Annotated in this window: 208 protein-coding genes and 2 tRNA genes (1 of these 210 running past the window's edge); 119 read left to right on the forward strand and 91 right to left on the reverse strand. The window is 41.6% G+C overall.

Annotated elements, in window-relative coordinates; all coding sequences use genetic code 11:
• Both tatC and rpiB read left to right on the forward strand, forming a co-directional pair.
• Positions 1–819 (forward strand): twin-arginine translocase subunit TatC, encoded by an 819-nt coding sequence (gene tatC / locus OKW21_RS29775; RefSeq protein ID WP_277487837.1) that lies wholly within the window; start codon positions 1–3, stop codon positions 817–819.
• Positions 820–827: 8 nt separating this feature from the next.
• Positions 828–1,295: a ribose 5-phosphate isomerase B gene (rpiB, locus tag OKW21_RS29780; RefSeq protein WP_277486887.1), complete on the forward strand. Its 468-nt coding sequence runs from the start codon at positions 828–830 to the stop codon at positions 1,293–1,295.
• Here rpiB and OKW21_RS29785 read toward each other — a convergent pair.
• On the reverse strand, positions 1,292–2,719 hold the full coding sequence (locus OKW21_RS29785; RefSeq protein WP_277486889.1) for a hypothetical protein: 1,428 nt from the start codon (positions 2,717–2,719) through the stop codon (positions 1,292–1,294). The genes rpiB and OKW21_RS29785 overlap by 4 nt on opposite strands.
• Before the next feature lie 139 nt (positions 2,720–2,858).
• Between OKW21_RS29785 and rbfA the strand changes: the two genes are divergently transcribed.
• The 6 genes from rbfA to OKW21_RS29815 all read left to right on the forward strand — a co-directional run bounded on the left by rbfA (position 2,859) and on the right by OKW21_RS29815 (position 10,128).
• Entirely contained in the window at positions 2,859–3,251 is a 393-nt protein-coding gene (gene rbfA, locus OKW21_RS29790) for a 30S ribosome-binding factor RbfA (RefSeq protein WP_277486891.1), read from the forward strand.
• Positions 3,252–3,276: 25 nt separating this feature from the next.
• Positions 3,277–4,509 carry an ABC transporter permease gene (locus OKW21_RS29795; protein ID WP_277486893.1) on the forward strand — a complete coding sequence of 411 codons (1,233 nt, stop codon included), beginning with the start codon at positions 3,277–3,279 and terminating at the stop codon, positions 4,507–4,509.
• 73 nt (positions 4,510–4,582) lie between these two features.
• On the forward strand, positions 4,583–7,543 hold the full coding sequence (locus OKW21_RS29800) for a DEAD/DEAH box helicase (RefSeq protein WP_277486895.1): 2,961 nt from the start codon (positions 4,583–4,585) through the stop codon (positions 7,541–7,543).
• A gap of 7 nt (positions 7,544–7,550) precedes the next feature.
• A complete protein-coding gene (locus tag OKW21_RS29805) occupies positions 7,551–8,126 on the forward strand; it encodes a ribonuclease HII (RefSeq protein ID WP_277486897.1) in 576 nt (191 codons plus the stop codon).
• 93 nt (positions 8,127–8,219) lie between these two features.
• Positions 8,220–9,296 (forward strand): glycine cleavage system aminomethyltransferase GcvT, encoded by a 1,077-nt coding sequence (gene gcvT / locus OKW21_RS29810; RefSeq protein WP_277486899.1) that lies wholly within the window; start codon positions 8,220–8,222, stop codon positions 9,294–9,296.
• A gap of 121 nt (positions 9,297–9,417) precedes the next feature.
• Positions 9,418–10,128, forward strand: a complete 711-nt coding sequence (locus OKW21_RS29815; protein ID WP_277486901.1) for a 2-phosphosulfolactate phosphatase — start codon at positions 9,418–9,420, stop codon at positions 10,126–10,128.
• Positions 10,129–10,130: 2 nt separating this feature from the next.
• Here the strand turns inward: OKW21_RS29815 and OKW21_RS29820 are convergent, their stop codons facing one another.
• Positions 10,131–10,604: a regulatory protein RecX gene (locus OKW21_RS29820; RefSeq protein WP_277486903.1), complete on the reverse strand. Its 474-nt coding sequence runs from the start codon at positions 10,602–10,604 to the stop codon at positions 10,131–10,133.
• A 58-nt stretch (positions 10,605–10,662) separates the two neighbouring features.
• On the opposite strand from OKW21_RS29820, the gene OKW21_RS29825 reads away from it, so the two are divergent.
• The 3 genes from OKW21_RS29825 to OKW21_RS29835 all read left to right on the forward strand — a co-directional run bounded on the left by OKW21_RS29825 (position 10,663) and on the right by OKW21_RS29835 (position 14,826).
• A complete protein-coding gene (locus OKW21_RS29825) occupies positions 10,663–11,958 on the forward strand; it encodes an MFS transporter (RefSeq protein ID WP_277486905.1) in 1,296 nt (431 codons plus the stop codon).
• A gap of 203 nt (positions 11,959–12,161) precedes the next feature.
• The gene (locus OKW21_RS29830) at positions 12,162–12,395 is read left to right on the forward strand and encodes a hypothetical protein (protein ID WP_277486907.1); all 234 of its coding nucleotides are present in this window, start codon (positions 12,162–12,164) and stop codon (positions 12,393–12,395) included.
• Between the two features lie 187 nt (positions 12,396–12,582).
• Positions 12,583–14,826, forward strand: coding sequence for a protein-disulfide reductase DsbD family protein (locus tag OKW21_RS29835; protein ID WP_277486908.1), 2,244 nt, complete (start codon positions 12,583–12,585; stop codon positions 14,824–14,826).
• 1 nt (position 14,827) lies between these two features.
• Here OKW21_RS29835 and OKW21_RS29840 read toward each other — a convergent pair whose 3' ends face one another.
• On the reverse strand, positions 14,828–15,898 hold the full coding sequence (locus OKW21_RS29840) for a tetratricopeptide repeat protein (protein WP_277486910.1): 1,071 nt from the start codon (positions 15,896–15,898) through the stop codon (positions 14,828–14,830).
• Between the two features lie 145 nt (positions 15,899–16,043).
• On the opposite strand from OKW21_RS29840, the gene OKW21_RS29845 reads away from it, so the two are divergent.
• Positions 16,044–16,982, forward strand: a complete 939-nt coding sequence (locus tag OKW21_RS29845; RefSeq protein WP_277486913.1) for a GNAT family N-acetyltransferase — start codon at positions 16,044–16,046, stop codon at positions 16,980–16,982.
• Positions 16,979–17,935, forward strand: a complete 957-nt coding sequence (locus OKW21_RS29850; protein ID WP_277486915.1) for a glycosyltransferase family 2 protein — start codon at positions 16,979–16,981, stop codon at positions 17,933–17,935. Before OKW21_RS29845 ends, OKW21_RS29850 begins: the two co-directional genes overlap by 4 nt.
• On the opposite strand, the gene OKW21_RS29855 is transcribed toward OKW21_RS29850, so the two are convergent.
• A complete protein-coding gene (locus tag OKW21_RS29855; RefSeq protein ID WP_277486917.1) occupies positions 17,922–18,719 on the reverse strand; it encodes a phytanoyl-CoA dioxygenase family protein in 798 nt (265 codons plus the stop codon). The two genes, OKW21_RS29850 and OKW21_RS29855, sit on opposite strands and share 14 nt — an antisense overlap.
• Before the next feature lie 116 nt (positions 18,720–18,835).
• Here OKW21_RS29855 and OKW21_RS29860 point away from each other — a divergent pair, with 116 nt between their 5' ends.
• The 3 genes from OKW21_RS29860 to OKW21_RS29870 all read left to right on the forward strand — a co-directional run bounded on the left by OKW21_RS29860 (position 18,836) and on the right by OKW21_RS29870 (position 20,078).
• Positions 18,836–19,519, forward strand: coding sequence for a Crp/Fnr family transcriptional regulator (locus OKW21_RS29860; RefSeq protein WP_277486921.1), 684 nt, complete (start codon positions 18,836–18,838; stop codon positions 19,517–19,519).
• Positions 19,520–19,614: 95 nt separating this feature from the next.
• Positions 19,615–19,908 (forward strand): MgtC/SapB family protein, encoded by a 294-nt coding sequence (locus tag OKW21_RS29865; RefSeq protein WP_277486924.1) that lies wholly within the window; start codon positions 19,615–19,617, stop codon positions 19,906–19,908.
• A complete protein-coding gene (locus OKW21_RS29870) occupies positions 19,830–20,078 on the forward strand; it encodes an MgtC/SapB family protein (RefSeq protein WP_277486926.1) in 249 nt (82 codons plus the stop codon). The genes OKW21_RS29865 and OKW21_RS29870 overlap by 79 nt, the downstream gene beginning before the upstream one ends.
• Positions 20,079–20,142: 64 nt before the next feature.
• On the opposite strand, the gene OKW21_RS29875 is transcribed toward OKW21_RS29870, so the two are convergent.
• From OKW21_RS29875 to OKW21_RS29885, 3 genes are all read right to left on the reverse strand, one after another.
• Complete coding sequence (locus OKW21_RS29875) at positions 20,143–21,696, reverse strand: Rne/Rng family ribonuclease (RefSeq protein ID WP_277486928.1); 1,554 nt, start codon at positions 21,694–21,696, stop codon at positions 20,143–20,145.
• Positions 21,697–22,014: 318 nt separating this feature from the next.
• A complete protein-coding gene (locus tag OKW21_RS29880) occupies positions 22,015–22,836 on the reverse strand; it encodes a tetratricopeptide repeat protein (protein WP_277486930.1) in 822 nt (273 codons plus the stop codon).
• Positions 22,837–22,892: 56 nt separating this feature from the next.
• Positions 22,893–23,198: an HU family DNA-binding protein gene (locus tag OKW21_RS29885; protein WP_277486932.1), complete on the reverse strand. Its 306-nt coding sequence runs from the start codon at positions 23,196–23,198 to the stop codon at positions 22,893–22,895.
• Positions 23,199–23,358: 160 nt separating this feature from the next.
• On the opposite strand from OKW21_RS29885, the gene mutY reads away from it, so the two are divergent.
• The 4 genes from mutY (at position 23,359) to OKW21_RS29905 (ending at position 27,177) form a co-directional block, all read left to right on the forward strand.
• Positions 23,359–24,429, forward strand: coding sequence for an A/G-specific adenine glycosylase (gene mutY / locus OKW21_RS29890; protein WP_277486934.1), 1,071 nt, complete (start codon positions 23,359–23,361; stop codon positions 24,427–24,429).
• Positions 24,430–24,469: 40 nt separating this feature from the next.
• Complete coding sequence (locus tag OKW21_RS29895; protein ID WP_277486936.1) at positions 24,470–24,934, forward strand: single-stranded DNA-binding protein; 465 nt, start codon at positions 24,470–24,472, stop codon at positions 24,932–24,934.
• A 22-nt stretch (positions 24,935–24,956) separates the two neighbouring features.
• On the forward strand, positions 24,957–26,339 hold the full coding sequence (gene gldE / locus OKW21_RS29900; RefSeq protein ID WP_277486938.1) for a gliding motility-associated protein GldE: 1,383 nt from the start codon (positions 24,957–24,959) through the stop codon (positions 26,337–26,339).
• Between the two features lie 67 nt (positions 26,340–26,406).
• The gene (locus OKW21_RS29905) at positions 26,407–27,177 is read left to right on the forward strand and encodes an alpha/beta fold hydrolase (RefSeq protein WP_277486941.1); all 771 of its coding nucleotides are present in this window, start codon (positions 26,407–26,409) and stop codon (positions 27,175–27,177) included.
• Here the strand turns inward: OKW21_RS29905 and OKW21_RS29910 are convergent.
• On the reverse strand, positions 27,174–27,383 hold the full coding sequence (locus tag OKW21_RS29910) for a DUF2905 domain-containing protein (RefSeq protein ID WP_277486942.1): 210 nt from the start codon (positions 27,381–27,383) through the stop codon (positions 27,174–27,176). The genes OKW21_RS29905 and OKW21_RS29910 overlap by 4 nt on opposite strands.
• 26 nt (positions 27,384–27,409) lie before the next feature.
• On the opposite strand from OKW21_RS29910, the gene OKW21_RS29915 reads away from it, so the two are divergent.
• Both OKW21_RS29915 and metK read left to right on the forward strand, forming a co-directional pair.
• The gene (locus tag OKW21_RS29915; RefSeq protein WP_277486944.1) at positions 27,410–28,147 is read left to right on the forward strand and encodes an SAM-dependent methyltransferase; all 738 of its coding nucleotides are present in this window, start codon (positions 27,410–27,412) and stop codon (positions 28,145–28,147) included.
• 86 nt (positions 28,148–28,233) lie between these two features.
• Positions 28,234–29,541, forward strand: a complete 1,308-nt coding sequence (metK, locus tag OKW21_RS29920; protein WP_277486946.1) for a methionine adenosyltransferase — start codon at positions 28,234–28,236, stop codon at positions 29,539–29,541.
• A gap of 74 nt (positions 29,542–29,615) precedes the next feature.
• Here the strand turns inward: metK and hpf are convergent, their stop codons facing one another.
• From hpf to rpsU, 3 genes are all read right to left on the reverse strand, one after another.
• Positions 29,616–29,915 (reverse strand): ribosome hibernation-promoting factor, HPF/YfiA family, encoded by a 300-nt coding sequence (gene hpf / locus OKW21_RS29925; protein WP_277486950.1) that lies wholly within the window; start codon positions 29,913–29,915, stop codon positions 29,616–29,618.
• A gap of 27 nt (positions 29,916–29,942) precedes the next feature.
• Positions 29,943–30,830: a tyrosine-type recombinase/integrase gene (locus OKW21_RS29930; protein ID WP_277486952.1), complete on the reverse strand. Its 888-nt coding sequence runs from the start codon at positions 30,828–30,830 to the stop codon at positions 29,943–29,945.
• A gap of 72 nt (positions 30,831–30,902) precedes the next feature.
• Positions 30,903–31,097, reverse strand: coding sequence for a 30S ribosomal protein S21 (rpsU, locus tag OKW21_RS29935; RefSeq protein ID WP_277486954.1), 195 nt, complete (start codon positions 31,095–31,097; stop codon positions 30,903–30,905).
• A gap of 276 nt (positions 31,098–31,373) precedes the next feature.
• On the opposite strand from rpsU, the gene OKW21_RS29940 reads away from it, so the two are divergent.
• Genes OKW21_RS29940 through galE form a run of 3 tightly spaced genes read left to right on the forward strand, consistent with a single transcriptional unit; the run spans position 31,374 to position 34,658 of the window.
• Positions 31,374–32,687, forward strand: a complete 1,314-nt coding sequence (locus OKW21_RS29940; RefSeq protein ID WP_277486955.1) for a UDP-glucose dehydrogenase family protein — start codon at positions 31,374–31,376, stop codon at positions 32,685–32,687.
• Complete coding sequence (locus tag OKW21_RS29945) at positions 32,680–33,624, forward strand: UDP-glucuronic acid decarboxylase family protein (protein WP_277486957.1); 945 nt, start codon at positions 32,680–32,682, stop codon at positions 33,622–33,624. The genes OKW21_RS29940 and OKW21_RS29945 overlap by 8 nt, the downstream gene beginning before the upstream one ends.
• Complete coding sequence (galE, locus tag OKW21_RS29950; RefSeq protein ID WP_277486959.1) at positions 33,624–34,658, forward strand: UDP-glucose 4-epimerase GalE; 1,035 nt, start codon at positions 33,624–33,626, stop codon at positions 34,656–34,658. The genes OKW21_RS29945 and galE overlap by 1 nt, the downstream gene beginning before the upstream one ends.
• Here the strand turns inward: galE and OKW21_RS29955 are convergent.
• The gene (locus OKW21_RS29955; RefSeq protein ID WP_277486961.1) at positions 34,655–35,368 is read right to left on the reverse strand and encodes a pyridoxine 5'-phosphate synthase; all 714 of its coding nucleotides are present in this window, start codon (positions 35,366–35,368) and stop codon (positions 34,655–34,657) included. The two genes, galE and OKW21_RS29955, sit on opposite strands and share 4 nt — an antisense overlap.
• Positions 35,369–35,432: 64 nt before the next feature.
• Here OKW21_RS29955 and OKW21_RS29960 point away from each other — a divergent pair, with 64 nt between their 5' ends.
• The 17 genes from OKW21_RS29960 to OKW21_RS30035 all read left to right on the forward strand — a co-directional run bounded on the left by OKW21_RS29960 (position 35,433) and on the right by OKW21_RS30035 (position 58,366).
• Positions 35,433–35,885, forward strand: coding sequence for a GatB/YqeY domain-containing protein (locus tag OKW21_RS29960; RefSeq protein ID WP_277486963.1), 453 nt, complete (start codon positions 35,433–35,435; stop codon positions 35,883–35,885).
• Positions 35,886–35,889: 4 nt separating this feature from the next.
• Positions 35,890–36,417 carry a CvpA family protein gene (locus OKW21_RS29965; RefSeq protein WP_277486965.1) on the forward strand — a complete coding sequence of 176 codons (528 nt, stop codon included), beginning with the start codon at positions 35,890–35,892 and terminating at the stop codon, positions 36,415–36,417.
• 140 nt (positions 36,418–36,557) lie between these two features.
• Positions 36,558–37,322 (forward strand): alpha/beta fold hydrolase, encoded by a 765-nt coding sequence (locus OKW21_RS29970; RefSeq protein ID WP_277486967.1) that lies wholly within the window; start codon positions 36,558–36,560, stop codon positions 37,320–37,322.
• A complete protein-coding gene (locus OKW21_RS29975) occupies positions 37,319–37,984 on the forward strand; it encodes a CBS domain-containing protein (protein ID WP_277486969.1) in 666 nt (221 codons plus the stop codon). The genes OKW21_RS29970 and OKW21_RS29975 overlap by 4 nt, the downstream gene beginning before the upstream one ends.
• A 44-nt stretch (positions 37,985–38,028) precedes the next feature.
• Positions 38,029–38,907 carry an NAD kinase gene (locus tag OKW21_RS29980; RefSeq protein WP_277486971.1) on the forward strand — a complete coding sequence of 293 codons (879 nt, stop codon included), beginning with the start codon at positions 38,029–38,031 and terminating at the stop codon, positions 38,905–38,907.
• Between the two features lie 78 nt (positions 38,908–38,985).
• Complete coding sequence (locus OKW21_RS29985; RefSeq protein ID WP_277486974.1) at positions 38,986–40,080, forward strand: DUF6089 family protein; 1,095 nt, start codon at positions 38,986–38,988, stop codon at positions 40,078–40,080.
• Between the two features lie 201 nt (positions 40,081–40,281).
• Positions 40,282–40,935 carry a type IX secretion system protein PorG gene (gene porG / locus OKW21_RS29990; RefSeq protein ID WP_277486976.1) on the forward strand — a complete coding sequence of 218 codons (654 nt, stop codon included), beginning with the start codon at positions 40,282–40,284 and terminating at the stop codon, positions 40,933–40,935.
• 66 nt (positions 40,936–41,001) lie between these two features.
• Entirely contained in the window at positions 41,002–41,739 is a 738-nt protein-coding gene (locus tag OKW21_RS29995) for an isoprenyl transferase (protein WP_277486978.1), read from the forward strand.
• 7 nt (positions 41,740–41,746) lie between these two features.
• Entirely contained in the window at positions 41,747–44,437 is a 2,691-nt protein-coding gene (locus tag OKW21_RS30000; protein ID WP_277486980.1) for a BamA/OMP85 family outer membrane protein, read from the forward strand.
• Between the two features lie 95 nt (positions 44,438–44,532).
• On the forward strand, positions 44,533–45,042 hold the full coding sequence (locus OKW21_RS30005) for an OmpH/Skp family outer membrane protein (protein ID WP_277486981.1): 510 nt from the start codon (positions 44,533–44,535) through the stop codon (positions 45,040–45,042).
• A 43-nt stretch (positions 45,043–45,085) separates the two neighbouring features.
• Complete coding sequence (locus OKW21_RS30010) at positions 45,086–45,643, forward strand: OmpH/Skp family outer membrane protein (RefSeq protein ID WP_277486984.1); 558 nt, start codon at positions 45,086–45,088, stop codon at positions 45,641–45,643.
• A gap of 417 nt (positions 45,644–46,060) precedes the next feature.
• Positions 46,061–47,314 (forward strand): MFS transporter, encoded by a 1,254-nt coding sequence (locus OKW21_RS30015; protein WP_277486986.1) that lies wholly within the window; start codon positions 46,061–46,063, stop codon positions 47,312–47,314.
• Positions 47,315–47,801: 487 nt separating this feature from the next.
• Positions 47,802–51,047: a SusC/RagA family TonB-linked outer membrane protein gene (locus OKW21_RS30020; RefSeq protein ID WP_338130100.1), complete on the forward strand. Its 3,246-nt coding sequence runs from the start codon at positions 47,802–47,804 to the stop codon at positions 51,045–51,047.
• Between the two features lie 26 nt (positions 51,048–51,073).
• Positions 51,074–52,660, forward strand: a complete 1,587-nt coding sequence (locus OKW21_RS30025; RefSeq protein ID WP_338130101.1) for a RagB/SusD family nutrient uptake outer membrane protein — start codon at positions 51,074–51,076, stop codon at positions 52,658–52,660.
• A gap of 7 nt (positions 52,661–52,667) precedes the next feature.
• Complete coding sequence (locus OKW21_RS32645; RefSeq protein WP_338130102.1) at positions 52,668–52,844, forward strand: hypothetical protein; 177 nt, start codon at positions 52,668–52,670, stop codon at positions 52,842–52,844.
• A 306-nt stretch (positions 52,845–53,150) separates the two neighbouring features.
• Entirely contained in the window at positions 53,151–56,807 is a 3,657-nt protein-coding gene (locus OKW21_RS30030; RefSeq protein ID WP_277486989.1) for a VCBS repeat-containing protein, read from the forward strand.
• Positions 56,807–58,366: an FG-GAP repeat domain-containing protein gene (locus OKW21_RS30035; RefSeq protein ID WP_277486991.1), complete on the forward strand. Its 1,560-nt coding sequence runs from the start codon at positions 56,807–56,809 to the stop codon at positions 58,364–58,366. Before OKW21_RS30030 ends, OKW21_RS30035 begins: the two co-directional genes overlap by 1 nt.
• Positions 58,367–58,386: 20 nt before the next feature.
• On the opposite strand, the gene OKW21_RS30040 is transcribed toward OKW21_RS30035, so the two are convergent.
• Positions 58,387–59,208, reverse strand: a complete 822-nt coding sequence (locus tag OKW21_RS30040; RefSeq protein WP_277486993.1) for a ThuA domain-containing protein — start codon at positions 59,206–59,208, stop codon at positions 58,387–58,389.
• A gap of 203 nt (positions 59,209–59,411) precedes the next feature.
• On the opposite strand from OKW21_RS30040, the gene OKW21_RS30045 reads away from it, so the two are divergent.
• The 6 genes from OKW21_RS30045 to OKW21_RS30070 all read left to right on the forward strand — a co-directional run bounded on the left by OKW21_RS30045 (position 59,412) and on the right by OKW21_RS30070 (position 71,977).
• Positions 59,412–62,288 (forward strand): hypothetical protein, encoded by a 2,877-nt coding sequence (locus OKW21_RS30045; protein ID WP_277486995.1) that lies wholly within the window; start codon positions 59,412–59,414, stop codon positions 62,286–62,288.
• A gap of 129 nt (positions 62,289–62,417) precedes the next feature.
• Positions 62,418–63,572, forward strand: a complete 1,155-nt coding sequence (locus OKW21_RS30050) for an acyltransferase family protein (RefSeq protein ID WP_277486997.1) — start codon at positions 62,418–62,420, stop codon at positions 63,570–63,572.
• 155 nt (positions 63,573–63,727) lie between these two features.
• On the forward strand, positions 63,728–66,874 hold the full coding sequence (locus OKW21_RS30055) for a S41 family peptidase (RefSeq protein ID WP_277486999.1): 3,147 nt from the start codon (positions 63,728–63,730) through the stop codon (positions 66,872–66,874).
• Positions 66,875–67,048: 174 nt separating this feature from the next.
• Positions 67,049–69,385 (forward strand): TonB-dependent receptor, encoded by a 2,337-nt coding sequence (locus OKW21_RS30060; RefSeq protein WP_277487001.1) that lies wholly within the window; start codon positions 67,049–67,051, stop codon positions 69,383–69,385.
• A 185-nt stretch (positions 69,386–69,570) separates the two neighbouring features.
• Entirely contained in the window at positions 69,571–70,014 is a 444-nt protein-coding gene (locus OKW21_RS30065) for a hypothetical protein (protein ID WP_277487004.1), read from the forward strand.
• Between the two features lie 208 nt (positions 70,015–70,222).
• Positions 70,223–71,977 carry a PQQ-dependent sugar dehydrogenase gene (locus tag OKW21_RS30070; protein WP_277487005.1) on the forward strand — a complete coding sequence of 585 codons (1,755 nt, stop codon included), beginning with the start codon at positions 70,223–70,225 and terminating at the stop codon, positions 71,975–71,977.
• A 46-nt stretch (positions 71,978–72,023) separates the two neighbouring features.
• Here the strand turns inward: OKW21_RS30070 and OKW21_RS30075 are convergent, their stop codons facing one another.
• Both OKW21_RS30075 and kynU read right to left on the reverse strand, forming a co-directional pair.
• Positions 72,024–73,385 (reverse strand): FAD-dependent oxidoreductase, encoded by a 1,362-nt coding sequence (locus OKW21_RS30075; protein WP_277487007.1) that lies wholly within the window; start codon positions 73,383–73,385, stop codon positions 72,024–72,026.
• Positions 73,375–74,646 (reverse strand): kynureninase, encoded by a 1,272-nt coding sequence (kynU, locus tag OKW21_RS30080; RefSeq protein ID WP_277487008.1) that lies wholly within the window; start codon positions 74,644–74,646, stop codon positions 73,375–73,377. The genes OKW21_RS30075 and kynU overlap by 11 nt, the downstream gene beginning before the upstream one ends.
• 171 nt (positions 74,647–74,817) lie before the next feature.
• Here kynU and OKW21_RS30085 point away from each other — a divergent pair, with 171 nt between their 5' ends.
• On the forward strand, positions 74,818–75,606 hold the full coding sequence (locus OKW21_RS30085; RefSeq protein WP_277487010.1) for an SDR family oxidoreductase: 789 nt from the start codon (positions 74,818–74,820) through the stop codon (positions 75,604–75,606).
• Between the two features lie 65 nt (positions 75,607–75,671).
• Here the strand turns inward: OKW21_RS30085 and OKW21_RS30090 are convergent, their stop codons facing one another.
• Together OKW21_RS30090 and OKW21_RS30095 are read right to left on the reverse strand one after the other, a co-directional pair.
• Positions 75,672–76,415: a hypothetical protein gene (locus OKW21_RS30090; RefSeq protein ID WP_277487013.1), complete on the reverse strand. Its 744-nt coding sequence runs from the start codon at positions 76,413–76,415 to the stop codon at positions 75,672–75,674.
• A gap of 201 nt (positions 76,416–76,616) precedes the next feature.
• Positions 76,617–78,812, reverse strand: coding sequence for a S9 family peptidase (locus tag OKW21_RS30095; protein ID WP_338130103.1), 2,196 nt, complete (start codon positions 78,810–78,812; stop codon positions 76,617–76,619).
• 184 nt (positions 78,813–78,996) lie between these two features.
• Between OKW21_RS30095 and trxA the strand changes: the two genes are divergently transcribed.
• The 4 genes from trxA (at position 78,997) to rplS (ending at position 83,069) form a co-directional block, all read left to right on the forward strand.
• Positions 78,997–79,323 carry a thioredoxin gene (gene trxA, locus OKW21_RS30100; protein WP_277487016.1) on the forward strand — a complete coding sequence of 109 codons (327 nt, stop codon included), beginning with the start codon at positions 78,997–78,999 and terminating at the stop codon, positions 79,321–79,323.
• Between the two features lie 372 nt (positions 79,324–79,695).
• Positions 79,696–80,985: a fasciclin domain-containing protein gene (locus tag OKW21_RS30105; protein WP_277487018.1), complete on the forward strand. Its 1,290-nt coding sequence runs from the start codon at positions 79,696–79,698 to the stop codon at positions 80,983–80,985.
• Positions 80,986–81,236: 251 nt separating this feature from the next.
• A complete protein-coding gene (locus OKW21_RS30110; protein ID WP_277487020.1) occupies positions 81,237–82,586 on the forward strand; it encodes a fasciclin domain-containing protein in 1,350 nt (449 codons plus the stop codon).
• A gap of 129 nt (positions 82,587–82,715) precedes the next feature.
• Positions 82,716–83,069 (forward strand): 50S ribosomal protein L19, encoded by a 354-nt coding sequence (gene rplS / locus OKW21_RS30115; RefSeq protein WP_277487022.1) that lies wholly within the window; start codon positions 82,716–82,718, stop codon positions 83,067–83,069.
• Between the two features lie 74 nt (positions 83,070–83,143).
• Here the strand turns inward: rplS and OKW21_RS30120 are convergent, their stop codons facing one another.
• The 6 genes from OKW21_RS30120 to OKW21_RS30145 form a co-directional block, all read right to left on the reverse strand.
• On the reverse strand, positions 83,144–83,668 hold the full coding sequence (locus tag OKW21_RS30120) for a PRC-barrel domain-containing protein (protein ID WP_277487024.1): 525 nt from the start codon (positions 83,666–83,668) through the stop codon (positions 83,144–83,146).
• Between the two features lie 346 nt (positions 83,669–84,014).
• Entirely contained in the window at positions 84,015–85,277 is a 1,263-nt protein-coding gene (locus tag OKW21_RS30125; RefSeq protein WP_420870147.1) for a PhoH family protein, read from the reverse strand.
• A gap of 245 nt (positions 85,278–85,522) precedes the next feature.
• Complete coding sequence (locus OKW21_RS30130) at positions 85,523–86,203, reverse strand: AlbA family DNA-binding domain-containing protein (RefSeq protein ID WP_277487027.1); 681 nt, start codon at positions 86,201–86,203, stop codon at positions 85,523–85,525.
• A gap of 91 nt (positions 86,204–86,294) precedes the next feature.
• A complete protein-coding gene (locus tag OKW21_RS30135) occupies positions 86,295–87,812 on the reverse strand; it encodes a P-loop NTPase family protein (protein ID WP_277487030.1) in 1,518 nt (505 codons plus the stop codon).
• 94 nt (positions 87,813–87,906) lie between these two features.
• Positions 87,907–89,013, reverse strand: a complete 1,107-nt coding sequence (locus tag OKW21_RS30140; RefSeq protein WP_277487031.1) for a vWA domain-containing protein — start codon at positions 89,011–89,013, stop codon at positions 87,907–87,909.
• 199 nt (positions 89,014–89,212) lie between these two features.
• Positions 89,213–90,481 (reverse strand): aspartyl protease family protein, encoded by a 1,269-nt coding sequence (locus OKW21_RS30145; protein WP_277487033.1) that lies wholly within the window; start codon positions 90,479–90,481, stop codon positions 89,213–89,215.
• 213 nt (positions 90,482–90,694) lie between these two features.
• Here OKW21_RS30145 and OKW21_RS30150 point away from each other — a divergent pair, with 213 nt between their 5' ends.
• From OKW21_RS30150 to OKW21_RS30160, 3 genes are all read left to right on the forward strand, one after another.
• The gene (locus OKW21_RS30150) at positions 90,695–91,279 is read left to right on the forward strand and encodes a HupE/UreJ family protein (RefSeq protein ID WP_277487038.1); all 585 of its coding nucleotides are present in this window, start codon (positions 90,695–90,697) and stop codon (positions 91,277–91,279) included.
• Positions 91,280–91,365: 86 nt separating this feature from the next.
• The gene (locus tag OKW21_RS30155; RefSeq protein ID WP_277487040.1) at positions 91,366–93,702 is read left to right on the forward strand and encodes a M1 family metallopeptidase; all 2,337 of its coding nucleotides are present in this window, start codon (positions 91,366–91,368) and stop codon (positions 93,700–93,702) included.
• 204 nt (positions 93,703–93,906) lie between these two features.
• Positions 93,907–94,485 carry a hypothetical protein gene (locus OKW21_RS30160; protein ID WP_277487042.1) on the forward strand — a complete coding sequence of 193 codons (579 nt, stop codon included), beginning with the start codon at positions 93,907–93,909 and terminating at the stop codon, positions 94,483–94,485.
• A gap of 41 nt (positions 94,486–94,526) precedes the next feature.
• Here OKW21_RS30160 and eat read toward each other — a convergent pair whose 3' ends face one another.
• Positions 94,527–95,867: an ethanolamine permease gene (gene eat / locus OKW21_RS30165; protein ID WP_277487044.1), complete on the reverse strand. Its 1,341-nt coding sequence runs from the start codon at positions 95,865–95,867 to the stop codon at positions 94,527–94,529.
• Positions 95,868–96,084: 217 nt separating this feature from the next.
• Here eat and OKW21_RS30170 point away from each other — a divergent pair, with 217 nt between their 5' ends.
• The 3 genes from OKW21_RS30170 to tatA all read left to right on the forward strand — a co-directional run bounded on the left by OKW21_RS30170 (position 96,085) and on the right by tatA (position 97,969).
• On the forward strand, positions 96,085–96,834 hold the full coding sequence (locus tag OKW21_RS30170; protein WP_277487046.1) for a ferritin-like domain-containing protein: 750 nt from the start codon (positions 96,085–96,087) through the stop codon (positions 96,832–96,834).
• A 19-nt stretch (positions 96,835–96,853) separates the two neighbouring features.
• Positions 96,854–97,684, forward strand: coding sequence for a ferritin-like domain-containing protein (locus OKW21_RS30175; RefSeq protein WP_277487048.1), 831 nt, complete (start codon positions 96,854–96,856; stop codon positions 97,682–97,684).
• Between the two features lie 99 nt (positions 97,685–97,783).
• The gene (tatA, locus tag OKW21_RS30180) at positions 97,784–97,969 is read left to right on the forward strand and encodes a twin-arginine translocase TatA/TatE family subunit (protein ID WP_277487050.1); all 186 of its coding nucleotides are present in this window, start codon (positions 97,784–97,786) and stop codon (positions 97,967–97,969) included.
• 114 nt (positions 97,970–98,083) lie between these two features.
• On the opposite strand, the gene OKW21_RS30185 is transcribed toward tatA, so the two are convergent.
• On the reverse strand, positions 98,084–99,367 hold the full coding sequence (locus OKW21_RS30185; protein ID WP_277487052.1) for a hypothetical protein: 1,284 nt from the start codon (positions 99,365–99,367) through the stop codon (positions 98,084–98,086).
• A 497-nt stretch (positions 99,368–99,864) separates the two neighbouring features.
• Here OKW21_RS30185 and OKW21_RS30190 point away from each other — a divergent pair, with 497 nt between their 5' ends.
• From OKW21_RS30190 to OKW21_RS30205, 4 genes are all read left to right on the forward strand, one after another.
• Positions 99,865–100,830 (forward strand): NAD(P)-dependent alcohol dehydrogenase, encoded by a 966-nt coding sequence (locus OKW21_RS30190; RefSeq protein WP_277487055.1) that lies wholly within the window; start codon positions 99,865–99,867, stop codon positions 100,828–100,830.
• 187 nt (positions 100,831–101,017) lie between these two features.
• Positions 101,018–101,914 (forward strand): TraB/GumN family protein, encoded by an 897-nt coding sequence (locus OKW21_RS30195; RefSeq protein ID WP_277487058.1) that lies wholly within the window; start codon positions 101,018–101,020, stop codon positions 101,912–101,914.
• A gap of 191 nt (positions 101,915–102,105) precedes the next feature.
• Positions 102,106–102,597: an RNA polymerase sigma factor gene (locus OKW21_RS30200; RefSeq protein ID WP_277487060.1), complete on the forward strand. Its 492-nt coding sequence runs from the start codon at positions 102,106–102,108 to the stop codon at positions 102,595–102,597.
• Positions 102,581–103,225 (forward strand): hypothetical protein, encoded by a 645-nt coding sequence (locus tag OKW21_RS30205; protein WP_277487063.1) that lies wholly within the window; start codon positions 102,581–102,583, stop codon positions 103,223–103,225. The genes OKW21_RS30200 and OKW21_RS30205 overlap by 17 nt, the downstream gene beginning before the upstream one ends.
• A gap of 20 nt (positions 103,226–103,245) precedes the next feature.
• Here OKW21_RS30205 and OKW21_RS30210 read toward each other — a convergent pair whose 3' ends face one another.
• Positions 103,246–104,181, reverse strand: a complete 936-nt coding sequence (locus OKW21_RS30210; protein WP_277487064.1) for a glycoside hydrolase family protein — start codon at positions 104,179–104,181, stop codon at positions 103,246–103,248.
• Between the two features lie 198 nt (positions 104,182–104,379).
• Here OKW21_RS30210 and OKW21_RS30215 point away from each other — a divergent pair, with 198 nt between their 5' ends.
• A complete protein-coding gene (locus OKW21_RS30215; RefSeq protein ID WP_277487066.1) occupies positions 104,380–105,666 on the forward strand; it encodes a M1 family metallopeptidase in 1,287 nt (428 codons plus the stop codon).
• Positions 105,667–105,722: 56 nt separating this feature from the next.
• Here the strand turns inward: OKW21_RS30215 and OKW21_RS30220 are convergent, their stop codons facing one another.
• A complete protein-coding gene (locus tag OKW21_RS30220; RefSeq protein ID WP_277487068.1) occupies positions 105,723–107,666 on the reverse strand; it encodes a glycoside hydrolase family 2 TIM barrel-domain containing protein in 1,944 nt (647 codons plus the stop codon).
• A 148-nt stretch (positions 107,667–107,814) separates the two neighbouring features.
• The gene (locus OKW21_RS30225; protein WP_277487071.1) at positions 107,815–108,912 is read right to left on the reverse strand and encodes a helix-turn-helix domain-containing protein; all 1,098 of its coding nucleotides are present in this window, start codon (positions 108,910–108,912) and stop codon (positions 107,815–107,817) included.
• A gap of 171 nt (positions 108,913–109,083) precedes the next feature.
• On the opposite strand from OKW21_RS30225, the gene OKW21_RS30230 reads away from it, so the two are divergent.
• The 5 genes from OKW21_RS30230 to OKW21_RS30250 all read left to right on the forward strand — a co-directional run bounded on the left by OKW21_RS30230 (position 109,084) and on the right by OKW21_RS30250 (position 112,521).
• Entirely contained in the window at positions 109,084–110,373 is a 1,290-nt protein-coding gene (locus OKW21_RS30230) for an APC family permease (RefSeq protein ID WP_277487073.1), read from the forward strand.
• An 88-nt stretch (positions 110,374–110,461) separates the two neighbouring features.
• Positions 110,462–110,980 carry a DinB family protein gene (locus tag OKW21_RS30235; RefSeq protein ID WP_277487075.1) on the forward strand — a complete coding sequence of 173 codons (519 nt, stop codon included), beginning with the start codon at positions 110,462–110,464 and terminating at the stop codon, positions 110,978–110,980.
• 193 nt (positions 110,981–111,173) lie between these two features.
• Positions 111,174–111,617 (forward strand): hypothetical protein, encoded by a 444-nt coding sequence (locus OKW21_RS30240; RefSeq protein ID WP_277487077.1) that lies wholly within the window; start codon positions 111,174–111,176, stop codon positions 111,615–111,617.
• Between the two features lie 137 nt (positions 111,618–111,754).
• A complete protein-coding gene (locus OKW21_RS30245) occupies positions 111,755–112,168 on the forward strand; it encodes a sterol desaturase family protein (protein WP_277487079.1) in 414 nt (137 codons plus the stop codon).
• Positions 112,135–112,521, forward strand: coding sequence for a sterol desaturase family protein (locus tag OKW21_RS30250; protein WP_277487083.1), 387 nt, complete (start codon positions 112,135–112,137; stop codon positions 112,519–112,521). The genes OKW21_RS30245 and OKW21_RS30250 overlap by 34 nt, the downstream gene beginning before the upstream one ends.
• A gap of 64 nt (positions 112,522–112,585) precedes the next feature.
• Here OKW21_RS30250 and OKW21_RS30255 read toward each other — a convergent pair whose 3' ends face one another.
• Together OKW21_RS30255 and OKW21_RS30260 are read right to left on the reverse strand one after the other, a co-directional pair.
• On the reverse strand, positions 112,586–113,296 hold the full coding sequence (locus OKW21_RS30255) for a DUF4097 family beta strand repeat-containing protein (protein ID WP_277487084.1): 711 nt from the start codon (positions 113,294–113,296) through the stop codon (positions 112,586–112,588).
• A 2-nt stretch (positions 113,297–113,298) separates the two neighbouring features.
• Positions 113,299–114,078 (reverse strand): DUF4097 family beta strand repeat-containing protein, encoded by a 780-nt coding sequence (locus OKW21_RS30260; protein WP_277487086.1) that lies wholly within the window; start codon positions 114,076–114,078, stop codon positions 113,299–113,301.
• Between the two features lie 213 nt (positions 114,079–114,291).
• Between OKW21_RS30260 and OKW21_RS30265 the strand changes: the two genes are divergently transcribed.
• Both OKW21_RS30265 and OKW21_RS30270 read left to right on the forward strand, forming a co-directional pair.
• Entirely contained in the window at positions 114,292–114,864 is a 573-nt protein-coding gene (locus OKW21_RS30265) for a dihydrofolate reductase family protein (protein ID WP_277487088.1), read from the forward strand.
• A gap of 114 nt (positions 114,865–114,978) precedes the next feature.
• Complete coding sequence (locus OKW21_RS30270) at positions 114,979–115,536, forward strand: cupin domain-containing protein (protein WP_277487090.1); 558 nt, start codon at positions 114,979–114,981, stop codon at positions 115,534–115,536.
• A 61-nt stretch (positions 115,537–115,597) separates the two neighbouring features.
• Here OKW21_RS30270 and OKW21_RS30275 read toward each other — a convergent pair whose 3' ends face one another.
• The 3 genes from OKW21_RS30275 to fdhA all read right to left on the reverse strand — a co-directional run bounded on the left by OKW21_RS30275 (position 115,598) and on the right by fdhA (position 119,493).
• Positions 115,598–116,668 carry a M20/M25/M40 family metallo-hydrolase gene (locus OKW21_RS30275; protein WP_277487092.1) on the reverse strand — a complete coding sequence of 357 codons (1,071 nt, stop codon included), beginning with the start codon at positions 116,666–116,668 and terminating at the stop codon, positions 115,598–115,600.
• Positions 116,669–116,815: 147 nt separating this feature from the next.
• Positions 116,816–118,186, reverse strand: a complete 1,371-nt coding sequence (locus tag OKW21_RS30280; RefSeq protein WP_277487094.1) for a BNR repeat-containing protein — start codon at positions 118,184–118,186, stop codon at positions 116,816–116,818.
• A gap of 119 nt (positions 118,187–118,305) precedes the next feature.
• Positions 118,306–119,493, reverse strand: coding sequence for a formaldehyde dehydrogenase, glutathione-independent (gene fdhA / locus OKW21_RS30285; protein WP_277487095.1), 1,188 nt, complete (start codon positions 119,491–119,493; stop codon positions 118,306–118,308).
• A gap of 142 nt (positions 119,494–119,635) precedes the next feature.
• On the opposite strand from fdhA, the gene fdhD reads away from it, so the two are divergent.
• The gene (gene fdhD / locus OKW21_RS30290) at positions 119,636–120,508 is read left to right on the forward strand and encodes a formate dehydrogenase accessory sulfurtransferase FdhD (protein ID WP_277487098.1); all 873 of its coding nucleotides are present in this window, start codon (positions 119,636–119,638) and stop codon (positions 120,506–120,508) included.
• Positions 120,509–120,517: 9 nt separating this feature from the next.
• Positions 120,518–122,815, forward strand: coding sequence for an FdhF/YdeP family oxidoreductase (locus OKW21_RS30295; protein WP_277487100.1), 2,298 nt, complete (start codon positions 120,518–120,520; stop codon positions 122,813–122,815).
• Positions 122,816–122,957: 142 nt separating this feature from the next.
• Here the strand turns inward: OKW21_RS30295 and OKW21_RS30300 are convergent, their stop codons facing one another.
• From OKW21_RS30300 to OKW21_RS30310, 3 genes are all read right to left on the reverse strand, one after another.
• The gene (locus OKW21_RS30300; RefSeq protein ID WP_277487103.1) at positions 122,958–124,103 is read right to left on the reverse strand and encodes a mannonate dehydratase; all 1,146 of its coding nucleotides are present in this window, start codon (positions 124,101–124,103) and stop codon (positions 122,958–122,960) included.
• Positions 124,104–124,248: 145 nt separating this feature from the next.
• Positions 124,249–124,854 (reverse strand): hypothetical protein, encoded by a 606-nt coding sequence (locus OKW21_RS30305; protein ID WP_277487105.1) that lies wholly within the window; start codon positions 124,852–124,854, stop codon positions 124,249–124,251.
• Between the two features lie 205 nt (positions 124,855–125,059).
• Positions 125,060–125,428, reverse strand: coding sequence for a hypothetical protein (locus tag OKW21_RS30310; RefSeq protein ID WP_277487108.1), 369 nt, complete (start codon positions 125,426–125,428; stop codon positions 125,060–125,062).
• Between the two features lie 284 nt (positions 125,429–125,712).
• Between OKW21_RS30310 and OKW21_RS30315 the strand changes: the two genes are divergently transcribed.
• From OKW21_RS30315 to OKW21_RS30325, 3 genes are all read left to right on the forward strand, one after another.
• A complete protein-coding gene (locus OKW21_RS30315) occupies positions 125,713–126,582 on the forward strand; it encodes a toxin-antitoxin system YwqK family antitoxin (protein WP_277487110.1) in 870 nt (289 codons plus the stop codon).
• A gap of 6 nt (positions 126,583–126,588) precedes the next feature.
• Positions 126,589–127,077, forward strand: a complete 489-nt coding sequence (locus tag OKW21_RS30320) for a cupin domain-containing protein (protein ID WP_277487112.1) — start codon at positions 126,589–126,591, stop codon at positions 127,075–127,077.
• 245 nt (positions 127,078–127,322) lie between these two features.
• Positions 127,323–128,669 (forward strand): hypothetical protein, encoded by a 1,347-nt coding sequence (locus OKW21_RS30325; RefSeq protein ID WP_277487114.1) that lies wholly within the window; start codon positions 127,323–127,325, stop codon positions 128,667–128,669.
• Here OKW21_RS30325 and OKW21_RS30330 read toward each other — a convergent pair.
• Complete coding sequence (locus OKW21_RS30330; protein WP_277487117.1) at positions 128,666–129,019, reverse strand: YraN family protein; 354 nt, start codon at positions 129,017–129,019, stop codon at positions 128,666–128,668. The two genes, OKW21_RS30325 and OKW21_RS30330, sit on opposite strands and share 4 nt — an antisense overlap.
• Positions 129,020–129,123: 104 nt before the next feature.
• Between OKW21_RS30330 and pgi the strand changes: the two genes are divergently transcribed.
• The 4 genes from pgi to OKW21_RS30350 all read left to right on the forward strand — a co-directional run bounded on the left by pgi (position 129,124) and on the right by OKW21_RS30350 (position 133,055).
• On the forward strand, positions 129,124–130,776 hold the full coding sequence (pgi, locus tag OKW21_RS30335) for a glucose-6-phosphate isomerase (RefSeq protein ID WP_277487119.1): 1,653 nt from the start codon (positions 129,124–129,126) through the stop codon (positions 130,774–130,776).
• Between the two features lie 133 nt (positions 130,777–130,909).
• Positions 130,910–131,893, forward strand: a complete 984-nt coding sequence (locus OKW21_RS30340; protein ID WP_277487122.1) for a type I phosphomannose isomerase catalytic subunit — start codon at positions 130,910–130,912, stop codon at positions 131,891–131,893.
• A gap of 5 nt (positions 131,894–131,898) precedes the next feature.
• Positions 131,899–132,657, forward strand: coding sequence for a lipoyl(octanoyl) transferase LipB (gene lipB / locus OKW21_RS30345; protein WP_277487124.1), 759 nt, complete (start codon positions 131,899–131,901; stop codon positions 132,655–132,657).
• Complete coding sequence (locus OKW21_RS30350; RefSeq protein WP_277487127.1) at positions 132,654–133,055, forward strand: hypothetical protein; 402 nt, start codon at positions 132,654–132,656, stop codon at positions 133,053–133,055. The genes lipB and OKW21_RS30350 overlap by 4 nt, the downstream gene beginning before the upstream one ends.
• Positions 133,056–133,088: 33 nt before the next feature.
• On the opposite strand, the gene OKW21_RS30355 is transcribed toward OKW21_RS30350, so the two are convergent.
• From OKW21_RS30355 to OKW21_RS30370, 4 genes are all read right to left on the reverse strand, one after another.
• Positions 133,089–133,472: a hypothetical protein gene (locus OKW21_RS30355; RefSeq protein ID WP_277487128.1), complete on the reverse strand. Its 384-nt coding sequence runs from the start codon at positions 133,470–133,472 to the stop codon at positions 133,089–133,091.
• Positions 133,473–133,715: 243 nt separating this feature from the next.
• Entirely contained in the window at positions 133,716–134,573 is an 858-nt protein-coding gene (locus tag OKW21_RS30360; RefSeq protein ID WP_277487129.1) for a transglutaminase-like domain-containing protein, read from the reverse strand.
• A 45-nt stretch (positions 134,574–134,618) separates the two neighbouring features.
• Positions 134,619–135,542 carry an MlaD family protein gene (locus tag OKW21_RS30365; RefSeq protein ID WP_277487131.1) on the reverse strand — a complete coding sequence of 308 codons (924 nt, stop codon included), beginning with the start codon at positions 135,540–135,542 and terminating at the stop codon, positions 134,619–134,621.
• Between the two features lie 96 nt (positions 135,543–135,638).
• Positions 135,639–136,424: an N-acetylmuramoyl-L-alanine amidase family protein gene (locus OKW21_RS30370; protein ID WP_277487133.1), complete on the reverse strand. Its 786-nt coding sequence runs from the start codon at positions 136,422–136,424 to the stop codon at positions 135,639–135,641.
• A gap of 76 nt (positions 136,425–136,500) precedes the next feature.
• Between OKW21_RS30370 and OKW21_RS30375 the strand changes: the two genes are divergently transcribed.
• Positions 136,501–139,377: a putative LPS assembly protein LptD gene (locus OKW21_RS30375; RefSeq protein WP_277487135.1), complete on the forward strand. Its 2,877-nt coding sequence runs from the start codon at positions 136,501–136,503 to the stop codon at positions 139,375–139,377.
• On the opposite strand, the gene OKW21_RS30380 is transcribed toward OKW21_RS30375, so the two are convergent.
• From OKW21_RS30380 to OKW21_RS30390, 3 genes are all read right to left on the reverse strand, one after another.
• Positions 139,374–139,898 carry an NADH-quinone oxidoreductase subunit J family protein gene (locus tag OKW21_RS30380; protein WP_277487136.1) on the reverse strand — a complete coding sequence of 175 codons (525 nt, stop codon included), beginning with the start codon at positions 139,896–139,898 and terminating at the stop codon, positions 139,374–139,376. The genes OKW21_RS30375 and OKW21_RS30380 overlap by 4 nt on opposite strands.
• Before the next feature lie 3 nt (positions 139,899–139,901).
• Positions 139,902–140,711, reverse strand: coding sequence for a 4Fe-4S dicluster domain-containing protein (locus OKW21_RS30385; RefSeq protein ID WP_277487138.1), 810 nt, complete (start codon positions 140,709–140,711; stop codon positions 139,902–139,904).
• A 94-nt stretch (positions 140,712–140,805) separates the two neighbouring features.
• Complete coding sequence (locus OKW21_RS30390; RefSeq protein ID WP_277487140.1) at positions 140,806–142,608, reverse strand: ABC transporter ATP-binding protein; 1,803 nt, start codon at positions 142,606–142,608, stop codon at positions 140,806–140,808.
• Between the two features lie 156 nt (positions 142,609–142,764).
• Between OKW21_RS30390 and OKW21_RS30395 the strand changes: the two genes are divergently transcribed.
• The 8 genes from OKW21_RS30395 to OKW21_RS30430 all read left to right on the forward strand — a co-directional run bounded on the left by OKW21_RS30395 (position 142,765) and on the right by OKW21_RS30430 (position 148,702).
• Positions 142,765–143,883 carry a Glu/Leu/Phe/Val family dehydrogenase gene (locus OKW21_RS30395; RefSeq protein WP_338130104.1) on the forward strand — a complete coding sequence of 373 codons (1,119 nt, stop codon included), beginning with the start codon at positions 142,765–142,767 and terminating at the stop codon, positions 143,881–143,883.
• Between the two features lie 91 nt (positions 143,884–143,974).
• Positions 143,975–145,141 (forward strand): transcription antitermination factor NusB, encoded by a 1,167-nt coding sequence (gene nusB / locus OKW21_RS30400; RefSeq protein WP_277487142.1) that lies wholly within the window; start codon positions 143,975–143,977, stop codon positions 145,139–145,141.
• 117 nt (positions 145,142–145,258) lie between these two features.
• Positions 145,259–145,555, forward strand: coding sequence for a YtxH domain-containing protein (locus OKW21_RS30405; RefSeq protein WP_277487144.1), 297 nt, complete (start codon positions 145,259–145,261; stop codon positions 145,553–145,555).
• Between the two features lie 40 nt (positions 145,556–145,595).
• Positions 145,596–146,150, forward strand: coding sequence for a DUF1573 domain-containing protein (locus OKW21_RS30410; RefSeq protein WP_277487146.1), 555 nt, complete (start codon positions 145,596–145,598; stop codon positions 146,148–146,150).
• Between the two features lie 22 nt (positions 146,151–146,172).
• A complete protein-coding gene (gene yajC, locus OKW21_RS30415) occupies positions 146,173–146,490 on the forward strand; it encodes a preprotein translocase subunit YajC (protein WP_277487147.1) in 318 nt (105 codons plus the stop codon).
• A gap of 49 nt (positions 146,491–146,539) precedes the next feature.
• Positions 146,540–147,484, forward strand: coding sequence for a YbbR-like domain-containing protein (locus OKW21_RS30420; protein WP_277487148.1), 945 nt, complete (start codon positions 146,540–146,542; stop codon positions 147,482–147,484).
• A complete protein-coding gene (coaE, locus tag OKW21_RS30425) occupies positions 147,474–148,082 on the forward strand; it encodes a dephospho-CoA kinase (protein WP_277487150.1) in 609 nt (202 codons plus the stop codon). Before OKW21_RS30420 ends, coaE begins: the two co-directional genes overlap by 11 nt.
• A gap of 77 nt (positions 148,083–148,159) precedes the next feature.
• Entirely contained in the window at positions 148,160–148,702 is a 543-nt protein-coding gene (locus OKW21_RS30430) for an NUMOD4 domain-containing protein (protein ID WP_277487152.1), read from the forward strand.
• Positions 148,703–148,742: 40 nt separating this feature from the next.
• Here OKW21_RS30430 and OKW21_RS32835 read toward each other — a convergent pair whose 3' ends face one another.
• The 4 genes from OKW21_RS32835 to OKW21_RS30450 form a co-directional block, all read right to left on the reverse strand.
• Positions 148,743–148,997, reverse strand: a complete 255-nt coding sequence (locus OKW21_RS32835) for a hypothetical protein (RefSeq protein WP_277487154.1) — start codon at positions 148,995–148,997, stop codon at positions 148,743–148,745.
• Positions 148,998–149,112: 115 nt separating this feature from the next.
• Positions 149,113–149,188: transfer RNA gene (locus tag OKW21_RS30440), tRNA-His, on the reverse strand.
• 73 nt (positions 149,189–149,261) lie between these two features.
• Entirely contained in the window at positions 149,262–150,272 is a 1,011-nt protein-coding gene (locus OKW21_RS30445) for an endonuclease/exonuclease/phosphatase family protein (RefSeq protein WP_277487156.1), read from the reverse strand.
• Positions 150,273–150,419: 147 nt separating this feature from the next.
• Entirely contained in the window at positions 150,420–151,754 is a 1,335-nt protein-coding gene (locus tag OKW21_RS30450) for a dihydroorotase (protein ID WP_277487158.1), read from the reverse strand.
• A 297-nt stretch (positions 151,755–152,051) separates the two neighbouring features.
• Here OKW21_RS30450 and OKW21_RS30455 point away from each other — a divergent pair, with 297 nt between their 5' ends.
• The gene (locus OKW21_RS30455; RefSeq protein ID WP_277487160.1) at positions 152,052–152,603 is read left to right on the forward strand and encodes a hypothetical protein; all 552 of its coding nucleotides are present in this window, start codon (positions 152,052–152,054) and stop codon (positions 152,601–152,603) included.
• 5 nt (positions 152,604–152,608) lie between these two features.
• On the opposite strand, the gene OKW21_RS30460 is transcribed toward OKW21_RS30455, so the two are convergent.
• The 3 genes from OKW21_RS30460 to OKW21_RS30470 all read right to left on the reverse strand — a co-directional run bounded on the left by OKW21_RS30460 (position 152,609) and on the right by OKW21_RS30470 (position 156,501).
• Complete coding sequence (locus OKW21_RS30460; protein ID WP_277487163.1) at positions 152,609–153,784, reverse strand: AIR synthase related protein; 1,176 nt, start codon at positions 153,782–153,784, stop codon at positions 152,609–152,611.
• A gap of 125 nt (positions 153,785–153,909) precedes the next feature.
• Positions 153,910–155,880 carry a CHU_0125 family OmpA-like outer membrane integrity protein gene (locus OKW21_RS30465; protein ID WP_277487165.1) on the reverse strand — a complete coding sequence of 657 codons (1,971 nt, stop codon included), beginning with the start codon at positions 155,878–155,880 and terminating at the stop codon, positions 153,910–153,912.
• 114 nt (positions 155,881–155,994) lie between these two features.
• A complete protein-coding gene (locus tag OKW21_RS30470) occupies positions 155,995–156,501 on the reverse strand; it encodes a hypothetical protein (protein ID WP_277487167.1) in 507 nt (168 codons plus the stop codon).
• 128 nt (positions 156,502–156,629) lie between these two features.
• Between OKW21_RS30470 and OKW21_RS30475 the strand changes: the two genes are divergently transcribed.
• Both OKW21_RS30475 and OKW21_RS30480 read left to right on the forward strand, forming a co-directional pair.
• Positions 156,630–157,964 (forward strand): serine hydrolase domain-containing protein, encoded by a 1,335-nt coding sequence (locus tag OKW21_RS30475; RefSeq protein WP_277487169.1) that lies wholly within the window; start codon positions 156,630–156,632, stop codon positions 157,962–157,964.
• 114 nt (positions 157,965–158,078) lie between these two features.
• Positions 158,079–158,774, forward strand: coding sequence for an energy transducer TonB (locus OKW21_RS30480; RefSeq protein ID WP_277487171.1), 696 nt, complete (start codon positions 158,079–158,081; stop codon positions 158,772–158,774).
• Between the two features lie 64 nt (positions 158,775–158,838).
• Here OKW21_RS30480 and OKW21_RS30485 read toward each other — a convergent pair whose 3' ends face one another.
• Both OKW21_RS30485 and OKW21_RS30490 read right to left on the reverse strand, forming a co-directional pair.
• The gene (locus OKW21_RS30485; RefSeq protein WP_277487172.1) at positions 158,839–159,606 is read right to left on the reverse strand and encodes a (Fe-S)-binding protein; all 768 of its coding nucleotides are present in this window, start codon (positions 159,604–159,606) and stop codon (positions 158,839–158,841) included.
• Between the two features lie 112 nt (positions 159,607–159,718).
• A complete protein-coding gene (locus OKW21_RS30490) occupies positions 159,719–161,077 on the reverse strand; it encodes a 4Fe-4S dicluster domain-containing protein (protein WP_277487178.1) in 1,359 nt (452 codons plus the stop codon).
• 75 nt (positions 161,078–161,152) lie between these two features.
• Here OKW21_RS30490 and OKW21_RS30495 point away from each other — a divergent pair.
• Positions 161,153–161,228 (forward strand) — tRNA-Phe (locus OKW21_RS30495).
• Between the two features lie 836 nt (positions 161,229–162,064).
• On the opposite strand, the gene OKW21_RS30500 is transcribed toward OKW21_RS30495, so the two are convergent.
• Positions 162,065–162,850 (reverse strand): pseudouridine synthase, encoded by a 786-nt coding sequence (locus OKW21_RS30500; protein ID WP_338130105.1) that lies wholly within the window; start codon positions 162,848–162,850, stop codon positions 162,065–162,067.
• Between the two features lie 260 nt (positions 162,851–163,110).
• Between OKW21_RS30500 and fumC the strand changes: the two genes are divergently transcribed.
• The 4 genes from fumC to recJ all read left to right on the forward strand — a co-directional run bounded on the left by fumC (position 163,111) and on the right by recJ (position 167,629).
• Positions 163,111–164,511 (forward strand): class II fumarate hydratase, encoded by a 1,401-nt coding sequence (gene fumC, locus OKW21_RS30505; protein WP_277487179.1) that lies wholly within the window; start codon positions 163,111–163,113, stop codon positions 164,509–164,511.
• A 49-nt stretch (positions 164,512–164,560) separates the two neighbouring features.
• The gene (locus tag OKW21_RS30510) at positions 164,561–165,217 is read left to right on the forward strand and encodes an Ezrin/radixin/moesin family protein (protein WP_277487181.1); all 657 of its coding nucleotides are present in this window, start codon (positions 164,561–164,563) and stop codon (positions 165,215–165,217) included.
• 160 nt (positions 165,218–165,377) lie between these two features.
• Positions 165,378–165,899, forward strand: a complete 522-nt coding sequence (locus tag OKW21_RS30515; RefSeq protein ID WP_277487184.1) for a hypothetical protein — start codon at positions 165,378–165,380, stop codon at positions 165,897–165,899.
• Between the two features lie 23 nt (positions 165,900–165,922).
• Entirely contained in the window at positions 165,923–167,629 is a 1,707-nt protein-coding gene (gene recJ, locus OKW21_RS30520; protein ID WP_277487186.1) for a single-stranded-DNA-specific exonuclease RecJ, read from the forward strand.
• Between the two features lie 51 nt (positions 167,630–167,680).
• Here the strand turns inward: recJ and murA are convergent, their stop codons facing one another.
• From murA to OKW21_RS30535, 3 genes are read right to left on the reverse strand one after another with little or no spacing between them, the layout of a single operon-like run.
• On the reverse strand, positions 167,681–168,988 hold the full coding sequence (gene murA / locus OKW21_RS30525) for a UDP-N-acetylglucosamine 1-carboxyvinyltransferase (RefSeq protein ID WP_277487188.1): 1,308 nt from the start codon (positions 168,986–168,988) through the stop codon (positions 167,681–167,683).
• A 3-nt stretch (positions 168,989–168,991) separates the two neighbouring features.
• Positions 168,992–169,606 carry a DUF4290 domain-containing protein gene (locus OKW21_RS30530; RefSeq protein ID WP_277487190.1) on the reverse strand — a complete coding sequence of 205 codons (615 nt, stop codon included), beginning with the start codon at positions 169,604–169,606 and terminating at the stop codon, positions 168,992–168,994.
• A gap of 29 nt (positions 169,607–169,635) precedes the next feature.
• Positions 169,636–171,894, reverse strand: coding sequence for an ATP-dependent helicase (locus OKW21_RS30535; RefSeq protein ID WP_277487192.1), 2,259 nt, complete (start codon positions 171,892–171,894; stop codon positions 169,636–169,638).
• A 423-nt stretch (positions 171,895–172,317) separates the two neighbouring features.
• Between OKW21_RS30535 and rpsT the strand changes: the two genes are divergently transcribed.
• From rpsT to OKW21_RS30560, 5 genes are all read left to right on the forward strand, one after another.
• Positions 172,318–172,572 carry a 30S ribosomal protein S20 gene (gene rpsT / locus OKW21_RS30540; protein WP_277487194.1) on the forward strand — a complete coding sequence of 85 codons (255 nt, stop codon included), beginning with the start codon at positions 172,318–172,320 and terminating at the stop codon, positions 172,570–172,572.
• Between the two features lie 89 nt (positions 172,573–172,661).
• A complete protein-coding gene (gene radC / locus OKW21_RS30545; protein WP_277487196.1) occupies positions 172,662–173,366 on the forward strand; it encodes a RadC family protein in 705 nt (234 codons plus the stop codon).
• A gap of 112 nt (positions 173,367–173,478) precedes the next feature.
• Positions 173,479–174,087 (forward strand): DUF1684 domain-containing protein, encoded by a 609-nt coding sequence (locus OKW21_RS30550; protein WP_277487198.1) that lies wholly within the window; start codon positions 173,479–173,481, stop codon positions 174,085–174,087.
• Between the two features lie 23 nt (positions 174,088–174,110).
• Positions 174,111–174,524 (forward strand): HEPN domain-containing protein, encoded by a 414-nt coding sequence (locus OKW21_RS30555; RefSeq protein ID WP_277487200.1) that lies wholly within the window; start codon positions 174,111–174,113, stop codon positions 174,522–174,524.
• Positions 174,525–174,634: 110 nt separating this feature from the next.
• Positions 174,635–174,967 carry a hypothetical protein gene (locus tag OKW21_RS30560; RefSeq protein ID WP_277487202.1) on the forward strand — a complete coding sequence of 111 codons (333 nt, stop codon included), beginning with the start codon at positions 174,635–174,637 and terminating at the stop codon, positions 174,965–174,967.
• Here OKW21_RS30560 and kbl read toward each other — a convergent pair.
• Positions 174,951–176,141 (reverse strand): glycine C-acetyltransferase, encoded by a 1,191-nt coding sequence (gene kbl / locus OKW21_RS30565; RefSeq protein WP_277487204.1) that lies wholly within the window; start codon positions 176,139–176,141, stop codon positions 174,951–174,953. The genes OKW21_RS30560 and kbl overlap by 17 nt on opposite strands.
• A 194-nt stretch (positions 176,142–176,335) precedes the next feature.
• On the opposite strand from kbl, the gene OKW21_RS30570 reads away from it, so the two are divergent.
• Positions 176,336–177,307 (forward strand): NAD-dependent epimerase/dehydratase family protein, encoded by a 972-nt coding sequence (locus tag OKW21_RS30570; protein ID WP_277487206.1) that lies wholly within the window; start codon positions 176,336–176,338, stop codon positions 177,305–177,307.
• Positions 177,308–177,389: 82 nt separating this feature from the next.
• On the opposite strand, the gene htpG is transcribed toward OKW21_RS30570, so the two are convergent.
• From htpG to OKW21_RS30585, 3 genes are all read right to left on the reverse strand, one after another.
• Entirely contained in the window at positions 177,390–179,216 is a 1,827-nt protein-coding gene (gene htpG / locus OKW21_RS30575) for a molecular chaperone HtpG (RefSeq protein ID WP_277487209.1), read from the reverse strand.
• A 185-nt stretch (positions 179,217–179,401) separates the two neighbouring features.
• Positions 179,402–179,953, reverse strand: a complete 552-nt coding sequence (locus tag OKW21_RS30580) for a hypothetical protein (RefSeq protein ID WP_277487211.1) — start codon at positions 179,951–179,953, stop codon at positions 179,402–179,404.
• A gap of 17 nt (positions 179,954–179,970) precedes the next feature.
• Positions 179,971–180,459 (reverse strand): DUF4293 domain-containing protein, encoded by a 489-nt coding sequence (locus tag OKW21_RS30585; RefSeq protein ID WP_277487213.1) that lies wholly within the window; start codon positions 180,457–180,459, stop codon positions 179,971–179,973.
• A 191-nt stretch (positions 180,460–180,650) separates the two neighbouring features.
• Between OKW21_RS30585 and OKW21_RS30590 the strand changes: the two genes are divergently transcribed.
• The 4 genes from OKW21_RS30590 to OKW21_RS30605 all read left to right on the forward strand — a co-directional run bounded on the left by OKW21_RS30590 (position 180,651) and on the right by OKW21_RS30605 (position 183,211).
• Positions 180,651–181,310, forward strand: coding sequence for a sigma-70 family RNA polymerase sigma factor (locus tag OKW21_RS30590; protein ID WP_277487215.1), 660 nt, complete (start codon positions 180,651–180,653; stop codon positions 181,308–181,310).
• 56 nt (positions 181,311–181,366) lie between these two features.
• Entirely contained in the window at positions 181,367–181,618 is a 252-nt protein-coding gene (locus OKW21_RS30595) for a hypothetical protein (RefSeq protein WP_277487216.1), read from the forward strand.
• The gene (gene gmk / locus OKW21_RS30600; protein WP_277487218.1) at positions 181,619–182,209 is read left to right on the forward strand and encodes a guanylate kinase; all 591 of its coding nucleotides are present in this window, start codon (positions 181,619–181,621) and stop codon (positions 182,207–182,209) included.
• A 123-nt stretch (positions 182,210–182,332) separates the two neighbouring features.
• Positions 182,333–183,211 (forward strand): YicC/YloC family endoribonuclease, encoded by an 879-nt coding sequence (locus tag OKW21_RS30605; protein WP_277487219.1) that lies wholly within the window; start codon positions 182,333–182,335, stop codon positions 183,209–183,211.
• Between the two features lie 7 nt (positions 183,212–183,218).
• Here the strand turns inward: OKW21_RS30605 and OKW21_RS30610 are convergent, their stop codons facing one another.
• Positions 183,219–183,998 carry a phospholipase D-like domain-containing protein gene (locus tag OKW21_RS30610; protein WP_277487222.1) on the reverse strand — a complete coding sequence of 260 codons (780 nt, stop codon included), beginning with the start codon at positions 183,996–183,998 and terminating at the stop codon, positions 183,219–183,221.
• Between the two features lie 138 nt (positions 183,999–184,136).
• Here OKW21_RS30610 and OKW21_RS30615 point away from each other — a divergent pair, with 138 nt between their 5' ends.
• From OKW21_RS30615 to rodA, 6 genes are all read left to right on the forward strand, one after another.
• Positions 184,137–184,514 carry a DUF4296 domain-containing protein gene (locus OKW21_RS30615; RefSeq protein ID WP_277487225.1) on the forward strand — a complete coding sequence of 126 codons (378 nt, stop codon included), beginning with the start codon at positions 184,137–184,139 and terminating at the stop codon, positions 184,512–184,514.
• Between the two features lie 369 nt (positions 184,515–184,883).
• Positions 184,884–185,909 carry a rod shape-determining protein gene (locus OKW21_RS30620; RefSeq protein WP_277487228.1) on the forward strand — a complete coding sequence of 342 codons (1,026 nt, stop codon included), beginning with the start codon at positions 184,884–184,886 and terminating at the stop codon, positions 185,907–185,909.
• A gap of 8 nt (positions 185,910–185,917) precedes the next feature.
• The gene (gene mreC / locus OKW21_RS30625) at positions 185,918–186,817 is read left to right on the forward strand and encodes a rod shape-determining protein MreC (protein WP_277487230.1); all 900 of its coding nucleotides are present in this window, start codon (positions 185,918–185,920) and stop codon (positions 186,815–186,817) included.
• Positions 186,810–187,334, forward strand: a complete 525-nt coding sequence (locus OKW21_RS30630; protein WP_277487232.1) for a Rod shape-determining protein MreD — start codon at positions 186,810–186,812, stop codon at positions 187,332–187,334. The genes mreC and OKW21_RS30630 overlap by 8 nt, the downstream gene beginning before the upstream one ends.
• Positions 187,331–189,139 (forward strand): penicillin-binding protein 2, encoded by a 1,809-nt coding sequence (mrdA, locus tag OKW21_RS30635; protein WP_277487234.1) that lies wholly within the window; start codon positions 187,331–187,333, stop codon positions 189,137–189,139. Before OKW21_RS30630 ends, mrdA begins: the two co-directional genes overlap by 4 nt.
• On the forward strand, positions 189,078–190,415 hold the full coding sequence (gene rodA, locus OKW21_RS30640) for a rod shape-determining protein RodA (RefSeq protein ID WP_338130106.1): 1,338 nt from the start codon (positions 189,078–189,080) through the stop codon (positions 190,413–190,415). The genes mrdA and rodA overlap by 62 nt, the downstream gene beginning before the upstream one ends.
• On the opposite strand, the gene OKW21_RS30645 is transcribed toward rodA, so the two are convergent.
• Positions 190,412–191,434: a hypothetical protein gene (locus OKW21_RS30645; protein ID WP_277487235.1), complete on the reverse strand. Its 1,023-nt coding sequence runs from the start codon at positions 191,432–191,434 to the stop codon at positions 190,412–190,414. The genes rodA and OKW21_RS30645 overlap by 4 nt on opposite strands.
• A gap of 118 nt (positions 191,435–191,552) precedes the next feature.
• Between OKW21_RS30645 and OKW21_RS30650 the strand changes: the two genes are divergently transcribed.
• The 3 genes from OKW21_RS30650 to recO are packed head-to-tail and all read left to right on the forward strand — an operon-like array spanning position 191,553 to position 195,142.
• The gene (locus OKW21_RS30650; protein WP_277487237.1) at positions 191,553–192,191 is read left to right on the forward strand and encodes a thymidine kinase; all 639 of its coding nucleotides are present in this window, start codon (positions 191,553–191,555) and stop codon (positions 192,189–192,191) included.
• Positions 192,184–194,445, forward strand: a complete 2,262-nt coding sequence (gene porZ, locus OKW21_RS30655; protein ID WP_277487239.1) for a type IX secretion system anionic LPS delivery protein PorZ — start codon at positions 192,184–192,186, stop codon at positions 194,443–194,445. Before OKW21_RS30650 ends, porZ begins: the two co-directional genes overlap by 8 nt.
• Position 194,446: 1 nt before the next feature.
• Positions 194,447–195,142: a DNA repair protein RecO gene (gene recO, locus OKW21_RS30660; protein ID WP_277487241.1), complete on the forward strand. Its 696-nt coding sequence runs from the start codon at positions 194,447–194,449 to the stop codon at positions 195,140–195,142.
• A gap of 52 nt (positions 195,143–195,194) precedes the next feature.
• Here recO and OKW21_RS30665 read toward each other — a convergent pair whose 3' ends face one another.
• Positions 195,195–196,031, reverse strand: coding sequence for an LptM family lipoprotein (locus OKW21_RS30665; protein ID WP_277487242.1), 837 nt, complete (start codon positions 196,029–196,031; stop codon positions 195,195–195,197).
• A gap of 92 nt (positions 196,032–196,123) precedes the next feature.
• Between OKW21_RS30665 and OKW21_RS30670 the strand changes: the two genes are divergently transcribed.
• Entirely contained in the window at positions 196,124–197,095 is a 972-nt protein-coding gene (locus tag OKW21_RS30670; RefSeq protein ID WP_277487244.1) for an isopenicillin N synthase family dioxygenase, read from the forward strand.
• Positions 197,096–197,141: 46 nt separating this feature from the next.
• Complete coding sequence (chrA, locus tag OKW21_RS30675) at positions 197,142–198,317, forward strand: chromate efflux transporter (protein ID WP_277487246.1); 1,176 nt, start codon at positions 197,142–197,144, stop codon at positions 198,315–198,317.
• Positions 198,318–198,375: 58 nt separating this feature from the next.
• Here chrA and OKW21_RS30680 read toward each other — a convergent pair whose 3' ends face one another.
• From OKW21_RS30680 to OKW21_RS30725, 10 genes are all read right to left on the reverse strand, one after another.
• Complete coding sequence (locus OKW21_RS30680) at positions 198,376–199,749, reverse strand: sugar transferase (protein ID WP_277487248.1); 1,374 nt, start codon at positions 199,747–199,749, stop codon at positions 198,376–198,378.
• A gap of 384 nt (positions 199,750–200,133) precedes the next feature.
• Positions 200,134–201,699 carry a capsule assembly Wzi family protein gene (locus tag OKW21_RS30685; protein WP_277487250.1) on the reverse strand — a complete coding sequence of 522 codons (1,566 nt, stop codon included), beginning with the start codon at positions 201,697–201,699 and terminating at the stop codon, positions 200,134–200,136.
• Entirely contained in the window at positions 201,680–202,825 is a 1,146-nt protein-coding gene (locus tag OKW21_RS30690) for a glycosyltransferase family 4 protein (RefSeq protein ID WP_277487252.1), read from the reverse strand. Before OKW21_RS30690 ends, OKW21_RS30685 begins: the two co-directional genes overlap by 20 nt.
• A gap of 25 nt (positions 202,826–202,850) precedes the next feature.
• Positions 202,851–203,945, reverse strand: a complete 1,095-nt coding sequence (locus OKW21_RS30695) for a glycosyltransferase family 4 protein (protein ID WP_277487257.1) — start codon at positions 203,943–203,945, stop codon at positions 202,851–202,853.
• An 11-nt stretch (positions 203,946–203,956) separates the two neighbouring features.
• A complete protein-coding gene (locus OKW21_RS30700; RefSeq protein WP_277487259.1) occupies positions 203,957–205,189 on the reverse strand; it encodes a hypothetical protein in 1,233 nt (410 codons plus the stop codon).
• A gap of 25 nt (positions 205,190–205,214) precedes the next feature.
• A complete protein-coding gene (locus tag OKW21_RS30705; RefSeq protein ID WP_277487261.1) occupies positions 205,215–206,255 on the reverse strand; it encodes a glycoside hydrolase family 88/105 protein in 1,041 nt (346 codons plus the stop codon).
• Positions 206,256–206,505: 250 nt separating this feature from the next.
• On the reverse strand, positions 206,506–208,155 hold the full coding sequence (locus OKW21_RS30710; RefSeq protein ID WP_277487263.1) for a glycosyl hydrolase family 28-related protein: 1,650 nt from the start codon (positions 208,153–208,155) through the stop codon (positions 206,506–206,508).
• A 2-nt stretch (positions 208,156–208,157) separates the two neighbouring features.
• A complete protein-coding gene (locus tag OKW21_RS30715; protein WP_277487265.1) occupies positions 208,158–209,336 on the reverse strand; it encodes a glycosyltransferase family 4 protein in 1,179 nt (392 codons plus the stop codon).
• An 8-nt stretch (positions 209,337–209,344) separates the two neighbouring features.
• Positions 209,345–210,433 (reverse strand): glycosyltransferase family 4 protein, encoded by a 1,089-nt coding sequence (locus OKW21_RS30720; protein ID WP_277487268.1) that lies wholly within the window; start codon positions 210,431–210,433, stop codon positions 209,345–209,347.
• Positions 210,430–212,106: a T9SS type A sorting domain-containing protein gene (locus tag OKW21_RS30725; protein WP_277487270.1), complete on the reverse strand. Its 1,677-nt coding sequence runs from the start codon at positions 212,104–212,106 to the stop codon at positions 210,430–210,432. The genes OKW21_RS30720 and OKW21_RS30725 overlap by 4 nt, the downstream gene beginning before the upstream one ends.
• A 172-nt stretch (positions 212,107–212,278) precedes the next feature.
• On the opposite strand from OKW21_RS30725, the gene OKW21_RS30730 reads away from it, so the two are divergent.
• Entirely contained in the window at positions 212,279–213,100 is an 822-nt protein-coding gene (locus OKW21_RS30730; RefSeq protein ID WP_277487271.1) for a sulfotransferase family 2 domain-containing protein, read from the forward strand.
• A 54-nt stretch (positions 213,101–213,154) separates the two neighbouring features.
• On the opposite strand, the gene OKW21_RS30735 is transcribed toward OKW21_RS30730, so the two are convergent.
• From OKW21_RS30735 to OKW21_RS30815, 17 genes are all read right to left on the reverse strand, one after another.
• A complete protein-coding gene (locus OKW21_RS30735; protein WP_277487272.1) occupies positions 213,155–214,159 on the reverse strand; it encodes a glycosyltransferase family 2 protein in 1,005 nt (334 codons plus the stop codon).
• Between the two features lie 21 nt (positions 214,160–214,180).
• Positions 214,181–215,089, reverse strand: a complete 909-nt coding sequence (locus OKW21_RS30740) for a glycosyltransferase family 2 protein (RefSeq protein ID WP_277487273.1) — start codon at positions 215,087–215,089, stop codon at positions 214,181–214,183.
• A 17-nt stretch (positions 215,090–215,106) separates the two neighbouring features.
• Entirely contained in the window at positions 215,107–216,030 is a 924-nt protein-coding gene (locus OKW21_RS30745) for a glycosyltransferase family 2 protein (protein WP_277487275.1), read from the reverse strand.
• Positions 216,031–216,064: 34 nt separating this feature from the next.
• Entirely contained in the window at positions 216,065–217,495 is a 1,431-nt protein-coding gene (locus OKW21_RS30750) for a hypothetical protein (RefSeq protein ID WP_277487276.1), read from the reverse strand.
• An 89-nt stretch (positions 217,496–217,584) separates the two neighbouring features.
• Positions 217,585–218,766: a glycosyltransferase gene (locus OKW21_RS30755; RefSeq protein ID WP_277487278.1), complete on the reverse strand. Its 1,182-nt coding sequence runs from the start codon at positions 218,764–218,766 to the stop codon at positions 217,585–217,587.
• The gene (locus OKW21_RS30760; RefSeq protein WP_277487279.1) at positions 218,763–219,890 is read right to left on the reverse strand and encodes a glycosyltransferase; all 1,128 of its coding nucleotides are present in this window, start codon (positions 219,888–219,890) and stop codon (positions 218,763–218,765) included. The genes OKW21_RS30755 and OKW21_RS30760 overlap by 4 nt, the downstream gene beginning before the upstream one ends.
• Before the next feature lie 6 nt (positions 219,891–219,896).
• Positions 219,897–220,604 carry a class I SAM-dependent methyltransferase gene (locus tag OKW21_RS30765; protein WP_277487281.1) on the reverse strand — a complete coding sequence of 236 codons (708 nt, stop codon included), beginning with the start codon at positions 220,602–220,604 and terminating at the stop codon, positions 219,897–219,899.
• Positions 220,605–220,614: 10 nt separating this feature from the next.
• Positions 220,615–221,460 carry a sulfotransferase family protein gene (locus tag OKW21_RS30770; RefSeq protein ID WP_277487283.1) on the reverse strand — a complete coding sequence of 282 codons (846 nt, stop codon included), beginning with the start codon at positions 221,458–221,460 and terminating at the stop codon, positions 220,615–220,617.
• Between the two features lie 171 nt (positions 221,461–221,631).
• Complete coding sequence (locus OKW21_RS30775) at positions 221,632–222,471, reverse strand: glycosyltransferase family 2 protein (RefSeq protein WP_277487285.1); 840 nt, start codon at positions 222,469–222,471, stop codon at positions 221,632–221,634.
• Positions 222,464–223,471 (reverse strand): glycosyltransferase family 2 protein, encoded by a 1,008-nt coding sequence (locus tag OKW21_RS30780; protein ID WP_277487287.1) that lies wholly within the window; start codon positions 223,469–223,471, stop codon positions 222,464–222,466. The genes OKW21_RS30775 and OKW21_RS30780 overlap by 8 nt, the downstream gene beginning before the upstream one ends.
• Positions 223,468–224,670: a prenyltransferase/squalene oxidase repeat-containing protein gene (locus OKW21_RS30785; RefSeq protein WP_277487289.1), complete on the reverse strand. Its 1,203-nt coding sequence runs from the start codon at positions 224,668–224,670 to the stop codon at positions 223,468–223,470. The genes OKW21_RS30780 and OKW21_RS30785 overlap by 4 nt, the downstream gene beginning before the upstream one ends.
• Positions 224,671–224,702: 32 nt before the next feature.
• Positions 224,703–226,574, reverse strand: coding sequence for a glycosyltransferase (locus OKW21_RS30790; protein WP_277487292.1), 1,872 nt, complete (start codon positions 226,572–226,574; stop codon positions 224,703–224,705).
• The gene (locus OKW21_RS30795; protein ID WP_277487294.1) at positions 226,574–227,233 is read right to left on the reverse strand and encodes a NeuD/PglB/VioB family sugar acetyltransferase; all 660 of its coding nucleotides are present in this window, start codon (positions 227,231–227,233) and stop codon (positions 226,574–226,576) included. Before OKW21_RS30795 ends, OKW21_RS30790 begins: the two co-directional genes overlap by 1 nt.
• Before the next feature lie 3 nt (positions 227,234–227,236).
• Positions 227,237–228,121: an HpcH/HpaI aldolase/citrate lyase family protein gene (locus OKW21_RS30800; RefSeq protein WP_277487296.1), complete on the reverse strand. Its 885-nt coding sequence runs from the start codon at positions 228,119–228,121 to the stop codon at positions 227,237–227,239.
• A 3-nt stretch (positions 228,122–228,124) separates the two neighbouring features.
• Positions 228,125–228,586, reverse strand: coding sequence for a MaoC family dehydratase (locus OKW21_RS30805; protein WP_277487298.1), 462 nt, complete (start codon positions 228,584–228,586; stop codon positions 228,125–228,127).
• Positions 228,587–228,591: 5 nt separating this feature from the next.
• Positions 228,592–229,671, reverse strand: a complete 1,080-nt coding sequence (locus OKW21_RS30810) for a DegT/DnrJ/EryC1/StrS family aminotransferase (protein ID WP_277487299.1) — start codon at positions 229,669–229,671, stop codon at positions 228,592–228,594.
• On the reverse strand, positions 229,668–230,686 hold the 3' portion of the coding sequence (locus OKW21_RS30815; protein WP_277487301.1) for an ABC transporter ATP-binding protein. 229 nt of this gene lie beyond the right edge of the window; the window shows 1,019 of its 1,248 coding nt (coding positions 230–1,248); the start codon falls outside the window, past its right edge; its stop codon occupies positions 229,668–229,670. Before OKW21_RS30815 ends, OKW21_RS30810 begins: the two co-directional genes overlap by 4 nt.

A 230,686-nucleotide genomic window follows, 5' to 3' on the forward strand; every position in this document is an offset into this window, starting at 1 on the left:
ATGTCTTTTCTGGATCACCTGGAAGAATTGCGCTGGCACCTTATCCGTTCATTGGGGGCTATCCTGGTTTTTGGGATTTTAGCCTTTATTCTTAAAGAAATTGTGTGGAGCATACTCATACTGGGACCTACAAAACCTGACTTCTGGACCTTCCAGATGTTTTGTAGAGTAAGCTCAGCTATCGGCTCAGACGCTTTTTGCTTTGATGAAATGCCTTTTATCATCCAGAGCCGTAAAATGACCGGGCAGTTTTCTATGCACATTATTTCTTCTGCAGTAATAGGGCTGATCGTAGCTTTCCCCTATGCTTTCTGGGAAATTTGGCGGTTCGTGAGCCCGGGCTTATACGATAATGAGCGCAAGCTCAGCCGGGGCGCTGTCTTTTTTGTGAGCTTATTATTCATGACCGGAGTGTTATTTGGTTATTTTGTCGTCACGCCTATCTCGGTCAACTTTCTGGGAAACTATCAGGTAGATCCATCTATCCTGAATGAGTTTGATATTACTTCTTATGTCTCTATACTCGTAACCCTGGTGCTGGCTTGTGGGCTTTTGTTTCAGCTTCCTATAGTAGTATACTTCCTTTCCAAGGCAGGGATCATCACTCCGGGAGCTTTGGTAAAATATCGCAAGCATGCGATCGTAGTGATTTTGATCATCGCAGCGCTGGTCACCCCTCCTGATCCCATTACCCAGATGTTGGTTACTTTGCCGCTCTTACTCCTGTATCAGGCAAGTATCTACATATCTAAAATGGTAGTAAGAAAAGAGGCCAGAAAAGAAGCGGAAGACGCAGCACAGGAAAATACTAAAGACTAATACATATCATGACTGATTTAAATATAGCGCCGGAGACCGTTGCCAAGGGAATCATCGCCCTGGGAGCCGACCATGCGGGCTTTCATCATAAACAGACAATCAAAGCCCACCTGGAAAAACTGGGCTTCAAAGTAAAAGACTTCGGAACGGACTCCTCAGCCTCAGTAGACTATCCGGACTTTGCACACCCTCTTGCAGAAGCTGTAGGGAATGGAGATTGTAATTTAGGGATTCTAGTGTGTGGAAGCGGCAATGGCGTCGCCATTACTGCCAATAAGCACCCCCAGGTAAGGGCTGCTATTTGCTGGAATGTAGAACTGGCTGCCCTGGCACGTCAGCACAACAATGCCAACGTACTCTGCGTGCCTGAGCGTTTTGTAAGTGATGAGCTAGCGCTGGAAATGACAGATATCTTCCTGAGAACAGATTTTGAAGGAGGTAGGCATGAGCGTAGGGTGTCTAAAATATCCTGCTAATTTTCTTCTCCCTGCTTTAGTTGATAAAGCTGGCCATTACTGCCTGCCTGAACCTGATATGCATTTTCCAGAAGCGGTATCCGGCTTTGTAATTGAGGCATCACACTTTCCAGGTCTACAATCAGTTCAGGCATATCCTGACTGAAATTGTGGTATATTTCGCTAAGGTTTTCAAAATAATCCACTGAAGTTAAAGCCCTTTTAGAGATTTGCCAGTCAAGATAGGGGGTAGCCAGCTTTGCTTCGCGGTAGATACTTAGTTGATCACCAAGCACGAGAACTTTTTTCCCCCTTACCTCATCATCATAAAGTGTCTCCTGAACCATCAGGTCAGCAGTGTTAAAAATGCTGTACAAGGAAAAGAATCCATACAAGAAGGCATATCCATTCAGCACCAATAAGATGGTAAAGAGCGCAGTGGTAAGCTCTGCAAAGATAAACCTGCGAATGGATAGCAGAAAATGGGTAACAAAAAAGGCGACAGGGGGCACAAAAGGTAAGAGGTGATAAGGGGCAAGGTCATTTACAAAAAATAACGTAGCTGCGGTAGCTATAATATTGATAAACATGATTTGCTGCAGCTTGGACTGTTGATTAGTAAAGCGACGTATCTGACTGACTTTGTAGAGTGAGATGATCAAAAATATCAGCGGAACAATGCTAATATATAGCAGTGAGAGAGGTGGTATCAAAAACTGCCTGGCAAGTGTACGGAATGAAAGTAGGTACTGGCTTATGAAGGCATCTAGCCCGTCCACAAGGAAAAAGTAAGTGAGTGCAATAAGAAGGGGCAAAGCCGCGCCATATAGTAATAATAAGTATCGGCGGATAGATACATTAGCGAACAGCATATAAGCCATAATGGTGGATAGCAAAAACAAGATGCTGGGCAAATAACAAAGCGTCGCCAGGCCTATGTACAGTCCTGTGCCCAGGATACGATTATCCTGCGAGCGGCTTTCAATGCGATAAAAGACATTACGAAGTGCCAATAATATCCAGGTGAGTGAAAGCAGTACAGGAGAGAGTATATAGAAGTCAAAAGAAAAGCTGCTTAAAATGACATAAACAAAAGCCGGGACGTAGGTGTTTTCGTTAAACGCTTTCTTGTTGAGTAAAAAACTATTAAAAACCAGGCTCTGGTGAGTAGTGAGCAGGATAGCAAGTAGAATATATGCTGTTTGACTACGGTTGAAAATAAGCTCAATCAGACTGTAGATCAGTGCGGCTAATGGACCTATATCGTCCCAAACACCGATGTACAGGTGGTCCCCTTCGGTAAGTTTTTCGCCTACCAACATCCAGCTGAGCTCGGGTATGCTAAGTGAAGTACCCGAGATAAGAAAAGGTAGCCTGATAAGAATTAACAATACGAAGACCCCCAGCATACGGTAAGGATCATTCACTCTGAAGTAACTTAGCAAAAGGTTTAGAATTTAAGCTTATGAAGGAACTTAAGTGCTTTTCGCAAAAAAAGTAATACGCTTTGGTATTAGCAATGATCTGTACTATTTTATGAAATTAGTGATAATTTGTCATATTTAGACGTAATTTGGCAGCGATATGAAAGAGAGTAAAAGGCAAAAACAGTTTTCAAGTCTTATACAGAAAGATTTGAGCGAAATATTTCAGAGAAATGCAGCTTCTTTGGTAGGATCTCATACCTTCATTACTGTCACAAGGGTAAGTATGAGTGCCGACCTGAGTGTAGCTAAAATATACTTAAGTTTTATGTTGAGTGATCGTCAGCAGGAGTTGTTGGACACTGTAAACATGAAAAAAGGAGAAGTACGCCGACAGTTGGGTAATCGCATTGGTAAACAGGTAAGAGTAGTTCCTGAACTGATCTTCTATCTGGATGATAGTGCAGATCATGCCGCCCGTATTGATAAAATATTGTCTGATCTGGACATCCCGCCGGAAGAAGAGAGCAACTCTGACAATAAAGAGGATTAATGTTTAACCAAGAGTTACAAAAGTATTGAACCTGTCATTACTGATTGCGAGACGGTATTTTCGTTCTAAGAAGAAGAAGAACTTCATACAGGTTATCTCTAATATTTCTATGGTAGGAGTTGCCATTGGCACGATGGCGCTGGTGGTGGTACTCTCAGTATTCAATGGCCTGGAAGATCTCATCCGTGAATCTTATAATACTTTTGACCCCGAGATCAAAATTGTTCCCAAGCGAGGAAAAACTTTTGATGTCAACGACTCACTGCTTAATGTAATACAGCAAGTAGAAGGGGTCTCTATCGTGACAGAAGTGATTGAGGATAAAGCACTGCTAGGTTATCAGGATGCAACAATGACTGCAATACTGAAAGGAGTGAGCGATAACTTCATAGAGCAGAACCGTCTGAATAAGGCCATGGTACATGGTGAACTGGCCCTCAAGAAAGACGGTAAAAGCTTTGCCATACTGGGCAGAGGGGTACAATATACCCTTTCTGTATCTCCTTCCAATGAATTCTACGCATTGCAGGTATTCAGCCCCAAGCGGGAAACTGAGGCAGGTTTTAACCCGGACCCTATGACACGTTATTTTAAAAGACGAAACATAATGCCCGGAGGAGTATTTGCGATAGAAAAACAGTTTGATGCTAATTATGTCCTTGTTCCCCTAGACTTTGCTGCTAACCTTTTTGACTATGCAGGCAAAAGAACTGCGCTGGAAATCAAAACCATGGAAGACATAAAAATCAGCCAGGTACAGGAAAGTTTACAGGAAATACTGGGAAATCATCTGGAAGTACTCAATAGCGACCAGCAACACGAAAGCCTCCTGAAAGCAATCAAAATAGAAAAGCTCTTTGTGTATCTTACATTTTCATTTATCCTGGCAGTAGCTTCTTTCAATATTTTCTTTTCACTGTCTATGCTGGCGATTGACAAGAAAAAAGATGTTGCTATGCTCATTGCAATGGGAGCCAGAAAAAAAGTAGTGCGTTCTGTATTCCTTTATGAGGGAGCCATAATTGCATTTATAGGCACAGTAAGTGGTCTGGCAGTAGGCTTACTGGTCTGTTGGGCACAGCAAACTTTCGGTTTGGTTTCTATGGGCATGCAGACTGCTATTGTAGATGCCTATCCGGTAAAAATGCAGTTTACCGATTTTTTTTATACAGCAGTGAGCATCACAATTATTACTTTTTTAGCATCATATCGCCCGGCTAGTATCGCTGCACGTACAGAAGTCAAAGATTTTTTGTAGATTTATAAATTAAGTAAAAGTGCATGCGTACTTTTACTATTAGTTTGCTATCAACCTTGGCCACTTTTTTTATATGAAAGTTTCCACTGAACGACCCTTTAGAATCATATATTCACTTTTTCTCCACGAGTACCTGGGCTATCTTTTTGAATCCTTTGCGGTGCAACTTGACGATCAGGGAGCGTTTACTTTTGAGCATCAGAATATCTCATCCAAAAACGCACATGAGTTTGCCTCTGAGCTCTCGGAAGAAGACTATGAGCTTATCCGGCTTATGGATGTCATGCAACAGGATGCTGTGATCAACAAGTTTCATAAGAAGAAGATCAAGACGCATGAGTTTTTCTACAAGATTTATGAAGGCAGCACCGAAAAAAGCCAGCAGATCCGTCAGGAAATAGATGAGTACCTGGAGAAAATTCGTACGCAGCTTCTTCCTCTACTCAAAGGCAAGCGCCTTTTTGAAATGAGTAACGACGGTGAACCGGTAGGCAAGGAAGTGGAAGTACTTAAGGAGAAAGCTACTGTACTTTTTCACTTTCGTCGTAATGAGGATAATACTCATTACTTCCCTACCATTAAGCATAATGGAGAAAAGGTAGACTTTCAGTACAAAAATGCCTACATCATATGTAAGCAACCGGCCTGGATGGTATTGGAAAATAAGCTGTATAGCTTTGAGAAAGATGTAGATGGTAATAAGCTTCAGCCTTTCCTCAACAAGAAGTTCATCATGATCCCCCGAAAGGTAGAAGACTCCTACTATCGCAAGTTTGTAGCTCCCCTTGTGGCTTCTTTTGATGTATATGCCAAGGGGTTTGAGATACAGACAGAGCGCTTTCAGCCGGTTCCTCAGCTTAATTTTTATGAGCTTTATCATAGCCAGCCGGAACTGGTAGAAGCTGACAGGAACTCTTCACAGACTGACCTTTCGGACTCGGATAAAATATGCTTTGAACTCTCTTTTTTATACGGTAATAACACCTTCAAAACTTCGCAGGATGATGGCGTAAGTGTGGTAGTAGAGAAGCAAAAGAATGACTATATCTTTCACCGCATCGTGAGAAATTGCAGGCGCGAGCAGGAGGTATTACAGTTTTTCCAAAACAGGGCGATAGAATTTAGTAAGTCAAAAGCAGTGCTGGATAAGAGCAAGGCTTTTGAGTGGATCAATGAATACAAACAGACATTAGAAGAAGAAGGGATTGTCCTCAATCAGCAGAATGGTACCGATAAGACTTACTTCATCGGTGAGTCTACCATTGATATTGAAGTTAGAGAAAACATAGACTGGTTCGATATTTATGCCAAGGTAAAATTTGGCCCTTACGAAATCCCTTTTCAGCAGATACGCGAACTGATTTTGGGTAAGCAGCGGGAGCTAAAGCTGCCCAATGGTGAGATTGCTGTAATTCCTGAAGTGTGGTTTACAGAATATTCGGAGTTGTTCGCCTTCAGTGAAGAAAAGAGTACAGATGAGGGAGATACCCTGCAGCTGAAGAAATACCACCTGGCATTGGTACAGGACTTACACAGTGGAAGCCTAGCCAAGGTAACCATGGACCGTAAGCTGGATCGTCTTCGTGAGTTTAGTAAGATTGAAGACCAAACGCTGCCGGAGGACTTTAGTGGAACCCTTCGCCCTTATCAGAAGGCTGGTTACAACTGGATGAACTTTCTCAATGCTTACAATTTTGGGGGCTGCCTGGCCGATGATATGGGCTTGGGAAAAACTGTACAAACCCTGGCGCTACTGCAAAAACTGAAAGAGCAGCAAGTGCAGAACGATAGTGTTGGGGCGCAAACCTCTTTATTGGTAATGCCCACCTCCCTGATCTACAATTGGGAAATGGAAGCGGCAAAGTTTACGCCTGGACTCAAAGTGTTTATCTATACCGGAACCAATCGGGATAAGAATGTGGAGCAGTTTCAGGATTATGATCTGGTACTTACCTCCTATGGCATTGTGCGTCTGGACGTAGACATCCTGAAACACTACTATTTCAATTATGTGATCCTGGATGAGTCTCAGGCGATCAAAAACCCCGATTCTAATATTGCTCAGGCCGTTCAGGAGCTTAATTCAAAATTTCGCCTTATCCTTACCGGTACGCCGCTGGAAAATAGTACGCTGGACCTCTGGTCGCAGATGTCATTTATCAATCCGGGCTTACTAGGCTCGCAGTCGTTTTTCAAGAATGAATTTGTACAGCCGATTGAGAAAAAAGGAGACCTGGGTAAAACTGCCAAGCTATACTCTATCATCAAACCCTTTATCCTGCGCAGACAGAAATGGCAGGTGGCCAAAGAGCTTCCCGAGAAGGTTGAGAACGTACAATACTGTACCATGACAGAGGAGCAGGAAGCCTGCTATGAGGAAGCCAAGTCATTTTATCGTAATGAGATTTTGAACCTTATAGAAAGCAAAGGAATCAATAAATCTCAGATGCTTTTGTTGCAGGGGCTTACCAAGCTAAGGCAAATCGCTAACCATCCCAGAATGGTAGATGAGCAATACAATGAGAGCTCCGGAAAGCTGGAAGATACCATGCATATGATGCTCAATGCTATAAGCGAAGGGCATAAAATACTGGTTTTCAGTCAGTTCGTGAAGCACCTTGCGTTGCTACGTGAAGAATTAGATAAAAAAAATATCTCTTTTGCCTACCTTGACGGCAGTACCAAAAACCGCAAAGAGCAAGTGGAGCGCTTTCAGAATGATGACTCACTGCGGCTTTTCCTGATCTCTCTCAGAGCAGGAGGAGTTGGCCTTAACCTGACCAAAGCAGATTATGTGTTTATCATGGACCCCTGGTGGAACCCTGCCATAGAGCAGCAGGCCATTGACCGGGCGCACCGCATCGGGCAGGAGAATAAGGTGTTTACGTACAAATTCATTAGCCGGAATACGGTAGAAGAGAAAATTCTGAAGCTGCAGCAGAATAAACTCAGGCTGGCCACCGAACTGATCTCTACGGAAGAAAGCTTTGTCAAAAAACTGACCAAAGAAGACATCAGCGCGATACTGGAGTAACTGTCTTATGTTAAAAGCATCTTTTACAGAAGACTTGATAGAAGCCGGTTGCGATGAAGTGGGGCGTGGATGCCTGGCAGGTCCGGTAGTGGCCGCGGCAGTTGTTCTACCGAAGGACTTTTCACACCCTTTGCTGACAGACTCAAAACTGCTTAGGCTGGAAGATAGAATAGCCATCAAAGAAGAAATTAAGGAGCAGGCTTTAGCCTATGCCATTGCGGAGGTCGACAACCAGACGATAGACGAAGTGAATATCCTGAACGCCTCTTTCCTGGCGATGCACCGGGCAGTAGAGCAGTTGGACACGCAGCCAGAACTATTGCTTATTGATGGCAATCGTTTTAACCCCTACCCTTTCATTCCCCATCAGTGTATTATCAAGGGAGACAGTGAATTTTATTCCATTGCGGCAGCATCTGTTTTGGCTAAAACCTATAGAGATGAGCTGATGCAGCGATTGGCAGATGACTATCCTCAGTACGGCTGGCAAACCAATGTGGGCTATCCTACCCAAAAGCACCGTGCAGCTATAGCGGAGTATGGCGCTACACCCTGGCACCGCAGGTCTTTCCGCCTGTCATAAAACATTCATTGACAAGCCTCAGTCAGGCTTGAGCAAAAGTTTATTTTTCTCGTAACTTGCAGGTCAATTTAGCAACCACAAATTTTTTAAGATATGAAAAGGACTGCCTTATATGAAAAACATGTGGCACTAGGTGCGAAAATGGTGCCTTTCGCCGGATACGAAATGCCCCTGCGCTACACCTCAGATATTGAAGAACACATGACGGTGAGAGAAGGTGTGGGCGTATTTGATGTCTCGCATATGGGTGAGTTCTTTTTGCGTGGCCCGAAGGCTTTTGATCTGGTACAACGCGTGACTAGCAATGACGCTTCCAAGTTATATGATGGTAAGGCCATGTACGGTTATCTGCCCAACGAAACTGGTGGTATTGTAGATGATTTGATCGTCTACCGCATCAGTGATGAAGAATACATGCTGGTGGTCAATGCGGCTAATATTGAAAAAGACTGGAACTGGGTAAGTAAGTACAATACCGAAGGTGTTGCCATGGAAAATGCTTCCGATAATATGTCACTCTTTGCGGTGCAGGGGCCCAAAGCTATGACCGTGATCAAAAAGCTGAGTGATGCAGATGTGGACAACATGAAGTTTTATACTTTCCAGAAAGGTACAGTAGGAAACGTAAAAGATGTAATTATTTCCGCTACAGGCTATACTGGTGCCGGAGGAGTGGAACTGTATGTAGATAACGAAAATGCTGAAGCCCTCTGGGATGCGCTATTTGAAGCAGGTGCCGAAGAAGGTATAAAAGCTATCGGTCTGGCAGCCCGTGACACCCTTCGTCTGGAGATGGGCTACTGTCTTTATGGCAACGACATTGATGATACAACCTGTCCTATCGAAGCCGGCTTGGGTTGGGTTACCAAGTTTAACAAAGTATTTACCAATTCTGAACACTTACAGAAGCAGAAAGAAAGTGGAGGAAAGCAAAAGCTGGTAGGGCTGTTGATGGTAGATAAAGGTATTCCCCGTAAAGATTATGAGGTTTTTAATGCAAATGATGAAGTGATAGGAAGGGTTACCTCCGGAACTCAGTCACCCGTATTAAAACGTGGTATCGGGATGGGCTATGTGAATAAAGAGTTTTCCAAAACTGATACTGAAGTATTCATCGGAGTAAGAAACCGCCGATTGAAAGCCCAGCTTGTCAAGCCACCATTTATTTAGTAGTTCTAGGTGTTATGTTTTGAAGTGTAATAATTGTAAATGTATTATAGTTCTGTTACTATTTTCAAAACCATTGATCACCCTAACACCCAGAACCCTCAAAACCAAGAATTAACTTTCCATGAAGCGTATAGATGTCTGTCTCAGCCCTGATCTGATGCACCTGTATGATGTACAAGAGAAAGCAGTAGTCGTAGTAGATATATTGAGAGCTACATCCTGTATGACCACTGCCATGGCGCATGGCGTAAGTAGTATCATGCCAGTAGCAGAAGTAGCAGCATGTGAAGCACTGCGGGCAAAAGGCTATCTGACCGCAGCGGAGCGGGGCGGTGAAAAAGTAGAAGGCTTTGACTTCGGCAACTCTCCTTTTGAGTACATGAGTGATGAGATCAAAGGTAAGAAGATAGGAGTAACTACCACCAATGGAACCCGGGCTATTAGCCTTTCCAAAGGGGCAAAAACTTTGTTAATAGGTGCTTTTCTTAATCTATCAAGTGTAGCGAAATTTTTAAACCAGCAGGAGCATGACATACTTATCGTCTGTGCCGGCTGGAAAGGTCATGTGAATCTGGAAGATACGCTATTTGCCGGAGCGCTGGCAGAACAGCTTACCGCCAAGTTTAGTCGTGCCTGTGATAGCACTTTGGTTGCAATTACACTCTATCATGCAGCTAAACATGATATGCTGGGGTTCTTACAAAACTCTTCGCATGTGCAAAGGCTGAAGAACCTTAACATTGAAAAAGACATTGCTTTTTCTCTGCAAATAGATCAATATGATGCAGTAGCAGTGCTGGAAGGTGAGGAATTGGTAGGGCTGAAAAGATAAATTTAGTCCTTAAAATAACTCCAGATCAGATCAGGCTCATAGCCTTTACCCATCAGATAGCGGACAGTCTTGTTTTTTCGGGTGTAGTCATCTTCACCATCCAGAGAAGCCCATTTTTTATTTAGTAGTTCTCGAAGTTGCTGTCGGTAATCTTCTTCTGCAATTTCTTTCAGCCCACTTTGTATACAATAATTAGAGAGCCCTTTCTGGCGAAGCATCATCTCAATCTTGACGCGCCCCCACTTGTTCTGACCAAACTTTCCTCTACTGAAAGCCTGTGCATAGCGCTCCTCATTGATGAAGCCATCAGTAATTAATTCAGCCAGTACCTCCTCCACAGCATCACTATACAAACCGTACTGATAAAGCTTGTCTCTCACTTGCTGCTGGGTACGCTCCTGATAAGCACAATACTTGGCTGCCTTTGCTTTTGCCTGTTGTCTTAAATTTGTTATTTCCATAGTTACCTTCCTCATAATTTTTCCGTACAAAGTTTAAACTCCAGCCTCTCCCCTCAGGTTTATACGGTAATTTATGACTCATTCTGTACTTAAAAAAACCATCAACAACAAACGTGCTCTGGCCATATTATTTACCGCCAATGGAGTTTCAGGCTTTGCCCAGGGCATTACATTACTATCCATTCCCTGGTATTTTGCCCAACGGGATATTTCCTCTCAGTTTAACCTGATCTACAGCCTGGTTACCTTTGCCACAGTTTTTTGGGGTTTATGGGCGGGAACAGTAGTTGATCGCTTCAACAGAAAACATGTTTTTCTTCTCAATAATGCGGTAGAGGGTAGTATCGTTTTAATGATTGCATGTTACGGAATTTATCTGGGTGATTTGTCGATACCGCTGATCGTTTCAGTCTTTGCGGTCACTATGTTTGGCTTCTACTTGCATTATCCCAATCTGTATGCTTTTGCTCAGGAGATCACGCCAGTAGAAGACTATACCAAAGTGACTTCTTACATAGAAATTGTCGGCCAGTCTACCAATGTGATGGCCGGGGCAATGGCAGCGCTGCTATTGGAGGGCTTAGATTGGCAGGCCCAATGGATGCTCTTTGAGCAGCCTGTGGAGATTAACCTTCAGATAGAAGCCTGGGCCTTGCAGGAGATATTTTTACTGGATGGGTTAACTTATTTGATTGCTATTGTTCTCATTGCTTTGATCCGCTACGCTCCGCTTGAGCAAAGAGTGATAGAAACCGGCCAGCTGATGAAAAGGCTTAAGACAGGCTTTGCCTACCTTAAGGAACATCCGATGATTATGCTTTTTGGAATATGCTCTCACAGTATTTTTGTAGTGATGCTGGTCAAACTACACGCCCTTATGCCGATGTACATTACCAACCATCTACACGAAGGAGGAGGTGTCTTTGGAGCTATGGAGGTTTTGTATGCCATTGGAGCATTAGGAGCCGGTCTCTTTGTGGGCAACTTGTTTAGGACTTATAGTAAAATTAAAGCGGTAGTTTTTCTGTTAGGGTTAGCTACGCTTTCTTTAGCTTTAAGTGCGGTAACGCATTCAGTACTTATCTTTCTTCTGGTCGGGTTTATGATTGGTTTTGCCAATGCAGGAGCGCGAGTATTGCGTTTAAGCTATTTGTTTAAGTATGTGCCTAATACAGTAATTGGAAGGGTCAACAGTATATTTAGTATCATCAATGTGATGATGAGAGTTTTCTTCTTAGCTATTTTTTCAATTCAATACTTCGGACAGGAAGCCAATATCATATATGCTTATGCTATTATGGCTTTATTTACCGCCGCCTCGGCACTTATACTGATTATCAACTATAAGAGGCTTGCCTACGTATATTAATATGCATAAGATTTGCTAAAAGATCCTTTACAAATTCTGAAAATAATCTTATCTTATAAGATAAGGTTTAATTGTGAGGAGCAATTTTTCAATTGCTTATAAGCTAAATAGGGTGAAAATCACATTTTTTCAAACTAATAAGCATTTTAGGTGTTTTTTTTATACATTTAATTTACAAACTTCACTGAGAAGAGGAGAGTAGTATGATTGACATGGTACTAATGGGAGCAGCTTACGTGATCATGGTTTATTTCATGGTTGTACTCATGAAGAAACGTAACTTCCGTTTCAGAGACGACGATGATGATGACGATGACGGAGGAGTTTCTATTTCCCCTACTCCTGATCTTGACCTTCCTCCCGGCGTTACCTTACCTGATGATAATGGTCCCCGCCATCGCAGAAAAGTAGAAGAGCCAGAAGAAGTATTTGCCTGATCAAGAAGATAAGACATCCATTCTTCTCTACATCACATCTTTGTTATTTTTGTCGCATAGATAAGCTAAAGTGCTTTTATAGCAACTTTATTTAGCATTAGTTCGTTTTTTGAAGGTCAGAGAAGGATAAATTCATTTTGCGATTTGCCATCTCTTACAGACTTGAATAAAGAATTACATTTGACATATGCGACTATTTAAACTTTTTTTCTTCTCCTTTTTTGCATTAGTATCTATAGCTTCAGCCACCCATGCACAGGTGTTGAAGCCAGCTACATGGTCGGTAAAGCTTTCTCAGCCACAGGTAGCGGTAGGTGAAGAAGTAGACGTTATTTTTTCAGTAGATATTCAGGAGGATTGGTATCTCTATTCTAATGATTTTGATCCTGATCTCGGACCTATGGTTACCGAAATTAATTTTGAGCCTAGGGAGGCTTACGAATTGGTAGGTAAAACCAGACCTATTGGTGCCAAGGAAAAATACGATGAAATTTTTGAAGGAGATTATACTTATTTCACTAAGAAAGCAGAGTTTCGTCAAACCATAAAAGTTACCGGCTCAGGTTTAGCGCAAATTAATGGAGACTATGCCTACCAGGTATGTAGCGATGTTACGGGGCAGTGTATTCCTTTTGATGATGAATTTGGTGTAGCAATCCAAGTAAAAAGTGAAGCAGAAGCTTCTAGTACTCCTTCTTCAAAGGGTGCCAAGGCAGAAACTTCCTCTGATGTAAAGGCGGAGCCTTCAGAGAAAATGGATGAAGAGGAAAACTCAGCGGCTGTAACAGAAAGTGAAAAAAAGGATAGTGCAAAAGCAGAAAACTCCGGTCAGCTAAGTCAGGAAGATCAACCTGAGCGCCTAGAAGATGCAGAAGCCGATCAGGAAATAGCACAGCCTGTACCCACTGCAGATTCAAATACAAGAGAGTCAAACACGCCCTATACTTTACTTACTTTTTTCTTTGTTGCTTTTTTAGCTGGCTTAGCGGCTCTGCTAACTCCCTGTGTGTTCCCTATGATTCCAATGACAGTCTCATTTTTTACAGGTGGAGGCAATAAAGGAAAAGCGATCAGCAAAGCGGTCATTTATGGCTTGTCTATCATTATTATTTATACCCTGATAGGTACTATCGTATCTGTTGCCTTTGGACCTACTTTTGCCAACTGGCTGAGCACACATTGGCTCCCTAACCTGTTTTTCTTTGCGGTGTTTGTCATCTTTGCGCTGTCATTTTTCGGCCTGTTTGAGATTACTCTACCCAGTTCGTTTGTCAACAATGTAGACCGCCAGGCAGATAAAGGAGGCTACTATGGTATCTTCTTTATGGCTTTTACTTTAGTGTTGGTCTCTTTCTCCTGTACCGGCCCTATAGTAGGAAGTATACTGGTAGAATCCGCCGGAGGCGAGTTTGTAAAACCGGTATTGGGTATGCTGGGCTTTTCACTGGCCTTTGCTATTCCATTTGCGCTTTTTGCCGCCTTTCCTCAATGGCTCAGCAGCTTACCCAAATCAGGAGGTTGGTTAAACTCTGTTAAAGTGGTGCTTGGATTTTTAGAATTAGCATTAGCGCTTAAATTCCTGAGTATCGCCGATCAGGTATACCATTGGAATATACTGGACCGGGAAATCTATTTGGCACTGTGGATTGTGATCTTTACGCTGATGGGATTTTATCTGCTGGGTAAGCTCAGGCTTCCGCATGACAGCCCGCTGGAATTTATCAGTGTTTCACGCTTGATGTTGGCTATTGCTACTTTTTCTTTTGTTGTGTATCTGATCCCCGGTATGTTTGGTGCACCATTGAAAGCTTTAGCGGGTTATCTGCCTCCTATGCATACGCATGATTTTAACATGCCTTACCTGACTGGTCAGCAGCTTGAAACTTCATCAGGAGCAGTATTGGCGGAGAATACTAATGAGCAATGTGAAGCCCCGAAATATGCAGATATGCTGCATTTTCCTCACGGTATCAAAGGCTATTTTGATTATGAGCAGGCACTGGCTTGTGCTGAAGCTCAAAACAAGCCCTTGTTCATTGATTTTACGGGGCATGGCTGTGTTAATTGCCGGGAAATGGAAGCTCGTGTCTGGTCTGACCCCGAAGTCCTCAGAAGGCTAAAAGAAGATTATGTAGTGGTGGCGCTTTATGTGGACGAAAAAACTGAGCTTCCTGAGTCAGAATGGTATACCTCGGAATATGATGATAAGGTGAAAAAAACAATTGGAAAACAGAATGCTGATTTTCAGATTACCCGTTTTAATAATAATGCTCAACCCTATTATGTACTGCTGAACAATGACGGAGAGCTGCTCAAAGAGCCCAAAGCTTACGATCTGAGCATACAGAACTTTATAGAGTTTTTGGACGAGGGCAAAGAGCGCTTTGCAGCAGGCAAAACGGTAGATGACTCCACTTTGGCAAAAAACTAATTTATTCAAGATAGGCTTTAGCTTCTTTTTCCACAGGGTAATACTGTGCAGAGGCTAAAGCCTTTTTATAAAAGGAGCGGGCAGCTTCGTATTTTTTTTCTTCATGGGCAATGCGTGCAAGTCCGGCATAGGCGTAGCTTCTGTAATTCTCCGCTTCATCGCTATCCAAATCCTGTGCATACTCAAGACTTTGTATGTAACTTTTTTCTGCGGCACCCCATCGCTGGTCACGCTTTTCTAACAGCATAGCGTCAAAGAGCTTGCCGGTCATTTTGTAGAAGTCACGATCACTGGCCAGTAACTGCTGTACGTGGAGGTTAAGATTACTAAATTGCTCGGAAGCAAGGGCTGCATCCAGAAAGTTGGTTACAAAAAACAAATTATCCGGGTACTTCCTGACTAGAATACGAGCATAGCGCAGTGCCTGTTCAGGCTTCTGCTCATATCTTAAGTAAATATGTGTAAGGTACTCAGCCGACTCCGGACTCATGAAAACAGATTCACGATAAGCTTTTTTCAATTGCTCTAAGCCAAGTTCTTTGTCCCCATCCCGAAAGAAAAGCATAAAGGGCTTGTAGATAGGGTGCATTTCTGGGTATTTGATCCGGTAGTAATTATAAAGTCCACTGGAAAAATAAAATTCCGGATACTCTTTCTTAAGCTCAAAGCCATTCTTGAGGTAAGTGTAAGCATCCTGAGCCATGCCTACCGCTTTCAAATGGTTACCCTGATCATTCTCATACATAGCCAATAATCCAATAGATGCCATAGCAAAAAAATTAGCCTCAGGATGCATTTCATCTTCTTCCAGAATTTCTTCAGAAAGCGAAAGAACTTTTTCCAACTGGCCTTTCATTTCCTGAAATTCAGGACTGTTAAGGTTAACAGGAATATTGGCCGCCCTGATGGTCAGTGCCTTAAGCATAAAATAGGCAGGGTGGTTGGGTAGCTCCCGGCCTATCTCTTCATTTAACTGAGTTGCTGCTTCTACTTCAGTATTGTATATGTAATCCAGGCTATTTTTGATAGAAGCCAGGATCTCTTTATTTTCTGTGATGCTTGTCTGAGCCACAGCTTGGCTGCCTACGAACGACAATATCAACAGTATTCTAAAAAAAATATTCATACCTCTGCTATCATTACGAAATGTTCACTATGTAACGAAATAACTTCCGGCAGGTTAAAGTTTAATTTGGTATTTATATTTTTGAGAAGGTATGGAAAATCTTCGGTTCGTTTCCAAAAAAAATTCAGATCAATATCCTTTACAGGCAGAGAACTATCTTTATAATAGTAGCGCTTATCTTCAATTAAAAGCAAGTCGCTTTGCTTTTCTTTTTACGTTCTATGCCCTAAAAAAAAATATAGCAATAGCCAGAATCCATTTTTTTATAAAAGAAAGCAGGAGCGGAGAGAAAGAAGCTATTAGCTTACCCGAAAGTCCTTTTGGTTCATTGGAGTATCGTGGTGAATTGCGCAAAGAGAATTTGACTGAATTTATACACTATATTAAAGCAGAGTTATCAGCTGCAAAAGTTAAGCAAGTCTCAATCAAAGATTGTATAAATGCATACAGAGCTGGTTCCAACCTTGATTTGCAGGAGATATTGATACAAAATAATTTTAAGGAAGAGTCGTCTCTAACGAATCACCATATAGCAGTGGACCCGCTTGCTTTGGAGCAGAAAATGCACAAAATGGAAAGAAAACGACTGAGGAAAGCCCGTAAAGCAGGATTTAGATTTAAGGAAGAACCACTTTCATCCCTCTCTTATTACTATCGTTTTTTGCAGGAATGCAGACAAGAGAAAGGGTGGCACCTCTCTATGTCATATGCTGATGCTTTGAAAAGCGTGCAGCAGTTGCCTGAAGCTTACCGTATCTTTGCCGTTTATCATGGAGATGAATGTATCGCTGCCTCCTTATCAGTAGTAGTAAATGAAAGAATATTGTACGATTTCTATCACGATGCTAAGGCAGCGTTTAAATCCTGGAGCCCGGTGGTATTCTTAGTAGAAGGCATTTATCAATATTGTCAGCAAAATGGACTCCGTCTGTTAGATTTGGGAACTTCGCAAAGCACTAGCCTACAGCTATTCAAGCAGCACTTGGGAGGAATAGCTTCATACAAAAATACTTATCAACTTCAGTTATGAGCCAGCCTATTGTCTCCATCATATGCCTGTGCTATAACCATCAGGATTATGTGACGGCAACCTTAGCTTCTGTCTGGCAGCAGGACTATAAAAATATAGAGGTGCTTATTGTAGACGATGGGAGCACCGACAAAAGTGTAGGAAGAATTCGGAGTTTCCTGGCTGCAAACCCTTGCCCCTATCCCTGCAAGACGCTTTTTATAGAAAGAAATATTGGCAATTGTGCCGCCTTTAATCGTGCCTGGCGTATGGCTAAAGGGAAATATGTAGTTGATCTGGCCACGGACGATATCATCTTACCAAAACGTATAAGCTCTCAGGTCAACTATTTTGAACAGCTCCCAGAAGCCTATGGTGTGGTGTTTACAGAGTCACAGTATATTGATGCGGAAGGTAATCTTTTAAAGTGCCATTTTGGTGAGAGATACAAGCACATTCGGCCTGTGCCTACTGGTGATATTTATAAAGAAGTAATAGCTCGCTATTTCATATCCTCACCTACGATGATGTACAAAAATGAGGTGTTGCATTATCTGAATGGCTATGATGAAGCGCTCGCCTATGAAGATTTTGACTTTTGGGTGCGGTCAGCCAGAAAATACAAATATGATTACCTGGACGAATGTACCACGCTGGTCCGAAAGATCAACAAATCTATGTCAACTGGCTGGTACAAAATAGGAGACCGGCAACTGTATTCTACTTTTCAGGTGTGTCAAAAAGCAAAAAACTTGAATAGAACGCCTGATGACAGAGAAGCATTGGCAAAACGAGTAAAATTTGAAATCAGGCAGGCTGTATTTTCAGACAATCGTAAGGAAGCGACTTTGTTCTTTGGACTGTTAAACGAAATATATGGCATCAGAGGAGGCTACAAACTTCTTAAGTTACTGAACAGTTTGAACATAAGACTTCGGTGGCTCCGAAAACTATATATGTTTATACGATATTAGGGTTTTTACGCCAAAAGCGCATTTCTAGTGAAATACGAGTTTTATTTACATTGAGGTTAGTAGCTCCTCCGTGCAGCAGATAAGGAGAAAAAATAAGTACCTGATTCAAGCCGGGGTTTGGTCTTATTATATTCAGAGGAATTTTGCTATCCGTTACAGCAGGCACATTGAACTGAATGCCGTTTACTTTAGCTCCTCCTATGGTTTTCTCTACCATCGCTTCGCTCCAGTAATGGCTTCCCGGCACCAGGCTGAGTGAGGAAAAATGGTTGCTTCCACAGATAGGAACATAAATGTTAATACAATCCTTATATTCTTCAAGCCATACATCTCGGTGTAAGGGGTTATTATCCTTGCTTTGTGGGCGGATAATCCTGAAATGAAATACCTTATCTCCATTGTATGGGTTAAGTGCCTGCACGGGGATGCCACAAAGTTCGGATATACGTTCTTCTAATCGCTGAATACTGACAGGGAACTCCTCTATCTGAAGCAGTTTGGCCTGATCAACCACCGCTAAATGTAAATCGTACTTGTTCTTAATGTAAAGGTGATAATCAGATAAAGGAGCTTTATCATGAATTTGAATTCCAATATTTCTTAAAAATTTTTGAAATAGACTATGGACTCCTTCATAAAAAGAAGCATATCTTTCTCTAGAAAAAAAAGCATCTATATGATATCCCTCATGCTTCCAGTGAGTGTTAGCGGTAAGGTCATCACCTTGCTGCAACAGGGTGATAGCCTCGCCAAAAGATTTTTTGCCTTCTATTAAAGAATTCATTTGCTTACGAACAAAAATGCTGAAGTAACACTAAGGATATTATATGAGTTTGTAAGTTAAAATCAATCTTCAGTATATCCCGCAGACAAATTTATTTTTACTTAACGAATTTCTCCATGGATACACAAGGAATCTGGTACTTTGAGGATAAAAATTTCTCCAATTTTTTTTGTATGCCTAAAGTGAGGAAGATGGAGTATGAACTTGCTCAGAAAGAAAAGGGATTTAATAAGGGAGATTTTGTCTATTTCATTGATGACCCATCCGATAATGTGTATCTGATCAAGCAAGGCAGAGTAAAGATCAGCACTTATGCCGATGACGGTAAAGAAATTGTCAAGACTATACTTAGTGCCGGAGAGGTCTTTGGAGAACTGGCGCTTACTGAAGAAATTAAAAGAAATGATTTTGCGCAGGTACTTGATCCCAATACCATTATTTGTCCACTCACCATCAAGGATATGAAAAACCTGATGGCAGATGATCAGGAGCTTAGTTTTACTATATTCAAGATCATTGGGTTGAGAATGAGAAAGTTGGAGAGACGTATAGAGCTATTAATTTCTAAAGATGCTCGCACCCGAATTATTGAGTTTTTAAAAGATCTGGCAAGGGAAAAAGGTAAAAAAGTAGGCTTTGAGACTATGATCAAAAGCCATCTTAAACATCAGGATATTGCCAGCCTGACCGGTACTTCAAGACAGACCGTGACTACTATATTAAACGAACTCAAAGAAAAAAATCTTATCAATTTTGACCGTAGAAAAATATTGATTAGAGATATTGATAAATTAGTATAAACGAAATCTTCAGCTTTGTGCTCAGTATTATTTTTGAGAGCTAAGAAAACTACACTGAAGAACAAACATTTTTTTAATACTTACTTTCTACAGGTATGGAATTTTTTCAGGACGTAACTCGACAATTATGGATACTTTTGGATGTATTTATTGCATGTCTGCTGGCTGGAGCTATCGGTTACGAAAGAGAAGTACGTAACAAGCCTGCTGGCTTCAGAACACACATGATAGTGGGAGGAGCGTCATCTTTGCTGGTAGGTCAGGTCTTGCCGGGGTCTCTATTGTTCAGTATAGACCGGAATTTAACGAGGTGCTGGATGTTGACCCTATCCGCATTATTCAGGCCATTATTATTGGAATCAGTTTTATCGGAGCGGGTACGATCTTGAAAAGCCGTGATGAGAAGGATGTATCTTTTCTGACCACATCAGCTACCATACTATTTTCATCAGGCATAGGTATTTGTGTGGCACTGCATCAGTACGTACTGGCTTTGGGGGTTACCTTATTGGTCGTGTTGATCAATAATGTGTTTCGTATTTTGAAACCCAGAGGGTAAGGGGCCAAAAAAAGCCCGACAAAATACATTTGCCGGGCACCCTATAGCTACTCAGATTTTAGAATCAAGAAAGCTCTATTTGCTCTCCTGCTTTGTTATGAAAATGATAGTCTACCAGCCCTAATGAAGAATCTACCTCAAGCCGGACCCATCGTTTGTATTTAAAAAACCATTTTACCCTGCGGGAAATGATACCTCTGGTAAAGTAGGCATGCAGGAAAGGGTGAAGAGCAATCGTTAACTGTGGTTCATTTTGCTTAACCAAGATATACTCCAGGTTTTTTTCAATTTGGTCGGATACCAGAAGCGTAGGCGCTACTTTTCCTGTACCCCCACAAGTTGGACAGATTTCTTTGGTAATGATATTGAGTTCAGGTCTTACCCTTTGTCGGGTAATCTGCATCAGTCCAAATTTTGTCAACGGCAGCACGGTGTTCTTGGCACGGTCTACCTTCATCTCTTCTTTCATCTTATCGAACACTGCCTTCTTATTTTCCTGCTTGCGCATGTCAATAAAGTCAATGACGATAATACCACCCATATCACGTAGCCTAAGCTGCCTGGCTATCTCCGAAACAGCTTGTAAATTGACATTGAGCGCAGTGGTTTCCTGGTCTTTTTCAGAATTAGATTTATTGCCACTATTGACATCAATTACATGAAGTGCTTCGGTATGTTCAATGATCAGGTAGCCTCCACCAGGAATACTGACTGACTGACCAAACAATGACTTAAGCTGCTTCTCAATACCAAAATTTTCAAAAAGCTTGGTTTTGCCATTGTAGTGTTTAACAATCTTTTCCTTAGCAGGAGCAATTGTTTTGATATACGTCTTTACCTCCTCATAAATTTCCTGATCATCAGTGACAATGCTGTCAAAGGATTCATTAAGCATGTCTCTGAGCAAAGAAGAGGCGCGACTCATCTCACCGATGATCTTGTCACGAGGCTTAGCCTTTTTTAACTTTTTAACGCCTTCTGCCCAAACATTGACCAAATTGCGGAGGTCTCTGTCTAGCTCGGCTACTTCTTTACCTTCAGCTACAGTTCTGATAATGATGCCAAAGCCTTCAGGTTTGATAGAAGATATCAGTCGCATGAGCCTTTTTCTTTCATTTTTATTGGTGATCTTTTTTGAGATATTGACCACACTAGAAAATGGCACGAGGATAAGATATCTTCCGGCGATAGACAACTCGCAGGATAGTCGCGGGCCCTTGGTTGAGATAGGTTCTTTTACAATTTGTACAAGCACTGCCTGATTCTTGTTAAGAACCTGATTGATTTTACCTAGTTTGTTAATGTCAGGCTCATTCTTGATTTTGCCTAACAGATGCGTATTATATTTATTGTTAAATGTGTTCTTGGTGAACTTATTTAATGTCTTTATCTGGGGTCCTAAATCAAGGTAATGCAGGAATGCGTCCTTCTCGTAACCTACATCAATGAAAGCTGCATTCAAACCGGGCACTACTTTTCTTACCGACCCAAGGTATATGTCACCAACAGTAAACTTATTAGCATCAACCTCGTGGTGAAATTCCACCAGGCTTCTCTCTTTTAAAAGGGCTATACGACATCCATCCTGAGTTGAATTGATGATTAATTCATTACTCAACGGATTCTCGTTTAATTGTTATAAAATAAATACAAAAAGCTACCAAGCAATAGGTAGCAAATTTGATGAAACATAAAAGCTAATGATAAGTACAAACAGCCTATCCGTGAAAAAATATTATTAAACATGGATAGGCTGATTAGTAGCATTTTATTACTTCTTCTTATGTCTGTTTTTTCTCAGACGCTTTTTCCGTTTGTGAGTAGCGATCTTATGTCTTTTTCTTTTTTTACCGCAAGGCATAATAATAATATTTTAAATGAAACAAATATTTTAAAGTGTGCATGTGTATAATGACACATGCTTTATAAGATTATATTATAATTGGTTTAAATATTCATCAACACTTGCCTGTACTGAAGGATCATCGTCCATCTCTTTTACACGTAAGAATTGTGTTTTCGCTTTTTCCTCCTGATTTGCTTCAAAATAACTTACGCCCAGTAAAAACTGTGCTTGAAGATTAGCCGGATCAAGAGTTGTAAGCTTCTTAAACCTGTCTATTGCTTTATCATACTGTTGAGATTGCATAGACAACAGTCCCAGATTATATATGGCCAGTTCATTATTCTCATCCTCATCCAGTACTTCACGAAGCATCTGTATTCCCTGCATCGGGCTGGAAGATGAAACATAAGTCATCGCCATTTTGGCCTTTGCGTCAAGATCTGAAGGATCCTGCGCCCTTACCTTTTCATAAAAGTACCGGGCTTTTTCACCCATGCGTGCTGTCTTTTCAGCATCCATGGCGTAGGTGAAAGCCTCATAATATAAATCTGCTGCTTTGCGAAGATAAGCCAGAGTGGTTTCCACACTTGCCAGCTCTTCCGCATAAGAAGCCGCGCTATCATACTGATTAGCGGCAACGAAGCCGTCTATCAATGAATTCGCAAAATTAGTAAAATTTTCTGAATTTTTACTATCCTTATAAGCTTCTCTTAGCCTGGTGAGTTCAGTTTTCACTTCCTCAGGAACGGCATCAACATGCTCGGAACCTACTTCACCATCTTTTGCTTCCGTGTCTGCGGAAGCATTATTCATGTTCTCACTTTCATTATCAACCACCACCTTAGGTAGCAGAAATAAAAGTAATACTGCGGCAATAGCCACGATACTCAGTATTACCTGCTTTTTTAACATGTCCTTAAATCAAATCGGAAATTACGCTTGGAGAACGATAAGAAAAGAGTGAAAGTTTAATTTGCTTCTATTTCTTTAAGCTTTTTGCTGTTTTTTACCTTTTCCTGGAAAACTTTAGAAGGCTTAAAACTAGGAACGTAGTGTTCATCAATGATAATAGCAGTATTTTTGGATATATTTCTACCAACTTTACGGGCTCTTTTTTTATTGACAAAACTTCCAAACCCTCTGATGTAGATATTTTCACCACCGGACATAGAGTTTTTGACCACGCTAAAAAAAGCTTCAACGGTAGTGTAAACATCTGCCTTATCGATACCTGTTTTGTCAGCAATTTGCTGAACTACTTCTGCCTTTGTCACGTTCCTTAAAGATTTAAATGGATGAATGGAATTACAAACAAAATTTTTTCAAGCCGTAAAGTTAATGCTTCTACCTAAATTAGAAAATAAAAGAAATAAAATCTGATTACATGCCTGTAAATCTGTCACTTATGAGTTGTAAAAGAACATTTTGTTAAGCTTGGAAGTACATAATTTTTCTGAACAAATCATCCGATGGTACCGGCAGCACAAACGAGATCTACCTTGGCGAGATACTCAAGACCCTTACACCATATGGCTATCTGAAATTATTTTGCAACAAACCCGGGTCAAACAAGGGCTGCCTTATTTCTATCGTTTCATAGAGGCTTTTCCTACCGTTCTGGATCTGGCCAAAGCAGAGGAACAGGAAGTCTTGCGCTTATGGCAAGGGCTGGGGTATTACTCCAGAGCAAGAAATCTTCATAGCTGTGCTCAGACTATTGTAAGCGATTATCAGGCTAAATTCCCTCAGACTTATAATGAACTGATAAAACTTAAAGGAGTGGGCGCATATACAGCGGCTGCTATCGCTTCTTTTGCCTACAATGAGACCGTAGCAGTAGTTGATGGCAATGTGTATAGAGTACTGTCAAGGGTATTTGGAGTAAAAGAAGATATTTTATCAAGCAAAGGGCAGAAAAAATTTCAGCAACTTGCCAATACGCTGGTACCGGAAGGGCTAGCAGGTGAGTATAATCAGGCTATCATGGAGTTCGGGGCTTTACAGTGCACACCCAAGAGCCCGGCCTGTTTACTTTGTCCGGTAAATCAGCTTTGTTATGCCTACCAGCACAACAGGCAGCATGAACTGCCGGTGAAGATAAAAAAGGTAAAAGTGAAAAAACGTTACTTTTCTTACATAGTTTTGCGACGGGGTAATTTTTTGTACATGAAAAAACGCAGCGGGAAAGACATATGGCATGGACTATATGATTTTTACTTGGTAGAAAATAAGCATGTAATTGATGGTTTAGAAAATATAGACGATTTTTTGGTGACAGAAGTAATGACAAATACCAATCCTACTGTAGAAATGTCTGCATTGTACAAGCACCAACTGACACATCAGCAGTTAGAAGTACGGTTTTTTACCTTAAATATGGAGAAAGGTAGCTTGGCAGATTCTTTGTTAACTGAGAAAGGACTTAGTGTATACAGTATTGAAGAGGTAAAGGGCTTGCCTAAGCCTATTTTAATTGATAAGTATTTGAGTGAAGTAATATTTTAGTTAAATTGTAGTAAACATACTTTTTAAAATAACTGACTGAATGGCTGGAGTAAATAAAGTAATCCTATTAGGTAATCTGGGGGCAGACCCTGAAGTGAGACATCTGGAAAGTGGTTCTGTTGTAGCCAATATTAGTATTGCTACCTCAGAAGTATATACGAAGAACGGACAACGGATGGAGCAAACAGAATGGCATAAAGTAGAACTTTGGGATAGGCTTGCTGAACTTTGCGAAAAATATCTTTCAAAGGGGAATACAGTTTATATAGAAGGAAAGATCAGAACAAATACCTATCAGGATAAAGAAGGCGTAACCCGTTACGATAAGCGAATCAGAGCTACCAATATGACCTTTGTGGGCGGTAGAAATGAAGATACTGATACTGCTGACAGTAATAGCTATTCGCAAGGAGGAATGCCTTCGCAGCCTTCTGCCCCAACGCAGAAGAGAGAGGAAGCAATGCCTCAGCATAATGAGCAAGATACTGATGATCTGCCTTTTTAGTGTTTAATCAAAAAATATCACTTTGGAAGTATCTTTAGACGATCCGTACCCGGAACATTTCTTATTCATTCTGACGGACGTATTTTCTTCTTTTGGTTTGTTCTATACCGTTGTAGCTATCATTATCATTTTGTTGTTGTTTTGCTCAGCGATGATATCCGGGTCTGAGGTAGCTTTTTTTTCACTTACAGCGGATGAAGTAAGTGAGTGTAGAAATAGCAATAAAGGGGGTGATCAGCATATTGTAAGCTTACTGGATAAGCCAAAGCATCTCCTGGCTACTATTCTGATACTCAATAATCTGGTCAACGTAGCTATTGTAACGCTTTCTACCTACGCTACCTGGCAGTATTTTGGTAAAACTACTGAAGGGCTGGTGGTAGTAGCTTTAACAGCAATTATCACGGTAGCTATCCTCTTTTTTGGAGAAATTCTTCCAAAACAATATGCCATACATCATTCTTTGGTCTTTGCAAAGAGAACTGCTGCGGTACTTGATTTTGCCAGCACTCTTTTCAGGCCGTTTGCTACGCTGCTTATGTCATTGAGCAGTATAGTAGAAAAGCGACTTGAGAAGAAAGGGTATAATGTATCGGTAGATGAGCTGAACCACGCATTAGAGATAACGACTAGCAACGAAATGACCACAGCAGAGGAAAAAGGCATACTAAAAGGTATTGTCAATTTCGGGACCCTCTCCGTGAAGCAGGTCATGCGTTCTCGCCTGGATATCACAGCCATAGATATTGAGATGGATTTTCACGATCTTATGGATAAGATCAATAAATGCGGTTATTCCCGCATCCCTATTTACCGGGAAACTATTGATAATATTGAAGGTGTGCTTTACGTCAAAGACCTCCTCCCCTACCTGGATCACGAAGAAAGTTTTGAGTGGCAAAAGCTGTTACACAAAGGCTTTTTTGTTCCCGAAAGCAAGAAAATTGACATGCTCCTCAAAGAGTTTCAGGATAAGCGGGTGCATATGGCAATTGTAGTGGATGAGTACGGGGGGACTTCCGGTCTGATTACGCTCGAGGATATTATTGAGGAGATCGTTGGAGAAATTAATGATGAGTTTGACGATAATGATGTACATTATAACAAACTGGATGACAATACCTATGTCTTTGAGGGGCGCACTTCGCTGAACGATTTCTGCAAGATAGTAGATGAAGATAGCGTGCTGTTTGATAGCGTGAAAGGTGAAAGTGAGTCTTTGGGAGGCTTGATATTAGAAATCCATTCTAAGCTACCCCGGGCAGGAGAAAAAATTTATTATGATAATTATGTATTTACAGTAGTAGCTGTAGATAATAAGCGAATTAAGAGGATCAGGGTTTTTAAAAAGCTGACCTCCGCACAACAAAAAAATAGTGTGGATACCTCTGTCAACCGACAATGATATGTTAAGCTGATAGGTATCTTCCTTATTTAGGTATGTACAGTACAGATTTAATTTTTTTACAGCTATGGAATTGAATTACCGGAGCATGGGCGAAGGACAGCCCCTGATCATTTTGCACGGGATTTTTGGCACTTCAGATAACCTTCAAACTTTTGGAAAGCAACTTGCAGAGCAATATCAGGTTTTTTTGATAGATCAAAGAAACCATGGAGCCTCTCCTCATAGCGATGAGTTTAATTATGAAGTAATGGCAGAAGATCTATATGCATTCATAAAAAAACATAAGCTTGAAGAAGTAATAGTGCTGGGACACTCTATGGGAGGGAAAGTGGCCATGTTTTTTGCTGCTCAGTATCCAGAATTATTTGAAAAGCTGGTCGTAGTAGATATTGCTCCCCGGGCTTATCCTGTACATCATCAGCAAATACTGGAAGCATTGAGCGCGGTAAAAATAGATGAAATAAGCAGTAGAAAAGAAGCTGAAGAGCAAATGAAGCCTTATATCGCTGACTTTGGAGTGCGCCAGTTTCTACTCAAGAATCTTAAAAGAAGCGATGATAATAAAGGGTTTGCCTGGAAACTCAACCTGCCGGTCATTAAGCATAATATTGAGCGAATAGGCGAAGGCTTGGATGAAAGTAAATATAAAGTTGAGAAGCCTACTCTATTTGTCAGGGGAGCTAAAAGTAACTACATCACACAAGAGGATGAAAAACTGATTAAAGATATTTTTCCTTCTTCCAAAGTAGTTACTGTTGAGAATGCCGGTCACTGGGTGCACGCTGAGCAAACTGAAAAGCTTTTTCAGGAAGTAAGTAAATTTTTAGACTCTTAGCCAAACTTTTTAATCAGATAGAAGATCAGGGATATAATTACACTCAGTATAATACTCGTAGCCAAAGGAAAGTAAAAAGTAAAGTTGTCTCGTTTGATAACAATATCTCCCGGAAGTTTTCCGATAGATGGAAAACGATCAGAAAAATAAACTACAACGCCTATCACTACGATAATTAGGCCGAAGATGATCAAAAGCTTTCCCATTTGCTTAAAATTAGCTTGCATATATAATGGATAACAATAATATGACGGCATCTCACCAAAAGGTGGGAAAGGTTTATTTACTCCCTACTGTCATTGCTGATGACACAATTGAGCAGACATTACCACCTTCAGTAAAAGCCACTGCCAATAAACTAAAATATTTCTTAGTAGAAAACGTGCGGACAGCTCGCAGGTTTTTGAGCGCTTTGGACATCGCAAAGCCTATACAGGACCTTCATTTCGAGGTATTGAATAAAAGAACACCTGAAGAGGGGCTAAGCAAATTATTTTTGCCTGTTATGCAAGGAAATGACATAGGTATTATGTCTGAGTCAGGTTGTCCGGGAGTAGCTGACCCGGGAGCAATAGCTGTTAATTATGCCCATGAACAGAATATTGAAGTGGTACCTCTGGTTGGCCCTTCCTCATTCCTGCTGGCACTCATGGCTTCAGGCTTTAATGGTCAGTCATTTGTATTTCATGGATATCTGCCAATAGATAGAGGGGAGCGGGCAAAAGTACTTAAACAACTTGAAAAACAAGCACAGGAGCGACATCAGACACAAATGTTTATGGAAACGCCCTACCGTAATAATCAACTGCTGGAAGCTATCCTCAAAAATTGTAAAAACTCCACCAAACTTTGCATAGCAAAAGGGGTTACTAGTGCTAGTGAATATATAAAAACGATGAATATTCAGGCATGGAAAAGAAATAAGCCTGATTTACATAAAGTCCCTGCTGTCTTTTTAATGCATGCATAAACCATATTAGTAGGCTATAAAGTTTTAGATTAAAGGGAAATGAATAAATTTGCAAAAGTTGTACATTAATAAATAAAATTTTTTTTATGTCTTATCTATTTACTTCAGAATCAGTTTCTGAAGGTCACCCGGATAAAGTTGCGGACCAAATATCAGATGCTATTCTAGATGCTATGTTATCCCAGGATCCTAACTCCCGGGTAGCTTGTGAAACTTTCGTAACTACAGGTTTGGTAGTAGTAGGGGGAGAAGTCACTACAAACGCATATGTAGAGATTCCCGATGTGGTAAGGGAGACTATTCGTAAGATTGGTTACAACAAAGATAATTATATGTTTGAGTCAAACTCCTGTGGTGTGATGGTGACTTTACACAGTCAGTCGCCTGACATCGCGCAGGGTGTTGACGAAGGAGACGATAAAGAACAAGGTGCAGGTGATCAGGGAATGATGTTTGGCTATGCTTCTAGAGAAACTCCCGAATATATGCCAATGGCTTTGGCATATTCTCACCGTCTAGTGCATGAACTGGCACGTATCAGAAAGGAAGAGCCTGAACTCATCCCTTACCTCAGGCCAGATGCTAAAGCACAGGTGACCATTGAATATTCAGATGAAAAAACGCCTATCAGAGTACATACTGTAGTAGTCTCTACCCAACATGATGAGTTTGTCCTCCCTGAAAATGACAGTAAGCAGGCCAAGGCAGCCGCTCAGGATAAAATGCTCGCTCGCATCCGCGAAGATGTTATCAAGCATGTTGTAAAGAAAGTGATCCCTGCTGAAATGCTACAGGACACTATTTTCCATATCAACCCTACTGGTAATTTCGTGATTGGCGGTCCACATGGTGATGCAGGCCTTACCGGAAGAAAAATTATTGTAGATACTTATGGCGGCAGAGGTGCACACGGTGGAGGCGCTTTCTCAGGAAAGGACTCCAGTAAAGTAGACCGCAGTGCAGCTTATGCGGCCCGTCACATAGCCAAGAACCTGGTAGCTGCGGGTGTAGCTGAAGAAGTCTTGGTACAGGTAGCCTACGCTATAGGGGTAGCAGAGCCCGTATCGCTTACTGTAGATACCTATGGAAAAGCTAAGGTAAATATGAGCGACGCGGAGATTGCTAAGATTACCCGAACTTTATTTGATATGCGCCCCAAAGCTATAGTAGAACGCCTGGGACTTAAGAACCCTATCTTTTCAAGTACCGCAGCCTACGGACATATGGGAAGAGAGTCATTCAAGGACTTTGTAGATGTAGAGTACATGGAGGTTAAAGAAGATGGAGATGTAAAAGAAACCTACATCAAAAAAGAGAAGAAAGAGGTAGATTTCTTTGGATGGGAAAAGCTTGATTATGTAGATAAAGTTAAGAGCGCGTTTGGCCTAGCTTAGTAATTAAAAATCTAGATTGCTTAAAAAAAGGATTCAGTACGCTGAATCCTTTTTTTTAACCTATATCAGTTTTTTTAATGAGAAGAAAGCTTGTCTTTATGCTTTAGCAGCTGCTTTTTTAGTGCTCCCACTGCTTTATCAGTAGCAGCTTCAAAGGAACTTTCCTGCTCTTTAACAAAAAGTTGATTTCCAGGAATATTCAACTTTATTTCCACGATTTTATTATCAGTCGCTTCTCCATTCTCTAACTTAAGAAAGACTTCTCCATCAATGATCCTGTCATAAAAAGTCTCCAGCTTATTGGCTTTTTTCTGGATGAAATCAATGAGTTTCTGGTCTGCGTCGAAGTGGACGGAATGCGTTTGTAATTTCATAGGTTTCAAAATTTAAAAAAAAACTAACTATGCTTTTGGATGAGCCTGGTCAAATACTGACTTCAGCTTTTCCATAGAATTGTGTGTATAAACCTGGGTAGCTGCCAAAGAGGCATGTCCCAGCAAATCTTTAATGGCATTCAAATCTGCGCCATTATCTAATAAATGAGTTGCAAAAGTATGCCTCATCACATGAGGGCTCCGCTTATCGGAATGAGCATACTGATCCAGATACTTTCTTACAGTACGGTATACCATCATTGGATAACAAGGATCTCCACTATTTGTCACTAATAAATAGTGATCAAAGGCCTCACTCTCTTTAAAAAAAGTTTTCTTGGCTTGTAGATAGTCCGTTATCAGCTTTGTCAAACTTTTGTGACAAGGAATAATTCTCTCTTTTTGTCGCTTACCTTCTACTTTAATAGTCCCTTTTTCAAAAGAAATGTTAGAAGTCTGTAGATTTATCATTTCAGATAGGCGGATACCCGTACCATAAAGTAGCTCCAGCATCAAACGGTCTCGGAAAGCAGGGAAATCATGTGTGAAACCGTGATCATCTAAGAGCGTAAAAATCTCCTTGACCTGCACGAAATGTGGTAGGGGATAATTTGCTTTCAAGGCTTTTACCTTATGTGTCGGGTTGAGCTTGATATGACGACGATGTTGAAGGAATTTATAAAAAGACCTGAGCGTACTCACCTTACGGTTGATAGAACGAGCTTTATTTTTTTTGTTGGATAAGTCTACAATCCACGCTCTTATATCAAGATGGCTAGCGTGAACTATCGATATCCCAGGAGAATGATGCTTCAGGAAATTGTTAAACTGAATCAGATCATTACTGTAGGCATTGATAGTATGTGAACTCATTCGTTTCTCGTAAGTGAGAAACTTAATGAAGGATTCAATCATAAAAAATAAGTATAGCGATCAATGTGTTGTCACTATAATAAAGAAAAGATTAAAAAATTAGGCAATGAAAGCCTATATATTTTCTTGAGATCTCATTTTTTGTCTGTAAGCAGCTTTAAGTCTCTCATTTCTCTTTTGTACAGAAGGTTTCTCATAATGAGTTCTGGAGCGAACTTCTTTCAGCGTACCGGTTTTTTCAAATTTTTTCTTGAATCGCTTAAGTGCTTTTTCTATAGATTCGTTTTCTTTAACATTTACTGTAATCATAAGGCAATATTTTTATTATTTCCGAATAAAGACCGCAAAAATACGGATTGATTTCTTTCCATCAAATGAAAGTGATAAAATTATATCTACTTTGGGCTTAATGGCGACATTTTTGTAACGACTCAGAGACTGTTGTAGTTCTATTTCGTTTTCATTTTTCTAAACAGTATTTTGCAGAAATCAAAATAAAACAAAAGTAATATTACTTTTATGGTATTATTTCTTAATAAAATTTATTTTTGAACAATAAATTAATCCACTTAAAATTCTCATAATATGAAGATAGCAGTAGTTGGAACTGGCTATGTCGGCCTGGTGACAGGAACTTGTTTCGCTGAAACAGGAAATACTGTAAGCTGTGTTGATATAGATGAAAAAAAAGTAGCCAAACTAAAAAATGGCGAAGTCCCTATCTACGAGCCTGGTTTGGAAACTCTCTTTGAGAGAAATGTTCATCAGGGGAGGTTGCACTTCACTACTGATCTTAAAGAAGGGATAGAAGGGGCTAAAATAATATTTTTGGCTTTGCCTACTCCTCCCGGTGAAGATGGCTCTGCGGACCTGAAATATGTACTAAAGGTCGCTGAAGACCTGGGATCTATCCTGGAAGAATACGCAGTAATTGTGGATAAAAGTACGGTGCCGGTAGGAACTGCCGAAAAAGTACGCGCCAAGATTGCTGAAAATGCTAAAGTGGAATTTGATGTAGTATCTAACCCTGAATTTCTAAGAGAAGGCGTGGCGGTAGACGACTTTATGAAGCCTGACCGTGTAGTAATTGGTACTAAATCTCCAAAGGCCCAAGAGATTATGGGTAAATTATACGCCCCTTTGGTAAGACAAGGTAACCCGGTGATTTTTATGGATGAAGCCTCTGCGGAGCTTACAAAATATGCGGCAAATTCATTTTTGGCTACTAAGATTACCTTTATGAATGAGATTGCTAATCTTTGTGAGAAACTGGGCGCTGATGTGGATATGGTAAGAAAAGGTATCGGTACCGATACCAGAATAGGAAGGCGTTTTCTGTTTGCAGGCATAGGCTATGGGGGGAGTTGCTTTCCTAAAGATGTACAGGCGCTTGCCAAATCATCAAGTGAGGCTTCTTATGACTTTAAGATTTTGAACGCGGTGATGGATATTAACCATGGGCAGAAAACACGTCTGATAGAAAAGGCAAACAAACATTTTAAGGGGGATTTGAAGGGAAAAACATTTGCTATGTGGGGGCTTTCATTTAAACCCTATACGGATGATATCAGAGAGGCTCCGGCATTGTATAACATAGATGCTTTGTTAGCTGCAGGAGCTAAGGTAAAAGCTTATGATCCTGAGGGGATGAAAAATGTTAGGGCAATTGTAGGAGATAAGATTGAGTATTGTGTAGATGAATACCACGCGGCAGAGGATGTAGACGCTATTTTTGTAATGACAGAGTGGCCGATTTTCAGAACACCTGATTTTGAAAAATTAGCATCTATCACAAAAAGCAAAGTGATTTTTGATGGAAGAAATCTCTATGAGCCCGAAGCAATGGCTGAATTAGGATATTCATATTATAGTATAGGTAGAAAAGATATAAATGGCTAAAAAAAGAATACTCATTACAGGCGGAGCCGGTTTTCTCGGCTCCCACCTTTGCGACCGTTTCCTTAAAGAAGGTTATTATGTGATCGCAATGGATAACTTAATAACTGGTAACCTTAAGAACATTGAGCACCTGATGCATCGGGAAGACTTTGAGTTTTTCCATTGTGATATATCTAACTATGTACATGTTCCCGGCGAGCTGGATTATATTTTGCATTTTGCTTCTCCCGCAAGCCCAATAGACTACCTGAAAATGCCTATTCAGACTTTGAAGGTCGGCTCATTAGGGACACATAATTGTTTAGGTTTAGCGAGAGCAAAAAAAGCTAGAATCCTTGTAGCATCTACTTCAGAAGTATATGGTGACCCCACAGTACATCCTCAGAAAGAAGAGTATTGGGGAAATGTAAATCCTATTGGTCCTCGTGGGGTATATGATGAAGCCAAACGTTTTCAAGAGGCGATAACCATGGCTTATCATACTTACCATAAGCTGGAGACCAGAATTATCAGAATTTTTAATACTTACGGACCCAGAATGCGATTAAATGATGGGCGAGCATTACCTGCTTTTCTAGGTCAGGCGCTACGAGGAGAGGACCTGACAGTATTTGGAGATGGTTCTCAAACACGTTCTTTTTGCTATGTAGATGATTTGGTGGAAGGCATTTATCGCTTGTTGCTGAGTGACTATCCATACCCGGTAAATATTGGTAATCCCGATGAGATTTCTATCAAAGACTTCGCGGAAGAAATTATCAAGCTGACCGGTACGCAGCAAAAAATTGTTTATAAGCCCCTTCCCCAAGATGATCCTATGCAGCGTCAGCCCGACATTACTAAAGCAAAAGAAATTTTGGGCTGGGAACCAAAAGTATCTCGCTCTGAAGGGCTGAAGATTACTTTTGATTTCTATGCAAATAAAACTGATCTGTAATGCCTGGAACTGCCACTAAGGTCATAGTTACGGGGGGAGCTGGTTATATCGGCTCTCATACAGTAGTAGAGCTTTTCCACGCTGGCTATGAACCAATTATAGTAGATAACTTTGTCAATGCGGAGAAGTCTTCTATCAAGGGTATAGAGACAATCCTGGGTGCCAAAGTAAAACTTTATGAGGGCGATAGTGGAAATAAGGAGTTTATGGAGAGGGTCATTGCTCAGGAAAGAGGGATTTCAGGAATTATTCATTTTGCTGCATATAAAGCGGTAGGAGAATCAGTAAACCAACCCTTGAAATATTATCGGAATAACCTGGATAGTTTGCTTACTTTAATGGAATTAATGAAGGAGCATCACATTCCTCATATTGTTTTTTCCTCATCATGCACTGTTTATGGTCAGCCGGATACATTACCAGTAACTGAGAAAAGCCCTAAAAAGCCTGCTGAATCTCCCTATGGAAATACCAAGCAAATTTGCGAAGAGATTTTAGAAGATACCGTAAATAGTGGAGTGCCGATTAAAGTAATTGCTTTGAGGTATTTTAATCCTATTGGAGCGCATCCTTCTGCTGAAATAGGGGAACTCCCTTTGGGTGTTCCTAATAACCTGGTCCCTTTTGTAACCCAGACAGCTGCTGGAATCCGCGAAAAGCTTACTGTTTTTGGTGATGATTACGATACACATGATGGCACGTGTCTTAGAGACTATATCCATGTAGTGGATTTGGCAAAAGCTCATGTGAGTGCGCTACAATATCTGGGAAGCAAGTCAGAAGAAAACTCCTATGATGTGTTTAACATAGGTACTGGTCAGGGCAGCACAGTGCTTGATGTAATTAATACCTTTGAAGAGGTAAATAACATAAAGCTTAATTATTCCATCGGAGCCAGAAGAGCTGGTGATGTGGAAAAAGTTTATGCCGATGTAAGCCATGCTAATGTTGAACTCAGATGGAAAACTGAATTATCCTTAGCGGATGCGCTTAAAGATGCCTGGAAATGGCAATTGAGCTTAAAAAAAAATTAGACCAGTTGTTTTAGATAGAGTTGGATGGTGTTTTCCAATCCATAATAAAGTGCATCGCAAATCAGGGCATGACCAATAGATACCTCATCTAAATAGGGGATCCTCTCTTTTAGATATTTGAGATTGTCTAAATCCAGGTCATGCCCTGCATTAATTTCTAACCCAAGTGAGCGGGCTTTGTCCGCTGCAGCTACATAAAGAGTAACAGCCTCTTCTTTATCTTTGTGATATTTACGCGCATAGCTTTCTGTATATAATTCTACCCGGTCACATCCAATAATTGCGGCCCCTTCAACCATCTTGGGGTCAGGATCAACAAAAATTGAAGTACGTACCCCAAAGCTTTTAAGCTCGCGGATCACTTCTACCAAGAAGTCTTTTTCCTTATAAGTGTCCCATCCTGCATTTGAAGTAAGCACTTCAGGAGGGTCAGGTACAAGGGTAGCCTGAGCTGGACGGGCTTCCGCAATGATATTCATATAGCGTTCATCAGGGTAGCCTTCAATATTAAATTCCGTACTTATTGCTTTCTTGAGTGCAAAGACATCACTTCTGCGAATGTGCCGCTCATCGGGACGGGGATGCACAGTAATGCCCTGAGCACCAAAACGCTCTGCATCCAGTGCTACCTGAACAACATCCGGGTTATTCCCTCCTCGGGAATTTCTAAGCGTGGCTATCTTGTTGATATTAACACTAAGCTTCGTCATTGTAGCTGATTTATGTAAATTGCCCTCAATTTAAAAAAATATTGTCAATACAAATTGATTATACATGAGTTTGAAGTCAAGAATTGATCAAGATATAAAGGAGGCGATGCGGGCTAAAGACCAGGATGCACTGCGCACCCTTAGAAGTATCAAATCTATGATACTACTGGCAGAGACGGAGAAAGGAGGCAGTAAAGAGCTTTCTGAAGCAGATGAGCTGAAGCTTCTGACTAAAGCCGCAAAGCAAAGGAAAGAATCGCTGGATACTTTTGCCGCCCAGAACAGAGAAGATCTGGCAAACAAGGAAAAAGTTGAACTGGAGGTTATTGAGCGCTACCTTCCACAACAAATGTCAGAGGAAGAGCTAAAGCTAGCATTGGAAAAAATCATTGCTGATGAGGGAGCTAGCGGAATGCAAGACATGGGCAAGGTAATGGGAAGAGCTACCCAGGAACTGGCAGGTCGTGCAGAGGGTAAACAAATATCACAACTGGTAAAACAGCTGTTAAATAAATAATCTATTGAGTATCTGGGATTTTGTAATACTGGTGATCCTGCTGGCGGGAGCCTATCGCGGGTTTCAAAAAGGCTTGCTTAGAGAAGTAGTAGGGATCTTCGCTCTTGTAGCAGGTGTTATTGGTGCTATCCAATGGTTGCCAGAGGGTATGGACTTTCTTTCCCGTACCTTGAATACTCAAACAGAGCTACTGCCTGTATTTGCTTTTTTTCTTATATTTATCACTATCGTGCTTGCTATTTCACTGGCCGGAAGGTTAGTGAAACTCATTATTGACCTCACTCCTATTGGCTTCGTTGATGGCATTGGAGGGGCGCTGCTGGGCATGTTAAAGTGGGCATTAGGCATTAGCATTATCTTGTGGGTCATGGACAATGCAAGGGTAGAATTGCCGATAGATGATGAAAGCATGCTTTATGTGAATGTAAAACAGGTGGCGCCTTATATATTTCAACATCTTGGGGAGTGGTCACCTATGGTAGCAGAGGTAATTGATTCTATACAACAGATATTCGCAGAAATTGAATGGTAATTCACACAATTATAAGGAAATGTTAACACTAGTGATCAGCTTATCGTTATTATTACATGGGTGAATATCTTTGTTACATTTAATGTTATAACTTAAAAATTCTGATTTACTTATAAGGTAAATTTATAAACTGTCAATTCATGGCATTTACAATACACAATAAGAACGGGTTCAAATATCTGGACGAAGGAGAAGGAGAAGTTATGTTATTGCTTCACGGTCTGTTTGGCGCTCTTAGTAACTGGGATGATGTAGTAAACAAGTTCTCAAAAAATTATCGGGTGATGATCCCATTGCTACCCGTGTACGAGAGATCTTCCAGAAAAGAAGGAGTAATAGGACTTACACATTTTCTGGAAAGGTTTATTGATGAAATGAACCTTCACAATATGACCATCATGGGCAATTCGCTGGGTGGACATATCGCCCTGATTTATACGATTAATAATCAGGAAAAAGTGGATAGGCTGGTCCTTACCGGAAGCTCAGGCTTGTTTGAAAATTCTATGGGAGGCTCGTTTCCCAAAAGAGGCAGCTATGCATATATCAAAGAGAGAGTAGAGTATACCTTTTATGACCCTTCCACCGTAACTAAAGAATACATTGATGAAGTTTTTGAAACCACCACTAGCATTCCCAAGTGCATGGCAATAGTAGGTATTGCTAAGTCAGCTCAACGACATAATCTGGCAAATGATTTACATAAAATTACAGTGCCAACTCTTTTGGTTTGGGGGTTAAATGACACCATTACTCCTCCTTTGGTAGCCCATGACTTTAACCGGCTGATTCCTAATTCAAAGTTAAGGTTTATTGACAAGTGTTGCCATGCTCCTATGATGGAACAACCCGAAAAGTTCAATGCAATTTTAGAAGAGTTTTTAGAAGAAAAAACATTAGTATGATTGCTAAAGACCTGATAAACCCTATTATTCCGTCATTGAACGTTAGTGATGATATAGCACGTGCTTCATCATTAATGGACGATCTCCACGTAGCCATGCTTCCTGTCTTGGAAGAAGGCCATTTCCGTGGCTTTATACATGAAGACTCACTATATGATGACCTTTATGATAAGCCTACTTTGGGAGCGTATCCCTTGGTTAATAACAGCTGTACAATTTATCAGGAACAACATTTCTATGAAGTCGTGAAAGTTGCCAGTGAGTGTCAGAATGGACTGGTTGCGGTACTGGAAACTGAAGATATATTTTTGGGGGTAATTACAGCGGAAGATGTGGTACAGGGTTTTGCCAAGACTATCGCTGTTCAGTCACCAGGGAGTATCATAGAAATTTCCCTTAAGCAGATTGATTATTCCCTTGCAGAAATTACAAGATTAATAGAAGCTGAAAATACCAAAGTAGTAGGATGTTTTCTTTCTAATGACCCGGACGATAATAGTGTAGTAAGTGTGACATTTAAACTGGACAAGAAGAATGTATCACATATCATAGCTACGCTTAAGAGGTTTAACTATCAAATTGTAAGAGTAATACAGGAAGAAAGCATGGTGTCTTATGAAAAGGAAAGACTTGATGCATTAATGAAATACCTGAGCATCTAAAAAGCTAATTGTTATCTTTGGTTCTACACGAACAAACCTAATCTATGAGAATTGCCATTCATGGAAGAAAAGTGAGCCAAGATAGCCTTCCCTATATTCAACGTTTACTGAAAGCCCTAAGTAGCAAGCAGGTAGAAATTCATGTGTCGGACATTTTTTATGATCTTCTTAAGCATAGTGAAATTGACCTGTCCGCATGTAAGGTGTATGAAAGTCAGAGAGGAGTTCCTTCAAAAGTCAATTATACAATAAGCATAGGTGGGGATGGCACCCTCCTGGAAACTGTTACCCATGTAGGTAATAGTGAGGTCCCTATTTTAGGTGTAAATACCGGTAGATTAGGCTTTTTGGCCACGGTTGCTCAGGATAATATTGAAGAAGCCGTAGAACTACTATTTCGTCAGGAATATTATAATGACTATCGTGCCTTGATTAGCGTGGATTCTCAGGCATCTATTGCCGATGGGTTAAATTTTGCGCTCAACGAGTTTACAGTAATTAAGAAGGACACTTCGGCTATGATCATTGTGCATGCTTATGTAGATGATATGTTCTTAACTTCTTACTGGGCAGATGGATTAATTGTGTCTACTCCTACAGGTTCTACCGGCTATTCGCTAAGTTGTGGTGGACCAGTGGTTTCTCCTCATTCCAGTAACCTGATCATTACACCGGTAAGCCCCCATAACCTGACAGTACGCCCCTTAGTTGTATCGGATGATAGTATTATCAGATTAAAGGTAGAAAGTAGGAGTGAAAACTTTTTATTATCTTTAGATTCACGCTCATATACAATTAGTACCTCAACAGAGTTAGTACTGCAAAAAAGTGATTTTAAAGTAAAATTAGTTAAGTTCAGCGACAACAACTTTTTACATACATTACGGCAAAAGCTCAATTGGGGGCTTGATGTAAGGAATTGATTTTTATAGAATCTGCCTTCAGTTTTTTTTACTGTAAATAACAGTTTATTTTTGGATCAGGCCATAAAGCATATTCAAATGCATAAAATTTATAAACTAACCTGCATAGTATTTATTTTACTTTTTGCGCTAGCTCAGGAAGCAGATGCTCAAGACAGACGTAGAAAAAGACAATACCGTAACCAAAACAGTAGAGTATCTCAGTTTCGTGGAAGTAAGCTAGCTTTTGCAAATGCGAAGCAATATATCACCCTGGGGGCTTCTATCAACGCGCTAAACTATTTTGGTGACATCGCGCCAAAGTCAGGCATTCTAAGTACTGATATATCATATACCAGGCCAGGCATAGGTATTTCTTCCAGTGTAAGGCTCGGCTCTACTATTTCGTTAAGAGCAGGGTTTATGTATGGCCGACTGAGCAGCAATGATTATGAGGTGGCCGACCCTGGCGATGATCAGGCCATTTATCGTTACGCAAGAAATCTGCAATTCAGAAATGATATCAAGGAACTTTCTATAGTAGGAGTTTACGATATCTTTGCTAATCCCTATTCAGTGATAATGCGCCTGAACTTTACCCCTTATATTTTTGCCGGAGTATCTGCTTTCCACCATAATCCAAAAGGGCTGGTGCCCAGCGAGGCGGTTTTACATCCCGGAGAAACCCTGGTCCCGCCGCAGGCAGGAGAATGGGTATCTCTGAAAGACTTACGGACAGAAGGAAAGAGTTATAGCAACTTTAATTTCAGCATTCCAGTGGGAGCCGGGGTCAGGTTTAGAGTAAGCCAGGTACTTGATCTGGAAGCAGAAGTAGGCTATCGTTTCCTATTCACCGATTATCTGGATGATGTTAGCACAGACTATGTAGATAAGGGAACCTTAGGCAGTGATCTTGCCAAGATTATGTCTGACCGCTCTCTAGAACCTGTAGATGCTATATCAGGTGAAAATAGGTTTGATGCTTTAGTGGACAGCGAATTTATTAATACTAATAACCTTCCTGCCTATACAGGTGCTGATGGTCAAGAGTATGTCCATCTTCGGGGGTATGGGCAGCCGGGAGCCAAACGGGGTGATCCCAATGATAGCGACATTTTTATCACTACAACAATACGCGCCGTCTTTATGATAGGCCCCAGCCCATTTACAAGAAGCGGGTTTAGACCGAGATAAGAAAATTCAAAGCGCAAAGATAGGGTTACAGTGACAAGGCAGTAACCCTTTTTTATTACTTTTATATATTCGTGTATACCAAACCACTTGCTTCCTGAGTTATTAGGTTGAATAAGTATAAAAAAAGCAGATAAATTGTTTTACGCTGATCAGTATATAGTTCAGAAAGTCCAAAAAAGCAGAGTGATATTGCTGGTATGCATGTTTCTTCTGTGCGCATATTGTAGTTATGGACAAAAGAATGAGGTGGGTCTTGGATTAGGAGCCTTTAATTATACAGGTGATCTGGCAAGAAATATCAAGGTGAGAAATTTTCAGCCAGGAGCAACTCTCTTCTACAGAAGAAATATAAATGAAGCCATTAGCCTTAGAGCAGGTTTTACTGGTGGGTGGCTGTATGGTGATGATAACGTCCCATTTGATGCCTTAGCACAGGCAAGAGATACCAGCTTTAGTAAGGGAGTGGTAGAGCTATCCTCAGTAGTGGAATACCACTTTCTTAATTATAAAGAAAACCCTAAGATACTACGATGGACACCATACTTTTTTTTAGGAGCAGGCGTCGCTTTCTTTGGGCAGGGGGATGTAGAACAGACTGAAGAGTTTAGTAATGTCCAACTGGTTGTCCCCTTCGGTTTAGGCTTCAAATATATAATTGACCCCAAATGGCAACTGGGGATTGAAGGCGGTATTAGAAAAACGTTTTTTGATTATGTGGATAATATCTCAGGAGCAGATCTGAACGTGAAAAACTATGAATATGGTAACCATTACGATAAGGATTGGTACTATTTCCTGGGTATAAGCCTTAGTTATACCTTTTATACTATCCCCTGCCCATATATGTTCAATTAGGTGCATCATCCGTAGAAAAAAATGGCGTAATTTTGTAACTTGCGGCCTAATTTGCACAGAGATCGCATGAAAGATAAATTAGACCAAAACAATTTGCCAGAACATATTGCCGTTATTATGGACGGCAATGGTCGTTGGGCAAAAAAGAAAGGAGCAGCCAGGGTGTTTGGTCACCGAAATGCTATTGAGGCTGTCAGAGAGGTGACTGAAGGGTGTGCAGAGTTGGGTGTGCAGTACTTAACTTTATATGCATTTTCTACCGAAAACTGGGGACGGCCTAAGCTGGAGGTAGAGGCCCTGATGCAATTATTAGTATCTACTATCAACAGCGAAGTAAATACACTGATGAAAAATAATGTGCGTCTGACAGCAATTGGAGATATAGAAAGTTTGCCTGCGGGATGCAATGGTAAATTAAAAGAAGCAATCGAACTTACTAGCGGCAACACAGGTTTAACATTAATATTGGCGCTTAATTACAGTGGGCGTTGGGAAATAATGCAAGCTGCACAGCAAATCGCTCAAATGGTTGAGAATAATGAGCTTAAAGCTTCGGAAGTGAATATTACACTGTGGGAAAGCCTGCTCAGTACAAAGGATATTCCCGATCCCTCATTGTTGATTCGTACCAGTGGAGAGATGCGGGTTAGTAATTTTCTGCTTTGGCAAATAGCCTATACTGAGCTATATGTAACCCCGGTACTTTGGCCTGATTTCAGAAGAGAACATTTACACGAAGCAATATTTGCCTATCAGCAAAGAGAAAGAAGATTTGGAAAAATTAGTGAGCAAGTGAAATCTTAGCACTCAAATGAAAAAACTACCTTTATTAATACTCACTATATTATGCATTGCTATCAATACAGTAGCTGTGAATACAGTAAGTGCTCAGATTGGTGTAGGAAGAAGAACTCAGTCACAGCCTCAAGCACAAACTTCAGACGTTGATTACGCTGAACCTCAGGAATACGAAATTGCTGAAATTACAGTAGCTGGAGCCAAAGTACTGAATGAAAATGCTTTAATATCTTTGTCCGGCCTGGAAGTGGGTGACCGCATTATGGTGCCCGGTCCGGCTATCAGCGATGCTATCAAGAAGCTGTGGAAGCAGAAAATTCTCGGAGATATCAAAATTTCCTATAGCAAAATTGAGGGAGATAAAATCCATCTTGTGATTGAGTTAGCGGAGAAACCGCGCCTGAGTAAAATCAATTTGACAGGAATTAACAGCAGTCAGGAGACAGAAATTACCGAAGACCTGACCCTGATCCGCGGACAAATCGTAGATGATGCGCTAATCAATCGTGCCAAAAATACAGTAGCAGAGTTTTTTATTGATAAAGGATACTTGAATGTTGAAGTAGAAGTAGCACGCGACCTGGATACACTGCTTACCAACAATGTCGTCCTTAACATTGATGTAGATAAAAAGGAAAAAGTTAAAATCAAACGTATCAACATCAGAGGAGACGAGGTCTTTAGTGAAAAGAAGTTGGAAGGAAAGATGAAGAACACCAACGAAAAGGTGCGTTTCACACTGGTGGAAGATTTGGTAAGCAGATTAGTACACCTTACCCCTTCAAAAGCATTTAATTTTTTGACCAAACAACAGGACCCGATTGGCTTTCCTGATGCTAAAGAGTATCTGGATGAACATGTTAAGCTGAATTTCTTCAATGGTTCAAAATTTATAGAAGAAGATTATGAAGCCGATAAAAAAGCGCTGATTGACTTTTATAACTCAAAAGGATACCGCGATGCTGTAATCGTTTCAGACAGTATTTACAAATCGGGTGAAAATACCATCAATGTAGATATTACAGTAAATGAAGGGCAGCGTTACTATTTCCGTGATATCATCTGGACAGGTAATTATATATACGATAACCAGACCCTGGCCAGGGTCTTGGGAATTGAAAAAGGAGATGTATACGATCTGGAGAACCTGAACAAGAGACTGAACTTTAACCCTACAGGTGCTGATGTAAGCTCTCTTTATATGGACAATGGCTATCTTTTCTTTAATGTACAGCCAGTGGAAGTAAGCATTGAGGATGATTCTATTGATGTGGAAATGCGTATTTTTGAAGGAGAGCAAGCCACTATCAGTAAAATTATTATTAGTGGTAATGATCGTACCAATGATCATGTTATTCGCCGCGAGATTCGCACAGTTCCCGGACAAAAGTTTAGTCGTAGTGATTTGATTCGTACCCAGCGTGAACTTTCACAGTTAGGTTATTTTGATCCTGAGCAGATAGGCATCAACCCTATCCCTAACCCGGCGGATGGTACTGTAGATATAGAATATAAACTGGTAGAAAGACCCAGTGATCAGATTGAACTCTCCGGAGGTTGGGGAGGCTATTATGGCTTTGTAGGTACGCTCGGTCTGGTGTTTAATAACTTCTCAGTTAGAAATATACCTCATTTTGATCGCTGGAGACCTCTACCGGTAGGCGATGGGCAAAAGCTCTCACTTAGGATACAATCCAGCGGACGTGTGTTCCAGAGCTATTCAGCAACATTCTCTGAGCCTTGGTTGGGAGGAAGAAAACCTCATAACCTCACCATTGGACTTTCCAGAACAATCTCTAATCCAGGAGCTTCGGTTTTTTATGCTGGGGCGGTTGAGCAATCCATCAAGATTTCAAATGCTAGCATCGGTATTGGCAGAAGAGTAAAGTGGCCGGATGATTTCTTCACGATAAGCAACACTTTGCAGTTCCGTCAATACGATACCTATAACTATAATTTAGGGATAGGATTATCTTCAGGAACGTTCAATAATTTCTCCTTATCCAATGTCATCGCCAGAAATAGTATAGATAGCCCTATGTTCCCCAGACGTGGCTCATCTATCTCACTGGAAGCCAGCTTTACGCCTCCTTACTCCTGGTTTAAGGATCTGGACTATAGCACCATGGAACCCAATGAGCGGTATAAGTTTTTAGAATATCACCGCTGGATGTTTGATGCCAAGTACTACATGCCGCTGGCAGAGAATCTGGTGCTGAATATGAATATGCACTTCGGGCTGTTTGGGTCTTATGGAGCAGGTATTAACTCTCCCTTTGAAAGGTTCTCAATGGGAGGTGCAGGTATGGCTGGGCAAAACTTTATCGTAGCCCAGGAACTAATTGGCTTAAGAGGTTATCCCGATAACAGAATTGAGCCTGTTGACCCGGAAACTGGTGTAGAAGGAGGTATTGCTTACAATAAATATGCATTGGAGCTCCGTTACCTGATTTCGCCTAACCCATCTGCTACCATCTATGTATTAGGCTTTGTAGAAGGAGGTAATAATTTCTCCGATTACAATAAGTACAATCCTTTTGACTTATATAAATCTGCCGGTGTAGGTGCGCGTATATTTATGCCTGCTTTTGGATTATTAGGTATTGACTGGGGATATGGCTTTGATGAATTGACTTATCCCAGTGGAGAAATTCGCCCTCCCGGACCAGAATTCCACTTCCGTATTGGGCAACAAATCAGATAATTTGCATAATAAATTTGATCAGGCACAGCTTTTGATGTAAGATTATGGTGATTAAATGCAAAAAAACATTCAGCTTCCCATTACTTTTAGTAACTTTGTGCGCTGCTTTGCAGACCCATGAGGTATATGCTCAGAAGTTTGGGTACTACAACTCTGATTTTGTGCTGGAGAAAATGCCTGAGTATCAGGAGGCACAGACTCAGATAGATCAGCTAGCGGATGAGTGGCAGAAAGAAATTCAGGCTAAGCAGCAGGAGATAGATGAGATGTATAGTGAGCTTAAAGCTGAGGAGGTATTGCTGACGGAAGAGATGCGAACAGAGCGTCTGGAAACTATTCATCAAATGGAAAATAAGCTGAAAGAATATACCCAAAAGGTGTTTGGATTTGAAGGTTTATTGTATCTCAAGAAGCAGGAACTGATTAAGCCAGTGCTAGATGAAGTTTTTGAAGCAGTTGAAAAAGTAGCAAATCAACATAAACTCCAGATTGTATTTGACAAGTCAGGAGATATGGTGATGACTTATACAGATCCTATTCATGATTATACAGACTATGTTCTGGATGAATTAGGTTTGGGAGAAAAAGAAGATGTGATTCGCTAAAGTATTATCGGTTTAGTAATTAATTGTAAAAATATAAGTTAGAATGAAGCTTAAAACTCTATTTGTAAGTGCGATATTAACCCTGCTTGTAGTTGGAGCGCAGGCACAAGATAATTTGAAAATCGCGTATGTAGATACTGATTATATCTTAACACAAATGCCTGAAGCCAAGCAAATACAATCAGAATTACAGGCTTATCAGCGTCAATTACAGAATAAAATTAGTGCTACTATGCAGGGCTTTCAACAGCAATATCAGGAATACCAGCAGGGCGCAGCCACTATGACTGATCAGGCACGTCAGACAAAAGAACAGGAACTACAGGAACTACAACAGCAGATTCAGCAGGACCAGCAGGAAGCTCAGCTTTCATTGCAGCGTAAAGAAAATGAACTGCTTCAACCTGTATACGAAAAAATACAGACTAATATTGATAAAGTGGCTGAGCAAAATGGTTATACGCATATATTTAGCTCCGGAGTAGCAGGTAATCCTATACTGTTGTATGTGAAAAATCAGGAAGAAGCGGATATTTCCGATAAAGTGTTACAGGCGATGGGAATTACCCCTACCCCAGCCAATAGCGGAGGAAATAACTAATTATTTAATCTCTTTTTATTCTTATATAAAGCCGGGCTTTTTGTCCGGCTTTTTTTTTGCCCTTAGAGGTAGTGCGCTTTCAGTAAAAGTGAATTATTTGCCCCCTCTTTTTATTTCTTTTTATAAGCTTTATATTTATTTTCATTTTTTTGTAAAAAAAGAAGCATAATCATAATTCTATTTGCATAATTAACTATCATATAACGAGATTTTATAAAGTGAAGATTTTTTAAAAAACCAGGAATGCAGGTATATATAGAACAGCAACCGGAATTTGAGTGGATATAATTATGCTGCTGATTATTGAATACTGCATTTTATTTTATCAATAAATCTAAATGCTAGACACATTTTTTAAATTGTTTTACGAATTTTAATAAATTACTATTATATAAATAACCTAAAAACTACAAACTGATGAACGAGAACCTAGACAAAAAAGCCTTATTCTATGGGAGTTGCTTTGCGCTCATTACTACAGGCTTTACCTTTTCAATAAGAGCAGGAATATTACCAGAACTTGGTCAGCAATTTGACCTTAGTGGCGAACAGTTAGGATTTATCAATTCTATGTGGTTTTTAGGTTTTCCCATTTCAATGATTCTTGGAGGTCTATTCTACCACACTTTTGGCCCTAAGAATATAATGACAGTTGCTTTTGTAGCACATACCTTAGGAATTTTACTAACCATTTATGCAGGTGGTTATGTAGGGCTGTTGGTTTCTACATTATTTATTGGTTTTGGTAATGGATGTACAGAGGCAGCATGTAATCCCATGATTGCGGATATGTATTCCGGTGTTCAAATGAACAAAATGCTGAATCGTTTTCATATGTGGTTTCCCGGAGGTATAGTCGTAGGATCACTTATTTCTAAGTTTATGACTGATTTTGGCCTAGGATGGGAAGCTCAGATGTGGATCATTATGATACCTACAATCATATATGCCTTTTTATTCTTTGGAAAAGCATTTCCTAAGCCCAAAGTGGAAGGAGCTACTTCTCTTACAGAAAACTTTAAGGCGATGTTAAGCCCGGTTTACCTTTTCTTGATCGTCTGCATGTCGCTTACTGCGATCTCAGAGTTTGGGCCACAGCAGTGGGTGAGTATAGTGTTGAGTAGTAGTGGTGCTGAACCTATGTTATTGCTAGCACTTACCACGGGTATGATGGCATTCGGAAGATTTTTTGCCGGTCCAGTAGTAGGTAAATTCGGTCAGACAGGAGTTTTACTTGGAGGGTCAATATTGGCGGCCATAGGAATTTATCTATTTAGTATAGTTACAGGCCCTATGGCCTATGTGGCAGCGATCATTTATGCCTTTGGTATTTGCTATTTCTGGCCGGTGATGGTAGGAGCAGTAGCACAAAGAGTACCTTTGAGTAGTGCATTGGGTATGTCTATTATTGGTGGAGTTGGCATGTTTTCTTCCGTGATTTGGCAGCCTATTATCGGAAGCTGGATTGATAGCTCAAGAGCAGAATATGTGGGAGAAGGACTTACAGGAAATGCTTTAGAGCTAGCTACCGGTCAGGATGTTATGCAGAATATGATAGCGTTTCCAGGAATATTGATCGTCTTATTTACCATATTTTTCTTCTGGCAGAAAAACACAAAGAAAACAGATAAGACACCTACTGAGGTCACTTCTGCCGAAGCTGCGACATAAAAAATTCATTCTCCTATAGTTTATAAAAATAGTATGATCAAGAATTAGGTCAATACAAAATGTCACCGTTCTACATGCTCAAAACTTAAGGAGTGAAATGTATTAACATACACACAACGTTCAAGCAGCCGAAAAGGCTGCTTTTTTTTTGCATTGCCTAATGTAAGAAAGCCAATAGGTTTAAAAGTTTTCGTAAAACTGTTATTTCTAAAAATTTTCAGAATTACAAAAATGATTAAAATAGCTCTTATTTTTATTGTCATAATATAATTCTTTCATTAATATTACTGTTAGGATTAAAATTATGTAGAGGTATAGTAATGCTTATGTGGTTGGTTTATTTGTAATGAGAAACGGCTAATTTTAATTTTTTTTCATAAAAGTTGAATAAAAATATTTAAAGCTATAAGCAAATATCTCTTTCATTGAATATGGACTAATTAGTCAATTATAAAGTTTTATCAATCGTCAATAACTAAAACGCACTATGATGAGAATTTCTACTGGTTTTAGGTTGCTCCTGACCATGTTTTTGAGTGTCGCAGTAAGTACATTACTGTATGCGCAAGAGAAAACAGTATCAGGGACAGTAACCGACGGAGAAACAGGTGAAGCCCTGCCTGGAGTAAACGTATTAGTAAAAGGTACTACACAAGGTACTGTGACTGATATTGAAGGGCAATACAGACTTTCAGTACCAAGCGATGCAGCCGTCTTGGTTTTTAGCTCAATAGGCTACTCGAGCGAAGAGGTAAATATTGGAAACCAAAACACAATTGATTTGGCAATGCTACCTGATGTACAGGCGCTAAGCGAAATCGTAGTAACAGGTTATTCAACGGAAGAGCGTAAGGATGTAACAGGTGCAGTAACTACCGTAGAGGCCGAACAACTACAGGCTGTGCCTTCCGGAAACGTAGAGCAGCAGTTACAGGGTCGTGTATCTGGTGTAACCGTAATTACTAACGGACAGCCGGGCACAACCAGTATCGTACGTGTTCGTGGATTCGGATCATTTGGAGGTAACGAGCCACTCTATATTGTGGACGGGGTTCCAGTAGATAATACACAGTTTTTACAGCCTGACGATATTGAGTCAACTACAGTGCTTAAAGATGCTGCGGCTGCCTCCATATATGGAGCAAGAGCAGCAGGGGGTGTGATTGTATATACTACTAAGAAAGGTAAGAAAGATGGAAGCTTCAAAGTTACATATAATGGTGTTACTGGCGTTACACAACCAGGCAAAGTAGAAAATATTCTGAGCCCTCAGGAAGAAGCAGACTGGACCTGGCAGGCTTTCCGCAATACCGCCTGGCAATTAGACGAGAATCCTACTTTTGATCATCCTCAATATGGTACTGGTCCTAATCCTATCCTGCCTGATTATATCAATGTAGGTGGAGCAAGTGGTGTAATAGGAAGTGTTGATCTGGAAGCGGAAAGGGCTAATTATAATATTGATCCTGCTGCGGGTCCTATTTACCAGGTGGTAAGAGCAAATCAGCAAGGCACGAACTGGTGGGATGAAATTACCAGGCCTGCTATGTTGAACAGACATACTTTAGGGTTTTCAGGAGGAACAGAAAGAAGTGCATATTACATAAGCTTAGGTTTACAAGATCAGGAAGGTATTTTGTTGAACCAAAGACTGCGCCGTTATACATTCAGAGTAAACTCTGAACATAATTTGACAGATAGAATACGAATAGGTGAGAATATTCAGGCTACTTATTATTCAGTACTCGGCCTCACCGGTGGAGATGGTGGACGCGGAGCGGCTAACTCAGAAAATGATTTTCTTCAGGCTTTCCGTATGCCCGCTATTATTCCGGTGTATGATGAGTATGGTGGATACGCAGGTACAGCGGCTTCAGGCTTTAATAATCCCCGTAACCCGGTAGCTAACCGCCAGAGAATTAAAGATAACTCAGGCTATAGTATACTTGGCTTTGGTAATGTTTACGCGGAGATAGATATTCTGGAAGATCTTACCTTTAGAAGTAGTTTAGGTGGGGGATATAGCAATTCGTATAGTAACTTCTATGGACCGCCCCAATACGAAAACTCAGAGAACAACTCTACTTTTAACTATGGTGAAAACGCCAGTGCATTCCTTAACTGGACATTTACCAATACGCTAAGATATGAGAAGACTATTAACCGCCATACCTTTAATTTATTAGGGGGTGTGGAGGCATTAGATACTGGTACCGGCAGATTCATGGGTGGTTCAGGACAGAACCCTTCTTTCTCTGACCCTAACTATATTACACTGTCAAATACTTCTAACCGTCAGGTGAACAGTACTTATATCAGAGGTGTCAGATTCTTCTCCTACTTCGGTAGTGCTAAATATATTTATGATGATAAATATATTGTGAATGGGGTAATCAGAAGAGATGGCTCTTCACGTTTTGGTGAAGAAAGTCGTTTTGGTGTATTCCCTGCCTTTTCTGCTGCATGGAGAATCTCTGAGGAGAGCTTTATGTCAGGTGTAACCTTTATTGATGACCTGAAAATCCGTGGTGGATGGGGTGAAATGGGTAACTCAAATAATGTTGACCCTAATAACCAGTTCAGCCTTTTTGCTGCAGGCTTAGGTCGTTCATTCTACGATATTGGTGGTTCTAACGGTAGCGTGGCAGAAGGTTTCTACCGTAGTCGTGTAGGAAACCCTGAAGCAAGATGGGAAACAGCCGTGACCTCAAATATTGGTTTTGACGGTTCCTTCTTTGGTGGTAGCCTGGATTTGGTATTGGATATCTGGAGAAAAGATACTGAGGACCTTCTGTATCAATTGCCTTTACCGGCAGTAACCGGCCCACAAGCAAGTGCGCCAGCGGTAAATATCGCAGACATGAGAAATGAGGGAATTGACCTTCAGGTAATTAGCCGCTTTACACCTGTGTCTGACCTAAATTTTGAAGTAACCGCTAATGCAGGCTTCCTGAGAAATGAGATTGTTGCCATTGCTCCTAATGTGCCTTTCTTTGAAGGTGGAGGTACGCGCTTCGGTAATGTAGTACGTAACCAACCCGGACAGCCTATGTCATCTTATTTTGGCTATAATGTGGTTGGCCTTTACCAAAATCAGGAAGAAGTAGACAACTCTCCTGAGCAATTAGGAAAAGGTGTAGGCCGTTTCAGATACGAAGACACCAACGGTGATGGCGTAATTACGCCTGATGACAGAACTTATCTGGGAGATCCGGTTCCTGACTTTACTGGCGGTCTGAACTTAAAGGTAAATTACAGAAACTGGGATTTTGAGACTTATCTCTATGTGTCTGCCGGATTTGAGAATTACCATTTTGCCAAGTGGTTTACCGATTTCTATCCTTCTTTTACTGGTGCTGCTAAAGGCGTTAATGTTAAAGATTCATTTGTTCCTCAGGAGCTAGGAGGAAACGGTGGGAATACTGTGCCGATTTACGAAAACGTATCTAACTTCAGTACCAACACACAGTCTAACTCCTATTTTGTAGAAGATGGAAGCTATGCGAGGTTAACCAACCTACAAATTGGGTATAATTTCCCTGACTATATGTTGGAGCCTATCGGGATTGATAGATTAAGGTTATATGTACAGGCTACTAATTTGTTTACCATTACCAATTATTCAGGCTTAGATCCTGGAGTAGGTGGTCAGGCTGATACCAACTTTGGGCTTGATATAGGAAACCCTCCTGTGACACGTGGTTTTAATGTAGGGGTTAATTTAGGATTTTAATCTATCAGGAGTAAAAAGAAATAATTATGAAAAATATATTAAGAAAGAAGATTACCTATCTTACAATCTTTGGTGTGCTCTTAAGCGCCATTGCTTGTAATGAAGATGAGTTTCTGGATGTTCCCGTTACCGGGCAGGTGTCCGGTCCTCAGCTGCTGACGGAAGATGGCCTTAACGGGCTTTTGATTGGGGTGTACGCTGCATTGAATGGAGATACCAACCTGGGCTGGTTTAGTGGACAAGCCAACTGGCTGTGGGGAAGCATTCGTGGGGGAGATGCTAATAAAGGTTCGGATGCGGGTGACTTTAACACGATCATTCCTTATGCCCGCTTTGAGCAAACGCCCAGTGATCAGTTGGGAACAAACAAGTGGAATGGTAGCTATGAAGGTATCTCCCGCGCGAATATCTTTCTAAGTAACCTTGCCTCTTTTGAAGGCCTTGCCGATGATGCTAAAGCTGCGCTTGAAGCGGAAGCAAGATTTCTGAGAGGTCTTTATTACTTTGAACTTAGAAGATTGTTCCTCAATGTTCCGTGGATAGATGAGACCATGACCGATGCTGAAGCAGCATTAGTACCTAATACCGCGGAGATCTGGCCCAATATCGAGGCTGAATTCCAGTTTGCCATGAATAACCTTCCTGAAACTCAAAGCGAAGTAGGAAGAGCAAATAAGTGGGCGGCTGCTGCTTTCCTTGCCAGAACATATCTGTATCAGGATAAATTTGCAGAAGCTAAAACGCTATTTGACGATATTATTGCGAATGGACAAACTTCTAATGGTTTGAAGTACGGTTTAGTAGAAAACTTTGAAGATGTCTTCAAAGGACCGAATGAAAACCATAAAGAAACAGTATTTGCTTTCCAGGCGGCAGCCAATACCGGGGATATCAATAATACCAATCATGAGATTGCGATGAACTATCCCTACAATACCGGTCCTGCTGGTCCGGGAGAGTGCTGCGGCTTTTTCCAGCCTAGCTTTGAGTTAGTAAACTCATATCGCACTACCGCCAGTGGTCTACCTTTATTGGATGGTTCTTATAATGCCCCTGCGAATGCAGTGAATGATGACTACGGAATATTGTCATCGGAGCCGTTTACAGAAGATCAGGGCCCTCTGGATCCTCGTCTGGATCATAGCATAGGGCGCCGTGGTATCCAGTTTTTAGATTGGCAGGAGCATCCTGGTGATGCGTGGATTCGTGACCAGGGTTTTGCGGGGCCTTATACGCAGAAAAAATACTCCTATTATGAAGCTGATAAGGGAACCTATCAGGACGGAAGTTCTTGGACTCCCGGTTACCACTCTATCAATTTCATGATCATGCGCTTTGCAGATGTATTGCTCATGGCTGCTGAAGCTGAGATAGAAGCTGGTAGTCTGGAGAAAGCACGTGAATACGTAAATATGGTCAGAGAAAGAGCGGGTAACAGCGTTGTGATAAATCCTGAAACAGGTGAGCCGGAAGCAAATTATGTCATTGCAACCTATGATACTCCTTGGGGAAGCCAGGAAGAAGCTCGCGCTGCTGTACGCTTTGAAAGAAAACTCGAATTAGCACTGGAAGGTGTACGCTCTTTTGACTTGGTACGCTGGGGGTATAGCTGACTCAGTCTTGGACGCATACCTGGATTATGAGGGAAGCAGATTGCAAACTAACCTTGGAGGAGCAGAATTTACTCCCAACCAGGATGAATATCTTCCTATTCCTCAGACAGAGAGAGATAGACAACAAGCAGAAGGGTCAGACGGCCAGAATAGTGTCTTGACTCAGAATCCTGGATATAACTAATTATAAAACAACTTGCATATACTAAAATAAGTCAGGCTTAGTCCTGACTTATTTTTTTAGATATGTACTGAGCTTTTTTTGGTCTCTAGTAGTACACAGTAGCCTGTAAAAACGATATCAGTCTATGAAGTTGGTTTTGCAAGCATTGTTTTGTCGCTCTAAATACTTACGTATATTTGTCTTGCCTTTTCAACTAATGAGGCAATAAGCTCAGCGTAAATTAGGTTAGTAAATTGGGAAAGAATCTGTGATGAAGTGAAGTGCAAACTTACCCTCAGGCAACAGCGAATAAATATTTCTTGATCAATGAAATTAGTCAACAAACTCTTTTGCATATCGGCAGGTATACTGTTGGTTTCAGCATGTAAAGACAAAGAACCAACATTATTTGATCTGCTTCCTCCCGATGAGACTAACATTCATTTCTCAAACAGAATTATAGAGAATGATACTTTAAATATCCTCAAAGAAGAGTATATCTATAATGGGGGTGGCGTAGGCATCGGCGATTTCAATAACGATGGACTGGAGGATATCTTCTTCTCCGGAAACATGGTTTCTAATGCCCTTTATTTGAATAAAGGGGAAATGAACTTTCAGGAAGTTAGCCAGGAGGCAGGTATTGAAGGAAAAAGCAGGTGGTGCTCAGGAGTATCAGTAGTAGATATCAATGAAGATGGTTGGCTGGACGTGTATGTATCAGCAACACTTAGAAAAGATACATTAAGTAGAAAAAATCTGCTTTACATTAACAACGGACTTAATGAAAATGGAGTGCCGGTATTCAGTGAGTCAGCAGAAGCCTATGGCATAGCGGATACCGGAAATACTACCCAGGCAGCTTTTTTTGATTATGACCTGGATGGTGACCTGGACCTTTATCTGCTAACTAATGTCTTGGATGCTCGCCTGCCCAGTAGCTATCGCCCTAAAATTACTGATGGTTCCGCCATCAACACCGACCGCTTGTATCGTAACGAAGGTAAAGGGACAGAGGGGCATCCCCAGGATGGAAATCCCCAGGGTGGACACCCGGTGTTTACCGATGTTAGTAAAGAAGCAGGAATAATGATAGAAGGTTTTGGCTTAGGTATTACAGTATCCGATATCAATCTGGATGGCTGGCCTGATATCTACATTACCAATGATTACCTTAGCAATGATCTGCTCTACATCAACAACGGGGAGGGTCCGGACGGAAAAGTCACATTTACCAACCGCGTAGCGGACTATCTCAACCATCAGAGCTATTCGGCTATGGGTTCAGATGTGGTAGATTTTAATAATGATGGCTTGGTAGATATTATAGCCTTGGACATGCTACCCGAAACCAACGAAAGGAAGAAGCAGATGGCTGGGCCAAATAATTACACCACCTATATTAACAATGACAGATTTGGTTTTCAGCATCAATATGTACGGAATACGATGCAGCTCAATAGAGGCTTTGTGCCTGATGGAAACTCAGAATCCGGTCATCCGGTATTCAGCGAGATAGGACATATGGCCGGAATCTACCAAACAGATTGGAGTTGGACGCCGCTGGTAGCTGATTTTGATAATGACGGTTTCAAAGATCTGATTGTTACCAACGGCTTTCCTAAGGATGTGACAGACAGGGATTTTGCCTCCTACCGAAGTGGTCCAGCCGGAGCAGTAGCCGGAAATATGTATATGAATAATCTGATTCCGGTCGTAAAAATATCTAATTATGCTTATCAAAATAATGGAGCTAACGAGGGACAGCAGCAACTCACCTTTTCTGATGTGACAGCAGATTGGGGACTGGACCAGCCTTCCTTCTCTAATGGTGCTGCCTATGCTGACCTGGACAATGACGGAGACCTGGACTTTGTCGTGAATAATATCAACGACAGTGCCTTTGTCTATCAAAACACCCTCTACAATGCCCAGGCCAATTCAGCGAACCATTATCTGAGAATAAAAGTGGAAGGCCCTGCTTCCAACGCGGGAGCAGTGGGGACAAAGGTGAGCATCCACTACGGAGATGGGAAAAGGCAATTTTTTGAAAATGCCCTCTACCGAGGATACCTGTCTACGATGGAAAATGTGGCACATTTCGGTTTAGGTGCTTATGAAGCTATTGACTCTGTACAAATATTTTGGCCGGATGGTAAGTATCAGTTATTAGAAAATGTAAAGGCAGATCAACTGATTACCCTAAAGCACGGAGAAGCTTCAGACATAATATCACCGGATATTAATCAGGAGCTTCAGCTCAGTGCTACCAACGCTATATTTAGGAAGGCAAATTCAATATATGGAGTCAGTTATTTTCATGATGAGGAAGACCGTATAGATTTCAACCTTCAACGTACTTTGCCGCATAAGTTAACCCAACTAGGACCTGGTGTAGCGGTCGCGGATGTAAATGGAGATGGACTGGACGACTTCTATATCGGTGGTTCAGCCGGGAAAGAAAGCAGCCTGTTTTTACAAACTGCTCAGGGAAAATTTGAAAAGCCTGAAAATATCAAAAAGGGTGCAATGACAGAAGAAGATATGGGAGCATTATTCTTTGACGCTGATAATGATGGCGATCAGGATTTATACGTTGTCAGTGGGAGTTATGAGCATGTCAATAAACCAGAAGCTAATCAGGATCGCCTGTATATAAATGATGGTAATGGAAAAATGACTTTGAATACTGAAGCATTACCAGAATTTACAATTAGCGGTTCGTGTGTTAAGGCAGCAGACTACGACCGAGATGGCGATCTGGATCTATTTGTGGGTGGAAGAGTCTGGCCCGGGCAATACCCTAAGCCTGTAAGTAGCTATATTTTACGAAATGATGGTGGGAAGTTCAGTGACGTCACTCAGGATATAAGCCCTGCGCTAATAGATTTTGGCTTAGTAAGCGATGCGCTCTGGACCGACTTTGATGCCGATGGAAGCGTGGACCTACTCATTGCTGCGGAATGGCAGCCGCTCACTTTCCTCAAGAACAATGGAGAGAGTTTTGAAAATGTGACAGCTCAAAGTGGCATCAGTAATAAGGTAGGCTGGTGGAACAGTCTCACTTCCGGAGATTTTGACAATGATGGAGATACTGACTACGTGGCAGGAAACTTAGGTTTAAACACACCCAACCAGGCTTCTGAAGAGCAGCCCCTATCAATATACGCCAAAGACTTTGATAACAACAGTGGATATGATGCAATACTGGTAAAGTACACTAAAAACCAGGAAGGCGTCGCCAAACCCTATCCCGTGCACAGCCGCGATGATATGATTTCTCAGATGGTAGCCATGAAGAGGAAATTTCCTTTTTACAAAGATTATGGGAGGGCAACCATTGACAGTGTGTTTACAGCTGAACAATTGGAAGGAGCATTAATTTACCATGCTACCCACATGGAGAGTAGCTATATTGAAAACCAGGGCGGAGGCAAGTTCAGTATAAAGCCTTTGCCCAAGGAAGCCCAAATTTCTCCACTTTATGGTATGCTGGCTCATGATGTGGATGAGGATGGCTTTCTGGATATACTAGCCGTAGGGAATGATTATGGAACAGAAGTAGCCATTGGTAGGTACGATGCATTGAAAGGACTGTATCTTAAAGGAGATGGTCAGGGTAACTTTAAAGCAGTTGAGCTCATGCAAAGTGGCTGGTACATAGCCGGTGATGCCAAGGCGCTGGCAGAACTAAGAGGAAAAGATGGTGAAAGTGTTTACCTGACTACCCAAAATCAGGACAGCCTGATAATAATGAATGAAAGGCAAATCAATAAAAGCCCGATAGTGGCATTGGAACCTATGGATGCCTGGGCTGAAGCTGAAATGATAAATGGTGATATATGTAGAATAGAGTTTCATTATGGTTCAGGCTATTTATCTCAATCTACACGTAAGCTTAAGCTGAGTTCAAATATCATTTCACTAACCATCCATAATTTTAAGGGAGAAAGCAGAACCTTAAATCTGGAGCCGGAAGGTTGATGAAAGCATCTTTATTGATATTAAGCTTAATATTTTTAATAGCTTGCCAGGAGGGAGTAAAGGAAATCACGGTTGTCCGGCAAGCCCCTGTTCCCGAGTTTCCTCCTTTAGATAGCCTTTCTAACCTGAGTGGCAAGCAGTTATCTTATACCTACTGTCAGCAATGTCATCAGTTTCCTGAGCCTCAGTTATTGGGAGCAGCGCAATGGAAAAATGGCGTGTTGCCCCGTATGGGTCACAGGCTCGGCATCTGGCAATCCCGCTCAGAACTGACTCAGGGGTTGGATATGATGGAAGAATATCTAGTCAACCAGGCCGGTATTTATCCCGAAGAACCATTAATCAGCGAAGAAGCCTGGGAGAAAATTCAAGCCTTTTATATCAAAAATGCCTCTCATGATAGTAGTCATCTTTCTTTTCCTCAAAATAAAAGCCAGCAGTTTGTAGCTCACCCCCGAAAGCTAAATGAAGCGGTATCACTGATTACTATGCTGGATTATGATGAAAAATCAGAACAACTTTATATAGGACTGAGGAATAATCAAATGCTAATTGAGCATAAGAATGGTCAAATAGAACAAATGAATACGGCAGGACCTCCGATAAGCCGAATCAAGCAGGCTGATGATTATACCCATGTGTTAAGCATGGGGATCATGGACCCTTCTAATCAGGCAAAGGGTATGCTGTACAAATCCTTAGATGACAGCTTGCAAGCTATTGCCGGAGAACTGCGTCGCCCGGTGCATTTACAGTCGCACGACCTCAATGAAGATGGAGAAGAGGACTTGATCGTAAGTGAGTATGGAAATGATATTGGCCAGCTCACTGCGCTTCTTTGCCGTGGGGGCAACCCCTTCAGTAAACAAACGCTCATCCCAGAGGCAGGAGCTCGCAAAAGTATTATTTATGACTGGAACCAGGACGGATTAGAAGACATATTAGTACTAATGGCACAGGGTGATGAAAGAATACTGTTATTGGAAAAAGAAGAAACCCATATATATCGGGAAAAGACTTTGTTGCGCTTCCCTCCGGTTTATGGCTCTAGTTATTTTGAACTGGCTGATTTCAACGGAGATGGGTTAAAAGATATTCTGTATGTGAATGGAGACAATGCAGACTATTCTTATGCGCTTAAACCCTACCATGGCATTAGGATATTTCTTAACCATGGAGAAGAGATGCCTGAAGAAGCTTACTTCTTTCCCTATTATGGCGCCACTGAAGCTGTAGCTCGTGACTTTGACCAGGATGGCGATCTGGATATCGCAGCTATTGCTTACTTTGGAAATTTTGAGTCAGAAGCTGCATCGGGAGCCATTTACCTGGAAAACACTACAAAGGGAGCTAGCATGGCTTTCCAGGCTATGCAAATCCCTGAGGCAGTCAGCGGTCGTTGGCTTACCATAGAAGTAGCGGATACCGACCAGGATGGAGATGAGGATATTCTACTTGGCTCCTGCGTACTCGTCCGTACGCCTGTGCCGGATACGCTCAAAAACTTTTGGGAAAATGAAGGCGCACATATCTTGCACTTAGAAAACAATTTGAATTAAGTTTCTTTATATGTAAATCTCTATTTCTCCCACACGATAGCATTTAGTATCATCTGTGCGATCTTGGGGTTTTCATAATCGGCAGGCGTTTCTCCAGGCATAATGTATACAATATCTCCTTCTCCATAAGGTTTGTGCCAGACGGCTCTATCCTGCATAAAAAGCTCACCATTGCGTGGATCGTAGTACTTGAAGCCGCACAAAACGGCCTTCTCCCTACCGTCAGTAAACTTATGGTTCATATACACTTCGGTTTTAGGAAGAGAAATGCTGGGGTACATACCTTCTACCGCTGGTCCGTCGGAGGGTTGATAGCTTACTTCTGGACCCCATTCAATGTTATGATTAGTGATGAAGTGATTTGGATTAAGATTTACCAGTATCAATGTAATGCCATTCTCCCCATCATGGTACCAGCCGTAGCCTTCACCTGGTTTGACCGGGTGAGAAGAAAACTCAGGGTGATCTAGCTGTATCCCTAAGAAATCAAAATAGAATTCGTTTTTAGCTTTTCCACTACTGACAGAGTGATGAAGGCAAATATATCTTCCGCCGGCTTGGGTATAGCTGATAATGGCTTTTTCGGTAGCCACATCTAAGCCACCATGAATAAAGCCAATGACTGCCTGATAGCCTGACATTTCATCTGGTAAACGATCCTGATCTACAATCTCAACCTCCAACTTTCCGCTGCTACGCAAAAAAGGAGCAAGCACTTCCAACTGGGGCATTTCATCCTGCACAATCAATACCTTTTGCGCCTGCACAGCCTGAGTAATAAAAGTGAATGAAACAAGTATCAGCAATGTAGTCGTAGTCAACCATTGATCAATCCGAGACATAATCTTAGAAAGTTTTTTGTAGTGTAAGGAGGACAAGATACTGTACCTTACCTTCAAATTCCGCTAATAAGTTATAAAATTATAGCTCAACATCCGGACATCAAATGAGAAAGCTATTACAAAATATCGGACTAATTTTGTAAGCATCCTTATATTAGGTGTTCAGATGTATTATTAAAGCTGGCACTGTGAGCCCTAAATCTATGACAGCAATCAAAAACCCCCTCTATTACTACCTAATCTTATGCTTTTCAGCAGTTTCACAGTTTTCTGCTCTGGCGCAGTCCGACCTGCAAACAGAGCCAGAGAGGCCATCTAAGCCTCCCACCGACTGGCTGTTGGAGCCTACGCCTTATCAGGCTGATGTGTATCAAACCAATCGTCCTGATGAACTGGCTCTTTCCAATGGGCTCATCCGGCGGACTTTTCGCATTGCGCCTAATGTAGCTACCGTCGCTTTTGATAATCTGATGACAGGAGAAGCGATGCTTAGAGGTGTGAAGCCTGAAGCAGAAATTACCCTTAATGGTATTGAGTATGCAGTAGGTGGTTTGCAGGGTCAGCCAAATTATGCCTATCTGCATCCTGAGTGGCTGGATCAGATGAGGAACGATCCTGCCTCATTACAATTTGTGCGTTATGCAGTCAGTGAGCCTGAAGCGCCTTTTAATTGGAAAAGAGTAAGGCATCATGATAAGTCATTGGAATGGCCTCCTGAAGGAGTACACCTTCGTATGGACTACCGCTTGCCGGAGGCAGAAGACCTGAGAAAGTCAGGACAACTGCTTCCTAGTGACTACGGGCGAGAGGAATTAGTAAGTACCAATTTCAAATTTTTAGATGATGCATGGAAGACTGTCGCCTCAAGAGCACACCCTAGGAGCTCATTTGTAAATGAAGGGAAAGTAGGAGAAATCTACACCCCTGCCCATAGTAGTGTGTTTGTAGAGCGCGAGCTTTCTGAAAATACGCAATTGGTAGAAGCAAAAATTGATGCGGGGACCGACACAAGCAGCGGCTGGGGGCCAGGCATTGCATTGGTATGGCCTGAGCAAAACATTAAATTTTATCTCCGCCCCGGAGGAGATGAAAAAGGCAGTACTCAGCCGGTCTTCGGCCTTTGGGATGGTGAAGAGACACATACAATTCAAGGCAAAGAAACTTTAGAGTTATCCGCGCCCTGGACGCTACGTCTTCGCTGGGATCAGGACAGCTTGTACTGTGAAGTGAAAGGGAAAAGTGGAATATGGCAGTCACTAAAAAGCATTAAAGGGTTTAGGGAGTCACCGACTTCGGTTCGTGTAGGAAAAATGAACCCAAGGGGAGAGGAAGGAGATAAAACGGGAGACACAGGTGAACTGGTCCGGCTGCATATCTTACAGTTTGCTGCATATAGTGGTGACAATGGTGGTAGTGCACCCCAGGCAGAAAGTCAAACACAAGCTATTAAAGTTTCTGTGCATTATGAGCTTTATGATGGTCTACCCGTTATGGCAAAATGGATAACTGTTGACAATACATCTTCCGAGCCGGTGATAGTGGATCATTTTACCAGTGAGATTATCGCCGCGGTAGAGTACGGCTCAGCGGTAGAAGCTCGAAAATATTTGCCGGATGTACCAAACATTCATGTAGAAACGGATTATGCCTTTGCCAGCTTTGACGTAGAAGATGCCAACCATCACGCGGTACACTGGCAGGCAGATCCCGATTATAATACACAGGTAAACTACCTGATGCAGACACCCTGCCTGCTCAAGGTGCATCCCGAAATTGGCCCGGCACAGCGTATAGCCGCAGGCGAAAGCTTTAGTAGCTTTCGTACATTTGTGCTGCCGCATGATAGCTATGATCGTGAACGAAAAGGGTTAGCCCTGCGCCGTATGTACCGTACACTAGCCCCCTGGACAACAGAAAACCCGCTGATGATGCACGCTCGATTTGCGGATTGGGAAAGAGTTAAAAAAGCGATCGACCAAAGCGCTGAGGTAGGCTTTGAAATGGTGATCCTTACCTTTGGAAGTGGGTTTGACATTGAAAACGACAGTCAGGAGTACATGGACCAGATGCGAAAGTATGCTGACTATGCCAAAAGTAAAGGTGTAGAGATTGGGGGATATTCATTACTTGCCTCCCGCAGTATCGGCAGTGGACAGGATGTGGTGATGCCCGAAGGGCAGCAGCCTACCTTTGGTAATTCGCCCTGTATTGGCAGTCGCTGGGGGCAGCAGTATTTTGACAAGCTTTACCGTTTTTATGAAAAAACAGACTTCAGTTTGCTGGAGCATGATGGCTCCTATCCCGGTGATGTATGTATGTCAGCAGAGCATCCGGGGCATAAGGGCTATGAAGATTCTAGATGGAGTCAGTATCAGGTAATCTCAAAATTTTATCGATGGTGCAGAAGCCAGGGCATATACCTTAATGTCCCTGACTACTATTATATGACGGGCTCAAACAAATGTGGAATGGGTTATAGAGAGGTAAACTGGAGTTTGCCCAGAAGTCAGCAGCTTATCCATACACGCCAGAATATCTATGACGGTACATGGACCAAACAGTCAAGTATGGGCTGGATGTTTGTCCCCCTGACTGAGTATCATGGTGGAGGAGAGGCAGCTACCATTGAACCGCTGCATGAACATTTATCTCACTATCAATCTATGATTGCCAGCAATCTGGGAGGCGGAGTGCAGGCCTGCTATCGCGGCCCCAGGCTATTTGATACTGATGAAACCAAGACGATGGTGAAGCAGTGGGTAGGTTGGTATAAAGCACATAGAGCAGTACTGGAAGGCGATATCATTCATCTGCGCCGTGCGGATGGCAGGGATATAGATTACTGGTTGAATGTTAACCCCGGAGGAGAAGAGAAAGGGCTGTTATCTGTATATAACCCACTGGACTCAGCCATAAAACGTAAAATCTATGTCCCTCTGTACTATACCGGACTGAAAGAAACCGCCCTGGTAAAACATGGGGATCAGGAAGCTACAGCCTATCCAATAGACAGAGATTATGGCATTTGGCTGGAAGTAGAAATTCCGGCGCAGGGCTATAGCTGGTATGTCATAAAATAACATATAAATTAGAAGAGAGTAACAAATTCGGTAATCGTCATAGGCAAATGAATTTTTATTTGGAAATAACCTGCCTATACCCCTAAATTCATAAGTCCACTATTTTAGCCAAAACCTTATTTTATTAAAATGCCTGAAACCATTACACCTGCTCCCAGTCTGGATCAAAGCCTTATAAAAAATTCTGTAGTTGCCTCTAAACGCCTATTGTCACTTGACGTGATGCGAGGCATCACCATTGCCGGAATGATCATTGTCAATACGCCGGGATCATGGAGTCATGTTTATCCTCCTTTGCAACACGCAGAATGGCATGGGCTTACACCTACCGATCTGGTTTTTCCATTTTTCCTCTTTATGGTAGGAGTCTCCATTACTTTGGCTTTTAATAAGCGCCTTGCCAAAGGAGTAAGTAAGAAACCATTGGCCACTAAGACCCTCAAGAGAACACTTATAATCTTTGCTTTAGCGATGTTTCTGGCCCTATTCCCGGAGTTTGATTTTGCTAACCTTAGGGTAGCGGGAGTCCTGACACGGATTGCGCTTGTCTACTTCATCTGCAGCCTGATCTTTCTTCAGGTCAGGACCTGGAAAGGCATTGCTATCCTTAGTGCTGTCCTTTTAGTAGCCTACTGGCTGATGATGGTGCTGATCCCGGTACCAGGTGTAGGCCCTGCGAACCTGGAGCCAGGGACTAATCTGGCTGCCTGGCTGGATAGTGTAGCCATGCCCGGGCGTTTATATCGCGAGACCTGGGACCCTGAAGGTTTACTTAGCACCATTCCCGCAGTAGTTACCGGGCTGACAGGCATACTGGCAGGTTACCTGATCCAGAGCAAGAATAGTGGAGAACATAAAATCATCTGGATGATGGTGGTGGGTACTGCGCTTTGTATTCTGGCCTATTTTTGGAATCAGGTATTTCCGGTCAACAAAAATCTTTGGAGCAGCTCATATGTGCTGGCTTCTTCAGGGATGGCCGCTTTGCTATTGGGCTGTATGTATTGGCTCATAGATGTACAAAAGTACCAGCGCTGGACACCTTTTTTTGTGGCTTTTGGCATGAATGCCATCACTGCTTATGTACTGCATGGCGTTCTCATCAGTGCTTTTATGGATTATGATGGCGATGGTAAAACTTTAAGAGCAGAGAGCTATGAGGCTTTGGCAGGCCTGGGGCTAGGCGCAGAGTTGGCCTCATTCGTCTGGGCACTGCTCTATCTTTTACTGTGCTTTATTCCTGTCTGGATCATGTACAAAAAGAAAATTATTGTAAAAATCTAGTGCATTGCTCAAATACCAAAGCATAGAAAGATGAGAGTAGCTTTCACTCTTACAGAAAAAGAAGAGCTAACACTTGCTGAAATTTTGGTGAAGGGGCTCTTCTTTTTTTTATATAAGCCACATTATCTGTACACAACCCAAGTTTTGAGGAAGCTATGACAAACCTAATCCATTCACTGCCCCTGATTTTTTTGCTGTTTCCTATTTGCAGTTATGCCCAGCAAGGAAACGTATATTTTGCATCCCATCCCACCATTTCACCAGATGGGCAAAGCATTGTTTTTAGCTACGAAGGTGACCTCTGGCGCCTGGACGAAGGGCAGAAGCTGGCGATGCGCCTGACCGGCATGGAAGGTGAAGAAACGCATCCCTACATCTCCCCGGATGGACAATGGATTGCTTTTACCGGCTCTCAGTATGGCAGTGAAGATATCTTCTTGATCCCCATTGATGGAGGCGAAATTCAGCAACTTACCTTTCATGAGGCTTCGGATGAGGTAGATTCCTGGTCCTGGGATTCGCAGCTCATTTATTTTACTTCTGACCGGGAGAACAGCTTCTCTGCGTACAAGGTGAATGTGGAGGGCGGAACACCAAAACGTTTGTTTGGTAACTATTTCAACACAGTACATGATGTGGTGGAGCATCCTTCTTCAGGTGAGCTATTCTTCAACGAAACCTGGGAGAGTGCCCGTTTTGCCAGTCGTAAAGGCTACAAGGGAGCCTACAGCCCGGACATCAAATCCTATAACCCCGGCACTGGTGAATATAAAAAATACACCGACTACGAAGGGAAGGAGATGTGGACGACCATCTCTCAGGAGGGTAAAGTTTTCTTTGTCTCTACTGAAGCCAACGGAGAGTACAATCTTTATCAGTTGCAGGATGATGGCAGCCGGCAGCAGCTTACCGATCATACTTCTTCGGTCATGCACCCCCAGGTATCAGCCAACGGAGAGAAAATCGTTTTTGTCAAAGATTATCAACTGCATGTGTATAACGTAAGCAGTGGAAATACGGAAAAGCTGAGCTTCAGTGTACCCCGTAACCTGACGCTCAACAAAGCACAGGACTTTAATGTGAAAGGTAAGATTTCTTACTTTGATGTCTCTTCCGACAATAAGAAACTGGCTTTCGTGTCTCGTGGAGAGCTCTTTGTATCAGATGTTGAAGGAAAATATGTTCGTCAGTTGGAAACCAACCCTATGGGCAGGGTGAGCGAAATGAGCTGGCTCAAAGATGACAAAACACTGATCTTTAACCAGACAGTTAAGGGTTACCAGAACTGGTTTACCATGGCTGCCGATGGGAGTGGCACTGCAAAACAACTGACCAGCGATAGCCAGAACAACCGGCAAATTTCGCTCAATAGCGATAAAACAAAAGCGGTATACCTGAGTGGCAGGAATGAAGTAAAGCTCATGGACCTGGATAACTTCAGCAGCCAGACGCTGGTCGAGGATGAAATATGGGGCTTTTACAGCTCCAAACCTTATTTTTCACCTGATGATCAGTATGTGGTTTACACCGCTTACCGGGATTTTGAGCAGGACATTTTTGTACATGATCTGAACTCGGGCAAAAGTAGCAATATCACGAATACGGGTGTATCTGAGGTTCAGCCCTTCTGGTCGCCGGATGGCAAGTCGCTTTTCCTCTCTACGGATCGTACCAATCCCGGCTATCCTTTTGGTACCAAAGCCGCTCACATCTACCACATGCACTTTGATCGTTACGAGAAACCTTATCGCTCAGATAAATTTGATGCGCTATTTACAGAAGAAGATAAGGAAGAGGATGATGAAGAAAAGGAGAAGGTAAAAGTAGAAATTAACTTTGAGGATTTGATGAAGCGCTTGGATCAGGTGAGTACCAGTGTGGGAGAGCAATCAGACCCCTATGTCATTCAGAAAGATGAAAAACTGATTGTCTTTTACATTTCTAACCATGATAAAGGTAAAAACAGCCTTTGGAAAACGACCATAGAACCTTTTGAAGATGATAAAACCGAAAAAATAGAAGGACTGGAAAATGTAAATGGTTTCGGCATTGCCAAAGCAGAGGACAATTACTACCTCTGGGCCGACAATAAAATTCATACCCTTGACCCGGAAGCGGGTAAGGTAGAGGTAATTGATATTTCCTACCAGTTTAGCCGTAAGCTTGAAGATGAATTTGAGCAGATGTATTATGAGTTATGGGCCAATCTTGAAGAAAACTTCTACAACGAAGATTTTCACGGCATTGACTGGCAGGCTATGCGGGACAAATACGCTGAGTTTCTTCCCTACATCAATTCCCGTTCAGACCTTCGTCATCTGACCAGTGATTTACTAGGTGAATTGAATTCCTCTCATCTGGGCTTTTATTCCAGCGGCGAGGAAGAAAAAGCTTATTACGATTTCAACACGCTGGCAACAGGCATACAGTTTTCCGAGGACAACCCTTACGAAGTAGCGCGTATCGTCAAAAACAGTCCTGCGGATGTCAAAGGAAAAGACATACAGCCGGGCGATCTGCTGACCAAAGTGAATGGAGAAGCCATGGATACCACCAAAAATCGGGAGTACTATTTCACCAGACCCAGTGGCAAGGATGAAGTGCTGCTGACTTTTGATAGAGATGGTAATGAGCACGATGTAAAGCTGCACCCTACTTCTTACTATGCCATTCGTACGAATCTTTACGATGAGTGGATAGAAAAAAATCAGCAGTATGTGAATGAAAAAGCTGAGGAGCGCATTGCCTATGTACACATGAAAAATATGGGCATGGGCTCTTACGAAGCTTTTGCCGAAGAGATGGTCGCCGAAGCTGATGACAGAGAAGCCTTAATACTGGACCTCCGCTACAATACAGGAGGCAATGTGCATGATTTGGTACTTAACTTCCTGAGCCGTAAGCCCTATCTGCAATGGAAATACCGGGGAGGAACAGCTACCTCTCAACCTAATTTTACGCCTGCCGCCAAACCTATCGTTTTACTGATCAACGAGCAAAGTCTGAGTGATGCGGAAATGACGGCTGCCGGTTTCAAGGCATTGGGCCTAGGAACCATCATAGGTACGGAGACTTATCGCTGGATCATTTTTACATCCGGTAAAAGCTTGGTAGATGGTTCATTCTACCGCTTGCCATCCTGGGGGTGTTTTACGCTGGATGGCAAAAACCTGGAAAAAGAAGGGGTAAAGCCCGATATTCAAGTCGCCCAGACCTTTAAAGACCGACTGGATAATAAGCAACCTCAATTAGATCGTGCTATCGAAGAAATTATGAGCCAGTTGAATGTGCAGGGTAAGTAGAAGAGTTGTAGTTTTGGTATCGTATCGCAAAAGACATCCTGACTCTTGACAGACAAGACTAAAATGAACTACACTTCCAGGCTTAACTACATTTTATTATTCCTATTTCCCTGGCCTGTGTCCCCACAGGCCGGAAACCTATGTTCTGCAAGGCTATTCTATGCAACAGCTTGCATGCTGTTTCTATGCTCTTCCTCCCTATATGCACAGTCGCTAACCCAAACCATAAGGGGGCAGGTGGTGGATGCAGAGACAAGGCAGCCTCTGCCCGGCGCAGCTGTTTATCTGTTGGACACTGACCCGCTTTTAGGTACCACTACCGATGAGGAAGGTAAATTTATCCTGGAAGATGTTCCTGCTGACAGGTACCTCCTGCAGGTGAGTTTTGTAGGCTACCAATCTTATATCAATCCCGAACTGCTGGTAAACGCTGGTAAAGAAACAGTGCTGGAAATTACCCTGAGGGAATCGTCGCGTAATCTGGAAGAGGTAGTAATTAGCGGAGAAAGTATAGCCCCCTCTCCCACCATTGATCGGATTAGCAGCCGTGAATTTACGGTGGAAGAAACCCGGCGCTATGCTGCCACCTTCTTTGACCCAGCCCGCTTAGCTACTTCTTTTCCCGGGGTGATAGGTACCAATGATCAGGCTAACCATATTTCGGTACGAGGTAATTCTCCCAATAGTATGCTCTGGCGCTTGGAAGGAATTGATATCGTCAACCCTAATCACCTCTCCAACGCGGGAACTTTCAACGATCGCCGGGTACAGGGCGGGGGCAGCCAGTCGGTACTTAGTGCACAGATGCTGGATAATTCTTCATTTCTTACCGGCGCTTTTTCGGCCCCTTTTGGCAACAGCATAGGTGGGGTATTTGACATGAAGCTACGCAAAGGCAATAATCAGCGGCGGGAATACACCGCACAATTAGGATTGATCGGCCTGGAGTTTGCCGCCGAAGGGCCTTTTAAAGAAGGCGGTGAAGCTTCTTATCTGGCTAACTATCGCTATTCTACGGTGGGCCTGCTGACCAATGTCGTTGGGCTGGATTTTGGAGGAGAGGCCATTACTTTCCAGGACCTGGCATTTCATCTGTCTTTGCCTACTGACAACAAAGGGGAATTTACGGTTTTTGGGATGGGAGGGTTAGGCAAAAATGTATTTGAAGCGCCCCGCGATTCTGCGGACTGGGAAAGTCAGGAAGATCGCTATGATGTAACCTTTACCAACGATATGGGGGTGATAGGCATGACCCATGCTTTACCTATCAACGCGCAGACCTTCTGGAAGACCAGCCTGGCGATATCCGCCCTGAGCAGCGACCGCTACGGTGACCGTTTGGATCAAAATTATAATGTGGCAAGACTGGAAGAAGACAACTATCAGGAAAATAGAATCTCTTTAAACACCAGCCTGACCCGTAAGTTGACCCACAGTCAATCACTACGAGGCGGGTTTATTTTCAACAATCTTCATTACGATTTACTAAGTCGGGAAAGTCCGATTGGTGGAACTCTGCAAACGCTGGAGTCAGGCGAAGGTGGTGGGCAACTATACCAGCCTTATCTACAGTGGACGAAAAACTTCAAAGCGCCCATTAGCTTCACTGCCGGACTACATGCCATGTATTTTACGCTAAGTGAGGCCTTCGCTCTGGAACCAAGGGCTACCCTGGAATGGGATATAAGAGAAAACCAGTCTCTGAGTCTGGCGTATGGCCTGCATAGCCAGCTACAGCTTCCGGGGATTTACTTTTCAAAGGTAGACGGCACGGCAGGAAACCCCAATCAGGATTTAGGTTTTACCAAAGCTCACCATTATGTGCTGAGCTACCATTTGCGGTGGAACCCTTCTCTCAGCCTGCGAACCGAAGCTTATTATCAGGATCTCTTCAATGTGCCCATCTCTCAGAACCCTGGCAGTACCTTCTCTGCTTTGAATGTATTTGAGGGCTTTGTCACGGAAGAACTGGTAAATGAAGGTACAGGTAAAAATTATGGACTGGAAGTAACACTGGATAAAAGTCTGGCAGAAAGTTACTATCTCTTGCTGAGCAGCTCGCTTTATGAGTCAAAATATACTGCAGCAGATGGCGTGGAAAGAGATACACGCTTTAATGGAAATTATGCTTTCAGTCTAACCGGAGGTAAAGAGTATAGCTGGAGCAGTGATGACAAACAGCGAGTTTTGGGAATCAATCTGCGCTCGGTTTATTATGGCGGCTTACGAGCAACGCCTATTGATGTACAGGCCTCCCAGGAACAACAAGAAACTGTATTCATAGACTCCCAGGCTTTTGCAAACCAATTGGACGATTATTTCAAAGTAGATTTTCGCCTTAGTTTACGGACCAATAAAGCAGACCATACTTCGGTTTGGTCATTGGACCTGCAAAATGCACTTAACACCCAGAACGTAGCTTTCCAGTACTATGATACCATAGAGGGAGAAGTCATCACCAAGTACCAGCTTGGACTAATTCCCGTTCTGACATACAGGGTGGAGTTTTAGCAATTGGTTTGAGAAGATAGTTTTGTTAGATCTGACTGGGTGAAACGAAGCTCTCCTCATGTGTTCTTCTCACCCTATGGTAGTGTAGGTTAAAATTGATATATTTATTATAAGCAATAGCTACTTTTCAATGAGTGTGCTTTCTAAAAACGCATTGAAACACTTCATAACCTAATACGCCACAAATGCTAGAAACAGCAAAAGATAATCAAGTACTCCTAACCAAAATCCGGGAAAAACGGAAAGAGCTTGCCATTTATCTTAGCAGGACAGAACCCCGAAATATAAGACTTATCAACTCTTCTATCATTGCAGGAGCACTGGCTGCTGCTTTGACAGCCGGACCAGGCGTTGGTGGAGAGGGATTTATTGGTGCTGCAAAAGATGTGGTGTCATTTGGTATCCCGGTTTGGCAAATGTTGTGCCTGATAGCTACCGTTCTTTCGGTGTCCGCTGTTATAGCCAATGGCATGTTGAAATCTCACGGCTTCTCCGCCAAAGTGGCGAGAACCCGCGCCTGTGATGCTAAACTTGAAGGCCTTGAAACGATGCTTGAGCTGGATCAGGTAGACGTCAAACAGGCTACACAAGTCTACACCCAGTGTCTCACAGAGATTTCTCATATTTAATACTGGCGGTAAATAATGAAACCTCTGGTTTTTTCATAAACATCGAAATTCTCAAGATGTAAGGCATTACGACTTCCTGTTTCAACTCAGCGCATTTCTATTATATTTGTAAAAAGCAAACGATTGCATAATTACGAATACATGTCGTTTGCCTCCTCCTAGAAGAATAGGAGTTTATCAATACAACAGTTTAAAACAGAGATTAAAGATGAAGAAGTGTGCTACGACTTATTCAGTATTAGTTTTTTTATCAAGTTTCTATCTCTTTTCTTGTAATAGTGAGTCTACTGAGAAGAGTGCCTACCTGCAGGATGCTGAGGCGATTCAACATGGAGAGGAGCTTTTCTCTCAGTACTGTGCTTCCTGCCATAATTTTGATCAGGCTCTGATCGGGCCTAACCTGAGTGGAGTAACTACTGAAGCAGGTCATGAGTGGCTGAGCAAGTTTATTGTCAATGCGCCGGAAGTGATTCAGAGTGGCGACCCTCGCGCCAAGGAGCTTTACGAACAGTATAAGCAGTATATGCCGGCTTTTACATCACTGGAGGAGCAGGAAGTAGAGGCTATCCTAGCTTATATGAATACCTATCAGGAAAAGCCACAGGAAACGCAGTCTGCCCTGACTGCCGCCAATGCCCTGGAAGATCCTATTGCTGAAAAAATTCCTGATTCCGGCCTCACCCTGGTAATGGAAAAGTATTTGAAGGCTCCCCCTTCCGCCGATGAGGGCATACGTGCCCGGATTAATAGAATGGTAGCTATAGCGCAGAATGGAAATGAGCGAATGTTTATAAATGACCTGCGGGGAAATCTGTACGAAATCATCAAGGGGGAGTTTAAAGTCTTTCTGGACATGAAAGCGCAGATAGGAGAAAGTTTTATGAATCATCCCGGATGGGGTTCAGGGCTGGCTCACTTTGAATTTCATCCTGAGTTTGATCAGAACGGCTTATTCTATACCAGCCATACGGAAAAACCTGGTTCCATACCAGCGGATTTCACCTATGCCGACTCTATCAAAGTAACCGTACAGTATGTGCTGACAGAATGGAAAATGGATGATCCTACCTCCAAAACATTCTCAGGCAGTAAGCGAGAGGTTTTCCGTGCCAATATGGTGACGCAGGTTCATGGTGTGCAAGATATCAACTTCAACCCTACTGCCAAGCCCGGTGATGATGACTATGGCTTGCTGTATATTGGCGTGGGTGATGGAGGTGCCGCTTTTGGTAGATACCCCTTCATACCGCATCGTAAAAATGCTATATGGGGTACAGTTCTACGTATTGATCCCCTGGGCAATAACAGTAAAAACGGACAATATGGCATTCCTTCTATTAACCCTTGGGTGGATGATCCTGATGCCCTGGGTGAAATTCTGTGCTATGGCTTTAGAAATCCTCACCATTTTACCTGGGAACCTTCGGGAGAGAGAATGTACGTCACTGATATCGGGCAGCATCAGATTGAAGAAATCAACATCGTAGTACCCGGAGGAGATTATGGCTGGCCGGAGCGTGAAGGAACCTTTATGATCAATACCGGAGGTAAGGCTGATCAGGTATTTCCTTTGCCTGATAATGACCCTGACAAATTTATCTACCCGGTTGTCCAGTACGATCATGACGAGGGCAATGCTATCATCGGAGGGGTGATATACCAGGGAAAAGCCATGCCTCAGCTGCAAGGCAAATTTATTTTTGGTGATGTTGTGAGTGGAAAAGTTTTTTTCGCAGACCCGGATGAGCTGGAATTAGGAAAGCAGGCCCCCATTCATTCATTACAATTAAGACTTGAAAATGAAAGTGATACCACCAGTCTTCAGACGCTAAGTGGCGTACAGAGAGTAGCGCTTCGTTTTGGGACAGATGTTGATGACGAGTTGTACTTATTTACTAAGAGTGATGGTGTAATTTATAAAGCTGTAGGTTGTGAGGGGAATGAAATGGCAAGCACTGAATGAAGGTGGATGCCGGCAGCCCGAAGACTGAAGCCTCTAATTTCAGCCTTCAGTCTCCCGCTTCCTGTTTACCGTCCAACATGGCTATAATTTTTGCATAATCTTCACCCCCGAGGGCAGAGGCTTTACTGTATTGCTGCATTACCTGCTGCATAATGGCATCCTGCTTTTTGCCCATGCTCAAAGCCTCGGCATAGGGACGGTGAGAAAAAGTCACCATATTATAAAGCGGGGTCCACTGTTCGGGATAGCGCAAAAACAGCTCCTTTTCAATTTTTTTGCGTTCCACAAAAGTCTCGTCTGCTACCAGGTCACGCATTTCTATGAAGTTTTGCAAGGCCAGTTCGGCAATAGCATCCGCATCAGGCTTGCGGCTTTTCTGAAACTGAAAAATCACCTCAGCGAGATCATCAGTTTTTCCATAAAGCATTTCTGTAAACAAACGACAGTCTTCAAAAGCAGCATTCATGCCCTGTCCATAAAAAGGAACGATAGCATGGGCTGCATCGCCCAGCAATAGTTGCTTTCCATTGTATGTCCAGGGATAGCACCGAATCGTGACCAGATCTGAAGTAGGATTTTGGAAAAACATCTCCTCCAGGTCAGGCATGAGCGGAAGCGTATCAGGGAAATTGTTTTCAAAAAAAATTCGCACCTGCTGTTTATTCTGTAAAGCGGCAAAGGATCTTTCTCCTTCATAAGGGAGAAAAAGTGTGCAGGTAAAGCTTTTGTCCATATTGGGCAGGGCAATGAGCATGTAGCCTCCCCGCGGCCAGATGTGCAGCGCATTAGGTTCCATAGCAAATTCTCCTTCGGAGGTAGGCGGAATGCTTAGCTCTTTATAGCCATGGGCAATGTAATGTTGACTGTAATTGAAGCGAGGGGTCTTTTGTAAAGCCGAGCGTAACGCCGAGAAAGCACCGTCAGTGCCAATGAGCAGATCAGAAGGCATACGTTTTGTCTCTCCAGAAAAGCGGAAGCTGGCTTCATTTTTTGCCAAATCTATTTCCTCACAAAGGTGATTGAAATTAAAAGTAACCCCTTTTTCCTCCGACTGACTGATCAAAATGTTATTAAGTGCAGCTCGAGAAACCGAATAAATAGATTTATCATCTGCACTATATGGCTGCAAATGTGTCTCTCCTTCCAGGTTATGGATCATCCGGCCTTTCATGGGGATAGCCTGTTTGCGGATCACCTCCTCTATTCCTGCTTTACGCAATGCCTCCCAACCTCTGAGACTGAGTGCTAGGTTGATAGAACGGCCTTCTGCAATTTGGGCGTTACGAGGGTCATCACGTTTCTCATATACACTAACCTGATATCCTTGTTTTGTAAGAAGTAGGCTTAGCAAAGAACCCGCCAGCCCCGCTCCCAAAATATTGACACTTGTAGGTTGATTAGTATGCATGTAAGGTGCTTTTTAGAATTTCGTAGAAGCGGTACACCTCCTCAAAAGTGTTGTATAATGGGTTTGGCGCTACCCTGATTACGTTAGGCTCACGCCAGTCTACCACAATACTGGCTTCAGTGAGTTTTTGAAAAAGGTGTTTACCTCCCCTTAGTACAAACATAGAAAGCTGGCAGCCTCTTTCCTCCGGATTAGAAGGCGTAATAATTTTGATCTGTTGTCCTTCAGGGTCAAGCTCTTGAATGCAGCTTTCCAGAAAGTCAGTAAGTTGTATGCTTTTCTTCCTCAGATTTTCCATTCCAGCCTGGGCGATCATTTCTAAAGCGAATCGCTGCACGGAAGCAGATAAAATATTGACATTACTCAGTTGCCAGCCATCTGCGCCGTACATGGGTCGGAAGCCTTTTTTCATCTGAAAACGCTCCTTTTCATCATGCCCCCACCAACCTGCAAAACGTGTTAGTGTGGTATCACTTGCATAATGTTCATGGACAAATACACCTCCATTACTTCCCGGTCCGGAATTCAGGTATTTGTAGCTGCACCAAACCGCGAAGTCCACATTCCAGTCGTGCAGTTGGAGAGGAATATTACCGACAGTGTGTGCCAGGTCAAAACCAGCTTTGGCACCGATCTCATGCGCTGCTTCAGTGATTTTTTGGATGTCAATGTATTGCCCGGTGTAATATTGCACACCGGGGAAAAGTACCAGCGCAATTTCTTCCTTATGTTCATGCATCCTGGCGATGATATCATCCATGTGCAGCGTTTCTTCTCCCGGCTTAGGTTGTACTTCAATGATGGCATCTTCTGGATCGTATCCGCGAAAGCGAAGCTGGCTTTCTACCGCGTACTGATCGGAAGGAAAAGCGCCTGCCTCCAGCATAATTTTATATCGCTGCCCTGAGGGACGATAAAATGAAACCATCATCAGATGTAGGTTTGTCGTCAGGTTATTCATAGCCACCACCTCATGCTCATGTGCACCGGTAATATGAGCCAGCGAGGCTTTCAGTAATATATGGTAAGTTAGCCAGGGTGCGGGTTCTTCAAAATGGCCTTCTACCCCCTGACTTTGCCATTTATGCAGAGATTCCTGCAGATATTGGGTAACCTTTTTAGGTTGCAAACCCAGAGAGTTGCCGCAAAAATAGATTTTAGCTTTTCCTTCCTCATCTTTAGGAATATGAAACTGCTCCCGATAATGTTTTAGGAGATCGCTTTTGTCTAGTTGTAAAGCTGTATCTAAAAGTTTAGGCATGCTAATTTTAACATTATGGTGCGTAAGTGTTATCGTTAGATGGTGTGTAGTGTTATAGTTCCTATTCTCCAAAAACTATAACTCCGTAACACTTAGAACCATAACACTTTCCTAATGGCGCAAATTTTATAATTTTAGCGGAGTTTCCTATAATTTACTAAACTACCAACTATGAATATTGATTTGAGCAGCAAAAGAGCTATTGTCTGCGGAAGTACGCAAGGTATAGGCAAGGCAGTGGCTGAAGAATTAGCCGGCCTGGGCGCTTCTATCACTCTGATAGCCCGTAGCGAAGAAAAATTAGAAAAAGTGCAGGCAAGCTTACCTACAGACCAGGGGCAGGTGCACCATCATGTGGTAGCGGATTTTTCTCAACCTGAATACGTGAAATCAGCAATCCGGTCTTATCTGGATAAGGTGGACGAAGTGCATATCCTGCTGAACAATACCGGAGGGCCTCCCGCTGGGAAATTGTACGAGGCTGATCCTTCTGCATTTATCAAAGCGGCGCAGATGCATGTGGTTTGCAATCACATATTGGTACAGGCAGTATTACCCAAAATGCAGGCGGCACAGTACGGGCGTATCATTAATATCATTTCAACCTCAGTAAAAGAGCCAATCCCTGGTTTGGGTGTTTCTAATACTACCCGTGGTGCAGTAGCCAGCTGGGCAAAAACTTTGTCCCGAGAACTCGGCCCTATGGGTATCACAATCAACAATGTGCTTCCGGGCTCTACAAAAACGGATCGTATATGGGCATTGATCAGTAACCGGGCTAAGGAGCAGGGAAAAACGGAGCAGGAAATAGAAGAAAATATGAAATCACAGATTCCGCTGAGGAGGTTTGCCGAACCTTCTGAAACTGCGGCAGCAGTGGCATTCCTGGCTTCTCCGGCTGCAGCTTACATTACCGGCGTGAGCCTGCCAGTGGATGGAGGAAAGATCAGTTGTCTGTAATGATATTAAAAAAGCCTTCCATTTTTACAGGAAGGCTTCTTCTTAAACCAAATACCCGCCAAATCTTAAGTTGTAGAAGCGAAAGCTTTGCCGGCTTCTTTAGGGGTTTTTTTTAACCTGGCGATATTGAAAATTTTCTTGGTCTTATAGCCGGTATAACTACATTCGTAATATTTCATCAGCGTACCTTCTTTCTCCTCAGTAGGAGATTCTATAATTTCTTCTTTGACGACCCTAAGTGTATAGTATCCACAAGTAGGAGACTTTTCGGCATGCAGGTGACCCTTGTATTTTTCAATCTTCGTTTCATCTGTTTTTTCGTCTATCCAGACATCATAATCCACGGAGAAGATGTTTTCTTCGGCCTGCATCCCTTCATCCAGATATACATCCTCTTCTGCTTCGCTGAGTAACTTCATCTGGTTGCCAGTGCTGGAAATTCTGGGCTTATACCTTAGCTTTTGCAAACGCTTTTCAATAAATGTAGGGTAGTAATACTCCAGGTAGTTATAAATCACCACGCCGAGAATCATCCCAAACATAAAAGAGACAAATACGCCCACAAAAACATACAGCCATTCTGTAGCTAGTATTGAAGTTACAAAAGCTCCTGCTGCTATAAGCAGTATCAGAAAACTGCGCCAGAGTGTTTTTTTCTCATGCTTATTGATAAAATCGTACTTTACTTTTGAATCAGAGGTTCCAGCCAGTCTGATAAAATAAAAGATGAGCAAACCTACCCCCACTGCGATTAAGGCAAAGGATAGGAAATATAAACCCTGCCTAACGATATTGAGTAAACCTTCCATGATGATGTACAGTTATATTACCTTGTGTTTTGATATTGACTATGAGCGACTTGACATAAAAAATGTGTACACAAGTACGGTAAAAAGCATTAAATAGTGAAAAATACCCTTACTCTAGTTTAACGAATATATTACATCAGTCATTACCTCATCAATACAATAAAATTTACGAAAAAACTGCGTGAATTAATAGCAAGGAGACTATAAATTATCCTTTATAAAGACTGTCATCATCCTGTAAAGGTGCAGGCGGGTATTGCCCCCGTAAATTCCATGATTTCTATTAGGATAAAAGAAAGATTCAAATTGCTTACCAGCTGAGATAAGAGCATCCTGTAGCATCAGCGAATTCTGTACGTGCACATTGTCATCTCCTGTGCCATGAACCAGCAGGTAATTTCCTTCAAGCTTAGCTACATGTGTTAATGGTGAGTAGGCATCATACCCCTCAGGATTAAGTTGAGGCGTTTGCAGATAGCGTTCTGTATAAATGGTATCGTAAAAGCGCCAGTTAGTGACCGGAGCCACAGCGATAGCAGACTTGAATACATCATTACCCATAAACAATGCAAGTGAGGACATATACCCCCCATAACTCCAGCCCCAGATGCCAATACGGTCTGGATTTACAAAAGGTAATCTGCTCAGGTAACGGGCGCCGTTAATCTGGTCTTGTACTTCGTATTTACCTAATTGCCCATACGTTGTATGCTTAAAAGCCTTTCCTCTGCTACCAGTTCCACGATTATCTATGCTAACTACAATGTATCCTTCCTGTGTCAGGTAATGATGCCAGTAATCGCGATAGCCTAACCACTCGTCCTGTACTGTCTGTGAGCCGGGGCCACCGTAAACGTACATAAGCACCGGATATTCTTTGGAAGGATTGAAATCTGCCGGTTTGATCATATAGCCGTACAGCAGTGTATCTTCAGTATTGCGAAAACTAAAAAATTCTTTGGTCCCCAACTGATATTTATCAAGGCTATCCAGAAGCTCCGGGTTATTTTCCAGTACCCGTACCACATCACCCGAAGGAGCCTCATGCAGGCTTATTTTGAGTGGCGTTTGCGAAGAAGAATAGTTCTGTATATAAAAGTCACAGTCGGGACTAAAGTCAGCATTGTAAGTGCCTGCTTCCTGGCTGAGCTTTCTTTTTTCCTTCCCCTCAAAATCAATAGAGTACAAATGTCTTTCCAGCGGAGATTCCTCCGTAGAAGTAAAGTAAATAAGCTCTTTCTCCTCATCTACACCTAACAATTCACTCACTTCCCATTTTCCTTCAGTAATCTTTCTCTCCTGCCCTCCCTCTATGTTGTAGAGGTAAATATGCTTATAACCCTCTTTTTCACTACTCAATATAAAGTGTTCTCTATCTTCCAGATAGGTAAGATTGTCGTTGAATTCTACATCAACATAGGTATCGGAAGTCTCTCTTAAAATTACTTCGTTGGCTCCGTCGCCAGCATCCGCATGCAGAATTTCCATCCGATTCTGCAGACGGTTCATTCTAATGAAGGAGAGCACATTTGGGTCTTGCGTCCACTGAAAACGAGGGATGTACATATCAGTTTCTGCTCCTACATCTACACTGACAATCTTATTTTCAGAGAGGTGATATACTGATAAGCTTACTTCAGCGTTTTGCTCGCCTGCTTTGGGGTATTTGAATCGATAGTCTTCAGGGTACAATTCGTTCCAGAGCTGCATATTGTACTCTTTGACAGCGGCTTCATTGAAAGAGAGAAAGGCAATCTTTTCACTATCCGGCGACCAGTAGAATGCTTTGGCGAAGCCAAATTCTTCTTCATAAACCCAGTCAGCACTAGCATGAATCAATTCATTGAACTTTCCATCTTCAGTTACCTGATGCAGTTGCATATCATCGATGGTAACATAGTAGAGATTATTATCTCGCACAAAAGCCACCTTACTGCCATCCGGCGAAAAGGTAGCATAAGATTGCTTTCCGCCATCGTCCAGCGCCTGAAAGCTATCCTGTTTGATGTTGTATAAATAGTAGTAAGCTTTTGTGGAGCGACGATAGACAGGTTCTGTTTCGGTAGCAAAAAGGACCTGCTGTTCATCTGGACCTAGCTGATAATCGTCAAAAGCCAAAGCATAAGGCTCATCTTCGGGCAGCAGTTTTGCTCCATTTACCAGCGTGTCTACTACTTCAGCCGTGCTGACATCATACCGAAGAATGTGTTCATAATAGGCAGTATCATCAGGTACTACAGAAGTATAGTGCTCTCCGTCTTTCATCCATCTGATGCCCTGTACATCATACTGATAAAAGGTTTGATCTTCAAAAATATTTTCAAGCGTGATGGGCTGCTTGTCCTGAGCACATAAGTCGGAGTAGAAAAAGAAAAGAAAAACGGCTATTACAATCAATATTATTTGTTTGCTTTGCGGCTTCTTTGTATGTAGCGTACAGTGCATAGGAAATAATGGATAAAAAATAAAAGACATTTTGTTAAGAACAATTTTTCCCACTTAGAGATTATATGAGAACAAATTAGTCATCTTTTTTAGTTTTTATGTATTGGGCTATATTATAAGTATCTTTTAAATAAGTATGAGTACGATTAAAAACAAGAAAAAAAGTTTTAAGGAACTGATCAACTCCGATTCTACAGCAGTACTGGTAGATTTCTATGCTAGCTGGTGCGGTCCCTGCCAGACTCTGAGCCCCATAGTACAGCAGGTAGCCAAGGAACTAGGCGATCAGGTAAAGGTTATCAAAGTGGATATTGATAAAAATCCAGCCGCAGCTCAACAATTTCAGGTTCGTAGCGTTCCCACACTGATGATTTTTAAGACGGGGAAGGTACTCTGGCGCAAATCCGGCTTGATGACTAAGCGAGAGCTACTCTCTTCGGTACAGCGTGTGGTTAATCACTAGACATTAGAAAGCAAGACTACAAAAGACTATTTGTTTGGCTGACCATATAGATTTGGTATATGAGAGGATTTTTTGAACTGTACCTTTTTGCTCTTTCAAGAAAGTTTACTCCCCTTTCACCTTTCTTTTGTTTGAATAGGATATGAAGTCTAACAGACGTAGTAGGGCTATTTTCAATAGTTTAAAATAAGAAAGGTCGCTTCAGTAGATCGTTTATGCGTTGGATTTCCTTCAAAAATAATATGTACCTTTTTTTTGACTATTACATGAACAATATGCTAAAAAAAACCTTGGTAAGGCAGATGCCGCACAAGTTTTGCATAAGACATGTAATTATTAATCAAGTTTTTTTAAACCAATATTTTAAGACGTATGAGTAAATTGTTGCGTTATTTTTTATTTAGCTCATTAGTACTGTCCGTACTATTTTTAGCGAGTTGTGAAGAGGACACGGAAACTCCCATGGGGGATCTTGCCGTATCTCTTGATCCTTCAGGAAGTATTCAGGCGGCTCCAGGCGATACAGTAGAGGTTGAAGTGACCCTTACAAATGCTTCAGCCGGAGCTGAAGCTACAGCCCTTAGTGATAGCGGCGGAGATTTCATAGGTGATAATTTAGTTGCCTCTGGTGAGTCTGTAGAGTTTGTAGTTCCTGAAGATGCTGCTTCCGGTGATATTATCACATTAACATTCTCGCTTACCGATGGTAATCAGCAGGCGAATGCTCAACTTGAAATCACTGTTGGCTTTGAATCCATCGTAGATATAGCTACCAGAAGTGATGATTTTGAAACCCTGGTACTTGCGCTGACAGAAGCAGGTTTGGTGGATGATCTTCAGGGTGATGGTCCTTTCACCGTATTTGCGCCTAACGATGATGCTTTTGCGGCAGCAGGAATTTCTTCAGAGGCAGACCTTCCTGAGACTGATGTTCTGGCTAATATTCTTCAATACCATGTCGTATCGGGCCTAGTTTTATCAACGGACCTGGAATCAGGTTACTATGAGACACTAAGCGGAGACAGCTTATATGTTGATGTAACTGATGACGGTATTTTTGTAAATGGTGCTGAAGTACTGACTGCTGACCTTGAAGCAGGTAATGGTGTTATCCACGAAATTGAAGAGGTATTACTGCCTGATGTAACTTACTACGAGGCATTCTTGCTGGCTGCCCCTGATAGTGATGAGCAGTCAGAAACATTCTTTAGTACCATGGATGGTGAGATATACTCTTATGATGAAGTTATCAGTACAAATGAGACTGTATCTGAAACTATAGATTTTGGTTATTACTACGGGCTTACCGCAAATGCTACTTTGGCTTCGCCTGATGCGTACCCTACAAATATTTACGCAGGTCTTGTAGCCTGGAGTGTTAGAAATACCACTGTATTCAGAAGCACAAACTTAAGCCCTGAAGGCTTTGATGCCCTGGCATCTTCCCAAGGAGATGAGATTGAAGCTGAGTTTGAAGCAGGTACTGCTCTGAATAATACAGGGCGTGCTACTGGCTTAGCGGCTGATAATGTAGTTGCGTTCCAGACTGAAGATGGTCGTTTCGGGCTCATAAAAGTCGTTGAAATTGTAGACGGAAATGGTGATGGCAATTTTGACGGAGCTGAAGATGGAATTCAGATTGCTGTTAAGGTCACTCAGTAGTAGAGAATAGACATATTGTGAGAAAAGCTCTCCCATTAGGAGGGCTTTTTTTGTTTTATAGCATCGTAAAAACTTATCTGTATGAACAAATACAATTTAAGTGTGTTGTCAAAAATAGGGTGTAAGGCCGGGAAAGTATGCTGCGAGATATGAGAGCGTCTGTTTCTCTTCAGTCAGAAAACATCACCAGATATTTTTATGTGTTTTGGGTTCCGGTAAGTACACGATTGGAAATTTTTCAAACTAAATCAATGAAGAAGATGAATAAAGCTTTGCGTTATTTTTTGTTTAGCTCATTAGTGCTATCCGTACTTTTTTTAGCCAGTTGTGAGGATGAGAATGAAGGCCCCTCCGCATCTATCTCTCTTTCTATAGATGGTGAAACCATTGAAGACGATACGTATATCGCCCCTCCCGGTGCAGATATTGAAATTACTGCCTCTCTGGGAGCTAGCAGTACCGATGATATTACTGTAGTAACCAATGGTGCGGCAGTAAGCGTACCTAGTAACAATGTGATTACTTCAGGAAGCAGTATAACCATATCGGTAAGCCCAACTGCTACACTGGACGATGAAGCCACACTCACATTCTCTTCAGGAGGTGTTAACCGTCAGTTGGTGATAGATGTAGGCTACCAGACTGTGGTGGATGCAGCTATGTCTGACGGAAATCTTACTACATTAGTAGCGGCGCTGGATGCTGCTGATCTTGTAGAAACATTAGATGATCAAAGTGCGGAGTATACAGTATTTGCTCCTACCAATCAGGCATTTCAGGGATTGATGACCGCTTTGGGTGTTACTCAGGACGAACTTTTGGCAAGAGAAGATCTGGCAGATATTTTATTGTATCACGTAGTAGAGGGGACCTCTGGTTCTGGTGACCTTGAAAGTGGACAAATTATTGAAACATTGCATCCTGATGGCCTTAGCGTAGTGCTTACTATTGATGACAATGATAATATTATGATTAACGGCGCTACGGTAACTACGTCTGATATAGAGACGGGTAATGGCGTTGTGCACATCATCAACCAGGTGCTGTTACCACAAACGGTAGCTGAGTACGAGGCAGTTTTATTAGCCGCTCCTGTAGGACAAGGGCCAGGTGAGCGATCTTCCACTACTTTCTTTAGCGCAGATGATGGAGGAGTATACTCAGTTGATGATGTAGTTAATGGTACTGATGGAATTACTTCTGCCGATATTGATTTTGGTTATTATTATGGTGAAAATAACAATGCCTCTATCGCTGCTCCTTCTGACTATCCTTCAAACATATACAATCTTGGAGCGGGTGGTGCTAACTGGAGTGCATTGAATGCGACGATGTTTCGTCCAACCAATAACCTGACACTGGATGACTTTAATGCGATCAGTGCCGCTGATGCAGCCCGTCTGGTACAGGAATACGAAATTGCTACTGAAGATCCCACTACCGAAATTACTGATTTATCTGCCGGAGAGCTTTATGCTTTCAAGACAGTAGATAACCGCTACGGAATATTCTTTGTGGAAGAAATTGTAGACGGCAACGATGACGGCGAATTCGATGGAATAGAAGATGAAATTGAGCTTGAAGTAAAAGTGACTCAATAAGCCTTGCAGCCCTAGCTATAAAAGCTCTCTTTTACGGGAGCTTTTTTTTAGTTTATATACTGCATTGCAAAATCTTTTTTCTATATTTGCAGTTCTTTTTGGATAGCGTATTTAAAATACAAATATATCATGAGCGATCTGTTAAAATTTATAGAGGAGGAATATCAGGATGTACGTAAAAAATACCCTGAATTTCAGGCAGGTGATACGATCAACGTACACGTAAAAATTACTGAGGGTAATAAAGAGCGTATCCAGCAATTCCAAGGTGTTGTTATTCAGCGCCGTAATGAGAACTCAAACGGAGAAACCTTTACTGTAAGAAAAGTATCTAACGGTATTGGAGTAGAAAGAATATTCCCTTTGATGTCTCCCAGCATTGACAAAGTTGAGGTAATCAGAAAAGGTAAAGTGAGAAGAGCGAGATTATTCTATCTGAGAGGTCGCCAGGGTAAAGCTGCCCGTATCAAAGAAAGAAGATAGAAGTTAAGTTAGTATAAGATATAAGACTTTTGAAGCGCCATTGTCTGTGAGAGATAATGGCGCTTTTCTATTATTTACTTTTTTTTCCCCCACTTAAGTTTGTCGTAGTCCATATCGTCAGCGGGCTTGCTCTCAGGATTGTTCTTAGGCTGTTCGCCAGTGATTTTTGCTGAGCCTTCATAGCCTTTATGAGGGTGGTTACTCTGTCTTTCCTGTACATATTGCCGGCCATCTGCCGATTCATGTGATTGGTTTTCCATAGCCTTTTCTCCATAATAATTATAGAGCTTTTCAAGTTCCTGATCATCACTTCCCTTGAGCTTATGGATGTCTATGGAAGGAGCGTTTTTGATACGGTGAGCAGCTACCTTGAGCGCCACATCGGAGGCTTGAGGGTTGAACCTGAGTAGATGAAACGGAAGGGCGATATAGTCACTGCCCAAGCCTAAAATGCCTCCTTCTGACAGGATGGCAATCTTAGCTTGATTATCTTCCGGGTTGATTAATATGTCGTATATCTTCCCAATCTCTTCTCCTGTCTCATCATGAACAGTGTTGGATAGAATATTGTCGCGAGTGGATAAATATTGATTTAACATGTTTCTATGTGTGTAAATTTTTAACTAATTCTACACAGGTAGAACCAAGTAGGGTTTATAAAGTTTAGGCGCCGGAGCCTATAGTACCAAGCTGATTTACAGTTTTATCATACACTTTTAAGAAACCGCTTTCGGTTCCATCTTTGTAGCCCTTCTAAAGCCATATTGCCATTTTTGTGCTAAAATTTTCAATGAGTTCCTGCCTGCCCCTTTTTGATGACCTCTTTGTTCCTGAAGCTTATCCCTTGCATAATAACACTGCCAGCGACGCTGCCTTAGACCGTCAAGCTTCTCTACTGAGCAGGTTTCCCTTATGAAGCTACACTTACATCAGTAAGGTAATAGATTACAAGAGTTCATTGGCAAGGTTAGCTAACTCGGAGCGCTCTCCTTTTTCCAGCGTAATATGCGCATATAGCGGATGACTCTTGATCTTGTCTATCAGATAAGAAAGTCCATTACTCTGGGAATCCAGATAAGGTGTGTCTATTTGATAAATGTCGCCTGTGAACAAAATTTTGGTGTTTTCCCCTGCCCTGGTAATAATTGTTTTTACCTCGTGAGGAGTGAGATTTTGTGCTTCGTCTACAATAAAAAAGATATTTGATAAGCTCCGCCCTCGAATGTATGCCAGCGGAGTAATGACCAGTTTTTCCGTATTGAGCATTTCGGTAATGCGGGTATGGTCCTTATCATTCTCATGAAACTGATTCTGAATAAATTTCAGGTTATCCCAAAGCGGTTGCATATAGGGGTTGAGCTTGGATTTAATATCACCGGGCAGGTAGCCTATGTCTTTATTACTAAGCGGCACGATGGGGCGTGCCAGGTAAATTTGTTTGTACTCCCGACGCTGCTCCAGCGCACCGGCCAGGGCAAGTAGTGTTTTTCCGGTACCGGCCACGCCTTGGATAGAGACAAGCCTGACCTCTGGATTGAGGATAGCATGCAGCGCAAATGCCTGCTCAGCATTCTTGGGCCTGATGCCATAAGCCTGCTTTTTTTCTACCTTCTCAATACGTTGCAGTATCGGGTTGTAATAACATAAGGCAGAGTTTTTACTACTCTTAAGGATATAATAGCCATTAGCGCTTACCTGTTTGGGGTTCATGAAGTCTTCTACCTCAGCAAAGCCCTCCTTATACAAATCAGTGATCTTATCGCCGTTAACACGTTCAAACACGGTCTTACCACTATAAAGGTCAGCAACATGCTTTACTTTGCCAGTCTCGTAATCCTCGGCAGTCAGGTTAAGAGATTTAGCTTTTAAGCGAAGGTTAATGTCTTTGGTGACTAAAACGATCTTATGCTCAGGATACTCTTCTTTAAGTGAGAGTGCGGCATTGAGAATTTTATGATCGGGCTTTTTTTCATCAAAAATTTTCTCTGCGTCTACTTCACTTTCAGGACTCATTATTACTCTAAAAGAGCCTTTAGCCTTTCCATTTAGCGGAATCCACTCGCGGAGGGTATGGTCCTTGGATAGATCATCCAGCATACGGATAAACTCCCTCGCCTCAAAGTTACGTGTATCGCTGCCCTTCTTGAACTGGTCCAGTTCTTCCAGGACAGTGATGGGTATGCCTACATCATGCTCATCAAAGTGCATGATAGCATCATGAGCATATAATATGACTGAGGTATCCAGTACAAATATTTTCTTTTGGTTGGACTTAACCCCATTGCTATTGGCTTTAGACTTTTTAGTAGTAGTGGCACTGCCTGCCTGCTTGCCGGGCTTCTTTCTCGTAGTCCCCATAAATCATTTTGTGACGAATACTAATCTTCAATTGCTTGTACACTTCCGCGGATGTTGATGTTTTCCGAGAGAGGACAATAAATGTAAGGAATATCTTACGAAAATTTTAGCATAAAAATGTCTTCTTTTTCTCTTGGAATAATTTTGAGCACATTGGCTAACACGAGTAAAACCAAGGTTTGTGAAGCCCGGAAACGAGGCAGATGCGCTAACCGGGTGAATTCAGTAAGTGTGATGTGGGAATGGCTATCCAGGTATTCCATCAGTAGCTTCTCCTTCTCTCCGAAGGTAAACTTCATATCGCGGGGTTTGCGCCCCCTTTTGAGGATTTTCCATACTTCAGGACTAGCCTGCAGGCTTTTGTCTTCAAAGCGTACGTAGGCTTTGCCTTTGGGGCTGCGGATACGCTGACTCCTGGGTTTAGGGTGTTGTAAGTTTGCATTGAGGACATAATGTGGCTTTTTCTCGCTCTCTTTGATCCTATAGTGTACTACCGACTTTTTTCCATTGATGGGGACCACGTCAACTTCGTAATCAAGTTTGGGGCGACACCACTGGCGGATAGCTTTTTCCAGCACAAAAATCTCTTCATCAGCAAACTTGATCCCCGGTATATTACCATTATCATCTACCCCTATGAGTAAATTTCCACCTTTGGTATTGGCAAAGGCCACAATTTCTCTGATGATTTTCTCAGGATGGGCTACTTTTCGTTTAAACTCAATGTTTTCTCCTTCACCACGGCTAACCAGTCTCTGAATTTCCTGCATAGACATGACCCATAATCTTGTTAAACCTACAATAAACAGAGCCGCATACTTTCTATGAACGGCTCTTTTTACATAATAATAGCGTAACGGCTATATTTTATTCATCAAAATCGTTCCCATCACCATAATCAGGCATGGAGAACATGCTGCTCAGCAAATCTTTGAATTGAGTGCCGGCAGTCAATTGCTTTTTACTCAGCTGGCTGTACTCCGCTAGGCCATGTAAAGCAAATTCCATGAGGAAGAGTCGGGTGTTCTCATCTGTTTTAGCATGATGATTTTTGACAAGCTCTTCAAGGCCGGGCACACTCTTCAGGCGTTTTTTATATTCCTTATTGCTGAGGTCATTTAAAATATCTACTTCTTTGCCTTCTCCAAACCATTCTACGATCTTTTTGTAAGGATTTTTTTCTTTCTGCTTACGCTTGTCGTCCGGATTAGGGAAGTATTTCAGAAACTGGGTACGTATGGCTTTACCTACGAGGTTATGCGCTACAATGCCGGGACCTTCCTGCTCTCCTTCGTATACCAGCTCTACTTTTCCGGTAATGGAAGGGATGACACCAATAAAGTCAGAGACACGGATAAAAGTTTCTTCCTCATCATTTAACAAAGTGCGCCTCTCCGCGGCGCTCATCAGGTTTTCGTAAGCAGAAATGGTAAGCCGGGCAGATACCCCACTTTTTTCATCTACATACTCGCTCTCCCTGGCCTCAAAAGCGACTTGCTCAATAAGGTCATGAGCTAGCCCTGTAAGCTTGATTTTAGCCTTCTGTGGCTCTTTGATCTTGGCCTCCTGTGCGGTAATCTTCTTGCTGATCTCCAGCGTACGCGGGTAATGCGTCATGATCTGGCTATCAATACGGTCTTTCAGCGGAGTAACGATACTACCGCGGTTGGTATAATCCTCAGGGTTGGCAGTAAAGACAAACTGGATATCTAGCGCAAGCCTCACCTTAAATCCGCGGATCTGAATATCGCCTTCCTGCAAAATGTTGAATAAGGCTACCTGGATGCGTGCCTGCAAATCTGGAAGCTCATTGATCACGAAAATAGAACGGTGTGATCGGGGAATGAGGCCGTAGTGAATTACCCGCTCATCCGAATAGGGCAGTTTCAGTGAAGCCGCCTTGATAGGGTCGGTATCTCCGATCAGGTCAGCCACCGACACATCGGGCGTAGCCAACTTCTCGGCATAACGCTCGGAGCGGTGTACCCAGGCCACCGGCGTATGGTCCCCATGCTCTTCTACTGCACTTTTACCAAAATGTGAAAGAGGTAGCAGAGGATCATCATTTAACTCAGCGCCTTTGATTACCGGCATATATTCATCCAGTAATTCTATCATCATACGAGCGATCTTGGTCTTGGCCTGTCCCCTAAGTCCTAACAGTATAATATTGTGCATGGAAAGTATAGCGCGCTCCATATCAGGAATGACAGACTCTTCGTATCCCCATATACCTTCAAATACCTTCTCTTTTTTGCGTAAGCGATGAATCAGATTATCTCTGAGTTCCTGTTTGATAGACCGGGCCTGGTATCCACTGGCTTTAAGTTCTCCCAGGGTATGGATTTTTAGAAGTTGTTCAGACGGAATGTCCTGGTATTTCATCAAAGTTAAAAGTTAGAGGTTAAAAGTTTCAGGTCGCAAAAAAACATGGGTTCTTGCTGAAGAGAAGAACCTATTCTTAAAATAATACCTGAGACTACTGTTTAAAGTTTTTACGGCGGTTTCGGCGGTAATCTTCAAAAATAAGATTTCCCAAACCTTTGAGGCTGCTGTAGTAGGCATTGCCATTATTGACCTCGGTAAATTTCTGCACAAACTGTTTCAGATAAGGGTCAGAGGCAATCATAAAAGTGGTGACAGGCACACCAATGCGACGGCACTGTGCTCCTAGATTTAAAGTTTTGTTAAGAATTTTGCTATCCAGGCCAAAACTATTTTTATAGTATTTGATGCCCTGTTTCAGACAAGTAGGCTTACCATCAGTAATCATGAAGATTTGTTTGTTCTTCGTTTTACGCCGGCGTAAGATGTCCATGGCCAGTTCCAGCCCGGCCACCGTATTGGTATGGTAAGGGCCTACTTTCAGGTAGGGTAAATCTTTGATCTGAATCTGCCAGGCATCATTCCCAAAAACAATAATATCCAGCGTATCTTTTTTGTATTTGGTCGTGATCAGTTCCGCCAGCGCCATGGCTACCTTTTTGGCAGGCGTAATCCGGTCTTCTCCGTAGAGAATCATGGAATGGGAAATATCAATCATGAGTACGGTAGAAGTCTGAGTCTTGAACTCAGTATCATTGACCTCCAGGTCGTTTTCAGTAAGCATAAAGTTGCCCAACCCATGATTGATCTGCGCGTTACGGATGGAGTCGGTCATGGCAATCTGCTCCAGGGAGTCGCCAAACTGATAATCCCGCCGGTCGGTACTGGCCTCATCTCCGGCGCCGCTATGTGGTGTCTTATGATTGCCCTGCCCGGATTTTTTGAGCTTGCCGAATATTTCTTCCAGTGCACTCTTACGGATGGAACGTTCGGTCTTGGCAGTTAGCTCAAAAGTGCCGTCGGGGTTTTCATCGGTGATATAGCCTTTATCTTTAAGCTCCTGAATAAAATCGCCCATACCATACTCAGCATTGGTAATGTTGTACTGGTTATCCAGGCTGGTCATCCACTGCAATGTCTCATTAACATCACCTGAGGTGATCACCATGAGTTCCATAAATATCTTCAGTAGCTGATCAAAAGTACTTTGTTCCTGCTGATTGGGGTCGGGCTGGTAGTCGGTAAATCGGTATCCTAGCATATGTGCAAAACCTTAAAAATGACGGATTTGTTCTGTTTCTTCTCTATAACGGAAAAGAAAGCAAAGGCATTCGCTGAGGTGCCATTTAAATTTGATGTACAAGCACAAAATATGGATTTGATACGTACATAGCAAGGAGCTGAAATGTAGGCTGAACGATAATTCCCAAAGCTCCGGCAAAAAAAATTATGGTTCAGCTTTATAAAACCCTTTCCAATCTGAACGTTTTCTTCAGTTCTTTACCATTCCTGAGTACTTTAACGCGGATGCGCTTGCCTGGTCTTTTATTTACTAAAGCGCTAAACATACCCAGGTCAAGCTCCGGAGGTCGCCTCCCATTGATAGAAATGATCATATCGCCTTCTAGGAGGCCGGCACGTTCAGCGGGGGTGTCATCAGTAATTTTTGAGATGTAAAGCAGGCTGAGCAGTGGCCCGGTAGCAATCAATTCCATACCACTCATGTTGTACTCAAAATCTTTTCGGAAAAGCCGGTTTTTTTTGATGTACATTTTCTGATTAGCGTAGTCAAACACTACCCGAAAACGTTTGAGCACTGACCCTCCCATGTTACCATTATGCATGGTCTCGGATTGGGCAGGAAGTATCATGCTGCTGTCTTCAGGAAAAGAAGTAATAATGCCCTCCAGTTCATAGTCAGCAAGCTTCAATCCTCCAATTCGGCCCAGGGAGCCGTATATTTCACCACTTAACCCCCGACCCAGATAGCCTGATAAGTTTTTTTCAGGGACTGTAATTTTGGGATGAGAACTTGTGTTCAGGAGCAGCGAATGGCTGGCCCCGGTGTCAACCATCAGCTTGATCGGCACATAAGTAGTATCATTAACCTTCAGTTTTACATCAGAGAGATAAGGCTTGGTATCTTCTATACTCATAGAAAACTCCCGGTAAGAACTGCGAGGCTTAAAATGTTCGGGGCGATGGAGCGTAAGCTGTTGGTTCATATAATCTACTTCTACCACAAAGCGGCTAAATATTTCGTAGCCCAGTATACCGTGGATACGCACTCCGAGATGATTATCTAACTGTAAGTAGTCTTCCTGTAACACCAGCATGGCATTACCTTCGGCCTCTACCCCTTCCGGTAAGGCGAAGGAAATATTGTTACTCACAAATGCACTGATCTCACCTTCCTTACCAGCTCCCATCAGGTGGATTACTCTGTCATTAGGGCTGGGTACTCCCTCTACATAAATGTCATCAGTAAGGATAGCTGTGCGCACCCCCGTATCCAGAATAAACTTAAGCTCATGCTCAGCCTCGTTAACCCTTACGGGCACTACGATCAGGTTACTGTGCATCTCAAAGGGAATTTCTACCCGCTTGGTTCTTTTGTTGGTAATACGAAAACCACGGTACACAAACTGCGCATAAGTCACATGAGAAGCTACTTCTCCAATAGTAAAAAAAAGAAGGAGTGCGAATCGCATTAGAAATTTAGTACTCATGTGGCTGAGCAAGGTAGTTACAGGGTTAATGTGCTGAATCTCAGAATATATACTACATGTAAACTCTGTATATAACAAACAATTGGAAAAAAAGATTACTTCAAATTATACAATCTCTACTATGTAGGAGACGGGCCTGTTTATGTGTTTTATCTGAATAAAAAGAGCGATTTTTTGTTAGATTTGCGGTTTGTTCTATCTACAGAAATAAATATGTCAACTTTTTCGCTCTATTTTGATCTTGGCCTTACCCACATTCTGGATATTAATGGCTACGACCATATCTTGTTTGTAGTAGCTTTATGCGCGATTTATCTGCTCAACGACTGGAAAAAAGTGCTGGTGATTGTTACGGCTTTTACTATAGGTCATTCCATTACTTTGGCGCTGTCCACACTGAATATTATTACAATAAACCCGTCGTTGATTGAGTTTTTAATTCCGGTAACCATATTCGTCACCGCGATGAGCAACGTATTTAAAAAAAGCAGTGGGCTTCAACAAACCGGCGGACAGTTAAATTATGCCTTCGCTCTTTTCTTCGGACTGATTCACGGCATGGGCTTTTCTAATTATCTGCGTAGCTTATTAGGTAAAGATGAGACAATAGTGATGCAACTATTGGCTTTCAATATAGGTTTGGAGATAGGGCAAATTATTATCGTAGCTGTGTTCTTACTGCTTTCTTACCTTTGTGTAAACCTGCTACAGGTAGCCCGTCGTGACTGGAAACTGGTCATTTCTTCCGCAATTGCGGGAATCGCCCTTATGTTAATGCTGGATACTAAATTCTGGTAATTTGCGAAACAAAGTTTTGTTATTTTTATATATATTTACTTAAAACACTGCAAGACAAGTATTATTTAGATTATTTAATTGTTGCTATGAGATATTTACTGATTAGCTTGAGCTTGATAATAGGCCTGGGGCAGAGTTTGTTTGCCCAGGAAAATCAGCATACCGATAAGTTTGAACAACTGGGACCGGCAGCTTTACCTACCCCCAATGTCTACCGTGCGGGTTCCGGCGCTCCGGGGCATAAGTACTGGCAGCAGCGTGCCGATTACAAGATTGAATGTGAACTTAATGATGAAACCCAGCGCCTGACCGGTTCAGAAACTATCACCTACTACAATAACTCTCCTGATCCGCTGGAGTATCTTTGGGTGCAGTTAGATCAGAATATGCGCGCCAAAGATTCGGATACTTATAAAACCCAAACCAACAGCATCACCGACCGCATGAATGTGGATAATCTGGAGAGTATCGTAGGCTATGACTTTGATGGAGGGCATAAGATTCAGGCAGTAAAGGATGCTGCGGGTAATGATATTCCCTACACCATCAATCGTACCATGATGCGGGTAGATATTCCTGAAACTTTGATGCCCGGAGAGCAGATTACTTTTTCTGTAGACTGGTATTATAATATCAATGACCGCCTGCTGATGGGCGGCCGTGGCGGACATGAATACTTCCCGGAAGATGGAAATTACCTCTATACCATCACGCAATGGTTTCCTCGTATGGCTGTCTATGATGACCACAATGGCTGGCAGCATAAGCAGTTCCTCGGCCGTGGTGAATTCGCCCTGACCTTTGGAGATTATGAAGTGGCTATTACTGTACCTGCCGACCATATTGTGGCCTCTACCGGAACACTGCAAAATCCTGAAGAAGTACTGACCCAGGAGCAGCGCGAGCTGCTGGAGAAATCCAAAACCGCTGATAAGCCGGTAATTATCGTGAGCCAGAAAGAGGCGGAGAAAAAGGAAAAGTCTAAAGCCAAAGATAAAAAGACCTGGGTATACAAAGCAGAAGATGTGAGAGACTTTGCTTTCGGTAGCTCCCGTAAATATATCTGGGATGCGATGGGCGTAGAGATTGACGGCCGTACCGTAATGGCGATGTCTTACTACCCTAAAGAAGCTAATCCGCTGTATGAGCAGTATTCTACTGAAGTGGTAGCGCATACACTGAAGACTTATTCAAAGTATACGATTCCTTACCCTTACCCCAAGGCAATTTCAGTAGAAGCCTCTAACGGTATGGAATACCCCATGATCTGCTTCAACTACGGCCGTCCTAATCCCGATGGTACTTACTCCGAGCGCATCAAATATGGGATGATAGGCGTGATCATTCACGAAGTAGGACACAACTTTTTCCCTATGATCGTAAACTCCGATGAGCGCCAGTGGACCTGGATGGACGAAGGCTTGAATACTTTTGTACAGTACCTGACTGAGCAGGAATGGGATCGTAACTATCCTTCACGCCGCGGTCCTGCTTTTAAGATTGTGCCTTATATGAAAGGGGATAAGTCGCAGATCAGCCCTATCATGACCAACTCTGAGCAGGTGCAGCAGTTTGGCTGGAACGCTTACGCCAAACCTGCCACTGCACTGAATATCCTGCGTGAAACCGTGATGGGACGTGAGCTTTTTGACCATGCTTTCAAGACCTATGCTACCCGCTGGGCATTTAAGCACCCTGAGCCGGCTGACTTATTCCGCACGATGGAAGATGCTTCGGGTACAGACCTAGACTGGTTCTGGAGAGGTTGGTTTTTTACCAATGACCATGTGGATATAGGGATCAAAGATGTGAAATACTTCCAGATCAATACACAGGACCCTCGCATAGAGAACCCTATTGCCAGAGAGAATTACGAACAGGAAAAGAAGCACATCAGCCAGATGTACAATAAAGACGACGTACCAACCACTGCGATTGAGGCCGATCCCAGCCTGAGAGATTTCTACAATGACTACGACCCCTTTGAAATCAACCAGGAGGATGTGGAAGCGTACAATGACTTTGTGACGAGCCTTAATGAGCAAGAGCGTGAGTTGCTTAAGTCAGGCATGAACTTTTACGAAGTAACTTTCAACAACATCGGCGGTCTGGTAATGCCCGTCATTCTGGAGTGGACTTATGAGGATGGTTCTACCGAGATAGAAAGAATCCCTGCTGAGATATGGCGCTACAATGCTGAAGAAGTGACCAAAGTATTTGCGAAGGATAAAAAAGTAAAGCAAATTCATCTGGACCCTTATCGTGAGACAGCAGATACAGATGAAAGCAACAATTTTTTCCCCGAGCGTGCTGTACCTACTCGCTTTGAGATTTATAAAGAGCAGATGAATGCTCGCGGCGCGTCCGGCCCTAACCCGATGCAGAAGAAAAAGAAAAGTAAAGAAGCAATAGGAAGTAACTAATCTCTCCTGCAAAAACTTATCGTGAAAGCGGCTTGTCTAAGGATGGGCCGCTTTTTTTATGATGGGCCAACTATATTGCTTGCTTAATTTTAATGGGTATGTATAAACACTTACTATAATAGGATTTTTTTTCTCCAAAGTCTTCTTTATCATTGATACTTTAACCACACTGTTCCCTTTATTATAAACATATGCCTCCCCTTCATGAAAAATCTCTTGCTTATTGTATTCACATTTTCTCTTTTCGCGAACTTATCTTATGCGCAACCTATACTCAAGCCAACTGCCAGCATGAATATCTCTGGTATTTCTAAGAGCTCGGATTTTGACAATGCAACAGGTCAGGCCAGCTGGCAGGGAGGTGTAAGCATTGCCTATGGCGATGACCTTTATGGAGAAATAGGAGCTTTTTTTGTGAATAAATCTACTGACCTGCAAGACAGCCTAAGTCAGGAATACATGACTGAGTTTGAGGGAGTACGTATCCCCGTATCTATTGGCTATCAGATCATAGGTAATGAGAATAGCAGGGCAGGAGTACGTATTTTTGGTGGAGGCTCTTTATTCTGGATAACAGATGTGCAGACAGACTTGAACTATACCAAAGATGATTTCAAACCCAGAGCAGGGGGTGTTTTCGCAGGTCTGGGCGTAGATTTTCTGTTTCTCTTTGCTGAAACTAAGTACGAATGGTCACTTACCGAACTTTCTGAGGTACCAGACTTTATGCTTGGTACGCATCGCTCATTCTTTCTATCCGCAGGCTTAAGAGTGCCTATCTAATAAACGCTTACCACCTACAGGGAAGGCGGTAACCTTGCTCTTTAAGAATGTTCAGTGACTACGGTTTCCTTCTTCTCTTTCCGCAATACGAAGAAGTGGAAATAGCCATAAGCTAAAAGCATAATACTGAAGTAGATCAGGGCAATTATCAGGTTATAAACGGTCATGGCGATGAGGGCAATGGTAGCGATCACTAAAGCAATGGCCGGGAATGCAGGATAAAAGGGCACCCGGAAAGGGCGCTTCATATCGGGCTCTCTTTTGCGTAGCATAAAGAAGCTGATCATGGAAATGATATAAAGCGTAAGCGCGCCAAAGCAGGCAATAGTAATAATCTCACCGGTTTTACCGCTCAGCAAAGCTACGATGCCAATAAACATATTGGCTGCTAAAGCATAGGCGGGGGTCTGGAAGCGCGGGTGGACTTTTCCTAACAACCTAGGCACATAGCCTACTCTTCCGAATTCAAAAGTAGCCCGGCCCGCTGCCAAGATGATTCCGTGGAAGGAAGCTATCAGCCCCAGCAAACCTACTGAGATCAGCAAATGATACAGCCAACTCTCAGCCCCCACTACATAAGAAAGCGCAAGCGGTAATGGAGAATCTGAAGCTTCGGCACTGCCTTCAGGATAGACTACAGCTTCCCATCCTGCCACGCCTACTGCTGAAGAGAAGGTAAGCACACAAAGTATTACCAGCGTAAAAATAGCTGAGCCAAAGCCCAGCATCACATTACGTTGAGGGTTAATCGTTTCTTCGGCCACATTGGCTACGCCTTCAATGGCCAGAAAAAACCAGATGGCAAAGGGAATCGCCGCGAAAGCTCCTCCCCAGCCATTGGGCAGCGCATTTTGGGTAAGGTCTGCAAACTCAAACTCCGGCAGCGTTATTCCCGCGAAGATCAGCAGTTCTGCTACTGCCAAGACAGTCACTATCAGTTCAAAAGTAGTGGCTGTTTTTACCCCTGAAATGTTGAGTAGTGTAAAAATGATATAGGCGACTATGGCGATGCCTAGTGTAGGCAAAGCAGGAAAATAGAGATGAAAATAAGCGCCTATGGCAGCGGCAATGGCCGGGGGAGCGAATACAAACTCTATGATCTGTGCCATCCCTCCGAAGAAACCCATTCTTTTACCCAATGCCCGGTCAGCATAATCAAAGGCTCCCCCTGCTTTGGGAATGGCACAGGCCAGCTCGGAATAGCTAAAGGTAAAAGTGATGTACATGATCGCAATAACTACTGTAGCTGCTGCCAGCCCGGCAGTGCCGCCTTCAGCCAGCCCGAGGTTCCATCCAAAGTACATGCCTGAGATCACCAGCCCCACACCTATGCCCCACAAAAGTACTGGTCCCAGCGTTTGCTTTAATTTTGCTTCTGCCATAATGGTTTAGATGAGTAATTATCAGGTGAACATAAGGGAAAAAGTAAAATAAATAAAATTTAAATCCTGTGAATTTAACTTTTACTTAATAAAATTCTGCGACAGTCTTGCTGTTTAAAAGTGAAAAATCAGCTTTCTTAATTTTTTTTTCCTTCTAATCAATCTACTTGGCTCCCGGGCTTCGTAGGTAAGATACTTTTTAACAATTAAAACTATTATGAAGAAGCACAAAGTTAAAGTATCCCTTTCCGATAGCCAGCCCTTTCAGGCAGGCAAATCAAACCGGAGACAATTTATCAAGTTAGGCGGAGCTTCACTGGCTATCGGCGGCATGCTGCTGACAGCTTGCGAAGATGATGATGAAATGATGCCTAACCCACCTGCCAATGGAGAAGATGAGGTGTTTGACCTGGGTAGCGGCGACGTAGGTATCCTGAATTATGCCTATGCCTTGGAGCAGTTGGAAGCGGACTTTTACACCAGGGTATATAATAACTTCTATGCAGGCATCACTGCTGAGGAGCAGCAGGTGCTCACCGATCTGTATTATCATGAAGTGATTCACCGTGAATTTTTTAAGACCGCTATCAGCGCGGCGGTCAGTGATAGTGCGCAGGTGCTACCTGAGCTGGAGTTTGACTATGGTGATCTGGATTTCAGTAATCGTGATGCGGTACTGGCTACAGCCAAAGCCCTGGAAGACACGGGGGTAGCTGCATATAATGGTGCAGGTAGATTGATTAGCAGTCCCGATTATCTGCTGATTGCCGGTAAGATTGTCTCAGTGGAAGCACGACATGCATCTGCTATTCGCAGCCTGATCAATCCTGATTCTACTAACTTCGCTGGTGACGATGTGGTAGACGCCAATGGATTAGATGTAGCCATGTCTCCGGCCGACATACTTACAGTAGCCGGACAGTTCATCACCACCGAGTTTACCGCTAATAATTTACCCACATCATAAGATCTAAAAGCATTTAACTATGAATATCATACATTTTTTAGACCATTTCACAAGTGACGAATTGTCTTCCAGCAAAGAGCAGGACAAAAAAAGTATTGTATCACGACGTCAGGCATTCAGCCAACTGGGTAGTCTGAGCAAGAAGCTGGCGATGAGCGCCGTGCCGATGGGAGCAGCGATGTTTGCCTCATCAAAAGTGAAGGCACAGAGCATGAACAGTCCAGTGCAGGCGTTGCAACTGGCGCTCACGCTGGAGTATCTGGAAGATGAATTTTATCGCAAGGCACTAGAGTCAGGTGTAGTGCCGGGCGGTACCCGTGCTGAGAAAGTATATATGCAGATCTCTAAACATGAGAGTGCACATGTGGACTTTCTGATTGCAGGACTGGGAGATAATGTGGTGGATAAGCCCACATTTGACTTTACTGCAGGAGGCGCTTTTGACCCTTTCAACGAGAATGGTGTGGGGCAGGACACCGCCTACGCCCAGCTACTGGCTTTGGCCCAGGCGTTTGAAGATACCGGAGTACGCGCTTACAAAGGACAGGCTGCCAACCTGATGGACGCCCCCGACCTGCTTACCGCGGCACTACAAATACATTCGGTAGAGGCAAGACATGCTTCAGAGATACGCAGGCTGAGAGGTTTGAAGGGATGGATTGTGCAGGATAATCGTGGAGCGGGCATGCCCGAAGCTACTCAGCCGGTATACAATGGTGAAGCAGTAACAATGCAGGCAGGCTATGATACGGCGATGGAGTTTGGTGCCGATGCCGGTACAGAGGCTTACGATGAACCCCTGTCCGGAGATGATGCCGTGGCGATTGCCAGCTTATTTATTGTGAGCTAGATAAATAGCTACCCTTGATCGGGCGCTTTTGTAAAACGTCCGTAATGTATACTGATTTATATCGCTCACTTATTTTTTCATTTAAAAAAACGATACGATATGGAAAGCTTATTATTATTCATAGGAGGCCTGGGCGGATGGGAAATTTTCCTGATCCTGGCCATCATTATGATCTTTTTTGGGGCTAAGAAAATTCCTCAGATGGCGAAAGGCCTGGGACAAGGCATCAAAGAATACAAATCTGCTATCAGTGGCGAAGCAGAAAGAGAACTCAAAGACTCATGATGAGTGGTAATGAATGAATATTAATGGAGAAGTAGGTAAATGTGCCCGCCAGGGTTCATAAGTTTTTGGTTAAAGGAAAGGTGCTCCACAGCGTGGAGCACTTTTTTTCTACCTTCAAATGCATAAATCATTTAATTGATGCCTTACTTGAGTGATATCAAATTCAATTTCTACATCATATAATGGAAGGACACTATTAGCAGGATAACCTTGGATCTGAAGTGAAAAGTTATCAAATTTTCTACTGCCGGGTATAGTAGCTCCTGGATTGATATTCTGAGTTACCAACCGGTTTTCCTGTCCGATAATCTGACCAAACCTATTTCTTACAGTTAAAGTGTATTGAAGACTGGTGATCGTATGGTCTGTTTTGTTGGTCAGATAAGGATACCACCCATTGTTATTTGCACCAGTTTCTAACTTCAAATCAATGATTTCTTTACCACTTACGCTACAGAAGCCGGTAACATTTTTGGTTAAGGCAAACACATCATCATCGTCACAAAACTCACTGATGGTTGCTGAAATATCTGATGTATTCTGAATTTCTTCAGGTATATCCCAATATTCAATGATAAAAGCGGTAAGATTTTCTCCTGACTCTTCTATTACCGAAAAATCACTGGATGTCGCGTTTTCATTGAAATAATTAAAGTTCGGTTTAAAAGCCTTGGCACTGAGTATTTCATTTAGAGAAGCGGAAAGGTTAATATCTACTTTTTCCCCCTTCTTATTCAATGCTTTGTATTCCACTTTGAGTTGGCCTTTGATTACCCCTGTCACCAGTATATTCCCGTCTGATTCTAATCCTTCTGACAATAGCATCTCCTCATATTTATCGATAAGGGGCGCGGTATTTCTTAGATATTCCCTTTCAACATTGATGAGTTGCAATCTGAAATTAAATGCATACACATTAGTTTTTTCATAGGCCGCTTCAAGTAAGGCTTCTAACAGATTGTAGTTAACATCTATACCAAAGCCAGTCCTGGTTGACCATCTTCTTTCCCAGTCAAATGAGATGGTGTTCGAGGTTAAGGGGTCGGTATCAATGCCGGTTAAATAATCATCCCCGGGAAAACGAGAAGTTAGATTTTCCGCATTGTTCTGAATAGAATTATCACACGTATTCCATATCCAGACCTGTCCGGGCCGGGCACTGTTTGATGACCTAAGCAAAATGGAGTTATTACTGGCATTTCTCTTTAACTGCCCCTTGAAGTCGTCAATCAGGTCAATAGCACCTTCGTATGAATTTTTAAGAGAATAATCAGTACCGTTAGAAGGAGGATCATCATTGCAATCTTTCCAGGGGGGAAAGCAGTCGCAGCCAGAATTTAGAATTAACAGGGAGAGAAACAGTACTTGCCATAGGTTTTTAGTGAGTAGTTTTTTCATGACAATTGTGTGAGATAATAAGTGTTCAGTACATGAGGGCTTGTTTTTCTTGCTTAACTAAACTGAGTTGAATTTCAGATCTCCGGGGGCAGCTCTTAAATCACCAACTGTACTATTAATCCGTTGGGACATAGGCATAGTTAATATATAACTTAGTTTGAGAGGTATAAGAGGTCTGTGCTATGGATAGTATTTGGGACAAGATATTCATGTGCTAATCGTATTATACCCGAATATACTGCCTGGCATAGTGCAGATAAGATGGCAAAGTAGGCTGTGATAGAGAAAATTGCGGAAAGGTATGTTATTTCTGCTCGTATGCCATCGTTATATAATTTACTCAAAAAACGGCTGGTTTACAAAAGCTGATAATGTATGAGTTCTATTTAGGGTATAGTTTTCACGAAAAACACTCAACAGTAGCTAAAATCATTTATTTTAAGGAGTGTAGAAGTCTTGGCAGCTATATGCCTATGAATATTATTAGAACTTAACAAATGAAAGCATCTTACCACCTGAAATATGGCCCTCCTGAGGTATTAAGCGTGAGAGAAATAGAAAAGCCGGTTCCAAAAGACAATGAACTTCTGATCCGGGTGCATGCCGCCACTGTAAACAGAACCGACTGTGGTATTTTAGGGGCAAGCCCAATTGTGCTCCGCTTTATTACAGGTCTGTTGAAGCCTAAACTTCCAGTGACAGGAAGCGATTTTGCAGGTGAGGTAGAAGCAGTAGGAAGCAAAGTGAGCCGCTTTAAGATTGGCGATAAGGTATGGGGGTTCAATGACCAGGGCATATCCTCACACGCGGAGTATATGACGATAGCCGAAAAGCAGGCGATCTTGCCTTTGCCAACGGGCTTCAGTTATGCGCAGGCAGCGGCAAGTGTGGAGGGAGCGCATTATGCCTACAATTTTATCAATAAGGTAAAGCTGCAGGCAGGACAAAAGGCGGTAGTCAACGGGGCGACTGGCGCTATCGGCTCAGCACTGCTTCAACTTTTAAAGTACCATCATATTGTTGTAACTGCGGTATGCAAATCAGAACACTTTGAGACAGTAAAAGCCTTAGGTGCTGATAAAGTGATAGATTATACTCAGGAAGATTTTACCCGGGATACCAACCAATACGACTATGTGATGGATGCGGTAGGCAAAAGTACTTTTTCCAAGTGTAAACGTCTGTTAAAAAATAAGGGTATATACATTTCATCCGAGCTGGGACCCAATAATCAGAATATTTTTTTGCCTGTCATTACCCCCCTAGGCGGGGGCAAAAAAGTAATTTTTCCTTTTCCGATAAGTATTGAGAAAAGTATGGATTTCATCAGTAAGCTGATAGAGGAAGGAAAATTTACCCCTCTGATAGATGAGAGAACATTTACGCTTGAAGAAATCCGGGAAGCCTTTACCTATGTGGGTGCAGGGCAGAAGATTGGCAATGTAATGCTTAAGGTACGTTAAAACACCTCAGCGTTCGCTCAGCGCCGGTCGCTTGCAGGCTTAAGTTTACAGGTGACTCTGAGGAAGGAGTATTACCCACAGAGTAAAGGGAAAAACAGAAAATAATTTTATCTTAAGGGCAGATGGAATACAAACAGGACGGCATATACACCAGACTGGCCGGATAAGCTATACAACCAAGCTTAAAATGAAAACTTACTGTAAAATCCTCATTGCCCTGCTGTGCTTTACCTCTCCAGCCTACGGATCAGTTTTCTCCCCACCTCCTGTATCCGACAACCATGACAAGGTGAATACAGTGCTGTTTGAGGTCCGTTCTGATGAAGTAGACAAGGTGTCTTATCTGTTTGGCACCCATCATGCCTTTGGTAACACCTTTTTTGATTCGCTGAAAAACGCCACTCAGGCGCTCTTATCTTCTCAAATCCTCATCAAAGAAAACCTGGATATTCCCGGGCAACTGGCAGAAGACATCATTAACCGGCGTACTACCACCACAGACTGGTCAAGATATCTGCATAAAAGAGACCTTCCTTTCGTGGATAGTATTTTCTCTAAGAGTGAAGTGGCTCTGGACAAAGTCACGCCTACTGAGCTGCATGTGATTTTAAGCAGGTATTACAATGAAAGGATATGCAATGCCAAAGCCCTTGGGGATTCGGTGCTGACACTGGATGGCTATATCGGTACGTTGGGTAAACAGCAGGGCCTACAACTTATTGGCCTGGAAACTATAGAAGAACAACTGGCCTTGATTGCCAAAGATGTAGAAGGCATGCCCAGGAAAGTGCATAAAAGGAGGCTTAGGGATCTGATTGAGCGTATCCGGCAGAAAGACCAGAATGCTTGCTCCCAGACTGACTGGTACAAGAATATGGAATTTGATTTACAGTTGGATCAGCCCTGCCAGAATACCCTGCTGCTCACCCAAAGAAATGATAAATGGATGCTTGAGATTGACAGGCAACTCCAAGCCGGAAGCTGTTTTGTCGCGGTGGGTTTTAGTCACCTCATGTTTGAGTGTGGCCTAATCAATCAGTTGAAGCATCTGGGATATACTGTAAAGCCTATTCCGGTGAATTAATTAAACAGATAAAGAAACGATGACTAAAGCTAATATAAGCGGCAGATATCCAAACCTATGTAATGCGCTTCTGAGTGCAAAGACACCCCTTGTTTACGCATCCCAAAGCCTAAACAGCTTACCTTTATAAAAAAAATCTTCAGTGCCCTGTAATGATTTGAGAATTCAGCCACTAAACAAGAAAAAAAGTAGTGAGCAGCGACTTCTATTCTTCATCCATCCTTCCTTATGCCGCCATCATCATCAAGATATGCCGGGCTTATACCAATACGCAGGAAGATTTTGAAGATTACTATCAGGAAGTGTGCCTGCAGATATGGAGGAGCCGGGAGAATTTCCGGCAGGAGGCTGAATGGTCTAGCTGGATATACCGGCTCTCGCTGAATGTCTGCCTGACCCTGCTCAAGAAAAAGAAGAACAATGGGCAGCATTTCGCTTCCGATGCTTTACCAGATATAGCCGTAGAGGACAGCCGCGCCTTTACCGATGAGTCGCTTAATTATCTGTATGCCGCCATCCGGCAACTGTCTGAGGTGGATAGGGCGGTGATACTGCTTTATCTGGAAGAGAAGTCATACCAGGAAATCGCTGACATTATGGGGACCAATCCCAATAACATTGGAGTACGCATTACAAGAATTAAAGAACGTTTAAAAAAACTATTAGATGGAAAAGTCAATTGAATCAATCTGGAAAAAAGGCTTTCTGAAAAGTGACGCCTTAGTGGCTCCCCGCCTCAATAATCTGTACAATCAGAAGTCTCGAGACATCATTGAGAAGATCAAGCGCATGATGCATATCAATGTGTTTGCTATTGTCGTATTTGCCTTCGCGGTATTGATAGGCTGGTATTTTATGGGCATCCCTTATATCGGGGCCTTTATATTTGTGCTGCTCAATATTTTTGCGTGGTATGCTAACCTGCAGATGAAAAAATTGCAGGATATAGATAGAAGCAGTAGCAGTTATCAATACCTCCTATCCTTTAACCATTGGCTGAAATCCAGCCTTTCCAATAATGCCAGGATCATGTGTTTCTTTTATCCTCTGATCTTCCTGGCAGCTATGGCGACCATATGGTTTTCCAATAACAACGAAGCTGTGCTGAGTAAAGTAATCTACAAATATTTTCCCGACATCAATCTGATCGGAGGAATTCCAGTATGGTGGTTAGTGGGGGTACTTGCAGCAGCTGCTATCATAGGGTTTTTTGGTGAAAAAATTTATAGGTGGGATGTGAATGTAGTGTATGGAAATGTATTCAAAAAGCTGGAAGAAATCATCGCGGATATGGAAGAGTTGAGGGCCTGAAGCCCTCTCTCAATCATTTCTCAGGGATGCTCTTCAGGAAAGTGTACATGTACCTCAGGGTGCATAGTATAGAGGCGGTACTGCTGTCCGTCATGCACCAGCAGGCCGCTGGACTTATTATCTTCCATGATGGGGTTCTGCTCATATTTTTTCCAGTGAATCAAATCTTCTGAAGTAGCCAGATTGGTCGTCCAGCGGCTCCAGTCTTCCAGCTCGGTGCCATGGTAATAAGCATAGTATATGCCATCTTTTTTCACAATCTGGTTGACTGCCAAACCATACTGATCATAGCTTTCAGGTCCCATTGTCAGTACCGGATCATCCTGCACGTGGGTCCATACTTCAAGGTCCTCGGAGGTCGCCAGCCAGATGCCCGTATCCTCCCTTTCATAAAAGAGGTACCAGCGATCCTCCTCAAACCAAACGGTAGGCGTACCAAAAGGTCCGGGAGAGAGGGCCTCACCATTGGTATAACGAATATCCAGTTTCCCCTGCTCCTCCCAGTGGATGCGGTCGGTAGAAGTAAGGCGGTGGGCGATATCATTTTTGCCTTCGGCAAACATATGGTAAATACTATCCTGTTTGATCACCATCATATCTTCTACCCAGTTTTCTGTATAGATAGGATTATCAGGGTGGCGGGTCCAACTCAGCCCGTCGGGCGAACTGGCATAGCCCAGCATCATACCTTTTTCGGCCCCTTCCTGATAGCCGGTATACCACATATGGTAAGTATCTCCCTCCTTCAGGATATAGCCTCTTTCACGTATGCGCTCATCCCAATGCGTACTGTCAGTACCACCAAATACCGGATTTTCAGTATAAGGGCTGAAATCAATCAGCGTGGGATCATAGGCCGTAGTGGTAGAACCTTCAGAAGAGCTTTCCTGAGAAGCAGTACTACATCCCAGAATAAAAGTCATAAAAAATAGAGAGAGAACATGAATAATTCGCATAGGTTAGGGTTTGGTAGAATAAGATATAGATCAGTCTACAATATAGGCTTTGTGAAAAATAAGCTAAAACAAAGCTGTGAAAACCGTAAAAAATATTTAATACCTCTCCCCCGAATGTTTTGAACTTATGCTTATCTAAAAAAATGTAGTTTTAGAAAGCTTATTATGCATGAACAGCAATAACTCCCTGAACCAGCTATGACACTAAGATTTTTTCTGCTTTTTTGTCTGATCTTCTCTGAACTACAGGCTCAACCATCAGATGCTGGAGTGCCGGATGTTTTACAGTACAAACTAAGTCTTGAGCCGGATATTGAAGCACAGACGATTCATGGAGAAGTCAGTATTCGTTTCCAGGTAGAAAGTCATGCACAGGAAGTAGCTTTTGACTGTGGAGCGCTTAGCGTGACGAAAGTGGAGGGAGCAGCGGTGAAATCATTTCACCAGCAGGGACAGCAATTGTTTATCCAGTTTACCGAAAGTGTCGCTACAGAAAGGGAAGTACATATTAGCTATCACGGAAAACCCCAAAGAGGCCTGATCTTTTTGGAGGAAGTACAACAGGCATATACGGTATATTTCACAAGCGAATGGATGGTCTGCCACGATCAAATAAGCGACAGGGCGAGTATCAATATGAGTATCATCGTTCCGGCTAACCTAAGCTGCGTAGCCAGTGGAACACTCTCAGAGAAAAAGAAGGTGCAGGATAAAATACAGTATTCCTGGAGGCAGGAGCAAGCTACCCCTGCTTATACTTATGGCTTTGCAATAGGAACGTTTCATGAGCTGGTGGAGCATCAGGGCAGCACTGACTTACGATATTATGCTGCTAAACACTCAGCCGAGGAGTTGGCAGAAATTTTCAAATCCTCTGCGGATATGCTGCGCTTCTTAGAAGAAAAATCAGGCGTTCCTTATTTTCAGACTTCTTACACGCAAATCCTGATGGGCGATCATTTTCAGGAAATGTCGGGCTTTGCGGTGATGAAAGAAAACTACGGAGAGATGATACTGCAGGATAGTACGGAGATTAACCTAATCGCACATGAAATGGCGCATCAATGGTGGGGTAACATGATTACCTGTGAAAATTTAGGACATTTCTGGCTGAACGAAGGCTTTGCTACCTATATGTCGGCTGCCTATAATGAACATCGCTTTGGCAGAGATAAATACATGGAAAATATCAATGCCTATCATGAGGTATATCAAAAAATAAAGGATAAGGGAGTAGATAAGTCTCTGGTATTTAAGAACTGGAATAACCCCAGTGCTGATGACCGTAGCCTGGTTTACTTCAAAGGGGCTTATGTCCTGCACCTGCTCAGGGAAGAAATGGAAGATGACGCCTTCTGGGAAGGTATCCGGCACTATAGCCGGAAGTTCTACGGAAAATCAGTGCTGAGCAAAGACTTTCAGAAAGCTATGGAAGATTCTTCCTCCAGAGATTTAAATGCGTTTTTCAACGCATGGGTGTATTGAAAAACAGATCTCAGCGCTTCTACAAGATGGCAGAAGCGCTGAGCTGTTAATGCTGGCTACTGTAAAGTCTGCTTATTAGCGTAATAATCCTGTAGCACAAAAAAGGCTTTCTTACGTTCACCATTATCAGTAATTAGTCCTTTACGGTTCCAGTAATCCTGCACTCCCTGATAAAGGCGCATGGTAGAGCGGAAGTCTTTCAGTATCCAGGGCGACATGCCTACCAGGCTCTGCTGCTGCTTAGCCATCTCTATCTGCTTTTGGTAAACCAATGCCTGATATCCTTCAGTAAATACTGCCAGGGCCTCTTCACTTGCGGTTTTACCCCGTTTGGCACCGGCGCCCAGTTCGCTAAACACAAAGGGTTTTCCTTCGGGAATATGAAAACGGATTTTGTGCATATTATCCAGCATGGTCTGGCGCCCCTGCTTGGCAGGCAAATTGGCAGCTGATGCCAGAAAGCCGGAGTAGTACCAGCCAAAATACTGATTGATAGCCGCTACATCTACAATGGCTGCCAAAGGGTCTTCAATATGTATGTCCCAGGTGTCGAACTCCTGGCCGGCCATCGTAGGGAAGTAATACTCCTTGGCCATCTTCTGTATCTCTTCTCCCCCAAAAATCAGCGCGGCGGTAGTCAGGCGGGTATCGTCCAGGCTCTTCACATAAGTATTGAGCGCTTTGAAGAAATTGTTTCTGGCGTCAGACAAAGGGGTTTCATTGCCCAGGCTCCAGAAGATAATACTGGCGCGGTTCTGATCGCGATGGATCATTTCCTTCATACGGGTTTTTGCCATTTCCAGCACTTCGGGGCTTTCAAACTTTACATTCCAATACACAGGAATCTCTGCCCATACCAGTAAGCCCATTTCATCCGCTGCCTGTAGCATATATTCATTATGGGTGTAATGCGCCAGCCTGACGTAATTACAGTTCAGCTCTTTGGCATAAGTGAGTAGTTCTTTGGCTTCAGCATAGCTGGAAGCTCTGCCTTTAGCGCCAATGGCTTCTTCGTGGAGAGAGGTGCCTTTCAAAAAAACAGCGTTGCCATTCAGAAGTACCTGATCGCCCTGCACTTCCAGCATGCGAAAGCCAATCTGATCACGCACCGTGTCCTCAGGAGTAGTGAGTACTACATCATATAGCTTAGGCCGCTCCGGCGACCATAGTTCGGGAGATGCCTTTACACTAATTTGTGCCCTGTTTTCCTCAATAGGAAAAGACTGACTTATGTTGAGTTCCTCAATTTCAAGCTTTAGACTACCAGACCCCTGCCCTTCCAGAGCCACCCAACCTTCAATACGGTTGTCAGATTGTGGAGCAAGCTGAATTTTGTAGTTCTGGATAAAGCTTTCAGGCACTTCCACCAATTTTACTTCACGGGTAATGCCGCCGTAGTTCATCCAGTCAGTGCTGGTAGTAGGGATATCTTCAGCAGTGAGGGTGTTATTCACTTTGACAACCAGCAGGTTATCGCCTTCCTTAAGTTTTTCTGTTATTTCACAGTTGAAAGAAGTGTAACCACCAGTGTGGCTGGCAACATGCTCCCCATTCACATAAATCTGTGCTTTATAGTTGATTGCTCCGAAATAAAGAAAGTAGCGTTTGGCTTCCTGCTTATCCACATAGAAATCACGTTTGTACCAAACCTTACCATTGTAGAAAAACAGCCTGTCATCCTGGGTGTTCCAGTCGCCCGGCACCTGCAGGGTCAAACCATCTTCGAGGTTAGCCTCTACCAACTCACTGGGTTGAGGCTTATAGTTACGCTCCAGGTAATGCATCCTGTCGTTCAGGGAAAAAACGGAAGGGTCAATCAGAGCATTCCAGGTGCCATCCAGTGAGTAGGTGGTCCGGTCATCTACATTGGCAATGATAGGAGCAGTAGGAATATCTTCTATTTGCTGGGTAGCAAAGATATCTTGTGCTTTGAGCGGGTGTACGCCTGAGAAGATAAAGACTAGCAACAGGCTTGCGTAGTAATACGATACTTTTTTCATAATTATAGGGTATTCGTTTTAACACTACAATTATGCTTATACTTACAAGCTTAATCGTCCCAACGGTATGATTGAGGCCTATTCAGAGGTGCCAACAGTATCGTTAGGCCTTTTTACCTGCTGACGAATTTCGTTTTCACTATTTTTGTCAGCGATTCAAAGTCTGCTGGTACTGGGAAGGCGTTTGTCCGGTGGTTTCCTTAAAAATTCGGTTGAATGAAGATTTTGAATTGAAGCCCGCTTCGTAGGCTAGACCTAATAATGTGAAATTTTTTGATTTGGGGTCTTGTAGCAAATTCTTAAACTCCCGTACGCGGTACTCATTGATAAGCTGATAAAAGTTCTTGCCTAAAGCCTCGTTGATGGTTTGCGAAAGATTCTGCTGGGAGATGTTCACATCTCTGATCATACTTTGTAAGCTGTACTCAGGATTGGTATAGGGCTTTTCTTTTTCCAGATATTCAGTGATACTTTGCGCGTATCGCTGCATCACCGCTTTGCTGAGACCGGAGCGATAATACTTTTCGTTGAGCAAATCATCTGCTTCAGATTCTGCAGATCGCAGTTCGGGCGCATAGATGACAGGCTGCATCAGGCCAAATACCAGCAATGTATAGCTTAGCATGGCCATGTTAAACTGATGTAGCCAAAAACTCATATTGGCGATAGAAGTGAAATAAGGGAGCAGGAAAGGAGCAGCAAGGAAAAGCACATGGCTAAGTAAGGCAATCAGCATGATAGAGGACACCCAGCTTAGGGTACGCTTTCCTGAACGCGTAGAAAAAAAGTTAAGAATATTTTTGTTATGCCTGAAAAGTAGCACCAGGGTAGCCACCCAGTACGCTAAGAAAGAAGCCCCAAAGAGAAGTACTGCGATCAGATGGTAGGCGCTAAAAGCGCTGTCGGCATATTGCTTGGGGCTCATGGACTCGGGTAGGTAAATCACCCTGAGAATGCTTACCAGCACAAAGGGTATCAGGTGGACTAAGTCTACCCATTGGAACTGAGAATGAATGTAGATGAGGCTACGGACATAGAAGTAAAAAACCGGACCGCTTAGCATGAAGAAAGGCACGAAGCCTACCTTGGTATAAGTGGTAAGCCCTTCAGGAAGCAATAGTCCCAGAAAGAACAAGGAGAAAATCAGGAACCAGAATGACAATACAAAATTGGAAGAATGCCTGGGCTTTCTCAGTAAAAAAACTATTGCGCTAAATATAGATTGTAGCAGTCCGATGAATAACATAGGGCAAAAGCTTCATTCAGTAAGGTAGTTAATTCTCCCCACATACGAGATAATGCAGTTTATCTTTTCCTTATGCTAAAAAGAAGGACGAACTTCAACAAACAAAAAAACTGTATATTCAGTAATTATGCCTTCTTTTCAGTAGGTTCATGACAAAAAACTTTCGTTCTATTGGAGCTAAAACGAGAAATCAGAAGGTGGGACCTGGTACTGCTGCTGATCAATAACATCATAGGTGCGGGCATATTTGGACTACCCTCCAAAATATTTGCTTTGTCAGGTATCTACAGTGTGCTCGCGCTCTTTGTATGTGGGTTTATCATCTTCGTTTTGGTGCTCTGTTTTGCTGAAGTCGCCAGCCGATTTGATAAGACCGGAGGGCCTTACCTCTACACGCTTAATGCATTTGGCAAGTGGCCAGCCTTTATCATTGGCTGGTTGATTCTGATCACCCGTCTGGCTACCTATGCCGCACTGCTCAATCTGCTGGTCACTTACCTAAGCTATTTTTATCCGCTCTTTACAGAAAGTAATACATACAGGTTTGGTATTATTATCCTGGCGACCGCACTGCTCACCCTGGTCAATTACCTGGGGGTGAAGAATTCAACGCAACTGAATAACACTTTAGGAGTCATCAAACTGGTCCCCCTCGCCATTTTTATAGGGACAGGTTTGTTCTTTATTGATCCGGCGATGGTTATCGCTGAGCAGCCTTTGCCCAGCCTTTCCGATTTTTCATCTTCGATTTTTGTTCTGGTCTTTGCCTTTACCGGTTTTGAAGCTACGCTGGTAAATACGGGAGAGGTAAGAAAGCCTGAAAAAAGTATTCCCTTTGCCCTGATCACCGCCATTACTTTCATAGCGATCTTCTATGGTCTGATACAAATTGTAAGCATTGGTACGCTGCCCGGGCTGGCTGCTTCTGATAAGCCCCTTACCGATGCGGCACAGATATTTATGGGGCCGGCAGGGGCTGTCTTTATCAGCATAGGTGCAATCATCTCCATTAGCGGTACCTTAAATGCGGTAATGCTGGTAGGCTCTCGGGTGCCTTATGCTTTAAGCGTAGAGCGCCAGTTTCCTAAGTTTTTTGCACACCTACATCCTAAGTTTCGTACCCCTACTTTTTCTCTGCTGGTATTCTCATTGGTCTCACTTTTTGCTTCCCTGAGTGGCTCATTTATCTATGCCGTTTCTATCAGTGTGATCAGCAAAATCCTGATCCTGCTGGCAGTCTGTGCAGCATTAATCCGGCTAAGGTTGAGAGAGAAGGGGGCTACCACATTTTACCAACTACCATTTGGTTATTTCTTTGCTAGTGTCGGTATCCTTGCCTGTATCTGGTTGCTGGCCAGCGCCAATTTAGAAGAGTTCAGAGATGTACTTATCACCACGCTTGTCGGAATAGTATTGTATGGTATGTATCGTTTTGCTGCAGGCAGAAGAAAAAAAGTTTAAGCTCCGCAAAACCTACTGACATAGGGCTGTCACTACCCCTGCTTTTCTTTGTGTATAACAATTTCAAACATACCAAACACACAAACGCATGGAAAACAGCAGCATTCAACAAAAGGAAACCGCATCAAATGTAGTCATCACCCCCGAAGCTTTGCTGGAGCAGTGGCAGGGGCATCGTCGCCTTACCCGTAGGGTGATTGAGGCTTTTCCTGAAAAAGAACTTTTCAACTTTTCAGTAGGGGGTATGCGCCCATTTGCGGCATTGGCTATGGAAATGATTGGCATAGCTGGTCCCGGCATGCGAGGAATCGTAAGTCGTAAATGGGAAAATATAGATGTTCTGATGGAAGAAGCCGAAAAAAATGCCCCTCAGACTAAAGAAGGTTTACTTCAACGCTGGGACGAGACTACTGAGGAGATCAATAGATTATGGCCACAAATTCCTGCAAACCGGTTTCAGGAAGTGGATAAAGCTTTCGGGCAGTACGAAGGGCCCATCTACTGGAACTTCTTTTACTTTGTTGACAATGAAATTCACCATCGGGGACAGGGCTATGTATACCTGCGTGCCCTGGGCATTACCCCTCCCTTTTTCTGGGAGCGTTAGTATGTATTTATTTTATCTCAAACTCCTCTGCTCAAGAGGAGTTTTTTTATGTAGGTCGCGCTCTGATAGTAATTTTTAAAAAGGTTTGCCAAACTATTTTGTCAAGGGATATCAACATTATCCGCTACTATAGGTTATGAGTTTACTGAGAGAATAAAGGAATCTATTATTAATTTTTTAAACTTTTAATGTTATGAATGCAGGGAAATCACTACTGGCAGGTGTAGCGGGGGCCACTTTTTTAAATGTTTTACATGAAAGCGTACGCAGGATAGTCCCTACTGCTCCAAGGGTAGATTTATTGGGGAGAGAAGTTGTAAGACGCGTTTTTCATAAGCAGGGAAAAAAAGCACCCAAAGGAAATAAAGAATATGCCATCACGCTGGCAGCTGATGTGCTTTCCAATGCAATCTTTTATAGCCTGGTGGGCTGGGGAAAAGGTCGCTCCGCCTGGATCAGAGGGCTAGTGTTAGGACTGAGTGCCGGCTTGGGAGCGGTTAAAGCTCCTGATTATATGAAGTTATCTAAAAAAGCAGTCAAGCGACATCAATCTACCAAACTGATGACAGTGGCCTGGTATCTGCTAGGTGGTATTGTTGCAGGTGCTGTAGCTCAAATCATCAGTAAGCGTGACTAGAGTTTTGTAGCATAATACTATCATCTTCTGCTTCAGATGCTGCTGCGCTTGAAGTAGAATACATTGCCATCGCTGGTCCTAAATATTTATGTATAAAGCTACTCAACAAACCCAAAGCACCTCCCATCACCACCTCAATGCTTATTCGCAGACTGTATGATTTCAGGGGTGCTCCCGTGATAGCCCTGAGCGTCCTTGCGCTCTTTGTGCTGGAGAGAAAGTTTCCTTTGAGAAAAAGAAAGATGCCTCAGGTTCCCCGCCTGCTGACCAATGTCCAACTGGTTTCTCTTGCTTCCCTCAGCCTCCGGCTGGCTTTAGTACTGGCCGTTGTACATGCAGCCAGATTCTCCCAAAAGAAGAATTTTGGTTTACTCAGTTGGCTTCCCCTCCCTCCTGTATTGTCTAATGTACTCAGCTTTATGCTGCTGGATTATAGCAACTATGGCTGGCATTGGCTGAACCATCGTTCCCGCTTTATGTGGCGTTTCCATCAGGTACACACCATGCCGATCTGGATATGGATGTATTTACCGGACTGCGTTTCCACATAGGAGAGATGCTGATTTCAGTCTTTTACAGAGTTACCTGTGCAGCATTGATCGGGCTGAGCAGAGTAATTGTCACGCCTCGCATGCATGGTACATATCACTCCATCGTCAGGCAGGAAACCGACAATAATTACTGCATTGTCCTGACCTTCTGGAATCAATTGCACCGCACTTTTAGGATAGATATACCGCAGGAGGCCATTAATATCGGTGTGCCTTATGTGAGAAAGCATCTGGAGGCAGGCGAACTGATGAAGATGCCCTGGGAAAAAGCCGGTAAGTGGGAACTTTCCGAGGGTACCGTACCGCAAAAAGTTCCAGTAAGTCTCCCCACAGATGATATAAAGGATCTGTGATTAATGTGTTAAAGCCAGATAAACTTTAATCCATCAGGGTTTATGTTTCACCAAGCCTCTGCTTCTAGCGCTTACGCAGATAAATATCGCTGCTAATAGTTTCCAGTGCCAGCCTTCTCCCCCCATCTCCGATTTGTCCTTTGAGGGTATAGCCTACAGTCTGAGGCATATCTTTTTTATTCAGGATATCAAAGTCAAGGTCAGTATACAACTCGCCGGTAATAGACTTAAGGGCCAGCTCTGCTTCCTGCCTCTCCTGCCAGTTAAAATCTATGAAGCCGCTGATAGACTTGATCTCGGTATCTCCTTCCAGGCCTTTGGCTTCAATATCAGCGCTGATGGTCTTCAACTGAAGTATCGCAGCACGGGGTACGTTGATCACATAATGAATGTATGCGCAGACGACCACCTGCTCTTTGTCATTATAACTAACATAGCTTGCCTTACCTTCACCACAGTCTATTGCTTTTCCGCCCTTCAGTATATCCTCATCCAGATCAGCGGTAAACGTAAGCGCTTCGCCTTCCTGCACCTCCAGTTGGTAAGCCTCATTCAGGCGGTTGCTGTTGATATCAATCGTGGCAGTAAGGCTTACTTCATTTTTGTCCCAGCCGTGGAGGACAATGGATTTGCCAATAGGTAGGTCAAACACAATTTTCTGCCCGGGGCTATATTCCAGCCTACGTTCCACTATTTTCTGAGCATATAGTGAATGGCCAGCAGTCAGTAAGCAGACAGCCATTAGCAGGCTTCTCTTGAATGTGTGGTAATGCATAACTATTGGGCTTTTCGGATGTAAATATTGCTGCTGATGGTTTCTATGCCCAGCTCGGCGCCTCCACCATTGGTACTGGCTTCAATGGTATGCCCGCCTCCCAGTCTGCGCATATTATTTCCTTCACTGTCCTGTTTGAAGTCCATATCAAAATCCGTATATATTTCTCCGCTGATAGACTTCAGCTTGAAATTAGCCGGGCTGTTGGCGGGCAATGAAATTTCTACGTCGCTGCTTATCGCTGAAATTTTACTGGCCATCGCCTGGTTTAAGGTGTTAAAAACAACTTCAATATTTCCGCTGGTACTTTTGGCGATCACCGGCCCATCCACATTGAGCAGACGTACGTCGGCAGAATTACTCTTGATCTCCACTTCGTTCTTCATATTCTCCACCTCTATATCCTGTCCGTTCCAGTTTTGCTGCGAGATGCTAAGCTTTGCGTTCTGAGGGATTTGGATGATGTACTCTCCATCCTGGTTGGAAGCTTCTCTGATGAGTAATGTGCCTCCTTCTTCGGTGACCGATAATCCGGTACTGGTATTGTCCACAGCACTGTTGTAGAGCGGCCGCAGGCCTTTGGCTCTTTCCGGCGGAGCTTCGTAGTCCATGGCAGAGATTTTCACGTCATTACCCTCGTAGCCTTCTACCTTGATATCGCTGCGGTTCAGGAGGATTTTTACCGGCTGGTTAGCTTTCAGTGCCTGGGTAAACTCCTGGGCATAGCCAAAACTGATAATGGTACAAAGCAGGAGGCTCAGTAAAAACTGTTTTTTCATCATTTTCATAATTATTTTTGATAAGAGTTAATGTATTTAGCGCTGGTATGTATTATGAAGACGAGGCAGGAAGAGAAGCATTACAACCCCTCTGAAAAAATAGGAAGGATCGCTGTGGTTTGTCCAACTATTAGCAGTAGAAAAATGTCACTTAAGAGAGCGGAGCTTCTTAAATAGCATTAACTTTATTTCAACGGAACCAATCTTAAGCATACTATGGACAGACAACTCATTCTCTACATCGCCATGAGCCTGGACGGCTATATCGCTAAGGACGATGACAATATTGACTTTCTTTTCATAGTAGAATGGCCGGGCGAAGATTATGGCTATGCAGCCTTTCAGCAGCAAGTAGATACGCTGATCTGGGGAAGAAAGACGTATGACAAAATGTTATCCTTCGGTATTGAGTTTCCGCATAAAGACAAAAGATGCATTGTATTGTCCAGAACAAAAAAGGGCAGCGATGAAAATGTAGAATTTTTCAGTGGCGATTTGAAAGCTCTGATTACCGAACTCAAGCAGGAGGAGGGAAAAAATATTTATTGTGATGGAGGAGGGGAACTTGTATATGCCTTACTGAAAGATGCATTGATTGACAAAATGATCATTTCCATCATTCCTCACCTGCTAGGCAGTGGAGTAAGGCTTTTTAAAGATGGTAGGCCCGAACAGCATTTAAAATTCACCCATAGCGCTACCTATCCTTCAGGCCTGGTACAGCTCTGGTATGAAAAACATGATAAGCAAGATGAGGCTTCTGCTGCTCCAAAACAAGAGCGTGCGTAGACTTTTGGAGTTGATCACTTGGCTGAAAATATTTAACAGATGCTTGTACCCTAATGCGGTAAAAATATTGTAGCTTCAGATGGGTGGTAGGTTTATTCTTACTACCTGTAAACGATGAAAAGAAAACAATTCCTCAGCATGCTTGCTGCCGCTCCCTGGCTGGCGAGCAGAAAAATGAAGCCCTTGCCTAACAGAGAAAGTAAGGGTTTTGTAGTGAAAGCAGGTGTAGGTCGTATTCACGGGCATATACAACTGAAAGGGGTTAACGGCAATATTCTGGATGTAAAAATTTCTGGGAAGGATACGGACGGAGACATGGCTATCTTTGAACAAACGAGTATATCACCTAAAAGAGGAACGCCCTTACACATACATCCTTTTCAGGATGAGGTTTTTTATGTGGTGGAAGGAGCGTATTATTTTCAGGTAGGAGATGATAAGTATCACCTTTCAAAAGGGGATAGCATTTTCCTCCCCAGAAATGTACCTCATGCCTGGACGCAAATGAGTGAAAGAGGAAAAATGACAGTGATTTTTCAACCGGCAGGAAAAATGGAAAGTTTTTTTGTGACGATGGCTTCTCTGGAAAAAGAGCCTACCCCTGAAGAAATCGCAGCAATATTTGCAGCAAATGAAATGGAAGTTGTCGGTCCAACGCTGAAGATAGATTAGAGAAAAAATAACCCGTCAGTTGTTAAACTAACGGGGTAAAGCGGTTCATCTTAGAAAACGGTTATTTGATATATCTGAAGTCATGCTTGTCTTTGAGCTGTAGCAAAAATTCATACATCAGTTGTATCACATTTTCTACGTCATCCTGATGGGCCATCTCCACCGTAGTGTGCATGTACTTCAGCGGCAGGGAAATCAGTGCGGAAGCTACTCCCTCGTTAGAGTAGGCGAATGCATCGGTATCGGTGCCCGTAGCCCGTGAAGCAGAGGCCCGCTGAAAAGGGATCTTTTGCTTTTCGGCTACATCAATAATCATGTTCAGCAGATTATTCTGCACTGCCGGTCCGTAAGTGAGTACCGGCCCCTCACCTGCCTTCAGGTCTCCGCTTACAATCTTATCATACATAGGCGAAGCGGTATGGTGACATACATCCGTGATAATGGCGGCGTCCGGCTTGATCCGCTGGGCAATCATCTGAGCGCCTTTCAGCCCCACTTCTTCCTGAACAGCATTGACCACATACAGGCCAAATGGTAATTTCTTCTTCTTCTTTTTGAGCTGCTTGGCTACCTGGGCGATCATAAAACCTCCAATACGGTTGTCCAAAGCCCTACCCACGTAATAGCGATCGTTCAGTTCCATGAACTCATCTTCAAAAGTGATGACCGTGCCTACATGAATTCCTTTTTCCAGCACCTCATCCTTTGAATTGCAGCCACAGTCAATGAAGATATTTTTCATGCTGGGGGCTTCTTCCTTGTTTCTGTCGCGCACGTGAATAGCCGGCCAGCCAAATACACCTTTCACAATGCCTTTTTTGGTGTGGATATTCACTCTTTTGGAAGGGGCGATCTGGTGATCAGAACCTCCATTGCGACTGACGTAAATATTACCTTCATCCGTGATATAATTGACAAACCAACTGATCTCATCGGCATGTGCCTCAATGACTACCTTATACTTTGCTTTGGGATTAATGACCCCTACGGCGGTGCCATACACATCGGTGAAATAGCTATCCATGTAGGGCTTCATATAATCCAGCCAGAGTTGCTGGCCGGAAGACTCAAAACCGGTGGGAGAAGCATTATTCAAGTACTTTACTAAAAAATCTTTACTGTCTTTATCCATGATATGGGTTTAATTTTTAATGGGTTCTGTTTAGCTATCCATAACAGCAATCGGCTGAGCATGTTTAGCTGAGCAAAGCTACAAAACACGTAAGGAAAAGAATAACCGGTAAATGCGATTTAAGTAGGCATCAATAAAGCGCTGGTCTCAAAAAGACTTGTTTTCACCTTCAGAAACATGATAAAGCATCAGCGGACTGGGAGGTGGTAAGGCTCCTTCGCGAGGACGGTCACGGTTACGGGTTAAAGTCTCCCAGCGGAGCGTGTAAGTATCTCCATCATCGGTTTGGTCAGTAAGCAGGTTGACTTCCATCCCCGAAAAAGCAGAGCGTACTTCTTCCAGATCTTCAGGATAGCCTTTGTCTACCGGCAGTTCTTTTACTGTAGCGAGGCTTTCTTCATCCAGCATGAATTTCTGTAGCCCTAAAGTGTCTATCCAGTACTGCTGGGTAAGCTGTCCTTGTTCTACGACAACAGGAAAAATACCCAGCCTTTTGCCGAGAGAACCTCTCCCCCCAAAATCCCAGCGGAAGTCCCAGTCGGTAGCCTGATAGATTTTCCAGTCTTCCTCTTCTCGTCTTGCATTATAAACCTGTGTGTTGCCTTCAGGCCCAAATTTATGATAGGTGACTACCAACTGGTCGTTCTGGTCAAAGCCAATCTTGGTATTGCCGTTGATCATGCCTTGCTCAACTGGTACCGGATCAATGATTTCGCAGTTTTCCAGGGTAATGGGTAGAGGCTGAGGTGTACCATCACTTTGCTCCCAATGGACCAGGTCTTTGCTCCTGGCATAGGAGATGTCATGATTGGTTTCGGCATCGGGCGTCTCCCGCCATACCCAGATCAGGTGATAGTAATCATCCGGGCCGGGTACAGGACCGTGCAGGTAGGCATTCCTTTCCCCTTTTCCGTCCATGAGGGGTTCATCTAGCAGGCGGCTCCATGCTTGCGTCTCAGGGTTGTAGCGGTTGTAAATTTGATTGCCATTGCCACTCCCGCCATCCCGGTAGGTAAAGATAAGGTCGCCATCGGGTGAAGAGAAGAATTTGGGATAAGTAGCCCGGCTTTCCAGATTTCCAATGAGTTGTTCCTTGCGTTCAAGACTATTTACATCATAGGTCTCAGTGGCCTGGAAATAGACCAGGCTATCCACATGCATATTACCGGATACATGCAAGTGCCCTTTGCTGTCCAGCTCCATGGAGATGTAATTGTGTGAATCCCAACCTATGGTTTCGGGTAGCTTTTTCTTCTTCCAGTTCTTTTCTCCCAGTTTGCGTTGTGCTATCGTCATCACCCGATTGCTATCATAATAGGCTGCAAACTGATGCGGTGGATCGGTGAGCAGGGCGAAGCCTACCGGATGTCCTGACCATACATCATCAATGTATAGTGAGTCAATCTGCTTTGTTGCTGGAGCCGTGTCTGCGGTAGTGCTAGGTGTGTTGCAGGATAGCAGCATAAACGTGCATCCATAAGATAAAGCCAGGAAAGCCAGTTTTCTAGAAAAAAGCATAGTGTTTAAATCTGATTTTTGGAATAGGTGGTTGAGTATTTTTAATTCATAGGGTCACAAAATATCAAAAAAATAGGGTATGATACATCATCATACCCTAAAGACTTTATGCCTCATTTTTACGCTAACATTCCGTGCGGATCAATGACGAACTTGGTCGCGGCTCCTTTATCAAAGTCCTGGTAACCTTTTGGTGCGTCATCCAGGGTAATGGTCTGTACATTGACCGCTTTCGCGATCTGTACCTTATCGTAGAGGATAGCCTGCATCAACTGTCGGTGGTAACGCATTACAGGGCACTGACCGGTATGGAAAGTGTGGGATTTTGCCCAGCCCAGCCCAATTCTGATATTTAGATTACCTTCCTTGGCTGCTTCTGTGGCAGCTCCGGGATCACCAGTGACGTACAAACCGGGGATACCAATAGCCCCTCCCGCACGGGTTACCTGCATGGCAGCATTGAGTACAGTAGCCGGCTGTTCCTCATGTGCATGGTGGCCGTGCCCTTTAGCTTCAAAGCCTACACAATCTACCGCTGAGTCTACCTCGTTGACACCTAGAATCTGGGCAATCTGGTCTTCCAGTGTGGCTTCTTTTCTCAGGTCAATCGTTTCACAACCGAAGCTTTTCGCCTGCGCTAACCGCTCAGGAATCATATCTCCTACAATCACTACCGCTGCGCCAAGGAGGTGGCATGAGGCAGCACAGGCCAGCCCTACGGGTCCGGCTCCTGCTACATAGACGGTAGACCCTGGCCCTACCCCGGCGGTTACGGCACCATGATAACCGGTAGGGAATATATCTGATAAGAGCGTGAGGTCACGTATCTTTTCCATCGCCTGCTCCTTGTCAGGAAACCTGAGAAGGTTAAAGTCTGCATAAGGGACCATCACATATTCTGCCTGACCACCTACCCAGCCTCCCATGTCTACATAGCCGTAGGCGGCACCTGGCCTTGCAGGGTTGACATTCAGGCAAATACCCGTTTTCCCTTCTTTACAGTTTCTGCAACGGCCACAGGCAATGTTAAAGGGAACAGAAACGATGTCTCCTTTCTTAAGAAACTCCACATCCCTTCCAACTTCAATGATTTCACCAGTAATCTCATGTCCGAGTACTAGTCCTGCCGGAGCCGTAGTACGTCCCCTTACCATATGCTGGTCGCTGCCGCAAATGTTAGTAGAAACGATTTTTAGAATGACTCCGTGGTCGCATTTCCGTTTGCCCAGGGCCAGTTTAGGAAAGTCAATGTTCTGAATTTCCACCTTGCCGGGCTCAATGTACGCTACTCCTCTGTTGTCTGCCATAAGTTTTTTGTTTAGGTTGTTTTAACAATTTAGTAAAATGAATGGTATAAAGAGAGTGTTTTTATAAAATTGCCAATAAAGGCAAAGAGGATATATTTATAGTAAGTTTGCATATAGTAAATTAATGAATGAATAGAAGGAGATGAAAAGTAGTGTACAGCACACCAGTATTTTGAAGGTAGGCAATGATACTCATCAGGAGGTAGACCTGCTGGCTGTGGAAGAGCCTATGGAAATCCGTCTGACCTATGGTCCTGTTGATGGAAGACAACAAAGCAGCATCTCAGTTACCATGCGTACTCCCGGCCATGATTTTGAGCTGGCACTGGGTTTTCTCTTTAGTGAGGGAATCATTCAAAGCTACGAAGACGTGATAAGCATCAGGTACTGCCGGGGGGGCGACCAATCAGAAAAGCAGGAAGCAGCAAAAGAGAATATTGTGCGGGTAGTACTTTCTCCTGATACCAGGCTTGATCTGCAACGATTGCAACGAAATTTTTATACTACTTCCAGCTGTGGTGTTTGTGGTAAAGCGTCTATTGAAGCGCTGGATACGCTTTGTAGCCCACCGCGTTCTGACAAATTTAGTGTAAACGTTAAGGCGGTTCATCAGGCGCCGGCAAAGTTGCGCGCAGCCCAATTAGTATTTAACCATACCGGAGGGATACATGCTGCTGGATTATTTGACAAGGATGGCAAACTGCTGTTGTGGCGGGAAGATGTGGGTAGGCATAATGCCTTGGATAAATTGCTGGGGACCTCACTGATCGGGAATAAGTTTCCAAAAGACTGCTTTTTACTGTTGAGTGGCAGGGTAAGTTTTGAACTGGTACAAAAAGCTTTGATGGGTGGTATCGCTATGATCGCGGCGGTAGGAGCCCCTTCCAGCCTGGCTGTACAGCTTGCCCATCAGTATGATATTACATTGATAGGCTTCGTAAGAGACCAAAAGTTTAATATTTACAGTGGCAGTCACAGAGTAGCACTTGAAGAAAAAACACCAACATTTACTTAAAATTTACATATGTCTAAGGCAACTAACTTATCTGCTGAAAAAGCTGAGGAACAGCATAAGATAAAATTGACACAGCCCAAAAAGGTGGCTGCGGGGCTACCGGCCATTCTCAGTTCAGCCAAGCATGTATACGGTGATGTAGGTATAGTAGAAGGGACCCGACTCATGAGCCAGATCAATCAGTTTGATGGCTTTGACTGTCCTGGATGTGCCTGGCCTGATCCGGATGACAAGCGTTCACCGGTTGAGTTTTGTGAGAATGGCGCTAAAGCAGTAGCCGAAGAAGCTACTACTGATACATGTAATCCTGCCTTCTTCAAAGCCCATTCCGTAGAGGAGCTTAGGCAGTGGACTGATTATGAACTGGGAAAAAGTGGCCGGCTCACCGAACCTATGATTTTGCGGGAAGGAAATGACTATTACGAAGCTATCAACTGGGATGAAGCCTTTGACATTATCGGAAAGCAGCTACAGCAGTTAAATTCTCCCGATGAGGCCATTTTTTATACTTCAGGTCGTACCAGTAATGAGGCGGCTTTTCTGTACCAGCTCTTTGTGCGACAGTACGGGACCAACAATCTGCCTGATTGCTCCAATATGTGTCATGAATCCAGTGGCACTGGCTTGTCAGAGACAGTGGGCATAGGAAAAGGCTCGGTTACGCTGGAAGACTTTTATGAAGCAGAAGTGATCATGATTATGGGACAGAACCCCGGCACCAACCATCCCCGCATGCTCACTGCACTACAGAAGGCCAAGCATAATGGAGCGAAGATTATTTCTGTTAATCCACTACCTGAGACTGGCTTGATGAGTTTCAAGAACCCACAACACCCCTGGGAAATGGCGGGTAAAGGTACTGCACTTACGGATATTTTTTTACAATTAAGATTGAATGCGGATGTGCCCTTGCTCAAAGCACTCATGAAAATTCTGCTGGAAAAAGAGAAGCAAAATCCAGGGATGGTGCTGGATGAAGAATTCATCCGAACCCATACCAGCGGATACGAAGCGCTGCTGGCTGATTTGCAAAAATATGATATTGATGAACTGATCAGTCAGACCGCCATTTCCAAAGCTCAGATTGAAGAGACTGCTGAATTACTGGCTTCCAGACAAAAGATCATCATCTGCTGGGCGATGGGCCTGACCCAGCATAAAAATGGTGTGGACAATGTTCGAGAAATTGTCAATCTGCTGTTGCTTAAGGGAAGTATCGGCAAAGCCGGAGCAGGCACCTGTCCGGTAAGAGGGCATAGTAATGTACAGGGTGACCGGACTATGGGTATCTGGGAAAAGCTGAAGCCGGAATTCAGACAAAAGCTCAAAGAAGCCTTTAACTTTGAACCACCAGCCAAAGATGGTTATGATGTGATGCACTCTATGGAGGCTATGGCTAATGGTAAAGCCAAGTTTTTTATGGGAATGGGAGGTAATTTCCTGTCTGCTACACCGGATACGGAATATACTGCCAAAGGACTGCGGCAATGTAAAATGACCGTACATGTGTCTACCAAGCTGAACCGAAGCCACCTGGTGCATGGCAAGACCGCCCTCATCCTGCCCTGCCTGGGCCGTACCGAGCTGGATATGCAGGTAAGCGGCCCTCAGTTTTTGTCAGTAGAAAATTCTACTGGGGTAGTACACCAGACCCGAGGCGGCAAAGATCCGGCATCTCCCCATTTACTGAGCGAACCCAAAATTGTAGCGGAACTGGCTAAAGCTACGCTGGAGAGTAAGTCAACAGTGGACTGGGATGAGATGGTCTCCGATTATGATCATATCCGTGATGCTATAGAAAAGACCGTAGATGGATTTGATGCTTACAATATCAGAGTGCGTAACTCAGGAGGTTTCTATCTGCCCAATGGCGCCAGAGTAGGTAAGTTCAATACAGATACTGGTAAAGCCAAATTTACCGTCAATGAGAACCCTGATCATCAATTGGCAGAGGATGATTTTCTGATGATGACCATCCGAAGTCACGACCAGTACAATACGACCATTTACGGTTTGCATGACCGCTATCGGGGTATAGCGTACGATCGTAGAGTAGTATTAATGAATAAGGAAGACATACGAAAACATGGTCTGAAAAAGGAAGATAAAGTTAATCTTTATAGTTATTATGATGGGTCGGAAAGATCAGCAGAGGGTTTTCTGGTAGTGCCTTACAGCATTCCCAGGCGATGTGTGGCTACTTATTTTCCTGAAGCCAATACACTGGTTCCTCATAATCGTATGGCGCGTAAAAGCAACCAGCCTATCTCCAAGTCAGTGGTGATTAAAATAAAGAAGAGTGAATGAAGTGAGGAAAGGCCGTGGAGCTTAATTACGAGTTGCGCATTAGGCTATTGTTTTTCAGCTTGGAGGTCTTTAAGGGAGTCCTCACTGCTCCGGCATCCCGGTCGGCAGGGGCTAAGCGAAGAACTACTTTAGTTGAACAAGCTTAACTACTGCTATGACTTACGCCTTCCATCAGTCCGCGGATGTAGCCGATGGCGAATAGGGTGCCAATGGTGCTGTAGCCAGGGTGTTCGTTGCTGTCTCTGGCCATCGTAGGCACATGGTCAGGGCGTATGGGTCCTTTAAAGCCTACATCATAATAGGCCTGCATGGCACGGTACATATCGGTCTTGCCATCATCATGAAAGGTTTCTTCAAAATTATTCTTACTACCCCTCACATCTCTGAAGTGCACAAAGTGGATCTTTCCTCTTTTTCCGAAATACTCAATGGCAGCGGGAATATCTACACCTTCATCTTCTCCACCCATAGAGGCAAAGCTCCCCTGGCAGAAGGTAAGGCCGTTGCTATCACTCGGCACAATCTCTATCAAGCGTTTGAAAGCATCAACTGTGGTCATGATGCGGGGAATGCCTCTGATCATATCTATGGGCGGGTCATCAGGATGAAGGGCGAGTTTGATGCCATACTTTTCTGCCTCAGGTATTACTGCTTTAAGAAAATATTCTATGTTTTGCCACATAGCTTCGTGGGTAAACTTACCATACTCTGTCAGGGGTTCATCCTTGATATCTTCTATGTCAAAAGCACTGACCAGCGCGCCTCCGCGACTGGGGCGGTCCATCGTGGTGCGTGCCCAACTGATGACCGGCATCCAGTTATAGCAAACCGTATCTATGCCTAACTGGGAAATATTTTTCATAAAGGTGATGAAGTTTTCTATCTCTTCATCCCTGCCTTCCAGTCCTAGTTTGGTTTTATGATACAATGAAGGCGGTCCTTCTATGACCCTCAGTTGCAAACCTTCTTTCTGCCAGGCTTCTTTCACCGCTTTGATGACGCTGTACTCCCAATTAGGCTTGTCATTCATGCCAACCATGTGGGGACTGATGCCTCCTACAGCCCCCAGTACCCTCATTTGCTTGGCCAGTTCTACTTTATAGGGTTCTATGCCCCAGAAATAAGCCAGACACATCTGCATACCGGCATCCTGCACTAGCGCTGAAGTGTCTGTTAAAGATTTTCTGACTTGATGAGGTGTATTTGCTGAGGCGTTATGGATGCCACCAATAGAAAGCGCAGCCACTGAGGCGCTTTTTTTGATAAAATCTCTTCGGTTGTTGTGCATAGCAATAGGTATAGGTATGTATATAAATAAACACCTTTTGCCCGAGAGATGCAACGCCAAAGTTGCTTTACCAGCTCAGCTCAATGCTGCACATTGACTGAGATGAAAAGGGAGATAGGCATTGTACTACCTCCCAATGATTCATCTACTGGATAGTAATATCCCAGGTGATATCCACATCGGTAGTGCCATCCTCAGAGGTAGAAGTAGCAGACTTAATATCCGGTTGATGAGCGAGCGTAACTCTGAAAGTGCCGCTGGCAGCATCTCCTGTTGTCCATTGGGTTTCTAGCCCTATGGGTTGCCCGTTCTCATCCTGATCCTCATAATTGAGCGGGTCGTTGCGTTCATTACTGCCGATATTGCCATCACCGCTGGGGTCAGTGAAGAGCCCTTCGGTCCAGCTGAAGAAGAACATATGTTCACCCCCCTCTTCCCTCACCTCTTCAGTGATACTTTCGGTATCATCCGGATCAATGGCATTGAGCAAGGTCATTTCCATTGTGTAAGTGGTATTAGTAGCCAGTTCAATGTCTGTAAGTACAGGGTCATTACTTCCTTCTCCGTCGGCATCTACCCAGGTGGCAGTCACAGCATCGCCACCCCCCTCAGGTGTGAAGGTAAGTGTGACATTGGTAATAACCTCTTCTTCGTTTTCGGCAGGTGGCACATCATCATCTTCTTCGCAGGCAGTAAACAGCAAAGACACAGCCACAAGCAGCACATAGGCCGCATAGTTCATCCATTTCATAAGTGTAAATTAATTAGTAAGAAAAATTAGTGTTGAATACCAGAGTATTGCTTCTTAGCCGCATCAGCTTCTCCACTCACACCTATAGGCCTATATGATAGGCGATAGTTTTACCGGTATAATTACCATATGACTGAATAGCATAACTATTCATCCTATGACTCATGAGAAAGATAAAAGGTAAGTGGGCTAAGAAAGCAGATTGTCATACCAGGGCAGGAGGTGCACGGGGAATCAACTGAGCCGTAGCCTCTATATTAGGAATTAAGTAAGTAGCGAGTTGATAGGAATGCTCTACTGAAAAGGGCACATAGTCAAACTGCCAGAGTGCTTCGGCCATATCTTGTAGTGTCCACCACTCACACAGGCGACAAAAATCTTTGAGGGGCGCGTTATCATCCGGTGTAGAATCGTTCGGAACATTGCCTTCAATCTGTTTCAGATCATGAATAGCACTATGAGATGTGTGTCCCTGCAGATGTAAAGGGAACCAAATTAAATACATCAGCAACAGATAGACCATAAGTCCTCTGGCCAAGCTTGTTCGGAAAGTATTTAATTGGTGTATGAACATACTTTTTCAAAGTAAGGTAGACACAGTTAATAATGCAAACCTGTTGCGTAAATAAGTCAGAAAGCTCCTTGTTTGTTTGATAGAAGCGGTTGTTTACGGTATAAAATTTGAGAAAAGTAAGCTGAAGGCTATACGGATACGGACTTTAAATGATCACTTTTGTCATTTCTGGAAATATGTCGGAACTTAGTAAGGCTACATTGCATTTAGCAAACAAACAATTAACCACAAGTACACTATTGCTGGCTGATACTCCGTTAGCAAACAAAAGGTGAACTCAAAATATGGCACGATTCATATTCTTTTTGAGCTTTTTTATGGTAATAGCTTCTATAAGCAGACAAGGGTATGCCCAGACTTCTGTAGAAGAACCTGCTCCCCTGGATACTGCCGGACAGTTCATACTGGACCCCGCCACCAAAGTACCACTTACGATCAATCTGGATGCGGAAGAGGAAGAGGAGGAAGAAGAAGAAAGCGAGAAGAAGGAGAAAAAACGTAAAAGAAACGTTTATTATGATATCAAGACCAGAAAAGGATATGCGGAGGCTGGTTATGGTCAGGATGTCATTATTGAGCTTTTCCATTATCTGAAAGATTACGAAGAGCCTGACCCTTATGTACGTGATATCTATTGGTATGATACCAAACGGAATCAGATACGGTCTACTCGTAACATTCAGGAAGATAAAGCACAAATACTGCATGGACCTTATCAGAAGATGACTGAAGATGGCGAAGTGCTGGAAGAAGGTATTTTTTACAAGGGTACCAAGCATGGCCGATGGACCCGTTACAACAAGGAGTATATCTTACTAGATAAAGAAAAATATTCTAAAGGCTGGCCACGTGACTCTGAGATCACATATTATGATAAGGATGAACTGAATAAACTGAAAGAGGTAATCCCTATAGAGTACGGTCAAAGAGAGGGCTACTACTACTACTTTCATGAAAGCGGGCAGATCGCGGTAGAAGGCGAATTTCAGCAGGATAAAAAAGTAGGTCTGTGGACGGAGTATTACGACTATAAAAATCGCCTACCCAAAAAGCAAATCAAATATCCCGACGACCCTTTTGACGAAACTCTTCCTTACACCACCAAAGAGTGGACTCCTCAGGGTCAGGTAGTGTACGAACGAGATAAAAAGTAAAGTTACATGCCTGAAAAAGACGCACAGTACTGGATAGATCATCTTAACATGCAACCTCATCCCGAAGGAGGATATTATGCTGAGACCTATCGCTCGGAGGGAAAGATTCAGGAACTAGACCGATCTTACAGTACGGCTATTTACTTTCTTTTGCTGGAAGATAAGTTTTCCGCTTTTCACCGTATCCACTCCGACGAGATGTGGCATTTCTACGCAGGCAGCCCCATAGAAGTATTAGTATTGGAAAAGAACGGAGAACTTAAAACACATCGTTTGGGTGGCAAAGCTGATCAGGGAGAAACATTTCAGCTGGTAGTGCCCGGTGGTTTATGGTTCGCTTCCCGCATGGCAGATATTTCCTCTTATGGTCTGGTGGGTTGTACCGTTGCTCCCGGTTTTGACTTTCAGGACTTTGAAATGGCCAGCCGTAGCGCTCTGATTGAGCAGTTTCCCCAACATACCCAAGTCATTACTGAGCTTACTTATCCCGAATAACTGAAAGCGACGACCCTGCGCTTTTGGGAAAAACTAAGAAAAGATCGGAGTAGTAGTCCAACCATTAGTCCATATTTTGTTTCTTAAAAGTATGGAAATCCAATTTAAAAAACGTTTCTTATTCCTTTTGCTGTAATTATATGGTGAATTATCGTAGGCTGTAGTCTGACCCGTTTTTTTAATGAGGGCTTAAGTGTATTTTTGACATTGTATCTTAGTATAGATGTCAAGCCAAATATTGATTGATGAAGAAAATTATACTGTGCTTAGGGTTTATTGCTTTCTCTTTTTCTAAAATATATGCCCAGACTACTTTTCCTATTATTAAACCTCAGCAGGTAGACTTGTATGAGTATAACAAGTACAAGCTCATGCCAGACAATCAGGGGACTGAAGTTAAAAGTATGAGTGAGTTACCTAATGCTATCTTTCGCTACCGCAATAATACGATCAATGCTTCTCTCCTCAACCGCAACCTGATGGGAGCGGCTCCTTTTCAAAATGAAAGCTATCAACTCAAGCTTCCCAATATGACTGCTATGCCTGATACACTGGTGATGATGGTAGGCATACCTAATGAGGAAGGAGAAAGGATTGTAAGTGCAGTGGTCATCGGTAATCTGCGCGATCGTCTGGCTTACTTCGTGGATGCCAACCACAATTTTGACTTTTCGGATGATGGTGATTTCATGGTTTTCAACGAAAAGGAGACATTTAGTAAAGTAAGCATACAGCCCGAAGGCAGTGAGAAAAGCTGGGAATACACGATCTTTGATCTGGGGCTGGAAAAAGAATATCTTAAAGGTTTGGATATTTATCTGGTAGAACCTGCTGGTAAAACGAAGAAGCGAAGTTCGGAACCTAAGTATCAGGTGCCTATACTAAGTATGGGGTCCAGGCTAAACCTGCAAGTAGCTTTTACTACCGGTAGCGGTGATATGTATTTTGCTTACGACACACCCGATAATAAGAATAAAAAATACTCCGCAGCCATAGATGCTGTCTCCAGGTTTTCAGCGAGCCTGTCTTATGCATTTCGTAACTTGAATGTAGGCATCAACCTCGCATTAGATGCCAACCAGTTAGGAAGAGAAGAGCAGTACCTGACAGATTTTTCTGATACTGAAAAACCCCCTGAGAAAGTTACGCATTATAATATTGGTAACTGGTCCCGTACTCGCTTTATGTACGGCTTATTTGCTGAGTATGATATCCGCCTGATTCGCAATTCTTATCTTTCTCCTTACTTTCATCTATTCAAATACAATCATTTACGGAATGAAACTTTCTCAGGCTATGCCAATGAAATTAGTGAGGAATTTACTTTCAATGAAGCTTTCATCAACAGAGTTGGGCAGCAGTTTGGTGCTAAAATAAAGTTACCCATGAGTGAAAAAGTATTGGTAGTGTTGGATATAGGCTACACCAAAAACGGCTTTGACCTGAAAGAAGGCTTCATCCAGGAAGCGCATGATACAGATAATATTGCGGTAAACTATCATACGTTTAACTATGGAGTGGGCTGCCAGTTTTTACTTTTCAATAAGAAGGCAATGCTTAGCAAAGTGAGACCGGCAGAAGATGAGTATTAAAAAAAAGCATCTTCCATGTGCTGAATGTCAACTTCAGGTTTGGTAAGTATAGCAATGATGTCAAAGCGAATATTACCCTGCCAATCATTCTGATGGATATAATGGTCTGCTGCTTCAATCACCAGGGCTGCTTTTTTGCTGTCTACAAAATCTTCAGGATTACCAAATGCACTGCCTTTTCGTGTTTTGACTTCTACAAATATCAGTAGTTGTGCTTTGCGGGCAATCAGATCTACCTCCGCCCTTCGGTACCGATAGTTGCGGCTTATAATTGTAAACCCTTTCTTTTCAAGGAAGCGTGCGGCAAGTTCTTCTCCTGATTGCCCTGTATGTTGTGCTGGCGTTCTCATCCTTTTCCTGGAGATTGTTTATCGCAAAATGAAGTAGTTATTCCCAAAGTTTGAATTCATTTTCTATTTTGCCATTACATTATCACAAATTAAATTTTTTTGATATGCTACCCAAGATCAAGCCTACACAAACGCAAGCCTGGAAAAAACTCAGTGAGCATTATAAAAAGACGAAAGATGTACATATAAAAGAGCTTTTTAAAACTGACGCTGAGCGGTTTCAGCATTTTTCCACAAAGTTTGAAGACATACTGCTAGACTATTCCAAAAACCGCATGACGCAGGAAACATTGGCCTTGCTGCTGGAACTGGCAAAAGAGAGTAAGCTGAAAGAGGCTATATCGGCCATGTTTAGTGGTGAACATATCAACCAGACCGAAGATCGCGCGGTGCTGCATACGGCTTTACGTAATCAGTCGGGTAAAGCGGTGATGGTGGATGGGCAGGATGTGATGCCTGAGGTAAATGAGGTGCTGCAAAGAATGAAACAGTTCAGCGAGCAGTTGATCAGCGGAACATGGAAAGGGTATAGCGGGAAAGCCATTACTGATATTGTTAACATTGGTATTGGAGGCTCTGATCTTGGTCCGGTGATGGTGACTGAAGCTCTGAAGCATTATCAGGTGCCCAATATCAAAGCCCACTTTGTATCCAATGTGGATGGTACCCATATCGCCGAGACCCTCAAAGCACTTAATCCCGAGACTACTCTTTTCATCATTGCCTCCAAGACCTTTACCACACAGGAGACCATGACCAATGCAGAGTCGGCTAAAAGCTGGTTCTTAAAAGAAGGAGGCAATCAGGAAGCAGTTAAAAAGCATTTTATTGCCCTATCTACCAATAAAGAAAAAGTAGAAGCCTTTGGCATAGATGCTGATAATATGTTCGGCTTCTGGGACTGGGTAGGTGGGCGCTATTCCCTCTGGTCCGCTATTGGTATGCCTATAGCCTGCACTATTGGTTTTGATCGTTTTGAAGAGCTACTGGCAGGCGCCCATGCTATGGATCAGCATTTTCAGCAGGCGGATTTTGAGCAAAACATTCCGGTTATCCTGGCGCTGATCGGGATTTGGTACAACAATTTTTTCGGTGCCGAATCAGAAGCCATATTGCCTTACGACCAATACATGCACCGTTTTCCGGCTTATTTCCAGCAGGGTAATATGGAAAGTAATGGTAAATATGTGGACCGTAACGGCCAGCCGGTGGATTATCAGACCGGACCTGTCATCTGGGGCGAGCCGGGAACCAACGGCCAGCACGCTTTCTATCAGTTGATCCATCAAGGGACCAAACTGATTCCCTGCGATTTTCTGGCACCGGCGCAGACGCTGAATCCTGTGGGAGATCATCATGAGAAACTGTTGGCTAACTTCTTTGCCCAGCCTGAAGCTTTGATGAATGGCAAAACGACAGAAGAAGTGAAAGCAGAACTTGAAAAACAGGGTTTGAGTAAAGAAGAAGTAGAAAAGCTCACGCCTTACAAAGTATTTGAAGGGAATCGTCCTACCAATTCTATCCTATTTAAAAAACTCACTCCCCGTACCCTGGGCACGCTCATAGCGATGTATGAGCATAAAATCTTTGTGCAGGGAGTAATCTGGAACATTTTCAGCTTTGACCAATGGGGTGTAGAATTAGGTAAGCAACTGGCTAAAAATATCCTGCCCGAACTGGAAGACGAAAGTAAAGTAAATAGCCACGATGCTTCTACTAATGGCTTAATTAATGCTTATAAAGATATGAGAAGGTAGATTCTAAGTGTTATGGTTCTTGGTGTTATAGTTAGATATAGTGTATGCTAAAAGCTATAATACTATCGCTCCTTAATACCAAGAACCATCGCACCCTAACACTTAGAACCACGGAACCCTAACACCATAAAAAATGACCAAATTATATCCACTGAAATTCCGAACCATTTTCAAAGATAAGATCTGGGGAGGAAAAAAAATTAAAACCATCCTGGACAAAGATTTTAGTCCGCTGCCCAACTGCGGTGAGACCTGGGAAATCTCCGGTGTGGAAGGTAATATCTCTGAAGTAGCCGAGGGCGCTTTGGCAGGTAAAAACCTGAAAGAACTGATTCAGCAATACCAGGGCAAGCTGGTAGGAGAAAGAGTATATACAAAGTTCCAGGATGAATTTCCTTTATTGGTCAAGTTCATTGACGCTAATGACGACCTTTCCATACAGGTACATCCCGATGATGCACTGGCTAAGCAACGCCATAATTCATTCGGGAAAACAGAAATGTGGTACATCTTCCAGGCCGATGAAGGCTCTAAACTGATCAGCGGATTCAACCAGCCGATGAGTAAGGAAAAGTACCTGGAAGCTTTTAACTCCGGAAAGCTCACAGAGATTTTAAACCAGGAGCCGGTAAAAGCAGATGATGTTTTCTTCCTGCCTGCCGGACGTGTACATACCATTGGCAAAGGTTTACTGCTGGCAGAGATTCAGCAGACATCAGATATTACCTATCGTATTTATGACTTTGATCGTACTGACGCGCAGGGCAATAAGCGGGAGTTGCATGTGGAAGAAGCTCTGGATGCCATAGATTATCAGCATTATGATGACTACAAAACGAAATATGAACCTAAGCTGAACGAGGCAGTCAGGCTGGCGTCCTGTCCTTATTTTGAGACTTACCGTATTGAAGCAGATCAAACGATGGAAAGGAACTATCAGGGGCTGGATTCTTTTGTAATATACGTATGTATGGAAGGAGAAGCGGAGATCATCGCCGATGGTAAAGGTTATTCGGTGAAAAAAGGAGATTCTTATCTGGTGCCTGCCAGCATACAGCATACAAAACTGACGACCAGCTCAAAATTCAAGATGCTGGAGTCTTATGTACCGCAGTAAGCAAGATGAACCCTATTCAAAACAAAAAGGTAGTATTTCAACCTCTGGGCCTGATAGATTATCAGGAAGCCTGGGACTATCAGGAAAAACTTTTCGCTGACACCATTCAGCTCAAAATAGAAAACCGTAAGTTTCCTGAAGTTGAGCAGAAGGTTACGCCCAACTATTTACTTTTCTGCCAGCATCCCCATGTGTATACGCTGGGCAAAAGCGGAGATTTAGAAAACCTGCTTTTGGATGAACAAGGTTTAGCTGAGAGGCAAGTAACATTTTACAAGATCAACCGAGGAGGAGATATTACCTATCATGGGCCAGGGCAGATCGTGGCTTATCCGATTCTTGATCTGGATAATTTTTTTACTGACATCCACCGTTATCTGCGCTATCTGGAAGAAGCCGTGATCCTGACGCTGGCTGATTATGGGTTGGAAGCAGGCCGTATTGATGGACTTACTGGTGTATGGCTGGACCATGTGGAACAGGAGAACCCTCGTAAAATCTGTGCGATGGGGGTAAAGTCCAGCCGTTGGGTAACTATGCACGGTTTGGCGTTTAACGTTAACAGTGATTTGCAGTATTTTGAGTATATCGTCCCCTGTGGTATTAAAGATAAAGCAGTAACCTCCCTGGAGAAAGAACTGGGGGGCCGCCAAAATATACGGGAAGTAGAAGAAAAGCTGAAACAACATTTGTCAGATCTTTTTGAGATGGAGCTCGAGGCCGATACGTCCCGGCTATCATCCGAGGCAAAATTAGAACTATGAAGAAAGATATAGATTTTCCTAAAGTAAGAGGGGTAAGCATGGCGATCACTCGCCAAAGAAACCAGGAAACTAGAGAATACGAATACTTTGTATACCTGATCAATGATAATGCTGTAGCCTTAGAAAATGTACTAATCAACTCGGATGGATACAGTAAAGGAAAGGAAACCAAAACGTCAACCCTGCGTCATTTTGTAGAGAAAGTAGAACCGGAAACGTCTTTTAAAGTGGAAACTATTCTGCCCGATTTGTTCAGGCTCGTCAATCAGTTTTGGGTAAGTTATTATATTGATGGAGAGATGTATGATAAGAAATTTCTCTTCATGCCAGAAAGTATGCACAATGATCATTTCTCTTTCATTGAAGCAGTACAGATGGAAGGGGTCTTACATGCCTAGGCTGAAACTCCGGAACAGTACCTTCCTTTTTGATTAGCGGGTGCAGGTGTTTAGTAAGGGGCGTCCGATTTTGACAAAGTACTGAGGATGTTTCTTTAGTATCTCATTTCGTTCTGCCTGGGTTTTTGCCAGTTTATACTCTTCCATCGCCTGCTTATTAACACCATTGATATACTGTATTTCATGCCAGGAGAGATTCCAGTAGGCCAAAATGTTTTTTACATTTTGAAATAAGTTTTTTTGATTGGTATCATCCTCTTCTAAATGATTTTTGTCAATATACATATGAGAGTATGTATCATCAGGGATACTCGTGTATTCCAGGCTAACATGACGCTTAGTAGAATTCTCTTTAGTGTAGTACAATGAAATGGTGATCAGCAGTAGTGCAAACAAATAGGGGGTTATCTTTTTCATCGTTCAGCTTTTTCATTGCACATTTTATCCCTTATACCGCCCAGATAATTCTAAGTGTGCATATTAGAAGATAAAATAGCGATAATAGGTAAGAGTTCCTCTCCTTATCGTTAATAAACAGTGTTTTCACCCGAAACTTAAGGTGTTTTTCAGAGGACAACGCTCTTCTCCTGTGTCAGTTTTAGAAAAAAATATTCAGCTTCTACTCAAAAAATTAACCAGACTCATGAGTATAAGTAAAGATTAGATGCTTAAGCCGGGATCGTTTTCTGAAAAAATAATTTCCAGCAGAATTTTGATCTCTTCTGCTTTATCATAATCACCCAACTTCTCAAAAGAGACGATCAGGTTTCGAAACATGCGGCGTACGATGTCAAGGTTACTACAAGGCTGATAGAAGATATCAATAGGTTGAAGCTTTAGCTGTGCTATATAATTATCAATGTCATTCTTGCTAAAGATCAACCCCCGATTGAAGGCATTGATGTAAAACTGAGTTTCTTTTGACTTATAAGTAAGAATAAACAAGCTGGGTAAGTTTACTCCATATACCGGAAGCTTTAGCCTCTGGGCTACAAGCATATAAATTACACAGAGTGAAATAGGGTTTCCCTTCTTGGTCTCCAGCACAGTATTGATCATGGAGTTTGCCGGAGCATGAAAGTTTTTGGTATTGGCGCTGAATTTCAGCTTGCTAAAAAGTACGCTATTGAGAATCTTGACCTGATCAAAAGGGTGAACATCGGTTTTAAATTCCAGCCAGGCTTCGTAATAAATTTGTTCTAACTGCTTCTTTAAGTCTTCCAGCGTGAGGTCAGGGTATTGATAGGTGGCGATAATCCACATCCCTTCCAACATATCCTGCTTCTCGGACTTAAACCACTCTTCCAGCCTTTTCTTGAGCGCTTCAAACTGTAGGATATGGATAATATCTTCAATGCGTTTCTGAACATTGGGATTAAAACTATTTTCCCACTCTTCTTCCAAAAAGGGTATGATGATATCCCCGAAAGAAATAATTTTCTCCTCTACATGTCCCAGTACCTCTTGATCTTCATCATCAAGTAATGAAACAAGTGCTTTAAGCTCTTTATTATCCATAGGTATGTGTATGCCTTACTCTACTTATGTTTATTGTCGTGTAAATTAGTCTTTGCCTCCAAATATAGAAAACCTTACATAGCGCTTAGGGTTTTTCTTCAGGTCAACCAGCAGGCTATCCAGGTCCGCTACTGTTTGGTTTAAATTTACGTACAGAGAATCATCGTTCACAAGCTTACCCATAGTACCTTCTTTTTGCTGTATCTTTTGGGTGATAGACTGCAGGTTGCCCAATGTCTGATCTAATTTTTGTACAGTAGACTGTATCTCAATCTGGTTAAGTGAGTCAGCCAGATTATTGAGCTTCGCCATAAGCGGAGCTATACCCTGCTCTTCGCTAGTCAGCGTTTCTGAGAGTATGCTAAGATTTGAGACGATAGTTCCCAGGTTGCGACGGTTTTCTGATATTAACGATTCAGCTTCAAACGTAATCCCTTCCACGTTTTCCAATGCATTGGTCACGCTACTCGTATCCCGTGCAAATGCTGAAAGAATAAAGTTAAGCTTGGTAATGGTAGAGTCTAGCTGGTCAACAATAGGCAGGGTTTTCGCCTGCACCAATTCAGCGATGCCCACCTCTTTCTCCGCGATAAGGGTGTCCCCCTCCTGTAGAGGCTGACTGATATCCCCGGTGTTCAGAATGATGGCTTTACCTCCCAGAAGGTCGCTGGTGGTCAGAACAGCAGTAGCAGTACTGCCCACAATCACTTTTTCATCAAGCTTAAGCGTAACCAGCAGCTTATTCCCTCTCTGCTGTAGCAGGTCTATTTTATCTACATAGCCTATCGGAAGCCCATTGATAAGTACTGGGTTAGAGGATGTAAGGCCATCAATATTTTCATAGACTACATAGTAGGTATCGTTGGTAGATAATACTTCAGTCCCTTTTAAAAATCGGATTCCAAAATAGAGTATTGCTCCTGCTATTACTGCTAAGGTGCCTACTTTGACTTCTTTAGAAATTTTCACTAAAAAAAATTATTGGTTAGTATTAATCTTAGGTCGCGATTTGCAACCAGCCCGTTGTAAATCAGCAGGCCACAATCATAAATAACGGGATATTTCTTAAAGGGATTCTATTTCTTCCTTATAATCTCTAAGCGCACGATAAATACCTGAGGCGATATAAACTTGTCCCAGCCTGTCATTCAGGTATTTCTCTTCTTTAGGATTGGTCAAATATCCTACTTCAACCAGTACACTAGGCATAGAGGTACGCCATAATACCCAAAAACCGGCTTGTTTTACGCCCCGGCTACGGCGGCCCACCCGTTCTTTAAATTGTCTCTCTATCTTATCTGCTAAGCGGAGGCTATTGTTTAGATAGGCGCCTTGGTATAGAGAAAAAAGAATATGAGATTCGGGTGATAGTGGGTCAAACCCTTCGTAACGCTCCTCGTAGTTTTCTTCCATCAGGATCACGGAGTTCTCACGTTTGGCAACTTCCAGGTTTCCTTCGCGCGTATGAGCTCCCATTACATAGCTTTCAGTACCATGAATATTTTCGTGGCCCGGAGGAAGCGCATTGGCATGTATGGAAATAAAAATATCCGCATCATTTTTATTAGCTATTGCAGCACGTTCTTCCAATGAAGGAAAGCTATCATCTTTACGCGTAAAGATGACTTCTACATCGTCCATGTTTTCCTTAATGATGCGACCCAGGTGATGTGCGATATTGAGTACTACGTCTTTTTCTTTAGAAATAAGGCCGTGGGTTCCCGGATCTTTGCCGCCATGCCCCGGATCAATGACTACTCTTTTGACACGGTATTGCTTAACGCCTGCAGTATTGAAAGTAGTAGCTACCAATAAGAGCGAAAAACAACTGATTAAGATAATATTTTTCACTGAGCTACGGTTGTTAGATAAACAAACAATAACTTTGCACAAAGTTGATACATTTTATTAAAAACTGAAATACCAGTTGACTTATTTAAAATACGTATGTAGCCTTTCAATATTATTTTTCCTCTTTCCTGATTTGTCCGCTCAGGAGGGCGAAAGACCTTTTCAGTCAGATACTACGGGTATACTGTCCCCATCTGTATTAGACACCATACCTCCGGATACTATACCTAATGATAACCTGCCTGTTAACGATACAACAACTACAGTGGCTATTGATAGTTCCCAAGCGCAGGGAGATATTGAAACCACAGTCAATTATAATGCTGAAGACTCTATATTTTTTGATGTTGTTAACAGGAAAATCTACCTATATGGCAATGCGGAAATTGATTATGGTGAAATTAAACTGGCTGCCGACTATGTAGAACTTGACTGGGTCAATAATATGCTTACGGCAAAAGGCATGCCTGACTCTACAGGAAAAGTTGTAGGTCAACCTATTTTTACTGATGGACCTGAAGAATACCAAACTGAAACAATCCGCTATAATTTCAAGACACGCAAAGCCTATATCTCCGGTGTGCTGACCCGCCCCCAGGAAGCAGAGGGCTATGTATATGGCGAAAAGGTAAAGAAGAATGAGAATGACGAAGTATTCATCAGTAAAGGCTGGTATACCCCATGCGACTGTGAGCCGGGAGAAACACCCGATCTGTACATAAGGTCCCGGAAGCTCAAAGTGGTACCCGGCGAACTGGTAGTAGCAGGGCCATTCAATCTGGTAATCACAGATATTCCTACTCCTTTGGGTTTGCCATTCGGAATTTTTCCCATGCCCAGAAGGCAAAACTCCGGTATCATTATACCCACCTACGGAGAAGAAAGAAGAAGGGGCTTTTTCCTAAAAAATGGAGGTTATTACTTTGATATCAATGATTATGTGAACCTGACGCTTCTGGGGGATATCTATTCCAAAGGAAGCTACGGCTTTTCTATCATTTCAGACTATCGCAAAAGATATGCTTATAACGGAGGGTTGAACTTTCAGTACAACCGCCAACTTATTGATCCGGATGGTGCCAGCCCGGAGGAGGCGAATGACTTTCGGCTTAACTTCCGGCATACGCCCCAGTCCAGAGGCAATAGCCGCTTCTCCGCCTCAGTTAATATCGCTACCAGCTCCTATATTCAGAACAATCCAACAACTAATGTTGAGGCTAATTTAAGAACTACGCTAAGCTCTACCGTAACATATTCTACTGCTTTTCGCAATACGCCTTTTAACCTGGCCATGAGTTTCCGCCATAACCAGAATTTGGTTACAGAAGTGGTCAATGTGATCCTGCCCGAGATCTCATTGAATATGAACCGTATCTACCCTTTCAAAAATGTGGTGACCTCCCGTAGCAGTTGGCTCAGTAAGGTGAACGTAGGGTACAGAATGTCAGGGCGAAACCAGTTTACCAACGAAGCAGTACGGGCTCCCAGTGGTATTCCTTCAGATATCATTGCCAATCGTGATCCTTTGGCTGATAGTGTATTAGCGATCAACGGCGATAACCTCTCGGCTATTTTGGACCGTACCCAGACAGGTTTTGAACATTCCATACCGATATCTACATCTTTCAATGTTTTCAATTACTTCACCGTATCACCATCATTTAATTATGAGGAGCTGTGGTACCTGAAAGAATATGATTATGATGATGAGACGATTCCCGGTAGAGTGATTATCAATGAAGTTCCCGGTTTTTCGCGGGCTTCTTCCTGGAATGCCAGCACCTCGGTGAATACCCGCTTCTATGGGCTTTTTAACTTTAGAGGAGAAAAACTGCAGGCGATCCGTCATACCGTAATCCCTTCGGTAAGTGTGAGTTATCGCCCAGACTTTTCTGAAGAAAGATATGGTTATTATCAAGAAGTTAGGTTAGATGATGACCCACTTTATGATCCTAATACGGGTTATGACAGAAATTTGAAATTAGTATCTATTTATGATGGATTTATTTACGGTGCGCCTTCGCCCGGCAAGAGTGGTTCTGTTGGCTTTTCACTAAATAATAACCTGGAAATGAAGGTGCGTAATGACAAAGATACGACCGAAGAGGCCAGTGCCACCCGTAAGATTCCGATCTTTGAGAGCTTGTCTTTGAGTACCAGTTATAACCTGATCGCCGACTCTTTCAAGCTGGCTCCGCTCAATGTATCCGGCCGTACCCGCCTGTTTGACAATAAGGTGAGCATCAACGCTTCCATGTCTATGGACCCGTACTCTTATATTCCAGATACTTTTGAACCGATAGATTCGGTGGGGAGTGGGAGTAATTTAAAGATATACAGAAATTTTACCCGAACCGATATCTATGCCTGGCAATCTCTCTCAGAACGTATGGCCGGAGATACTTATGCTGAATATGAAGAGGCAGGCTTATTAGGTGATATTAGGCGTGGCATAGGCACAATCACCCGGGCAAGCCTGGCTTTGAGCACCAATTTTCAGCCCAAGCAGAAAGAAAAAGACAAACAAAAAGAAGAAGAAGAGGCGGACGTGACCGCGGATGAACTGGATTATATTAACCGGAACCGTAGCGATTATGTGGATTTTGACATTCCCTGGAGCATACGGCTGCGTTATAACCTGAGCTATACCAATGATCCCCGCCGGATGCTGATTGAAGGCGAAGATGATAAAATCAGACAGTCAGTGATGTTCTCCGGCGATGTGAGCATCGCTCCCAAGTGGAAGGTACAGTTTAACTCAGGTTTTGACTTTGTCAATCAGGAGATTACCCAAACCAGTATTGATGTGTTTCGCGATCTGGGCTGTTTTGATTTCCAATTCAACTGGGTGCCTTTCGGAAGGTTTACCTCCTATCATGTACAGATCAATGTGAAGTCGGCCATGCTAAGTGACCTGAAACTGCAGAGAAGAAGGGCCTGGCAGGATTTCTAGTCCAACTGCCTTTTGGCAATAAAGGCCGCTCCTATCAGGGCTATCAGCAAGAGCACTCCCGCCAGCTCAAAGGGAAGCACAAAATCTGACATAAGGAGTATACCTAAACGCTGGATAGTAGATTCTTGCACCTGTTCATTTGCATTACGGGCCGCTTGTATCCAGGCTAAAGAAGAAAAGTTGACCTGCAAAATGGTATAAGAAAGTAAGCCGAAAAGTGAAAGCCCTATCAGCGCTGCCCAGAAATGATGCTGCCCCTCAGTCATTACCGCCTGACCTGAGATCTTATTGGTAAGCATGACTCCAAAGATCATGAGCACGAGTATTCCACCCACATATACCAGAATCTGGGTAATGGCCAGAAAATCGGCTCCGGCAAAAACGTAAATCGCTGCTACGCCCAGAAATGTAACAATCAGCAAAAAAGCTGAGTAGAGGACATTACGGGTAAAAAGAATCATCAGTGCACTGATGACAGTGATCCCTGCGAAAATATAGAATATGATCTGTGCTATGCTCATCGGCTATTCATCTGATTGAGACTGGCTGGAATCATCATTAGGCTTATTTTTTTTCTTCTCCTCCATGATTTTTTTTGCCATCTCCTGTGGGTCACTCTCCTTGCTCTTAGGTTTGATTTTGGGTTTCATCATCCCTGCTTTTGGCTTATAGCTGGCCTTCGGTTTGATACTGGGCTTAGGCTTAGCTGTACCAGCACTATCTCCCTGTGCGGCTTTTTTTGCTGCCGCTTCGGCCTTCGCCTTTTCTTTCTGCGCCATAAATTCTTCCAGCTCTTTTTTCTTCTCCAGTATTTCCAAAGGCGTCATGTTGGAGAATTCAAAATTATGATCAGCTACATCAAACTCGCTAAAGTCATACTCTTTGGTCATGGTAAGGCATTCGGTAGGGCATACGGTGGTACACAGGCCGCAGAAGCAGCACTTAGCCATATCAATGTCAAACTTAGCCGGATAGAGGCGCTTAGAGGAACCGTCAGAAGTCTTCCCTATTTCTTCTACCGCACGGATAGGCTCAATTTCTATACAATCAACGGGGCAGATTTTTGCGCATTTATCACAGACGATACAATCCTCAATTTCATTGTGAAGCTTGTAACGCCCATTGTCAGGTACGGGTATGGTCTCATGAGGATATTGTAGCGTGACAATCCCATGATCCTGATCAAAATAATGCGCATCCTCGACACCAATAGGCTCACGATGCTTACGTGCATCCATCAAATGCTTAAACGATAGCCTCAGCCCGCCCAAAAGTGAGCTGACACCTTCCTTAATATTTCCCCAGTATGTATTATTTGCACCTTGGTGTGACATACAAATCTGATCAACTTCTACTAAAAATATACTCTGTAACGAGATTTAACGATAGCCAATGACAATATTAGCCATGTTACAGATGATTACAAAATTAGCTGAGAGATCGTGCCTTCTTTTCGGCTTCATCGGCCTGCATTTGTTTGTCATACAGGTTCTTATAGAAACCATCCCGGCTGAGCAATGATTCGTTGGTGCCTTCTTCTACAATTTCGCCATCATCCAGTACCACGATTTTATCAGCCAGCTTGGCAGAAGATACCCGGTGAGAAATGATGATGGTAGTCCTGCCCTGCATAATATCTTTCAGGCTGGTCAGGATAGTGTTTTCGGTTTTAGTATCCACAGCCGAGAGGCAGTCGTCCAGCACCAGAATTTTAGGGTCACGGGCGATGGCCCGTGCAATAGAAACTCTTTGTTTCTGTCCGCCGGAAAGTGTAATTCCACGCTCCCCAAGCTTGGTGCCGAAGCCTCCCGGAAAATCTTCAATCGTATTTTTCAGGTCAGCATTGTAAGCAGCCTCTTCCACCTGCTGCTCAGTAATACCTACCGATCCGAATGTGATATTGTTATATATAGTATCTGAGAAAAGAAATACATCTTGTGGTACATAGCCTATCTGGCTGCGCAGGGTATGCAAGTCGTAATTTTTGATGTTGACACCATCAATGGTAATCGCCCCTTCATGTATGTCGTACATACGGGGAATAACATTGGCAATAGTGCTTTTGCCAGATCCGGTTGTGCCCACAATTGCGATAGACTGACCGGCTTTAACGTCAAAGGAGATATTTTTTAAAGCTTTTATCCCTGAGTCTGGATAGACAAAAGAAACATTTTTAAGGGCAACATCTCCTTTAATTTCTTTTTCCACCTCTCCGGATAAGATGTCATTCTTTGTGTGCAAAAATTCGTTGATGCGCTTTTGCGAAGCCGCCGCACGCTGGATAATACTGGTAATCCAGCCCAGTGAGGTGACAGGCCAGGTAAGCATATTCACATAAATGATAAACTCGGCAATTACCCCGGGAGATATGGCTCCTTTGATCACTTCTGCCCCTCCGATGAACACTGTAATTACAGAACTTAAGCCGATCAAAGCGACGATCAACGGAATGAAGAGAGCATTTACAAATGTTAATTTGATAGACTTGTCTTTATAATCGTTACTAGCATTTATAAAAGTGTTGGCAGAATCTTCTTCCCTCACAAATGATTTGATAACTCGAATGCCCGAGAAAGCTTCCTGTACATAAGTGGATAATTCAGAAAGGCTGCGTTGTATTTCCTCAGAGCGCCGGTTGATAATATTGTTGACGTAATAAATGCTAAGCGAAAGAATCGGTAAAGGAATCAATGTATAAAGCGTAAGCCGTACGTTGACCGAAAACATATAAGGAATCAGAATAGCAAAAAGCGTAAAAAGATTTAAGCCATACATAATTCCCGGCCCCAGATACATACGTACTTTAGAGACATCCTCAGAAATGCGTGCCATCAGATCTCCCGTGTTGTTCCTGCGGTAAAAGCTGGTAGGTAAAGATTGATAGTGCTCGTAAACTTCATTTTTAAGATCAAACTCAATGAAGCGTGATACTACGATGACTGTTTGTCGGGTGAGAAAAGTAAAGAAACCTTTGAGCAGGGCCAGCACCAATATAGCTATCCCATACACCAATATACTACCGGCGAAAATATCGTAGATGAGATCTTGTAGCTCAAGGCCTTCATATACCTTAAACAATGCAATGTTTTCCTCTACAAGATTGATGGACCTTCTAACAATCTGGGCAGGAATGATTGCAAATACATTGGATATGATGATGAAGAGTAAGCCCAGTAAAAGCCTAAACTTATACTTGAGCAGATACTTATTTAAGTAGCTGAGTTCTTTCACTTTTTGTTACAACGGTTTCCTTAGTAAATGGTTCTTTGATCAGAATTGTAAATTGGTATACTTCTGAAAAAAATCTACTTTTGTAATGCTTTTCAAGCAGGACTGTAAATTTTTAAGACTGAAACCTCCACAATTTTTAAGCAGCGTGCAAGAATAATGAAAGTAAAAACAGTAGAAAGTGTATTGGAGAATTCAAAAAGCAAACCGCTTGATGTATTTGAGATAATGGCTCAATACGGACACGAGCAGTTGGTACAATGTTATGATGAGGCAACGGGTCTTAAAGCGGTGATCGGCATTCATTCTACTGTGCTTGGCCCTGCAATGGGCGGTACTCGTATGTGGAATTATGCTACCCACGAAGAAGGTATAATAGACGCATTACGTCTGTCACGGGGAATGACCTATAAGTCAGCTATTTCAGGACTTAACGTAGGGGGAGGCAAGGCTGTGCTGATCGGAGATGCTAAAAAGCTGAAATCCGAAGTGTATCTGCGTCGCTTCGGCAAATTTATAGAAAGCCTGAGCGGCAAATATGTAACTGCCGGAGATGTAAATATCAGTACCCGCGACCTGGAATATATCCATATGGAAACCTCACATGTTACCGGTCTCCCTGAGACTCTGGGGGGCGGGGGCTCATCTTCGCTTATCACAGCCTTCGGGGTATATATGGGAATAAAGGCCGCTGCCAAGCAAGCTTTTGGCAGTGATGCTCTGGAAAAAAAGAAAGTGATGGTGCAGGGTGTAGGTGCTGTAGGCATGAAACTGGTGGAGTACCTTACCAAAGAAAGTTGTGAAGTTTTTGTCTCTGATGTAGAAGAGAAAAGGTTGCAAACGGCCTCTCGTGAATATGGAGCACAGGTAGTAAACTATGAACATATTTTTGATATTGAAACCGATATTTATGCGCCCTGTGCATTAGGAGCTACTCTCAACGACCATAGTATTCCTTTACTCAGATGTCAGGCCATAGCTGGTGGAGCCAATAATCAGCTGGAAGATGAACATAGACATGGACAGATGCTGGTGGATAAGGGAATTGTTTATGCTCCTGATTTTTTAGTAAACGCAGGGGGAATTATGGCAGTAGCAGCAGAATATTTTGGTGAATTTCATAAAGATTATCTGTACGAGAAGGCAGAAACAATATACGATAGATGCCTGGAGGTACTAAAAGAAGCTTCCGCACATAATAGGAATGCGCAGTTTGTAGCTATGCAAATGGCAGAGCAGAGAATCGCTGCCGTAGGTCAGTTAAATCAGACGTTTTAATAAACTGACTCACTAAACTTTTCAAAAAAGTAAATTTTTTGTGTTTGTTCGTTGTTACTAGTCAGCTACTCGCGTATTATCAAATAAGATCATGCTAAACAGAAGAATTTTAAGAGCTAAAGCGATGCAACATGTATATGCTTATAAGCAATGTCAACGCTCTAACTATGAGCTGGCATTTCAGTATGTACAGGATGCTTATGAGCCGGACCTTAACTCTATGGAGGTGCAGGACAAGCATAAGCTTGCAGAGGAGAGGAAAATCGCAACTCAACTGCTGGAAGACTATTTTCAGCATAAGCCTCTGCGAGAAGCTGAGGAAAAACATCAAAAAGTAGCGAAGGAGGCTATCCGCCAATATGAAAAGCAGTGCCGTAAAGACGAAGAGTTTTTGCTTAACCAGATGTTAAGCGCAACTGAAAGGATTGCCGACCATTACCGTTTGTTTCTACTTTTACTGCTGGAGTTGTCAGAAGAATCGCATCGTGATCAACGGAAGCAACACACCTTCACTGCGCAGCCCCAGATGAAAGATGTACAGACCAACTTTTATTTAAATAAAGTGATTCAGGCAATTAGAGATAGCCAGCCTTTGCATCAGCAGCTTGAAGAAAGAAAGCTCAATTGGAATGCTTATACTGTAGAGATCCGGCAGTGGTATAAGAACAATATCAAAACAGATGAAGAGTTTAAGAAATATCAGCTTCTGGAGCAGCCTAGTCTGGAGGAAGATATAAGCATCGTACGCTATATCGTTAATAATGTCATGCTGAAGAGTGAGCCTATTATTAATGTGTTTGAAGAGAGTGATATTAACTGGGCAGAAAATAGCAAGGCGATCAAGAGTATGGTCAACAAAAGTGTGAAGTCAGTTGGTGCTGATGCAGAGCATATGGAGATCGTAGAGCTTACGCCTAACTGGGAAGAGGACAGAGACTTTTTGATAGAATTATATAAAGTAACTATCAAAAATGACCTGGAATATGAGCAGTTGATCAAAGAGAAATCAAAAAACTGGGCGGTAGAACGGATCGCAAACCTGGATAGCATTGTCATCAAAATGGCAATAGCGGAGATGGTTCACTTCAGAAGCATTCCGGTTAAGGTTACCATAAACGAATATATAGACCTTTCTAAAAATTACAGTACGCATAAGAGCAAGCAGTTTGTAAATGGTATGCTGGACGTAATCGCTCAGGAGCTGCAGGAAAGAAATATGATCCGTAAAAGTGGAAGAGGCCTTATCGATAACCAATAGGTAATATTTATACCATATTAGCGTATTAATAGCGTCATAATCGTTGGCAAGGATGAAAAGTCCTTTGTAATTTTATGTAAATTTGAAGTAGATAGATTTAAATAAAATAAAATAATCATGAGCAAAACGGGTAGTAGTTTGTTGGTGTTTTTTTCTGGTTTGCTAGCCGGTACACTTGTAGGGATTTTGTATGCCCCTGATTCGGGTATTAACACCAGAGACAGAGTAACATTTAGGTTGGAGAAGTATAAAGGAAAGCTGGAGGAACTGTTATCTGACCTGGTTCGTTCTAAGGAACAATTTCCTGAGAGTGTGGCTAAGTCTGATGGCGAGCGCGTCATCAACGATGCCAGAGAAAAAGCCAAACAACTTTTGGATGATGTTGATAATCTGCTTGGTCAGATTAAAAAGTAATTAATATCTGTTAATACTGTTTCCATACATAAATACAATCATGATGAAAAGAATGAAAATTGGCGTATTAGCTTTTTTCTCAGCGGGACTAATGCTTACGTCCTGCAATAATGCTGCATTAGAAGAGAAAGTAGCTGACCTGGAGCAAAGAGTCGCTGAGCTTGAATCCAATAATCCTGCCTCCGCATCCAAAACGGCTTCACTTACCAAACAAATAAGCCAGCCTGAAAACAATGCTCCCCAAGGTGATGCCCCTGCGTTTGAGTTTGAAGAGAGCTCTTACGACTTCGGTTCTATTACTGAAGGAGATGTGGTAGAGCATGTTTTTAAATTTACTAACACTGGTGAGGCGCCTTTAGTCATTCAGAGTGCTTCTGCTTCATGCGGATGTACAGTGCCTAGCTATCCCCGTGAGCCGGTAGCTCCTGGTGAGAGTGGTGAAATTCAGGTGAAGTTTAACAGTGCTAACAAACCGGGTGTACAAAACAAAACGGTGAGCATTACCGCGAATACCAATCCTACAATCACCAGGCTGACAATTAAGAGTAATGTAATGCCTAAGGGCGAGCAGGCAGCAGGCCCTGTCAGAAAATAGATAGAGTAATTTTTAAAAAAATATGCTAACATCCATCCTATTACAGGCCACCGAAGGACAAGGTGGCCTTATCGGCAACTTAATTCTCATTGGAGGTATTGCCTTAATTTTCTACTTTTTTATGATTCGTCCCCAACAGAAAAAACAAAAAGACCAGCGCAATTTTATAAGTGCAGTGAAGAAAGGGGATATGGTGGTGACTGTTGGTGGCGTGCACGGAAAAGTCATCAGCGTAGAAGATGATACCTTTATATTAGAAGTAGATCGAGGAGCCAAAATCAAATTTGAGAAAAGCTCTATCTCACTAGAATCTAGTAAGAAGTACGCAACGAATTCCTGATCCTGTGAGCCGGGGCAGAATAAATATTAAAGAAAAACTGCGCCAGTTTGTGCAGTTTTTTCCTTCCAACAAAGATAAACTAAAGGTAGTAACGCTTTGCCTTCTGGCAGCTACTACCTTCTGGTTTTTTAGTGCCCTGAATAAAACTGACTATACTACCCGAATAGAGTATCCACTCACTTTCAACTATGATCAGGACAGTACCTATGTGCTCAGTTCACTGCCAGAAAATATACTTATAGAAGTAAGTGGAGGTGGGTGGAATTTACTGCGTAAAACACTGTTATTTGATACCCCTCCCATAGAGGTTCCCCTGGAAGATCCGGTGAGCACTAAATATATTACTGGGCAATCACTTTCTCAGCAGCTCGCTGAACAGCTTGGTGATGTGCGGCTTGATTATGTGGTGACAGATACGTTATTCATTAATATTGATGAGGCTGCCGAAAAAGAAGTCATGCTTACATTAGACTCATCTTCAATTCATCTGGGGGATTCATATCAACTGGTTTCTCCTGTGGTCCTCTCCACCAGGCGTGCTATCCTAAAAGGCCCCAGCACAATTTTGCAGGACATAGGAGACACTTTGTATATCAGTTTGCCTAATTCTGAATCAGAAGTGAGGGCAGACTACAAGCAAATTGTCTCTTTGGAATATAGTACTTCTGATTTAGTGAGAGTAACCCCTGAAGAAATAGAAGTTGAGTTCAGAGTAGCGCCTTTTGACCTTCTTACCCGTAGTGTAGCAGTGACAACTATTGACTTTCCTGCAGATTCTTCATTGCGACTATCACCTAACCGTGTTGATGTAACTTTCTGGATACAGAATGAGTATTTAGACTTAATTAAAGAGTTTGACTTTGAAGTAGTAGCAAATTTACGTACATTGAATACAAAGGATAGTACGTTAACTCCGGTCCTTAGGACATATCCCGAATTTGCAAAAAATATAGCTATAAGTCCCTCTAAGTTGAGAGTAGAGCATGTGCAATAATTTTTTTTCGGTGGGAATTACCGGAGGAATTGGATCTGGAAAAAGCCTGATCTGTAAAATTTTTTTAGTACTGGGAGTACCTGTTTATTCGTCAGATGAACGTGCTAAGTGGCTTCTGTCCCATGATGATCTTCTTAAAAATCAAATTATTCAGCAATTTGGTGAGGAAGCATATGACCAGGAGGGAAAGCTCAATCGTTCTTATCTGGCCAATACTATTTTTACTGATGAAGAGAGAAGGCAGCAGCTAAATGCTTTAGTTCATCCCAGAGTGGGTGCTGATTTTGACAAATGGCGAGCCAGTTGTAGTGCTAGCCCCTACGTATTGAAAGAAGCAGCTTTACTTTTTGAAACAGGTAGTTACAGACAGCTTGATAAAATTATCAATGTAAGTGCTCCGAAAGCGCTACGAATACAGAGAGTTTTGCTTAGAGATATACACAGAAGTAAGGAGCAACTAGAAGCTATTATGGCTAAACAATGGTCTGATAAACAAAGAGAGGAGTTAGCAGACTTTACAATCAAAAATAATGAGAAGGAACTGGTGCTTCCTGAAGTAATTAAAATTCATAAACATTTGCTTAAAATATCATACTGAGAACCTTAAACTCAAGCTCTTATCGATATAATTTTTACTCGCCACAATTACATTTTTTAACTACTAAATTTTTAATCATGAGTTTAGACCGGTATAGAAACGAGGTCTGGAAAGAAATAGACTTCGAAACAGAATTGCCTCATGCCCTTTATGAGGTTTCCAGTCATGGCAGGGTGAAAAGTTATGCTGTTGATAAAAAGAAAGGACGCATCATGAAAGGGTCAGACGTAAATGGCTACCTTTCTGTAATGGTAAGGTTAGGAAAAAAAGTTTCACAGACCCATTACATCCATAGGTTAGTAGCCATGGCTTTCCTGCCCCGTCAGAGCGATGATCATCGATATGTGGTTCACCTGGATTATGATAAGAAGAATAATAGTAGGTATAACCTGAAATGGATGACCGAGGAAGAACTGACCAAACATAACAATAGCAATCCGGCAATATTACGCAGTAGGACTACAGGTTATAAACTTACTGAGTCAGATGTAAGAGTAATCAAACGGTTATTGAAGAGTAATAAAACAAGGCTGAGCATGATCGCTAAGCGCTTTAATATTACACATACCCAATTGAACAGAATAAGATCGGGTGAGAACTGGGGGAATGTTACCATCTGATGAGATGGTAATGCCCTTGTGGAATACCTCACTAAATCTTTTATAGTAAATCTTCAGGTAGTGAAATCTGATCCATATAGAATTTCATCCTGGAATGGGAGCTTTCCAGTAGATTAATTTTTTCTATCCTATCATCTTTATGGTTGTAGAATACCTCTACATAATATCCGTGAAGCAGATAAAGATTTATTTTATAGTTGTAGTAGCGTATGGCCACTACAAACGTACCCTCCCTATACAAGACTTGAATCTTGTTCCTCAACGTAAGAGACATGAACCTAGAGGAGGATATCATATTCTGCAAAAATTAAATCACTGATTTGGGTCCGCTGCGTGCTGCCTACTCACAAACACTTGTAAGGTAAATATAATAAAAAAACCGCTTTAATTTTCATGAAAGCGGTTTTTAAGGGTGAAAGACGGGACTTGAACCCGCGACCTCTGGTGCCACAAACCAGCGCTCTAACCAACTGAGCTACAATCACCAGATTATGAGGGTACAAAAGTAGAAATATGAGGGCATATTGCCAAATAGTAGTCCTCTTTTTATAGGAAATTTCTAATTATGCAATACATACTCTGTTTGAATTGGGAAGTGGTCAGAGTAAGGCACATCCCGGTGGGTACGATACCATAAGGGTTGCAATTGTTCACTATAAAACTGGTGATCGATTCTCAGAAAAAAAAGCTTTCCGTTATAGCTAAAACCAAAGCCATTTCCCGCCTCCTCAAAAGCATTGGATAAGTGCTCCTTAAGTGTAAAATAAGTATAGCTGTAGGGAAGATCATTAAAATCCCCACACACGATTACCGGGTATGGACTTTGCCCAATGTGCTGCACCAGATTATCTACCTGCTTGGCGCGCTCAATGAAACCAAACTTTAGCTTTTTAGCGATATTCAGATAGTTTTCCTGTTCAAAATCACCAATCTTATTCTCATCAATGCTCATAGATTGAAGGTGAATGTTGTATATCCGAATAGTATCCTGCCCTACATTTATATCAGCGAATATAGCGTGCTGATGGGGGATGTCGTCCAGGTTGACGTCTCCAGAATAAATAATCGGATAGCGACTAAAGATAGCCAGCCCAAACTGAGCGCCAATCCGGTTTACAAAAGCTGGTTTTACAACCACCTGATCGTGTGTTTCCCCGCCTAGCTTTTCTGTCGTATTGAAGATGTCTGAACTATTATCATTATAAAACTCTTGCAAACATTTGATATCAGCATCGGTATTGGCAAGCCAGTTGACCATAGACTTACCCGGAATGTTCTTGTTCTGTAGGTAGGCATAGGTATTAAATACCCTCACATTATAATTGAGCACGCTTATGCGCGTTTTTCCTTCTTCCACCACCGGCTTAGGATTATACGAGAAACTGGAAGCGATGTAGGGATATCCTAGCACTAAAACACATAAATGAAGTAAAGATAAGGTCTGTAGCCTAACCAAAAGAAAACAAAGTAAAGCAATATTAATCAGAAGAAGTACAGGAATAGCCAATGATAGAAAACCCGTAATCCATAAACTGGCAGGAGAAATATAAGGGCTAAGGTATGCAAGCATGCTTACCGTCGCAGTAATTAAACTAATGGCTCTGATCAATGTCTTTACTCTTTGCGGGTGCTTAAAAGTATGATTTGTGGAAGCACAATATAAACAATATTATTACTAAAAAATTGTCCCGAAAAAACAGTATATCTTACAGAAAGCTTAACGGTCAAAATGAAGGCGCATCCCTTTTTCAGAGTCGTTCAGTTTTCCATCAGTATAAGCTAAATGGCCTGAAACCAGGGTGTGCATTACTTTTGACTTAAATGTTTGCCCTTCAAAAGGTGACCATCCACATTTGGCTAGTATATTAGATTTCTCTACTTTCCAAGCGTTATTAAGGTCTACCAGTACCAAGTCGGCATAGTAACCTTCTCTGATAAATCCCCGCCGCTCAATCTGGAAAAGAATAGCAGGGTTGTGGCAGGCTTTTTCCACAATTTTTTCAAGTGAAATTTTTCCCTGATGATACATTTCTAAAAGAGCAACTAAGCTATGCTGTACCAGGGGGCCACCTGAAGGGGCTTTAAAATAAGTCTGTTGTTTTTCTTCCAGCGTATGAGGGGCATGATCAGTAGCGATTACATCTATTTTGTCATCCAGTAACGCCTTAAGGATGGTGTCCCGATCGTCTTTGGTTTTAACAGCTGGATTCCATTTGATCAAAGAACCTTTTTCCGCATAGTAAGAGTCATCAAACCAAAGATGGTGAATGCAGGCCTCGGCAGTAATTCTCTTTTCACTGAGTGGTTTACTGTTATCAAATAGATTAGTTTCTTTACCTGTAGAGATGTGAAGGATGTGGAGCTTGGTATTGTATTCTTTAGCCAAACTAACTGCTAAGGAAGAGGATTTGTAACAAGCCTCAGCACTGCGAATGAGAGGGTGTATTTCCATAGGAACATCTTCTCCATACTTTTCCCGAAACTGCTGCATGTTATCGCGGATAGTTTGCTCATCTTCACAATGGGTTGCTACCAGCATTTCAGCATGCTGGAACACATTCCGTAAAGTAGTTTCATTATCTACCAGCATATTACCTGTAGAAGAACCCATAAAAATCTTAAGTCCGCAAACTTCTTTAGGGTTAGTCTTGAGCACTTCTTGTATGTTGTCATTTGATATCCCCATAAAGAAGGAGTAATTAGCCAAAGATTTTTTTGCAGCAAGCTGGTATTTATCTTCCAGGAGTTCCTGTGTAAGCGCATTGGGTACGGTGTTGGGCATCTCCATAAAAGAGGTGATGCCACCCGCTACAGCCGCTCTTGATTCTGTGAAGATGTCTGCCTTATGAGTAAGGCCAGGCTCGCGAAAATGCACTTGATCGTCAATGAGCCCGGGTAGGAGAAAAAGCCCCTGCGCGTCAATGGTTTTGGTCGCAGGTAAGGCACTTAAATCCTTTCCAATTCTGCTGATTATTTTTCCTTCAATAAGTAGGTCTGCTTCTTCTATTTTGCCTTCATTGACAATGCGAGCGTTGCATATCTTGGTAGCCATAAGCTAAATAAATTATGTTTTTGAGCCAGTATATTACATGAAAGTAAGGTGAAAAAAAAATTACTAAGCCTTAGAATAGTGCTACACCTTAGAGATTAGTTTGAATATTAAATCTAAAAAATGAGAAAAACAGATGGGTAATAATACATGTCATATGAAAAAGAGTAGAATACTTCTATAAGCAATATTATCTTACAAAGAATACCGGGCCATGGCTTGAAAATATCAAATATTCTCAAGTAATTATACTTGTATTCATCAAGCCATAGCATATAATTTTCGTAACTTTGACGGGCGATGGTTAATATTAATGTCTCTTCTAAGACTACTTTTAGTTCTTCACCGAAATCGCACTTTGAAGAAGTACAAAAGGTGCGTCAAATATGGATGTGGGTATTGCTTTCAATAGCTTTTGCAGGTTTGGTATTGATGGGAGCACATCAGATTATCTTTAAGAAAGCATTTGGAGAAAACCTCCTCACCCTTTCATCTATCAGCTTTGTGGCTATTCTATTAGGCCTATTTACTATTTTGATTTACAAAGCTCATTTAGAAACCAGAATTGATGAGCATGGTATTCATCACCGTTTTTTTCCTCTTCAGTTAAAATTTCAGACGATCCGTTGGGATGAGGTAGAAGAAGTTTATATCCGTGAGTATGATGCCATTAGTGAGTATGGGGGTTGGGGCATCAAATTTGGAAACGGTGGCAAAGCCTATACTGTCAAAGGTAAATATGGACTGCAACTTGAGCTTTCAGATGAGCGCAAAATTCTGATTGGTACTCAAAAACCAATTGAACTGGAATGCCTGATTATGCACTTACTTTATGATTATGAGGTGCTCTGATACCTTTACGAGTATGTAAAAGTACCATGCGCCCCTTTTATAGTCACCTTCTTTTCAGCTGAGCCCTCTACGTTTCCAATTATCTTAGCTTCTACCCCAAATGAATTGGCAATCTCTATGATGGATTGAGCATATTGCTCTGCAATGTACACTTCCAAACGGTGCCCCATATTGAATACTTTGTACATTTCTTTCCAATCGGTCTTACTTTCCTCTTGAATAATCGAGAAGAGAGGAGGTGTGTCAAATAGCTTGTCTTTGATAATGTGTAGATCATTAACAAAATTGAGCACTTTGGTTTGTGCTCCTCCACTACAGTGTATCAGGCCATGTATGTTATTGCGATGCTGATCTAGTACCTGTTTCATCAAAGGAGCATAGGTGCGTGTAGGAGCCAATACTAATTTCCCTATATCCAGATGCTCTCCTGTTTCCGATACAAATTTTTCAGTAAGAAAACGACTTCCACTATACACGAGTGATTTTGGTACCTGAGGATCAAAGCTTTCGGGATATTTAGCAGCAAGATCATGATGGAATACATCATGGCGAGCGGATGTAAGGCCATTGCTGCCCATCCCACCATTATAGCTGTTTTCATAAGTAGCTTTTCCAAAAGAAGCCAATCCAATAATGACATCTCCGGGCTGTATGTGCTCATTGGTAATCACATGATCACGGCGCATACGGGTGGTTACGGTACTGTCTACTATGATCGTTCGGACAAGGTCTCCCACATCAGCAGTTTCGCCACCGGTACTGATGATGTCAATGCCGTGAGAGCGAAGCATTGCCAACACTTCTTCTGTGCCCTCAATAATTTTGGCAATCACCTCACCAGGGATAAGGTTTTTATTACGGCCGATGGTAGAAGATAAAAGAATGTTATCCAGCGCACCTACACAGATAAGGTCATCAATATTCATGATGATGGCATCCTGAGCTATGCCCTTCCAGACCGATAAGTCCCCGGTTTCTTTCCAGTAAAGATAGGCCAGAGAAGACTTAGTGCCAGCACCATCGGCGTGCATAATGTTGCAGTATTCGGGGTCCCCTCCTAATACATCAGGAACTATTTTACAAAACGCAGCAGGAAAAATACCTTTATCCAGGTTTTTGATGGCCTGGTGTACGTCTTCTTTAGAAGCAGAGACACCACGTTGGTTATATCTATTACTCATAGTTAGGATGAATCATTCGCTGAGTTGCAAAGGTACAAATTGTAACGTGAGCCTAAAATAAAAAAAGAGCTTGCTAGACTTTTTATGTCTTCAGCAACCTCTTTTCAAAAGAATGTTATCAAACACTACTCTGACGCATCCGCCCGGCTGTTATCCACACGGGTCACTTTGAACTCTGTTCTACGGTTGATCTCATGCTGTTCTTCTGTCATAGCATTTTTGATGATCAGCTGCTCTTCTCCGTATCCACGGGCCGTAATACGTTCAGGATTGATGCCGCTATCTACCAGATACTGTACTGCAGACTCAGCCCTACGCTGAGAAAGCTCTTGGTTATAATCGTTATCGCCCCGAGAGTCAGTATGAGAACTAAGCTCTATACTGATCTGAGGATTGTCCTCCAGTATTTTTACCAATTTGTCCAGCTCTACCGCAGCAGCATCGGTGATAAAAGATTCATCAAATTCGTAATAAATATTTTCAAGTACGATAGCTTTATCCAGGACAATCTTGTTAAGTACAAGTTTGGTGGTAAAAGTAGTGTCAGTTACCATTTCTACCAGTTCTTCCTGGGGGATGGTTTTCCCTACTGTACTGAAAGGAACGCGAGTGGTAAAATATCCTTCTTTCTCTCCCACCAACTCGTAGTTTGTTCCGCCTTCTACAGCAAATTTAAATGCTCCTTCCTCACCTGAGTTTTGCGTATCAATGGCGCTCCCTTCAGGAAAGCCAAGGCTTACTTTGACATCTTCCAGTTTTTTCTCTTCACCAGTGTCTTCTTCCTCCGTTACGGTGATACCTGCCAGGAAGTAGTTGACTGTTTTAAGTTCAGGGTCATTATTGACAAAAGCATAAATATCATCATCTCCTTTTCCTTCAGCACGGTTAGAGGTAAAGTACCCATCCTTAATGGAAGTAAAAGTCATTCCAAAATCATCAGCTGTAGAGTTTACAGGGGGGCCTAAGTTCTCAATAGTAATTTGCCCATCCTTACGGATAGCCACGAAAATATCTAAAGCACCCATACTTGGATGTCCGTCAGAAGAGAAGTATAATTTTCCATCATCTGTAACGTAAGGAAACATCTCGTGTCCGGGTGTATTAATTGCCTCACCCATGTTACGAACACTGCTCCAGCGCCCCCTATTGTCTACACGTGCAGAGTACAGGTCATTGCCACCATAACCCCCCGGGCGGTTAGAAGAAAAATAAAGGGTACGCCCGTCTCGGCTAAAAGCTGGTGTAGAATCCCAGGCCTCAGGGTCGCTAATCGTCATGATCTCAGGAGTAGACCATTCTCCACGCTGATAGCGGGAAATATAGAGATTGACATCGCGCGTACTTTTGCGCTTGCCACTGTTGCCTCGAGCAAAGACCATGATACGTCCATCAGGAGAGAAGGTGATAGCGCCTTCGTTAACGATCTCATTTGCAAACTCTTCCCCCAGCGTACGAGCTTCTTCAATTTTAATAAGGCCATTCTCTATAGGAGCCTGCATAATATTGGTAAAGCCAGTCCCCGTGGCCTTGTATATTTTTTCGCTATTACGGGAAGTGGTAAAATAAAACGTTCCCCTATGTACGGTAGGAGCATATTCAGCACCTTCAGTATTTAAGTACTCTTCATTTTTAATCTCATAGTAAACATCTTTAGATAAAATACTGCCCAGCCTGTCCAGATTATCTAACTCCTGCTGTGCCCATCCGGTAAACTCCAATACAGTATCTTCTGAGTATTCAATGTATTCCTTTAGCTCTTCTTTGGCTTTATCATACTCACCATTTTGCTTAAGAGACATAGCATAATGAAACACTGCCGAAGTGTCGGGGATACCTGATTCAATAGCAGCTTCATAGTAAGGCATAGCTTCCTGCAGGCGGTTACTCAAACGATATGCTTCAGCAATCTTATAATTTGACAGCGTGGTTTCCATGCCATTGTCAATGGCTACTTTATAATGATCAATGGCCACATTATAGTCACCACCCTCAAAACTGTTGAATCCTTTAACGAGCGCCCTCTTCCCTGCATTACAAGCCGCAAGCAGGAACACGGCAGTCACGAAAAAAGACAGATACGCTAATTTATTTCTCATAGCAATGTGAATGATAATATTTTTTAAACAGCACAATAGCAACATAGAGTTTTTTTGCTACTATTTGAGTTCTCCATGTAGATGGAACGTCATAAACGCCTGTAAATTATGTACTTAGACAGTCTTAAAATAACGGGAAAGCCACGAATCTTTGGCTGGAATTACCCATTCTTTTTCAAACTGTTCTTTATTACTCACTAAATTATTGAAGGTCAAGGTCTCCGGCTTAATTCTTCCTTCTAACACTTGCTGCTTAAGCTGCGCAGTGGACTCTACAAATATCTCATCCTGATGAAGAAAAGCTACTTTGGTACGGTCAAAGAATGAAAAGCTTTCTCTCTCCGTACTGAATTTTTCTTCCAATTCTTTTACCAATGCTACTGATGCATCAATAGAACATCCACTTGCCATATTATGGCCTTCGTCGACAGCGATTACTAAAAAGCGACTGTGAAAAATTTTTACGGATGAACGTAAAGGCTGACCATGCGCAGCCCAGGCAGAAGTAAATTGCTGCCCTAACTGCTGAGCGTATTCTTCTTCCGCATGGCTAAGTGTACGACTTCCCTGGTAGATCCACACTCTAGCCTGAGCGGGCATATCTTCAAAAGGTATATACATAATGTGTGAGATTAGAACTAGTAAATTACAAATTAAATTCGCATAATTTAATGAATGTTTTGTTGTTGTACTAACGCTTTTGCATCAGGCAACGTTTACTGAGCTTTCATAAACTCTTCTGATTTTTTATGTATCCGCTGCTTTTTTTCCTACTAATCACTTTCACAATTTGGCTGACCTTTGTACTAGCCCCCATCTTAAACGGTTTTCTGGCAAAGCATGTATGTTCGTGTATCTACGTAAGTGGTAGAGCAGTAGAGGAAGTCAGCAAAACAGAGCTCAAAATCTCTCTTTTCAGACTGTCTGCTTTCACTACAGACAATCATACTAAAAGTGTGAAGGTAAGCTTTTTAGGGCTTTTCTCCAGACACGCTTTCTATCATCCGCTTAGCGGATGCACCTTATGTAAGTCATCCTCTATAAAGCCCCCTTCTTCTCCACCTATTATTAGGCCTGAAGTTAAAGTGAAGGAGATAAGCACTATGGATTACTCATCAGCAGAGAAACAATTCTGGGAACAATGCGCAGAGCCCTGGCTGCAAACGGCTCCCTCAGATACACTCGCCTTAATCATAATGCAAGGAGAAAAATGTGTAGTAGAGAAATATGCAGCAGGAATTCAAAAAGAAACACCTTTGGCAGGTTGGTCAATGGCTAAAAGTGTGATGAATGCATTGGTAGGCATTATGGTAAAGCAGGGGCTTTTGCAATTACATGATATTCTGCCGGAAGAAGTTTGGCGAACTAAAATAAATGGAAGAGAACAAATGACGATGCATCATCTGCTGCAGATGAGTAGTGGGCTTCCCTGGTCAGAAAGATATTGGTGGAGAAGTGATGTTACCAATATGCTTTTCAATAGTGAGGATGTAAGTCATATTATTTCAGGAAAATGCTCCAGGTTAGCGCCCGGTACAAAATGGCAATACGCCAGCGGCACTACTAACCTCATTAGTAAAACAATGCGAATTATTCTCGGAGAGGACTATGCGGCTTTTCCTTATCGTGAGCTTTTTGCTCCCTTAGGTATGGAAACTGCTTTGATGGAGACCGATGCCAGCGGACATTTTGTAGGCTCATCCTATATGCTGGCTTCTGCCAGAGATTGGGCAAAATTTGGACTGCTCTATGCTCAGGACGGAATCTGGAGAGGAAAGCGTATTTTACCGGAAGGCTGGGTAGACTATACAAAAAGGCCGGCAGAAGCAGCGCCTTTCAACGAATACGGAGCACATTTCTGGCTAAATCTAGGAGTTGGTCAGCCACTACAGAATCGTAAACTGCCCAATGTGCCTTCTGATGTTTTTTATGCTTCTGGCTTTGGCGGACAGCGCGTTTTTGTGGTCCCTTCCTATGAATTGGTCGTTGTACGTTTGGGTAGTGCCCACTTAAAAGAACCGGACTTTAATGCTTTGCTATCAGGTGTACTAGCTAATTTGGACCGTAGTAGGGGATCATCTTAAAAACTGATATAAATCATAATCTTTGAAAAGATAGCTCATGTTTTTCAGAAAATAATTTGGCGAACTTCATGAAGTAAGCAGTAAAGTAAGTGCAACCGCCAAACCGCATGAGCCATGGAACTGAAAAAAAATCCTAAATACGATATATATCGGCAATCCGGTCTGTTTTTCAGTATAGGATTGGTGGTAAGTATGCTGATGGTTACCGCTCTCTTTGAGTGGAAAACCTATGATCATGAAAATTTGCCCCAACTGACCAACACCGTTGATGATCAGTATGAAGAAGTGTTAGATATTCCACCTACCACACAGCCTCCTCCCCCTCCCCCACAGCAGGTTTACATGCCCAATATTGTGGAAGTACCGGACGAAGAAGTCATCATTACAGATTTAGATATTAACCTGGATATTGAGATCAAAGAATCTACGGTGATTGAAGAATATGATTATAGTCTATATGTAGAAGAAGCTCCAGAAGAAGAAGAGGTAGAGGAAATATTTCTCATCGTAGAAGAGTTTCCTGAACCAGAAGGAGGAATGGAGTCTTTTTATAAGTATGTCGCTGAGAACTTGAAGTACCCTAAGTTTGCCTCATTCAATGGTATAAGCGGAAAGGTATACGTTCAGTTTGTGATTGATAAAGAAGGCAATGTTACAGATGTGTCTATCATCAAAGGCATTGGCGGTGGTTGTGATGAGGAAGCTTTGCGGATTGTAAAAGAAAGTCCGAGTAGATGGGAAGCCGGCAAACAGAGAGGAGTACCGGTCAAAGTGAGGATGGTATTGCCGATTACTTTCAAGATAGATTAAAGCTAGGCTTTCTCAAGAAAAGCAGCCCGCTGGAATTTCCGGCGGGCTGCTTTTTTATCATATCCTATAGCTTTTCGTTTTCAGCAATGATTTCAGCAATATCTTTTACCGCCACCTCTTTTTCTTTGTTCTTGTTTTTCACGCCGTCACTCATCATGGTCATACAAAATGGGCAGGCTACCGCTATGGTTTGAGCACCGGTAGATAGCGCTTCCTCGGTACGCTCTGTGTTTACTTCTTTCTTACCGGCCTCAGCGTCCTTAAACATCTGTGCTCCTCCGGCGCCACAGCAAAAACCTTTGGTACGGCAGCGTTTCATCTCTACCAGGTCAGCATCCAGTGCTTCCAGCACTTCGCGAGGGGCTTCATAAATGTTATTGGCTCTGCCCAGAAAGCAGGAGTCGTGATAGGTAATTTTTTTACCATTGAATGCTCCCCCTCCCTGAAGCTTAATCCTTCCTTCGTTGATCAGTTGTTGGAGAAAAGTAGAATGGTGGATGACTTCATAATTACCACCCAGCTCAGGATATTCATTCTTGATCGTATTAAAACAGTGAGGGCAGGCAGTCACAATTTTTTTGACGTTGTATCCATTAAGCACTTCAATGTTTGAAGCGGCCTGCATCTGAAAAAGAAATTCATTGCCAGCTCGCCTTGCAGGATCGCCCGTGCAGGTTTCTTCAGGCCCCAGTACCGCGAACTGAACACCCACTTTATGCAGAATTTTGACAAAGGCTTTGGTCACACGTTTATAACGATCATCGTAGGAGCCAGCGCAGCCTACCCAGAAGAGTACTTCAGGTTCCTGACCCTGCGCTGACATATCCGCCATGGTGGGCACCTCTATAGGTTGTGTACTGGAAGCTTGCTTGGCTTTTTGTTGTTTCGCTATTTTCTGTATTGCCTATTATGTTGTTTTCTTGTTCACTCATGTCTGTTCAGTTTTACTCTTGAGATTCTTTTTGGGTTCCACCTGTTTCATCTGCCAGTTCATCAGCCCAGTTAAAACGATCAGTAGGAGCAAATTTCCAGGGAGCAAAGTTATTTTCCACATTGGAAAACATGGCATTCCAGGCTGGTGGGGACTGTGCCTCTTCCATGGCTACGTAGCGACGTAATTGTAATATGATAGCAAGCGGGTTAATATTGATAGGGCAAGCCTCTACACAGGCATTGCAGGAAGTACAGGCATTGATCTCCTCTCGCTGTATATAATCATCCAGCAGTGATTTACCATCTTCCAGACCTTTGCCCCCTTTCTGCAAGCTTTTTCCTACTTCTTCTGAGCGGTCCCGTGTATCCATCATAATTTTGCGGGGAGAAAGCTTCTTGCCGGTCTGGTTCGCCGGACATTCCGCTGTGCAACGACCACATTCGGTGCAGGCATAGGCGCCCATGATATCCCGCCAGTCCAGGTCATTCACATCTTTGGCACCAAAGCGCCCTACTTCCTCAGCCTCTGTATCGTCTCCATTTTCAGGCTGGGCACCCAGCATGATCTGCACCTCTTTGGTCACGGCAGGCATATTGTCCATTTTACCTTTAGGGGCAATGCGGGCATAATAAGTCTGCGGAAATGCCATGAAAATATGTAGATGTTTGGAATAAGTGATGTATATGGCGAAGCCCAGAATACCGATAATGTGAAACCACCAGGCAAAGCGTTCTACAAATATCAAGCTCCTGGTAGACATGCCTTCAAATAAAGGAATGAACAGGCCACTGAAAAACAGATAGCCTGTGTCAGGGTAATTTGCATCAGGACGATCCTGCAAAATTTGGTCGGTAGCATTCATTGTGAGGATGGCAAACATCAGGATAATTTCTACTACCAGAATGATATTAGCATCCAGCTTGGGCCAGGCCGTCAGTTCTCTTGCATTAAAACGCTTGATGGGCAATACATTTCTGCGAAGCAGAAAAAACACACAGGAGAGAATCACGGTTACTGCCAGAAACTCAAAAATATTAATAGGGATTGTATAAAAACTACCCAGGGTAGGGGCAAAAATGCGGTGCGTACCAAAAATACCGGCCAGTACAAATTCCAGTACCTCCAGGTTGATTACGATAAAGCCTACATAGATACAAAGGTGAAGAAAAGCCGGGATGAATTTTTTGAACATTTTTTTCTGCCCGAAGGCCACCAGAAGCATATTCTTGCTTCTTACTGAAGGCTGATCATTATGTTTACCCTCTTTTCCCAGTAGTATGTTCTGCCTGATTCTGCTGATTCTCCGGTAGAGCATGTATCCGGCAATGGCCAGTACCAGGAGAAAAACTATTTGCTGAATAAGTCCCATTATTCTTTTTTTAATTTTTTTACTAGTTTCTATTGCGCCGCTATCATTATTCTTCTACTTTTGTACCCTCATTACGGTGATGTAGCTCAGTTGGTAGAGCATCGGACTGAAAATCCGTGAGTCGGTGGTTCGAGCCCACTCATCACCACCAGCCTTTTCGTGATAGCGGAAAGGCTTTTTTTTGCTTTTTTGCTTCTTTCCTGCCAAAAGTTACGCAATCAATTCATGGGCAATTATATAACGCCCTCCTATAACAAATATATACAATTAACGAAATAGTATGCAAGCATACTATTTTGAATAATGTAATTTACTGAAAGAAATTGAGGGCGTTCTTTAAAAAAAAATAGGAAAGGATGAATATCTTAAAAAGATCTTTAGAAAAACCAATCTCTCAGCAAAAACTTAAATCCCATCCTTTTTAGATAAAATAGCTATGTCTACAGTTCACAGAAGAAAAGTCATGTTTGATAAGTATAATAAAAAATAAAATTAGTCATATTATGTTGTAAGGGCACTTTTATACTGATAAGTAAAATTACACGTGTAGGTAAACCCCTTTTCCACATAAGATAAAAAAAATTAAACTCTTTACATTTGTTATATATCAAATGAAGCAGAAGAGAGCAGAGAAAAGAACAGGGAAGCGCTTCAAGTGATCAACGAATATTTTGAAATAGGTTAGGTTGTGTAGTATATAATAAATGAGGCGATCCGTGAGAATGAAGATTGCCTCTTTTATCCTCCTTATGAAAAAATTTTAATAAAAATATAGGTTAGGTTGTGTAGTGTACAAAAGAAGTCATCTGCATTTTAGACAGATGACTCCTTTTTCTTCTCCGACAAAAAGTATTAAAAATATATAGATTTTAGGTTAGGTTGTGTAGTGTATAAAAAGGGGCTGCTTGCTGCGTAGACAAGCGCCTTTTTTTTTGCCTATCCCTTAAAGTTGACAGTTTTTTTAGCTTAAAAATGCTGTTTTGTCTCCTACTTTAGATGCTTCAACTGTATCACTTCCTGCTTTGTCAAATGGCGCCAGTTTCCCCGGGGAAGGTCTTTTTTAGTAAGCCCTGCATACATCACTCTGTCAAGACGGACTACAGTATAACCCAAATGCTCAAAAATACGACGGACAATCCTGTTTCTACCAATGTGAATTTGTAGGCCTAAACTGGTTCGGGTCTCGTTGACCAGACCAACTTCATCTACTTGTGCCAAGCCGTCTTCCAGTGTAATACCATCCTGAATTTTAATAAAATCTTCGTCAGTAATAGGCTTGTCTATATCTACCTGGTAAAGCTTCTTGACATTATTAGAAGGGTGCGCCAGTTTATCTGCTAGTTCACCATCATTGGTAAGTAATAACAGCCCGGTGGTATTACGATCAAGCCTTCCTACCGGATAGATGCGTTCCTCGCAGGCATTGGCTACCAGTTCCATCACGGTTTTTCTTTCATCCGGGTCATCAGTAGTCGTGATATAGTTTTTTGGCTTGTTTAGCAGCACATACATCAGTTTTTCCGGGTTTAGGGACTTCCCTTGATATACTACTTTATCTGTGGGCTTGACCTTAGTGCCCAATTCTGTTACGACTTTTCCATTCACCTTAATTTCCCCTCCGCTGATGAGTGTATCCGCTTCGCGGCGAGAGCATACACCTGCATTGGCAATATATTTATTCAGTCTGACCAATTCATCTCCTTTTTTTGAGAATGGATGAGAAGGAGGCTCTTTAGAACTTATTTTTTTACTAAACTTTTTTCTGGGCTTCATAGGCTATGGTTACGAATACTTGGCTATTAAGATGCTTATATGCTTAACAGATGTGGTGAATACATCGTGCCCGACGGTCACGAAAGAAATACGCGCAAATATAGGAAGGAATAGGATATCCATAAGGATTGCTGTCATTTTAACTGTTCAGTAGAACAGCTGTAGTAAATAGAGGTAGGGAATGCAGGAGTGAATAAATTTTATAAATTTGCTGTACACGTAGATAATCACATTTTTTACCCTTACAAGCACTATTACAGATGGACTACAGAATAGAAAAAGATACGATGGGCGAAATTCAGGTGCCCGCCAATAAGTATTGGGGTGCACAAACCCAACGTTCAAGAGAGAACTTTAAGATTGGCGGAGCATCTATGCAGATGCCTATGGAAATCATTCATGCTTTTGCTACCCTCAAAAAGTCTGCTGCCGAGGCTAATTATGAGCTTAAGGTATTGGACAAAGAAAAGTATGAAATGATTGCCAAAGTATGTGATGAGATACTTGAAGGAAAGCATGATGATCAGTTTCCTCTGGTAGTCTGGCAAACTGGCTCAGGCACACAGAGTAATATGAATGTGAATGAAGTAGTAGCTAATCGTGCCCACGTACTTATGGGAGGAGAACTGGGTGATGCCAAGAAAAAAGTTCATCCCAATGATGATGTTAACAAATCACAGTCTTCAAATGATACTTTTCCGACTGCTATGCACATTGCGGCTTACAGTATGATTGTGGAGCAAACCCTACCTAAGATAGAAAAACTCAGAAATACGCTGAATGAGAAAGTAAATTCCTTTGGCGATATCGTCAAAATCGGTCGTACTCACTTCATGGATGCTACACCTCTCAAGCTGGCCCATGAGTTTAGCGGATACGTAGCTCAATTAGATCATGGCATGCGGGCGCTCAAAAACACGCTTGCTCACCTTTCCGAACTGGCACTGGGTGGTACGGCAGTTGGTACTGGTCTGAATACTCCCGAAGGCTATGCAGAATTGGTCGCTGAAAAAATCGCCAAATACGCCGGTCATCCTTTTGTGACTGCTCCGAACAAATTTGAAGCATTAGCAGCTCATGATGCCATAGTAGAAAGCTCAGGAGCATTGAAACAACTGGCTGTCAGCCTCATGAAAATAGGCAATGACATCCGTATGCTGGCTTCCGGCCCTCGTTGTGGCATTGGTGAAATTTTGATTCCTGCCAATGAACCAGGCTCATCCATCATGCCGGGTAAGGTAAACCCAACACAATGCGAAGCGCTAACGATGGTCTGTGCGCAGGTAGTTGGTAATGATACTGCGGTGAGTGTGGGCGGAATGAACGGACAGTTTGAGTTGAACGTTTTCAAACCTATGATGATCTATAACCTGCTCAATTCTGCAAGGCTGATAGGTGATGCTTGCGCATCATTTAATGATAACTGTGCAGCAGGCATAGAACCAAACGTGCCGATCATCAAGCAAAACCTTGAAAATTCATTGATGTTGGTAACGGCATTAAATACCCATATCGGATATGAAAATGCTGCAAAAATCGCCAAGAAAGCGTACGAAGAGGGCACAACCTTACGTGAAGCGGCCACTGACAGCGGGCTACTAACCAACGATCAGTTTGATGAGTGGGTAGTTCCTGAAAATATGGTAGGAAGTTTGAAGTAAAAACTGTGCTAAATAAGCTAAGTGCTACTTACAACATACTATTAACACCATGAAGTATCTATGGATCGTAGCGCTCTTGTTTTTTACGATGACAGTGGTTCCTGAAGTCACACAGGCTCAGGAACTTTCCAGAAAGGAAAAAAAGCGTCTGAAAAAAGAACAAAAGCGCAAACTGAAAGAGCTGAAAAAAATGAGTCCGGCTGACTTTGAAGCTTTGAGAGAAAAGCAGGATGAATTTAAGCAGCAGGCAAGTGAACTGCAAAGTGAAGTAACCTCTCTACAGAAGCAGTCAGAAAGCAAAGATTCTGAAATCAAACAACTGAAAGATCAGGTGCGGAAGTTAGAAAGTCAGCTTCAGGAAGCCCGTGCCGAGCTGGAAACTGAGCCAGGGGTAGAGCAAAATGTACCTCTTTCTAATCAGTACGATGAAGGTTTGGTATTTAGAGTACAAATCGGAGCTTACCGTGACAAAAATCTGGAAGCTTACCTTGATACTAGCGAAAATTTCAATGGAGAAACGGATGCTGAGGGCTTACAAATTTACACGCTGGGCAATTTTCGTGATTACTGGGAGGCCAATAAGTTCAAAAAGTATCTGAGAGCGATGGGAGTAAAAGATGCATGGATCGTTCCTTATCGTGACGGCATTAGAGTGCCTATCAAGGAAGTACTTGAAGACTTGCGCAGTAATCAAAACAGCGAATAGCAATAAAAGAAATCTGATAATTATATGATAAGCGTATCCCTATGTAGGAGTATACGCTTTTTTTTATTTTGTATTATTCCATAAGGATCGTCATCTTTATATTTACACATATAATTATAACCCCTTCACTACAATGAAACCTAATTTCAAACTTTTGCTAATGTCATTACTTGCTTTAAGCTTCCTTTTTCAGGCTTGTAGCGAGGATGATGAAGTAAGTAGAGAAGACCTATTGACAGGTACATGGACGATTCAAACAAGCGAGCTCACTGATTACAGCATTACAATCAGCGGATTTACATTAACAAAAGAAACTATTCAAAACACACCATTCGCTGGTGATGCAGCAGAATTTGAAGAAAGCCTAAAAATGATCGCAGACGATTTATTTCCTCCCAACACCACAATTACCTTCAATGACGACAATACTTATGTCGTCACTAACCAAACATCATCAGCACCAGATAACTGGGCTTTGAGCGCTAACGAACAAGAGCTTACCATTGACATTGAAAATGATGATATTCAAAGTCTGGTATTTACCATAGAAGAGCTAAGTAGCAGTGCACTTCAGATTGTTTTGACCCTGGATGAGACTGCTGTTGACTTAGAAGCTATGGGAGGGGAAGAATTAGAAGTGGATGATTTTACCATTGAGTATACATTTAGTTTTACTAAATAATATTTGCGCCAAAAAGGAATGTAATGGAGAAGCGGTGGGTATTTCAGGAATCAGCGGATGAAGAGACTGTCCAAAAACTAGCAAAAGACATCAATGTCAACCCTGCTCTGGCAAATTTGCTGATACAGCGTGGGGTTGGTGCTTTTGATGATGCAAAATGTTTTTTCAGGCCCAGCCTCAAAATGCTGCATGATCCCTTTCTGATGAAGGATATGGAACATGCGGTAAACCGGCTGATACTGGCTATGGAGCGGCAGGAAAAAATCCTCATCTATGGAGATTATGATGTAGATGGTACCACCTCTGTCGCGTTGGCCTATGGTTTTCTGCATATCATTTACGAACATATTGAATATTATATTCCCGACCGTTATAAAGAAGGCTATGGTATATCTGAAGAAGGTATACAATATGCCTTGGAAAATGGTTTTTCCCTGGTTATCTCTTTAGACTGTGGCATCAGAGCGGTCGGGCTGATCAACGAAGCCCGAAAGAAAAATATTGATTTTATTGTTTGTGATCACCACCGCCCGGGTGACCAACTTCCCCCCGCCCATGCTATTCTCAACCCCAAGCAGGAAGGCTGTCATTATCCTTTTAAAGAACTTTGTGGTTGTGGTGTAGGTTTTAAGCTGCTTCATGGCTTATGTGTACGCACCAAAAGCCACCATAAAGAATTAGCCGAATGGCTGGACTTAGTAGCCGTAGCTATCGCCGCGGATATAGTTCCTATCACCGGAGAAAACCGTATTCTTAGTTATTTTGGGCTACAAAGGCTAAATGAATCACCTCGTCCCGGCCTTAAAGCTTTGGAACAGTTAGCAAGCCTGAAAGGTGAGATTAATATTGAGAATATTGTTTTTGGTTTTGCTCCCCGTATTAATGCTGCCGGACGCATGGAGCACGCCAAAGCAGCGGTACAGCTTCTGTTGGCCGAAACGGAAGATTGTGCGCTCAAAATGGCTAACGAACTCAATGTACAGAATACAGAAAGAAGAGGTTATGATACGCTCATGACCCAGGAAGCACTGGAAATGATTGAGGGTAATGATACACTGGCTCAGGCCAAAACCACAGTGCTTTTCAAAAATGACTGGCACAAAGGTGTAGTTGGTATTGTAGCCTCTCGTTGTATAGAAAAACATTACCGGCCCACGATTATCCTTACAGAATCACATGGCAAAGCCTCCGGCTCTGCCCGCTCAGTAGATGGATTTGATGTATACTCAGCCATTGAGGCCTGCTCCGATCTGCTGGATCAGTTTGGTGGACATAAATATGCCGCCGGACTTACTTTACCATTGGAAAATGTTCCTTTATTTCAGAAAAAGTTTGAGGATATTGTTGCAGAAACCATCAGTGCAGAGCAGCTAATACCTCTGGTTAATATAGATGTACAGATTGATCTGGCTGATATCACACCTAAATTTTTTAACGTCATTAAGCAGTTTGCCCCTTTTGGTCCTGGTAATATGCGCCCAATTTTCATGAGTGATCACTTAATGGTGTATGGTTATCCGCAAATATTAAAAGGGCAGCACTTGAAATTTAGTGTGCGTCAGGAGGGAAGCCAGAAAATATTCAATGCTATTGGCTTTGGTATGGCACATTTTTACGAATTGGTGCTGGAAGGGAAGCCTTTCAAGATGGCCTATAATGTAGAAGAAAACCACTACAATGGGAATACCACACTACAGTTAATGATTCGGGACATCAAGCCTATGGAATAAAAAAAGGAGCACGATGCTCCTTCACTATTTTTTATTCACAATGAATAATCATTAATCATTTCTTTCAATATGAGCGCCTAAAGCTCTAAGCCTTTTATCAATGTATTGATAGCCCCGGTCAATTTGCTCTACATTGTAAATGGTACTTTTTCCTTCGGCTGACATCGCGGCAATTAGCAGTGCTACTCCGGCACGAATATCCGGTGATGTCATAGAAATGCCTCTCAGGCACTGCTTTCTGTCCAAACCGATCACAGTGGCTCGGTGTGGATCACAAAGGATGACTTGTGCACCCATGTCTAATAGTTTATCTACAAAAAACAGGCGGCTTTCAAACATTTTTTGGTGTATAAGCACTGAGCCTTTGGCCTGCGTAGCCACTACCAGAATAATGCTCAAAAGGTCTGGCGTAAGACCTGGCCATATAGCATCTGCTATGGTCATGAATGAGCCATCAATGAAGGTTTCTATCTCGTAGGTTTCATTGTTGTAAACATGAATATCATCTCCTTCAATGTCAAAATGAATACCCAGCTTACGAAAAGTATCGGGAATAATCCCCAGCATATCTACTCTGGCATGCTTGATGGTAATGTCTGAGTTGGTCATCGCGGCCATACCAATAAAACTTCCGATTTCAATCATATCAGGAAGCATGGTATGCTCCGTCCCGCCCAGTGAGGATACCCCTTCAATGCGGAGTAAATTGGAGCCTACTCCACTAATCTTGGCCCCCATACGGTTAAGCATGGCACAAAGTTGCTGCAAGTAGGGTTCGCAGGCTGCGTTATAGATAGTAGTGGTACCCTCAGCCATTACTGCGGCCATTACAATATTGGCGGTACCCGTTACGCTGGCCTCATCCAGCAGCATATAAGCTCCTGTGAGGTGATTCCCTTCTACACTGTAATATTTGTTGGCAGCATCGTAGTGAAACTTGGCGCCAAGTTTTTGCAAGCCGATGAAGTGCGTGTCCAAACGACGTCGCCCGATTTTATCACCCCCCGGCATAGGAATACGACCTTTACCGAAGCGAGCCAATAAAGGTCCCAGGATCATGATAGAGCCTCTTAATGCGGTAGCTTGTTGGGAAAACTCTTCAGTTTCCAGGTAGTTGATATTAACATCAGCTGCTTTAAAAGTATAGGACTCTTCCCCTATTTTTTCCACCATTACGCCCATGGACTTTAATAAGTCAATGAGCTTCATTACATCGCGGATGTTGGGTATTTTGTGGATTGTAACCTGCTCGGGAGTTAGCAGTACTGCACATAGGATTTGTAGGGCTTCATTTTTTGCACCTTGTGGTATAATCTCTCCCTGGAGTTTGTGACCTCCTTCAATTTTGAAACTTGCCATTCTTTATTTCTTTCGTCTGTTACTGCCTCCGGAGCCTCGGCGACCTTTTGAGCGGCCTCCTTTTTGGGATTCAAACAGGTTATTACTTTTTACTTCATCTACTGAAATATCCAGCTTGCCGCCTGATATTTCTTTAATGTTTTTGATAATAACCGCATCATCTACACCTTCTTTGTTCCAGGTCTGATAAAAACCTTTCATCAATTTACCAAGATAGATGATGGCTCCCTTGCGCTCTTCCTCGCTTTCTGTAGCGATAGCTTTGTCTATGAGCTTTTCAATATTCTTGCCATAATGTTTGTAGGTGACAGGGTCTGTATTATATGAGAGTCTTTTTGGTTTTTTGGTAAGAATATCAACTTCAGGCATGGGATAGGGGGCATCCACGTTAAGCTCGAAGTTGGTCATAATGAAAAGGTCATCCCATAGTTTTTGAGTGGTTTCATTATTCTCACGCACACTAGGATTGAGCTGACGCATTAGTTCAACCAGAGTTGCCGCGTATTGGGTGCGTTTATCACGGTCCTCAATAGTCATGATATGCTCGGCAAGTTTCTGCACATTTCTGCCGTATTCTTTTAGAATGACATTGGACTTACTTGTGTTATATTCAAACATTTTACATTGGTTTTTATAAAAAATAATTTTTATTCATCGTGTATTTTTAATTTGGCAAAGCTAAGCAGCAAGGTTTTTTCTCCGAAGTCGTCAAACTCTACTTTGGCTTTGCGGTTGGCGCCTTCCACATCCAGGTTTTTGACCACTCCAAATCCAAACTTAGGGTGCTCTACCTTCATGCCTGCTTCCAGGTGGCTGGTGTCGCTGGGGGCAAAATCAGGTGAAGGCTTATAGCTGCTGCGGGTATTGTGGGGCATTGCTTTTCGGCTTCGGTCTCTTTGTACACTTTTTAATAGCACCCTGGCATGTTCTGTATCTCCTACTACCGAACGGCTTCCCATGGCTTTATTGACCATCACATAAGCCGGGTCAATTTCTTCCAGGAAACGGCTGGGCTCACAGTTTTTAAGTCTTCCAAAGCGATAACGAGATAAAGCATAAGAAAGCACCAGTTTTTTCATAGAGCGGGTAATGGCTACATAAAATAACCTTCTTTCCTCCTCCAGGTCAGTACGGCTGCTCAGCATCATCTGAGAAGGGAAAAGGTCTTCTTCCATGCCTACTACATAGATATAGGGGAACTCCAGCCCTTTAGCCATGTGAATGGTCATCATAGTCACCCGGTCCTCCTCGTCATCTTCTGACTGGTCTACCGAAGTAAGCAGTGCTACTTCCTGAAGAAAAGCACCCATACTTTTATCTTCTGCTTCAGGATTATCCACAAATTCTTTAATCGCATTGAGAAGTTCCTGAACGTTTTCGTAGCGGTTGAGCCCCTCAATAGTTTTGTCTTCATACAATTCACGCAACAGGCCCGAACCTTTGGCGATGTGCGAAGCAGCATCAAAAGCATCTTTCTTTTCTGCTTCCAGCATAAAGCCTTTCATCATGTCTTTGAAAGCTGAGAGGGCATTGGCAGTACGGCCATTGAAAAATTTATGTGCGCTATTTAATACTTCCCAGATAGAAAGATCTTGTTCATAAGCGGTTACCATTACTTTATCTATCGTAGTGGCGCCAATGCCCCGTTTTGGTAGGTTGACAATCCTACGGAAAGCCTGCTCATCACTTTGGTTGACCACAAAGCGCATATAAGCAATGATGTCCTTGATCTCTTTGCGCTGGTAAAAAGATAATCCTCCAATAATTTTGTATTTGATATTTCTTTTGCGCAGCGCTTCCTCCATCGCCCTGGACTGGCTGTTGGTACGGTAAAGAATGGCAAAATCACTATAGCGAGCGTGATCATTATTTTTCTGCTCAAAAATAGAGTAAGCTACCAGTCTCCCTTCTTCCTGATCGGAGGTAGCTTTGATCATTTCTACCAGCGTTCCTTCTTCATTGGTGGTCCAGATGTGTTTTTTGAGCTGGGCTTTATTTTTGCTGATCACCGAGTTAGCCGCCTCAATGATATTTTTGGTAGAGCGATAGTTCTGCTCCAGCTTAAATACGTTCAGATCAGAAAAGTCTTTCTCAAAATTGAGAATATTCTGAATGTCCGCTCCACGGAAGGCGTAGATACTTTGAGCATCATCTCCCACCACGCAGATATTGCGGCGCACGGCGGCCAGCTTTTTGGTGATCAGGTATTGAGAAAAGTTGGTGTCCTGAAACTCATCCACCAACACATAGTGAAAGCGATGCTGGTATTTGTTCAATACATCCGGATGCTCCCTGAAGAGTACATTGGTATTGAAAAGCAGGTCGTCAAAATCCATAGCATCTGACTTAAAGCAGCGTTGCACATAGGTTTTATAGATTTTGCCCATATGTGGTTTGGCAGCGCTTTCATCTTCCGCCCTTATCATCGGATTATCGTTGTACTCTCTCCAGGAGATAAGCCGGTTTTTGGCACTGGAGATTCGGTTAAGCACCATGCCGGGCTTATAGACTTTATCATCCAGCTTAAGTTCTTTAAGGATATTTTTGATCAGCGACTTGGAGTCGTCTGTATCGTAGATCGTAAAATTACTTTGATAACCTATTTTACCGGCCTCGGCCCTGAGGATGCGGGCAAAGATAGAGTGAAATGTGCCCATCCAGAGGTTGCGGGCTTCGGTGCCTACCACCCCTTCTATACGGTCGCGCATCTCTTTAGCGGCTTTGTTGGTAAAAGTAAGCGCCAGTATGTTAAACGGATCTACATTCTTCTCCTTAATAAGGTAAGCAATACGATAGGTTAATACTCTTGTTTTGCCGGAACCTGCACCGGCAATAATCATGGTTGGTCCTTCGGTATTGGTGACCCCATTCCGCTGCGGTTCGTTCAAGCTGTCCAGAAAATTCATAAAATCTCAGGTTTTTCCCGTGCAATTTACAATAAGTCTCTCTTATTCGTTAAGAAAGGCAGGCGCAGGCTTCAGATATGAAGCTGCCAATTTAGTGCATATTCATCAAAAAATCAGCATCTTAAGAAGCCAAAGATGAAGCTTCTTTTATTGTAAAACAAAACAACAATTTACAAGCATAAAGATTTCTTCATTAGCTCCTTTTCGCTGTTTTTATTGCTTGCGTGTAAATGAAAAAGAGTGAAGAGGTAATTTTGTTGTGCTTAGGAGAATAAATTCAAGAGCACAATAGTCTAGAACAAAAAATTGTCACATACTTTTAGTGATACTTTTGATATTTTAAAGAATACCTATATCTTTGCAGTTCTTTAAACTAAGAGCAGAAAATTCCTGTTAAAGACAGTAAAGAAATATATTTAAGCGATGGCAAACCATAAATCTGCATTAAAACGTATTCGTTCTTCTGAGACCAGACGTGAGAGAAACCGTTATCAGTTGAAGACTACTCGTACTTTTGTGAAAAAGCTGAAAAATACTACAGACAAGTCTGAGGCTGAAGAGCTATACAAGAAAGTTTCTTCCATGTTAGACAAGTTGGCAAAAAAGAATATTATTCATAAGAGCAACGCAGCACATAAAAAGGCAAAACTTGCCAAACATGTGAATCAACTTGCGTAAATTCTTACATCAAGATATTACAGAGCCTTACGCTTTTTGAGTGTAAGGCTTTTTTATTTGCTTTGACCTCCACAATTAAAGCAAATCCAATGGCAAGCCGCTACGCTTCTCGTGAAACTGGAATACTAAGCTGGGCAGAAGAAGATCGCCCCCGTGAAAAGCTGTTGAGTAAAGGTAGAATAGCCCTGACGGATGCTGAACTCATTGCTATACTGATCGGCTCCGGCACCCGAAAAAAAAGTGCGGTAGACCTGAGTAAAGAAATTCTGAGTAGTGTTGGTAATAACCTTCATGAACTGGCTAAGCTTTCGGTAGTAGATCTACAAAAGTTTGACGGTATCGGAGAAGCTAAAGCCATTAGCATTGTAAGTGCTTTAGAACTGGGCAGGCGTCGTAAAGTCGGGGAGCCAGTGAAGCGCGAAAAAGTTACAAGTTCGGAAGATGCCTACAGGGTAATGCAGCCTTACCTAATGGATCAGGCAGTAGAGCAATTCTGGATTATCTTACTTAACCGAGCTAATCTGGTGATCAAGCCGGAAATGATTAGCGAAGGCGGTGTTTCCGGGACAGTAGCTGATCCCAAAGTGATTTTTAAGAAAGCCTTAGATAAACTAGCCAGCTCCATTATTCTGGTGCATAATCATCCTTCCGGTAATCTCACACCTAGTCAGGCAGATATGCAGCTTACCCGTAAACTTAAAGAAGCAGGCAAGAGCCTGGATCTCCCTGTGCTGGACCACCTTATCTTTACCGATCATGCGTATTATAGCTTTGCCGACGAAGGCATTTTGTAGGAGCCAAAGTTTTCTTTGAACTTATTATTGCCTTACTGCTTTTTGCTTATAAATTTAGTGTATTGCCATTTAGGCAAAAGCATGATTTTTCTGTTTGTAGGTTAGTAAAGTTATGAAAAAGGTTATTCCTGTTATTGTTATTATAGTTATTGTCATTAGTGTAATTTATGCTTTACAGGGAGGGGAGACTGAGGAAGAGTATGTGGGACGAATTGCTGAAGAAAGACAAAGAACAGAGCGCTTTATGCGTACTTCTGATGAGTCACCCTTTGCTCCCGAAGCCATCCCTTTTAATGGTTTAGACTTCTATGAACCTAAACCCTCTTACAAAGTCAGGGCGAGGTTAACTCCCATCCAAAGTCAAAAGCTTTTGCAGATGCCTACTTCTACCGGTGAGGAAGAAAAGTATGTTCGCTATGCCTATGCAGATTTTGAAATTGAGGGGCAGCAGATACGCTTATTAATATTACAGCCTTTTGACTCTCAAACAAAACTCTTTGTACCCTTTGCTGATGCAACCAGTGGAGCAGAAACCTATGGAGGAGGTCGCTACCTGGATATTGAAATGCCTGCCCGTACCAGTAAAAGCATAGAGCTGGATTTTAACAAAGCTTATAATCCCTACTGTGCTTATAATCCTAGTTTTAGCTGCCCCTTACCTCCCAAAGAAAATGTACTGGATATCCCTATCAGAGCTGGAGAAAAGGCTTATAAAGAGTAAAAAGCTTTTTGTAAATTGATGAGATGAACAGAAAAAACTTACAAGGTTTAGCGAAAATAAGATTAAATGAAGCTAAAACTTTGTTAGATAATGGATTATATGATGGCATCTACTATTTATGTGGATATGCAGTAGAATGTGCTCTAAAAGCTTGTATTGCAAAAAATGTCAAACAATATGATTTTCCAGATAAAAAAGTGGTAAATGATAGCCATACTCATGTTGTAAGTACCTTGGTTAAGGTCGCTGGTTTGACTATTGAGTTGGAAAAACAATCGCAGCTAAATGATGATTTTAAGCTAAATTGGCAGGTGGTTAGAGATTGGTCTGAAGTAAGCAGGTATAAGAGAAACTCTCAATTAGAAGCAGAAGATATTTATTCTGCCATCACTCATCGTAAAAATGGAATAATGCAATGGATAAAAAAATATTGGTAGGTATAGACCTAGAAGAAGGAAAAAAAGTCCTTGAATAACTTGATAAAGCAGGGCTGGAAATCACTAGTGCATTTTGGCTTTATTTAGATGAAGTTGAAGAGTGGAGGCTTATGCTTGCGATGCCTAGCATTGATATTCTAGGACGTAAAAAAACTTATGCAAAAATATGGGAAGTGCTCAATAGAAATAAGAGAAAACTAAATTTACCATTGGATGCAATTTCTTTAATTAGCCCGAAGCATGAATTAAATCAGCTTTTGCGTAGTGTTGTTACAACAGGTAAAGGTATATCAGGGATTAGGTTCTCGGGAAATGTAATTAACGGAACTCTTATTGAAGATACCTATATATATAGTAAATTAATTAAAAACACCCCCTCATCGCGGCAGATGCTTTGCTTTGACGAGGAGGTGAAAAAAAGATTTATCAACTCAATACACTAAGTTCTTCGCCTACTTCTTTGAAAGCCTGTATGGCTTTGTCCAGATGCTCTTTTTCGTGTACGGCAGAAATCTGTACCCGGATACGAGCCTGCCCTTTAGGGACTACCGGATAGTAGAAACCAATCACATATATACTTTTTTCAAGTAACTTCTCCGCAAATTTCTGTGCCAGCGGCGCATCGTACAACATAATAGGGACGATAGCATGCGTACCGGCTTTGATGTCAAAGCCGGCGGCAGTCATCTGTTTTCTGAAGTAAGTAGTGTTTTCTTCCAGCTTATCACGTAACTCAGTAGTTTCAGAAAGCAGGTCAATTACTGCAATAGAGGCTCCTGTAATGGAAGGTGCCAGGGTATTGGAGAAAAGATAAGGACGAGAGCGCTGACGCAGCAAATCTACAATTTCTTTGCGGGCGCTGGTAAATCCTCCGGAAGCTCCGCCCAGTGCTTTACCCAACGTACCGGTAATGATATCTACCCTACCCATCACCTCATGATATTCATGAACACCTCTACCCGTTTTTCCCATAAATCCGGTAGAGTGACATTCATCCGACATCACCAGGGCTTTGTACTTATCCGCCAGATCACAGATTTTATCTAATTGAGCAATGGTACCATCCATAGAGAAAACGCCATCGGTAACGATGATACGATGACGCGCACCCTGTGCCTCTTTAAGTTTTTCTTCCAGGTCCTGCATGTCGTTATGCCGGTAACGGAAGCGCTGTGCTTTGCACAGCCTAACTCCATCAATAATGGAAGCATGGTTGAGGGTGTCGGAGATGATGGCATCTTCAGGTCCAAGCAAAGGCTCAAAGATTCCCCCATTGGCGTCAAAAGCAGCCGCATAAAGAATAGTGTCTTCCATGCCCAGAAATTCAGAAATCTTTTTCTCTAGGGTTTTATGAATATCCTGCGTACCACAGATAAAACGAACAGAGGACATGCCATAACCATGGGTATCAATTGCCTTCTTAGCAGCTTCTACTACCTTGGGATGTGCAGAGAGCCCGAGATAATTGTTGGCACAAAAGTTAATTACTTCTTTACCGCTTGTAGTTTTGATCACAGCACCCTGAGGAGTAGTAATCACGCGCTCATTTTTATATAGACCGGCCTCTTTTATTTCTGCCAGTTCCTTTTCCAGGGCAGGTTTTAGTGTTTCGTACATAAGGTATGGTATTTGAGTTCTGCTTAACTAACTATACTGCTTTAGTATCGTTATGTATTAAAAAATATTTTATATCTCTGCACAATGAGACTTTGCAAATTTCGTAGTTTTGCGGTCAAAATTAAGCGGTTTATTGAATAATAATTAGGAAATACGTAAAAAGGTTAGATAAATGCCTAAGGGGCAAGTATGATATGACAGAGCAAACGAAGATTTTAGTAATAGGGGCTAACGGACAGCTGGGAATTGAACTGACTGCCGCCCTGCAAGAAAAACATGGTTATGAGCAAGTAATTACCTCTGACATTCACCCCCCTAAGAAGCAACACGCACTTTTTGAACCTCTGGATATACTGGATAAAGATCGCCTTTATGCGTTGGTAGAGAAATACAAAGTTACGGATATCTATTTGCTAGCAGCGATTTTGTCAGCTAAAGGGGAACAGAATCCTATGCTGACCTGGCAGGTCAATATTGATGGCTTGATGCATGTGCTGGAGCTAGCCCGCGACGCCAAAGTCAGTAAAATTTTCTGGCCCAGCTCCATTGCCGTTTTTGGAGGTACTACGCCTAAGCAAAATACGCCTCAGGAAACCGTTACCTCACCTACTACCATGTATGGTATCAGTAAGCTTTCGGGTGAGAGGCTATGCGCTTACTACGCTCAGAAATTTGGTGTGGATGTCCGAAGTTTGCGTTACCCCGGCCTCATCGGCTATAAAGCTTTACCCGGTGGAGGTACTACTGATTTTGCGGTAGAGATTTATCATAAAGCCCTGGAAGAGGTTGCTTATCACTGCTTTCTGAAAGAAGATACTGTTTTGCCCCTGATGTATATGCCGGATGCCGTGCGGGCTACCATAGAACTGATGGAAGTGGATGCGGACGAAATTAGTGTGCGCTCTAGTTACAACCTCTCAGGTTTCAGTTGTTCGCCTGCTGATATTGCTGAAGTAATCCGCAAAACTATGCCGGATTTCAAGATTGACTACCGGCCTGACTTCCGGCAGAAAATTGCTGATAGCTGGCCTAACAGCATTGACGATAGCAAAGCCCAAGAGGACTGGAACTGGAAGCCTCAGTTTGATTTACAAGCCATGTCGGCAGAGATGTTAGAGAATCTGAAAAGAATGAAAGCAGCAAAAACTGCGGTTAATCTTTCTTGAGAGATTAGCTTAATTCCTCTATTCTGAAACAAAAAAGCCCACCGATGTAGTGGGCTTTAATTATTTTATGTTACTCCTGTACTTATTCAGCCATCACATTCAGGCTGCGCTTGATAAAGTGAGTAAGCTCTGCTCCGCTCAGCATATTCTGTGAAAGCTTGGCTAAATCTACTGCCTGCTTAGCGATCTGCTCTTTCTTTTCTTCTGTTTCAGCTTTCAGAATTTTGTCCACCAAAGGATGGTTGCCATTGACAGCTACCGAATACTGGTCGGGCATATTGCCCATCATCGCCATTCCGCCGCCACCCATCGCAGCCATATCTTTCATGCGGCGCATAAATTCTGGCAAGGTGATTACCACCGGCAATTCATCGGTAGACATAGACTCTACCGTTACGGTCATTGCCTCGTTATTGATGGCTTTTTCAAAGATACTCTTTACGGTTTCCTGCTCTTTCTCAGACAGTACACTTTCTATCTTTTCATCTTTCTCTACCAGTTTGTCCGCTGTATCCGCATCTACCCGCTTCATTGTGGTTTTCTCCAGCTTTTGCTCCAACATATTAATGAAGTGGTTGTCTAGCGGGCCATCTAGCTCCAACACATCGTAAGACTTGTTTTTAGCCGACTCAATGAAAGCGTGCTGCTTGTCTGTATCGTTGGTGTAAAGATAAGTTACACTGCCATTTTTGTCGGTCTGGTTGGCCGCTACCTTTTCACGGTATTCATCAAAAGTGAAGAATTTACCTTCAGTATTCTTAAACAGGGCAAACTTTACAGCCTTGTCATAGAATTTATCTTCGGAGATCATACCATATTTCACGAAGAGACCGATGTTATCAAATTTCTCTTCATAGGCTTTGCGATCTTTTTTGAATAGCTCCTGTAGCTTATCCGCTACCTTTTTGGTAATGTGGTTATTGATTTTCTTCACATTGCTGTCCGACTGCAGGTAGCTACGCGACACGTTAAGTGGAATATCAGGAGAGTCAATCACGCCGTGGAGCAGCATCAAAAACTCAGGGACAACATCTTTCACTTCATCGGTGATGAACACCTGGCGGGAGAATAACTGAATTTTGTTACGGTTTAGCTCCAGCTCATTTTTGATCTTAGGAAAGTAAAGAATCCCGGTCAGATTGAAAGGATAGTCTACATTGAGGTGAATCCAGAATAATGGATCTTCTGCAAATGGATATAACTCTTTATAAAAATTTAAATAATCCTCATCAGTCAGATCCGCTGGTGCTTTGGTCCAGAGGGGATTAGGGTTATTGATGACTTTCTCATCAAACTCTATCTCTACCGGCAGGAATTTACAATATTTGTCAAGGATGCCCTGCAGGCGAGGCTTCTCTAAAAATTCCTCTGAATCCTCATTGAGGTGCAGTACGATGTCAGACCCACTTTCTTTCTTTACAGTGGGTTCAATTTCAAACTGAGTACTACCATCACAAACCCAGCGTACGGCTTCGGTATCTTCCTGATAAGATTTGGTAAAAATCTCCACCTTATCGGCCACCATAAAAGAAGAATAAAAACCAAGTCCGAAGTGACCGATGATCTGCTTATCTTCTCCTTTGTCCTTGTACTTTTCAATAAACTCAGTAGCACCGGAGAAAGCAATCTGATTAATGTATTTCTTCACCTCTTCGGCGGTCATACCAATCCCACGATCGCTGATGGTAATGGTTTTTTGTTCCTTATTGATAGAAACTTTGATTTTTTGGTCACCCAGGTCTTTTTTGTATTCGCCCATAGCAGCCAGGCGACGTAGTTTCTGGGTGGCATCCACTGCGTTGGAAACCAGCTCACGCAGGAAAATTTCATGATCCGAGTACAGATATTTCTTAATGATGGGAAATATATTCTCGGTATTAATAGATATCGTACCTTTTTCTTCTACCATAATATTTTAGGAATTAGATGTTACTTTTTTCAGGGCGAAGCTCAAAAGTTATTCCAGCTTAAAAATGAAGGCAATTTTACTTATTTTTCTGACAGCTTGGCAGTTATAACAAAAAAACTGTCAGCTTTCTGCCTTCTACAATTTACTTTTCAGTCCGTAAATTTCGCAAGAAATCCTGGAACAGATCAGAAAAGGCTACTTATCCAAGCGGACAACCCCTGCACAGCGGAAGTGAAAAGAAAAAACAACAACCAGAGCAAAGTAAGGAAGATGAGCAGGAATATATACTTAGTCCAGGGATATTTTCGCATGATGTCCTGCCAGTAGATCCAGCCAAAAATTCTGACTACCCAGAAATACAAACCACTTAGCCGGAAACTCTGCTGGCGAAGCTCATCCAGAAAAATCTGATCAATAATTTCTCGAGATACCTGTTCCCTGTAACAATCACGAAACTGGTATAACACATCGTGGATGAGAGAAGCATAGTATGTCAGGGGCTTACGAGTTTCCCTATCAGCAATACCATCAGGAGTACCAAAGTATACGTCAAAAAAGAAGAACTTGGGAGAGCAGCCGTCCCAGGCATAGCCATTACATTCAGGGTTAGAACCCAGCACTATGATTTGCCCATCCTCTCTTATCTTCAACCACTTGTTTGCGAAACTTACGCCCTTCAGACGGGTCTGGTAACAGATATCCTTGTGTTCCACAAATACATAGGGGCTGTTCTCCATGCCCTAAATTTAAAAATTTAGCGCAGGCGATCTACTGAGCGCACCAGTTTCTCATCACGGCGAATAAAGCGGTTGGCCAGTACGTTGAGCAAGAGAGCGATACAAGGTAGTATAAAACCTATATCATAGCTACCACGGGTAGCTTCATTAATAATCTTTTCCCCCTCAAAACTATACCATACAGAAGCGCCCAGTGCAGCTGCCATAAAAAGGCTGTTCAGTGCTCCCAGCTTGATCTGTGTTAAGCGATTATGGTATTGAAAAATTTCATAAAAGGCGGTAAGCGTGGCGAGTACAGCCAGGATGGCGATTACCCAGGTCCCCTGCTCAGTGGTCATTTGGCTTGTGGCTCCTTCTGAAGATTCAGTTACTGTAAGATAGTAAGCATTCAATACCACCTGTTCTCCTTCTTCCAGGTCTGTTTCCTGCCATATATCAAAAATTAGCATCAGACCCATGCAAATGCCTACTCCTAGCAGAAAAATTGATTGTATTCTTTGTAACATAACTCAGGTTATTCGATATCAATATTGTAATTTTTACGTAAATATATAGGTTATGCAATTCGGCACGAAGATATTAAGATTTGCTATAACTTTATTCATTTTCAGAAGTTTAATGTGTAGAGGGTCAGGTAAATGAATACTATTCATCTCTTCGTGGCCGTTCAATGTGAAAAGAAAAACTAATTAGCACTATGGCTGATAATAAAGATAAACAAGTTGATCAAAAAGATACTGGTAACACTACTGACGCTGATAAGCAACAGGAGAATGTACAAAGTTTCGAAGATCAACGCCCAAAATACAGTGAGCGGGAAAAAGTTGAAATTTTTGACAACGAATTTCTGCCACAAATAGACTCAATGTATAATTTTGCCTATCGGCTGACCTATGATGAAGATGATGCCAAAGACCTGGTGCAGGAAACGTACCTGAAGGCATTTCGTTTCATAGATTCATTTCAACGCGGAACTAACGCTAAAGCATGGTTGTTTCGGATTTTAAAAAACAGCTTCATTAATGATTTCAGGAAGAAAAGTAAGCAACCTTCCAAAGTTGATTACCAGGAGGTAGAAACTTATTACAATTCTGAAGGTGTTGATGAAAGTATTACTACTGACTTAAGAGTGGAGTCTGTGCAGGATATGATCGGTGACGAGGTATCCATAGCCTTAAACTCATTAGCAGTAGATTTTAGAACTGTCATTATTCTTTGTGACCTGGAAGGGTTTACTTATGAAGAGATGGCTAAAATTTTGGATATTCCCATAGGCACAGTAAGGTCGAGATTACATAGGGCCAGAAACCTTTTAAAGGAAAAGCTCAAATCATACGCCGACTCTATGGGCTATTAATTTTTTTAACAGACAACAGTTACAACCTAGATTTTAGAATTTTTAACCTTGCGAATATGGAGACCTTATCTAGAGAAAGTCCACAGTACAAGCGTTGTATGGATCTTTTGCCCTTAGTATTAGACCACGAAGCTAACTTAGAGGATACGGATTTTTTCCATCAACATGCAAAATTCTGGCCCGAGGTTCTGGAATGCTACGAAAAAGAAACTGCTTTCCGCTTAGCTATCAAACAGAAGTTAGGCAGCTTGTCTGCTCCTGAAGAGTTACTTAGCAGCATACGTAACAGAATCAAACAAGCCTCTTAAATGCAAGAAGGAAAAGCATTTATTTTCTCGGCACCTTCTGGCTCAGGTAAGACTACAATTGTCAAGCATTTACTCAAGTATAATTCAGATTTGAGTTTTTCAATTTCTGCATGCACCCGATCAAAAAGACCTAGTGAGGTCAATGGTCGGGATTATTATTTTATGAGCCCTGCTGAGTTTAGAGCACGTATAGAAGAAAAGGCCTTTATTGAGTGGGAAGAAGTATACGAAGGAAAATATTATGGTACCCTCAAGTCGGAGATTGAACGCATCTGGCAGCAAGGAAAGCATGTGGTGTTTGACGTGGATGTGCTGGGAGGAATCAACCTCAAAAAGTATTTTGGCAGTCGCGCGCTAGCAGTTTTTGTGAGAGTACCATCAGTAGAAAAATTAAAAGAAAGGCTTGCTTCCAGAAATACTGAGTCAGAAGAAAGCCTGGAGCAACGCATTGCTAAAGCAGAAGAAGAGCTCCAGTATGAGCAATATTTTGATGTGACGCTGGTCAACGATCATTTGAAAGACACTTTAGAACAGGCTCAGCATTTTTATGAGGAGTTCGTACAGAAAGGGGAGTTAACTTCTTCCAAATAAGCGGCTTTGCACGTATCATTGCATCTATTTATTTGCTGATATACTACTTCAGAAAAAGTACACTGAGGATCTTATCTCAGAGAGGTGGTTTCTGCGATCATTTTGCCATATTAATTTAGTTTTATGATTAAGTCAATGACTGGCTACGGTAAGGCCTATCAGGAGTCTTCGCTCTTTGATATCACTGTAGAAGTGAAAACACTCAATTCAAAATACCTGGATGTTAACCTTAAACTGCCCAGGCTCTTTGGAGATCGTGAGATAGAAGTGAGGCAATTGGTCTCAGAAAAACTACAGCGGGGTAAGGTATCCTTGCTAATTGATTTTAGAGGAAAAGGTCAGATGGGTGGCGACCCTGCTGTTAACCAGGAGTTACTTAAAGCATACTATTATTTATATAAGGAAACAGCTAACGAATTACAGGCCTCAGAGCAAGACCTGTTTCGCCTGGCGGTACAGTCACCGGATGTACTACTACCCATAGTACAGGAAAATACCAATGAAGAAATATGGAAAGCAGTCAAATCGGTGCTAGAAGAGGCATTAACGCAATGTGACCAGTTTAGAGAACAGGAAGGAGATGCGTTGATGAAAGATTTTGCCCTCTGTTCAGCCAATATCAAAGCGGCGCTGGAAGAGGTGAAAAAGCAGGCTCCCATCCGGGATCACCGCCTGAGACAGAAATTACAAACCCAGTTGGAAGAATCTTTTGCCAAAGACATAATAGATCAGAACCGCTTTGAGCAGGAGCTTATTTACTATATAGAGAAACTGGATGTGAACGAGGAAATCGTCCGCCTGACCAATCACCTGAGCTATTTTGAAAAAGTACTTAGTAGTGTTGATGTTCATGGTAAAAAACTGGGATTTATCTCTCAGGAGATGGGGCGTGAGATCAATACCATAGGCTCTAAAGCGAACGATTCCACCATACAGCATTCGGTAGTAGGCATGAAAGAAGAGCTGGAAAAAATCAAGGAGCAGGTGCTGAACGTATTATAGAAAGCAGCTATTTCAGCGGCTCATCATAAATCATTTTTCCCCACGCTTCTGTATCTACAAAATCCATATCTTTTGAGGTACTTTTGTACAGCCTCATTATTTCTGAATGAAGCTCCTGAATGGCACCCCTGTCTTCTATGCGTATGATAGATTCATAATTACTACTTAATGATAAGCATGTAAAATCAGCTGAACCTAAGTAGGCAATTTTTTGATCTATGATGAAGGCTTTGGCATGGATAAAATGTTTACTGCTATTTTTAATACGCTGGTTACCGGGATCAATAAATATTTTGAGGGGAAAGATCGTTCTATATGAGTAATAGTAAACGGAAGTGTTACGAAGTTCGGCAGCTGTAGCGAAGAGTACAATCAAAGTAAGTACAGTCAGAAAAAGCATACAGATCTGGGCATACGTATAATAGTAGAAGTAAGTATATATGCAGCCCAGTACAAAGGCGGTCAAAGCAAAGTAAAGAAAAGTAATAATTCCTTTGAGTGACTCTTTTTTCTGTTCAGCATCGTGATTTTTTCGTCTGTACTGCTTGATAAGTTTTTCGCGGAAGTCATACCCCTGAAGGTTTCCGATCATATTGTGGCAAAGCGTCGTTATCAATGTAATGCGTACGTTTTGCGCATGAAGTTGAAGAAGCAAATGCATTTGTTCTTCATTCAGGAAAGGAGAGAGTACGGTAACTTCCTGACGGGCTGAACGAATATCTTCCAGTAATTGCTTACCGACAGAGGGTCCCATATGGATGGTAGCGTCTTTGATAGCAGCTTGCATAGCAAAAGTATGTAGGTTTGTAGGAAGTATAACGCAGCAATCAGCCTTTCATGATATGAAGGACTCCTTTTACATCATTTTTATGTTAGTTTTGTGGCGCCGTTGCCAGGAGCTAACGAGTTGATATTAAACAGAAGCATGATAAAGAAAATATTATCCTGTCTCAGCGCTTTTTTGATGCTAGCTGCCTGCCAGCAGGAAGAGGTCATTCAGAAGCCGGAAGGGCTTGTTCCCGAAAGTAAAATGATTTCCTTCCTGATAGACATGCATATCGCGGAGGCTAAGATGGGTTATCTTCAGGTAAAAGATAGAGATTCTTTAGAGATCATCTTTAGAAATTATGAGAAGGCATTATTTGAAAAGCATCAGGTTGATGACTCTGCTTATTATCATAGCTATGAGTACTATCTGGCAGATATGGAAAAGATGCATGAAATATATAGCGCAGTTGTAGATAGCCTGAGTGTACTCAATAGCATAGAAAAGAACAAAGACCTGGGAATATCCGAAGAATAGATGAAGAAGCATCATATGTGACTACGCTGGTTCTGCGGTGGACTGAATAGAGATTACATGATTTTATATGCTATTTCCAAATGTAAATTATTCTGCCTGAGAAATAAGAAATATAGGATTATGGCCAAAGCGGAACATCTTTAGCACGAAAGATGCTGGATAAAAAAAATCGTTCTAATTTTGCTAAAAAGACATATAGTTTATATACCTAAGTGCTAACAAATTCTGTTTGGTGCAGAATTGTAAAATATCTTACTTACTATAAGCCAATACGAAATAAAGCTTTAAAAAAGCTTCTACTTAATACAAATTTGCATAATTTCAAATGCGTTTCATTAGTATAACTCAAACCACATTACTTACTAAGACATGGGATTGTTCGACTTTTTCTCCAGTGATATAGCTATTGACCTGGGCACAGCTAACACATTAATTATCAATAAGGAGAAGATAGTAGTAGACGAGCCTTCCATCATCGCCATTGACCGCACCACCAACAAAGTGCTGGCGATTGGAAGACAGGCAATGCAGATGCATGAAAAGACCCATGAGAACATCAAAACGATTCGTCCGCTGAAGGATGGTGTCATCGCCGACTTCCATGCTGCCGAACACATGATCCGGGGTATGATCAAAATGATTGACATGGGCAGTCGTTATATTCCCTCTTCTCATCGTATGATTATCTGCATTCCTTCTGGCATCACCGAAGTAGAAAAAAGAGCGGTAAGAGACTCCGCGGAGCACGCCGGTGCCAAGGAAGTGTACATGATTCATGAGCCTATCGCTGCAGCTATTGGTATTGGTATAGATATTGACCAGCCTGTTGGGTCAATGGTAGTAGATATCGGAGGTGGTACTACAGAGATTGCTGTTATCGCCCTTTCGGGAATTGTTTGCGACCAGTCAATCAGAACTGCTGGAGATACCTTCAATAAAGATATTTTGGATTATATGCGCCGTCAACATAATTTACTCATCGGCGAGCGCTCTGCCGAGAAAGTAAAAGTTGAGGTAGGATCAGCATTAACGGAACTCGATGATGAACCAGACGATTATGAAATCAGAGGGCGCGACCTAATGACAGGTATTCCTAAAGTGATAAAGGTTTCTTATTCTGAAATTGCTTTTGCGCTAGATAAGTCTATTTCAAAAATTGAAGAGGCAGTGCTGAAAGCTCTGGAGATTTCTCCACCTGAACTTTCTGCCGATATTTATGACAATGGCATCCACCTGACTGGTGGCGGTGCATTGTTAAGAGGACTTGACAAACGCCTTGCGCTCAAAACCAAACTGCCGGTACACGTAGCAGATGATCCATTGCGTGCCGTAGTGAGAGGTACGGGGGTGGCACTGAAAAAATTTGATTCTTTTAAATCAGTATTGATGACCTAAAAAAATAGATGCATAGTTTATTAACCTTTCTGTACAATTACAGGTCCTCATTCTTATTTGTCCTTTTAGAATCCTTAAGTATTTTCTTCATTGTCAATAACAATTCTTATCATCAGGCGGCAGTGCTGAATTCTTCTAACAGGCTGGTAGCTTCGGTCATGACAACTACCAATTCTGTTTCAGAATACTTTTCGCTAAAGGAAGTTAATCAGCGCCTGGCAGCGGAAAATGCCCGCCTGCATGAGTTGATGATTAGTGGAGAACCACGCAATAATAGTAATTTATTGCTTAGAGATTCTTTAGCGTTGGAAGCAATGGCTGAAGATTCTGTATTTGTACTACCCGAAGTCATAAGTAAGAGTGATAGTGTGCGGATGAAGCAGTTTGCCTTTGTTCCGGCTAAGGTGGTAGACAATACTGTGCATCGGGCCAAAAACTATGTCACAATTAATAAAGGCAGGCTGGATGGAATAGAACCGGATATGGGCGTCATTAGTTCGGATGGAGTAGTAGGTAAGGTTAAGGATGTGTCTGATCATTTTGCCGTAATTACCTCCGTTTTACATACGGATATGTTTGTATCGGCACTGGTCAAGCGCTCAAGTACACTGGGGTCTATAGTATGGGCTGGTACCAACCCCCGTCTGGCTAACTTGGATAATATTCCCATCCACATCAACATCATCAATGGTGATACCATCGTTACCTCAGGCTACAGTGGCATTTATCCTCCAAACACCATGATCGGAACAGTGTCAGAGGTAAGACCAGAAGAGGATGCCGCGTTCTATGATATAGACATCAACCTTTCCAATGATTTTTACAAGTTATCTTATGTATATGTGGTAAAGAACCTGCTACGAAATGAGCAGGATTCATTGGAAAATATAATAACAGCCGATGAATAGTCGCTATCTTATACCACAAGCCATCAATTTTGTAGTATATATTTTACTACAAGTCTTTATTGTCAGGAATCTTGTACTCTTTGATGTAGCATTCTGTTTTGTATACATCGCTTTTTTGCTCCTTTTGCCCATTGAAGCCGCTGCCATTACCTGTATGCTATTAGGTTTTACCACAGGGCTGGTCGTTGACATATTTTACAATACTTTTGGAATTCATGCAGCAGCATGTGTGTTCATTATGTACATAAGGCGCTACTGGATCAGTGCACTTACACCCAGAGGAGGTTATGATATCGGTATGACCCCCAGTCCCCGCGCCATGGGGTTTAGATGGTTTATTACTTATGCTGTCCCTCTGATCTTCGTACATCATGCTACCGTGTTTTTTGTAGAGATAGGTGGCTTTAGTTTGTTTTATTATACACTGATAAAAGCATTGGCCAGTACTGCGTTTACTTTTATATTAGTTACGGTAATTCAGTACATCATACATACGCCCAGAAGAACTGTTCTATGAAGAATAGTAACCGAAAGTATATTATCCGTGGAGCTGTAGTGCTCATAGCGGTGGTTTTTACAATCAAATTATTTTCTATACAGGTCCTTAGTACCGACTATCGGAATAAGGCGGAGAGCAATATTGTGGAAAAGGAAATCCGCTATCCTTTTCGTGGGCTAGTCTATGACCGCAATGGTAAACTAATTGTATTCAACGCTCCGGTATATGATTTGGAAGTAATTCCTAAAGAAGTGGATCTTAAGGATACTTTAGCTTTTTGTAGGCTATTTGATATCACTAAAGAAGATTTTATAGAGAAAATAGAAAAAGCCAAGGACTACTCTTATGTAAAACCTTCTGTCTTTATCAAGCAAATCTCCAATAAGACTTTCGCTACAGTACAAGATTATCTGATCAACTATCCGGGTTTTCGTATACAGGCAAGAACCAACCGGGCATATACACATCGTAGCCTGGCTAATGCGCTGGGCTATATTGGAGAAATCAGCAGGTATCAGTTGGAAAGAGACTCCATCAACTATTACCGTCAGGGTGATTATATTGGTATCAGTGGGATTGAGTCTATGTATGAGGAACAACTGCGTGGAAAACGAGGGGTGAAATACAAAATGGTGAATGTAAGAGGGGTGGAAAAAGGATCCTTTAAAGATGGCGCTCTCGATACCCTTTCTATTCCGGGTGAGAACCTGCAGAGTACGGTAGATATTGACTTACAGGAATATGCTGAGACCCTCATGATGGGGAAAAGAGGTAGTGTAGTTGCTTTGGAGCCCAAAACTGGCGAAGTACTCACTTTTGTAACCGCCCCTTCTTATGATCCTAATATGCTTTCTGGCAGAGAGTACAGCAAAAACTTCTCTACCTTACTGGCTGATACCGCGAAGCCCTTATATAACCGCCCCCTGATGGGGGCTTTCCCTCCGGGATCTATTTTCAAAACCGTTCAGGCATTGGTAGGCTTGCAGGAAGGGGTAATCACGCCGCAGACCCGTTTCTATTGTGACAGAAGTATCATTGCATGCCACGGACCACATTCTCATGAAGACCTTAAAGGTGCCATTGAAGTATCCTGTAATCCTTATTTTTGGAATACTTACAAACGCATTTTAAATCAGGGAGAATCGGATAATACTTTTAAAGATACTGAAATAGGCCTGGAAAAGTGGCGTAAGCATGTGATGAGTTTTGGTATGGGGCAACCTCTGGGCATAGATTTGCCCAATGAAAGAGGAGGTTACGTTCCTGCCCCCTCGCTCTATGATAAGATTTATGGGGATGATCGTTGGAAGTTTTCTACTATCTATTCCAATGCGATTGGCCAGGGAGAGTTACAAATTGTCCCCCTTCAAATGGCAAATGTAGCATCTATAATAGCCAATAGAGGCTATTATGTAACTCCTCACCTGATCAAGGCCATCGGAGAAGATGGTAAGCCGCTGGAAAAATATCGTGAAAAAAATTATACCACCGTAGATCCTCAGCATTTTGACGTAGTGGTAGAAGCAATGCATGATGTGGTGGAAAGAGGTACCGGATCGTATCGTGCCAAACTCAAAGGTATTGAGGTTTGTGGTAAGACAGGTACTGTACAAAATAGCCAGGGAGAAGACCATTCGGTGTTTATCGCCTTTGCACCTAAAGATGATCCACAGATCGCTATCGCTGTATATGTGGAAAATGCAGGTCAGGGAGCACGTGCTGCGGCAGGAATTTCCGGTCTGATGATCGAAAAATACCTTAATGGGTGTACGGATAGATATCAGATGGAAGATTATATTTTGGAAGGAGACTTTATATACTAAGGTGAGAGAAAATAATAATTTAGTAAACCGTATTGACTGGGGAGTGATTCTCCTGTATTTCTTACTGGTAGGCTTAGGATGGCTCAATATATTTGCCGTGGTATATGATGCACAAAATCCTGACCTGAGTATATTCGATATGAACATTAACTCAGGAAGACAGCTTATCTGGATAGGTACAGCGGCAGTAATCATATTCGTGATTATGCTGACAGACTTTCGCTTCTACGATTCTTTCGCCTATTTTATTTATGGAGGTGTAATCCTGATCCTGACATTTGTATTGCTCTTTGGTACTGAGGTAGCAGGTTCTAAGTCCTGGTTTTCTATCGGTAGTTTTCGCTTGCAGCCTTCTGAATTTGCCAAGTTTGCCACCGCCTTGGCAGTAGCTAAATTTATCAGCTCTGACAATAAAACTTTCAGCAGCCTGAGGCCTCAGCTCACATTATTTGCAATTATCGGATTGCCTGCCGTGCTCATTATCCTTCAGGGAGATACCGGAACGGCAATGGTATTTAGTGCCTTTGTGGTGGCTTTCTACCGTGAGGGGTTTTCTCCTGTACTGTTAGGAATAGGCATAGCAGCAGCCATACTTTTCATCTTGACATTATTCGTCCCCCAGCTTTATCTGATGATTGCAGTCATCGTAACGGCTTTCCTCCTGATCGGGATCAATGCCCGCAAGACCAAACGAATTATGGTGATTGCCCTGTCAGCCGTAGCGATTATGGGAGTGATTTTCAGCGTAGATTTTATTGTGTCTGATGTGCTGAAGCCTCACCAGCAGAACCGTATCAAAGCATTGATTAATCCGGAAGCGGATCCTTTGGGGTATGGGTGGAACGTAACTCAGTCCAAGATCGCGATAGGTTCCGGTGGCATGTGGGGTAAAGGCTTTTTGGAGGGTACACAAACAAAGTTTGACTTCGTGCCTGAACAAAGCACTGACTTTATTTTCTGTACTATTGGAGAAGAGCATGGCTGGTTCGGAAGCCTGATCCTTATTGTTCTGTTTTCTCTTCTACTTATTAAAGTAACCGCTATTGCTGAAAGACAAAAAGCTACCTTTGCCCGTGTGTATGGTTATGGTGTGGCAGGCATATTGTTCTTCCACTTTGCCGTCAATATCGGTATGACTATCGGCCTCTTTCCGGTTATAGGTATTCCGCTACCTTTCTTTAGCTACGGAGGGTCTTCACTGTGGGCCTTTACTATACTTTTGTTCATTTTGGTGAAGCTGGATGCCCATCGTATGCAGATCCTGACCCGCTCTTAGAATCTTTTGGAGAGTAGCTCCATAAATTCCATAACTTCTTCAGAGTCCATTTTCCATTGATACTGCGGAGCAAAATCCCGTCTGATAAGTCCCACAGCTTCCGCATAGGTATTCTGTGAGTCTATCTCTTCTAAGATCTGACGGAATGCTTCAGGGTCATTGTTAAATAGCTCTCTGACAAACATGAACTTTTGGTTGACACTGATATGACTGGAAAGGCTTTCAATCTTCCTCTGTTGGTGCATATCAGCTAGTGTTGAGCGATCAGACTTATTCAGATAATCATTAAGGGTACGAGGACCCTCTTCTTTCTTTTCTTCTTTTGGCGGTTCTTCCTGAGTGATATATGGTTCATTGACCTGGGGAGAAGAATAAGAAGTAGTGGTATTGGAAAATAATGTTTCAGTTTGCAGGGGCACTTCCTGGCTAAGTTGCTGAATATAAGGCTCAGTATCTTCGGGCGGTTCCTGTACCTGCTCAAATACCTGATTAAATAGTTCAGTAATTCTTTCTGTACTGATTATATGTAACGTTTCATGACGACACTTGTCTAGCAGCCTTTCCAGTAAGGTACGATTAATTCTAACGTATTTTAGTATCTCTTCAAGTTCAGATACCGTCCATGATTGTTTATTGGCATGAGTTAGCAGGAGGTAGAAATAATCATAAGGAGCGAGCACAAGGTAAAGTGTATCTTTGGTAGCTTTTTCCAGCAGAGGACGCAGATGATGTTTATTAATCAGGATATTTTGTGAAACAACATCCATAAAACTAGCTAGCGCAGATTTAACTTCTTCAGCCTGATAGTTGAAATAAGGACTCTTCAACTGCTCTACCTCACTCTTCCAATGGAAAAACAGCTCCTTTATCACAAACAAGTTAATTTGTTTGAGAGGAGTAAGTCCCAGAATATCCTGCCCATTAAGTTTTTCTTTCTGTTGAAAGGCCTGGCTCTGCATCTTGTCACTAAATGCGCTACTGTATTGGCTTACGGCTTCTTCTTTTAATTTGCTCTCCATAAGGATATTTATTTCTTTTGTACGAAAGCTCTCTTAGTCTTTTACTTGCTAAAGTAAATCATATTATCAAAGCGTAGCAAGGCAAAGCTTTCACTTCACCATTAATTCCTTAAGATTCATGTTTATAGAACCGCAGATGGGTGGTGCGCACTACGATAACATACAGGCCGGTTGGATAGAAGTAATTTGTGGCTGTATGTTTTCCGGAAAAACAGAAGAACTCATACGAAGGCTAAACAGGGCAATTATCGCCAAGCAACATGTTGAGATATTCAAACCTTCTTTAGATACCCGATACCATACGGAAGAAGTGGTGTCGCACAATCAGAACCGAATTGCTTCTACAGTGGTAGATAAAGCTGAGGATATACTGGATAAAGCGGACAGCTGTAAAGTGGTAGGTATTGATGAAGCACAGTTTTTTGATGAAGGTATTGTAGAAGTCTGTAATACCCTTGCTAATCAGGGTAAACGCGTCATCGTGGCCGGCCTGGATATGGACTATGAAGGTAAACCCTTTGGGCCTATGCCCTATCTTATGGCAGTAGCTGAGTACGTGACCAAAGTGCATGCGATCTGTGCTGTGTCAGGAGCTCCAGCTTCTTTCTCATTCCGGCTGGGAAGCGCAAAAGAGAAAATGATGCTGGGGGCAAAAGAACAATATGAAGCGCGTAGCCGACTACATTTTTATCAAGGTACGGAGGAAAAGAAAAAGCGAAGCCAACAGCATGATGATAAAAAAGATGAGAATGGGTAAAGTAAAAGGCAGGGCAAGGTGGGTGTTAACAACTGGCGCTCTGATAAGCTTTATTTTGTGCTTTGCTCATTCACTTTTTGCGCAGCGTGAGATTCCTATTGGTACATGGCGCACCCATTTTTCCTATCAGCAAAGTAAGCTTGTTTGTCTGGCAAAAAACAAAGTGTATAGTGCTACTCAAAATGGTCTGTTTTTTTATGATCATCAGACTTCTTCACTTAACGTTTTATCTAAACTAGATGGTTTAAGTGATGCCGGACTTACTGCAATGGATTATCAGGAGGCAGGTGACCTTTTGATCCTTGCCTATAAAAGTAATCGGGTAGATGTGCTCTCTCCCGAAGGAATAGCTAGTTTTAGTCTTTTACAAGAGTCCGTTGGTAATGAACAGATCAATGCAGTTTTACTGAATGATCATATCGCTTACCTTGCTACAAGCTTAGGAGTTAGAGTACTGGAAATTGACACGGGAGAAGAAGAGTTAAATATTGGTATCCGTGAATCTTATACACGCCTGAGCAGTGTAGGCGAAACGCTTCCTGTTTATGATGTTACGGTTTTAGGAGATAGTATTTTTTTGGCTACAGATGAGGGGGTAATTGCCAACTCTCTGGATATCAACGTAAACCGACAGGACTTCGCAAGCTGGGAAAGGCTTGACGTATCTGAAAATTTACCGGTCAGCTATGTGGAGCAGGATGGAAAAAATATACTGGCTGCGGTAGATGGAGAGGGAATATACGCATTGATTGATGGCAACTGGATGCTGACGGAAATCGTCGTAGAGGGCTCTTTTTCAAGCTTTAATGCTTCAAGCGGGCAATTAGTAGCGGTGGCTGATGGACAGGTTTATATTTTGGGTGAGACACTTTCAACAGTAATTACTTCTAACCCTTCCGAGGCGGTGATAGATACTGAAGGTATTCTGTGGGTAGCTGACGCAACTGATGGATTAATCAAAATTGATCAGACCGGACAGGAACAACTTCTCCCTTCCGGTCCACTAAGTGATGATGTATACAGCTTACATTATGCCAATGGAAGTATGATCTTATTGCTGGATAGTAGGGAGGCAGGCTTTTCTATTTTTGAAGAGGGAAAGTGGCATAATTATCCTCCGGCAATTATTGCCGAGAATTTATCGCAGCTCTCACCGCCCCCCTTGGTAGATGTAGACTATTTGCCTGCTGAGCAGTCTTACTATTTTGCCTCTCTTGGTAATGGCGTAATTCGTTGGGATGGTGAAAACAGCTTTTCATCAATTACTTCTACTTCAGAAGAAAGTAGCCTGGCGAATGATGTAGTATCCAGTGTACTGGTTCAGAACACTCAATTATGGCTGAGTAATTATGATGTCCTTCCTTCAGTCCATCTTTACAATTCTGATGAAGGTAGTTGGCAATCTTTTGCACCAAATGGTTTGGCAGGTCAGTTTCCGGTAGATATGGTACTTGCTTATGATGATATGCCCTGGCTCTTGAGTAGTCGGCAGGGAGCAGGTGCTCATACAGGTTCAGAGCTAGTCGTTTTTGACGCGGCAAATAGTACTAGCTTACAAATCAGGGCCAATGTAGCTGTGGCTGATCTACCAGGAAATGAGTTTACCGATATAGCAGTTGACAGAGAAGGGCAGATATGGCTGGCCGGAAACGAAGGCGTAACTTATTTCCCTACGCCTGCTGATATTTTTTCCTTTCCCACTGCGATAAAACCTGTTTTCGAGAATCAGTTTCTGCTTTTTGGTGAATATATTACGAGTATAGCGGTGGATGGAGGAAACAGAAAATGGATAGGTACGAGAGATGGTGCTTGGCTCTTCAATGAAACAGGAGAAGAACTGGTGCATCATTTTGTGTCAGAGAACAGCCCTCTGCCTTCAGACAATGTTCTGGATATCAGCGTAAATGATGGTAGTGGTGAAGTATTTTTTTTAACAGAGCAGGGAGTAGTCTCCTATCGGGGAAGTTCTACTCAAGGTGAGGAAACGCAACAAACTGTAAAAATATTTCCTAATCCTGTGCCTGCTACTTTTGATGGACAGGTAGGCATAGAAGGGCTGGTAACTGATGCGAATGTGAAAATAACAACGATTTCAGGAACATTGGTAAGAGAAGTAGAAGCAGAAGGAGGCATGGCAGTATGGGATGTAAAAGACTACAGTGGAAGCCGGGTAGGTACTGGCGTTTATCTGTTATTCACTGCCTCAGAAGACGGTTCCCAAACATTTATAGCTAAAGTGGCTGTTATTAATTGAGATGCTACATAAGACAAAAGGTATAGTACTGAACTTTATCAAGTACCGGGAAACATCCATCGTGACCAGAATCTATACAGAAGCTTTTGGTTTGCAGTCTTACATTGTGAATAGTGTAAGGGGAGGAGGGAAAAAAAGTAAAGGGAAAATATCTCTGTTTCAGCCCCTTACGCTATTAGAGTTGGTCGTTTATTATAAAAAATCAGCCGGGCTCAACCGCATTTCAGAACTCAAATGTTTTGAACCTTATCAGTCCATTCCTTACGACTTTAAGAAGTCAGGCATGGCACTTTTCATCACTGAAGTACTGAATAAATGTTTGAAAGAAGAAGAAGGGAATGAGGCCTTATTTGAGTTCTTATATCATGCGCTTCTGGTTTTTGACCATTTACCGGAAGGTTACGAAAATTTCCACCTGCAATTTATGCTGAAGCTCAGTCGCTATCTGGGCTTTGCTCCCCGCTCTTCTGATGATGTATTTGGGCAGGTGTATGAACATATCGGCAAGCCCCAGGTATCCGGTGAAGAGGAGGCAGTACTTGGTGAACTGATTAATGCTCCTTTTACTCAACATATAAAAAGTAGCAATACCACCAGACGTATTTTGCTAGATGATTTAGTTAAGTTTTACCAATTACACATAGAAGGCTTCAGTGACCTCAAGTCTACTGCTGTGCTTAGAGAAGTTATGGAATAAAAAAAAGCGGGAGGTCCTCCCGCTTTTTTACTTGAAATATTGAAATTCTTGATTAAGAGGCTGGTTCTTCACCTGCTTCCAGCGTAAAAGTTCTTTCCTCGCTATTGAAAGGGCCATCTATCAGATTGCCTTCGCTGTCTACCAGCTCAATCTTGACTGTGTTTTCGCCCATAGGCAAACCTTCAAATACCATGGGGGCCCACTCATCTACCATAAATTCATGGTCACCATTTACAGTCACTCTTACCTGATTTCCATTAGCACCAATTTCAGTATTGACCAGATAGAAGTCAAAAAGTACTGTTTCAGTATCAGCGCCTGTATAAGTACCTTTGGGTCGGCTATAGAAAAGCATAGGAGCAGAAAGGTCCACTTCTTCACTTTCTCCCTCTCCTACTGTAAATTGAGAAACTGTAAAAGCTTCAGGCTGCTTTACACTTTCGTGGTAAGATCTTGAAAGGAATGAAAGTGCTACATAATGCCCATTGTCCAACTCCATCTCATGCGTAGGCTCATATAAAGCATAATAAGGATTATTATTCAAAATTAGATGAATATGTTGACCTTTCCCGGAATTAGCTAAAGGCTTTTGGTCAGCATCGGAAGTTTGGGCACCTAGCTCATAATTGGTTACATCATAATTGAAGGATACAGTATTGCCATTGATGGTTGCTCCTTCTGAAGGAGAGCTGATTTCCAGAATCGCATCAGGGTAGTCTACAGAAGCAGGTGCAGAAGATAATGTTACTTCTGGCATGCTTTCTTCCTGCGTATCGCCTGAAGCGTCGCTCATATCGGATCCTTCTTCTTCCTGAGTGCCGGTAGATCCACAAGAGGCAAGAGCAAACAGAAAAAATAAAGAAATAAAAGATAAAAATAAGTTTTTCATAGCACAGTTTTTTTTAGTTTGATGAAGCGCAAAGTTATTACAAATTTTGCCTTATTGTCCAATTAAAGAAGTTTAAATAAAAAAGTACAAAGATGGCAGATGCATCATTTGATAATATACCTTCCCTGAATTTAGATAATTTCAGAAGTGGTAACAATGAAGAAAAGACAAAGTTTGTTGCTGAGCTTGGAAATGCATTCAACAACGTTGGTTTTGTTGCTATCAAAAACCATGGCCTCAGTGATGACCTCCGAAACAAGCTTTATCTGGCTATTCAAGAGTTTTTTAGCCTACCTGAAAGTGTAAAGAGACAGTATGACAAGGCTGAATTACACGGACAGCGTGGATATACCAGCAAGGGTAAAGAACATGCCAAAGGGCGTACTACTGGTGACCTTAAAGAATTCTACCAGATTGGTCAAATCGTAGAAGATGATGATCCGCTTGGAGAAATATATCCTGATAACCTTTGGCCTTCTGAATTACCTACGATGGAGAAGTATGCTACCCAGGCTTTTAAAACACTGGAAAGCGCTGGTCAGGATATCCTCAAGGCAGTAGCACTGTATCTTGAGTTACCGGAAAACTATTTTGATGATAAAGTACACAATGGTAACAGTATCTTAAGAGCCATTCATTATTTTCCTATTGAAGACCCTGATGCTATCCCGGCAGACGCAGTGAGGGCTGCTGAGCATGGAGATATAAACCTGATTACTCTACTCATGGGAGCAAGTGCTGAAGGGCTGGAAATTCAGCGTAGAGATGGCAAGTGGTTTCCTGTAACGGCCCTGCCAGATCAGATTGTAGTAAATGTAGGAGATATGCTGGCACGACTCACTAATGATAAACTTAAGTCTACCATCCATAGGGTGGTGAACCCTCCTAAGGAAAAAATGAAGACTTCCCGCTATTCAATTCCTTTCTTTCTGCATCCACGTTCGGAGATGGACCTCACCTGTCTTGAAAGTTGTGTAAGTAATGAATACCCTAAAAAGTACCATGATATGACGGCAGGGGAGTTTTTGGATGAAAGGCTGACTGAAATCGGTTTAAAAAAGTAATGTTTGTATACGTTAAAAAAATAAAGCCTTATTAAGGTCAACTCAAGTGGTCAGGCGTGTTCGTCATATTATTTTTCTCAAAGATATATTCTTACTCACGATCAGTGCCTTTGGAGGTCCACAGGCACACATGACCTTGCTTTTACGCATGATGGTAGAGAAAAGGCGTTATCTGAGTGAGAAAGAGCTTATAGAGCTTTATGCGCTATGTCAGATACTCCCCGGACCCACCTCTACCCAAACCATTACTGCGATAGGCTATAGGATAGGAGGGGCTAAACTTGCCTTTCTTACCCTGATCGTCTGGGTTTTTCCGGCTGTCACTATCATGACTGCTTTAGCCATAGTGGTTTCACACTTTCAGCGGCAAGAGCTATCATTAGCGTTTACGCGTTTTATCCAGCCCATGGCAGTTGGTTTTGTGGCTTATGCCTCCTATACGATCAGCAAAAAGGTCGTGAGTACAAGAACAGGTATTGTGATCATGCTGCTGGCAGCAGTGGTGTCGTTTTTCATCCGTAAACCATTTATTTACCCTTTGCTTCTATTTCTGGCAGGATTTGCTACTTCTGTTAAATGGCAAAGACATCCTCAGGAACAAAAACAAAAAATGTCTATCAAATGGGGTAATCTAATCCTTTGGATAAGTGTGTTAATAATTGCAGCAATTGTGGGAGGAATTACACAGACTTTGCCCATACGTTTGTTTGAAAATTTTTACAGAAACGGCAGCTTAATATTTGGGGGCGGGCAGGTACTGATTCCATTATTATATACAGAATTTGTAGACTTCCTTGGATATCTAAGTTCAGAAGAGTTCCTTTCTGGATATGCGATGGTGCAGGCAGTTCCTGGGCCTACATTTTCTTTTAGCGCATATATAGGTGCATTAGCGATGAGAGGTTATGGCATGAGTGGAGAAATATTGGGAGGGATAGTAGCCTCGGCAGGGATCTTTTTACCCGGTACATTTCTCATTTTTTTTATGATCAGATTTTGGGAGGAACTGAAAAAATACCGCGTGATCAAAGCTTCTTTAGAAGGAGTTACTGCGGCAAGCTCAGGGATGGTGATTGCCGCAGCTTTCCTGTTAATGGAGCCTATCTCAGCAGATTGGATGAATACGGCTTTTATATTAGGAACATTTCTACTTTTGAAGTTCACACCAATTCCAGCCCCTTTGATCATCCTGGCCGGTTTGGGAATCGGCTTCATATTATAAAGAAAAACCCTTCCGAAGAAGGGTTTAAAGTATTTATGAAGTCTGTTTTATTCGGAGCTTATTTTCCCTCTGCTCTAAAAATCACCATAATAGTCATCATAATAATTTTTAGGTCCAACGAAAAAGACACATTCTTTAAGTATAAAAGGTCAAAACGTAATCTCTGAACCATCTCATCAATATTTTCAGCATACCCAAACTTAATTTGACCAATAGAAGTAATACCCGGCTTGATATGATGTAAATACTTATACTGTGGGGCAACTTCTACAATTTGATCAATATAGTATCTTCTTTCTGGTCTGGGACCTACAATAGACATATCGCCTTTCAACACATTGAAGAACTGAGGAATCTCATCTAATCGTAGTTTTCTCATCAGCCTACCCCATGGAGTAATACGAGGATCGTTATTATACGCTAGACAAGGCCCTTTGCACTCTGCATTGGTATACATACTTCTAAACTTGTAGATATGAAAGGGCTTTCCGCCTTTACCAATTCTTTCCTGTGAAAAAAGTACAGGGCCTCTTGAAGTAACTAAAGTGAGCAGAGCTACTAATAAAAATACCGGCAAACCTAAGATAATCACAGCCAAAGAAAACGTGATATCAAAAGCGCGTTTAAAAACAACAGCCTTTACATCTTCGGTAGAAGCATCAGTTATATTTAAAACAGGTATATTATCATACCTTTCAAGGGTTACACCCTTGTAGGCATAAGCACGATAATCAGTAATTACTTTTGTCTTTCTTCTAAAACGCTCTCCAAAATTGAGAATCTGCTGTACTGTTTCATGCTCCAGATAAGGCGTACAGCAATAGATTTCATCAACTTCATTTTTAAGAACAAAGTCACGCAATTTATCTATGCCCCCCAAAACCTGCTTTTCTTCAGTAGCTTTATCATCAAAATACCCCAGAAATCTGTATCCATACTCTCTGTGACGGCCAAAGAAGCTTGTTAATTCTTCAGCAATTTCACCATATCCAGCTATTACAATTTTTCTGTTATTATATCCTTGTAGCCTATATTGTCTTAAAAAGTACGTAAATACTGCTTTCCAAAGCGAAACCATGAAAAACAGAAGGAGGTATGAAATGATCAAATGCTCTCTTGAATAGTAAAAAGCCTTAAAAGCTATGAAAAACACAGCTACTATCAGAGCATGCAATAATATGGAAGTATAATGCTTAACTAATATGTTAGGTATCGTGGAAGAAACCCTGGAGATCTTGTAAGGCTTGATGATCAATATAGACAAGATCCAGGAAATATTAACAAAAAATAAGAGCCCTGAATAGGGTGAATTAAACAAAGTGCTAACTCCTTCAAATACAAAAAGATAAGAAGCTAAAAAGGATAAGTTGAGAAGTAATAAATCTACTCCTATGTGTATCGTCCTTATATTTTTAGAGAAACGGTGGTTCATGTGCTATTCTCTTAACTTAATCAACTATCAAAGTTTTGTCTAAGCATATTAAACATTTATCATGCCAGGGTTGCCTCCCTTGACACATAAGAGGATCAGATAGTTGTAATAGGGTTTATCTAAGGCTTCGCAAAGTTTAAGTTTGTAGAAGGATATGCCAAACCCATATTGTTGAATCTCTGTATGATGTAATAAATGAATTAAATCTGATCAAATTCATCTAAATTTTTAGCGGGAGCAAAGCTAATTCATTAAAAATCTAAAAAAAAAGGTATGCCATTAAAAAATATGAAATTAAGGGAGGTTTACTTAAGATTCATACTCAAGCACTCCTTTGTACAATTATTTGATCAAAATATTAAAATTGAAGCACTTATATTTCTATTACTGCTTATTTAGTTTGATGAAGGTACCACTTGACCACTTAATACCAAACATAACTCCCATGTTTTTCGATAGCTCTCCAGCCTCCATTGTATAGGTTATACTTGTTTTTAGCTTATCATTTATTTTAAAAACAGATTCTAAGAGCATATAATGCTGTCTTAAAGGGGGGACAAATTCATATGTTAGGTCTGGGTTGGTTCTGCTCCCCCACTCTTGAATCCCTCCATTCAGTCCTCCATAAGTACCATAGTTTAAAGTAGTGGTCATGAGCAGTTTATACTCAAGTTGTGGAATAACTCTACCTTTCAAACCAATATGGTGGGCAATGATTCTATTGTTCACGATATTGAAATCAAATTTACCTTCGTCTGGATCTGAAAAGTCTTTGATATAGGTTTGTGCTCTCTGGTTGGTAAAGAAAAGCGGAGTACCTAGAATATGTCCTTTATGAGTCCATCCGGTTCTATATAGATAGTTATTATAATAGTTATCTCTGCCGCCATAGGAATAGCCAAAATTGTCAAAATCATTAGGACGAGCATCCGTAAGCCCGGGACCACTCTGGTATAAGGTGTTTATGTACTCATAATTGATTTTTGTAAGGTATAAGGATTCAGACTTATTTTTAATGACGAGGCCTAACAAGCGATCTTTATTCTTCCAAATGCGGCTCCCAGACCAATCTTCATAGGGAACTTGATAATAAGCTTCAAAGTCCAGAGCGCGAAGCGACAGGCTTGCTCCTATATCATAAATACCTAAATTATCTCCTAATGCATTGAGCTGCTCTCCTACAATATTATTATTGGTAGCAGGAACTCCCTCTGCACTTTTTGCAGCAATGACTCGCAAGAAATCCCTAAAGCTAGCCGGGATTTTCCCTTCGGTAGGATGCTCACCTCCCCAAAGCACAAAATGAACAAGACCTGTATAAACATTGAATTTTTTGTTGCCACCAAAACGGAGATAAAAAGTTTTCTCATGAAGAAATGGTTTACTAATGAAGCGTTCATCTTTGAACCAGCCGTGTGCAAAAGAGCCCTTGAACTGTAGAAAACTTTTGGTGAAAGGGACATTTGTATATTCAGGAACTTCAAGTAAAATTTGAGGTAAGGGGGAGGCATTTTGGCTTATGGCTAAAGAACCACTAGATAAATCTTCTGCATGGGTACCCACTGTACGCTCTTTTTTCCCGATAGTAAGTTTTAGAAAGTCGTACTGAAACGCACCATAAGCTTGTTGAAGAAAGACAGAAGACACAGGAGAACTTTGATAGCTTGCTTTATAAATCGCATCCAGCCCTAAAGAAAAACCACCTTTTTTGAATAATTGCTGCTCTGTGAAGGTAGCTGCTCTTAAGAGGGTAGCCCGGCTATCTTGCAGGTCAAAGATTCCAAATCTGTTGGAAGCTAAATAATGAGGCAAATAGTCCTTTTGACTCAATGTTTGGAAAAAATCAAGACTGTAGGCAATGGTATCTTTATGCTGCTGGGCATAGCCTGTTGTTATTGCTTGATAGCAAAGTAAGAACAACAGAAACCCTCTAAATATGGTAAGCTTCATTTTGTTGATAATCTGCCAACTTGGATATGATAAAGTCTTTAATTTCCTGTTGAAACCGCAATACTGAGAAACTTTCAGCATGCTCTCTGATAAGCAAGGGGTCAAACTGATGATGATCCTCCTTGAATTTTTTGAGAGCTTCAATAATGGCATTTGTACTCTGTTGGTAGAAAAACAATCCCGTGACCCCATCTTTTACAGTTTCCAGTGATCCTCCTTTGCCAAAAGCAATTACGGGCGTTCCACAGGCCTGAGCTTCTACAGGAATAATACCAAAATCCTCATCAGCAGCAAATACAAAAGCCTTGGCTCTTTGCATGTGAGAGATAAGTGTCTTTTGGTCCTGAAATCCCAGGAAAGTTATATTAGCGCAACCAGAAGCCTTTTCTCTTATTTTTTTGTTATCTGGTCCGTCCCCGATGACTACTAATCTTTCTTCAGGTATTCGAGAAAATGCCTCAACAATAACATCTATCTTTTTGTAAGGGACAAAGCGGGAAGCTGTGAGGAAGAAGTCTTCTTTTGCTGTGTGTAGTTCAAACTTCTCTACATGGACAGGCGGATAAATCACTTTTGCCTTACGCTTATATACCTTGTTTATTCTGGCTGCGATATAATTTGAATTGGCTATAAAATGGTCAATTCTATGGATTGTACTAAGGTCCCATTGTCTGAGGTAATGTAAAAATAGCTTTGCAAGGAAACCTTTTACCCCTTTATCTAAACCGGACTCTTTCAAATACTGATGGTATAAGTCCCAGGCGTATCGCATTGGTGAATGGCAATAACAGATATGCAGTTGGTTACTATTGGTAATTACTCCTTTAGACACAGCATGACTGTTAGAAATTACAACATCATAAGCAGACACATTGAGTTGTTCGATAGCTAGAGGCATCAAAGGTAAATAGTTTCTGTACCTCTTTTTTGCGAAGGGTAGTTTTTGGATAAAAGTAGTTTTGACCGGTTTGTTTTGTATAAAGTATTTTAGCTCATTAGGTAGAAACTCCACTACGCTGAAAAGGTCAGCATGAGGAAAGACATTCAGAATATGTTCCAGTACTTTTTCTGAGCCTGAATGATCTACAAACCATTCATGTATAATAGCAATTTTGAGCTTTTGCATTATTATTTGTTAATAGCGTAAAAAATCATAAGCTATCAAGGAGGTTGACATGTTCTCGGATTGATTGATCCCAAGTATATGAAGTAACCTGCTGTAGTCCTTTTTTAATGACTTTATCTTTCTCTTTCTGAGGGTAACTGAGTATTTTTTGAATATCTGTTGCCATCTGCTGAGCATCCGTCGGGTCAGTATAATGAATATCAGCACCACAAATTTCTGGCATGCTCGCATAGTTAGAAACCAGTACCGGACAGGCGCAAGCCATCGCTTCTAGAGGAGGAAGCCCAAAGCCTTCATATAGTGAAGGAAAGACAAACAGGTCAGCTAGACTATAAATCGCTGGTAAATCTTCATCAGCTACAAAGCCTGTAAAATGGATACTGTCTTCCAAGCTTTTGTCATGAGAGATACGGTCAAATACATGATTATCATTGGTAATGAAACCTTCCTTTTTTCCTACGATGACAAGAGAGAGGTGAGGGAATTTGTCCCTTATAAGAGCAAAGGCATTTATAAGAGATATTAAATTCTTATGAGGCTTGACATTGCCTACAAATAAGATAAAACTGTTCGGGAGCCTATATTTTTTTGTGACGCTCTGTAGTCTTTTGCTATCCCTGATAGGGTAAAAATGTGCATGATTCACTCCATTATATATCACCCTGATCTTATCAGAAGGACAAGCTGTATATTTAACAATCTCTTTCTTTGAGAACTGTGAAACAGTAATAACATGATGGCTTTTCTTGACAGCTGCCTGCATCATAATCTTCGCATAGAGCTTTTGTTTCAGGGAGAGCGTTTCAAGAAAAGCTAAATGATATACATCGTGAATTGTAACCAAGCGTTTTTTAGCTTTTATGGGCAATATGGGTACATTATAATGCGGTGACCAGAAAATGTCACACTTAGGCACTAAGGACGGGAACTTGAAAATTTCTTGTACAGAGTATATTGAAATATTACTGGTAATTTTTATGGCTTGATAAGAGGAAATCTCTTGCGCATCACCGATTAGTGTTAAATTATATCTTTCAGCCAATGTTGGAAGTAGGCTTTGTAAGTAAGTCCCTATACCGGAGGAGTAGAGCATGCGTGCGTCTATACATAATTTTTTCATAATGGAAAAAGCTAAGCGCTACTCTTGCTGCTAACTTTAGAAGTGTTAAGGTTTGCAGGTTTAAAAATATAGACTGCTATTGAGTAAGCTATTGGTACGCCTGCTGAAATAATTAGCAAAGTAAAAAATATTCCTTTACTGAATAGGTCAATTCGCCATAGTTCTGCGAATGCATATAGTATTATTGGATAAGCAGTATAGGTGTAGTTATTCTTGTTTTTATATAACCACCCTCCTAAAAAGCCAAAAAAAGTCGACCATCCCAGTAGTTTTAATATGGCTGTTGGACCATCTTTTGTAGATAATTCAGCGTATGCAGAATTTGCGGTAAGTGTAGAGTCTACATCTGTATATGCTCGATAGTCTACTCCACTAAAAGCAGCGAGAATATTATTACCTACTCCTAATGAAACCTGAAATGGAGCAGCCAAATAAGAGACAATGTTGGTAATTACCGCAGCAAGAGGATTACTATAACCCATATCTGCATACGAACCATAATTTCTAAGAAGAGTGGCTACAGAAAGCATGATAAAACCAAATACCATGAGTAATAACATACGGCTTAGTTTTACTTTTTTTAATAGAGAGCCATGACGATTAGCAAGCGCCAAAAAAACTAAGATACTACAGACTAACTGTAATCTTCTTCCAAAAAAAGCGATATAAAAAATAAATGCTGCAATATTGATAAAATCTAGGAGAGTAAATTTTCGGAGAATAATAAGCCTGTAAAGCGCCCAACCAAAAGTAATAATAGTTACATAACGAAGTGAAAATATACCTGCTGAGTAGTCTTGATATATCGCTTCTGCAATTTTGTTAGTAGTAAAACTAATAACAGAATATATAAACCCATTCAACCCCAATACCTGAAAAGTCACATAGACTGTATAAAAAAAACCAAAAAGGCCAATAATGGAATACCAAATATATATATGTGATCTATCGATATTAGCAAAGCGTTCAATTTCTTTTATTTTTGGGAACTTATTACCAGTTCTAAATGCGAGGTAGGTAAGAAATATAGCAGAAAAGTACCAAGAGAAAATAAATAACAAGCTAATAGCCCCTAAGTTCTCACGCTCCTCGAAACCCTGATAGAAACCTAAAAATTCTGGCAGAACCCAGGCAAAAGCACTTGCAAATACTGTGACTGCTATTATCCAATAAGGCTTTAGAACAGTGCTAAGTAATGATTGGGCTAGAGCTTCCGGCGACTTTTTTATTTTAATAGAACTCATGAATGCTTTACTTCCAGTGTACTATCTAGTTAGCTAATAAATTATAGTATTCACTTGCTGCCAGGAGGAATGCTCCTGTGCCATATTCCTGATGACCCTCTACATAAACTGGGCCAGGCTCATGCCAAGGTTGTTGTACATAGCCTAAACGTCCTTCCTCATTGATTAAAGCTAACATTCCTACCCAAGCTTTATCAATTAAAGGTAAATAAATATTTTTATGCAGATAGCCTTGGTTGACTCCCCATGCAAACGCATAAGTAAAAAAAGCAGTTCCGCTAGTTTCAGAGATTGGATATCTATTTGGGTCCAATAGGTTTGTTTTCCAAAGCCCGTCTATCCCTTGACGAAGAGCAATAGAATTGGCCATTTTTAAATATACATCAAGGTATCTCTCATACGTTGGATGTGTTTTAGGTAGATGGTTAAGCAAACGCACAATACCCGCTATGACCCATCCATTACCTCGGGACCAAAAAATTTTCTTTCCGTTGACATCAAGAGTATCTATGTATCTGTTGTCTCGATAAAACAACTGATCGTCCGTATCAAATAATGCCTCATAGGTATCCCACCAGAGAGAATCCATATACGTAATGTATTGGTGCTGCTGAGTAAGTTTGGCAAGGTGAGAAAGCACAGGAGGAGCCATAAATAAGCCATCGCACCAATTCCAAACCTGGCGGCCACTCCAATTATACATCATCATATCGTCAAATACAGAGACAATATCTTCAATCATGGCAGGGTCTTGATATTCTTCGTACAACTCCAGATATATTTGTCCTATTACATGGTCATCTCCGTGAGTTCTGCGAGGGCCAAGTTTATATTCATTGGAGATACACCAGTCCAGAACAATATTTTTATACCTTTCATCTTTCGTAGTACGATAAGTCGCCATAAGCCCGATGTAAAATACGGATCTTTCCCACATTTCAGAAACATCGTTAATTCTCTCAACAGGATTATTAAGCTGCCAGTCACTGACTTTTTTCATGATATCAGCCACCTCTTGCAACTTTGTGGACTTCTCTATTTTTTCATCTGAACACCCAGTGAGCAAAGGCAGGATTAAGATTAAATAAAATGTACGCTGTACTGAGTATGGAATGAGTTTATGAGAAAGGTAAAGCATCTGGCGTTGAAGGAGTAATAGGATATATATTTGTCAGAACTAACCATTAATTTTAGGATACTCTTGACCATTTTAGGCAATAAGATATACTAGGCATTATACTGCGGTACACTTTCTGATATAAACTTAGAGAGCCGTGGCTACGGTTTTCACAGGCTGGAAATGTACCATAGTATGACTAGGGATTTAACTTAAAGTGTTTCCATTTTTGTTGCTTTTTATTAGTAGTGTAGGATAAGTTTATTGAAATGTTTTTAGGGCCTACCTTACCTTTCTGTAATACTACGTCATTTTGATTGCTATCGCTTTTATAAGCAGCTGTGATGATAGAAATATCATCACTTATTGAAGCTTGATTGCCACCACCAATTTCAATAGATGTGAATTTCTGACGCTCCGACTCGATAAAGGCAGACATAACGGATATATGCTGACAATTGCTAATTAGAATTCCTCGAGATCCGGCAAACTTGCTTATGATAGTACTAAACTGAGCTTGCTGTAGATTATGAAATACAAGGCCGTTGTCCTTAGAACTTTTATAAGTATATAAATAGTTAACATCTACTCCTTTTGCATTCTCGATTTGAATATTTCCCTCATGTACTGATAAGCTGTCAATACTGATGTTACTTTCAGGCATAACAGAAGAACCCGCTTTTTGTGCAAGTACGCTTAAGCCATGAACAATTACGCTACCCCTATGGCTAATAAGGTTTGTGAGAGAAAAATTATTCAGGTTAATCATACGACAACGTTTGCCATGGGAGTCAACATTATTACAGCTAATTCCACTACATTTCTCTATGAGAAAATTATCATGTTTACAATTTGCTATTTGTATATTATTTAGAGAGACATCAAAATCCCAAAACCTTGCTTCCTCAAAGTTTACATTAAAACTCATAACATGAATTCCTACGTGGCAGGCTTCAGCAGTTACATTATGCACACTTATCGCCTTGGAAGCTTGGTACTCCCAATGAAACGTTCCTCCCTTTTTTCCTGCGTCAATGATTATACCCGCCTTTTTACCTTGCGCTTTAACATTTGAGATATTAACATGGTAAGCCCCGGCGATTCTTATACCGTTTGCTCCGCTATTATCATTAGAATTGATGTTATCAATAGAGCCCTTATAATTTGACCATTCTCCTAGCTCATCTTGAGCGTAAGGACCACTGCTTTTATTATAAAGTGATGCGCTTGCTGCTTTATAGTAAGTCACTAATGCTACATTATCATCACCTACATTTTCACCTGAAATTCCGTTAATTGTGTAATGTTGACAGGCATTTAAATGTACACCATCTGCCAAAGTATTTTTTAGAGTAATGTTTTTTATGGCAACATTGGAGCAGCCCATAAGGATCATGCCGGTCTGAGGAGTATTTTCAAAACTGCAATTCTCAATACTGATATGCTTGAAGGTATAAATAGAACTTGGGCCTGTTTCATTGCATGGCCCGTCAATCATTATGCCATCTCCCATGCTTCGGGAACTAGGGAGAACCTTCCATTTTACCTTTATACCTGAGAGAAGAAGGTTTTCTCCCGGGCCCTTGATGTAAAACGCATGTCCTGTGCCTTTGCCTGTACTGTCCAGGTTATCCATGAGCAATACAGCATCTTGATCAAATACTACTTTGATATCATACAGCTTTTCTATCACGAGAAGGGTTCCTTCCTGCTTTACTAAGTATGTCCCCGAGGGGAAGTATAAAGTTGTATCGTTTTGTAGTGATTGGGCGGCTTTTTTAATGGCCTCGGAGTCATCTGTTTCTGCATCGCCTACAGCCCCAAATTCTTTTACATTAATTATCCGCATAGCTAAGAGAGTAAGGAACGATAAATGCTTATATATCTCATGTTTTCATCCTTGAAATTATCCTGGAAAAACACGGCAATGTTCTCCTGCATAATTTGCAATAGCTCCTCGTTCATTTGTGAAAACTTTACTATACAATCAACTAACTGGGTGTTCTGTTGAGGATCAAAGACTAAACCTGTCTTATTGTTGATGACCATTTCCTGTGTACCACCAGTGTTGGAAGCTATCACGGGTCTGCCAAATGAGTAAGCTTCGACCAGTACTCTGGGAAAAGGTTCATGCCATATAGAACTGATAATTACAACATCTACCTTTTTGTAAAATTCCTTTGCATCATGTTTACCTAAGAAAATTATATTCTCATGGCCTGCCGCTATTTTCTTACATTGAGTAAGATATTCTTCAGGACCATCGCCTGCTATAAATAGCTTACTCTGAACAGAAGACGAGGCAATAAAAGCTTCAATAATCTGCTGCACTCCTTTTGTAGGGTGGAGCCTACCAATATAACCAAAAGTAGTATAAGCATTTTGGTGTATAGGAAGGTTTAAGATATCTACCTTGGAGGAGGTGTAAACAATTTCTTTTTGAGCGTTTGGAAAGTATTGGTAGGAGGTATGTATATCAATCATAAATTGACTGACTCCCACCACCACATCTACATACTTGCTCAATTGCTTTTTAGGATAAGTAATCAGTTTACAGTCCTTACATTGTTGTGGGCAATTACTTCCATTTCTGAACATAGTGGCTTTAGGGCATAACCACGTATAGCTATTCAGCGTAACGGCTACGGGTATGCCTAACTTCTTTGCTACTTTACAGGCATAAGGGGAAAAATCTTCAACATTTCGGATATGCAAAATATCCGGTTGTTCTCTCTCCAGAATCTTGAGTAGGGGGGAAGCAACTTTAGGGTTGTAGGCTTCAATCATGTGCCATACCAGCTTTTGATATGCAGGCTTGTGCATGGACTCAAATGACCAGTAAATATTTGGATGCTTAATCCTAAACACTCGTACCCCATCAATGTCCTCTTGTCTTTCTTCTTGGTAAGCTGTTATTACAAATACCTCTAGATTATGACTTAGCAAGCCTTCAGCAAGGCGCTTTACAGAGTACTCCCCTCCTCCTTTGTAATAGGGGTGGTATGAGGATGAGAGTAATGCAATTTTCATAATAATGTTTATGTATTTTCAATAAGGTGCTCCCACCGATTCATGATCTTTGTGAGAGCGAATTGTTCAGAAATTTCCAGGGCATTTTCTCCTAACTTTTTTCTTAAGGCTGCGGATTCCATTAACAGTTTCAATGCATTTCGTAGAGCTATCTCATCATTTACCTTTACTAATAAACCATTCACCTCATGCTCAATGATTTCTTCCGGACCAAACTGGCATCGCGTAGCTATACATGGTAAGCCAGTAGCCATTGCTTCACAAAGTGCATTGGGGAAGCCTTCAAAACGAGAAGAGAGCACAAAAATTGAAGCTTTTTTCAGTATATGGTGTGGGTTTTGTTTTCTACCTACTAGCCTTACTTGCTTCATAACTCCTTCCTGCTCGCTTAGTGACTCCAAATGAGAGCGTTCATCTCCTTCTCCAATGATGACAAGCGACCATGCTTTATGTATTTTTCCGAGAGGAGCGAAAGCTTTAATAAGGATATCATAACCTTTTTGCCATTTAAGTCTACCTATACTAACAATGGTATGTGTGAGATGCTCCTGCTCTTTATGTTGTATCTTATCAGGAGGAGAAAGTACTGGATTGGGAATGATTCTAATTTTGCTTTGCAGATGATTTGGAAAGGAGTGAGCAATTTGATTGGTCTGCAGCACAAGCTGATCACAAAACCTGTATAGAAAATGATTGATTTTTTTTAACAGAGGATTAGTTTCATTCAAATAAGGGTTATTCCGCTCAGATACAATTACCTTAGCTTGTATGAAAGGACGAACGGTCAGTGCTAAAAGAATAGTAATATCTAAAAATGCAATTAGCACATTGGGCTTAATCCTACTAATTTCTTGGCGAATAGCATTCCATTGCTTGAAGAATAAAAGGAGTTTCTGAAAACCCTTATCTTTTTTAAGAAAGTTAAGTTGAATTAGCTCTACACCTTTTTCCAAGGGATAGAAAGGAGGTTCTTTCGGATGATTTAAGGTAATAATTGTAACATGATAATTTTTTCTTGCCCAAAAGTTAGCCATGTTGGACATTACGTGCTCGGCTCCTCCTGCCACTAAGCTTGGAACAAGGAAGCATATTTTCATGGGTTGATGATGGCTTTAATACTTCTGGCTTCCTTTTTAGAAACAAGACTAACAATATACATTCCGGGTTCCAAACCTGTAGTATCCCAACCTATTTCATATTTACCTTCATATAAAAAGCCTTTTACTAACTCCGCGACTTCTTTTCCATCTTCATCAAAAACTTTTAGTGAGACTTTAGCAGGCTTATCAATGGTAAACTCCATGGTAGAAGTGGCTGTATCTTCAAGAGGATTAGGGTAAAGTTTATCTATACCAAAAACCAAATTAGAATAATAATTACTGTATTCTGGGGACTCAGAAGATAACAGAGAGATGTTTGCGTTAGTATTCTCACTATTCCCCACCGGGTTAGTTTTATTCAAATACTCCTCAATATTAACATAGCCATCATCATCATTATCTGAAAAGCTATCATCCTCAAATTTGTTGAGCCCAAAACTTTCTTCCCAGTGATCAGGCATGCCATCCCCATCGCTATCTATAAAAGGTATTCCTTCTCTTAGGATAGGCCATTCTAGTAAATGATCCTTAGAGTTTACTAAACTTCCTTTACGGTTTTCCAGATCATATACAATCTTACGGTCTACCGCATCTCTGATAGGTAATATTGCGCCTGCATTATTTTGTACGAACGAGTAGGCCTCTAAAGCCGAATATGTAGTGACCTTAGGGTGAGCCGCCTCCTCTTGTAGCCTCATTTGATTATTAGGTATCCTATTGTCCAAATCTCTGACGAGCACCCAGTTGTTGAAGGAAGGAGATTTTTGGTTAATTCCGATATTTCCTTCAATAAACAATTTGGGAGTAGAAGCTGTATCTCTTAGTAAAATATTTGAACGGGTATTGGTGTATGGTCCTTTTACAATATAATTGTTGACAAGATTAATATACTGCTTGTTAGTTCCACTTAAATCAATGGCTTTACCGCCTGGGTTATAGATAATGTTGTTCCTAAAATCAACTTTTGACTGCCCATTAATGTGTGGATTACGATCATTATTATGGGCAAACAAATTATGATGAATTGATATGTTTGTTGACTTTCCTCCGATAAGCATTCCCATCCCATGATCACCTTTAGGGTGCTTACTTCTATGAAGGGCTTCACTAATAATGCAGTTCTGGATAGTTATATCGTGAGGTGCACCCCAAATACCAACATTTTCGTCTACTGCCCAACTGATAGAACAATGATCTAAAACCACATTGTAGACTTCGTCAGCACTACCCCCGATAGATATGCCATCTACACTACTCCACTGATTAGGTTCTCCAAAATTTATATCTCCTGGACGAATTCTCAGAAATCGTATGACAATATCATGAGAGTTTATTTGTAAACCTTCTCCTCTTATGCAAATTCCTTCACCGGGAGATGTTTGACCGGCAATAGTTACAAATGGATTGCTTATAGTTAATTTGGTATCTAAATTGATAATACCAGATATGGTGAAGACGATTATTCTAGGCTCATCTAATTCGATAGCTTCTCTTAAACTCCCTGGCCCATTATCATTTAAATTAGTAACTTTAATTACCCTTCCCTCTCGTCCACCTATGGTATTGGTACCAAAGCCTTCAGCGCCAGGGAAGGCTGGTATTTGAGAATAACAAATATTGCAACATAGGATGATAAACAGTAAAGTGAGGGGTAATTTTTGCAGCATCATTAGAAGATAGTTGTTATTCTTGTGGAGTCAAATATAAAAACATTATACTTCGTATGAAGTAGAAATCACTTCTCATTAGCACTTTCTTTAATTTTATGCCTGAATAATACAAATTATAGATATAAATAGAAGAAGTATTAATATATGAGACTAATTTTTAAGCAATACCTATATGTATCATATAAGCAGTGTGTTTCTTAAAAGAAAAATATTTGAAATTAGAAGTTGGAGGATAAAGATGATTTTAAAAAAAATTAAATCTTTTCTTGCTATTGACAAGAAAGGATTCATAGGAGATGTAATAGTTTTCCATAACTATAAAGCAGCATATTTTGCTATTCCTAAAGTAGCAAATTCAAGTTTTAAGGCCATGTCAGTGGATCTACTAGCTGATAGCATAGATAACGAATATTTAGACTCTCAATGGAAGCCTTACCCGTTTAGAAATGCTAATGGACGAAAGTACTTAGCAAAGCAGAGGATATTGGTAAATGAATTGAATGAGGTAGAAAGTAGTTATTGGAAGTTTGCTTTTGTAAGAGATCCCTGGGATCGTTTAGCTTCATGTTTCAGCGAAAAGATTAATAAAAAAGATGCTAATGGAAAGCCAGTAACCAGTAAAAACCACATAGATGGTGTATCTAGAGCTTATATAAAAAAGTATGGCAAGAGAGTTTATAAAGATATGCCCTTTCACGAATTTGTAGATTTAGTGTGTGATCTTCCAGATAAGGAAGCAGATGAACATTTTATCTCTCAAAATAAATTTTTAACAAATGAGGAGGGAAAAGTCGTAGTAGATTATGTAGGTAAATTGGAAAATCTAGAATATGACTTTAACTATATTAAACAAAAGTGTAAGTTTCCTGATCACATTCACATGCCTCACTTGTTAAAATCAAGTAAAGGAATGTATGATAAATATTATGATGATGCATTGCGGGTGAAAGTGAGAGAACGTTATAAAAACGACATTGAGATGTTTGACTATTAGTGTTAATTAGATCACTATAAGTTTGTTTTGAGGTAATGATAAGCTGTTTTCCATTTATAGTCTCAGCAAAAATTTTGGTAAAAGTAGTTGATGAATTTTTTTGATTATGCCTGCTACAATGCGAGAATGTCTTATCAGTGGCATATTTCTTAACCAAATGAAAGACTTTCCTATTAAGTAAGAACTTTGACTTATCATGCCTTTTTGTAGCGCCTCTTTCCAAAGATCATTTGCTTTTTCTATACATCCAATTGAGTGATAATTCCAACTGATATTGAGGTAATGGGCTGCAACCATTCTTTGCCTTAAGGGACTTAGCATTTGCTTTTTCTGCAAAAGTTTATACAACTTCTGGTTTGCCAAGACTTTAGAGTCTAATTTGACTGAGGAGATGTTGTTACTGATTCTTTCATGACTATTGGAAACTCTGAGGTATCCATCGACCAAACTTTTATCATAAAAAATTTTAAATTTTTCTCCTTTAATAATTGCCCTTATATGTAAATCTCTATCCTGCATACAGGCTAATTCTTCATCAAATCCACCTATCTTAAGTACAGCCTCTTTTTTCCAAATTGGGCTCATAGTGATCCAGTAAGATTTTAATAAAAAACTGGTGAGATAATCTTCATGAAACCTTCTGAAAAATATATCCTGCCTGTCCCCTATTTTATTTTCAAAGTATTGAATAGGGAAAACCAGAAAGTCATAGTGGCTATTTTGCTCAAAAATTTTTGTTCGTTGCTCCAGACAATGAGGAGCTAACAAATCATCCGAGTCCAAAAAAAGAATATATGTTCCTGTAGCGTTTTCCAGCGCTATATTGCGGCAGGTGGAAGCTCCCTTAGGAAGCCTTTCTCTTTGCCACACCTTTATTCGGGGATTTATACTGGCCTGATATTGTAAATAAGCAAAGGAGTCATCAGTAGACCCATCGTCTACAATCAATAATTCCCAATGCTTATAAGACTGGGCAATAACTGATTGGACGGTTTCTTCAATCAGTTTTCTCCGATTGAACGATGGTATAATAATAGATACTTTAGGCAGCTGCTTCATATTCTTTTAAGAAAACAATATCTAGCGAGAAAAGTATGCAGTTAAATACCCTTTTATTCTTCCCAGCCCTGCCTGTGTATCTCCCAGCCCTTTAGCAATATTACGCTTTGAAAAGGATAATAAATTGAAAGGAAACATCACTAAGGCCTTTAACAAAAATTTAACTAATTCAGTAGGGAATCTTTTTTTCCCATGTTCTTCAACAAAAGATAATCCTCTACCGAATCCATCTTGAAACCTCCTTTTCAGGAACCATTGAAAAGAACTTTTTTCTTTGGGGACATGATGTGTAACCAGAGCATTTTCCACAAATACAGCTTTAAATCCTGCATGCAACATTCTTTCCTGCATATTCCATTCTTGCCCAGTACGTTTGGGTTTGGTCCCTGGCCCCAGATTCTCATTAAACAAACCTAACGCCTGAATATCACCAGCGTAGGCAGCCCAGTTGAAACCCAAAAAACGTGGTCTTAGCGTGTAGTCATTGTTTGACTTGCTTGGTTCCCATCCCCGCGCAGAGGGGGGAAGTATAGGGGTAAGCCAAGTAGGAGGAGGCTTTTCGTACAGTACTTTTGTCTCTCCTCCAAAAAAATAACGTCTTCCTAGTGCCTCTCTTTTTTTTTCATAAGAAACTAGTGTCTGTTCTTCCAAAAAGGCATCATCATCTGTAAAAAAGATAAAATCTTCAGGATTACAGAGCTGAGTAATACCAAAGTTGAGTGCTGCACTTTTATTGCCCCTAGGAAAAAACAGATAATGTGTATTGAGCGCGTTTTTATATTTCCTGCTTACAGCTTCAGCATCAAACTTTTGTCCATTTTCAACAACTATGGTAGATTTATATGTGTCAGGTTTAATGCTCTTCTGAATAGAAGAAAGGGTTTGATCCAAGAGTGTTTTTTCTCCTGACACAGCAATTAGAATTTGCATGGGAGACGACATATAATCTATGTTAGGTAAGCAGTAGGCTGTGTCATACAGTATGCTCTACTTTTTGCAATAGCTCTTCTTTGAGATATAATTTTTTTCAGAATTTTTAATTTCACCTTAAACATTCTGAAGTTCAATTTTAGTAAAAATGATAATGCAAAGTACATTTCTTCTTTCACTACTAAAAAATAGACAGACTTATAAGGTATAGTGATGTCTTTCAAAAGCTTCAAGCGATCAATATATTGCTTTTCATAAGACTCTTTCATATCGGGCTGCTTAGTATATCCCTCTCTATCATGTACAATAAAAGTTCTGGGACTAAAACCTGCTTTAAAACCATGATATCTGGCTCTAATGATAAAATCATTGTCTTCTCCATAATGTGGAAACAGGGGGTCAAACCCTCCTACTTTTTGTATGCATTTCCTGGAAACCAACCAGGCAGCTGCATTAATGAAACCGAGCTCATATATATCAGCTAGTTCTCTCTTTGAAAGTAATAAGTCAGATATTAGTTCATTGTTTTCTGAACGACAGATGTAATGGCTGAATTTGTTGTCTAGTCTGACTCTTTTTTTATTGAGATGAACAGGGCTTAATATTCCGAATTGAGTATAATGAGTTTGTAATTTAGCTAAAACAGATACAGTATCATCATCTATCCAGGCATCCTGGTTCAGAAGTAGAGCAAAATCATAACTTTTTTCCAGCACTCTTTTCAATCCGATATTATTTGCTTTACCAAAACCAAGATTTACATTACTCTGGATAAGTTCAAACTGGGGAAAATGTTTTTCTATGTATTCAGGAGTACCATCAGTAGATAGATTATCGATAACCAGTACATCCAAAGGGATGGTACTATTGTTTAGGCTTCCCAAACATTCTGGCATCCAATGTTTGCCGTTGTAAGTAATAATGATAGCTAAGACTTTCATTTTTAGTTAATTATTCCAGATCGTATTGAAGTCTTCATGATTTAAGCATAAGCTTTTGTAAGGCTCTTTTGGTATAATATCTTATGCCTTTCTTTTTTGGGGGGTTGATAGGGTATTTTAACAACATAGGCCAATTTTTTCTAACGACTTTGGTCAATAACTTATTATTATCCCCTTTTTTCCGATATTTGGGTGCTACACCTAACATTATTTCTATTAACTCTCGGTGATTGAATGGTGAAAATGCTTCCTGTACAATATCCCATTCTAATTGACTTTGTGCTTGCCAACTACCCATTTTATGTTCCCAATAGAACAAGTCTAATATGTAAATGTTAGTATCCTTTACTGCTTGCATGGCATTCAAAAACCAGTCATTTAAATTTGACTTTATAAAATCTAACTCTTGCCATCCGGAGATTAACTCAAGGATCTGTTCAACTTGATTAATAGGTGGTTGTAGTCCTTTAGGGTCGTAAAAATTACGAGATATTTCGGCACAGTTCCCCTTAATACATATTTTATTTTGTGGATATGCCAGAGACATGCCGTATGCTATTTTACACCAGTCTTCGTGGGCAAAAGATACATTATTAAAATATATCTGGCTGAATGCTGGGGCGACCCTTTTATTACAGTCAATTAAGTGATGGGTTACTCCTAAAGCGTCTAGCATTTTTCTCGGAATATGAATATCAGGAGAAGTTTCATTAAGAGTTCTATATTGAAGAGTATAAAAGTAAAGCTTATCAAAGAACTCTTTGCTAGATGATAATAAAACTCTTGAATCCCAGCCTGCTGTTAGAGGAAGAGAAAGGTCTAACCTATGACTTCCGGCTTCAGATATTTTAACCAATAAATCAGCTGCTTTTGCGGAGCCTTCCTCTAGACTAATTTCTTTCACTGGGTGTTTTGGCCAATATCTTTGTTGTTTGCGATTTGTAACATGCAAATAATGGTTTGGAACTAATTGACGAATGTTTTCATAAGGAGAACAGTCAGTGGGAAGCCAATACTCAGTTTTATTCGCTTTATAGGGTGAATTTATAAAAGTTTCGTGTTTTTTTCCCTTTTCTAGAGGGATAGACTGTTCCAAGATTGCGGAGCTGGAACCACAATAAAATCTGGAATTATGATAAGAGTAGAAAACAGATCGCATTCCGCAAGGATCATTGAAAATGAGTATTTCCCCAGAAATTTTCATTATCAATACAAAACGTCCTGTAAGGAAATAAAGCTGTTCTGCAATATCATTTACTTCACTAATTTGGTCTAGAAAATCTGTTATTACCTCGGCGTTGGATTTTTTAGGCTTATAAGGGTTTAATATAAAGCCGATTAACGCCAATTGAATATTACCTTTGGTTATAATATTTACCTCAAGCTCAGCGTGAGTGTATATATTAAATTCATCAAATTTTTTACATGGCCAACCTTGTAATTGCAGACATTCTTCCTGGGTCATTAAAAATTGTCTTCGGAACCTGAGTCTCTCGAAATCGTTAGCCAACATTCGGTATTAAAAGGGTTTAGTTAAAAAATTAATATGCCAATTTAACTATCGGCAATATTTCTAAGAATCTTATAGATATTGTCTATATATATTTCTCTATTAAAGTGCCCTTTGGCATATCGCCATCCGTTAATTCCAAGTTGAACACCCCAACTTGGCTTTTTGAGTAAGAGCTCCATTGTATTGGCAAGCTCAAGTTCATTCCCTGAATATAATAAGCCTGTTGATTTATGTTGAATAAGTTCTTGAGTACCAGAGAATTTATTTTTTTTCCCAATAACAGGAATCCCAGTAGTCATAGCTTCTACTGTTACTCTGCCAAAAGCCTCATGTATTGAACACATGAGACATGCATCACTTTGAAAATATACAGAGTAGGGAGTACTGGTTCTACCAATTATGTCTATGTATTTTTCTATTCCTAGATCATTGACTAATTTTGCCAAGCGCGTTTGATTCCCCGAACCTGCTACTATTAATCTGACTTTCCAACCTCTTTCGATCAGGATGCTTATAGCCTTAATGGCTTCGTGTTGTCCTTTTTGAGGAATTATCCTTCCTACAATGCAAAATGTAAACTCCCCATCCTTCCGTTTTGTGAAAGAACTTTTTTGCATTTTGAAACGATCAAATTCTTCAGAAGAAGCCACGCCATTATATACTACATGACAATTGGAGTTGCTTAAAAATTTTTGATAGTAATCTTGGATAGCTTTTGATATAAAAATAATCGCTCCCGATTTTTTTGCTACCCTCCGCATAATGCCCTTTCCCCAGTCTAAAACTAGTGCTTGGTCTAGCTTTTGAAACTCTCTTATATGCCATACATGAGGCTTTCTCACAATGTAAGCAGCGATTGCACCTACAGGGGTAACAGAACTGTTAGTATAAATTATATCTGCTTGCCATTCCTTGATCTGTGCAATGATTTGAGGAATTGCAATAAAGTTCTGAATAGCTTTATGGAGGCGGTTATGGGGAAAATTTTTGATAATGCTTTTTATCTCAATCCATAAATTTGGTATTTCTTTATGTACCCATAACACATAAGGAATCACTTTATACTTGATATTTCTTTTCTGAAGTTCTTTGATGAGGGGGCCTGCATACGGGATGATTACATAGCATTTTATGTTTCTGTCCTTGAAACCATCAATCAAATCCAGAAGTGATCTTGGGGCACCATAGGCACCAGCATCATGACAAATAAAAGCAATTGTCATAGCGTTGGGTTTGCTGTTTGTTCAATTACGCTGGCTAGTTTAGCTATTTGTTTCTTTAGCTCATAGTTTTGGCTAATATGCTTTCTCCCTTCTCCCCCCATCCGCATGGCAAGCTCAGGTGTTTCTGCTAATTGAACCATAAATTCGGCCATTTGGCTAAAATCATATTCATCTACCAGAAAACCAGTTTTATTGTGAACTACAGCCTCAGCTATCCCTGCATGGAATGTGCTAATGATAGGTAGTCCACTCGCACTGGCTTCTAATACGCTCAAGGGGGTTCCTTCCTTTTCTCCCGTTTCAGGAGTAACAGAGTGCATTACAAATGCACGTGCTCCTCTTATAGTTTGCTGGACTTCTTCCTGATTACACACGCCTTTAAATTCAATATTCTTGCTGATGCCTAGTGCATAGGCTAATTCTTTGCAGGCCATCAGTAATGGACCAGTACCTATCATAATCAAGCGGGCGTATGGAACTCTTTTTAAAACTTTTTCAAATGCTAAAATAGTCAGATGTGGAGCTTTTTTATCTACAAATCTTCCGACCGATACAAAAACTGGAGGAGCATTTAGAGGATCAGCACTACTGAAGAAGGATGTATCAATACCATAGGGTATCAGATGTAATTGTTTATCTGTAAAACCATATTCTTTAAGTTGTTTGTGCATACTTACAGAGACACAAATTACGGCGTGAGCATGCTTTAACAATCCCTGATAACTTTGGTATCTTTCTTTGTAGGTATGGGCATGAGCATCATCACCATGAAAATGTACAATAAGTGGTATGTTTGCTTTTATACAAGCGTTTTGTACATGGGCCCCCACAGGGCCAAATTCAGCTAGAACTACCTGTATTTTATTTTGCTTTAAATATTGAGGAAGGTATTTAGATATATACTTTTCATTGGTGGCAGAAGCATTAGCAAAAAATTTTGTTCGTATTTTATAAAGTAATAAGTTAGAAAGAGGTCTATCTGTATTCCATTCGTAAAGCACAGGCAAGTGACCATTGTAGAGCGTTTTCTTCCAAAAGGGTAACTTGTCTATATGGTTGCGGATGAATGTTTCAGAATAAACTTTTTTGTTGGTAGTTATGATGCATAACTTAGTAGAGGACATAAAAATTTATTTTTTATAGGCAGTGCCAAAAATACCTGTGATCATAGGTCCTTTGAAAAAGTCTGGATTGGAGTTATCATGTTTATATAAATATTTTAAAATAGGTAAAGCAATTTTCCTCAATATTCTTCTTTTCCGAGGATGCATAGGAGAGCGTTTTACCCATAAACCAATCATTTGCCCTAAGCTGGCATTCCATCCACCTAATGATTTTATCTCAATATCTGTAAATCCGTTCTTTTTTAAAATTCTTTCCATTGAGAAAGGAGTATATCGGTATTCATCATAAGGAGGTTCATGTAGAGGCCAAAGAAATGGAGTAGTGAAAAAAAATACACCTCCTGTTTTCAAAACTCGATAAACTTCTTTTAAAAAAATATCAGGCTCAGGAACATGTTCTAATACTTCTGTGGCAAAAGCGCAATCAAAGCTATCGTCTTCAAAGGGCATCTTTTTTCCATCCCAACGGTAATCTGGCTGTACATGTGCGTCATAGACTTTAGCCTCCTCAATATCTAACCCTATATATTCTTTGATATCCGAGTTTTCCAGCAAGAAGCTTTTATAGGGCATTTTACCACATCCTGTATCCAACATAATTCCACTAAAATGCTTCAAACTGCTTTTAATAGACTTTAATATTGAGAGTCTTTGATAATAAAGGCTGATATTATCTTTCAAAGAAACATTTATAAAACCATCCTGATTACTCATATGAATGATGCTAATTGTTATTTCTGAACTTTAAGCAAGAGGGCCATTCCGTCAGCTTTCTGCCAATTTCTTTTTCTATATTAATGATATCTAGTTCCAGCATTTTCCAGATAACTTCTTCGATTTCGTAAGTCGCCTCAGTTTGTATTTCCTTTGCTTTGTATATCCTTGTGTATAAAAAATTGATTGCTCTTTTTAAATAAGGGCTTTTTATCTTTCTAAGATGCCTGTTAAGCGTAATGTCTATTTCTTGTTTTGCTTTATTACTATGAACCTCTTGATACGATTTGAATTCGTTGTCCAATTTCAAAAAATCAGATAGTTCAAGTAATACTTTATCCTTTTCTTGCAGAAACTTTTCAAAGGTAATAAGTAAAACCTGCTTTCTGCCAAATAAATTGATATAGGGGCTAATTTGCGTGTAATAACGAGTACGGTTAATATAGGCTGGGTCTTGGATTATTGCTTTATTCAGCGGCAGTCTCGTATAACCACGCATGTAACTATGGATATAGTGAGAAATGACCCTGGCCACAGGGTCTCGCATGATATATATAATTTTCATTTGAGGATTAAAATCATAGATGTCATGCCATACTTTTTTGTTAAACTCAGGGTACATAGTATAGCCAGTAGAAGCATCACCAACAATCTGTCCTTCCTGTATGCCTGGGAAAAGACTCTTGTATTTTGTTAATTCTTCGCGCCAATTAGGAGATTCACTAAAGAATTGGGGTTCTTTTAATGAGCAAAATCCTACCTTAGGATGGCTTTTAAGTATGTTAGCCAGAGAAGTGGTACCACTCTTCATAGCCCCTACTATCATAAAGTCCACAAAAGGTTTCTGATTCTTCATCTTAAAAAAAATACTTTTAATTTCATTCAGATTATACCATGCATATGCAAGTCTGGTATTATCATATTATTTGGTTCTTCTGGTCCTTCAGGAAGCTATAATTTTTTCAGCTTGCCTAACAGTCTTTTTTGACGCTGCCTTAGGTCAAATATTATAGTTCTATTCTTAAATTTATGACTTATCAATGTCCTTCTTACCTAAAAGTTTTCGTAGAGGATAAAATAATTTTGAAAGAATTTTATGTTCAATAGAGCCCAATAGTCTTTCATGCCTCCTAAGACACTTTTCTTTTTCCCAGAACAAACTGATAGGATCAGGAAAGTTTTCTAAGTATAATTGAGTATGATTAAGAAATATTTGCTTCCTTAATGCTCTGAATTTTTCTTCATTCATAGAACGAGCCATAGAGTTTTGTCTAATTCTGTAAAAAAAGCAGACTTCAGGTATTTTATATACTTTCCTGCCTAACCCAATAACAGAAAGCCAAAAATCCCAGTCTTCTCCTCCATAGACCATATTGGAATTATAACCCCCTACTTTTTCCCAATCACTCTTCTTAAACAATCCACTACAGAGAATGATATTTTTGCTCAGCATAACTTCTAGTGAATACTCAGGATCTTGCCTGAGGTCATCTCTAGCACCAAAATATTTCGTTTGACAGTGAATTATACCAAGAGTAGGATCACCCTCTATTTTTTCAATAGCCTTCTCACAGTAAAAGGGAGCAATTTTATCATCTGCATCCAGGGGTAAAATATATTTACCCTTTGCATTGCTGATACCTACATTACGTGCTTCAGCTAAGCCATTATTTTTTGTAGTAATAACCCTGGTTTTAGGTTTACTATAGTTTCTAAGAAGATCGTTAGTAAACTTATCTGATGACCCATCATTTACAATAATTATTTCAATATCGTCATAGGTCTGTGCTAATGCAGAATTTACAGAGTCTTCTAAGAAGATACCTTGATTATAGCAAGGGATGACTATGGAAACTAAACTAGGCATAACTAGATATAAGCAACTTAGTGGTTAACTTTAACATATTGATGAAGCCGTGCCGATTCGGATAAGGAGATCTCCAAATGCAGAACACAATATCAAGCGAAGGTTTTTGTAAATTTTTTATCGCACTAAGCCATAATTTATACGTAAACTCATATAATTTACCACTATGGTACCTCAAGCTTTTAGTATTGGCTTTCAACAGGCGCTTTAAAAAATTTACATACGAAACAAATTCTTTTGTACTGATATTATGTGTATTAAAAATTACTTTTTCGTGAATAAGGATTTCCTTATTTGAAACATCAGCCAGCACTTTCTGTAAAATTTGTTTCTTTATTTTAGATTCATTTTTTAGTTGTTCTTTCTCTTTTTTAACACTCACTTGATTTGTATGTAGTCTGTATTTCACCAGGACTTTAGGAATATTATACGCTTTTGTATGTTCTACGATTCTAGACCATAAATCATAATCCTGAGAAGAAGTAAAGTTTTCGTTATATATTAATTTATGTTTGTTCAATAGGCTTGCTCTTATCATGATAGTAGAATGTCCAAAAGGGTTTCTTCGCAACATTCCCAGCATAATTTCTTCATGTGTTATGGGTTTTTTTATTACTCGCCCATCAATAATCTGATACCAGCTTCCGCATAGCCCAATATCTGCATGTTTTTCCATTAAACTAATCTGTTCTTCAATCCTGGTATGCTCACTGATGTCATCCGCATCCATTCTAGCGATATACTTACCTTTAGCCAGCTTTAGTCCCTTGTTGAGAGAGGCTGTAAGCCCAATATTAGATTGATTCTGATATAGTTGAATTCTTGAGTCATTATATGAATTAATAACATTTACACTCTCATCAGTTGAAGCATCATCAATAATTAAAAACTCAAAATCCGAAAAGCTTTGATGCAGAATAGAAGTAATTGCATCTCGCAAATAAGGCAATCCGTTATATACGGACATAATGACTGTAATAAGTGGCTGCGGCTGATTCATCTTTTTATTAATTCTCGTACCCGCTTTGCCTTATTCCGTAAGCGTTTATTAAAATTATGAGCATTATGCTGCAAATGTAGTTGCTGGCTTACTACCCACTCATTAATTTTTTGTGTTAAGCCTAAGATTTTTTGCTCTTTATCCCAAGGACTATGCCATCCCATAGAAAGCCCTTTACTAAAGTTAAGAGAAAGTTCAGCCAGAGATTTCTCATCTGTAAGTATTTCTGCGATGAGTGCAATAGTATGGACTCTAAACCAAGTGGCAAACATGGTTGAAGCATTAGGAGGAGCAATAGTATCTTGAATTCCCATATGACTTTGAGGAGCATTTCTCTTATAGGGGAAACCTCCGTCTGGGTTTTGTAAACTTAAAATGTGTTTTAGGTTCTTACGAAGTGCATTTCGGATATGAGGTCTTTTATAATTATTTATCTTGTAAAGATTTACTAATATATCTACTGCATCTACATCCTCACATGCTCCCCCTCCCCCTGAAGGGGAAAATCCACCGTCAACATGCTGTAAAGCTAATACCGTATCTACCAATTGTTTTGGATACTGAATGGGATGCCTTTCATAATAATATACTAAAAGTTGATGATACCCCCCACACATTGCATGAAAAGGGGAGCAATACCCATTAGTTCCCCATAAGCCTGTGGAGGGGTCTATTTCTCGATCAAGCCATTCAAACCATAAATCCAAAGCGGCTTGTGCTTGTGGCAGTTTTTCTTCATCTCTTAGATAAACTAAGGTTTGACCTACAAATAATATGTTATTTCCCTCAAGCCATGCCTTTTTCCACTCTCTGTCGTTTAACCATTTTTGCAAATACGGCAAATTGCAAAACTTATGGACCGCTTTGATAGAGTAATGAGGTTTTACTCCAAATTGTTGAAGTACTGGTAATACGGTACATAGTAAGTGGAGAGATATATGTTCGACGTCATGTATTCTGCTTTCAAAGTATTCTTTTGAAAATTCTGGCCCTTCAAATAGACCTGAGTCAGGGTTTTGGCATGACAAAATAAATTTCTCCACATCAGGATCAAGCTTAATAGAGTCATCTAAATAATATTGGGTAAGTAACCCATAACAGGTTCCATATAAGGTAACTCTTCCTCCGGGCACTGAAGCAAAGCCAGCCGGGGTTTTTGAATATAAGTTGCTAACAAATTTTTCAGGATTGTATTTCATGTATTCACCTTTTCAATGCAACCGCTTCATTCCTATTTTTGCTTTTTTGATAATATTGCTCTCATCCAAGAAGTTGTTACTTCCTTCAGGTCTAGCTTTCTACCCCTAAAAGCAAGAGGGTATTTTAAAATAATATCCAAGTGCGAAGTATCAGAGCCATACTTAATATCTTCCACCCTTAGATCATGCAACTCCCATATACTTTCAAATGCTTTAGTATCCCATTTGTTCATGGGTTGTAGCCCAACTTGCTTTTTTCCCAAGTCATACATTCCTAACTCTTGCAGTTTATCCATGTAAAATGATTCTGAAAAAAGGAACTGAGGGTAAGGCATATACAAAGTACGATAAGCATGTAGACCCCAGGGGCTATTGTATAGTGGTCCAAATTCTATATAAACAATGGCACCAGGTTTTGCTACTCTGGATATTTCCTGAAGAGCAAATGCAGGGTCTGGCAAATGTTCAAAAGCATTAAATGAAAAGATTAGGTCAAATTGTGAATCTTCAATAGGTAAAGAGTTATTTAAATCAGCTTGATAGAATTCAAGTCCCTTTGCTTCTGGAAGCCTCCAGTCTTCTATATCATGACAATGCCCTTCATGTCCATAAGTGGAGAGTACATAACTTGTCATGGCATCCCCGCAAGCAACTTCCAAAAATTTAAGGCCTTTCTGTTGCAGTGTAGGGATTTCGAGTATAGCAGATGCTCTTTTTATTCCTCTCTCCCAACTATGGTAGTAATCATATTTGTAGCCTGTTCTAGGAGAGTACTTGGATTGTAACTGTTGAAAAACTGCGTGATCATCATAATTTTCAGGAGGGTGCTGCGAAGCAAGTATTTGAGATACCTGTATCCTATTTTTTTTTTTCTCAGCCTTTTTTTTTCTCCCTTTAAGTAAAGATTTGACTTTCCGGAAGCCTCCTAAAAAAATACGCATAACCTTGGAAGATTTACCAAACAATAATATTATACTTTTTAGCATAGAGGGCTTGTCCTGGCTATGAATGACTGCGTGCCAAAAATGACTAATAGCTTTTAAATATTTGTGCTCCTGAATATAAAGTTGAGCTTCAGCTAAGTGAAACTTAGCGGTTTGTTCACGAATTAGCTTATCATATTTGTAATCAAAATGTTCATTGATGATACCCAGCATGGACATTCTGTTTCTATGCAATAAGTGCCCTTTTTGTGTAGAATGTGCCCGTGTTATCCCTCCCTGGTTAATTCTGTAAACAGACATAAATTCATTAATGAATCTTCCCTTACCATATTGAGCTAGTAAAATTAATAGATAAATGTCACCAGCAACTGCTTTATGGTAATACCAATCAGGGAATTTTTTGATTAAATTGTTTTTGAAGAGAATACTAGAAGTATGTCCCCTACTAACCAAGCCTTTTTTTTCTCTAAAATAATCTACATCAATAAAGTCTTTAAGAATAAGCTCCTCTTTAAAGTGATTAATAGCTATTTTATCTGGTTTGTTTGTACCTTCAAATCTGAGATAAGAATTATGAAGACAAATGACATAGTCAGTATTAGATTCCAAGAAATCTACTTGTTTTTGTAATTTCAGAGGATCTGTCCAGTAATCGTCTCCTTCACAGAGTGCTATATATTTTCCTTTAGCTTTAGGCCACACAAAAGTAGGTGAAGGGCGGATTCCTTTTGACCATTGATTTTCAGTTTGGTAGATGGGCTTTATTATATGAGGATACTTTTCTTCATATTCTCGTATAATCTTGGAAGTATTGTCAGTGGATGCATCATCATGAATAATAACCTCAATATCAAAATTTGTTTTTTGCATCAAAAAACTTTCGATTGCTTTTCGTATAAAGCTTTCTTGGTTATAAGTAATGCAACATACACTTACTAATGGAGTTGGGTTTAGATTCATTAAATGTTTTTAGTCTTTATCACTCTTGCCGGATTCCCAGCAACGATTGAATTTTCAGGCACATCTTTCAAGACCACCGCCCCCATTCCAACTAGGCTAAAATCTCCGATTTTTACCTTTTCTCTAATTGTAGCATTACTACCAATATGACAAGCTTTGCCCACATGGACATTGGCACCTATTACAGCATTAGTTGCTACTGAAACATATTGATCCAAAAAAGTATCATGTCCGATAAAGGTATTAGCCAGCAGCATACAATTGTCAGAGATATTTGTATCTGAACTTAATTGTGATAAAGGAGCCATTAATACCCCTTGCCCTATTGAGCAATAATCCCAAGGGACTATAGCTGTAGGATCAATAAGGTTAACATATCGCTCTTTGGGAATGCCTAATTTTTGAAGGGTTTCATAAACTTCTTTTTCACGAGTCATTCCTACAAAACCGTTGAAAAAGTAGATTTCTTCATCAGTTATATATTTCTGAATATTTTCAGTCTTATCGATTACTTTAATTTTTTTATACTTACCGATAGTATTCCCGACAGGAACAACATCATTCACGAAACCAAGTAGTTCATAACCAGTCATTTTATCAATGATAGATGAGGCAATCATACCTATACCACTACCTCCTAATACTATAATCTTTTTCATAAATTAAGGTTTAGCCTGTATAAGCGTATGCTTTTTTAAAATGTTTTTTGCCTGAAGCACCATCGGAGGACCTACGAATTTACCATTGATAACTGTCACCCCTTTTCCTTCTTCTTCAGCCTTTGCAGCCAAACGAATCATTTCTTCAGCTCCATTGACTTCTTCTACAGTAGGGGAAAAGTACTGGTGTACCAATGGGAGTTCTTTAGGGTTGAGTACGAGCATTCCTTCAAACCCAAGATTTTTTGCTACAATCAAATTCTTTTCTAAATCCTCCAGATCATGTACCTTAATATGTACGGTATCTATAGGCACTACTCCATGCGCTCTGGCAGCCATTGCAATCATAGCCCGGGCAGTAAATATACTTTGCCCAGCATCATCATGCACTCCCTGCAAGTCCGTTACAAAATCTTCACATCCAAATGCGATAGCTATTACCCTTGAAGATGCTTTGCAAATATCTTGTGCGTTAAGTACAGCTGAAGCTGTCTCAATCAAAGGAATAATTTTGTATGTACCTACTTTTATTCCTTTTTCGTATTCAATAGTTTCTAATAGTTTATCAAAAAAGTATACGTCTTGTCCTGTTTTAGACTTAGGATAAACAAAGCCATGTACTCCTTCAATGGTTAGTTGATGGATGTCCTTAAGTAAGTGTCCACTTTCTCTGTCATTTACTCTTGGAAAAACAGCATACTTTTGAAAATAACCTTCTCTTAAATACTGTTCAATCTTATCGCGTGCTAATTGCTTATTAGATGATGGCTGAACAGAATCTTCTATATCAAGTAATAGGACATCTGCCTTTGATCTTGCAGCACTATTCAAAAGACGTTCGTTATGCCCAGGTACGAACATAAGGCTGCGTAGCAAAAAATCTTTCATAGCTTATGAGTTCCTTTTTTTTATCAATACTTTTCTTTTAAAAGAAAGCACATCAATTTGCTGTTGATTGTAACCTACTGTTTCTACATAAATAATTCCACGATCAGATTTAGACTTAGAAGGCAATACTTCCAAAATTTTTGATTTAGCATACAACGTATCATTAATAAATACGGGTGCAAGGTGCTTAACTTCCTCGTATATTAAATTTGCGATTGCTTTACCACTAATATCAGGAACGGTTATTCCTACTACTAGACTGAAAACTAAAGTGCCTACCACTAGTATTCTACCATGCTGATTATGCAAAGCATAATCATGATTCAAGTGAACAGGATGATGATTCATGGTTAGAAGGCTGAATAGATTATTGTCACTTTCAAAAATTGTTTTAGAAAGTTCGTGCTCTATTACTTCTCCCACTTTGAATTCCTCAAAGTAATGACCCATTACACTTCTTTGCATATATTCTAGTAATTTTGAGTTCTTAATAATATCCTTACTATCATTAGTTGCTCTTCACGAGACAGGTCATGATAAAGAGGTAGACATAATATCCTTTTAGCAATATCATCAGAGATTGGCGGAGAAGGAGTAGAAACATAATCTAATGAAGATAAGGAAGGGTAGAAGTAACGCCTGGGAGAGATATTTCTTTTTTCCAACTCAGCCTTCATCTTGAGGGCTATTTCTTCTGACTCAAAAATCACCGGATAATAGGCATAGTTGAAATCACAACCCTGCTGTATTACTGGCTTCTGTACTTTCAAATTTTGCAGCATTTCATCATAAAAAAGCGATTGCTCTTTTCTGCGTTGTATAATCTCCCCAACATATTTCAAATTTACCAGCCCCATAGCAGCATGAAATTCTGAATTTTTACCATTGATGCCTACCCCATTAAATTTCTCAGGACCATCATGGCCGAAATTTCGCATATAGGCCATTCTCTTAAGTAAATCAGCGTTTTGGGTAAATACTGCTCCACCTTCAATGGTATGGAAGAGCTTAGTAGCATGAAAACTGGTTGTACTGACATCCCCATACGCAAAAATACTTTTGCCTTTATATACTGTCCCAAAACAGTGGGCAGCATCATAAATTACTTTAAGCTTATGCTTAGATGCTATTTTTTCAATAGCATTAATATCACAGCTGTTCCCAAAACAATGAGTAGCTAAAATACCACTTACATCATCAGTGATGGCTTCCTCTATTTTATCAGCATCAATATTTAGTGTATGCTGATCAATATCTACGAATAAAGGTTCACAGTGCTCCCATACGATACTACTGGTAGTGGCCACATAACTAAAAGGGGTGGTAATAATTTTCCCTTTTAATCCAAGAGCTCTGATAGCAATTTGAATAGCAACAGTACCATTAGTCAAAAAAAGTAAATGCTTTTGCCCAAAATATTTTTTTAACTGGATTTCCAGCTCATTGACTAATGGACCATTGTTGGTCAGCCAGTTTCTTTTCCAGATACCTTCCACATACTTATCATATTCCTCTTTAGGTGGCAGGAAGGGTTGAGTGACATTAATCATACAAATTTACCTTCGTCTATTATTACGTTCCAATCTAGTTTTGGCCTTATTAACCCTTCTTTTTTACCTTTCCATCCAAAGGTATTATTAATAGGTCTAATAATTTCAAAGCTGAGAAGATCATTATGCTCGTATAATACAGTTCCTCTATTTTTAACTACTAGCAATCTGCTGATGTAATACTTTCCTTCATTCAACAAGTTATCAGGAATAGTGCAGGTTGCTTTAAGTAATCCTTTCGCTAGCCTATTTTCTTTCTCTATCCTGGCAGTACTACCTGTAAAAATCACATTTCCCATTTCATCTGCAAGATGAAAAGTAACGTCCAAATGAGTATTTGTGTCCATTTCAGTAAGAATGGAAAAATTGAGTTTTAGCTCTTCTTCAGTAGTAAAAGTAGAAACCTCTTCAGAATGAGGAGAAGAAATGCCCACTTGAAGAATCTTTATTCCATTTTCTCCTGGAGCATGTTCAATATCCCATGTATGATTTCCTTGTGCCTCACCCCCTTCAGTCAAATAATCAGAGATAATAGGGTCTATTTTACCCTGTTTTGCAACTTTACCATTTTTAAGATAGACTCCGGAAGTACACAAGTCTCTAACAGCTCCCATATTATGACTGACAAATATTATTGTTCTCCCTTCTCCTGTTACATCTTGCATCTTTCCTAGACATTTTTTTTGAAACTCAGCATCACCAACTGCCAATACCTCATCAATAATGAGAATCTCAGGATCTAAATGCGCAGCTACGGCAAACGCAAGACGAACTTTCATACCTGAAGAGTATCTTTTTACAGGAGTATCCAAAAATTTTTGTACACCACTAAACTCAGCAATTTCATCAAATTTAGCTTTTACTTCTGCTCGCGACATGCCCAAAATTGTACCGTTCAGAAAAACATTTTCTCTACCTGTTAGCTCTTGATGAAAGCCAGTCCCTACTTCTAATAGAGAGGACACTCTACCGTTAATAATAATTTTACCTTCAGTAGGCTCTGTAATTCTGGATA

This window comes from Catalinimonas alkaloidigena (genome assembly GCF_029504655.1).
In the GTDB taxonomy this organism is placed as follows: domain Bacteria; phylum Bacteroidota; class Bacteroidia; order Cytophagales; family Cyclobacteriaceae; genus Catalinimonas; species Catalinimonas alkaloidigena.

What these genes read in the sequence shown, in the direction of transcription:
- tatC (WP_277487837.1), top strand. Translation starts at nt 1, where the DNA reads ATGTCTTTTCTGGATCACCTGGAAGAATTGCGCTGGCACCTTATCCGT.
- rpiB (WP_277486887.1), top strand. Translation starts at nt 828, where the DNA reads ATGACTGATTTAAATATAGCGCCGGAGACCGTTGCCAAGGGAATCATC.
- rbfA (WP_277486891.1), top strand. Translation starts at nt 2,859, where the DNA reads ATGAAAGAGAGTAAAAGGCAAAAACAGTTTTCAAGTCTTATACAGAAA.
- OKW21_RS29800 (WP_277486895.1), top strand. Translation starts at nt 4,583, where the DNA reads ATGAAAGTTTCCACTGAACGACCCTTTAGAATCATATATTCACTTTTT.
- OKW21_RS29805 (WP_277486897.1), top strand. Translation starts at nt 7,551, where the DNA reads ATGTTAAAAGCATCTTTTACAGAAGACTTGATAGAAGCCGGTTGCGAT.
- gcvT (WP_277486899.1), top strand. Translation starts at nt 8,220, where the DNA reads ATGAAAAGGACTGCCTTATATGAAAAACATGTGGCACTAGGTGCGAAA.
- OKW21_RS29815 (WP_277486901.1), top strand. Translation starts at nt 9,418, where the DNA reads ATGAAGCGTATAGATGTCTGTCTCAGCCCTGATCTGATGCACCTGTAT.
- OKW21_RS29820 (WP_277486903.1), bottom strand. Translation starts at nt 10,604, where the DNA reads ATGAGGAAGGTAACTATGGAAATAACAAATTTAAGACAACAGGCAAAA.
- OKW21_RS29825 (WP_277486905.1), top strand. Translation starts at nt 10,663, where the DNA reads ATGACTCATTCTGTACTTAAAAAAACCATCAACAACAAACGTGCTCTG.
- OKW21_RS29830 (WP_277486907.1), top strand. Translation starts at nt 12,162, where the DNA reads ATGATTGACATGGTACTAATGGGAGCAGCTTACGTGATCATGGTTTAT.
- OKW21_RS29835 (WP_277486908.1), top strand. Translation starts at nt 12,583, where the DNA reads ATGCGACTATTTAAACTTTTTTTCTTCTCCTTTTTTGCATTAGTATCT.
- OKW21_RS29845 (WP_277486913.1), top strand. Translation starts at nt 16,044, where the DNA reads ATGGAAAATCTTCGGTTCGTTTCCAAAAAAAATTCAGATCAATATCCT.
- OKW21_RS29850 (WP_277486915.1), top strand. Translation starts at nt 16,979, where the DNA reads ATGAGCCAGCCTATTGTCTCCATCATATGCCTGTGCTATAACCATCAG.
- OKW21_RS29855 (WP_277486917.1), bottom strand. Translation starts at nt 18,719, where the DNA reads ATGAATTCTTTAATAGAAGGCAAAAAATCTTTTGGCGAGGCTATCACC.
- OKW21_RS29860 (WP_277486921.1), top strand. Translation starts at nt 18,836, where the DNA reads ATGGATACACAAGGAATCTGGTACTTTGAGGATAAAAATTTCTCCAAT.
- OKW21_RS29865 (WP_277486924.1), top strand. Translation starts at nt 19,615, where the DNA reads ATGGAATTTTTTCAGGACGTAACTCGACAATTATGGATACTTTTGGAT.
- OKW21_RS29880 (WP_277486930.1), bottom strand. Translation starts at nt 22,836, where the DNA reads ATGTTAAAAAAGCAGGTAATACTGAGTATCGTGGCTATTGCCGCAGTA.
- OKW21_RS29895 (WP_277486936.1), top strand. Translation starts at nt 24,470, where the DNA reads ATGGCTGGAGTAAATAAAGTAATCCTATTAGGTAATCTGGGGGCAGAC.
- OKW21_RS29905 (WP_277486941.1), top strand. Translation starts at nt 26,407, where the DNA reads ATGGAATTGAATTACCGGAGCATGGGCGAAGGACAGCCCCTGATCATT.
- OKW21_RS29910 (WP_277486942.1), bottom strand. Translation starts at nt 27,383, where the DNA reads ATGGGAAAGCTTTTGATCATCTTCGGCCTAATTATCGTAGTGATAGGC.
- OKW21_RS29915 (WP_277486944.1), top strand. Translation starts at nt 27,410, where the DNA reads ATGGATAACAATAATATGACGGCATCTCACCAAAAGGTGGGAAAGGTT.
- metK (WP_277486946.1), top strand. Translation starts at nt 28,234, where the DNA reads ATGTCTTATCTATTTACTTCAGAATCAGTTTCTGAAGGTCACCCGGAT.
- hpf (WP_277486950.1), bottom strand. Translation starts at nt 29,915, where the DNA reads ATGAAATTACAAACGCATTCCGTCCACTTCGACGCAGACCAGAAACTC.
- OKW21_RS29930 (WP_277486952.1), bottom strand. Translation starts at nt 30,830, where the DNA reads ATGATTGAATCCTTCATTAAGTTTCTCACTTACGAGAAACGAATGAGT.
- rpsU (WP_277486954.1), bottom strand. Translation starts at nt 31,097, where the DNA reads ATGATTACAGTAAATGTTAAAGAAAACGAATCTATAGAAAAAGCACTT.
- OKW21_RS29940 (WP_277486955.1), top strand. Translation starts at nt 31,374, where the DNA reads ATGAAGATAGCAGTAGTTGGAACTGGCTATGTCGGCCTGGTGACAGGA.
- OKW21_RS29945 (WP_277486957.1), top strand. Translation starts at nt 32,680, where the DNA reads ATGGCTAAAAAAAGAATACTCATTACAGGCGGAGCCGGTTTTCTCGGC.
- galE (WP_277486959.1), top strand. Translation starts at nt 33,624, where the DNA reads ATGCCTGGAACTGCCACTAAGGTCATAGTTACGGGGGGAGCTGGTTAT.
- OKW21_RS29955 (WP_277486961.1), bottom strand. Translation starts at nt 35,368, where the DNA reads ATGACGAAGCTTAGTGTTAATATCAACAAGATAGCCACGCTTAGAAAT.
- OKW21_RS29960 (WP_277486963.1), top strand. Translation starts at nt 35,433, where the DNA reads ATGAGTTTGAAGTCAAGAATTGATCAAGATATAAAGGAGGCGATGCGG.
- OKW21_RS29970 (WP_277486967.1), top strand. Translation starts at nt 36,558, where the DNA reads ATGGCATTTACAATACACAATAAGAACGGGTTCAAATATCTGGACGAA.
- OKW21_RS29975 (WP_277486969.1), top strand. Translation starts at nt 37,319, where the DNA reads ATGATTGCTAAAGACCTGATAAACCCTATTATTCCGTCATTGAACGTT.
- OKW21_RS29980 (WP_277486971.1), top strand. Translation starts at nt 38,029, where the DNA reads ATGAGAATTGCCATTCATGGAAGAAAAGTGAGCCAAGATAGCCTTCCC.
- OKW21_RS29985 (WP_277486974.1), top strand. Translation starts at nt 38,986, where the DNA reads ATGCATAAAATTTATAAACTAACCTGCATAGTATTTATTTTACTTTTT.
- porG (WP_277486976.1), top strand. Translation starts at nt 40,282, where the DNA reads ATGTTTCTTCTGTGCGCATATTGTAGTTATGGACAAAAGAATGAGGTG.
- OKW21_RS29995 (WP_277486978.1), top strand. Translation starts at nt 41,002, where the DNA reads ATGAAAGATAAATTAGACCAAAACAATTTGCCAGAACATATTGCCGTT.
- OKW21_RS30000 (WP_277486980.1), top strand. Translation starts at nt 41,747, where the DNA reads ATGAAAAAACTACCTTTATTAATACTCACTATATTATGCATTGCTATC.
- OKW21_RS30010 (WP_277486984.1), top strand. Translation starts at nt 45,086, where the DNA reads ATGAAGCTTAAAACTCTATTTGTAAGTGCGATATTAACCCTGCTTGTA.
- OKW21_RS30015 (WP_277486986.1), top strand. Translation starts at nt 46,061, where the DNA reads ATGAACGAGAACCTAGACAAAAAAGCCTTATTCTATGGGAGTTGCTTT.
- OKW21_RS30020 (WP_338130100.1), top strand. Translation starts at nt 47,802, where the DNA reads ATGATGAGAATTTCTACTGGTTTTAGGTTGCTCCTGACCATGTTTTTG.
- OKW21_RS30025 (WP_338130101.1), top strand. Translation starts at nt 51,074, where the DNA reads ATGAAAAATATATTAAGAAAGAAGATTACCTATCTTACAATCTTTGGT.
- OKW21_RS30030 (WP_277486989.1), top strand. Translation starts at nt 53,151, where the DNA reads ATGAAATTAGTCAACAAACTCTTTTGCATATCGGCAGGTATACTGTTG.
- OKW21_RS30035 (WP_277486991.1), top strand. Translation starts at nt 56,807, where the DNA reads ATGAAAGCATCTTTATTGATATTAAGCTTAATATTTTTAATAGCTTGC.
- OKW21_RS30040 (WP_277486993.1), bottom strand. Translation starts at nt 59,208, where the DNA reads ATGTCTCGGATTGATCAATGGTTGACTACGACTACATTGCTGATACTT.
- OKW21_RS30045 (WP_277486995.1), top strand. Translation starts at nt 59,412, where the DNA reads ATGACAGCAATCAAAAACCCCCTCTATTACTACCTAATCTTATGCTTT.
- OKW21_RS30050 (WP_277486997.1), top strand. Translation starts at nt 62,418, where the DNA reads ATGCCTGAAACCATTACACCTGCTCCCAGTCTGGATCAAAGCCTTATA.
- OKW21_RS30055 (WP_277486999.1), top strand. Translation starts at nt 63,728, where the DNA reads ATGACAAACCTAATCCATTCACTGCCCCTGATTTTTTTGCTGTTTCCT.
- OKW21_RS30060 (WP_277487001.1), top strand. Translation starts at nt 67,049, where the DNA reads ATGCTGTTTCTATGCTCTTCCTCCCTATATGCACAGTCGCTAACCCAA.
- OKW21_RS30065 (WP_277487004.1), top strand. Translation starts at nt 69,571, where the DNA reads ATGCTAGAAACAGCAAAAGATAATCAAGTACTCCTAACCAAAATCCGG.
- OKW21_RS30070 (WP_277487005.1), top strand. Translation starts at nt 70,223, where the DNA reads ATGAAGAAGTGTGCTACGACTTATTCAGTATTAGTTTTTTTATCAAGT.
- OKW21_RS30075 (WP_277487007.1), bottom strand. Translation starts at nt 73,385, where the DNA reads ATGCATACTAATCAACCTACAAGTGTCAATATTTTGGGAGCGGGGCTG.
- kynU (WP_277487008.1), bottom strand. Translation starts at nt 74,646, where the DNA reads ATGCCTAAACTTTTAGATACAGCTTTACAACTAGACAAAAGCGATCTC.
- OKW21_RS30085 (WP_277487010.1), top strand. Translation starts at nt 74,818, where the DNA reads ATGAATATTGATTTGAGCAGCAAAAGAGCTATTGTCTGCGGAAGTACG.
- OKW21_RS30090 (WP_277487013.1), bottom strand. Translation starts at nt 76,415, where the DNA reads ATGGAAGGTTTACTCAATATCGTTAGGCAGGGTTTATATTTCCTATCC.
- trxA (WP_277487016.1), top strand. Translation starts at nt 78,997, where the DNA reads ATGAGTACGATTAAAAACAAGAAAAAAAGTTTTAAGGAACTGATCAAC.
- OKW21_RS30105 (WP_277487018.1), top strand. Translation starts at nt 79,696, where the DNA reads ATGAGTAAATTGTTGCGTTATTTTTTATTTAGCTCATTAGTACTGTCC.
- OKW21_RS30110 (WP_277487020.1), top strand. Translation starts at nt 81,237, where the DNA reads ATGAAGAAGATGAATAAAGCTTTGCGTTATTTTTTGTTTAGCTCATTA.
- rplS (WP_277487022.1), top strand. Translation starts at nt 82,716, where the DNA reads ATGAGCGATCTGTTAAAATTTATAGAGGAGGAATATCAGGATGTACGT.
- OKW21_RS30120 (WP_277487024.1), bottom strand. Translation starts at nt 83,668, where the DNA reads ATGTTAAATCAATATTTATCCACTCGCGACAATATTCTATCCAACACT.
- OKW21_RS30125 (WP_420870147.1), bottom strand. Translation starts at nt 85,277, where the DNA reads ATGCACTTTGATGAGCATGATGTAGGCATACCCATCACTGTCCTGGAA.
- OKW21_RS30130 (WP_277487027.1), bottom strand. Translation starts at nt 86,203, where the DNA reads ATGTCTATGCAGGAAATTCAGAGACTGGTTAGCCGTGGTGAAGGAGAA.
- OKW21_RS30135 (WP_277487030.1), bottom strand. Translation starts at nt 87,812, where the DNA reads ATGAAATACCAGGACATTCCGTCTGAACAACTTCTAAAAATCCATACC.
- OKW21_RS30140 (WP_277487031.1), bottom strand. Translation starts at nt 89,013, where the DNA reads ATGCTAGGATACCGATTTACCGACTACCAGCCCGACCCCAATCAGCAG.
- OKW21_RS30145 (WP_277487033.1), bottom strand. Translation starts at nt 90,481, where the DNA reads ATGAGTACTAAATTTCTAATGCGATTCGCACTCCTTCTTTTTTTTACT.
- OKW21_RS30150 (WP_277487038.1), top strand. Translation starts at nt 90,695, where the DNA reads ATGTCAACTTTTTCGCTCTATTTTGATCTTGGCCTTACCCACATTCTG.
- OKW21_RS30155 (WP_277487040.1), top strand. Translation starts at nt 91,366, where the DNA reads ATGAGATATTTACTGATTAGCTTGAGCTTGATAATAGGCCTGGGGCAG.
- OKW21_RS30160 (WP_277487042.1), top strand. Translation starts at nt 93,907, where the DNA reads ATGAAAAATCTCTTGCTTATTGTATTCACATTTTCTCTTTTCGCGAAC.
- eat (WP_277487044.1), bottom strand. Translation starts at nt 95,867, where the DNA reads ATGGCAGAAGCAAAATTAAAGCAAACGCTGGGACCAGTACTTTTGTGG.
- OKW21_RS30170 (WP_277487046.1), top strand. Translation starts at nt 96,085, where the DNA reads ATGAAGAAGCACAAAGTTAAAGTATCCCTTTCCGATAGCCAGCCCTTT.
- OKW21_RS30175 (WP_277487048.1), top strand. Translation starts at nt 96,854, where the DNA reads ATGAATATCATACATTTTTTAGACCATTTCACAAGTGACGAATTGTCT.
- tatA (WP_277487050.1), top strand. Translation starts at nt 97,784, where the DNA reads ATGGAAAGCTTATTATTATTCATAGGAGGCCTGGGCGGATGGGAAATT.
- OKW21_RS30185 (WP_277487052.1), bottom strand. Translation starts at nt 99,367, where the DNA reads ATGAAAAAACTACTCACTAAAAACCTATGGCAAGTACTGTTTCTCTCC.
- OKW21_RS30190 (WP_277487055.1), top strand. Translation starts at nt 99,865, where the DNA reads ATGAAAGCATCTTACCACCTGAAATATGGCCCTCCTGAGGTATTAAGC.
- OKW21_RS30195 (WP_277487058.1), top strand. Translation starts at nt 101,018, where the DNA reads ATGAAAACTTACTGTAAAATCCTCATTGCCCTGCTGTGCTTTACCTCT.
- OKW21_RS30205 (WP_277487063.1), top strand. Translation starts at nt 102,581, where the DNA reads ATGGAAAAGTCAATTGAATCAATCTGGAAAAAAGGCTTTCTGAAAAGT.
- OKW21_RS30210 (WP_277487064.1), bottom strand. Translation starts at nt 104,181, where the DNA reads ATGCGAATTATTCATGTTCTCTCTCTATTTTTTATGACTTTTATTCTG.
- OKW21_RS30215 (WP_277487066.1), top strand. Translation starts at nt 104,380, where the DNA reads ATGACACTAAGATTTTTTCTGCTTTTTTGTCTGATCTTCTCTGAACTA.
- OKW21_RS30220 (WP_277487068.1), bottom strand. Translation starts at nt 107,666, where the DNA reads ATGAAAAAAGTATCGTATTACTACGCAAGCCTGTTGCTAGTCTTTATC.
- OKW21_RS30225 (WP_277487071.1), bottom strand. Translation starts at nt 108,912, where the DNA reads ATGTTATTCATCGGACTGCTACAATCTATATTTAGCGCAATAGTTTTT.
- OKW21_RS30235 (WP_277487075.1), top strand. Translation starts at nt 110,462, where the DNA reads ATGGAAAACAGCAGCATTCAACAAAAGGAAACCGCATCAAATGTAGTC.
- OKW21_RS30240 (WP_277487077.1), top strand. Translation starts at nt 111,174, where the DNA reads ATGAATGCAGGGAAATCACTACTGGCAGGTGTAGCGGGGGCCACTTTT.
- OKW21_RS30245 (WP_277487079.1), top strand. Translation starts at nt 111,755, where the DNA reads ATGCTTATTCGCAGACTGTATGATTTCAGGGGTGCTCCCGTGATAGCC.
- OKW21_RS30250 (WP_277487083.1), top strand. Translation starts at nt 112,135, where the DNA reads ATGGATGTATTTACCGGACTGCGTTTCCACATAGGAGAGATGCTGATT.
- OKW21_RS30255 (WP_277487084.1), bottom strand. Translation starts at nt 113,296, where the DNA reads ATGCATTACCACACATTCAAGAGAAGCCTGCTAATGGCTGTCTGCTTA.
- OKW21_RS30260 (WP_277487086.1), bottom strand. Translation starts at nt 114,078, where the DNA reads ATGATGAAAAAACAGTTTTTACTGAGCCTCCTGCTTTGTACCATTATC.
- OKW21_RS30265 (WP_277487088.1), top strand. Translation starts at nt 114,292, where the DNA reads ATGGACAGACAACTCATTCTCTACATCGCCATGAGCCTGGACGGCTAT.
- OKW21_RS30270 (WP_277487090.1), top strand. Translation starts at nt 114,979, where the DNA reads ATGAAAAGAAAACAATTCCTCAGCATGCTTGCTGCCGCTCCCTGGCTG.
- OKW21_RS30275 (WP_277487092.1), bottom strand. Translation starts at nt 116,668, where the DNA reads ATGGATAAAGACAGTAAAGATTTTTTAGTAAAGTACTTGAATAATGCT.
- OKW21_RS30280 (WP_277487094.1), bottom strand. Translation starts at nt 118,186, where the DNA reads ATGCTTTTTTCTAGAAAACTGGCTTTCCTGGCTTTATCTTATGGATGC.
- fdhA (WP_277487095.1), bottom strand. Translation starts at nt 119,493, where the DNA reads ATGGCAGACAACAGAGGAGTAGCGTACATTGAGCCCGGCAAGGTGGAA.
- fdhD (WP_277487098.1), top strand. Translation starts at nt 119,636, where the DNA reads ATGAAAAGTAGTGTACAGCACACCAGTATTTTGAAGGTAGGCAATGAT.
- OKW21_RS30295 (WP_277487100.1), top strand. Translation starts at nt 120,518, where the DNA reads ATGTCTAAGGCAACTAACTTATCTGCTGAAAAAGCTGAGGAACAGCAT.
- OKW21_RS30300 (WP_277487103.1), bottom strand. Translation starts at nt 124,103, where the DNA reads ATGCACAACAACCGAAGAGATTTTATCAAAAAAAGCGCCTCAGTGGCT.
- OKW21_RS30305 (WP_277487105.1), bottom strand. Translation starts at nt 124,854, where the DNA reads ATGAAATGGATGAACTATGCGGCCTATGTGCTGCTTGTGGCTGTGTCT.
- OKW21_RS30310 (WP_277487108.1), bottom strand. Translation starts at nt 125,428, where the DNA reads ATGTTCATACACCAATTAAATACTTTCCGAACAAGCTTGGCCAGAGGA.
- OKW21_RS30315 (WP_277487110.1), top strand. Translation starts at nt 125,713, where the DNA reads ATGGCACGATTCATATTCTTTTTGAGCTTTTTTATGGTAATAGCTTCT.
- OKW21_RS30320 (WP_277487112.1), top strand. Translation starts at nt 126,589, where the DNA reads ATGCCTGAAAAAGACGCACAGTACTGGATAGATCATCTTAACATGCAA.
- OKW21_RS30325 (WP_277487114.1), top strand. Translation starts at nt 127,323, where the DNA reads ATGAAGAAAATTATACTGTGCTTAGGGTTTATTGCTTTCTCTTTTTCT.
- OKW21_RS30330 (WP_277487117.1), bottom strand. Translation starts at nt 129,019, where the DNA reads ATGAGAACGCCAGCACAACATACAGGGCAATCAGGAGAAGAACTTGCC.
- pgi (WP_277487119.1), top strand. Translation starts at nt 129,124, where the DNA reads ATGCTACCCAAGATCAAGCCTACACAAACGCAAGCCTGGAAAAAACTC.
- OKW21_RS30340 (WP_277487122.1), top strand. Translation starts at nt 130,910, where the DNA reads ATGACCAAATTATATCCACTGAAATTCCGAACCATTTTCAAAGATAAG.
- lipB (WP_277487124.1), top strand. Translation starts at nt 131,899, where the DNA reads ATGAACCCTATTCAAAACAAAAAGGTAGTATTTCAACCTCTGGGCCTG.
- OKW21_RS30350 (WP_277487127.1), top strand. Translation starts at nt 132,654, where the DNA reads ATGAAGAAAGATATAGATTTTCCTAAAGTAAGAGGGGTAAGCATGGCG.
- OKW21_RS30355 (WP_277487128.1), bottom strand. Translation starts at nt 133,472, where the DNA reads ATGAAAAAGATAACCCCCTATTTGTTTGCACTACTGCTGATCACCATT.
- OKW21_RS30360 (WP_277487129.1), bottom strand. Translation starts at nt 134,573, where the DNA reads ATGGATAATAAAGAGCTTAAAGCACTTGTTTCATTACTTGATGATGAA.
- OKW21_RS30380 (WP_277487136.1), bottom strand. Translation starts at nt 139,898, where the DNA reads ATGAGCATAGCACAGATCATATTCTATATTTTCGCAGGGATCACTGTC.
- OKW21_RS30385 (WP_277487138.1), bottom strand. Translation starts at nt 140,711, where the DNA reads ATGTCACACCAAGGTGCAAATAATACATACTGGGGAAATATTAAGGAA.
- OKW21_RS30395 (WP_338130104.1), top strand. Translation starts at nt 142,765, where the DNA reads ATGAAAGTAAAAACAGTAGAAAGTGTATTGGAGAATTCAAAAAGCAAA.
- nusB (WP_277487142.1), top strand. Translation starts at nt 143,975, where the DNA reads ATGCTAAACAGAAGAATTTTAAGAGCTAAAGCGATGCAACATGTATAT.
- OKW21_RS30405 (WP_277487144.1), top strand. Translation starts at nt 145,259, where the DNA reads ATGAGCAAAACGGGTAGTAGTTTGTTGGTGTTTTTTTCTGGTTTGCTA.
- OKW21_RS30410 (WP_277487146.1), top strand. Translation starts at nt 145,596, where the DNA reads ATGATGAAAAGAATGAAAATTGGCGTATTAGCTTTTTTCTCAGCGGGA.
- yajC (WP_277487147.1), top strand. Translation starts at nt 146,173, where the DNA reads ATGCTAACATCCATCCTATTACAGGCCACCGAAGGACAAGGTGGCCTT.
- coaE (WP_277487150.1), top strand. Translation starts at nt 147,474, where the DNA reads ATGTGCAATAATTTTTTTTCGGTGGGAATTACCGGAGGAATTGGATCT.
- OKW21_RS30430 (WP_277487152.1), top strand. Translation starts at nt 148,160, where the DNA reads ATGAGTTTAGACCGGTATAGAAACGAGGTCTGGAAAGAAATAGACTTC.
- OKW21_RS32835 (WP_277487154.1), bottom strand. Translation starts at nt 148,997, where the DNA reads ATGATATCCTCCTCTAGGTTCATGTCTCTTACGTTGAGGAACAAGATT.
- OKW21_RS30445 (WP_277487156.1), bottom strand. Translation starts at nt 150,272, where the DNA reads ATGCTTGCATACCTTAGCCCTTATATTTCTCCTGCCAGTTTATGGATT.
- OKW21_RS30450 (WP_277487158.1), bottom strand. Translation starts at nt 151,754, where the DNA reads ATGGCTACCAAGATATGCAACGCTCGCATTGTCAATGAAGGCAAAATA.
- OKW21_RS30455 (WP_277487160.1), top strand. Translation starts at nt 152,052, where the DNA reads ATGGTTAATATTAATGTCTCTTCTAAGACTACTTTTAGTTCTTCACCG.
- OKW21_RS30460 (WP_277487163.1), bottom strand. Translation starts at nt 153,784, where the DNA reads ATGAGTAATAGATATAACCAACGTGGTGTCTCTGCTTCTAAAGAAGAC.
- OKW21_RS30465 (WP_277487165.1), bottom strand. Translation starts at nt 155,880, where the DNA reads ATGAGAAATAAATTAGCGTATCTGTCTTTTTTCGTGACTGCCGTGTTC.
- OKW21_RS30470 (WP_277487167.1), bottom strand. Translation starts at nt 156,501, where the DNA reads ATGTATATACCTTTTGAAGATATGCCCGCTCAGGCTAGAGTGTGGATC.
- OKW21_RS30475 (WP_277487169.1), top strand. Translation starts at nt 156,630, where the DNA reads ATGTATCCGCTGCTTTTTTTCCTACTAATCACTTTCACAATTTGGCTG.
- OKW21_RS30480 (WP_277487171.1), top strand. Translation starts at nt 158,079, where the DNA reads ATGGAACTGAAAAAAAATCCTAAATACGATATATATCGGCAATCCGGT.
- OKW21_RS30485 (WP_277487172.1), bottom strand. Translation starts at nt 159,606, where the DNA reads ATGGCGGATATGTCAGCGCAGGGTCAGGAACCTGAAGTACTCTTCTGG.
- OKW21_RS30490 (WP_277487178.1), bottom strand. Translation starts at nt 161,077, where the DNA reads ATGGGACTTATTCAGCAAATAGTTTTTCTCCTGGTACTGGCCATTGCC.
- OKW21_RS30500 (WP_338130105.1), bottom strand. Translation starts at nt 162,850, where the DNA reads ATGAAGCCCAGAAAAAAGTTTAGTAAAAAAATAAGTTCTAAAGAGCCT.
- fumC (WP_277487179.1), top strand. Translation starts at nt 163,111, where the DNA reads ATGGACTACAGAATAGAAAAAGATACGATGGGCGAAATTCAGGTGCCC.
- OKW21_RS30510 (WP_277487181.1), top strand. Translation starts at nt 164,561, where the DNA reads ATGAAGTATCTATGGATCGTAGCGCTCTTGTTTTTTACGATGACAGTG.
- OKW21_RS30515 (WP_277487184.1), top strand. Translation starts at nt 165,378, where the DNA reads ATGTCATTACTTGCTTTAAGCTTCCTTTTTCAGGCTTGTAGCGAGGAT.
- recJ (WP_277487186.1), top strand. Translation starts at nt 165,923, where the DNA reads ATGGAGAAGCGGTGGGTATTTCAGGAATCAGCGGATGAAGAGACTGTC.
- murA (WP_277487188.1), bottom strand. Translation starts at nt 168,988, where the DNA reads ATGGCAAGTTTCAAAATTGAAGGAGGTCACAAACTCCAGGGAGAGATT.
- OKW21_RS30530 (WP_277487190.1), bottom strand. Translation starts at nt 169,606, where the DNA reads ATGTTTGAATATAACACAAGTAAGTCCAATGTCATTCTAAAAGAATAC.
- OKW21_RS30535 (WP_277487192.1), bottom strand. Translation starts at nt 171,894, where the DNA reads ATGAATTTTCTGGACAGCTTGAACGAACCGCAGCGGAATGGGGTCACC.
- rpsT (WP_277487194.1), top strand. Translation starts at nt 172,318, where the DNA reads ATGGCAAACCATAAATCTGCATTAAAACGTATTCGTTCTTCTGAGACC.
- radC (WP_277487196.1), top strand. Translation starts at nt 172,662, where the DNA reads ATGGCAAGCCGCTACGCTTCTCGTGAAACTGGAATACTAAGCTGGGCA.
- OKW21_RS30550 (WP_277487198.1), top strand. Translation starts at nt 173,479, where the DNA reads ATGAAAAAGGTTATTCCTGTTATTGTTATTATAGTTATTGTCATTAGT.
- OKW21_RS30555 (WP_277487200.1), top strand. Translation starts at nt 174,111, where the DNA reads ATGAACAGAAAAAACTTACAAGGTTTAGCGAAAATAAGATTAAATGAA.
- OKW21_RS30560 (WP_277487202.1), top strand. Translation starts at nt 174,635, where the DNA reads ATGCTTGCGATGCCTAGCATTGATATTCTAGGACGTAAAAAAACTTAT.
- kbl (WP_277487204.1), bottom strand. Translation starts at nt 176,141, where the DNA reads ATGTACGAAACACTAAAACCTGCCCTGGAAAAGGAACTGGCAGAAATA.
- OKW21_RS30570 (WP_277487206.1), top strand. Translation starts at nt 176,336, where the DNA reads ATGACAGAGCAAACGAAGATTTTAGTAATAGGGGCTAACGGACAGCTG.
- htpG (WP_277487209.1), bottom strand. Translation starts at nt 179,216, where the DNA reads ATGGTAGAAGAAAAAGGTACGATATCTATTAATACCGAGAATATATTT.
- OKW21_RS30580 (WP_277487211.1), bottom strand. Translation starts at nt 179,953, where the DNA reads ATGGAGAACAGCCCCTATGTATTTGTGGAACACAAGGATATCTGTTAC.
- OKW21_RS30585 (WP_277487213.1), bottom strand. Translation starts at nt 180,459, where the DNA reads ATGTTACAAAGAATACAATCAATTTTTCTGCTAGGAGTAGGCATTTGC.
- OKW21_RS30590 (WP_277487215.1), top strand. Translation starts at nt 180,651, where the DNA reads ATGGCTGATAATAAAGATAAACAAGTTGATCAAAAAGATACTGGTAAC.
- OKW21_RS30595 (WP_277487216.1), top strand. Translation starts at nt 181,367, where the DNA reads ATGGAGACCTTATCTAGAGAAAGTCCACAGTACAAGCGTTGTATGGAT.
- gmk (WP_277487218.1), top strand. Translation starts at nt 181,619, where the DNA reads ATGCAAGAAGGAAAAGCATTTATTTTCTCGGCACCTTCTGGCTCAGGT.
- OKW21_RS30605 (WP_277487219.1), top strand. Translation starts at nt 182,333, where the DNA reads ATGATTAAGTCAATGACTGGCTACGGTAAGGCCTATCAGGAGTCTTCG.
- OKW21_RS30610 (WP_277487222.1), bottom strand. Translation starts at nt 183,998, where the DNA reads ATGCAAGCTGCTATCAAAGACGCTACCATCCATATGGGACCCTCTGTC.
- OKW21_RS30615 (WP_277487225.1), top strand. Translation starts at nt 184,137, where the DNA reads ATGATAAAGAAAATATTATCCTGTCTCAGCGCTTTTTTGATGCTAGCT.
- OKW21_RS30620 (WP_277487228.1), top strand. Translation starts at nt 184,884, where the DNA reads ATGGGATTGTTCGACTTTTTCTCCAGTGATATAGCTATTGACCTGGGC.
- mreC (WP_277487230.1), top strand. Translation starts at nt 185,918, where the DNA reads ATGCATAGTTTATTAACCTTTCTGTACAATTACAGGTCCTCATTCTTA.
- OKW21_RS30630 (WP_277487232.1), top strand. Translation starts at nt 186,810, where the DNA reads ATGAATAGTCGCTATCTTATACCACAAGCCATCAATTTTGTAGTATAT.
- mrdA (WP_277487234.1), top strand. Translation starts at nt 187,331, where the DNA reads ATGAAGAATAGTAACCGAAAGTATATTATCCGTGGAGCTGTAGTGCTC.
- rodA (WP_338130106.1), top strand. Translation starts at nt 189,078, where the DNA reads ATGGGTGTACGGATAGATATCAGATGGAAGATTATATTTTGGAAGGAG.
- OKW21_RS30645 (WP_277487235.1), bottom strand. Translation starts at nt 191,434, where the DNA reads ATGGAGAGCAAATTAAAAGAAGAAGCCGTAAGCCAATACAGTAGCGCA.
- OKW21_RS30650 (WP_277487237.1), top strand. Translation starts at nt 191,553, where the DNA reads ATGTTTATAGAACCGCAGATGGGTGGTGCGCACTACGATAACATACAG.
- porZ (WP_277487239.1), top strand. Translation starts at nt 192,184, where the DNA reads ATGGGTAAAGTAAAAGGCAGGGCAAGGTGGGTGTTAACAACTGGCGCT.
- recO (WP_277487241.1), top strand. Translation starts at nt 194,447, where the DNA reads ATGCTACATAAGACAAAAGGTATAGTACTGAACTTTATCAAGTACCGG.
- OKW21_RS30665 (WP_277487242.1), bottom strand. Translation starts at nt 196,031, where the DNA reads ATGAAAAACTTATTTTTATCTTTTATTTCTTTATTTTTTCTGTTTGCT.
- OKW21_RS30670 (WP_277487244.1), top strand. Translation starts at nt 196,124, where the DNA reads ATGGCAGATGCATCATTTGATAATATACCTTCCCTGAATTTAGATAAT.
- OKW21_RS30680 (WP_277487248.1), bottom strand. Translation starts at nt 199,749, where the DNA reads ATGAACCACCGTTTCTCTAAAAATATAAGGACGATACACATAGGAGTA.
- OKW21_RS30685 (WP_277487250.1), bottom strand. Translation starts at nt 201,699, where the DNA reads ATGAAGCTTACCATATTTAGAGGGTTTCTGTTGTTCTTACTTTGCTAT.
- OKW21_RS30690 (WP_277487252.1), bottom strand. Translation starts at nt 202,825, where the DNA reads ATGCAAAAGCTCAAAATTGCTATTATACATGAATGGTTTGTAGATCAT.
- OKW21_RS30695 (WP_277487257.1), bottom strand. Translation starts at nt 203,945, where the DNA reads ATGAAAAAATTATGTATAGACGCACGCATGCTCTACTCCTCCGGTATA.
- OKW21_RS30700 (WP_277487259.1), bottom strand. Translation starts at nt 205,189, where the DNA reads ATGAGTTCTATTAAAATAAAAAAGTCGCCGGAAGCTCTAGCCCAATCA.
- OKW21_RS30710 (WP_277487263.1), bottom strand. Translation starts at nt 208,155, where the DNA reads ATGCGGATAATTAATGTAAAAGAATTTGGGGCTGTAGGCGATGCAGAA.
- OKW21_RS30715 (WP_277487265.1), bottom strand. Translation starts at nt 209,336, where the DNA reads ATGAAAATTGCATTACTCTCATCCTCATACCACCCCTATTACAAAGGA.
- OKW21_RS30720 (WP_277487268.1), bottom strand. Translation starts at nt 210,433, where the DNA reads ATGAAAATATGCTTCCTTGTTCCAAGCTTAGTGGCAGGAGGAGCCGAG.
- OKW21_RS30725 (WP_277487270.1), bottom strand. Translation starts at nt 212,106, where the DNA reads ATGATGCTGCAAAAATTACCCCTCACTTTACTGTTTATCATCCTATGT.
- OKW21_RS30730 (WP_277487271.1), top strand. Translation starts at nt 212,279, where the DNA reads ATGTATCATATAAGCAGTGTGTTTCTTAAAAGAAAAATATTTGAAATT.
- OKW21_RS30735 (WP_277487272.1), bottom strand. Translation starts at nt 214,159, where the DNA reads ATGAAGCAGCTGCCTAAAGTATCTATTATTATACCATCGTTCAATCGG.
- OKW21_RS30740 (WP_277487273.1), bottom strand. Translation starts at nt 215,089, where the DNA reads ATGCAAATTCTAATTGCTGTGTCAGGAGAAAAAACACTCTTGGATCAA.
- OKW21_RS30745 (WP_277487275.1), bottom strand. Translation starts at nt 216,030, where the DNA reads ATGAAAGTCTTAGCTATCATTATTACTTACAACGGCAAACATTGGATG.
- OKW21_RS30750 (WP_277487276.1), bottom strand. Translation starts at nt 217,495, where the DNA reads ATGACCCAGGAAGAATGTCTGCAATTACAAGGTTGGCCATGTAAAAAA.
- OKW21_RS30755 (WP_277487278.1), bottom strand. Translation starts at nt 218,766, where the DNA reads ATGACAATTGCTTTTATTTGTCATGATGCTGGTGCCTATGGTGCCCCA.
- OKW21_RS30760 (WP_277487279.1), bottom strand. Translation starts at nt 219,890, where the DNA reads ATGTCCTCTACTAAGTTATGCATCATAACTACCAACAAAAAAGTTTAT.
- OKW21_RS30765 (WP_277487281.1), bottom strand. Translation starts at nt 220,604, where the DNA reads ATGAGTAATCAGGATGGTTTTATAAATGTTTCTTTGAAAGATAATATC.
- OKW21_RS30770 (WP_277487283.1), bottom strand. Translation starts at nt 221,460, where the DNA reads ATGAAGAATCAGAAACCTTTTGTGGACTTTATGATAGTAGGGGCTATG.
- OKW21_RS30775 (WP_277487285.1), bottom strand. Translation starts at nt 222,471, where the DNA reads ATGCCTAGTTTAGTTTCCATAGTCATCCCTTGCTATAATCAAGGTATC.
- OKW21_RS30780 (WP_277487287.1), bottom strand. Translation starts at nt 223,471, where the DNA reads ATGAATCAGCCGCAGCCACTTATTACAGTCATTATGTCCGTATATAAC.
- OKW21_RS30785 (WP_277487289.1), bottom strand. Translation starts at nt 224,670, where the DNA reads ATGAAATACAATCCTGAAAAATTTGTTAGCAACTTATATTCAAAAACC.
- OKW21_RS30790 (WP_277487292.1), bottom strand. Translation starts at nt 226,574, where the DNA reads ATGAATCTAAACCCAACTCCATTAGTAAGTGTATGTTGCATTACTTAT.
- OKW21_RS30795 (WP_277487294.1), bottom strand. Translation starts at nt 227,233, where the DNA reads ATGAAAAAGATTATAGTATTAGGAGGTAGTGGTATAGGTATGATTGCC.
- OKW21_RS30800 (WP_277487296.1), bottom strand. Translation starts at nt 228,121, where the DNA reads ATGAAAGATTTTTTGCTACGCAGCCTTATGTTCGTACCTGGGCATAAC.
- OKW21_RS30805 (WP_277487298.1), bottom strand. Translation starts at nt 228,586, where the DNA reads ATGCAAAGAAGTGTAATGGGTCATTACTTTGAGGAATTCAAAGTGGGA.
- OKW21_RS30810 (WP_277487299.1), bottom strand. Translation starts at nt 229,671, where the DNA reads ATGATTAATGTCACTCAACCCTTCCTGCCACCTAAAGAGGAATATGAT.